Source organism: Paractinoplanes brasiliensis, assembly GCF_004362215.1.
Lineage (GTDB): Bacteria > Actinomycetota > Actinomycetes > Mycobacteriales > Micromonosporaceae > Actinoplanes > Actinoplanes brasiliensis.
In genome coordinates, this window is the sequence record NZ_SNWR01000001.1 from 4,073,789 (window position 1) to 4,297,202 (window position 223,414).

Consider the following 223,414-nt stretch of genomic DNA (forward strand, 5'->3'; position numbering starts at 1 on the left):
TGTGCGGTCCACCGAGGAGATGCTGCGTCTCGTGCCCGGTCCGCTGCGCGAGGGCGCCTACGCCCTCGGGGTTCCGCAGTGGAAGACGATTTTGCGAGTGGTGCTGCCGACGGCGCTGCCCGGCATCGTCACGGGCATCATGCTCGCCGTTGCGCGCGCAGCCGGTGAGACGGCGCCGGTGCTGCTGGTGGCAGGGGGCGCGGCGGCGATCAACTTCGACCCGTTCGCCGGCAACCAGTCCTCGCTGGCGCTCTTCGTGTACCAGCAGGCCGGTGACGCCTCCCGGTACGCCCCGGCGCGGGCCTGGACGGCCGCGCTCACCCTGGTCGCGCTCGTTCTGATCCTGACGATCGCCGCCAAGCTGCTCGCCCGCCGCAACAGTCTGTCGAAGTAAGAGGTAACAACATGGCCAAGCGCATCGAGGCGAGCAACGTCTCCTCCTACTACGGGTCGTTCAAGGCGATCGACAGCGTCTCCATGACCGTCGAGCCCAAGACGATCACCGCCCTCATCGGCCCCTCGGGCTGCGGCAAGTCCACCTTCCTGCGGTCGGTCAACCGCATGCACGAGGTGCTGCCCGGTGCCCGCATCGAGGGCTCGCTGACCATTGACGACCAGAACATCTACGACCCGGACGTCGACGTCACCGCGGTCCGTCGCATGATCGGCATGGTCTTCCAGCGTCCCAACCCGTTCCCGACGATGTCGATCTACGAGAACGTCGTGGCCGGTCTCAAGCTCAACGGTGTCAAAAAGAAGTCGGTGCTCGACGACGCGGCCGAGCAGTCGCTCAAGTCGGCGAACCTCTGGAACGAGGTCAAGGACCGCCTGAACCGGCCCGGCGCCGGCCTCTCCGGCGGTCAGCAGCAGCGTCTGTGCATCGCCCGCACCATCGCGGTCGAGCCGCAGGTCGTGCTGATGGACGAGCCCTGCTCGGCCCTCGACCCGATCTCGACGCTGGCGATCGAGGATCTGATGTTCAAGCTGAAGGACCGCTTCACGATCATCATCGTGACGCACAACATGCAGCAGGCCGCCCGGGTCAGCGACAAGACGGGGTTCTTCTCGATCGACAAGACCGGTGACCCCGGCCGCCTGATCGAGTACGACGACACCCAGAAGATCTTCAGCAACCCGACCGAGAAGAAGACCGAGGACTACATCACCGGTCGCTTCGGTTAGGCCGGCCTGGCGGAACGGCAGCGCCCTCCTGGATGTGCAGGAGGGCGCCGCCGTCGTCGGTCAGCTCCACGCGAGGCATGACGGGCGTCGCGGCATCACGGCGACGCGCGGCCGCGACCACTTCCGCAGTTTCCCCGTACGCCGAGAGCGAGTCCACGGCTGACCGGGTCGGCGGCAGCATGGCCAGCTCGGCCGCCTCGCCCGGGGCGATCCAGGCCGTGGCCTCGGCCTCGCCCGACACGTCGCGAGGCGCCTGCCCCTCGGGAAGCAACGAGACGAAGAACCACGTGTCGTACCGCTTGGGCTCGAACTCCGGGGTGACCCAGCGCGCCCACGGAAACAGCAGGTCGTCGCGCATTCGCAGGCTCCGCCGGCTCAGCAGCTCGCTCAGGGTCAGCTCGCGGGCCGCCACGGCGGCGCGGTCGGCCTCCCACTCGCCGGTGCTGACGTCGGCGAGGGTGCGGTCGGGCTGCTCGACCGGGCCGGCGAGCAGAACCCCGGTCTCTTCGAAAAGCTCGCGCACCGCGGCGCCGACGACCGCGTGGGCCCGGTCGGCCGGAACACCGAGGCGGGCGGGCCAGTCGGAGCGGAGGGTCGTGGGGCGGTCGTCCGGGTCGACGCCGCCGCCGGGGAACGCGTACAGGCCGCCGAACGCCATCGCGGTCGCCCGCCTCAGCACGTACAGCTCGAAACTCACGCCGACGGGGCGCAGGAGCACCACCGTGGCAGCGTCGCGTACCGGCGCGGGCACCCCGTCGAACTCGCGTGCTCGCTTGATCAGGGCCGGGGGCAGCCGGAAGGGCGTGGAATCGGTCACCTGACGATCCTGACACCGACCCGGCCGGGAACGATACCGTAAGGATCATGACCGATCAGAAGGTTCGCTGGGGCATCCTGGCTCCCGGCGGGATCGCCGCCTCGTTCGCCGCCGACCTGCAGCATGTGCCCGGCGCCGAGCTGACCGCTGTCGGCTCCCGCCGTCAGGAGACCGCGACCGCGTTCGCCGAGCGTTTCGGTTTCGCGCGGGCGCACGGCTCGTACGCGGATCTGGCCGCCGACCCCGACGTCGACGTCGTCTACATCGCCACGCCGCACGCCTTCCACGCCGAGGCAGCGCACCTGTGTGTCGAGGCCGGCAAGGCCGTGCTGGTCGAGAAGCCGATCACGCTCGACCTGCCGGACGCCGCCCGGCTGGTGGCCGCCGCCCGTGATAAGGGCGTGTTCCTCATGGAGGCCATGTGGATGCGCCTCAACCCGGCCATCCGCAGGATCGCCGGGCTGGTCGAGGAGGGCGCGATCGGCTGGGTCAGCACGATCCACGCCGACTTCGGGCTGCAGGGTCCGTTCGACGCCGAGCACCGGCTGCGCAACCCCAAGCTGGGCGGCGGGGCGCTGCTCGACCTGGGCGTCTACCCGATCAACTTCGCCCACCTGATCATGGGGGCGCCGGCCTCGGTGCAGGCCTGGGCACACCTGACGCCGGAGCGGGTCGACGAGACCACGGGCATCCTGATGGGCTGGGAGCCGGGCGCCGTCGCCGCGCTGACCTGCAGCATCAACGGTCAGAGCCGGAACAACGCGACGATCACCGGCACCAACGGGCGGATCGAGCTGCCGGAGGGGTTCTTCGTGCCGCGTTCGTTCGTGGTGCACCGGCCGGGCCGCGACCCGGAGACGCACGAGTTCGACTTCCCGGGCAACGGTTATCAGTTCGAGGCGGCCGAGGTGCAGCGGTGCCTGCTCGCGGGCGAGCTGGAGAGCCCGCTCATGCCGCACGCCACCACGCTCGAGATCATGACGCTGCTCGACACGATCCGCGAGGAGGTAGGCGTCGCCTACTGAAGCTCGGACTATTGTGGTCGGATGCCGTCGAGAAAGGTCGGCGGCAAGCCGACATCGAGCGATGTGGCCCGCGCCGCCGGCGTCTCCCGCTCCGCCGTCTCGTTCGCTTTCAACAGCCCGCAACGTATCTCGGTGGCGACCCGCGATCGCATTCTCGCGGTCGCCGCCGAGCTTGGTTACACCCCCAACCCGGTGGCCCGCATGCTGCAGGCCGGCACCACCAACTCGATCGGGGTGCTGCTGCCGCAACGCCTGGCCCGCATCCTCGAGAACCCGTATTACGCGCGCTTCCTGATGGGCGTCGGCCAGGTGTGCGACCAGGAGGGTTACACGCTGCTGCTGACCCCGCCGCTGCAGGATTCGGTGCTCAAGGCCATCCCGTACGCGGCGGTCGACGGCTTTGTCGTCTGTGGGCTCGAGACCGAGGGGGCCGAGGTGCTCGAGCTGGAGCGGCGCGGCGTCCCGTTCGTGCTGATCGACAGCGACCGCTACGAGAACGCGCCCAGTGTCGAGGTCGACGACCGCGGCGGGGCCCGCGAGGTCACGCGATACCTGCTGGAGCTGGGCCATCGCCGGCTGGCCGTGCTCTCGATGGGTCCCGGTCCGGACGTGCGGGCGCGTGGCTATCGGGGTCCGCTGGGGCGGCGGATGGACGGCATCGCCGACGCGCTGGCCTCAGCCGGGATGACGATGGCCGACGTGGCGCTGGCCGAGGTGCCGGTGACCCGTGCGGACGGATACTCGGCCACCCGCGAGCTGATGCGACGCGATCCACGCCCGACCGCGATCCTGGCCCTGTCGGACGTGCTGGCGTACGGGGCGGTGGACGCGCTGCAGGAGATGGGGCTGGACGTGCCGGCCGCGGTGTCGGTGACCGGCTTCGACGACCTGGCCGAGTCGGCGTGGTTCCGGCCGCGGCTGACCACCGTACGGCAGCCGATCGTGACCAAGGGCCGGACGGCCGCCGACTTCCTCATCTCGGCGATGCGCGGCGAGGATCAGCACCCTCACCAGGTGCTCGGCACGTCCCTGATCGTCCGGGACTCGGCGGTGAAGCCGGCGTCATAGACTCTAGTAACACGTGTTAGTAACGTGATAGCTTCGCCGCCATGACTGAGTCCTGGTGGCGAGACGCGGTGATCTATCAGATCTATCCGCGCAGCTTCGCCGACGCGAACGGCGACGGCATCGGTGACCTGCCCGGCGTCCGTACCCGCCTGCCCTACCTGCGCGATCTGGGTGTGGACGCCGTCTGGCTGTCCCCGTTCTATCTGTCGCCGCAGGCCGACGCCGGCTACGACGTGGCCGACTACCGCACCGTCGACCCGATCTTCGGCACGGTCGAGGACGCCCGCGGCCTGGTCGCCGACGCCCACGACCTGGGTCTGCGCGTGATCGTCGACCTGGTGCCCAACCACTCCTCCGACCAGCACGCCTGGTTCCGGCAGGCGCTGGCCGAGGGGCCCGGCTCGCCGCTGCGCGAGCGCTACCACTTCCGCGACGGGCGTGGCGCCGAGGGCGAGCTGCCGCCCAACGACTGGCCCTCGATCTTCGGCGGCCCGGCCTGGACCCGGGTGCCCGACGGGCAGTGGTATCTGCACCTGTTCGCGCCCGAGCAGCCCGACTTCAACTGGGACCACCCGGCGGTGGCCGACGAGTTCCGGACGATCCTGCGGTTCTGGCTCGACCTGGGCGTCGACGGGTTCCGCGTCGACGTGGCGCACGGCCTGGTCAAGGAGGCGGGCCTGCCGTCGCTGGGCCGCGCGACCGAGTGGCACCTGCTCGACGTCGGCGAGAGCCCGTGCTTCGACCGCGATGGCGTGCACGACATCTACCGCAGCTGGCGGGCCGTCCTCGACGAGTACCCGGGGGAGCGGATCGCGGTGGCCGAGGCGTGGGCGCCGACGCTCGACCGGGTGGCCGACTACGTCCGGCCCGACGAGCTGCACCAGGCGTTCAACTTCAGCTACCTGGCCACCGGCTGGGACGTCGAGTCGCAGCGCACGATGATCGACGCCTCGCTCGACGCGATGGGCCGGGTGGGCGCGCCGGCCACCTGGACGCTGTCCAACCACGACGTCGTACGCCACACCACGCGCCTGCTGCAGAGGAACGAGGGCGATGTGGCCGGGCGCAAGCCGGTCGAGGTCGACCCGGTCGCGGGGCTGCGCCGGGCCCGTGCGGCGTCGCTGCTGCTTCTGGCGCTGCCCGGCTCGGCGTACCTCTATCAGGGCGAGGAACTGGGCCTGCCCGAGGTGATCGACCTGCCGCCCGAGGTGCGCCAGGACCCGGCGTTCCACCGGGCGACCGGGCAGGACGGCTACCGCGACGGCTGCCGGGTGCCACTGCCCTGGTCGGGCGCCACCGCCCCGTACGGCTTCGGACCCGACGGCGGCCCGAGCTGGCTGCCGCAGCCCGCGTCGTGGGCGCACCTGAGCGTCGAGGCGCAGGAGGGCGTGCCCGGTTCCACGCTCTCGATGTACCGCGAGGCCCTGGCCCTGCGCCACAAGACCCTGACCGAGGCCGACTCCCTGTGCTGGGTGGACACTGCGGAGGGCATCCTCACCTTCACCCGTGGCGCCGGCTTCACCTGCACGGTCAACATGACCGACCGGCCGATCGAGATCCCCCACCCGGGTGTGCTCCTGATCGGCAGCGGCCCGTTCGACGCAACCGGAGACAGTGTCACGCTGCCCCCGGACACCACAGCCTGGTGGTCCAACTAGTGCGTGTGCCGCCCCGTGTTCAGCCGAAGATGGGGCGGCACGCGAAGTAGAGCAGGCAGGCGATCAGGCCGGCCGCCGGGAACGTGGTGACCCAGGCGATCACGATGTTGCCGGCAACGTTCCAGCGGACCGCGTTCAGCCGCTTGGTCGCGCCCACACCCATGATCGCCGACGTGATCGTGTGGGTGGTCGAGATGGGGGCGTGCAGCACGTACGCGTTGAAGAAGAGCACCGAGCTGGCCACCGTCTCGGCCGCGAAACCCTCGGCGGGACCGAGGTCGATGATCTTGCGGCCGAGTGTACGGATGATCCGCCAGCCGCCGGAGTAGGTGCCGGCCGCCAGCATCGTCGCGGTCGTGATGTAAACCCACCACGGGATGTGCGTCGGGCTGCTCTGGAAGCCGCCGGTGTAGAGGGCCAGCACCACGATGCCCATGGTCTTGGCCGCGTCCTGGATGCCGTGGCCGACCGACATCGCGGCTGCCGACAGCGTCTGCGCGACGCGGAAGCCGCGGTTGAGCTTGCCCGGGTTGCCGCGGCGGAAGATCCACATGATCGCGACCATGACGAGGAAGCCGAGCAGGAGGCCGACCACCGGCGAGGCCACCATCGGGATCAGCACCTTCTCGATGATCGTGTGCCACTGCACGTCGCCGAGCGAGGGGCCTGCCATGAGGGTGGCGCCGACCAGGCCGCCGAACAGGGCGTGCGACGAGCTCGAGGGCAGGCCGAACCACCAGGTGATCAGGTTCCAGGTCACTGCCCCGAGCACACCGGCGAAGACCACGCCGAGGCTGGGGATGCCCAGCTTGAGGTCGACCAGGCCGTCGCCGACCGTCTTGGCGACCTCGCCACCCAGGTGCGCGCCGATGAAGTTGCCGACCGCGGCCATGGCCAGCGCCACCCGCGGGGTCAGCGCCCGGGTGCTGATGCTGGTGGCGATCGCGTTGGCCGCGTCGTGGAAACCGTTGGTGTAGTCGAAGGCCATCGCGGCGATGATCACCGCGAGAACCGCGAAGAACTCGGGCGACAAGGCCTAGGACTCCTTGACCGCGATGGTCTCGACGGTGTTCGCCACGTGCTCGAACGCGTCGCAGGCGGCCTCCAGCTCGTCGGCCACCTCCTTCATCTTGAGCACGGTGAGCGCGTCGTACTCGCCCGAGAAGAGGCGGACCAGCAACATCCGGTACGAGCGGTCGCCCTCGTTCTCGAGCCGGTTGATCTCGATCCAGTACTCGTCGAGGTCCTTCATCGTGCGCAGCTTCGGCATCGCGTCCGCGGTGATCTTGGCTTGCTGGTCGAGCACGTCGACCAGCTCGTGCATCTCGCGCGGCAGGGACGGCAGCTCGGTCAGCCCGTACAGGTAGAGCAGGTTGCCGACGGCCTCGAGGTGATCCATCACGTCGTCGAGCTGCGAGCCCAGCGAATAGATGTCCTCGCGGTCGAACGGCGTGATGAACGTCGAATTGATCTTTTTGTAGAGATCGTGCGTGATCTGGTCGCTGTCGTGCTCGACGTCGGTCAGCCGATCGCTCACCGACTGCACGTCGACCCCCGGAAGGGCCAGCTCGTTGAGCAGCTCCGTGCCCTTGACGAGGTTGTTCGCGGCCTGCGTGAACAGGTCGTAGAAGGCGCCCTCGACGGGGCGGAATGAGAACTTCACGTCACGAACCTCGATCGACGGGCATAGGGATGATCTCCAGGAATGCTAAGGCCTCTCCTGGTTCACCTTTCGTTCGCCCACTAAACGGGTTCGCGCCGGCGATCTGGGCGCGGGCCGGTCGGACGCGGTGACGGGCGACGGCCGGGCCGGGCCGGCAGCGTCGGGGCCGTACGGCGGCTCACCAGGTGCCGGCGCAGGTGGCGGGCCAGTCCGCGCTGGTCGTGGCCGGCGATCGCGTCGACCCCGGCCGCCGCGAGCTCGGTCCAGAGGGCCGCCCGGGCGCGGCGGGGCCCTTCGGGCAGAGCCGAGATGCGCACCGTACGCCCGTCGTCGTGGGCCGACCGCACCATCGCGTGCAGCAAGTGGCGCTCCTCGGCCGGGATCGGCTCCAGCCCGTCCCAGCCGAAACGCCGGCCCCACGGCTCGCTGATCACCGGAACGAGCCCGGCCGGCGCCGCCGCGGAGCCGACGTCGTCGAACGACCCCTCGGCGAACAGGTACCGCTCGTCCTGGGTCGCCAGCAGCTCCCGGACGTCGACGATCCCGGTCACCGACACGATGACGGCGCCCGGCGTGAAGTCGTCGCCCGTGCAGCGGCTGAGCAGCGGGGCGTGATCGCGCAGCTGCTGGTCGAGCATCCGGTACGCCCGCAGCAATGTCTCGGCGTCGCGGACCTCGCCGGTGAACTCGACGACCAGCCCGAACGGTGTCTGCTGGTCGCGGCTGAGCCGGCCGCCGTTGCCGCGCACCCGGGCCAGCAGCGGGGTCAGGACGAGCCGCCGCAGCGTGCGTCCCGGCTGCGGCGCGCCCGGCCCGAGGAACAGCTCGCCCCGCGGCCCCGGAGTGACCGGCACGGTGAGCCCGCCCAGCCCTCGCCGGAGCACCGCGGGCAGCGGGTCGACGTCGCCGCGGCGGGCCAGCGCGTGCCCGGCCGCCAGGTAGGAACCGTTGCGGCGGGACAGTGCCAGCCCGGCCGCGGCCACGCCGGCCAGACCCACGGCGCCGGTGAGGCAGCCTGCGATCATCAGCCCGTCGTTCACTGCGCACCATCCGATTCGTACCGAAAATCCGTTCTCTACTGTGTCACAGGTGCTACCCGCCGCCGGGCAATGTCGCGCAGAATTCCCCTATGCCACCCTCCGCCGAGGCCTTCGAGGCCGAGCGCAGCCACCTCGTCTCCGTGGCCTACCGGATGCTCGGCAGCGTGGCCGAGGCGCAGGACGTGGTGCAGGAGGCCTGGTTGCGTTACACCCGGGCGAGCGATCAGGACATTCGCGACCTGAGGGGCTGGCTCACCACCGTCACCGGCCGGCTCTGTCTCGACGTGCTCAAGTCGGCCCGCGTGTCGCGCGAGGCGTACACCGGGATGTGGCTGCCGGAGTACTTCGTCGACCCCGACGCCGGCCCCGCCGCCCAGGCCGAACAGCGTGACCAGGTCGGGCTGGCGCTGCTCGTCGTGCTCGAACGGCTCAGCCCCGAGCAGCGGGTGGCGCTCGTGCTGCACGACGCGTTCGGGGTGCCGTACGACGAGGTCGCCCGGGTGCTCGGCACGACCGAGGCCGCGGCGCGCCAGCACGCCTCACGGGGGCGCCGGGCGGCCGCCGAGGGCGGGGTGCGGCACACCGCCGGCCCGGTCGAGCAGCGCCGGGTGCTGGCCGCCTTTGTCGACGCCGTGAACAGCGGTGACCTGGCGGCGCTGGCGTCCGTGCTCGCCCCCGACGTGGTGTCGATCAGCGACGGCGGCGGCTTCACCCGTACGGCGCTGCGCCCGATCGTCGGCGCCGACAAGGTGGCCCGCTTCTTCGTCGGCATCGCGCACGGCGGCCGGATGGAGGGCGCCGTCCTGGAGCCCGTTCTGGTCAACGGCACGGCCGGACTGCTCGTACGGGGAGAGAAGGCTTACGGCGCGCTCGGCCTGACCATCGCGGACGGGCGCATCACCGGACTTTTCCAGCAGCTCAACCCGGCGAAGCTGTCAGTCAGTGACTCGCTTTAGGTAGTCGTGGTACTTGGTGGCGAACGGCTCGCTGCCGTCGCCCAGCGCCACGAGCAGTTCCTGGGCGGCCGCGCGGGCGGAGCGTACGAGATCGTCGGGGTAGCCGAACTGGGTGCGGTGCTCCTCGAACTCGTCCTCGTCGCGCAGCTCGACCAGGCCCGTCGAGCGGCGCCGGACCACGTCGAGGTCGAGATCGATGATGTGGACGGTGTCACCCTCCCACCGCGCCGGGGTGGTGATGTCGCAGTAGACCTCGCTGGTGCGCGGCTGCGGGTTGAACATGCCCGTCCACCACGTGTGATGCGGGATGAGCAGCACGAACGGGATCTGCTCGACCGAGGCGCGGCCGTGGTAGACCGACTCCGTGCCACGCGGCACACCCACCCAGACACCGAGGTCGTCGGAGTCGAAACGGCGGGCTGGATAGTCCCGATGGGCCGAACCGTCGTACTTGGTGTAGACGACCCGGACCGTGTCACTCGGCATGCGAGAACCCTAACGGTGGTCGGCTTCTGTCGGTGGTGGCGGGTACCGTCTGCGCGTGCCCGCAGCAACGAAGAAGAGCGCCACCGCCGAAAAGCTCCTCCAAGCAGCCGTCGGCGCCGTTCCCGGTGGCGCTTCCCGTCCGGGTCAGGAAGCCATGGTCGCCGCGATCGACAAGGCGATACGCGATCGTGAGCATCTGCTCGTCCAGGCCGGCACGGGCACCGGAAAGAGCCTGGCCTACCTCACGCCGTCCCTGCTCGTCGACGGTCCCGTGGTGGTCTCCACCGCCACCCTGGCTCTGCAGAATCAGCTGGTCGAGCATGATTTGCCCCGTCTTGCGGCGGCGGTCGAGCCGGTGCTCGGGCGTAAACCCACCTTCGCCGTGCTCAAGGGCCGCCACCACTACCTCTGCGTGGCCAAGATGGAACACGCCGACGAGGAAGAGCCCACCGACACGCTCTTCGACGACGCGCCTCCCAAGGCCACCCAGTGGCTCGGCGAGGCCGGCCGTCTGGGCAAGCAGATCCAGCGGCTGCAGGCCTGGGCCGAAAAGACCACGACGGGCGACCGTGACGAGCTCGACCCCGGCGTCGACGACACAGCCTGGCGGCAGGTCTCGATGCCGGCGCGCGATTGCGTCGGGGCCCAGCGCTGCCCGTACGGTCCGGAGTGTTTCGCCGAGGCGTCGCGCGCCCGTGCCCGCGAGGCCGACATCGTCGTCACCAACCACAGCCTGCTCGCGGTCGACATGCTGGCCGAGCGGCACATCGTCCCGCCGCACAAGCTGCTGATCATCGACGAGGCCCACGAGCTGGCCGACCGTGTCTCCTCCGCCTCGCAGGCCGAGCTGACCCCCGACGCGATCGAGCGCTCGTCCCGCCGCGCCCGCACGCTGATCCCGCCCGCGGTCGCCGAGTCGCTGGCCGAGGCGGCCGACGCGCTCACCGTGGGCCTGGCCGAGACGCCGGCCGGTCGCATCACCTCAGGGCTGCCCGAGCTGTTGCAGCAGGCCGTCACGCTGATCGAGTCGGCCACCCGGGCCGGGCTCACGGCGATCGGCGACGTCAAGGGCGACGACCCCGATCCCGTACGCAAGCAGCAGGCCAAGGCGGCCCTCGACGATCTCAACGACACGGCTCAGCGGCTGCTCGAGGAGTCCGACTTCGACGTCGCCTGGGTCGAGAAGTCCGACACCGGCAGCGGCCGGCGGGCGCTGGTGGTGGCCCCGCTCTCGGTCGCCGGCACGCTGGCACAGGGCCTCTACTCCGACCGTACGGTGGTGGCGACCTCGGCCACGCTGACGCTGGGCGGCCGTTTCGACACCGTGGCCCGCTCGCTGGGCCTGCCCACGGCCGCTGCCACCCCGTCGGCCGACCCCCAGTCACCCGCCTCCGGTGACGGCTGGACGTCGCTCGACGTCGGCTCCCCGTTCGACTACCCGCGGCAGGGCATCCTCTACGTCGCCGCCCACCTGCCCCGCCCGCAGATGTCCGGCCTGCCCGCGGCGGCCGGCGAAGAGCTGGTCAAGCTGGTCGAGGCGCTCGGCGGCCGCACGCTGGGCCTGTTCTCGTCGCGGCGGGCCGCCACCCAGGCGGCCGAGCTGCTGCGCGCCCGCACCGACCTGCCGATCCTGCTGCAGGGCGAGGAATCGCTGCCGGTGCTGGTCCGCCGCTTCAAGGAGGACAAGGCGAGCTGCCTGTTCGGCGTCATGTCGCTCTGGCAGGGCGTCGACGTGCCGGGCGACGCCTGCCAGCTGGTGGTGATCGACCGGCTGCCCTTCCCCCGCCCCGACGAGCCCCTGGCCGCGGCCCGCGCGGCCGCTGTCGACGCGAGCGGCGGCTCCGGCTTCTCGTCGGTGAGCGTCCCGATCGCCGCCGTCCGCCTGGCCCAGGGCGTCGGCCGCCTGATCCGCTCCACGGGCGACAAGGGCGTGGTGGCCGTCCTCGACTCCCGCCTCGAAACAGCCCGCGGCTACGGCGCCTTCCTCCGCAAGTCGCTGCCGCCTTTCTGGTACACGACCCGCCCCGATGTCGCCCTCGGCGCCCTCCAGCGCCTGTCCGGCAAGTGAGCGGACGGGGCGTGACACCATGGCTGCTGTGACGGCGCCGGGGCGAGTGGAGCAGCCGGCGGGGGAGCCGCCGCGCGGCAAGCGGCGGTGGGTGCTGGTCGGGGTCGTGGCGGCCTGGATCGTGGTGGTCTCGGTGCTGGCCGTCTGGTCGGTCGGGCACGAGCGGCCCACCGTGCCCGAGCAGCGTGATCTCGAGCTGGCCGTGGGGGATCTGCAGCGGGCGGCGGGCGTGGTCTTCGCCGCGGCCGGGGCCGAGGGGCGTCCCGTTGCGCTCGGCCCGCTGGAGCTGTCGAGGGAGTGCCGGGTCACACCCGTACGGCAGGGGTTGATCGCCGCCCGCAACGTGACCGTTCTGGCGCCCGCCGGTCAGACCCCCGAGGCCGTACGCGCCATCGCGAACCGGTTGCCCGCGGGCTGGGCGGCCGACGTGGCCGAGGGGCGGGGCGGCACCCGGGTGTCGCTGCACGCCGACGCGGGCAACTTCATCGGCGTCGACCTGACCACCGAGTCGTCCACCCAGGTCTTCTCACTGCGGCTGACCACCGGGTGCCGGCCGGTCGACGGCGACCCGCCGAGCGGCGCCGACCCCGCCGCCCCGGCCGAGCCCGGGGTGCTGCCTCAGGTGCTGACCGGGCTGGACGCGGTCCCCGCGCCTCCCGCCGTACGCGCTGTGACCTGTCCGTCCGGCGCGGTGGCGGCGTCGTACACGGTGGACGGGATTCGGATGACGAGCGATCTGGCCGGGCGGATGCGCCGGCTCGCCGGTGACGCCAAGCTGCTCAGCTCGGACAGCGGGTCGTACGCCTATCGCAGCGGTGACGTGTCGGTGCTGGTGCTGCCGACCGGTGGCCTCATGCGGGTGGTCGTCAGCACCGCCTGTCAATAGACGAGGGCCTGTGCGCCGTCCGACATGATCTCTTCGACGAAGACGGCCGCCCCGGCGATGCGGATGCCGGGCAGCACCTTGTCGGGCGTGATGTCGCGACGGGCGGCGCACTGCGTGCAGGCTGTCACCCGGCCCGTCGAGAGCAGCAGGTCGAGCAGATCGGGCAGCGGCGCCGCGTGCGGCAGCTCGAACTCGGCGGCCCGGCCGGGCAGCGCGAACCACGTCGACTCGCCGGTGAGCCAGAACGAGACGTCCACCCCGGACGACACCGCGGTGCTCGCCACGGTGAAGGCTTGTGAGCAGCGCTCCGGCGCGTCCGCGCCCGCGGTTGCCTTGACGACCAGCAAGCGTGTCATGGCGGCCAGCATAAGATGGTCCGGTCATGGTTACGGAAATCGGGTTTGTCAGCCTGCTGGTCGCCGGTCTCGGCGCGCTGGCGGGCGGGTTCGGCTATCTGGCGATGCGTGTGTCGAGGGGGCGTTGGTGAGCGATCAGCAGCAGGACAATCCGCTGGGACCGCCGCCCTGGCTCAACGCTCCACCGGTCGACCCTTACCCGTACGAGGAAACGCACGACCTGCGGAAGGGCGCCGACCTCCACCCGGCGCTGCTCGGGCTGCTGCCGTTCGTCGGGTTGTGGCGTGGCCGTGGCCAGGGCGGCTTCCCCGCCGAGAAGGACTATGACTTCGCGCAAGAGGTGCGGATCAGCCACGACGGCCGCCCCTTCCTGCGGTACGAGTCGCGTTCCTGGCTGCTCGACGAGGAGTCGAAGCCGGCCGGTGAGTGGATCGTCGAGTCGGGCTTCTGGCGTCCGGTGCCGGGCGCCGATGGCCGCGCGACCGACGAGATGGAGGCGGTGATCGTCGCCCCCGAGGGCACTGTCGAGATCTACGTCGGCAACACGATCGGCACCACCCGGCTCGAGATCGACACCGACGCGGTGGCCTACACCCCGACCGGTCAGCATCTGACCGGCGCGCGCCGGCTGTTCGGCATCGTCGAGGGCGCGCTGCTGTACGCCCACGAGGTGTCGATCGACAAGAGCGAGCTGCAGCCGCACATGTCGGCGAGGCTGCTCAGGGTCGGCGGTTGAGCAGCCCGAGGGCGTAACCTGGTGGCGTGTCCGCCACTGCTCTTGCCGCCATGCTCCGCGAGCGTGGCCTGCGGCTCACCCCGCAGCGCCAGCTGATCCTCGAGGCGGTCCACGAGCTGGGCCATGCCACCCCCGAGCAGGTGCACAATCACGTGCGCGAGCGCGCCGCCGGTGTCAACATCACCACCGTCTATCGCACGCTCGAGCTGCTCGAGGAGCTCGGTCTCGTCAACCACACCCACCTGTCGCACGGGTCGCCGACGTATCACGCGGCGGGTGAGGATCAGCACGTTCACCTAGTCTGCCGTGGATGTGGGTCGATCAGTGAGGTAGACCCGAGTGTGATGGAGCCGGTGACCGACCGGCTGCTGAGCGAGCGCGACTTCCGTGTCGACGTGGGCCACGTGTCGCTCTTCGGCGTTTGCGGTGACTGCAAGGAGCTGTGAGATGACCGTGGTGATGGTCGAGGACCTGGACCCCTCGTCCGCCGATGCCGGGGTGCCGGCGCACTACGGCGACCCGATGCGCGAACAGCGCACGCTGGCCACCGCCGTGGGTCTGGTCGACCGTTCGAACCGTGACGTGGTCGCGGTGCCGGGCGAGGAACGGGCCTCCTGGCTGCACACGCTGACCACTCAGCACCTGGCGGATCTGTCGGCGATGCAGGGGACCGAACTTCTGGTTCTCTCCCCGAACGGCCACGTCGAGCAGCACGCCCTGGTGACCGAGGACGGCGCCACGGCCTGGTTGGACACCGAGCCGGGTGCGGGCGCGGGCCTGCTGAAATACCTCGAGATGATGCGCTTCTTCACCCGCGTCGAGCCCCGGGACGCGACGGCCGAGATCGCCGTTCTGTCCCTGGTGGGGCCGGGCGCGGCCGACGTCATCCCCGGTTTGGCCGAGCCACGGATCAACCCGGTGCCGGGCGCCAAGTTCGCTGCCGGCGAGGTTCCGGCCGGGGCGACGAGCCTTTACCCCGTACGGGAAACGGAATTTGGTCTTGCCCGGCGGGTGCCCCTCGGCGTCGACCTGCTCGTCCCGCGCGCCGAGAAAACCGCGGTGGTCGAGAAACTCGGCGTGCCCCTGGCCGGGCTGTGGGCCTACGAGGCGCTCCGGGTCGAGCGGCGCATCCCCCGGCTGGGCTGGGAGAGCGACCACCGCACGATTCCGGCCGAGGCCGAGTTCCTGGCCGCCGCCGTGCACCTCGACAAGGGTTGTTATCGCGGGCAGGAAACGGTGGCCCGGGTGCACCACCTCGGCCGCCCGCCGCGCCGGCTCGCCCTGCTGCACTTCGACGGCATCGCCACCGACCAGCCGCCGGTCCAGGGCACCCCGGTGATCCGGGAGGGCCGCGAGGTCGGCTTCATCGGCACGGCCGTACGCCATCACGAGCTCGGTCTCATCGCCCTCGCCGTGCTCAAGCGCACCGCCACGGACGGGCTGACGGTGGGCGATTCCGTGGTCGCGGTGGAGGAACACTAAGGTCACACCCATGACCGGGACCGTGATCACCGTTGCTCCGACCGGCGCCGAAAGCAGCAAGGCCGACGTGCCCGCGCTGCCTGTCACGCTCGACGAACTCGTGGCCACCGCCAAGGAGTGCGAAGCGCTGGGCGCCGCCATCATCCACGTCCACATCCGGGACGCCGATGCCCGACCGACCCTCGATCAGGGGCGGCTGCGCGCGACCGTTGCCGCGCTGCGCGAGTCGACCGGCCTGATCGTGCAGCTCTCCTCGGGTGGCGCGGTCACCGACCCGGAATCCGACCGGCTGGCCGTGCTCGACGCCGGGCCCGAGATGGCCTCCTGCACGATGGGCACTGTCAACTTCGGTGACGGCGTGTTCATGAACCGCTGGGAGTTCATCGTCGACCTGCACACGCGCATGCAGGACAAGGGCATCGTTCCGGAGTACGAGATCTTCGACCTCGGCCAGCTCACGTCGCTGCAGCGGCTGCTGGGCAAGCACGGGCTGCCGTACGGCGGGCACGTGCACGTCGACCTGGTGATGGGGGTGCCGGGCGGTATGCCGGGCACGGCCGCGGCGCTGGTCGCCTGCGAGCGGGCCCTGCGTGATCTGCCCGAGGGCACGACGTTCTCGGCCACCGGCATCGGGCGCTCCACCATCCCGGTGATGCTGGCCTCGCTGAGCGCGGGCGGTCACCTGCGGGTCGGTATGGAAGACACGATCACGTACGCCAAGGGGCGCCCGGTGGAGTCGAACATGCAGCTCGTCGCGCGGGCGGTCGGGTTCGCCCAGCTGGCCCAGCGCCCGCCGCTGACCGCGCGTGAGACCCGCGAGCTGCTGGGTGTCCCGGCCCGATGATCATTGCTCAGGTTCTGCGCTCGGGTTTCGTGGAAAGCGTTCACCACGGCTCGGTCTTCTCCACCGCCGGCAGCCGTGGGGACGTGGCCAGCCCGATCTTTCCGCGCTCGTCGAACAAGCCGCTGCAGACGGTCGGGATGCTGCGCGCCGGTCTCGTGCCGCGCGACGACGCCGACCTGGCCCTGATCAGCGGCAGCCACTTCGGGGAGCCGTTCCACGTACGCCGGGTCCGCGAAATCCTCGCCGCGGCCGGTCTCGGCGTCGACGCGCTGCGCTGTCCCGCCTCGCTCCCGCTGGCCGAGAGCGCCCGGGACGAGTGGCTGCGTACGGGCGGCGGCCCCGAGCGGGTGCTGATGAACTGCTCGGGCAAGCACGCCGGGATGCTGGCGACCTGCGTGGCCAACGACTGGCCGGTGGAGTCGTACCTCGATCCCGCGCACCCGCTGCAGGTGGCGATCGCCCGCGCGGTGGCCGACCTGGCCGGCGAGAAGATCGCGGCCGTCGGGGTGGACGGCTGCGGCGCGCCGGTGCTCGCGTTGTCGCTCACAGGTCTCGCGCGCGCGTTCGAGCGGCTGGTCACGGCCGAGCCGGGCAGCCACGAGCGCCGGGTGGCCGACGAGATGCGGGCCCACCCCGAGCTGGTGGCGGGCACTGCTGCCGACGACACCGTGCTCATGGCGGCGGTTCCGGGCCTGCTGGCCAAGGGTGGCGCCGAGGGTGTGGTGGCCGTCGCCGTGCCCGGCGCGGGGGCGATCGCCATCAAGATCGACGACGGCGGTATGCGGGCGCGCACCCCCGTTCTCCTCGATGAGCTGGACAAACTCGGCGTCAAGGCGCCGGTGATCGAGGAGCTGATCCTCGGCGGGGGAGAGCCGGTCGGCCGCGTGCGCGCGGTACGGTGACCCGAAACACGCTAGCTGTAGTTAGCGTTTTGCTTGCAACAGCTAGCACCCCGGGCTACCTTCGAAGGCATGGCCACACCCAAGGATCTGCCCGAGGACATCGGCGGTTTCATCCGTGACCTCCGGCAGACCGCCAAGATCTCGCTGCGCCAGCTCGCCGACAAGGCGGGCGTGAGCAACCCGTACCTCAGCCAGATCGAGCGTGGCCTGCGCAAGCCCAGTGCCGAGGTGCTGCAGCAGATCGCCAGCGCGCTGCGGGTGTCGACGCCCGCGATGTACCTGCGGGCGGGACTGCTCGACAGCGAGGGTCAGCAGGGTGTGCTGGCCGCCATCGCGGCCGACCCCGAGCTCACGATCGCGCAGAAGCAGTCGCTGACGCAGATCTACGAGACGTTCCGCAACGAGAACGCGCGCAACAACCCCGCCCAAGAGACTTCCGAGGAGCAGAAATGACCGAGCAGACCAAGACCCGCATCCCCGCCCCGCTGTACGCCGCCGCCGGCGCCGGTGACATCGCCGTCGAGCAGCTGCGCAAGCTGCCCGCCGTGGTCAACGAGCTGAGCGAGCGCGCCGCCGCCTCGCTGCGCACCTACAACGAGCAGGCCGGCACCAAGGCCGCCGAGCTGCGTGACAAGGCTTCCACCACCGACTTCGCCGCGCTGCGGGGCAACGCCGCCAGCGTCGCCACCTCGTTCGCCCAGATCGCCCAGGACCGCGCCGTCGCGGCGTACACCGCCCTGGTCGCCCGCGGTGAGCGCGTCGTCGGCACCGGTGTCGTCGAGGCCGCCGACGTGGTGAACGCCGACATCGAGACCACCGAGGAGCCGGCCGCCATCGAGTCCGCCCCGGCCGAGGCCAAGCCGAAGCCGCGCAAGCGCGCCGCCACCACCAAGTGACAACCGAGCACGACATGATCAGCGGGGCCCGGCATGCGCTGGGCCCCGCGGCATAGACTTCCCCTCATGGCCTCCTCCGCGCCGATCTTCTACGCCGCCGTTGTCGGCTACCTCAACCTGCTCATTCTCATCCTGTCGCTGGTGGTGCAGGCTGTCGCGTTGATCCACTGTCTGACTCAGCGGGGCGACGGGTTCCAGGCCATCGGCACGCTGCCCAAGGGCGCGTGGGCGGCGATCCTCGCCATCTGCATCGTCCTCACGCTGCTGATCAGCGGCGCGATCGGCATCTTCAGCCTGATCGGCATCGCCGCCGCCCTGATCTATCTGCTCGACGTCCGGCCCGGCCTCAAGGACCTGTCGGACGGCAAAGGCTTCTGGTGAGGCGGTTCGGCCCGCCACCGCCCGACGGCGGGCCCCGTCTTCATCGCGCCGACCCCACCGGCCCGCGCTCGGGCCGGCCGACGCTTCCCGGCCCACCCACCGAGATCATTTCAACCCCTTCCGGCGTACGCCTGGAGGAGCTGATCACCGGCGTCGGCGAGCCCGTCACGGTGTTCGCGCACGGGCTGGGCGGCGACATCTCCGGCACCCGCCCGTTGGGCAGCGCCGTCCTCGGCCGCCGGGTCTTCTTCCATTTCCGGGGTCACGGCCGCTCTGACGCCCCGGTCGGCCCCTGGAGTTTCGCCGATCTGGCCGATGACCTGCGCGGGGTGGCGGACCTGTCCGGCGCGACCCGGGCGCTCGGTGTCAGCATGGGGGCGGCCGCACTGTGCCGGCTGCTCAGCGAGGCCCCCGAGAGGTTCGAGCGGGTCGTCTTCTATCTGCCCGCGCCGCTCGACGGCACCCGCCCCGCCGCCGCGGAGACCCGCATCGAGCGGCTGCTCGCCGCAGTGGAGTCGGGCGAGGCGGCGTCGATCGCGGCCGCCGTCGAGGCCGAGCTGCCGCCCTCGGTGCGCAACACCCCGACCGGCTGGAGCTTCCTGCGGCAGCGGGTCGAGCAGCTGCAGCGCGACGGCCTGGCCTCCGAGCTCACGACACTGTGGCACGAGCCCGCCGTGCCCGACGAGGCGGCCCTCGGCGCCTTCCGCGGCCGCGCGCTGGTGCTCGGCTGCCTCGGCGACGAAGCACACCCCGCCGCCTGGGCCGAACGGCTGGCGTCGTTGCTCCCCGACGCCGACCTGCACATCTACGACCGGCCGGCCGTCCTGTGGAACAACCGGGCCGAGCTGCGCACGCGGATCTCGACGTTCCTCAACAACGGCTGAGTCAGCTGGCCAGCCAGACCGGGACGTAGTACTCCGTGCTGCTCCAGTTGGCGACCTTGTCGAGGGCCACGGGCCAGATCTCCAGGTGCCAGCCCTTCGCCAGCCCGGCCACCGGACGGGTGGCCCACGTGCCGTTGGCGGCGACCGAGGCCCTGTCCTCCACCCCGGCCGGGAGCTGCGAGAGGTTCTGTCCCGTGTAGCGCAGCCAGGACTTGGTCTGGAAGTTGTAGATGTACATGCCCTTGGCGTCGTTCCACTTGAGGACGATCGTGCTCACGTAGTCGACGCCGGCGTGCGCATCGCTCGCGGTGCCCCGGATCGTCGTCCAGGAACTCGCCTTGTTGGGGCTGGCCGGGAACTTCACGGCGACCTTGGGCGCCGTCTTGTCGTAGAGGACGTCGAGCGGAACGGCCGTACGCTCGACCGCCTGGCCGGACTTGTTCTTGAGCTCCACCTTCGGCGCGAACGTGCCCTTGGTGAAGTAATGCGGCACGGTTGGCGAATCGGCGCCCTTGCGCAGCAGGGTGAACTCGTTGTCGGGCCAGCTCACCCACGCCTCGGCGGTGTCGGTCGGCAGGCCGGTCGGGGCGAAGACAGCCTCGACGCTGTAGTCGTGGGGGAGATTGTCCGTCCCGATGTAGGTGTTGGTGTAGATCGGGTTCTTCTGCCAGCCCAGCGTGCCCGTCGCCGTCGCCACCACGACCGTGGCCGGCTCGAGCGTGCCGGTGCCCTCGACCGTCCCGTCGTTCAGCGTGACGCTCACCGTGAAGCTGCCACCGGTGGCGTACGTGTGTGTCCAGCTCGTGGAGCCGGCCTCGGCGGTCTGTGCGGGAGTGTCGTCTCCCCAGTCGATGACGCGGCTGATCGCCGCGGGCTCGACGTCGTCGTCCTCGAGGGCGCTCTGCGTCAGCGTCACCGTCTGACCGGCCCAGATCGAGGTCGAGCTCAACGCGTACGTGCCGGTCGGCGCCTCACCGGCCGCGAGCGCGGGCGAGGCGAGGCCCACTGCCAGGGACGCGGCAAAAAGGGCAGGTAGGGCGCGACGGAAAACGAGTTTCATGGATCCCCCGTTGGTGTGCCGACCCCTCCCGACAGAGGGGAGCCAGCGGACAGTACCGGTCGCCCTCCTCATTGATCAAGCCCGTTCTGCCTGCTGAGCCGTAACCTTCTTCACCCTTGGCGGCGTTGTTTACATCGTGCGCCTTTCCCCCAAATCCGTCTTTGTCGGACTCGTGGCGGTCGGCTTGCCGGCCGCCGTCATGATCGGCTGGACCTTGGCCGCGCCCGAGAAACGCCCCGCTGCAGTGGGCGCCCCCGGCGGCGAAGGCACCCTGGGCGCCGCTCCCACCTCGCCGAAAAGGGAGCCGGTGGCTGTTCGCTACACGGCCCGGCCCTACCGCCCACCCGTCCCCGCCACGGCCAGCGCCCCCGGCTCCATCACGGTCGCGCCGTCGTCATCCCCGATCCCGACGACCCTTGTGCCCTCGCCGTCGCCGTCCCTCACGCCGTCCACAACCCCGTCGGACGACGGCTTGCCGCCGCTGACACTGCCCCCGGTCCCGACCCCGACCGAGATCAGCACCCCGCCGAGCTGGGAGCCGTCGCCGTCACCGTCCGAACCCCCGTCCGCGGAGCCGCCGTCCTTCCCGTGATTGTCCGGGGCCGGTGAGGCACGGCCCCAGGCGAAGCTTTCCCGGCTGCTTTACTCTTCTGGCGTGAATGCCGATGCCGCCCGGCCGCTGGGTGCCGCCAAGCAGTTCGCGATGGGTGCCGGGCTGCTCGGGCGCGGGCTCGGCCTGGTGTTGCGCAACCCCAAGCTGCTCGGTCTGGGACTCATCCCGGCGGTGATCTCCGGGTTCCTCTACGCCACCGCGCTTTTCTTCCTGATCGACTATCTGCCGCAGCTGTCGCGGTCGGTCACCTGGTTCGCCGACGGGTGGAGCGAGTGGGCACGTGACCTCGTGCAGGTGCTCGGGGGCATCGGGCTGCTCGGGGTGGCGGTGCTGCTCGGCGTGCTCACGTTCACGGCGGTCACGCTGTTGATCGGTGACCCTTTCTACGAGCGGATCTCGGAGCTGGTCGAGGATCGTTTCGGGGGCGTGCCCGACGAGGTCGAGGTCGGGTTCTGGCCGTCGTTGCGGCGCAGCCTGATCGACTCGCTGCGGCTGATCGGGCTGTCGATCCTGATCGGCGTCCCGCTGTTCCTGTTCGGGTTCGTGCCGGTGATCGGGCAGACCGTCGTTCCGGTGCTGGGTGGCGCTGTGGGTGGGTGGTTGCTCGCCGTCGAGCTGACCGGGGTGCCGTTCCAGCGGCGTGGGCAGCGGCTGCGGCACCGGCGGGCCGTGCTGGGGGCGAACCGGCCGCTGGCGCTCGGCTTCGGTGTGGTTGTGTTCTGCTGCTTCCTGATTCCGCTGGGCGCGATCCTGCTGATGCCGGCCGCGATCGCGGGCGCCACGCTGCTCGCCAGGCAGTCGCTGGGCCACCCGGTCCAGGCCGCGGGCGGGCGAGCGGACCAGCAAGTCAGCCGGTGACGCGAGACCGGCGCTGAGCCGGCGGCGCGAGAACAGCAGCGCGGGAACAGCAGCGCGGGAACAGCAGCGCGGGAACAGCGGCGCGGGAACAGCGGCGCGGGAACAGCAGCGCCAGGACGGCGGCGCGAGGGCAGCGGTGCGGGACCGAGATATGAGGGCGGCGACGTAAAGCCGCGACGCAAAGCCGCGACGCAAAGCCGCGACGCAAACCGCGACGCAAAACCACGGCGCGAGAACGGCGGCGCGAAACAGCAGCGCCAGGACGGCGGCGCGAGGGCAGCGGTGCGGGACCGAGATATGAGGGCGACGACGCAAAGCCGCGACGCAAAACCGTGGCGCGAGAACGGCGGCGCGAGAACGGCGGCGCGAGAACGGTGACGCGGGAACGGCGAGGAGTGGCGTCCGGGCCGGAGAAGCGGTCCGGGGAGGCGGGCCGCTCAGGCGGACTCGCGGACCACGAGCTCGGTCGGCAGGACCACGGCGTCGGGCAGCCCGGGCACACCGTTGATCAGGCCGAGCACTTGGCGGGCCATCGTGCGGCCCATGTCGGCGATCGGCTGGCGAACGGTGGTGAGCGGCGGGTCGCTGTAGCGGCTTATCTCGAAGTCGTCGAAGCCGATCACCGCCACGTCCGCGGGGACCCGGCGTCCGGCGTCCTTGAGGGCGAGCAGAGCCCCGTGCGCCATCATGTCGCTGGCCACGAACACAGCGTCGAGCTGAGGGTCGTCGAGAAGCAGCCGGCGCATCGCCGCGATGCCGGACTCTCGGGTGAAGTCGCCGAACTGCACGTGCTGGGTCAGGCCGGCCTCGTCGAGGGTGGCGCGGTAGCCGGCCAGGCGGTCGATGCCGGCCACCATGTCCTGCGGGCCGGCGATGGTGGCGATCCGGCGGCGGCCGCCGGCGACCAGGTGGCGTATGCCCGCGGCGACCCCGCCGAAGTGGTCGACGTCGACGTACGGCACGTCGGGGCCCCCGATGGGGCGGCCGCTGCAGACGACGGGGATGCCGAGGCGGGCCAGGTTGCCCGGCAGTGGGTCGGCGCCGTGCATGGAGGCGAACATGACACCGTCGACGTGGCCCGCCACCGCGTACCGTTCGACCCGGCCGTGGCTTTTCGATGAGCCCGCCATCATCAGCACGAGCTGTTTGTCGGCCGCTTCGAGCTCGACGCCGACGCCCCGGATGATCGCCGGGAAGAAGAGGTCGTCGGAGAACACGCGGTTGGCGGTCTCGGGCAGGATCAGCGCGATCGACTCGGTGCGCTGGGTGACGAGGCTGCGGGCGGCCTGGTTGGGCACGTACCCGAGCTCGTCGACGGCCCGGGTGACCGCCTCACGGATGGAGGCGGCCACCGAGGTCGAGCCGTTGACGACGCGGGAGACGGTCGCCCGGGACACCCCGGCGCGGCGCGCCACTGCTTCCAGGGTCGGCCGCTCCCGCGTCACCACAGATCGCTCACCCCTCGTCAGAATCCGGCGCGGCGATGCCGTTGCGCCGGATCACCTCCCGGTACCACTTCGCGCTGTCCTTCAGGGTGCGCTTCTGCGTCGCGTAGTCGACGTGCACGACCCCGAACCGCTTGCGGTATCCCTCGGCCCACTCGAAATTGTCCATGAGCGACCAGACGAAGTAACCACGCAGATCGACACCGGCCGCCAGGGCATCATGGCAGGCGCGCAGGTGGCCGTCGAGGTAGTCGACGCGGCGGGCGTCGTGGACCTCGCCGTCGGCCGACGGGCCGTCGGGGTACGCCGCGCCGTTCTCGGTGATCATCAGCGGGACGCCGGGGTAGTCGTCGTTGATCCGCGTGAGCAGGCGGGTCAGGGCGGACGGCTCGATGCGCCAGTTCATGTCGGTGACCGGGCCGTCGGACGCGTGCCAGGCGATGCCTTCGCTGCCGGGCTGGTCCAGCGAGGCCGGGGCGCCGGGCTTGGCCGACACGTACGAGGGTTGATAGAAGTTGATCCCCAGCACGTCGAGCGGCGCGCTGATCGTGGCCAGGTCGCCGTCGGCGATGTACGACAGGTCGGTGAACCGCGAGATGTGCTCGATCATGTCGGCCGGGTACTGACCCTTGAACAGCGGGTCGAGGAACATCCGGTTGGACAGCCCGTCGATGATCCGTACGGCTTCCCGGTCGGCCGGGTTGGCCGGGTCGACGGGCAGCGCGACGTTCGGGTTGAGTGTGATGCTGATGCTCTGGGCGCCCGCGGAACGGAGCGCCTGGGCCGCCAGGCCGTGACCGAGCAGCAGGTGGTGGATCGCGGCGAAGACGGCCGCCGGGTCCTGCTTGCCGGGCGCGTGCACGCCGCTGCCGTAACCGAGGTAGGCCGAGCACCACGGCTCGTTCAGCGTGGTCCACGTCTTGACCCGGTCGCCGAGGCGGGCGTGGACGATCTGCGCGTACTCGGCGAAGGCTTCAGCGGTCAGCCGGTTGGCCCAGCCGCCCAGGTCCTCGAGGGTCTGCGGCAGGTCCCAGTGGTAGAGCGTGACGACCGGGTCGATGCCCTTGCCGAGCAGTTCGTCGGTGAGCCGGTCGTAGAAGTCCAGACCTTTGACGTTGACCGGGCCGGTGCCGTCCGGCTGGATGCGCGGCCAGGCGACCGAGAACCGGTACGACGCCAGGCCCAGGTCCGCCATCAGCGCCACGTCGTCGACGTAACGGTGGTAGTGGTCGCAGGCGACGTCGCCGGTGTGCCCCTGGTGGACGCGTCCCGGCGTACGGCTGAAGGTGTCCCAGATCGACGGGCCGCGACCGTCTTCCCGCGCCGCGCCCTCGATCTGGTACGACGCCGTGGCAGCGCCCCAGATGAAGCCGTCGGGGAAGGTGATCGCGGCGAGGGCCGGCTGCGCCGACGTGGTGGGCGTGACGGTGGCCGTCATGCGTTCCCCGCTTCCTGTGCGAGTTCAACTTAACCGGTTAATGATAGGGGCGATGTTGGACGCCGCCAGACCGGTAAGTCGAATGTAAGCCGGTCAGCCGGTACGCAGGGCGGAGATGAGACGAGGATCCCCGGTCATTACCAGGCGATCCGTACGCAGGCGACCCATCAGCATCAGCAGCAAGTCGCTCGCCGTGCCGGTGGCCTGCGCGCGGGCGTGGTGATCGTCGGAGTCGAGGATCGTCATCGTGTCGAGCAGGGCCACCCCGGCCCCGCGCAGCCGCACGAACCACTCGTAACCGGCGTCGTTGGCCACCAGGTGCACCACGCCGTGCAGGTCGGTCGGGCCCTTGCGGCGGCCGGCGGGCAGCCAGGTGTCGAGCACCTCGCTCACGCCGTCGGCGGCCAGCTTGGTCTCGATCGGGGTCGGGCGCTCGGCCGCGGACTCGGCGTCCCAGCGGTGCACCGAGACCTCGTGAGCCGTGCGGCGCTGCCAGAACGCCGCCTTTTTGGCCTGCGGCGCCCAGTTCCACGCCGGGAAGTCGGCGTCGAGGGCTTCGAGCGTCTCGATCGTGCCGGTGAGCTCGCGGCGCAGCCCGTCGAGCGCGGCGTCCCACTCGGGGCGCGGCGGGGTCTGCGGCTGGCCGGGACGCTCGGTGACGCCCCGGGGCGCGATCTCGCGGATCCAGTGCAGCTGGGTGGTGAGGTGCTCGACGAGGTCGGCGACCGTCCACCCGGGGCAGCCGGGCACGGCCGCCTCGGGCCCGGCCTGGGCAACCGCGTCCTGCAGCGCGGGGCTGTCGGCCCGCAGCGCCGCGAGCCAGAAGTCCTTCGTCGCGTGCAGCCTGTTCATCGCGATTCTCTCCCGCTCCACCGGACCGCCGATAGACGCCCGAACCGTTGAGCCTAGGGTGGTTGGCGTGCCTGACGTTACCGCCGCCCCGCAAATCGTCCTGTCGGCGTACACGACGCTACGCCTCGGCGGCCCAGCCGGCATCCTGACGGTCGCCACCGACACGGACCAAGTGGTGGCAACGGTTCGTCGTGCCACCGAGGAAGGCCTGCCGTTGCTGGTTCTGGCCGGCGGCAGCAACGTGGTGATCGGCGACGGAGGGTTCGACGGCACTGTCCTGTTGCTGCGTACCCGGGGCGTACGCGTCGTCGAGGAGCGCGAGGACAGCGTCGTGCTGCGGGTGGCCGCGGGTGAGCCGTGGGACGACCTGGTGGCGTACGCGGTGGAAAAGGGTCTTTCGGGCATCGAGTGTCTGAGCGGCATTCCGGGCTCGGCCGGCGCGACGCCGATCCAGAACGTCGGGGCGTACGGGCAGGAGGTCGCTCACACGATCGTGGCGGTGCACGCGTACGACCGCCAGGCCGGGACGCTGCGGGCGATGTCCCCGTCGGAGTGCGGCTTCGCCTATCGGGCCAGCGTCTTCAAGCACAGTGATCGTTACGTGGTGGTGGAGGTCGACTTCCGGCTGGCCCGTTCGCCCGAGTCCGCCCCGATCCGCTATGCCGAACTGGCCCGGCACCTCGGCGTTGAGGCGGGTGACCGGGTGCCGTTGCGGCAGGCACGAGACACCGTACGCAGTCTGCGCGCGCGGAAGGGCATGGTGCTCGACGCGGACGATGCCGACACGTGGTCGGTCGGTTCGTTCTTCACCAACCCGGTGGTCAGCGCCGAGCAGTGGGCCGCACTGGGCCTGGACGCCCCGCACTGGCCGGGCGAGGACGGCACGGTGAAGATCCCGGCGGCCTGGCTGATCGAGCGGGCCGGCTTCCCCAAGGGCTTCGCCGGCGACGGGGTGGCCATCTCGACCAAGCACACCCTGGCGCTGACCAACCGCGGCACCGGCACCACCGAGTCCCTGCTCGCGCTGGCCCGCACCGTACGCGACGGGGTACGCGACCGGTTCGGCGTCGAGCTGCACCCCGAGCCCGTCCTGGTCAACTGCAAGCTCTGAGGCCTCAGTCCCAGCCGAAGACCTGTGTGTAGTAGGGCACGCCGTTGGCCGCGTAGACGACACCGGCGCCGATCGACTTGGCGCCGCAGTTGAGCATGTTGGCGCGGTGCCGCGGGCTGGCCATCCACGCGTCGACCACCTCGCGCGCGGTGCGGTAACCCCAGGCGATGTTCTCGCCCGACGGCTGCTCGTACCCGGCCAGGTGGGACCGGCGTACGAAGGTGGTGCCGTCGCGCCAGACGTGGCTGAACACGCCGGTGCGGGCCATGTAGAGGCTCTGCCGTACGGAGGCGACCGTCAGCTCCCGGTCGACCGTGAGCCGGCGGCACCCGTGGGCCCAGCGCTGCCGGTTGGTCATCGTGACGACCTGGGACATCAGGGTGCGCGGGGCGACAACCGTGGTCGCGGCGCCCGGGGGCGTGGGCGGCACCGGCACCGTGGCGTGCGCCGGAGCGGCTACGGCGAATGCGATCGCCGGCCCGGCCACCAGCGCGATGAGGTGTCGCAGCACAGCATGCTCCTCTCCTGGGCTAGGTCGCCCACCTAGGAATATCGGAGCTGTTATCAGGCCGTACGTCCCTTCTTTGCTGGAAACCGGCATGAACGGTGCAGAACATGTCAGTCTGAGGGGCTTGGCGATCTCGGCCGACATGGGCACGGATGCCGTCCGACCGGCCGCGCCCGGAAAGGCGAACAGCGGCGTGGGGAAACGGATAGCCCGGTAATCTGTAACTGTCCGTAAATAGACCGTGACATCACGCTATCGTGGCTTTGCGCGGTTGATTCCGCCGCCGGCGGTCGCCGGAGCCGAACAGACGACACCGACCCTCCACCGGGCGCCGGCCGGCGTGCGGGCGGACGGTCGTGTCCGGACCCGAGTGCGTGCGAGGGGTGGGGGCATGGTGAACACAGGATGAGTCGCCTACTCGTCGTCGAGGACGATCCGGACATCGCGCTGGCCCTGCGGTTGCTGTTCAGCCGTGCGGGTTACGAGGTGGCGCACGCCGGCGACGGCCGTGCGGGGCTCAAGGAGGCGTACGCCGAACACCCCGACCTGGTGGTGCTCGACGTGGGCCTGCCCGAGATGGACGGCTGGCAGGTGCTGGAGCGTCTGCGCGACGTCTCGGACGTGCCGGTGCTGGTGCTGACCGCGCACGGGCAGGAGGCCGAGAAGGTGCGTGGGCTGCGCGGCGGCGCCGACGACTACCTCACCAAGCCGTTCGCCAACAACGAGCTGCTGGCACGCGTCGAGGCACTGCTGCGGCGCTCGTCGAGCGGGCAGAACAGCTGGGCCAGCCAGGTCTACGACGACGGGCTGGTGCACCTCGACCCGACCAAGCGCCGGGTCTACGTCAAGGGCGACGAGAAACGCCTCACCCCGACCGAGTTCCGGCTGCTCAACGCGCTGGTCCGGCATGCCGGGGCGGTGCTCAGCCCGAACCAGCTGCTGACTCAGGCCTGGGACGACCCGACCGGCATCGGCCAGGAGCGGGTCAAGTTCGCTGTGCTGCGCCTGCGCCGCAAGCTCGGCTGGTCCGACCCCGACGATTCACCCATCGAGTCCGTACGTGGATTCGGTTACCGCTACCGCCGTCCCGGCGGAGAGGCCTGAAACGAGGTTTCCCGTGGGTTGTGGTCTGGGTCTCCTCAGGTGGCCGGGCCGACAACCGATGAGGGCCTTGGGGACGCGAGCAGGAGGTAATGAAGCGTGGAAGATCTTGGTGAAATCGTTGGCGAATTCCTCATGGAGAGCCACGAGAACCTGGACCAGATCGACCGTGACCTGGTCGAGCTCGAGCAGGATCCCAACTCCCGGGACCTGATCTCGCGCATCTTCCGGGCGATCCACACGATCAAGGGAACCAGCGGCTTCCTGGCCTTCAGCCGCCTCGAAAGGCTGGCCCACGCGGGTGAGTCGCTGCTGTCCAAGCTGCGCGACGGTGTCATGCCGGTGACGCCCACGACGATCTCCACCCTGCTCGCCACCATCGACGGCGTCCGCTCGATCCTGGCCTCCATCGAGGAGACGCAGGCCGAGGGCGACGTCGACATCGACAGAATCATCGAGCAGGTCAACGCGCAGATGCAGACCGGCGAGGCGGCCCCGCCGGCCGCCGCGGCGCCCGCCGCCGAGCCGGCCGAGCAGCCCGAGAAGCTCGAGGAGAGGCCGGCGCGTCCGGCGCCCGAGCCGGTGGAGAACCAGCGCAAACCGATCGGCGAGATCCTGGTCGAGACCGGCGCCGCGCAGGCCTCCGACGTCGGCTCCGCGCTCGCCCAGCAGATCGAGGGCGACGAGCGCAAACTCGGCACGATCCTGCTCGACGAGGGCAAGGCCCAGCCGGCCGCGGTCAGCGAGGCGTTGCAGGCCCAGACCCCCAAGCGCAGCATCGCCGACAGCGCCATCCGGGTCGACGTCGACCTGCTGGACACGCTGATGAACATGGTCGGTGAGCTGGTGCTCGCCCGTAACCAGCTGGTCCGCGGCGTGATGGAGACCGGCGACGCCACCCTCGTACGCAGCGCCCAGCGGCTCGGCATGATCACCAGTGAGCTGCAAGAGGGCATCATGAAGACCCGCATGCAGCCCATCGAGCACATCTGGTCGAAGCTGCCCCGAGTCGTCCGCGACCTGAGCCAGTCGCTCGGCAAGCAGGTCCAGCTGGTCATGCAGGGCAAGGAGACCGAGCTCGACCGCAGCCTGCTCGAGGCGGTGAAGGACCCGCTGACCCACCTCGTCCGCAACGCTGTCGACCACGGCATCGAGAACCCGGACCAGCGGATCGCGGCCGGCAAGGACCCCGAGGGCACGCTCACGCTGCGCGCCTATCACGAGGGCGGGCACGTGGCGGTCGAGGTCGCCGACGACGGCGCCGGCCTCAACGTGGAGCGGATCGCGCAGAAGGCGGTCGAGAACGGCCTGCTGCGCGCCGATCAGATCCCGAACATGGACCGACGCGACATCATGGCGATGGTCTTCCAGCCCGGCTTCTCGACCGCGGCCAAGGTGACCAACGTGTCCGGCCGCGGCGTCGGCATGGACGTCGTCAAGACCAACATCGAGAACATCGGCGGCGCGGTCAGTGTCGACTCGACCCCCGGCGAGGGCACCGTCTGGCGGCTCACCATCCCGCTGACGCTCGCCATCATCCAGGCGCTCACCGTGGACTGCGGCGATCAGCGGTACGTCGTCCCGCAGGTCGCGGTGCTGGAACTGGTCTTCATCGACGGCCAATCCACCAAGATCGAGTACGCGTCCGGAGCCCCCGTCTACCGGCTTCGGGGCAAACTTCTTCCCCTCGTACGCCTGGACCGCGCGCTCGGTCTCGACGTGGGTGGCGACCAGGGCGTCTACATCATGGTGCTGCAGGCCGACGGACGGCGCTTCGGCCTGGTCGTCGATCGCGTGCTCAACACCGAGGAAGTCGTGGTCAAGGCGCTCAACTCGAGGTTCAAGGACATCGGCCTGTACGCCGGGGCGACCATCCTCGGCGACGGCAAGGTGGGCCTGATCCTCGACGTCTCCTCGCTGGCCCGGCGCAGCCACCTGACGGCCGACGCCGAACGGCAGAACCTCGAGGCCTCGTCGCGGGCGTCCGGGGCCGGCGGCTCCGGCGAGCGGCTGCTGGTCACCGCGGTCGGCGAACGCCGGGTGGCGATCCCGCTCGACACGGTCACCCGGCTCGAGGAGTTCCCCCGGGACCGGATCGAGCACGCCGGTTCCCGCGAGGTCGTGCAGTACCGCGGCCAGATCCTGCCCCTGGTGCGGTTGTCGCACCTGCTCGGGGCGTACGGGGAGGAACCGGAGGGCGACAACGTCTCGGTCGTCGTCTACAGCGAGGGAGCCCGCAGCGTGGCGCTGGTGGTTGACCGGATCGTGGACATAGCCGAGAACTCGACCACGGCCCGCCGGGACGCGGAGGAGGACGGGCTGGTCGGGACCGCGGTCATCCAGCAACGCGTGACCGAGCTGCTGGACGTGCGCCGGGCGATCCTGGCCGCCGACCCGAACTTCTACACCGACCTGGAAAACGACGAGCTGCTGGTGGAGGCCTGAGATGGCGAGCCGTCAGTTCGCCACCTTCGAGGTGGCGGAGCAGCTCTTCGGGGTCGAGGTGCACACGGTGCAGGAGGTGCTCTCGTACAACGAGTACACCCCTGTGCCGCTCGCGCCGCCGGCCATCGGCGGGCTCTTCAACCTGCGCGGTCAGGTGATCGCCGCGGTCGACCTGCGGGTCCAGCTCGGCCTGGCCCGCAAGGCGCTCGAAGGCCCGGTGATGAACGTGATCCTGCGCGGCGACGGTGAGCCGGTGAGCCTGGTGGTGGACCGGATCGGCGAGGTGGTGGACCTCGACGACGACACGTTCGAGCCGCCGCCGGACACGCTCAGCGGGCCCACCCGCGACCTCGTGGTGGGCACGTTCAAGCTCGACGGGCGGCTGATGCTGGCCCTCGACGTGAACGCGGCCGTCGACACGTACCGCGCCACGACCTGATGTACAGCCTCGTCAGCGCCCCGGTGCTCGGCTTCGACCTGACCCGTCTCACCGGCGGGTCGGCCACGGCCGAGGTCGTGCTGCGCGGATTGCGGTTGCAGACCGCGGACCTCCCGCTGCTGGCCGAACGGCTGCCGGACGAGGACACGCGGGGCCCGCTGTGGGTCGAGGTGGAGAGCGCGGCCCGCCGGATGCCGTCGCTCAAGGGCCTGAACAAGGACGACGCGGCCGCAAGCCTGGCCCTGGTCGAGCGCGCCCCGATCGGCACGGTCGACGCGCTGCTGACCTGCCTGCGGTACGACGTGATGGCGTGGACCTGGACGGGGACGGGCCGCGACGCCCAGCAGTCCGAGGTCGCGGCCGCGGCGACCGCCCTGATCTGCGACGCCGCCGTGGCCAGCTACCTGCGCGAGGTGCTCGACGCCGACACCCGCCGCCGGCTCGGGGCCGGCTGGGTCGCGGCCATGCGCAAGCTGCCGGTCGGCGCCCCGATCGACCTGGGCCCGCACCACTACACGGTGTCGGCCCTGCTCGACCGGCTGCGCTCGCTGCGGTCGAGCGATCTGGCCCGGCTGCTCACCTCGGCCGAGGACGCCCGCCGCAACGCCGGTGGCTGGTCCCCGGCCGTTCATTCGGCTTCCTGGGCGGCCTATCTCTCGGATCGGGTCCGAACGGCCGCCGCAGCGCAGATGCTGTTGGTGCAGGCCGTCGACACGGCCGCCATTCCCCTGGCCGATCGGGCCGGCGGCGTGTGGAACATGCTCAGCGGCGCGGTGCAAGCGCTCGTGGTGCGGGATCTGCTCGACACCTCGACCGCGCACCGGCTGCTGGCCCCCGTCGTGGCCGCGCTCGGGCCCGCGTGGCTGGGTCAGGAGGTGGGCAGGTGATTTCGGTCCTCGTTGTCGACGACTCGGTGGTTGTCCGCCGGCTGATCGTCGACGCTCTCGGCGGCGCCGAGGACATCGAGGTCGTCGGCACGGCGTCCAACGGGCTGCTGGCCCAGGCCAAGATCGATCAGCTCAAGCCCGACGTGATCACGATGGACATCGAGATGCCGCAGATGGACGGCATCAGCGCGGTCCGCGAGCTGCGCAAGCGGCACAAGCAGATCCCCGTGATCATGTTCAGCACGCTCTCGGCGTCGGGCGCGACGGCCACCCTGGAGGCGCTCTCGGCGGGCGCGACCGACTACGTGACCAAGCCGAGCAACGTCGGCTCGGTCAACGAGTCGATCAAGGCGGTCCGCGACGAGCTCGTGCCCAAGATCTATGCGCTGGCCGGCCGGCGCCGTCCGGCGGCCGGCCCGGCTGGTCCGCCGGCCCGGCCCGGCACCCCGGCCGCGCCCGGCCGTCCGCTGGCCGGACGGCCCGGCTCTGCCCCTCCGCGGGCGGGACTGCCGCCGGCGGCTGGGCGCCCGGGCGTGACGCCCGCCGGTTCCGGTGCCACCCGTCCGGCCGCCGCGCCGCGCCGGATCGCGCCCGGCGGACGCATCGACATCCTGGCGATCGGCTCGTCGACCGGCGGCCCGGACGCACTGACCAAGGTGCTGCAGGGCATCCCGGCCGACTTCCCGGTGCCCATCGTCGTCACCCAGCACATGCCCCCCGTCTTCACCAGGATGTTCGCCGAACGACTCGACCGCAGCACTCCGCTGCGGGTGGTCGAGGCCGGGGACGGCATGGAGCTGTCGCCCGGCTGGGCCTACATCGCTCCGGGGGATCAGCACCTGGTGTTTCATCGCCGGGGAACGGCCACGCTGACGCAGCTCAGCGGTGCACCCCCCGAGAACTCCTGCCGCCCGGCCGTGGACGTCATGTTCCGGTCCGTCGCGGCCCTCTACGGCGCATCGGCGTATGCGACCGTGCTCACCGGAATGGGACATGACGGACGAGGTGGTGCGAAGGTGCTGAGAGACGCGGGGGCCGAGGTGCTGGCACAGGACGAGGCCACCTCGGTGGTGTGGGGCATGCCGGGCGCCGTAGTCGGCGCGGGACTGGCGGACGAGGTGTTGCCGCTCGACCGGATCGCCGCGCACCTGGTGAACCGGGTCAAGTCCGGCCGGTCGGCGGCGGTGGCCCGATGACGCTCTCGCAGGCCGAGTTCAACTTCGTATCGCAGCTCGTTCGGCGCGAGGCCTCGATCGTGCTCGCGCCCGGCAAGGAATACCTGGTCGAGGCGCGGCTCATCCCGGTGGCCAGGGCGGTGGGCGCGGCCAACGTCAACGAGTTCCTGGCCGACCTGCAACGCCGCCCCGACCCGGCCCGGCAGCGCAAGATCATCGACGCGTTGACCACGAACGAGACGTCGTGGTTCCGCGATCGGGAGCCGTTCACGGCGCTCACCGAGGTCGTCCTGCCCGAGCTGGTCAAGTCGCGCGGCGCGACCCGCAAGCTACGGGTCTGGTCGGCGGCCAGTTCCAGCGGTCAGGAGGCGTACAGCCTGGCCATCACCATGCAGGAGAACCTGCCGCCGGGTTGGAACTACGAGATCATGGGCACCGACATCTCGACCGAGATGGTCAAGCGGGCCGAGACCGCCGAGTACAGCCAGGTCGAGGTGAACCGGGGCCTGCCGGCGGCGCAGCTGGTGCAGTACTTCGAGCGGGCCGGCGCACACTGGCGGATCACTCAGGCGCTGCGCCGCAACGTGTCGTTCCGGCTCATGAACCTCACCGCGCCGCTGCCGGCGATGCAGCCGTTCGACGTCATCTTCCTGCGCAACGTCCTCATCTACTTCGATGTCGCGACCAAGCGCACCGTGCTGCAGAACGTCGCCAAGCTGCTCCGCCCGGACGGCTGGCTGTTCCTGGGCGCAGCCGAGACCACGATCGGCATCGACGACAACTACGAGCGTGTGGCCGCCGGCCGCACCTCCGCCTACCGAGTCCGAAGCGGGGCGTCCGTGGGCGCCGCGAGAAGGGGATGACGCCGATGCGCGCCATGGTGATCGACGATTCCCGCGCGATGCGCATGATCCTCAAACGCATCGTCACCAAGCTGAACTTCGAGGCGGTGGAAGCGGGTGACGGACAGGAGGCGCTCGACCTCCTGAACGAGATGTCGGAGGTGCCCGAGCTGGCCCTCATCGACTGGAACATGCCGAACATGAACGGGCTCGAGTTCGTCACGCACGCGCGGGCCGACCCCCGCCTGCGGGAGATGACGCTGGTCATGGTCACCACCGAGAGCGAACAGAGCCAGATCGTCCGGGCGCTCGCCGCGGGCGCCCACGAATACGTGATCAAACCCTTCACCGAGGGGGCCATGATCGAGAAGCTGGCCCTGCTGGGCCTCGTCCCGACCGGAGCGAACTCATGAGCATCGAAGTCGAGGTCAATGAGAACGACCTCGCCGAGATGGTGGAGCAGGTGTGGGAGTCGTATCTGGATCCCGAGGGCGTGAGCCCGCTGATCCCGACCTACGACGAGAACCAGCCGTCCGAAGTGCACTCCTCCGTCTCCATCACCGGTTCCTGGACCGGATTCGTCGTCTACGCCTCCTCGACCGCGGCGGCTCGCCGTGCCGCGGCTGCCTTTCTGGCCATGGAACCGGAGGAGGTGAGCGACGAGGACCTCTCCGACGTGCTTGGTGAACTCGCCAACATCGTCGGTGGGAACGTCAAGGCGATGCTGCCGCCCGGTGCGCTTCTGTCGCTGCCGCAGGTGGTGCTCGCCCCTGAAGCGACGGCGCGCTTTCCCCACACCGAGAGAGTCAGCGGAGTGTACGGGCTGTGGGAGGGCGAGCCGGTGTCGATTTCCATGTGGCATGGCCGCGGTGACAACAAGGAGGGCGCGGAATGAAGATTCTCATCGCTGACGACAGTCGGGTGATGCGCCAGATCGTGGTCCGCACCCTGCGGCAGGCCGGATTCGGCGATCACGACCTGATCGAGGCAGCCAACGGGCAAGAGGCCTTCGACAAGGTGAAATCGGAGAGTCCCGATCTGGTGCTCTCCGACTGGAACATGCCAGAAATGACCGGTATCGAGGTTCTTCGGAAACTTCGTGCGGCCGGGAACGACGTCAAGTTCGGGTTTGTGACGTCCGAGAGCACCCCCGAGATGAAGGAACAGGCGGACTCCGCCGGTGCTCTCTTTTTCATCGTGAAGCCGTTCTCAGCTGAGCGATTCGACGAGGTCTTCGCTCCAATTTTGGGATGATTACGACATGTCCGACGTAACGGTTCTTCCTGGCACCCTGGCCGTCCGCAACCTCTTCGAGGACCTGCTCGGCCGGGAGGTGACCGTCAGCCCCGGTGAGCCTCTCAGCGCAGATGAGATTCCCACCTCGACGGTCGCGATTTTCATCGACACCGCGCAGAACATCTATGCCGTCCTCGGGATGGAGCTCGCCCTGGCGGCCAACGCCGGCGCCGCGCTCGGCCTGCTTCCCGCCGGCGCTGCCGAGGACAGCATCGACGACAAGGAGCTCTACCCGAACCTCGCCGAGAACGTGGGCGAGCTGTGCAACGTCCTGACCAGCCTGCTCAACCGCGAGGGTGGCCCGCACATCAAGCTCCACCAGGTCGTCTACCCCGGCGAGCCGCTGCCCGCCGACGCCCGGGCCCACCTGTTGGCCCTCGGCCGGCGGGTCGACCTGCTCGTCGACGTCAACCGGTACGGCAAGGGAAAGCTCAGCCTCTCGCTGGCGCCCTGATCACGTACGCACGCAGAAGGGCCCGCCGATCCGGCGGGCCCTTCCTCGTGTTGCCGGACGGGTTCGATCCGGTGCTAAGCAAAGTGCCGACCCGGCCGAAGCAACCTTTGAAGTGCTTTACGGACGGGAGCAACCTATGACCTCGGCGACCCCAGGAGTCTTCGGCGCCGGCGCCACCGCGGCGGCCGGCGCCGGGGCGGCCAAGGAAAAGAGCAAAACCCTCGGCGACCGGGACACCTTCCTGAAGCTCCTGGTGGCCCAGCTGAAGTACCAGGACCCCAGCAAGCCGGCCGACTCCACCCAGTTCCTGGCCCAGACCGCCCAGTTCACCCAGGTGGAAAAGCTGGAAGGCATCGCCGACATGCTCAAGGGCCAGCAGTTGATCACTGCCAGCTCCCTGGTCGGCAAGACCGTGGAATACATGGACCCCTTCGGCGCCAAAGCCACCGGGGTCATCTCCGCGGCCAAGCTCAACGGCGACAGCGAACCGATACTTCGGATCGGGAACACGGAAGTGCAGCTGTCCAAGGTCATGGAGGTCCAGGAGCCGGCGCAGCCGGCCACGGACACGACCGCACAGACGCCCAAGCCGTAATTCTCAACCGCAAAGGAACGATTCATGCTGCGCTCGCTCTATTCCGGTATCAGCGGCCTGCACGCGCATCAGCAGATGATGGACGTCACCGGTAACAACATCGCCAACGTCAACACCGTCGGTTTCAAGGCCAGCTCGGTCCAGTTCCAGGACACGCTCAGCCAGATCACGGGCGCGGCCGGGGCGCCGCAGAACGGGCAGGCTGGGACGAACCCGGCGCAGGTGGGCCTCGGCGTCCGCAACGCCAGCATCACGTCGAACTTCAGCCAGGGCTCGGCCCAGGCCACCGGCAAGGCCGGCGACATGATGATCCAGGGTGACGGCTTCTTCATCACGCGTCGCGGCAACGAGGAGCTCTACAGCCGGGCCGGATCGTTCTTCTTCGACGCCAACGGCATGCTGGCCACCGCGACCGGCGATCCGGTGCAGGGCTGGACCGCCGACGAGGACGGTGTGGTCAACCCGGCCGCCAAGCCCGATGACATCAAGATGCCCCTGGGCAAGAGCATCTCGCCGGTGGCCACCAGCACCGTCGAGATGAAGGGCAACCTGACCAACGACCTGCCCGAGGGCGTCACCGACCCGACCACCATCCCTGCCATCGAGATCCCCTTCAAGGCTTTCGACAAGACCGGCAACCCGGTCAGCCTCTCGGCGAAGTTCACGCGCACCACCGCGGACCCCACCGCTTCCATTCAGGACTGGACCGTGGAGCTTACGAAGTCGGGCGAGGCCGGGCCGACTCCGGCCATCACGGCGACGATCCAGTTCGAGGACGGCAAGCCGGTCGTCACCCCGCCGGCCACGCGGGCGTCGCTGTCGTTCGCGGGGGTCGACACGATCGCTCCGAACCTGAGCACCACCCTCGACGTCGATGCCAACGATCTGACGATGTTCCACGGGCTGAGCGAGGCACGGGTTTCGGACTCGAACGGCAACGCGGCCGGCACCCTGGCCTCGCTGACCTACACCGTCTCGGACACCGGCCAGATCGTCGGCGCCTTCAGCAACGGCCAGAAGAAGGTGCTCGGCCAGGTCGCCCTGGCCACCTTCAAGAACGTCAACGGCCTGGAGAAGACCGGCGACTCGATGTGGCGCTCGACCGTCAACTCCGGCCTGGCCCAGATCGGCACGCCGACCAGCGCCGGCCTCGGCCAAGTGATCAGCGGCGCGCTCGAGATGTCGAACGTCGACCTGGCGCAGGAGTTCACCAACCTGGTCGTGGCGCAGCGCGGCTTCCAGGCGAACTCCCGCATCATCACGACCTCCGACGAGCTGCTCCAGGAGCTCGTCAGCATGAAGCGGTAAACCGTAATCCCCACGAGCACGGCCCCGGGCCGGGGCAGGCGCATCCGCGTCTGCCCCGGCCGTCGTCGTTCCGAGCCGTCCCTGCACCCGTACGGCCACCGGTTGGATCTCATCGGCAACCGGGGTCAGGCCGAAACACATATCGAGGGCCACGGACGGCCTGCCGGCCCAGGTAAACACCACCACCCAAGGACGGACGTCAGTGATCCTCGTAACCCGCATCAACGGTGCCGTGTTCGCCCTGAACCCTGACCTGGTCGAGCGCGCCGACTGCACGCCCGACACGGTCATCACGCTGGTCGACGGCACCAAGTACGTCATTGCCGAGTCCGTGCCCGAATTCATCGACTCCGTGCGGCACTACCGCGCTTCGCTCATCGCCCAGGCAAGTCGTCTCGAGGCTGAGCCTGCCAACACCCACTCCTCCGCCCCGTCGGTTGACAACGACGACGACGCCAAGGTGCTCCCGCTGCACCGGAATGGACGCTGATGGACATCTCAACCATCATCGGTGTAGTCGGCGGCCTCGCCATCGTCTTCATCGTTCAGATCCTCGAGGGCGGCTCCCCGACCTCCATCCTCCTGATCCCCTCGATGCTTCTGGTGTTCGGCGGCGGCTTCGCGGCCGCCATGGCCGGCGGCGTCATGAAGGACTGGACCGGCGTCGGCGCCCAGCTGAACCGGGCGTTCACCCAGAAGGTCACGCCGCCCACCCAGCTGGTCGACGAGGTCGTCAAGCTGGCCGAGCGGGCCCGCCGCGAGGGCCTGCTGGCGCTGGAGGACGCGGTCAAGACGGTGCAGCACCCGTTCCTCAAGCGCGGTCTGCAGCTGGCCATCGACGGCACCGACCCCGATGAGCTGCACGACATCCTGCACGCCGAGATCGCCGCGAAGAAGAAGTCGGACAAGGCCGGCGCCAAGCTGTTCGAGAACATGGGCGGTTACGCGCCGACCATCGGCATCGTGGGCACGGTCATGGGCCTCGTGCACGTGCTCGAGAACCTCGACCAGCCCGACACCCTCGGTCACTCGATCGCCGCGGCGTTCTGCGCCACCCTCTGGGGTGTTCTCAGCGCCAACCTGATGTGGCTGCCCATCGCCTCCCGGCTCGGCCGGCTGAGCAACGTCGAGGCCGAGGAGATGGAGTTGGTCGTCGACGGTGTCCTGGCCATCCAGGCCGGCTCCAACCCGCGCCTCGTGGCGCAGAAGCTCCGTAGCCTCCTCCCGCCGGACGAGGCCAAGAAGGCCGAGGCGGCCGCGAACACGAAGAGGGCGGCCTGACGCTATGAGCGGTGGCGGGGGTAAGCGTAAGAAAGCGCACGAGGAGCACGAGGAGCACGTCAATCACGAGCGCTGGCTCGTGTCGTACGCGGACATGCTGACCCTGCTGTTCGTTCTGTTCGTGGTCCTGTACTCCATGAGCGACGTCAACATGAAGAAGTTCGCCCAACTGGCGTCCGGTCTGTCAGCCGGGTTCGGCGCCCAGAGCGTCGCCTTCCAGGGGCAGACCGGCCCGATGGACGGGTCCGGCAACTCCGCCGAGATCGTGCAGATCGACCCGGGCGCCAACCCTGGCGACGGCAAGGCGGGCGCCTCCAACCTGACCGCCAAGCAGCAGGAGGCGGTCAAGGCCGCGATGGCAGCCGAGTCCCGCAAGAAGGCTTCGCAGAACGCTCAGGCGGCTGCCAAGGAGGCTGAGAACCTCAAGAAGATCGAGAACAAGATCGCCGACGCGCTGGCGGCGCAGAAGCTGCTCGGGTCGGTGCAGTTCGTCGTCGACCGGCGTGGCCTGGTGGTCACCATCCTGACCAACGAGGTCGTCTTCGCCGGCAACCGTGCCGACCTGCGGCCCGGCGGCAAGAAGATCCTCGACGCGATCGCCCCCGCCCTGGTCAAACTGCCCAACAACATCGAGGTCGACGGCAACACCAACCAGCTCAATGCCAGGACCACCTTCTACCCCAGCGGATGGGAACTGAGCGCGGCCCGTGCCTCGACGACAGTTCGGTACCTGGTGGGCCACGGCATCGCCAAGAACCGGATGAGCGCGGTCGGTTTCTCCGACACCAAGCCGCTCATCGACCCGTCCGACCCCCGCTCGATCACCATGAACCGCCGGGTCGACGTCGTCATCCTGACCACCCTCAACGCCGAGCAGGCAGCGCTGCTGCCGGCGGCGGCCGGGGCCGACAACAAGCTGCACCCGGGACAAACCTCAGCTGCAGCCAAGGCTGCTCAACCGGCCGGATCGACGACCGATAACAAGAGCGAATCCACCGATACCAACCCGACGCACGACTGAGAGGAGCTTTCGATGAGCAAGGACGAGACGACTACCGCCGCCGACGCCCCCAAGAAGTCCAAGAAGATGCTTATGATCATCGTTATCGCCGCAGTGGTGCTGCTGGGCGGTGGCGGCGCCGGGGCGTTCTTCATGCTGAAGGGCGACAAGGCCGAGGCCGCGCCGGTCAAGGGCAGCGTGGTGGCCCTCGAAGAGGCGATGACGATCAACCTGGCCGACGGTCACTACCTCAAGCTGAACTTCTCGCTGCAGCAGACCGCGGACGCCGGCTCCGAGTCGGTCGACACCAGCGAGGCGCGGGAGCTGGCGATCGACGAGTACACCGGCAAGACCCTGGCCGAGCTCTCCACCGAGAAGGGCCGCGAGGAGCTCAAGGCCGAGCTCACCTCGAAGATCGTGAAGGCGTACACCGAGGACGGCAAGAAGATGGTGATGGGGCTCTACTTCACCTCGTTCGTCACCCAGTGACTCGTTGACGCCGGCGGGCGGGTTCACTTCGGTGAACCCGCCCATCCGGCTTCACGGGGTCAAAAACGGTCCTCCCGCTCAGCCGCTCCGGAAACGAGCCGATGGGGACAACGTGACCAACGCCGCACGTACCCCGGGCCGGATATCCCGCCGCGGCCAGGGCGCCGGGCCGACCGCGTACGACTTCCGCAAGCCGATCAAACTGTCCCGTGAACACGTCCGTACGCTGCAGATCGCCTTCGAGACGTACGCGCGCAGCTGCGGGACCCTGCTCACGACGCGTCTGCGCGCGGTCAGCAACGTCACGCTCGCCTCGATCGAGCAGCTGAACTACGACGAGTACGTCGCGGCTCTGAACAACCCCACGGTCATCGCCTTGGTCGTGCTCGATCCGCTGCCCAGCACGGCCCTGATGGAGATCTCCACCTCGGCCTCGATGACCGCGATCGATCATATGCTGGGCGGGCCGGGCGGCCCCCAGCCCGAGCGGCCGCTGACCGAGGTCGAGATGCCCCTGTTGCGCGGCCTGCTGGAGCGGATGCTCGGCGAGCTGCGGTACGGCTTCGAGACGCTGGTCGACATCCACCCCAAGCTCAAGGACATCGAGTACAACGCGCAGTTCCTCCGGGCCCACCAGCCCGGTGACGCCTGCGTGGTCGCCTCGTTCGACGTCAAGATCGGCGGCGAGGAGACGATGCACACGTTCTGCCTGCCGTTCACCACGATCCTGCCGGTGCTGTCGCGCACCGAGACGGTCGTGCTGAGCGATGCCGAGCGGATGGCCAAGGACGTGGCGATGCGCAACCTGACCGCCGGCCTCTCCGCCGCCCCGCTCGATGTTGCGGTGCGATTCCAGCCCATCCGCATGCGTACCGATGACATCGTGGACCTACGTCCCGGAGACGTCGTCCCGTTGAACCACCCGACGAGCCGGCCGCTCGAGGTAACGGTCAACGAGACCGTTTTCGCCCATGCAGTTCCCGGTAACCAGGGTGCTCGGCTCGCCTGTCTCGTCGTGCCGGCCCCCAAGGATTCGCCCAAGGAGCCTGGTCGCCCATGACCGCACCCACCATCACCGCGCCGCAGCTGGCGCTGGCCCGGAACGCGGCCGAGGCCGCGCTGGGCGTCCTTCCCACCAGCCGGCCCCTGGCGGTCGGCGATCCGATCGCCGCCGGCGCCGACATCCTGACGGAGGGGCAGGCGATCACCGCCCGGTTCAGCGGCGCGGCGGCCGGCGAGGTCGTCGTGGTGGTCGGACAGGACCTGGCGGACGCGCTCAAGGAGAGCCCGCTCGGCGAGCTCGACCTGACCGCCGCGGTGCGGCCGGCCCTCGAGGCCGCGGCCCGGGTGTTCGGTCCGGTGGTGCTCGATCCCGGCGTCGTGATGGAACCGCAGGTTGCCCTGAGCGCGATCGCCGCCAAGGACGACGCCGTGGCGGTGCCGCTGGTCGAGGGGTCCGCCATCCGCGCCGTGCTGGCCCTCGCGCTGAGCCCCTGGCCCTCCGACTTCGCGGGCGGTGGGAACGTCGCCCGGCGCGAGCCCGCTGCGCCCGCGGCGCAACTCAGGGGCGGGCTGGACATGCTGCACGACGTCGAGATGGAGGTCTCGGCCGAGCTGGGCCGCACCCGGATGAGCGTACGGGAGCTTTTGTCCCTGTCGCCGGGAGCGATCGTCGAGCTCGACCGGGCCGCCGGAAGCCCGGCAGATCTGCTGGTCAACGGCCGGCTGATCGCGCGGGGCGAGGTGGTGGTGGTCGACGAGAACTTCGGCATCCGGGTCACCGAGATCGTCGCTCCCGGCGCCGAGCGGGAGTAACGGCCTTGCTGGAGCTCGTCCTGCGGATCGGTTTCACGCTCCTCATCATCATGGGGATGATGTGGGGCCTGGCCCGGCTCGTCCGTCGTCCGTTGCTCGGGCGTGGGCACGGGGCGCTGATGGTGCTCAACCGCCAGCAGCTCTCGCGCGGCGCGGCGGTGGCCGTGGTCAAGGTGGCCGACCGCGCGATGATCCTGGGGGTCACCGACCAGCAGGTGAGCCTGCTCGGCGAGGCCGAGATCGCGGATTTCGAGCACCACCACGCCGAGCATCGCGACCACCTGCAGCTCGACGACGAGCTCGCCGCCGAGCTGGCCAAGGGCCCGGTGGACCTGCCCGGACAGCATCCGGCGGCGCCCCGGCACAGCCGCCTCGAGGGCTCGATCCTCTCGCCGCGCACGTGGAAGACGGCGGTGGAGTTCCTCCGCGATCGGACCAGCCACCGATGATCAAGCGCGCGCTGTTCCTCTTGCTGGCGAGCCTGGGTTTTGCGCTCGTGCTGCTGCCGGGCCCGGCGCAGGCCGAGCCTTCCCGTACGCCCGCGGCGCCGGAACGCGCGCCCGCGACCGCGGTGGTCGCTTTCCCCAAGGCTCCCGCCCCGCCGAGCCCGCCGGCCCGGCCCGGACGCCCCAACATCAACGTCAACATCAACGGCACCAACCCGGACGGCAGCCGCCCGGCGACATCGCTGATCATCGCGCTGGGGCTGACAGTGCTCTCGGTCGCGCCCGCGTTGCTGCTGCTCTGCACGAGCTTCACCAAGATCTTCATGGTGCTCGGCATCACCCGCAACGCGCTCGGCCTGACCAGCATGCCGCCCAATCAGGTGCTGGCCGGGCTGGCCCTGTTCATCAGCCTGTTCATCATGGGCCCGACCATCTCGTCGATCAACGAGCAGGGCGTGCAGCCCTATCTCAAGGGCGACAAGTCCCAGTCGCAGGCGTTTCGGGACGGCGTGCAGCCGTTGCGCGACTTCATGTGGCGGACCACCCGCGACGACGAGGTGGCGCTGATGATCAAGCTGTCCGGTGACGAGCGGCCACGCAACCGCGACGACGTCGAGCTGACCACGCTGGTGCCGGCGTTCATCCTGTCCGAGCTGCGGGCCGCGTTCATCATCGGCTTCGTCATCTTCATCCCCTTCCTGCTGATCGACATGGTGGTGTCGGCGTCGCTGATGTCGCTGGGCATGATGATGCTGCCACCGGTCACAGTTGCTTTACCCTTCAAGCTTTTGTTGTTCGTGCTGGTCAACGGCTGGGGGTTGATCCTCACGGCCCTGGTGGCGTCGTACAGATGAACTTCAGCGTGCCGACCGCCGAGCTGCTGGCCCTCATGCTCGGCGCGGCGCGTACGGGGGCCTGGTTGATGGTGTGCCCGCCGTTCAACTCGCGGCTCATCCCCGGCACGGTCAAGGCGCTGCTCTCGGTCGGGCTGACCCTGCCGATGGCGCCCCACCTGCGTGGCTCGCTGCCGTCGCTGCAGACCTCGGACATCATCTTCAGCGTCCTGATCCAGGTCTTCATCGGCGCCGGGCTGGGCTTCGTCACCGCGGTGCTGTTCGCCGCGGTGCAGGCCGCCGGTGACCTGATCGACCTGTTCGGCGGTTTCACCCTGGCCATGGGCTACGACCCGCTGTCGCAGAGCCAGAGCTCGATCTTCGGCCGGTTCTACAACCTCGTCGCGATCACGCTGCTCTTCGCCACCGAGGGCCATCAGCTGGTGCTGCGCGGCTTCCTGCAGAGCTTCAAGACAGTGCCGCTGAACTGGACGTTCTCGACCGGCGCGTTCACCGAGCTGCTGATCAAAGGTCTCGGCGACATGTTCATGGCCGCCGTCCAGATCGCCGGGCCGCTGGTCGCCATCCTGTTCCTCACCGACGTGGCGTTCGGCCTGCTCAACCGGGTCGCACCGGCGCTCAACGCGTTCCAGCTCGGCTTCCCCGCCAAGATCTTCATGGTGCTGCTGATCTCGGGTATCGCCATCACCGCCCTTCCCGGCGTGGTCGACTCGATCGTGAAGCGCGCGGTCGACGCGGTGCTTCAGCTCACCGGTACCTAGGGGGTGAGATGTCGGGCGAGAAAACCGAACAACCGACACCCCAGAAACTCAAGAAGGCCAAGCGAGAGGGCCAGATCGGCCGCAGCCAGGACATCGGGGCCTGGTTCGGCATGCTGGCCGCGAGCGTCATGCTGCCGCGCACCCTGGAATCGGCGATGGGACACGCCGAGGAGATCGTGAAGCAGTTCCCCGACGTCATCGCCGACCCGCAGCCGGCGCAGGCGCTGGCCCTGCTCAAAGAGGCCGGCATGGGCACCGTGTGGGCGGTGCTGCCGCTCTCGCTGACGATGATGGTGGTCGGCATCGCGGCGGCCGGGGCCCAGGGCGGCATCCGGGTCGCGACCAAGCTGTTCATCCCCAAGTTCAACCGCCTCAACCCGTGGCCCGGGCTCAAGCGCATGCTCGGCCCGCAGGCCCTCTGGGAGGGCACCAAGGCCCTGGTCAAGACCGGCGTGCTGGCCGGCGTGCTCTACGCCACCACCAAGGACGTCTTCCCGGCGCTGATGAGCGCCGGGCAGTTGCCGTTGCCCGCGCTGTTCGGCACGGTCGTGGACGCCGCCCTCAACCTGATCCGGGCCGCCTCCGTGGCCGGCATCGCGATGGCCGCGGCCGACTACTTCGTCGTGCGCCGGCGCACCAACAAGCAGCTGCGCATGACCAAGGAAGAGGTCAAGCAGGAATACAAGAACAGCGAGGGCGACCCGCTGATCAAGGCACAGATCCGGGCCCGGCAGATGGCGATGGCGCGGAACCGGCAGATGGCCGACGTGCCGACCGCCGACGTGGTGATGGTCAACCCGACCCACGTGGCCGTGGCGCTGCGCTACGAGCCGCAGAAGGGCGCGCCGCGTGTGGTCGCCAAGGGCCAGGGCCCGCTCGCCACCAAGATCCGGGAACTGGCGGGGGAGCACCGGGTCCCCATGGTCGAGGACAAGCCGCTGGCCCGGGCGCTGTACGGCGGCGTCGAGGTGGGCAGCGAGATCCCGGCCGAGTTCTTCGGCGCGGTGGCCCGGGTGCTGGCGTTCGTCATGAGCCTGAAGGCGAAGGGCTCGGCGGCAGGCCTGCACCGCAACCCTCATTCCGAATCAGAAGCCGCATAACCTCGAAGTTAGGAGATTTCCTCACATAGGTACCTCGTACGAGGGAAGATCGGCTTTGCGGGAGCAGTCCCTGCTCAGCGAAGGCGACGGAACGCCGAACAGAAAAACGCCAGGACGGCGAACCGTGCGCAGGGATGGCTCCAACGTCCACTCCTCCAGAAGGTGCCGTGAAGAACCGCAACATCAGCCGCCTTGCCATACCCGTCGGGGTCATTGGCATCATCCTCATGATGGTCGTGCCCATGCCGACCGTCCTGTTGGACACGCTGATCGCGCTCAACATCACGGCGGCCCTGCTGATCCTGCTGGTCAGCATGTTCGTGCAGAAGCCGCTCGACTTCTCGGTGTTCCCGGCGCTGCTGCTGGTGGCCACCCTGTTCCGCCTCGCGCTCAACATCAGCGCGACCCGTCTGGTGCTGCGCGACGGCGACGCCGGCAAGGTCATCCACGCGTTCGGCAGCTTCGTCGTCGGTGGCAACCTCGTCATCGGTCTGGTCATCTTCCTGATCCTGGTGATTGTCCAGATGGTCGTGGTAACCAAGGGCGCCGAGCGCGTGGCCGAGGTCGGCGCCCGGTTCACCCTCGACGCCATGCCGGGTAAGCAGATGGCGATCGACGCCGACCTGAACGCCGGACTGATCGACGAGGACCAGGCCAAGAAGCGCCGTGCCGAGGTGGCGGCCGAGGCCGAGTTCTACGGCGCCATGGACGGTGGCTCCAAGTTCGTCAAGGGCGACGCCATCGCCGCCATCATCATCACGCTGATCAACCTCGTCGGCGGGTTCGCGATCGGCGTGGCCCAGCAGGGCATGGCGGCCGGCGACGCGATGAACCACTACAGCCTGCTGAGCATCGGCGACGGCCTGGTCTCGCAGATCCCCGCGCTGCTGCTGTCGGTGGCCACCGGTCTGATCGTGACCCGGTCGGCGACCTCGGGCGACATGGGCTCGACGGTCACCGCCCAGCTCAGCCAGAACAAGCTCGCGCTGCGCATCGCCGGCGGCGCCGCGCTCGCCCTCTGCGTCATCCCCGGGCTGCCCAAGCTGCCCTTCCTGCTGGTCGGCGCGGCCGTCCTGATCGCCGCCCAGCGGCTCAAGGACCCGGTGCCCGAGGACGAGGAGGCAGCGGCCGTGGCGGCCGGCGAGGCGCCCGAGATGCCGCCGGCCGACTCGCCCGAGCAACTCCTCGGCGAGATGCGCGTGGACCCGTTGGAGCTGGCGCTCTCACCCGACCTGGTCGACCTGGTCGACGCCAGCAGCGGGGACCTGCTCGACCGCGTACGGGCTCTGCGCCGCAAGATGGCCATGGAGCTGGGCGTGATCATGCCGCCGGTGCGTACGCGTGACGACCTCGACCTGCCGCTGTCCTCGTACGCGATCCGGATCTCGGGGGTCGACGCCGGATCCGGTGAGGCGCCGCCGGGCACGGTGCTGGCGATCGGCGACGGCCTGCAGGGGCTGCCGGGCAAGGCCGGAGTCGAACCCGTTTTCGGCCTGCCCGGCAAGTGGGTGCCGTCCGAGCTGCACTACCAGGCCGAGTTGTCCGGCGCGACCGTCGTCGACCGGGCCAGCGTGATCATCACGCACCTGGCCGAGGTGGTTCGCAGCAACGCGAGCCGGCTGCTCAGCCGCGAGGACGTGCGCGCGCTGACCGAGATGGTCAAACGCACCCACCCCGTCGTGGTCGAGGAGCTGACCCCCGCGGTGCTCAGCCTCGGCCAGATCCAGAAAGTGCTTCAGGCGCTCCTCGACGAGGGCGTGCCGATCCGCGACCTCGTACGCATCTTCGAGGCGCTCTCCCTTCGAGCAAAGGTCTCCGTCGACCAGGACAGCCTGGTCGAGGCGGCCCGCGCGGCGCTGGGCCCCGCCATCGCGGCCCAGTACACGACCGCCGGCCGGCTCACGGTGATCACGCTCGACCCCATGCTCGAGCAGCAACTGCTCGAATCTCTGCGGCCCAGTGAGACGGGGGCCTTCATGGCGATCGACGGCATGCGTGCCGAGGCGATCGTCAGCGAGGCGGCCCGGCTCACCGAGACCGCGGAACAGCAGGGTCTGGCCCCGGTGCTGGCCTGCTCGCCACAGCTGCGGCTGCCACTGATGCGACTTCTGCGCGCCGGATCGCGCCGAGTTCAGGTGTTGTCGTACGGCGAAATCTCTGGTTCCACAGCACAGATCGAGACGATTGGGGTGGTCAACGGTGCCTACGCGGGTGCTGCTTGAGGGGCCGGCCATCGAGCCGTTGCTGGCTCAGGTGCGCGATGAGTACGGCTCCCGTGTCCGGATCATCTCCGCCGACAAGGTCCGTAGTGGCGGTGTCGGCGGGTTCTTCGCCAAACAGCACTACGAGCTGTCGGTCGAGGTGCCGGACCCGAACGAGGACAGGAATGACATGGCTCAGCGGACGAAAACGGCCGACACCGGCCAGCACAGCCTGGAACGGCTCCTCGAACGGGCCGAGTCGCAGGACCGGGTGGACGACGGGGGCCGCTCGGCGCCACGCCCGTTCGGCACAGCCTCACCGCGGTCGGTGACGCCGGCGACGTTCGGCGCGGCCCGGCCGGTCGAGACCGCGCCCCGGCCGGCGGCCGAGAACGCCTTCGGGGCCGACGAGGGGCGCAACGCCGCGTTCGGGGACACCGGGGCCGCGTTCGCCGAGCTGATGGCCGGTCTCAACAGCGGCGATCAGCTCGCGTCGCGACCCAAGCCGCCGCCCCGGGAGGAGCCGGCCCCGACCGTACGGCCGTTCCGCCCGGCCGCGGCCAGTGAGGCGCCGGTCAACGTGGCCCGGACACCCACTGCTCCGGCCCCGGCGCCGGTCATGCCGCCCGCACCACCGGCCCGACCGGCGGCGGCGCCGATGTCGCCCGCAGCTCCCTCCTTCACGCCGGCGCCGCCAACGCCCGCAGCGGCGGCCGCGCACACCTCGCCCGCCCACGACCTGGCCGAGCGGATCGGCGGGCTGGCGAGCGAGATCGAGATCGACGAGGCACCGCCACCCGCGCCCGAACCGCCCGCCGCGACGCCGAACGCGGCCGAGACGTACGGGCTCAAGCCGGTCTCCGCCGCCCCGGCGGCCCAGGCGAACCCGCCGGTCGCGGACAACGAGCCGGTCATCCGGAACCTCATGTCGGTGGGCATGCCGGAGGAGATGGCCCGTCAGATCACCGGCAGCGACACGTACGCCGGGGTCCTCAGCGTGCTGGCCGCGCGACCCAGCGCGCCGGCCGTTCCCGACGGGCCGGGCGAGATCCTGGTGCTCGCGGGCGACATCAACCTGGGTGTCGCCATGGGCCGCCAGCTGCTCGAGCAGATCGGCGTGCCGGAGAATCATCTCCTGCTCGCCGCCCAGTCGACCGCCGGCACCGGGCTGCACTCGTCCCGGTTGATCTCGTCGCCGGAGGCGGCCGAGGGACGCGCCGAGAAGCTGCACGGCGCCGACGAACCCTGGGTCGTCGTGCTCGAGGCGCCGGTGGGCGGCACCGACCCCATCTGGGTCAACGAGATGTGCGACGCGATCGGGGCGACAGCGGTCTGGGCCGTCGTCGACGCCACCCGCAAGACCGCCGACAGTGCCCGCCACTTGCGTACGCTCGGCGAGGTCGAGTCGCTGATGGTGCACGGCGTCGAACTGACCGGCGACCCGGCCTCGGTGCTCGGCCTCGACCTGCCGATCTATTCGCTGGACGGCAAGCCGGCCACCCCGCACGCCTGGGCCGCCATGCTCTGCGCGCGGATCGCGTCCGACGTCACGCCGGTCGCCGCGGCGCCGCGCCGCGTCACCCGCTCGGTGCGGCCGTGATCCGTCCGTCGGTCCTGCTGTTCGCGCTCCTGATGAGCGCGCCGGCGCTGTACCGCTACGTGCTCGACCAGGTCGACATCACCGAGGTTCTGATCCGGTTCGTGATCGCCGTGCCGATCGCCGCCCTGCTGCTCGCCGGGTTGCGATTCGTCACCGCGGGATACGGCCGGCCGGAGGGGAAGCCGGAAGGCACCCCGGTGACACCGACCCCGCTCGACGCGGAGAAGCCGGCCTGACAGGTCCACACGAGAAAGGGGGTGACCGCTTCGGCGGCCACCCCCTTTCTCGCTGTGTCCTAGGCGTGCGTGTCCAGCCGTCCCGAGCCCGGAGCGGCGGGCCGGATCGTCGGCACGTTGGTCGTCTCGCCGGCGGCGGTGTTGGGGCCGCCGTCGCGACGACCGCCGGGGTAACCGGCCGCGGCGAACTGCTGCCGCGCCTGCTCCTGCTGGGCGTTGCCCTGCCGCAGGTCCAGCGAGGTGTTCCGGAACCCGGCGTTGTCGAGCTCGCGCCGCAAATCGTCCAGGGCGTTGCGCAGCGCCTCGTTGCCCGCGTCGGTGCCGCTGGTCAACTGCACGTTGATCTCGCCGTTGCGGATCTCGGCCACCACCTGCACCGGGCCCAGGTCGGCCGGGTGCAGGTTCACGGTCAGCCGGTGCACCCCGTCGGCGTCCAGCCTGAGCGGAACGATCCGCATGGCCAGCTGCGCGGCCGGCGGCTGGAACGCCGGTGACGAGGCGGGCGGCGGCGGGGTGCCGGCGGCGGGGGCGGCCGGGGCGGTCGCCTGGGGACCGGAGACTCCGGCCGGCCCTGCCTGGCCGAGCGTGCCGGGGTTCGCTGCGCCGTCGGGCGCCACACCCGGCGCGGCGGCCGGGTTGACCGGGTTGGCACTGGTCGTGCCGGCGGTGGGATCGGCGGCGGCCGGGTCGGGCCGGACGCCGGTCGAAGCCGGGGCGGCCGTGGGATCGGGTGCGGCGGTGTCGGCAGGCGGGGCGTCAGCCGGTGTGGTGCCGGTGGCCGCGGGGATGCCGGTGGCCGTGGTGCCGGTGGGCGTGTTCGTGCCTGTGGGTGGGGCGGCGGCTGCGGCGTCGGCCGGCGGGGGGCTGGGCGGGGTCAGACCGGCTGGGCGCGGCCCGGCGATCGGGGTCTCGTTGGTGGGCGGCAGGGTCGGCTGGGTCGTGCCGGGCGCGGCGGCGGGAACCGGGCCGGCCGGGGCCGGGGTGCCGGTGGTGTCGGCAGGGTGGCCGTCCGCGGTGGGCTGGGCGGCGCCGCTCTGGGCGATCTGCGCGGCCAGGGCCGGCGGAAGCGGGGTGCCCGTGCCCTGCGCCGCCGGGGCGGGTGGATTCGGGATTCCAGCGGGAGCAGGCTGCTGGGGCGGGCCGCCCTCGAGGGTGACGGCCGGCCGGATCGCCGGTTGTGGCGTGTCGGCTGCCGTGTCCGGGGGCGTGGCCGGCTGAGCGGCCGCCGAGGGCAACGCTGCGCCCGCTGCCGGCGCGACGCCGGCCTGCGTGACCGTGACCGAGGCGGTGGACTGGGCTTCGGGTGTCAGGACGTCGTCGCCTGCGCTCGGGTCTTCGGCGCTGCTGTCCGCCTTTCCGCCGATAGCGGAAGCGACGGGGACCTGTCCAGTTCCGGCCTCTGCAGCGCTGTCCCGGCCGTCGGCTCGGTCAGCCCGCGGCCGGTTCTCGGTTCCATTGCGGTTGTCGGTCCGGGTGCGGTCGTCGGCCCGGTCGGTGTGGCCTCGATCGGCGTCGGTCCGCGCTGTGGCGTCGCGCGGTGCCCCGTCCCGGTCGGCGGCGCGGCGCTGATCAGCCCGGTCGGCGGCCTTGCCGGCTGCGGCCCGATCGGTGGCGGCCCGGTCCGCGGCCGCCCTGTTGGTGGCAGCTCGGTCGGCGGCGGCCCGGTTCGCCGCGGCGGCCCGGTCGGCGGCCTCGCGTTGCAGCGCGCTCCGCCCGGAGGCGGCCCGCTCGGCCTCGGCCCGCCGGTCGGCCGCGCGGTCCTCGGCGGCTCTGTTCCCGGCCTCGCGGCGCCCGGCGGCGGCGCGGTCCCCGGTGCGGGTCGTGTCGTCGCGTTTCGGCTTGTCGAGCTCGGCCGAGAGCGCGGAGCCGAACTCCTGCGCGCCCTCACCCCGTTTGGTGGCGGGCCGGCGGCCGATGTCGGCGGCCGGCGTGCGGTCGGCCCCGCTGACGGAATTCGGCATCTGCATGCGCCTCTCCTGCTTATCGGTCGATCGACGGGGTCATCCGCCGAGAGCGGCGAGGGCCTTCTGGACCTTCGGGACGTACGCCTGGGTCTCCCGGAACGGCGGGATGCCGCCGTACCGGTGCACCGCGCCGCCGCCCGCGTTGTAGGCGGCCAGGGCCAGCGGCAGCGACTTGAACTCGCGTAGGTTGCGGGCCAGCAGCTTGGCCCCGCCGTCGATCGCCTGCGCCGGGTCGAACGAGTTCTTGACGCCCAGGCCGCGCGCGGTCGACGGCATGAGCTGCATCAGGCCCTGGGCGCCGGCCTTGCTGACCGCCGTGGGGTCGTACCCGGATTCCACCTTGGCAACCGCCGCGAGCAGCTTGGGGGAGACGCCGTACTTGTTGCCGGCCTGCACGAACAGGTCGGCGTAGGGCACTCCGGCGAGCGAGCCGGCGCCCTGCAAGCCGGCCGGGCGGATGGTGGAGACGGCGTTCTGCGGGGTGACCGCGACGTCCGGCACGACGCGGCGGATGTGCGTCGGCTTCTCGTACACGGTCTGGATCTTGACGTGGTCGCCGGGCTTGGGGGCCGCGATCATCTTGTTGTCGCCGACGTAGATGGCGACGTGGTCGACGGGGGAGTCGAAGGCGAGGATGTCACCCGGCTTGGCCTGGGCCAGGCTGGCCACCGGCTCGCCCGCCTTGGCCTGCTGGTGTGACAGGCGGGGCAGCTTGATGCCCAGGTCGGCGTAGGCCCGCTGGATCAGCGACGAGCAGTCCAGACCCTTGTCCGGATCGGTGCTGCCGAAGACGTACGGGGTGCCGAGGTACTTCTTGGCCGCGTCGACGACGTTCTGGCCGGTGGCCTGGCTGTTCAGCCGCATCCCGGTCCCGGCCTGGCCGGTGGCGGTCGCGAGCGCGCTGGCGAAATTGCTGGTGGCGCCGGTGGTGGCGACCGTGCCGGCGGCTCCCGGGGCGGGGTTGACCGGCTTGAGCCCGAGCTGACCCTGGAGCTCCTGGATGCGGTTGAGCACCCCGGTGACACCGATCATTCAGCGCCCCCGCTGCGGGCGGCGTCGCGGGCCTTGCTGGTCATCGCCAGCTCGTCCAGGTTGGCCTGGTCCTTGCGCAGGTCGTTGGCGCGCACCATCTCGGCGTGCCGCTCGGCCATCATCTCGACGGCCCGGCGGCGTTTGGCCGCATCGGCCAGCACCGCCATGCGCTCCCGCTCGACCTCCTCGGCATCGGAGACCATGCGATGAGCGCTCATCAGGGCGCCGGCCAGCGATTGGCGGGCCACCAGCGACGCGACCATCGCGCGGGCCGAGGCCTCGGTGGGCGCCTCCGCGCCGACCAGGTCGAGCTGCTTACGGCGTACGAGGTCCTGGGCCTCGCGGATCTGGGCGCGCGACTGGATCACGGCGCCCTTGGCCGCGTCCTCCTGGGCCTTGCGGGCGCGGAGCACGGGCGAGAGCCGGAAGAAACGGTTCACGATCTGCCTCCTAGTGCGGCCGTGGACTGGCCCTCACCCCTTACCGGTCGGCGTCCGGACCCGATCGCTGAGGCCCTGCACCCGAGCTGCAACTGAGCCCGGCCGGCGTCGGCTACGCGGCGTTCACGAGCGCGTGGAGCTGCGCCCAGGCCTCCTCGGCGGTGACCCGCTCGTCGAGGCCCTGGCGCAGGAAGGCGTTGATGTGCGGCCAGATCGCGGTCGCACGGTCGGCGTCCGGGTTGGTGCCGGTCACGTACGCGCCGATCTCGACCAGTTCCCGGACGTCGCGGTGAGCCGCCATGAGACGGCGCAGCTCGGTCGCGTCGGCGCGCTGCTCCTTGGTGGTGATCTTGTTGGCCACGCGGGAGATCGAGTCGAGTGCCTGGATGCTCGGGAAGTGACCGGCCGTGGCCAGCTTGCGGTCGAGCACCACGTGACCGTCGAGGATCGAGCGGGCCGCGTCGGCGATCGGCTCGTTGTGGTCGTCGCCCTCCACCAGCACGGTGTAGAGGCCGGTGATGCTGCCCCGCGCGCCCGGCCCGGCCCGCTCCAGCAGCGAGGCCAGCATCGCGAACACCGACGGCGGATAGCCCCGGGTGGCGGGCGGCTCCCCGACCGACAGGCCCACCTCGCGCTGGGCCATCGCCGCACGGGTCACGCTGTCCATCATCAGCAGCACGTCGGCGCCCTCGTCACGGTAGTACTCGGCGATCCGGGTGGCCACCGCGCCCGCCCGCAGACGCACCAGCGGCGGCGTGTCCGAGGTCGCGATCACCACCACCGACCTGGCCAGGCCCTCCTCGCCCAGGTCGTGCTCGATGAACTCGCGGACCTCGCGGCCGCGCTCGCCGACCAGCGCGACGACGTTCAACTCGGCCGACGTGCCCCGCGTGATCATGCTCATCAGCGTGGACTTGCCGACGCCGGAGCCCGCGAAGATGCCGATACGCTGCCCGCGCCCGCACGGCACGAGGGTGTCCAGGACCCGTACGCCCAAAGGCATCGGCTTGTCGACCAGTTGCCGTTCCATCGCCGACGGAGGCGCCGCGTCGATGCTGACCAGGTGTCCCTGCAGCGGCGGCCCGCCGTCCATCGGCCGCCCCAGCCCGTCCAGGATCCGGCCCCGCAGGTCGGGACCGACCGCGACCCGCAGCGGCCCGCCGGTGCTCGTCACGGGTGTTCCCGCGCCGAGGCCGGCGATCGGGCCGAGCGGCAGGCACGAGAGTTTGTCGCCGTCGAGGGCGGCCACCTCGGCAAAGATCGCCTCCGGGCCCTCGCCCATCTGCACCAGGTCGCCGACCTTGGCGTCGACCCCGCTGACGGTCACCCGCAGGCCGACCGCCCCGGTGACCCGGCCCCGGGTCAGCGGGCGAGCCGCCTCGATCGCCGCCGACATGCGGTGGCGGAACACGTCCGTCATCCTGGCCTCTTCCGGTCGCTTCGGGTGCTACAGCAGCCGCAACGCTTCCCGGGCACGGTCGACGGCGGCGGCGATGGTGGCGTCCACCGTCGCCATGCCGGTCTCCGCGACCGCGTCGCCGGGCCGCAGGGAGGCGTCCGGGCGCAGGCTCACCCGGCGTCCCTCGTACTCGAAATCCGTCTCGCCGGCGTCGCCGACCAGCGTGTGATAGTCGTCCGGGTGCAGGCTGACGACCATCGACCCGGCTTCGGGCGCGGCCGCCATGGCCCGGCGCAAGGCCCCGACCGTACGGCCTTGGGGGTCTTCCAGGCTGCGCCCGACGATCGCCTCGGCCAGCTCGAAGGCGTGCGCGAGCAGCACCTCCTGCAGTTCGGCGAAGGTCGGCATGAGCTGGTTCTCGTGTTCGGTGACGGCCCGGCCCAGCGCGTTGACGGCCTGCGCCAGCGCGGTGGCCCGGCGCTGCTCGTGGGCCTGTTCGGCCGCCGCCGCCCGGGCCTGGGCGTTCTGCGCGGCCGCGGCGGCCTCGCGCTGACCCTGCGCCCAGCCCTCGGCGTAACCCGCCGTACGGGCCTGCTGCTTGACGCGGTCGAGCGAGCTGCTGTCGCTGGGCAGACCGGTACGCAGATCGACCGCGAACCGGGCCGCCGACGCCGACTCGGCCATCGAGCCGCGCAGCACCGGGCTGTTCTCAGGCGATGAGCTCATCGGCCTCGCCACCGCGCTGCACCTCGATCTGGCCGGAGTCCTCGAGCGAGCGGATGACCGAGACGATCTTCGCCTGGGCCTCCTCGACCATCTTGACCTTGACCGGGCCGAGCAGGTCGATCTCCTCGAGCAGGTTCTCGCGGCCGCGCTCGGACAGGTTCTGGGTGACCTTGTCGCGCACGGTGTCGGGCACGCCCTTGAGGGCGGTGGCCAGGTCGGCCGGCTCCACCTGCCGCAGCACCAGCTGAACCGCGCGGTCCTCGAGGCTGATGATGTCCTCGAACATGAACATCCGGCGCCGGATCTCCTCGGCCAGTTCGGGGCTGCGGGCGTCCAGGGCCTCCAGGATGAGTCGCTCGGTCGTACGGTCGGCGCGGTTGATGATGTCGACCAGCGGCTGCAGACCGCCGACGGTGGAGAGCTCGTCCGGTTGCAGCACCGACGAGAGCTTGCGCTGCAGGGCCTGCTCGACCTGGCGGATGATCTCGGGGGATGTCCGGTCCATCACCGCGATCCGGTGCGCGACCTCGGTCTGCACCTCGAGCGGGAGGCCGGCCAGGATCGACGAGGCGAGCGCCGAGGGGATGTGCGCGAGCACCAGCGCGATCGTCTGCGGGTGCTCGTACTGTACGTACGAGAGCAGTTGCCGGGGGTCGGCGTGGCTCAGGAAGTTGAACGGGATGTCGTTCATCGAGGCTTCGAGGCGGTCCAGGATCAGCGCCGCGCGGTCCTTGCCGAGCGAGGCCTCGAGCAGCTCGCGGGCGTAGTCCATGCCGCCCGAACCGGCGTACCGGGTGGTGGCCATGGCGTAGAACTCGTCCATGACGTCGTCGACCTGCGTCGGTTCCAGCTTGCCGAGCCGGGCGATCTCGGCCGAGATCATCTCGACTTCCTTCTCCGACATCTGCGACATGATCTGGGCGGACTGTTCCTTGCCGAACTGGACGAGCATGATGGCGGCCTTGCGCACGCCCGTCATCGACATGGTGGTGAGCGCCGGTGTGGTCAACGCGTAACTCCCTCGGAACCGCAGCAGAAATCAAGCCGCCGTACGGCGGTGGCGGCGGCCGGTGCGAGCCGGCCGCCGCGAAGGGGCGTCAGTGCGTCACGTCGGCGGCCAGCCAGCCGCGCAAAAGCACCGCCATCTCCTCAGGTTGATCCTTGACCATCTGCTCGATCTCCCGCTGGCGTTCCTCGCGAGCCTGCACGTTCGTGTCGTCCATGGCCATGCCCGCCTCCAGCATCTGCGCGGGGATCGCCTGGTTGAGCTCCGCCAGCCGCTGTGCCTCGAGCGCCGCCTGCATGTCCTCGAGGTGCTTGCGCTCCTCGGGGGTCAGGCCCCGCCGCTTCTTGCTCTTGCGGCTGAACCGCCAGGCCAGGAAGAGCAGGACCAGCACGAGCCCGGCGAGCGCGGCGGTCTTGTACATCGACATCTGCTTGGCCTCGACGGCGGCCGCCGACGAGGCGCTCAACGCCTCCTGCGCGGCCTTGGCGGCGCTCTGGTCGAACGGCATGGCCGAGACCGCGATGGTGTCGCCGCGGGTGGTGTCGATGCCGGCCGCCGCGGTGACCAGCTGCTGCACCTGAGCCGGGTCGACGGTGGCGGCCGTGGCGCTGTTGAGCAGGACGGCCACGCTCATCTTCTTGATGCCGCCGGGCGCGTTCCGGCGCACCTCGTTGACCTCGTTGACCGCGTTGTTCCGGACGCTGCTGCTGTTCTCGTACTGACCCGGGCCGTTGGTGCCACCGGCGGTGGTGCAGCCGGGGCCGGCGATGTTGTCGGGACCGAGCACGCCGCCGGCGCAGTTGTTGGCGCCGTTGTACGCCTCCCGCTGGTTCTGCTCCGACAGCGCGGGCACCGACGGGTCGGCGTTGTAGGTCTTGCTGGTCGTCTGGGTCTGGTCGAAGTCGAGCGTCGCCGTGGTCACCACGGACGAGTTGCCCGGACCCACCACGCTGTCCAGCATGTTCTGAATCGACTGGTTCATGCGGTTCTGGAACGCGACGGTCTGCGCGTCCGTGCCGCTGTCGCCGCCGGTGCCGATGGCCGCACCACCACCGGTCGAGAGGATCTTGCCGTCCGCGCCCGCCACGGTGATCTGTGTCGGGTCCAGACCCTCGACGCTCGAGGCCACCAGGTGCACGATGCTTTGCACCTGATCGCTGCTCAGCGGCTGGGTGGCGCTCGACGCCACCAGCACCGAGGCGGTCGGCTTGTCCTGCTCGTCGGCGAAGACGTCCTTCTTGGGGATCACGAGGTGGACGGTGGCCGCCTCGACACCCTCGATCGACTTGATCGTGTTGGACAGCTCGCCCTCGAGCGCCCGCTGATAGTTGGTCTGCTGCATGAAGTCGCTGGTGGTGATGCCCTGCTGGTCGAGAAGCGCGTAACCGGTGCCGGCGTCGCCCGGCAGCCCCTCGCCGCTCAGCGACAGGCGCAGCTCGTTCACCTGGTCCTGCGGCACCAGGATCGTCTGACCGTCGTTGGCCAGCTCGTAGCTCGTGCCGGTCTTCTTCAGCGACTCGACGATCGCGCTGGCGTCCTTGGACGACAGGTTGTTGAACAGGATGGAGTACGACGGTTTCGACGCCCACGTCGCGAAGAAGTAGGCGCCCACCACAAGAGCGATCACCGCCGCGATCGTGACGGCCTTCTGTCCCGGGGTGAAGGACCGGAACGTGTCCGTGACGCGGCGAACCGGAGCGGGAAGGCGGTCGGTCATCTCAGGCCTGCATCCTCATGATTTCCTGGAAAGCTTCCACGGCCTTGTTGCGGACGGCGAGCGTGAGCTGGAGGCCGAGCTGGGCCTCGTTGGCCGCCATCGTGTACTGGGCCGGATCCTGCAACGTGCCCTGCGCGGCCTCGATCGCGAGGTCGCTCGCCTTGGCCTGCGAGGCCTGCACACTCTCCAGGCCGCGCGACAACAGGCTGGCGAAGCTCTCGTTCGGCCCCTGCGCCTCGGTGGCCTTCTCGGCGCCGGTGAGATCACCGGGACCGCCGAGATTGCCGAGGCCGGTGATCTTGTCGAGACCGGACACGCCGGACACACTGCCGAACGGGCTGCCGACAGGGCTGATCGGGGAGACCATGGCCTACCTCACTTCCCGAGGTTGATCGCTGCCGTGTACGAGTCCTTGGCCCTGTCGACGACCGCCAGGTTCGCCTGGTAGGCGCGCTGGGCCATCATCATCTGGGCCATCTGCGAGCCGAGGTCGATGTCCGGCTTGCGCACGTAGCCCTGGTTGTCGGCGAGCGGGTTGTCCGGGTCGTGCACCAGCACACCCTCCGCGCTGCCGAACGCGACGCCGCCCACCTGCGCGCCGTTGCCGTCCTGAGCCTCCTGGGCGATGACATAGCGGGCCTGGAACGCCTTCTCCGACGTACGGCTGGTGTTGTCCATGTTCGCGATGTTGTCGGACACCGCGTCCAGCCACTTGCGGTAGACGGTCACACCAGTGCCGGCGACGCCGATGGCGTTGAAAGTGCTCATCGTCAGGCTCCCTTGATCGCTTCGCGCAGCATCGCGTACTTGGTGTCCAGCGCCCGCAAGGTCAGCTGGTAGCGCATCGTCGTGTCGATATGGGAGAGCGTCTCCTCGTCGAGGTTGACGTTGCTGCCGTTGAGACGGGTCGGCTCCAGCGAGTCCTTGGTCTGCGGAGCGACTCCGAGCGGCGACAGGCCCTTGGCGACGGCGCCGCGCAACGCCTCCTCGAACTCAACCTTACGAGCCCGATAGCCTGGGGTTTCGATGTTTGAAATATTGTTCGCGATAGCGCTCTGCCGGGCGGCGAGGCCGCTGACCGCGACGCGCAGGGCGGACGACGAGACATCGTCGAACACAGCAGCTCCTTGTGTCGTTCCAAGGCGCCGATCCGTGGCATTCCGGTGAGCGTTCCGTCGCTCGTACTCTGCAATTCGGCGCGCGCGCCGATCCGCTGAGTGTCAGACGGTTGCCGCCCGGTTGCTGACGACACGCAAAAGCGCCCCGGAGCTCCGGGGCGCTTCTCGTTACATGGCCCGATCGACGTAAACGGGCCGTTTGACCGCTTCGCCGGTCTCTATGCGAGTGGTCATCGTCATCTGCTGGCGGGTGGCGGTCATCCGCCGGGCGATCTCCTCGGCCGCCTTGAGCTGCCGGGTCAGGATCTCGTCGGCCCGGGGCTTGAGCTCCAGCGGCAGTGCCCCCAGCTCCGTGGGCGGCTTCCACAGATCGGCGGGCGGGGTCTCCGCATGGCGCCGCTCATCGGCGAGCATCGCCTCGACCGTGGCCACATCCATCTCGAGCTCGTCCAGAGCCGCACTCCAGGCGTCCCGCCAGTCCCCGCTCACTCGGATTCTCCGCTCGTCAGTGGGCGACCGCCGACGCGGCGGCCTCTCGCCAGGCGTCCCGCAGCGGCTCGACGAAGCCTCGGCACACGGCCACCCGATCGGCGTCCTTGCTGACGTTGGCCCCGATCAGCTCGGTGATGAGGTAGCTGTAGAGATTGGCCAGCCCCGGAGCGCCCGACCACGCCTCGACATCGAGACTGACCTGCAGCTCGATGACGATCTCCTGTGCGTGCGAGAGCTTCTCGTGCGCGTTCTCGATCTCGCCGGCCCGGATGGCCTCCTCACCCTGCATGAGATCGAGGATCAGACGGTCGTACAGCATCGTCAGCAGCTTGGCGGGACTGGCGGTCTGAACCGAGTCCTGCAGGTAGCGGTTGAGCGGGTTCGCGTTCATCGGTCTCCTAGGTCAAGGCCCTGCGATGGCCAGTCGGGGCGGTGGTCAGAGTCCGGAAAGCTGTCCGGCGAGCCAGTTGGACTGGTTCTTGAGCTTGCCCAGCGCGGTCTCGAGATCGGAGTACGTCTTCTGCAGCGCGAGCTTCCTGGCAGCCAGACGGATGTCCCAGTTGCTGATCTGGTTGTTCAGGTTGTCGATCTCGGTCTTTCGCCCGGTAATCGTGGCCTCAAGATTCTTCGACTGGTTGGCCGCCATCGTCTCGAAGACGCCGCCGACCTCAGTGCCGATCGTCTGGATCCGGACCGGGTCCTCCGCGTACGACTTCTTGAATTGCTCGGCATTGAACGCCAGCTTGCCGTACTGGTCGAGCGAGATGCCGAACTGGGCGTAGGAACCGGCGGAGAGCGTCGGCTCGATCCCCGGCTGATCCTCCGGCTTCTTCTTGGGGTCGTAGTCCGGGTTCGGGTACACGACGCCCTGGCTGATCGTGCTGAGGATCGTCTGCGCCATGTTGCGCACCCCGAAGTCGCCGGTGAGCGTCGACGCCGACTTGGTGGCCGCGTTGTAGGCGGTCTGGCTGCCGATCTCGGTGAGCGCGTCGTTCGCGGCGTCGACGAGAGCCTTGAACTTGGCGGCGATGCCGTCGATGTCCGCCGTGGCCCCCACGGTCACGCCGTCCTCGATTTTCGACACCGTGAGGGTGACGCCGGGCATCAGGTTGCTGAAGGTGTTGGTGCTGCTGGTGATGACGTAGCCGTCGGCGAAACCGTCCAGGTTGACGTCAGCTTCGCCACCGCCGATCTCGAGCCGCGCGTCGGTCGCGGTAGCGATGTTCGCCATCGGCGCGCCATTGCTGAGCTGGTCGAGGCCGGTAATGGTGAACGCCTGGGCGGCGCCCGTCTTCGCACCGCTGAGCTGGAGGATGTTTTCTCCGCCCCCGGTGGTGATCAGCGTGGCCTTCACCCCGAGGTTGGCGGCGTTGATCGCGTCCGCCACGCCCTTGGCGCTCCGGTCGGTGATGGTGAGGGTGGTGCTCTTGTGTTTGTCGGGGTCTGCGTCATCAAGGGGACCCACGTCGATCGTGAGCGCGTCACCGGTCATGATGTCGCCGGAGACAGGTACCTTCGCTGTGGTGATCTGGCTCTTGGCCAGGCTCTTCACGTCGAAGACCGTGGTTCCGGTGGCGGTGTTGGTGCCCGTGACGGCGGTGGCGGTGACCGCGCTCGAACTGGAGGTCGCCTTGATACCGCGCCAGGTGCTCAGCTGTCCGACCGCGTCGCCGGCGCTCCCCAGCGCAGTCATCTTGGATTTCACCGACAGATAGGCGTCCACGGTCGTCTGCGCAGTGCTGGCCTTGGACTTGAGCCGATTCTGCGGTGCGGCCTCCACCTGCATCAACTGCTGGATCATCGAGGTGGTGCTGAGGCCACTGACGAGGCCGTCAACCGAAGTAGACACCGGTTTCCGCCTTTCACATAAACGAAGCAGGGGTAGCCAGCTCCTTCAGCCGGCTACCCCTACCTATTCGGTCGCGTGTGAGCGTATTTCAGTGCGAGCGGGTGGCAGTTCGGTTAGCGCAGCAGCGAGAGAACGTTCTGCGCGGACTGGTTGGCCTGGGACAGCATCGAGGTGCCGGCCTGGGTCAGGATCTGCGAGCGGGTGAACGCCACCATCTCCTGTGCCATGTCGGTGTCACGGATACGCGACTCCGACGCGGACAGGTTCTCGACGGCCACGTTCAGGTTGTTGATGGTGTGCTCGAAGCGGTTCTGCACAGCACCGAGCGAGGCCCGGCTGTCAGAAACCGACTGAAGCGCCTTGTCGAGAACCTCGATGGCGGTGTCAGGGTCTTTCGTGAGGTCGAGAACGCCGGTGCCGAGCGTCTCCGCGTCGACGGCGCCGATGTTGATGCTGATCCGCTCGTCCTTGTTGGCGCCGACCTGGAACTTGCCCGTGTTCCCGCCCGCGATGTCCTCGTAGGTGGCACCGACGCCCATCGCGGACAGGTCGGTGGCGAACTCGCCGGCACCCTGCAACTGGAAGGACGTCATGGGCTCCGTGGTGCCTGCATTGTCGGCCATCTTCGTGCGGGCCGTCATGGAGATCTCGGTGCCCTGGAACCCGTTGTCCTTCAGCGCACTCGAGATCTTCGCGTTCACCACGGCCGCGAAGTCCTGGCCAGTCGTGACGTTCTTGACATCCTCGGCCGTGATCGTGACCGGAATGGCGAGCGGAGTAACGCCGTCGCTCTGCGTGCTTTTGCCACTGACCGTGCTGATGTTGAAGCTGAGGTCGGCTCCGGCCTTGATGGCGTCGACCGCGGTCGTGATGTCACTCGCGGACTGCGCTGTGCCGGCCACAGTCTTCGTGGTCGCGCCGAAGCTACCGCCGAGCAGCTTCGACTGGCCGAACGCGGTGGTCTCCCCGATGCGGTTCAGCTCGGCGTTGAGCTGGGACATCTCCTTGTTCGCGGCGGAGGCTGCGGCCGTGTCGGTGGCGCCCGCGTTGGCCGCCTGTACCGATAGGTCGCGCATGCGCTGGAGGATCGAGGTGACCTCGTTCAGCGCGCCCTCAGCGGTCTGGGCGACGCTGACGCCGTCCTGAGTGTTGCGGACGGCGACCTTGAGACCGCCGACCTGGGCGCGCAGGCCCTCGGAGATGGAGAGGCCGGCCGCGTCGTCGGCCGCGCGGTTGATGCGGAAACCGCTGGACAGCTTCTCCAGCGACTTCGACATCTGGCTGTCGGTGACCGACAGGTTGCGGTAGGCGTTCTGCGCGGCGATGTTCTGGTTGATACGAAGACCCATGGGTGCTTCCTCCTTGAGGGGTCTTGGAGCCGGCCCATCCATGGGGCCGTGGCGTTACGCCAGTCCGATCGGCGCGGTGCCGACGGTTCATGAAGCAGTGTGCGAGATTTCCTCGCCCTTTTCCGGCCAAATCGAAGAAACACGAGCACAACTCACATGAACCCTGAATGCACCGGATCAGGGGAAATCCCTCAGTGGCGTGGCAGACGTGCCGACGTGTCCGAATGAGCGGGTTCGCCGAGCCCGACCGAAGGCGAGACGGAGGACCAGGGTGAGCCTCACCGACCTGGCCAGCGTCCTGTGGCGTTCACGTGAGCTGCTCGAGATGCTGCTGTTCAAGCTGGAGGAGGAGCAGTTGCTCCTCGCGGCCAATCGCTCCCGCTGGCTCAGCCACGCCACCCGCGAGGTCGAGGTCGTGCTGGAGCAGATCCGGCAGACCGAGGTCATCCGGGCCGCCTACGCCCAGGACGTCGCGGTCGAGCTCGGGCTTGCCCCGGAGGCGTCACTGGGGGAGCTGGCCGACGCCGCCCCGGTGCCCTGGTCCGACCTTCTGCATCAGCACCGCAAGGCTTTCCTGCTGCTGACGTCCGAGATCAGCGCCCTGGCGGACGTCAACCGGGACCTGCTCACAGCCGGCCAGCGCGCAGCTCGCGAAACCATGCTCGCGTTCGCCGAAACTGTGGAAACCTACGGACCGCGGGGCCAGACAGTTTCCGGCGGCGTCCGCCGCTCCAGCTTGGTGGATGAGGCGATCTGACATGGCTAGCACCTTCAGCGGCATCAACACGGCGCTCACCTCGCTCTACGCGCAGCGCCGGGGTCTGGACATCACGGGCCAGAACATCGCGAACGCCAACACCGAGGGATACACCCGGCAACGGGTGAGCCTGCAGTCGCAGACCGGCAGCCTGAACCCCGGCATCTACTCGACGACGACCCAGGTCGGCAACGGTGTGACAGTGGCCTCCGTGGACCGCGGCCGCAACGTGTACCTGGAGGAACGCGGGCGCAACGAGCACGCCGGCTCTGCCTACCTCGCCAGGCAGACTGCGGCGTACAGCCAGATCGAGAGCGTGCTGGCGGAACCGAGCGACACGGCGTTGCAGGCCCGGCTGCACGACATGTGGGACGGCTGGAACGACGTCGCCAACAACTGGCAGGACGCCTCGACCCGGTCCTCGCTGCTCGAGAAGAGCCGCACCGTGGCGATCACCCTGAACGATGCGCACGCCTCGCTGAACAGCCAGTTCACTGCCGCCTCGACTCAGATGTCCGGGTTCGTCGATCAGGTCAACACGCTGGCCGAGTCGATCGCCGACATGAACAACCAGGTCGTCGTCGCCCAGTCCTCCGGTCTCGAGGCGAACGAGCTGCAGGACAGGCGCGATGTCGCGATCATGAAACTGGCGGAGCTGGCCGGCGTAACCACGCAGGCGAAGGCCAACGGCTCGATCAACGTCTATCTGGGTTCGTCTCCGCTGGTCAGCGACTTCTCGACGCGCACCCTTGAGGCGTCCGGCCCGGAGACGCTCGACTCGTGGGCAGCCGGCACCAACACGGCGCAATTGACGTGGAAGGGCACCACCACCCCCGCGGCGGTCGGCGGCACCATGGGGGCGATGCTCGACACGATGAACTCGATCATCCCGGGCATCAAGAAGCAGCTCGACGACGTGGCCGAAACGCTGGCGACCAGGGTCAACACCCTGCACGCGGGCGCCTATGACAAAAATGGCGGCACCGGCGCGGACTTCTTCGAGGGCTGGTCGGCCACCGACGGCTGGACGGCGCGCGACATCAAGGTCGCGATCACCGACCCTGACGAGGTCGCTTTCTCGCAGGGAGATCCCAACGGCACCCCGCCCGCGCTCGACAACGACGTCGCCGACATGCTGGCGGCGCTCGGCACCGACCCGAACGGCCCGGACCAGACATATCAGAAGATGATCGGGCAGCTGGGCGTGTCGGCGCAGTCGGCGGCGCGGCGCAGCGAGATCCAGGACGCGGTCCGCGATCAGATCGACACCTCCCGGCAGGCGGAATCGGGCGTCAACCTCGACGAGGAGATGACCAACCTGCTGACGTTCCAGCGCGGGTACGAGGCGGCCTCCCGTGTGCTGACCACCATCGACTCGATGCTCGATCAGCTCATCAACCGCACCGGCCTCGTCGGCCGATGATCGGGCACGGCGGTAGGGGGTAGAACGTGACGATTCCCAGCAGGGTCACCGACACCAGCATGAAGTCACGCATGCTGGGCGACCTGAATCGCGCCATGGCGCGCGGCCAGAAATTGCAGGAACAGATTTCCAGCGGCAAGCAGCTGAGCCGGCCGTCGGACTCGCCGACCGGCACGGTCAGTTCACTTCAGCTCCGCGGCGAAATGCGCGCGACCCAGCAGTACGCGCGCAATGCCGACGACGGGCTGGGCTGGCTGGGAACCATTCAGGACAAGCTCGGCGCCGCCTCGGGTCAGATCATCCGCGTACGGGATCTGACTCTGCAGGGTCTCAGCTCGGCGAACAACGACTCGGCCCGCGCCGCGCTGGCCGTCGAGATCGAGAACATTCGCGACTCTCTGGTCTCCGAGGCGAATGCCAAGTACATGGGCCGGCCGGTTTTCGGCGGGACCACGCCGGGTGGTGTCGCTTTCGAGGCGGCGAACGCCGACGATGTCGCGAACGGGCGCGCTGTGGCGGTCGGGGACATCGTGTACCGGGGCAACGAGGGCACGACCTCGCGGACCGTGGGAGCCAACGCCAAGGTTCGCATCGAGGCCAACGGCAAGGAAGCCTTCGGTGACGGCGACACACAGCTCTTCAAGGTGCTCGACGACATCTCCAAGGCGTTGCGCGGCAACAACGACGCGGATCTCGACGAAGCTCTGGGGAACCTCGATACGGCCCACGATTTACTAAAGTCCACTCTTTCGGACGTTGGCGCCCGATATAATCGGATTACGCAGATGAAGCAGTCCGCTGATGATCACTTGCTGTCCGTGACGTCGCAGCTGTCCGATATCGAGGATGTCGACCTGCCCAAAGCGATCATGGAATTGCAGATCCAGCAGACGTCTTATCAGGCCGCCCTGGCCGCCTCGGCCAAGGTGATCCAGCCCTCGCTCATCGATTTCCTGAGGTGACCATGACTATTCGTACCGCGACCCGACCGATTGAGGCCACGATGTCCGACCCGTCGCTGGGTCTGCCGACCATCACGATGGCGGTGCCGATGCCCGGCTTCCCGGCGCACCGGGAGTTCGTGCTCGTGCGGCTCAACGAAGACGGCCTGCTCTATGCGCTCACGTCGACCGAGGACCCGGATCTGCGCTTCCTCGTGGCGCCCCCGGAGCCGTTCTTCCCGGACTACGCGCCCGAGATCGAGTCCGAGGTCTTCGCCGCGCTCAACACGAAGGACCCCGACCGTCTGCTGCTGCTGACCGTGATCACGGCCGGCGCCAACGAGACCACCGCCAACCTGATGGCCCCGATCGTGGTCGACCGGGACAGCATGCGCGCCATTCAGGTGGTGCTCAGCGGCACGGGGTTCCCCGTCCGCGCGGTCATGAACCCGGTCTACTGACGTTCTCGCCGGCGCGGTCGTTCGTACGGTCGACGGTCGCGCCTGACTCGCGATGCTGTCCGTCCACGGATGGAGGAGGGCACCGACGATGCTCGTACTGACCCGGCGCTCCGGGGAGAGCGTGATGATCGGCGACGACGTCATCATCACCGTGCTCGAAGCGCGTGGAGACGTGATCCGGCTGGGCATCCAGGCTCCGCGTGACGTGCAGGTGCATCGCGAGGAGGTGTACCGGGAGCTGCAGGCCTCGAACCGGGAGGCTGCCTCGCCCACACAGGACGAAGTGCGGGCGGTCAGCAAGATGATGAAACCGCCGTTCACATCGGACTGATATTGCCTCGAACGCCCCGTTGCCACCGCGACGGGGCGTTCGCCGTTTCGGTGGAAAACGAAGAATCCGCACCCTTCCGGCCGGAAGAGCTGAAAGATGTTCATTACCGCTCGCGTGGTGTTGTTCCGGCTTCGAAGGGGGATCGATGTCGCGGTTGGCCGAACTCGGTATCGCCAAGCGTCTCGCCTTGATCGTGGGGGCGGGCGCCGTCATGCTGGCCGCTCTCGCCGCCATCTCCCTCAGCGGGCAGAACCGGTTGGCCGAACAGAGCTACGCGGTCTCCCAGCTGCAGACCTGCCAGGCGGCGCTGAACCACCTCGACACCCGCCAGAGCGAGCTCAAGGTGGACGCCTACCGCTCGGCCCTGGGGCAGGACGTGACCCAGGACGTCGTCGACGACGTGCAGTCGGCCACCGAGGCCGCCGACGCCGTACAGTCCTGCGGGCTGACCGATGACATGGCGGCGACGTTCACCCAGAACCGCCCGGACTTCGTGGCGTTCGGCGAGTTCATCGCCGCTTACGTGGCCTCCACCGACAAGCGCACCCGGATCGGCGAGATCGCCGAGCGCAACAACGTCACCGACGACGCGCTCGGCGCTCTGGTCGACCGGGTCACCGCCGCCGTCGACGCCGAACACGGCGAGATGGCCACCACCGTCAGCCGTACCCGTACGCTCTCGATCGTTGTCGCCGGGGTCGGGCTCCTGCTGCTGATCGGCCTGGCGATTCCGCTGGCCCGCTCGATCCTGGTGCCGGTGCGCACCCTCGGGGCCGTCATCGACGCCCTGGCGCGGGGTGACCTGACCGGGCGCAGCGGCATCACCAGCCGCGACGAGCTCGGCACGATGGCGGCCGGCCTGGACGGCGCGCTCGAGTCGATCCGAGGGTCGCTCGAGATGATCGGCCGGGACGCGGACGCCCTCGCGGGGGCGTCCAGTGAGCTGTCGGCGGTGGCCGCCCAGATCGCCCAGGCGGCCGGTGACACCGACCGGCAGACCGCGGCGGCCGCGACCGAGGCGGACGAGATCTCCCGCAATGTGCAGTCGGTGGCGGCCGGATCCGAGCAGATGGGCCTGGCCATCCGCGAGATCTCCCGCAACACCAGCGAATCGGCGCAGATCGCGGCGGTCGCGGTGTCCGAGGCGGCGCGCGCGACCGAGACCGTACGCCAGCTCGGCGACTCGTCGGCCGAGATCGGCAACGTCATCAAGCTGATCACCTCGATCGCCGAGCAGACCAACCTGCTGGCGCTGAACGCCACCATCGAGGCGGCCCGCGCGGGCGAGGCCGGCAAGGGGTTCGCCGTGGTCGCCAGCGAGGTCAAGGACCTGGCCCAGGAGACCGCCCGCGCGACCGAGGACATCGGCACCCGAGTCTCCGCGATCCAGCAGGACACCGGCGGCGCGGTCGAGGTGATCTCGCGGATCAGCGAGGTCATCGGCCAGATCAACGAGTTCCAGACGACGATCGCCTCGGCCGTCGAGGAGCAGACGGCGACGACGGGCGAGATGAGCCGGAGCATCGCCGAGGTGGCCGGCGGGTCGGCCCGCATCGCCAACAACATCTCGGAGGTGGCGAGCGCCAGCGCCACGGCCGTGCAAGGGGTCGAGCAGACCCGGCAGGCGTCGGACGGGGTGGCCCGTACGGCGGACGACCTGCGCAACCTGGTGAGCGCCTTCCGCATCTGATGCACGCACCCGGACTGCACCGGCTGCGGACCGCTGTTGTCAACGGCAGACCCTCACTCTCTTGTCAGACGGGAAGAGCCCGTCGACGTGAGGCCGGGGAGAGACAGTGGGCGCGGAGCGGGAATCAGTCATCGGCGCGGTCAGCGCCGTCGACGCGCTGGACCTGACGGCCGATGCGCATGTGCACACCGGCTTCTCGGCCGGCCGGGACGCCGTCGGTGTGGTCGTCTCGGCGGCCGACCAGATGGGGCTGGCCGGGCTCACCTTCGCCGACCAGGTCGGTCCGGAGACGACCTGGCTCGCCACCTACGCCGACTCGGTGCGCCGCGCCCAACGGCGTACGGAGGTCACGCTGCGCATCGCGGCCGAGGTCGAGGTGGTTCGTCCCGACGGGTGGCTCGCGTTGCCGCCCGACATCAGCGCCCTCGAAGCGCTCTCGGTGGCTGTCTCGCGTCTTCCGCAGCCCGCCGGCGTGGCCGGGGCCCGGGAGGTGCGCGCCCAGCTGGCCGCGGGCGAGATCACCGCCGACCAGGTTGCCGAGGAGCTGGTCAAGGCCACCGTACGCGGCATCGAGCGCGCCTCCCGGTACGCGCCGGCCCAGCTCGCCCGTCCGCTCGGCCTGCTGGCCCAGGTCGGGCTGGACGACGCTGTCCTGGGGCCCGACCTGATCGACGCGTTGACCACCGCCTGCCGCGAGACCGGCACCCTGGTCGAGGTCAGCGAGGCTTGGCGGTCGCCGTCGCCGCGGGTGGTGGCGATGTTCCGTGCGGCTGGGGTGGCGATGGTCCCCGCGAGTGACGCCCGGTACGCCACTGAGGTCGGCCGCTGGCAGTACGTCCGCCGGGTCTGAGCGAAACCGGTCGCTTGTCGTAACAGTCTCCGTACTCTCAGTCATGCCAGCAGGAGGAACGCTTAGGCATGGGAGAGTTGCGATGAGTATGGTTCAGCAGGCCATCGAGGTGAGTGCTCCGTTGCACACGGTGTACGAACAGCTCGCCGCGTTCGAAAACTACCCACAGTTCATGAGCGGCGTGCAAGAGGTCACCCCGATCGGCCGTGACCGGACCCATTGGATCATGGAGGTCGAGGGGCACCGCCGCGAGTTCGACGCGCAGATCACCGAGTGTTCGCCGGACAAGCGCGTTTCCTGGGCGACGATGGACGGGCCGCTGCTCGCCGAGACCATCACGCTGCGGCCGATGGGCGAGACCAAGACGCAGGTGGTGGCCCAGCTCGAGGCCGACATCGCCTTCCTGATGCCGAACGACCGGCACGGGCAGGCGTCGCTCAACAAGCGCCTCAAGTCCGACCTGACCACCTTCAAGACCCTGGTCGAGAGCGGCGCCCTCGGCGTCAGCACGAAGAACCTGGCCCGCCCCGTGCCGTCGCCGGCCGCCGTCGCCGCCCGGACCCGGAGCCGGGCGCATCCCGGTGCGGGCTGGGGCACCAGCGCCGGGGAGCACAGCAACGCCAGCCGGACCGACCTGCCCTACCACGGCATGTCGGCGTCCACGATGGGCACCCGGGTCGACATCACCTCGGCCCCGGGCATCAGCAGCCCGCGGGACCTCGACGACGTGCTGGCGCCGGGGCGCCGGATCGGCCGGCCCGGCGGGGACGGGGGCGCCAGCGCGCCGATGGGCGGCCGCCCCAACCAGAAGGACGCCTGGGGCGACGGCATGATCAACGAAGAGGACCGCGGAAGCGCCCACGACTGGTAACAACGACAAGCCACCGGACCGTCCGCCTCGCCCACGCGACGCGGGCGGTCCGCCGTCTACACGGGGGCGGCTTCCCACGTGGCGATCAGGCGGGCCCCGTGCGGGTCGGCGTGTTCGTAACGCACCGTCCCCCCGTTGGCTTCGACCAGGTGCCGCACGATGAACAGCCCCAGGCCGGCGCCGCGCATGAAGCGGCCGAACAGGTTGGGCAGCAGTTCGTCCGGGATGCCCTTGCCGTTGTCCTGCACGATCAAGTCGACCCGTTCGTCGTGCCGAACCGCCGAGATCACCACCGGCGACACCCCGTACGCGATGGCGTTGGTGACCAGGTTCTGCAGCACCGCGATGACGTGACCGCGGTCGGCCAGCGCCGCCAGGTCCTCGCCGATCTCGATGCGCACCTCGGCCGGGCCGGCCGTCGACGCCGCGACCACCGTCGTGGCCACCTCGTGCAGGGGGACCGGGGCCCGCCGCGCGGTGACCGAGCCCATGTCGAGCCGGAACAGCAGCTGCAGGTCGTTCATCATCTTGATCAGCCGCTGGGTGTTCTTGTCGATCTTCGTGGCGAGCTCGAGCCGGATGTCCTCGGGCAGGTCGTCCCAGTCGGCGCGGAGCAGTTCGGCCAGGCTGGCGATCGAGCTGATGGGTTGGGCGACGTCGTGGGTCAGCATCGAGGTGAGGTCGTTCTTGAAGGTCAGCGCGGTTTCGAGCCGGGTGTTGGCCTCGCGCAGCCGGAGGTTGCCCCGTTCCAGCTCGGCCGCCTTCTCGCTGAGCGTCTCCTCGGCCCGCTTGCGGTCGGCGATGTCGATGTAGGTCGCCACGTACGCCCGTGGTGCGCCCGCCTCGTCCGGGATCGGCGACACGCTGGCCAGCACCGGAACCGTGCCGCCGTCGACGCGGGGAAGTTGCCAGTCGCCGCCGGACGTGGGTGGCACGGGTGGGGGGTCGAGGCGTACGGGCTCATCGGCGCCGTGCCCGGTGAGCTCCCGCCAGCGCCGGTTCACGTCGATCACGTGATAGTTGGCGTCGAGCACCATGACGGCCTCGTTCATCGACTGGAACAGGGTGTCGGTGAAACCGGCGAGCTCACGTTGCCTGCGGTCGGCCCGCACCAGCGTACGGATCAACAGCCCGAGCAGCACCAGCACCGCGATCGCGAGCAGTGTCGCGACGGAGCCGGCGGGGTGGCGAGGCAGCGCGGCCAGGCAGAGAGCGACCGCGGCCAGCAGGAGGAGGGCGACGGCGCCGTGCACGACCCGGCCGGGTGTCCGGCTCTGCACCGGGATCGTCTGCAACAGCAGAGCGAGTCCGGCCGGGACGAGCGCGGCCGCCGGGTCGGCGAGGAAGCCGTCCGGCGGAGCGCCTTTCAGTGAAATGAGCAGGGCCGTGAGGCCGAAGACGGCGACCGCGACGCCGGCACAGCCCGCTGTCAGACGGGAGAGCCTGCCCAGATCACGCGCCGCAGCATGCACGTAATCCCCTCAATAGCTGAGGAAACGAGCATAACGCTACGTATGCGGGTCAAGCGGTTACTTTCCGGCCCACTCGTAACCATCCTCGAGGACGATCCGCTCGGCGACCTTGACGATGTCCTCGTGGTGACGGTTCCCGTGGTGCCCGCAGAATGCCAGCTCGCCGCCGCTGGTCAGAGTGACCACCAGCTTGGCCGCGGCGCCGCAGCGGTCGCAGCGCTCGGTCATCGAAGCAACGGTGGTGATCTCGGGCGACAGCAGGCTGGACATATCGCTCTCCTTGCTCAGTGGCGGTGTGTAGCGGTACGAGGTGTCAATCGGCCCTCCGCCACACAGCCTTAGTGTTCGGTTCGATCTTCCAGCGCCCGGGTGCTCCCGGACATCCTCAACGATGCCCGAAACCCGGCCCCGGCATGCGTAACGGAGCGGGTGAACTCACTAACAAAGGCAAAGACCGGACCGTGCAACCTGCTGCCGATAGCGTGAGGCGCGAACCGGCACGGAACGTGAAGGCAGAACCACCGGGAGGATCCATGTCGCAGGCGCCCGCATCCGAGTCGCGGCCGACGGTCCTGGTTGTGGACGACGAGGAGGACCTGCGCGACATCATGCGGCGGATGCTCGAGCGCCGCGGCTTCGCCACCCTCATCGCCGGCGACTCCCAGCAAGCCATCGCCGCCTGCCGGGAGTTTCCCGGCGATATCGACATCCTCGTCACAGACCTGGGGCTGCCCGGTGTCTCGGGCGGCGAGCTCTCCCGCTCCGCCACCCAGCTGCGGCCCGAGATGAGCGTCGTCTACATCTCCGGGCTGCCCAAGGACATCGCCGTCGCCGACGGGCTCATCGGCGAGGACGCGTTGCTGGTGAAGAAGCCGTTCAGCAGTGAGGTGCTGGTTCAGACCCTGCGTTCGGTGCTCGGTGAGGCCGAGTCGTAGGGCAGGGTCAGCTCGCCGAGCCGCCATCGAGCCGGGCCGTCCAGCACCGGCCAGCCCTCCGCGCGCATCCGCCGGCAGGTCGCCAGCCAGCGCTGCCGCGGCCCGAACGGCGTCGCCTCGGTCTCCCAGGCCCGGCCCAGGGCCTGCAGCAACGTGTGCACTTGCTCACCCGGCACGTTGTGGTGGATCAGCGCCTTGGGCAGCCGCTCGGCGAACGTCGCCGGGTGATCCAGATCGGGCAGCCGGGCCGAGAGGGTCAGCGTTCCCGGCTCGCCGGCTTCCACCACGACCCACGTCGCTATCCGGCCCAGCTCGTCGCAGGTGCCCTCGACCAGCACGGCGCCGGACTCCGTCATCGCCCTCCAGGCCGCTGCCACCGTGTCCTCGGGGTACTGCCGCAGCACGTTGAACGCGCGAACCACCGTCGGGCGCAAGCCGGCCAGTTCGAAACCGCCGCGCCGGAACCGCAGGTGCGGGGGCTCGGCGTACGGCTGGGCGGCTTCCACCCGTACGGGATCGATCTCGAGCCCCACCACGGTGACGTCGGGACGGACGGCCGCGGCCAGACGGGTCCGCAGTTCGACGGCTGTGACCGGGGTGGCGCCGTAACCGAGGTCGATCACGAGCGGGTCGGCCGCGTTCCGCAGAAGATCACCACACCGGTACGCGATGTAGTTGTCGACACGACGCAACCGGTTGGGATTCGTCGTCCCCCGGGTGATCGCGCCGACCGGTTTCACGACTACTTCTCCCGGTGGACCTTGTGCTGCGCCGCCTGCGCGATCGGGCGCACCACGATGCGGTCGAGATTCACGTGGTGGGGCCGGGTGGCCGCGTACGCGATGATGTCCGCGATGTCGTCGGCCACAAGCGGTTCCCGTACGCCGTCGTAGATCGCATCCGCACGGGCCTGGTCGCCGCCGAAGCGCTTGAGCGAGAACTCGTCCGTACGCACCATGCCCGGGTCGACCTCGACGACCCGCACCGGCTTGCCCGACAGTTCCAGCCGCAGCGTTCCGACCAGGGCCGTCTGCGCGTGTTTGGCCGCCGTGTACCCGCCGCCGCCCTCGTAGGCCGTGAACGCCGCGGTCGAGCCGACCGTCACGATCGTCCCCGCGCCACTGGCCACCAGCGCCGGGAGCAGGGCCTGGGTCATCCGGAGGGTGCCCAGCACGTTGACGTCGTACATCCACTGCCAGTCGGCCGTCGAACCCGACTCGACCGGATCGAGCCCGATCGCCCCGCCCGCGTTGTTGACCAGCAGCGTGACGGGGCCGCCGAGCTCGCCCACGGCCGCGGCCAGCGCTGCCACCGACTGGTCGGACGTGACGTCGCACTCGACCGCGGTGGCCGCCGGACCGATCTTCTCGACCAGGGCGGCCAGGCGGTCGGCCCGCCGGGCGGCCGCGACGACATGGAACCCTTCGGTCGCGAGCCGGCGGGCGGTGGCCGCCCCGATGCCGCTCGACGCGCCCGTCACCACAGCGATGTTCTGCATGCCCCCATGATTCCCGATGACTTGGGTCACCCCCGAGCGGCCGCATAGTGGTTCAGCGCGGTCAGGCGGGGAAGATTAATGACTGCGCAACAATCTCCGTGACCCCCACCAGGAGGACAAACCGTGGCAGAATGGCCGACCCCGCGGCGCATCGCCACCCTCTCGGTTCACACGTCCCCGCTCGAGCAGCCGGGCACCGGCGACGCCGGCGGCATGAACGTGTACATCGTCGAGGTTTCCAAGCGGCTCGCCCGCCTCGGCGTCGAAGTCGAGATCTTCACCCGCGCCACCCGCGGTGATCTTCCCCCGATCGTCGAGATGACGCCCGGCGTCACCGTCCGGCACGTCACCTCGGGCCCGTTCGAAGGTCTGTCGAAGGAGGAGCTGCCGGCGCAGCTGTGCGCCTTCACCAGCGGCGTGCTGCGGGCCGAGGCGGCGCACCCGCCGGGCCACTACGACCTGATCCATTCGCACTACTGGCTCTCCGGCCAGGTCGGCTGGCTGGCACGCGAGCGCTGGGGCGTGCCGCACGTGCACACCGCGCACACCCTGGCCAAGGTCAAGAACAGGCTGATCGCGGCCGGTGACCGCCCCGAGCCCAAGGCCCGCGTGATCGGCGAGGAACAGGTGATCGCCGAGTCCGACCGGCTGGTCGCCAACACCCGGTTCGAGGCGCAAGATCTGGTCGCCTACTACGACGCCGACCCGGCTCGCACCGCGGTCGTGCAGCCCGGCGTCGACCTCGACCGGTTCCGGCCCGGCCCCGGCGAGCGAGCCCGGTTCGGGCTGCCCGAGCACGGCAAGGTGATCGCCTTCGTGGGCCGGATCCAGCCGCTCAAGGCGCCCGACGTGCTGATCTCGGCGTTGGCCGGCATGCGTACCGACGAGGATGTCCGGCTCGTCATCTGCGGCGGGCCCAGCGGGAGCGGGCTCGACCGGCCGACCGCGCTGATCGAACTGGCCGCTTCGCTGGGCGTGAGCGATCGGATCGTCTTCCTGCCCCCGCAGAACGGCGCCGGCCTGGCCGCGCTCTATCGCAGTGCCGACCTGGTCGCGGTGCCGTCCTACAACGAGTCGTTCGGGCTGGTCGCGCTGGAGGCGCAGGCGTGCGGCACGCCGGTGGTGGCGGCCGCGGTCGGTGGCCTGGTCACAGCCGTACGCCACCAGAGGAGCGGCGTGCTCGTCGACGGGCACGACCCGTACGAGTGGGCTCGGGTGCTCGACGGCCTGCTGGCGCAGCCACGACTGCTCCGGCGGCTGGCGGCCGGGGCGGTCGCACACGCTGCCGACTTCTCATGGGACCGTACGGCCGAAGGGCTGCTCGCCGTCTACCGTGAGGCCGTGACCGAGCACCGCGCCCTGATCGCGAAGCGCCTGGAGGCGTACGCATGGTGACCGCCCTGATCGAGAAGGTGCTGACCGACCGCGAGCTCGAATGGGAGACGACCGGCCCGGGGGCTTACGTCGTGACGCTGCCCGGCACGCACAAGCTCAAGACGGCGGTCAACCTGATCGTCGGCGAGCACGCGATGCGCATCGAGGCCTTCGTCATGCGCCGGCCCGACGAGCGGCACGAGGAGCTGTGGGCCTGGCTGCTGCGGAAGAACGCCCGCATGTACGGGGTCGCGTTCTCGATCGACGCGGCCGGGGACGTCTACCTCACCGGGCGGGTCTCGCTGGGCGGCCTCGACGAGGACGAGCTCGACCGTCTGCTCGGGTCGGTCCTCACGTACGCCGACGAGTCGTTCGACACGATGCTCGAGATCGGCTTCGGCTCGTCCATCCGGCGTGAGTGGGAGTGGCGGGTCAAGCGGGGCGAATCACTGGCCAACCTGCAGGCGTTCCGGCATCTGGCGCCTACCTCGGACGAGCCCTGACCGTTGCGCTGACGAGCGCTCCCGGCGGAATCGGTCAGAACGCTCGGATCGGGGCAAGCTGGTCGGCCGGATGTGGGACAGGTCATCCGCCGATCGTCCAATTGTCGATGACTGTGATGGTGCAGACAGATGGCAGACAGCTAGTTGGCTTGTCTGCCTTGACTGCCCCAACTAGCGTAATCAATGGACGTCGGACCGTTAGTTCGGGGAACTGGTTGATCGGCAACGATCGCCGCGGCCGACGTTTGGGGACGGGTGGCATAAGCCGTTGGGGGACGGCGCGACCCGAGACCGGCGGTTAGTGCGGGCGACGCCTATGGGGATGGGCGTCGTCCGCCGCCGCCGGTGCCAACAGCAGACGGCCTGACCGGCCGTCTTTTTTGTGCCAGTGGCGGGCGGCAGGCATCACGAGCCAGTTCGGTGCTCTGTGCCTGTAGGCCGGGCCGGTGCAGGCTTCATGGGCAGCTCGGTGCGCTCGGTTGGCCTCAACCGCGGACAGCCTCATCGGCCGGTGTTTTTTGTGCGCTCGGCCCTGTGGATAACCCGTGTTGCGCTCCCGCCGCGGCGTAAAGTCCCCTCCGTCCCTGGGTGGCTGGGGGTGGCGGTGGGCTGATGCGACCAGAAAAACTGTCGGTGGCCGGGCATGCTCGGGTCGCGGTGTGGCGTCAGCGCACGTCCGCGACCGCGGCGGTTTCGTGGCGGACAGCGGCCACCCGGCGTTCGCGGGGCGGCCCCGCCACCAGGTGCAGCGCCGCGGCGATCGCCCCGAGCGCGCCCACCACCAGCCAGTGCGCGTCGCCCAGATATTCCAGCCCCGCGCCGCCCAGTGCCGGGGCCAGAAACGACGCCGCGGGGAACGTCAGGAAGAACACCGCCTGGTATCGGCCGCGCAAGGCGAGCGGCGCCAGCTCCGAGTTGATCTCGGCGTTGGGTGGTGCGGCGAGCATGCTGCCGACGGTCCAGACCGCCGCCGCGAGCAGATACCAGGCGACGTGATCGGCGAACGCCAGCAGTCCGAAGCCGAGGCCGTCGACGAGCAGGGCCAGCGCCAGCACTCGATGCTTGGGCCGCCCGTCGATCAGCTTCGGCACGAAGAGCTGCCCGAGCACGATCAGCGCCCCGCCGAGGGCGACCACCGAGCCGTACGCGGCCGGCGACAGCCCGTCGGCGTGCATGGCGAGCGGCACGATCGTGTTGCTCTGGGTGTAGATCAACGCCTGGACCAGGGTGAGCCCGGTGAACACCAGGAAGATTCGGTCGCGCAGCACGGTGCCGAGCCCGCCACGGGCGTGCCGGGCGACAGGGCTTCGCAGTGTCTCCGGCACTTTCCAGGCGATCAGCACGCCGGTGACCAGCGTGCATGCCGCGTCGATGAGGAACAGCCCCAGGTAACTCCACCGGGCCAGCAACCCGGCCAGCAGCGAAGCCCCCGCCAGCCCCAGGTTGAGCGCCCAGAACTGCAGGTTGAAGGCGCGCGACCGTTTCCCGGCCGGGGTCACGTCGATGATCGCGGCCACGAACGCGGGACCGGCCATCGACTGCGCCACCCCGAGCAGCGCGCAGAACACCGCGATCGGGCCCAGGCCGGTGCTCAGGGCCAGCGCGACGAGGGCCGCGACGGTCGTGAAGTGTGAGGTCAGAAGCGTGCGCCGCCGTCCCCAGCGGTCGGTCAGCACGCCGCCGGCCAGGGTTCCGATCAAACCCCCGATCCCGTACGTCCCCACGACGAGTCCTGCCTGAGCGGCTCCCGCGCCGCGTTGTGAGGTCAGGTAGAGCGAGAGGAACAGGACCGCGAAGCCGCCGACCTTGTTGATCAGCAGACCGGACCAGAGGTACCAGTACGTGGCCGACAGCCCGCCCGCCGTGTCCCGCAGCCATGCCCGCAACGCCGCGCCCCCACAACAGGTAACCGTCTTAACAGATCAGACGTTACCGGCAGATCCGCTCGAACGCTGAGTCGGCCGCCGTACGGAAGGACCCGGGGGACAGCGGCTGGAGGCCCGGCGCTCATGCGGCTCGGTCGCCCGCGGGGGGAGGCTCGGAACCCGCGGCCACGGGCAGCGGCTCGGCGGCCGGCAGAGGCTCCGGCGCCGGGTGCTCGAAAGCGGAGGCGAGCTGCCGCATCCGCCGTTGCCGGCTCGGCCCGGCCACCAGATGCCCGGCCGCGGCCAGGGCGCACACGAGGAAGCAGCCGAGCCACAGGGCCGTGTTGCCGAGATGCTCCTGGGTGAGGCCGCCCGCGATCGGGGCCAGGGCCGTGCCGGCCGACCAGCTCAGCGAGTTCAGGCCCTGGTAACGGCCACGCATCGAGGCGGGGGACAGCGCCGCCACGGTGGTCGCGTTGCTCGGCGACTGGATCATCTCGCCGAGCGTCCAGATCACGACGCTCAGCGCGAAGAACCAGGACGCATGGGCGAACGCGGTCAAACCGAAACCGAGGCCGATGATCAGCGAGCCCAGCGCCAGCACCCGGGACGGCGAGCGCCCGCCGATCAGCCGGGGCACGAACAACTGCCCCAGGACGATCAGCACGCCGTTGACCGCGATCACCCACCCGTACGTCGCCGCCGACAAGCCCTCCGCCGTCATCGCGATCGGGAGCGTCGACATGTGCTGCATCATCACGACGATGCCCAGGAGCGAGACCAGCAGGTACGCCATGAAGACGCGATCGCGCAGCGCGGTGATCATGCCGCCGGAGTCGCGCCGCCCGCGGCTCGGCGAACGGACGGCGGGCCGGGTCTCGTGGAGGAAGATCAGGCAGATCAGCGCCGTGATCAGGGTGCTGCCCGCGTCGACCACGAAGAGCAGCAAGTAGTCGACCTTGGCGGCCAGCCCGGCGCCGACCGCGGAGAGCGCGAAGCCCAGGTTGATCGCCCAGTAGTTGAGCGAGAACGCCCGTACCCGGTCTTTCTCGGGCACGATGTCGACCATCATGGCCGAGAACGCCGGCCGCACGGCCTCGCTGAACAGGCCCAGCGTGAACGTCGCGGCCAGGATCTGGCCGTAGTCGTGGGCGAAACCGAGCGCCAGCATGAGGGCCGCCGCGCCGAACTGGGCGGTCAGCATCGTGGGTTTGCGGCCCCAGCGGTCGGCCAGCACCCCGCCCAGCGTCGTGCCGAGCGCGCCGCCGACGCCGTAGAGGCCGATGACCAGCCCCGCCTGGCTCTGCGTGAAGTGCCGGTCGGCCGTGAGGTAGATGGCCAGGAAGATCACGACGAACGAGCCGAGCCGGTTGATCAGCGTGCCCGTCCAGAGCAGCCAGAACTGCCTCGGCAGACCACCCACAGCCTGGTCGAACCAACCCCGCACGTCGTTCCCCCGTAAGTAGCGCCCAGGCGTTATTCCCTTACAACCTAGGGTGTGGCGCAACCGGGTTTCCACGTGGTGGTCGCCACTTGAGGGTCTCCGCGCGTGCTTCGGCGCGCTGCGGCAGGATGGAGGGCATGACAGGGACTTTGGTGCTGCTGCGACACGGCAACAGCGAGTGGAACGCCAAGAACCTCTTCACCGGCTGGGTCGACGTCGACCTCGACGCCAAGGGGGAGGCCGAGGCACGCCGCGGCGGCGAGCTGCTGAAGGAGGCCGGCGTGCTGCCGGACGTGGTGCACACCAGCGTCCTGCGCCGCGCCATCCGGACGAGCGAGATCGCGCTGCACATCACCGACCGCCACTGGATCCCGGTGAAGCGGTCGTGGCGGCTGAACGAGCGCCACTACGGCGCCCTGCAGGGCAAGGACAAGAAGCAGACCCTCGAGACGTACGGCGAGGAGCAGTTCATGCTCTGGCGCCGGTCCTATGACGTGCCGCCGCCGCCGATCGAGGCCGACTCGGAGTTCTCGCAGTTCGACGACCCGCGGTACGCCTTCCTGCCGTCGGAGGCCAAGCCGAAGGCCGAATGCCTCAAGGACGTGCTGGTGCGGGCCCTGCCCTACTGGTACGACGAGATCGTGCCGGACCTGCGCGCCGGCAAGACGGTGCTGGTGGCGGCGCACGGCAACTCGCTGCGGGCCTTCGTCAAGCACCTCGACAACATCTCCGACGAGGCGATCTCGAAGCTGAACATCCCGACCGGGATCCCGCTGCGGTACGACCTCGACGACGACCTGCGACCGCTCAAGCCGGGCGGCGAATACCTCGACCCCGAGGCGGCCAAGGAAGCGGCGGCCGCGGTCGCCAACCAGGGACGCTGAGAAATGGGGACGGGACGCCCCCGTGGCGTCCCGTCCCCGCCGGTAATGCTCAGTCGCGCACAGGCTCTCCGGTGATGAGGTACACCAGCTGCTCGCCGACGTTGACGGCGTGGTCGGCGTACCGCTCGTAGAAGCGGCCCAGCAGCGCGCCGTCGATCGCGGTCTCCGCCCCGTACGGCCAGTCGTCGTCCAGCATGATCTTGAAGAGCCGGCGCTCCAGCTCGTCGATCTCGTCGTCCTGGCGTTCGAGCCGCGCCGCCCGCTCGGCGTCCGGCTTGGCCAGCAGCCCGGCGATGCTCTCGGCCATCTGGTCGGCCACCTCGGCCATGCCCTGGAAGACCGGGCGCAGCTCGGCCGGCACGGCCGGTGACGGGTGCCGCCGCTTCGCCGTCTTGGCCACGTGTTCGGCCAGGTCACCCATCCGCTCGAGGTCGGCCGCGATGTGCAGGGCGGTGATGACCATCCGCAGGTCGGAGGCGACCGGCGCCTGGCGGGCGATGGTGTCGGCCACCTTGGCCTCGACCTGGCTGTTGAGCTCGTCGACCTCGTGGTCGCGCTCGATCACGGCCTCGGCCGCCTTGAGGTCGGCGGTGAGCAGGGCCTTGGTCGCCTTCCGCATCGCCTCCCGTACAGCTTCCGCCATGGTGACCATCAGGCGGCTGACCTCGTTGAGGTCGGCCTGGAACTCCTCGCGCATGTCCTCGTCCCGCCGGTTCGCTCGCGCCGTCCCCGGCAGGGGCACGGCCTTGACCGGCCCCACGCTAAGCGGGCAGGGCGGCGGTCACGTGAACGGCGATGAACGACGCCGGACGCAGTGGTGAACATTATTCGACGCCCGCCCGTTTTGTCCGGCTCGTACTAGTAGCCAGGTAAACAATGACCCTACGATCGCAGCGTGGACCTGGCATACGGCATCCCGGCGATCCTCGCCACGCTCGTCGTCGGCGTGGTCGCGGGGCTGGCGATCGGTCGTGCCCGCAGGTCGCCCGGTCCGGGCAAGAAGTCCGACGGCCGCCGGCCGCACGAGGGGGGACGCGCCATCGACACCGAGGAGCCGCACACCGGCAAGCACGGCATGAAGGGGCTCGGTCGCAAGAGCCTCGACTCGCTGCGCGTCGGTGTGGTGGTGCTCGACGCCGAGGACCATCCGGTGCTGGTCAACCCGGCCGCCCGGGCGATGGGCCTGCTGCGCTCGGGCGGGGCGCCGGGCACGATCGCGGCCCACCCCATCCTGCGGACGCTGGCCGGCCAGGTGCGGCGTACGGGCGTACGGCGGGAAGTGGAACTTGATCTGCCCCGGGGTCGCGCCGGCGCCGCTCACGCACCGCTCGGACTGCACCTGCGCGCCGTCGCCCTCAACCAGACGCACGTCGCGGTCGAGGCGGCCGACGTCACCGAGTCGCACCGGCTGGCCCGGGTCCGCCGGGACTTCGTCGCCAACGTGAGCCACGAGCTCAAGACCCCGATCGGCGCGCTGCAGCTGCTGGCCGAGGCGCTGCTCGACGCGACCCAGTTGCCCGCCGCCGACCCGGCCGAGGAGCAGAACGAGGACCTGCTGGCCGCCCGCCGGTTCGCCGAGCGCATCCACCATGAGTCGGCCCGGATGGGGCGCCTGGTGAGCGAGTTGCTCGAACTGACCCGGCTGCAGGGCGCCGAGCCGCTGCCCACCCCCGAACCGGTCGCGGTCGACTGGGTGATCGCCGAGGTCATCGACCGCACCCGCACCACCGCGTCGGCCAAGTCCATCGAGGTGGTCTACACCGGCCCGAAGAGCGCCACAGTCTACGGCAGCGACAGCCAGGTCGCCACCGCGGTGACCAACCTGGTGGAGAACGCGATCGCGTACTCCGGGGAGGACACCAAGGTCGAGATCACCCTGCGTCAGGACGACGACTGGGTCGAGATCGACGTGGCCGACCAGGGCATCGGCATCGCACCGCACGACGTCGACCGCATCTTCGAGCGCTTCTACCGCGCCGACCAGGCCCGTTCCCGCTCCACCGGCGGCACCGGCCTGGGCCTGGCCATCGTCAAGCACATCGCGACCAACCACGGCGGCCGGGTCAGCGTGACCAGCAGCCTGGGCGACGGCTCGACGTTCACCCTGCGCCTGCCGGCGCGACCCCCCGAAGCCCCCTTGCCGTTACCGACGGCAATTGAGATCGAGTCCGGTGCGGCCGGGCGCTAGCCCCGGTCACCGGAAGATGGAAGGAACCACATTGGCCCGCGTGCTCGTGGTCGAGGATGAGGAGTCGTTCTCCGACGCCCTGTCGTACATGCTGCGCAAGGAGGGTTTCGAGGTGTCGGTCGCCCCGACCGGGACCTCGGCGCTGACGCAGTTCGACCGGACCGGCGCCGACATCGTGCTGCTCGACCTCATGCTGCCTGAGATGTCCGGCACCGAGGTGTGCCGTCAGCTGCGGCAGCGTTCCGCCGTGCCGATCATCATGGTCACCGCCCGGGACAGCGAGATCGACAAGGTTGTCGGCCTGGAGATCGGCGCCGACGACTATGTGACCAAGCCGTACTCGCCGCGCGAGCTGGTCGCTCGGATCCGGGCCGTGCTGCGCCGCCAGGGCGCCGAGGCGGCCGAGGTGTCGACCCCGACGCTGGCCGCCGGTCCGGTGCGGATGGACGTCGAGCGGCACGTCGTCACCGTCGACGGCGCCGGGGTGCAGCTTCCGCTCAAGGAGTTCGAGCTGCTCGAGCTGCTGCTGCGCAACGCCGGCCGGGTGCTCACCCGTGGCCAGCTGATCGACCGGGTCTGGGGCGCCGATTACGTCGGCGACACCAAGACCCTCGACGTCCACGTCAAGCGGCTCCGCTCCAAGGTGGAGCCGGAGCCGTCCGCGCCGCGCTACATCGTCACCGTGCGTGGCCTGGGCTACAAGTTCGAGCCGTAAGGATCAGGACTTCGGCGGCGCGGCGGGCTCACGTCCGCCGCGCTTCTTGGGGCCCTCGGCGGCCACTGTCGCCGGGTGCATCGCGATCACGCCGGTCTTGAGCCGGGCGTCGCACAGTTCGGCCAATTTCCCGTACGCCGCCTGGCCGATCAACGCGATCAGCTCGGGCGCGTACGAGATGTACATCGGGTCGCTGCCCACGTGGGCCTCGGGCGACGAGGTGCACCACCAGTCGAGGTCGTGCCCGCCCGGTCCCCAGCCCCGCCGGTCGAACTCGGTCAGCGTCGACTGCAGCACCTTCGACCCGTCCGGCCGCTTGACCCAGTCCTGCTCGCGGCGCACCGGCAACTGCCAGCAGACGTCCGGCTTGTACTCCAGCGGGTGCCGGCCGTCACGCAACGCCTGGGCGTGCAGCGCGCAGCCGCCACCCCCGGCGAAGTCCGCGTCGTTCAGGAACACACATGGCCCGTCCTCGGACTGGATCGCCGTACGCCGGGCCGGCTTGGACCCGTCGATCGTGTCCACCTCGGTGTAGTTCTTGAACCCGCGGCGGTAGTGCTGCCACGTCTCCGGTGTCAGCTTCTGGGCGGCCGCCTTGACCCTGTTCTCATCGTCGGCATCCGTGAAGAACGCGCCGTGCGAACAGCAGCCGTCCTGTGCTCGGCCGGCCACGATGCCGTGACAGGCGGAGCCGAAAACGCAGGTCCAGCGGGACAGCAACCAGGTCAGGTCGGCCCGTACGAGGTGCTTCTCGTCGTCGGGGTCGAGGAACTCGATCCATTCACGAGGGAAGTCGAGACCGACCTCGGCGGCGCGCTCGGCTGCCGCGGGGTCGAGGGTGATGCGGATCGGGGTACGGCGGCTCACTCGCGACAGCGTACGCGCGCAGGTGACCCGTGCCGCGATGGCGCCCGGTATGGCCGCATATACCCGGTCGAGGAGACGGCGCTCGCGACAATCGGGTCTACCCTTGACCCTGTGAGTTCCCGCGTTCCCGTGCTCCTGTCCAGCTCGTCGGTCTTTCCCGAGCCGACGGCCGCCGCGTTCGAAATGGCGGCCACGGTCGGTTACGACGGCCTAGAAGTCATGGTGTGGACCGACCGCGTCAGTCAGGACGCCGGCGCGCTGAAAGGTCTGTCCGAGCACTACGACCTGCCGGTGCTCTCGGTCCATGCCCCGTGCCTGCTGGTCACCCAGCGGGTCTGGAGCCCCGACCCGTGGGAAAGGCTCAACCGGGCCGCCCAGCTCGCCGAGACGCTCGGCGCGCCCACGGTCGTGGTGCACCCGCCGTTCAGCTGGCAGCGTGACTATGCCAAGAACTTCGCCGCCGGTCTGGCCAAGGTGCAGGCGCGGCACCCCGACCTGGCCTTCGCTGTCGAGAACATGTTTCCGGTCAAGATGGCGGGCCGCTGGTTCGTGCCCTACACGCCGGGCTGGGACCCGACCGAGACCGGCTTCGACGCGTACACGCTCGATCTCTCGCACTGCGCCGCGTCGCGGATCAACGCGCTCGGCATGGCCGACAAGATGGGTTCCGGCCTCAAGCACGTGCACCTGGGCGACGGCACGGGCGAGGGCCGCGACGAGCACCTGGTGCCCGGCCGGGGTAATCAGCCCTGCGCGGAGCTGCTGAGGTCGCTCTCGGCCCGCGGCTTCCGGGGCTCGGTGGCGCTCGAGGTCTCCACCCGCAAGGCGGCCAGCCGCGCCGTCCGCGAGGCCGACCTGCGCGAGTCCCTCGAGTTCGCCCGCAAGCACCTGGCCCCGGCCGAATCGGCGACGCCCGCGATCACGCGGGCGTAAACCCGGCGAAATCGGCGGCGCCGGCGGTCACGCGGGCGTGAGAGCTGCGCGCTTCCGGGCGCGGTGGGCGGCCACGTGGGAACGGGTGGCGCAGCGCTCGGAGCAGAAACGCCGGCAGTTGTTGGAGGACGTGTCCAGATAGACGTTGCCGCAGCGCTCGTCGGCGCAGATGCCGAAGCGGGCGCTGCCGTACTCGCACAGCCACACCGACAGGCCCCAGACGGCGCCGGCCAGGTATTCCGCGCTGACCGACGAGCCGCGGCTGGTGACGTGCATGTGCCAGTCGGCGGCGTCGTGGCCGGAGATGCGGGGCTGCACCGGGAAGACCTCGAGCAGCGAGTTGAGCTCCTTGACCGCCTCGGCGTCGCGGCCGGACGTGCCGTACTCGAAGACCTCGCGCAGACGGCGCTGGGCGCGGCGGAAGATCGCCACGTCCTTCTCGACGACCTCGTCCCGCATCCAACCCTGCTCGTCGGCGAACAGGGCCCGCAGCCCGGCGAGATCACCCAGTTCCGCGTTCACGAGGTCGACCGCGGTCCGGGCGTACGCATCGAAGTTCACCCGACAAAGGTAGCCGCCTGAGAGCCGGGCGGACATCAGCGTTGTGGCCGACTACGCCCACCGGGCCACGGGGGTGACACTCCCGCGATACCGGGTGTTCCGGACGATACCCTCGGAACATGCTCCGTTCCCTGCTCCTGGCCGCCGCCGGTTCGGATCGTCTCGGCCGCCTGGCCGGCTCCGCCCCCGTCAGCCGGAAAGCCGTCGCCAAGTTCGTGGCCGGCAGTGATGCCGGCGAGGCGTTGCGCGTCGGCCGCACGCTGGCGGACGACGGGCTGGCGATCACGTTCGACCATCTCGCGGCCGAGACCCGCAGCGTGGAACAGGCGGTGGCCGTCCGCGACGAGTACCGCGCGCTGCTCGGCAAGCTCAAGGGGGCCGGGCTGACCCCGGCCGCCGAGATCAGCGTGAAGCTCTCGGCCCTCGGGCAGCGGCTCGACGAGAAGCTCGCTCACGAGCACGCCCAGGCGGTCTGCGCGGCCGCCGCCGAGGCCGGCACGACGGTGACGCTGGACGCGGAGGACCACACCCTCACCGACTCCACCCTCGAGATCCTGGCCGAGCTGCGCAAGGACCACCCGGGCACGGGCGCGGCGCTGCAGGCCCACCTGAGGCGCACCGAGGGCGACTGCCGGGAGCTGGCCACCATCGGCTCGCGGGTGCGGCTCTGCAAGGGGGCGTACGTGGAACCGGAGTCGGTCGCGTTCCAGTCGGCGCTCGACATCGACAAGTCGTTCGTGCGCTGCCTCAACATCCTGATGTCGGGCAAGGGTTACCCGATGGTGGCCACCCACGACCCCCGGCTGATCGCCATCGCCGAGGACAGGGCGCGCTGGTTCGATCGCACCGCCGACGAGTACGAGTTCCAGATGCTGTACGGCGTACGTGCCGAGGAACAGGCCCGGCTGGCCGCGAGCGGCAACGTGGTGCGCGTCTACCTGCCGTACGGGGAGCAGTGGTACGGCTATCTGATGCGCCGGCTGGCCGAGCGCCCGCGCAACGTGACCGTTCTCGGACGCGGTCTGGTCGGCCGCTAGCTGCCCCAGGGGCAACAATTCGGTCTAAACACCAACAGATCCGGCGTGTCGGCCTTGACTTTTTCTGGCCTTTTTCACGGAACGTATCGCGTTGGTCACAGCTGTATCGATACCGTCCTTATGACACGCACGTTTGCCGCCGCGTCGCAAGACCTCTCGGGTCGCCGCGGCTGTGCTGCGAAAGGATCGGTGCGACACATGACAGGTCCAGCCCAGGCCGAGGAGAAGCTCTCGGAGGTGCGGTTCCTGACCGTGGCCGAGGTGGCCGCCCTGATGAGGGTCTCGAAGATGACGGTCTACCGGCTGGTGCACGGGGGTGACCTCACCGCCGTCCGCGTCGGGCGGTCGTTCCGCGTCCCCGAGCACGCCGTGCACGAATATCTCCGCGGCGCTTTCTCGCAGACCGCGTAGGCGGGTCCACCGGGGTCGTTTTGGCTCGGCCCCGGACGGGCCGGTACGCTGGTGCGGTTGGTTCCCGGTGGCCGCGTGCTCCGGGGCCGTCGAATCAGATCGGATTCGGGTGCCGCCTCGGGCGCGCCCGGCCGAGCCACCAGGTTTCGAGAGGCATTTCGTATGGGCTCCGTGGTCAAGAAGCGCCGCAAGCGTATGGCGAAGAAGAAGCACCGCAAGCTGCTGCGCAAGACCCGCGTCCAGCGTCGTCGTCTCGGCAAGTGATCCGCGGCCGGGTGTGAATCCCGGCCGGTCGGACACTTGCCGCACGCCACTGTTTTCCCAGCGGCATGGGAAGGTGCGCACGACGTGACCTCTCCGCCCAGCGTTGTGGTGGTCACCGGAGTCAGCCGGTATCTCGGCGCCCGCGTGGCCGCTCGCCTCGCAGCAGATTCCCGGGTCGACCGTGTTGTCGGCCTGGATCCGCACGAACCGCCCACGGCTCTGCGTGAGCTGCTGGCCGACGTCGAGCTGATCCGGGCCGATGCCCGGGCCGCGTCCGGCGCCATCGCGGACCTCGGCGCCGAGGCTGTCGTGCACCTCGCGGTGACCAGCGCGCCCGACCCGCAGCACGGCCGGGCCGCGATGAAAGAGCAGAACGTCATCGGCACGATGCAGCTGCTCGCCGCCGCGCAGGCCGCGCCCCGGCTGCGCAAGCTCGTGGTGCGCTCGTCGACAGCTGCCTACGGCGCGTCGTTCCGCGACCCCGGCGTCTTCACCGAGGACACCGAGCCCCGGGCGGTGCCGCGCGGCTCGTACGCGCGGGACATCCTCGACATCGAGGGCTACGTCCGCGGGTTCCGGCGCCGTCGCCCTGAGGTGTCGGCCACCGTGCTGCGCTTCGCGCCGTTCATCAGCTCGACGGCCGACACGTCGCTGACCGGCTACTTCTCCCAGCCCGTGGTGCCGACCGTGCTCGGCCGGGACGCCCGGTTGCAGTTCGTGCACGTCGACGACGCCCTCGAGATCCTGCACCGCTCGATCGTCGAGGAGCACCCGGGCACCTTCAACGTGGCCGGCGCCGGCATCCTGACGCTCTCGCAGGCCATCCGGCGGGCCGGGCGCATCTCGGTGCCGCTGCCCGAGGGCACGCTGTCCACCCTGGCCGGGGTGGCCCGCAACGTGGGCGTGGGCCAGATCGGGTTCGACCAGATCGATCTGTTCGTGCACGGCCGCGTGGTCGACACGAGCCGCCTGGTCCGCGAGTTCGGCTTCACGCCGCGCACGACGGCCGAGGCGTTCGACGACTTCATCAAGGGCCACGCCAACGGCTCGTCGCTGACCTCCGACCGGCTCGCCGCGGCGGAAAAGGCGATCCTCGACGGGATCCGCCGGGTACGGGCCGGCGCCGCGGGTGGTGACCGGCGTTGAGTCAGGACGAATTTCGCGACATGCTGCCGGGACACGCTGACTTCACGCTGCCCCGGCCGGCCGAGCCGGTACGGGTCAACGGCCGTCGCCCGATCCCGGAGGTGCCGACGATGAACGGGAACGGGCCCCACGGCGGCGAGCCCGAGCCGGACACCCTCGATGTCTGGGATCAGCGGGTGGCCCGCGGCCTGGCGTTCCTGCGCCGGCGGCTCACCGGCAACTACGAGGTCGACGAGTTCGGCTTCGACTCCGAACTCAACGACGCCGTGTTCCAGCCGCTGCTGCGGGTGCTGCATCGCGACTGGTTCCGCACCGAGGTCTTCGGCATCGAGAACGTGCCGGCCAAGGGCGGCGCCCTGGTCGTGGCCAACCACTCCGGCACGTTCGCGCTCGACGCGCTGATGCTGGGCGTGGCGATCCGCGACCAGCACCCCGAGGAAAGGCACCTGCGCCTGCTCGGCGCCGACCTGGTGTTCCGCATGCCCGTGGTGAGCGAACTGGCCCGCAAGTCGGGCGCCACCGTGGCGTGCAACCCCGACGCCGAGCGCCTGATGAGCTCGGGCGAGCTGGTCGGTGTCTTCCCCGAGGGGTTCAAGGGCATCGGCAAGCCCTTCGCCGACCGCTACAAGCTGCAGCGCTTCGGGCGGGGCGGGTTCGTCTCGGCGGCGCTGCGCACCGGCACCCCGATCGTCCCGGTGGCGATCGTGGGCGCCGAAGAGATCTATCCGATCCTGGCCGACATCAAGCCGCTGGCCCGCCTGCTCGGGGTGCCCTATTTTCCCATCACCCCGACGTTCCCGTGGCTTGGCCCGCTGGGCCTGGTGCCGCTGCCGAGCAAGTGGCTCATCCAGTTCTGCCCGCCGATCCCGACCGAGCACCTGACCGACCTGGCCGACGATCCGATGGTCGTCTACAACCTGGCCGACCAGGTGCGCGAGACGATTCAGGCCACGCTGCTGGAGTTGCTGGAGAGACGTCCGGACGCGTTCGGCTTGTAACCGGCAGTGACTGGATCGTGACGGCTTGTGCGCCTATAGTGACAGCTGAGGGGCGGCACCGGTAACTCCCGGCAACCGCCCCTCGCCATGTCCGCTGCTTGCGCCGCTACCTGTTGCCGAGCAGCCCGCCGAGCAGGCCACCCAGCGGGTCCTCCTGCTCGTCGCCCAGCTTGGGCACCGTCTCACCCAGGTCGGGCGGCGACGTCGACTGCACCGGGGTGCCACCCGGCGGCAGGGCCGGGGAACTCGTCCTGGTGCGCTGACCCGTCACAGCAGCGCCTGACGAGGCGCTCGGCGTCACGGCCGGATCAGCGCGCTGCGGGTCGGTCGTCGGGTCCGTCTTGCTGCCCGGGCGGGTGGCCGGCTTGCCCGCGTGCCCCGACGGCCTCGACGAGGTCTGGTCGTCCGTGTCTGCTCCCGGGGCGCAGCCCTTCAGCTTCGGCCCCAGCGCGTCGGAGCCCGCCGCGGTGACGGTGCCGCAGGCCAATCCCGTACGCAGGGACTCGGCGCGATCGCTGACCGAGTCGAGCAGCGTGATCGACTTCAGCGCTCGTTCCTGGTTGCCGGGCGAGAACCGGCCCAGTGCCGGGCTCAGCGTCCGGCGTTGCTGCTCGGCGAACGTGTCGATCGTCGCCAGCGGCTTGATGTCCTTGCGGGCGACGGCCGAGGTGGTCAGCAGCTTGACGCCCTTGCGGGTGTCGGCGTCCATGTCGTCCAGCACGCCGGCGAACCCGGCGTCGTCGCCCCTCATCGCGACCGCCTCGGCGAGCCGGTTGCGGGCGAAGTCCAGGGACAGCTGTCCCCGGGTGACGTCCGAGCCGGCCATCGCCAGCTGGGCCCGTTCGGTCGAGCGTTTGACCCCGTACAGGGCGTCGCCCGGTGATGCGTTCTCGCTGGCAGCGGAGATGCCGGAGACCGCGAGCGCGCCGGCCGCGACGCCGATGACGATCGCGCCACGGGCCCGGATGCGGCCGCCGTGGCCGAGAAGTCCCGCCCTCAGCCGGCCGGAGCGGGCTGTGCCGGGCTGTATCGCGGTGGCGGGCTCGTCGACGGCGGTCGCGGTGCGGCCGATGCCGTCCCGCTCGGCGGTGGCGACCAGCATGGCCCGCAGCCCGGTGCGGAACTCGGGATCGACCCGGGCCCCGGGCCGGGCCCCGGACAGGCTGTTGCCGATGGCGACCAGCTCGGCGAGCTGTTCGTCGGCCGGACCGCGGCTGTGGTGCCGGGGGCCGCCGGTGGTCTCGTCGAGAAGCTCCGCGAAGCGCTCGGCGCTCCGCCGGTCCAGAAAATCGAATCTCACCGCGGGCACCTCCCCTCGCTCGTGAATGTCGCGCCGGCAGCGTCGCCGGCGGTCGCGACGATGCCGGTGGCCGACAGTGCCTCCCGGGGTCGCACTCGGACAAACGCGCGACACGCGTCCCCGGTTACGGGGGACAACGGCCGGTATCGGGTAAGGGGCGAGAGCCGCGTCACGCCGTGCTCACGGTTCGTGTGGCCCCTCGGCGCCACGGCCGGCCGCCGCTCGGTGCCGGCCGTCACGCTTGGAATCCGTCCGGCAGGAGGCGGGCCAGGGCTCGGACGGCTCGATACTGCAGCGCCTTGATCGCTCCTTCGTTCTTGCCCATCGTCTGTGCCGTCTCGGCCACCGAGAAGCCCTGCAGGAACCGCAGCACGATGCATTCCTGCTGTTCCGGGTTGAGCTGCTTGACCGCTGTCAGCAGGGCGACGTTGGTGATGTGGTCGACCACCGACGACTCGGGGCTGCCCTCGGGCCCCCGTGCCTCTCGGTCGGCGTCGAGCACGTCCCCGGTGGTCACCTCGAGGCGGTACCGGCCGGACTTGAAGTGGTCGGCGACCAGGTTGCGGGCGATCGTGACCAGCCAGGCCCCGAGGTCACGGCCCTGCCAGGTGAAGCTGCCGATGCGCTTGAGCGCGCGCAGGAACGTGTCCGACGTCAGGTCCTCGGCGAGCTGGCGGTTGCCGACCCGGAAGTAGACGAAGCGGAACACCGTGTCGACGTACCGGTCGTAGATCAGCCCGAACGCCTCGGCCTCGCCGGCCTGGGCCCGTTCGACCAGCGCCCACACCTCGGCCGCGGCGTCACCGGGGTCGGGGCGGGCCGGGTATTTCGGCGGCTCGGTGTCGCGCTGCGGACCTGTGGTGCTCTGCGCGGGCACCACGACGGTCTGCTCGCCCGGCGGGGCGTCGGGCAGGTTGCTGCGCTGGCCCGCGGTCGGCTGCGCGGGCATGGCCGGCCGTCCGGGCACGGCCACCCGTCCACCTCCGGCCATCGGTTTGGAGTTGCCGCTCGGGGACATCCGCTGGCTCGGCGACTCGTTGACATGCGGGCGGTTACGCGTGCGCTTGGGGCTGTCACCACGAATGGTGTGGGCGATCATGTCGTCGACCGAGTGGCGGAGGCCCGTCAAGCTGTCGGCGAGGCTGGGGCGGTACGGATCCCCGGCGTGAACATGACTCACTGCGCCTCCTCGACCCGGCGGCTCTGCTCCGGCTGCGTATCCGTCCCGCCAGACTGGGATTCGCAGAATTTTCGTGCTTGTGGCACAGCGGCCTCCTCGGGATGAGGGGTGATCACTCATAGCAAAACGGGTGAAGTGGCCTGCTTTCGGCAGACCGACCTCACCCATGGCTGTGGAGTCCGTTACTCAGACGCGAAGTATCACGGACACCGAACACACGGAGTCGCACTCCGTGTGCGCTGCGCGAAAATAGTACGAAGTGGCGCAGACAAGACACAAGGAACGTCTGCCACGATGACCGACACGGGTGTTCGCGCGACGGACAGCCTGTCCGCCGCCCACTTCCGTGGCGGTTTGTGCGAGACTTCTGCCTCGTGGACGAAGCAGCCCGCGACCCGGTCGCCGGGGCCGCCGCGCGCCGGCCCGAGAGCCTGGCGCTGATCACTACCGACGCCGAGTTGACCTGGTCCGAGCTCGATCGACGGGTGACCGCGGCCGCGCACCGGGTGGCCGCGCTGGCGCCGCCGGGCGAGCGGGTCGCGATCGTCCTCGGCAACTCGATCGAGTTCGTGGTGAGCTACTTCGGGGTGCTGCGGGCCGGGCGGGTCGCCGTGCCGCTCAACCCCGGGTACACAGCCGACGAGCTTGATCACGTCCTCGCCGATTCGGGGGCGGCCCTGGTCGTGGGCGCCGATGACTCGCCCGGGGGCAGCCCTCCCCGCGTACGGGCAAGCCTTGATCTTGAGGGGCCGGAAGGGGAGCTGCCGCACGTGTCCGCCGGCGACCTCGCCGTGCTGCTCTACACCTCGGGCACCAGCGGGCGGCCCAAGGGCGCGATGCTCACGCACGCCGCGCTGGCCGCCAACCACGATCAGCTCGACGCGATCGACCCGCCCGTCGTGGGCCCGGACGACGTCGTGCTGCTGGCCGTGCCGATGTTTCACGCGTACGGGTTGAACACCGGCCTCGGCAGCGTCGCCCATCACGCGGCGACCGGCGTGCTGATCGACCGGTTCGACGCGGCCGCCTCGCTGGCCGTGATCGCCGAACGGGCGGTGACCGTGGTGGTGGGCGTGCCCGGCATGTATTCGGCCTGGTCCCGGCAGCCGAGCGTGAAGATCGCGCTGCGCAGCGTGCGAACCGCCGTGTGCGGGGCGGCGCCGCTCGTGCCCGACGAGATGGCCCGGTTCGGCGCGGCCACCGGCAAGAGCATCCTGGTCGGGTACGGGCTGACGGAGACCGCGCCCGTGCTGACCACCACCGCCGTCAGCGACCGCGGCAAGCCCGGCTCGATCGGCCGGCCGCTGCCCGGGGTCTCGCTGCGGCTGCGCTCGGCGGCTGGGCCGGTGCTCTGGGAGGACGGCACCGCCTCGCCCGAGGAAGACCTGGCCGAGCTCGACCTCTCCGTCGAGGACGTGGCCGGCACCGACCCGGGTGAGATCGTGGTGCGCGGGGCCAACCTCTTCTCCGGCTACTGGCCCGACGGGCGCGGCGGACCCGATGCCCAGGGCTGGTGGGCCACCGGCGACGTGGCCTACGCGGACGGCGACGGCGACCTGCACCTGGTCGACCGGATCGACGAGCTGATCCTGGTGCACGGCTTCAACGTCTATCCGGCCGAGATCGAACGGGTGCTCGGCGCGCATCCGGGGGTCGCCGAGTCGGCCGTGGTCGGTGTGCCCGATCACGACTCCGGGCAGCGGCCGCACGCGTACGTCGTGGCCGCCATCGACCCGCCGCCCACCCCGGCCGAGCTGCAGGTTTTCTGCGCCGCGCAGCTCGCCCGGTTCAAGCTGCCGACCGTCGAGCTGGTGCGTGAGCTTCCCCACTCGGCAACCGGCAAGGTCCGCAAGAGGGAGCTGCACTCATGAGCCGGGTGACCTTGATCAGCCGCGCGGGCTGCCACCTGTGCGAGGACGCCGAGGCGGTGCTCGATCGGATCCTGCCCGGTCAGTGGGAGCGGGTCGACGTCGACTCGTCGATCGAGCTGGAACGGGACTTCGGCGACCGGGTGCCGGTCGTGCTGCTCGACGGGGCCGAGCACGGCTACTGGCGGGTCGAGGAATCGCGGCTGCTGCGCGATCTCGAGAAGCCGCCCGGAGCGCCTCGCCTGTAGGTTGTTCGCCGTGGCGCGCACTCATCTTGTCTGGGACTGGAACGGCACCCTGCTCGACGACCTCAGCCTGGTGGTCTCGTCCACGAACGAGGCGTTCACGGCGGTGGGCGGGCGCCAGGTCGACGCCGACGAGCACCGCAGCCGGTTCCGCCGCCCGGTGGCCGAGTTCTATGCCGAGATCCTCGGGCGCGCCGTCGACGAGGAGGAGTTCGGCCGGCTCGACCGGATCTTCCACGACGCGTACCGGCTGGGGCTGACCGACATGACGCTGGCCGCGGACGCCTCGGCGGCGCTGAAGGAGTGGCAGGGCTCGCAGTCACTGCTGTCCATGTGGTTCCACACCGAGCTGGTGCCGGCGATCGAGACGTACGGGCTGGCCGGGGTCTTCACCAGGGTCGACGGGCTGCGCACCGAGATCGGCGGGCACCTCAAGGCCGGCCATCTGGCCGAGCACCTGTCCGAGCTGGGGCTGACCGGCAGCCAGGTCGTGCTGATCGGCGACTCCCTCGACGACGCCGCGGCGGCCGACGCGGTGGGTGGCGAGATCGTCCTCTACACCGGCGGGTTCACCGACCCGTCCCGGCTGCGCGCCTCGGGCCGTCCGGTGGCGGACACTCTGGTCGAAGCGGTCGCGATCGCTCGTACGCTGTAGCAGGGTGGTCGGTGCACGGGCGAACCGGTCATACTTCAACGGTTCGGGTCATTATCACGCTAGATGATCTTTGTCCACCTGCGCGACCAAGATCGCGATTTGTGCACGCCTTCACAAGCGCTTAGTCTTCATGTCGAAGAACCCCGGTAGCACAGCCGGTTTGATCCAGGCGCCCGAGGGTTCGCAGGTTCGCCACCTCGTCGGCACGGAGTCAGATGAGCCAGCAGCGTCACGGAGTCACGCCCGGTAACACCCCAGGCGACCGCGCCGGTGCGGTGTCGGCCTTCCCGGATCTGCCGGAGGCCACCATCGCACGGTTGCCCGAATACCTGCGCGCCCTGCACAACCTGGGCGAGGGCGGGTCCGACACGATCTCCAGCGAGGGTCTCGCCGCGGCGGCCGGGGTCAACTCGGCCAAGCTCCGTAAGGACCTCTCCCACCTCGGGTCGTACGGCACCCGCGGCGTCGGTTACGACGTGAGCCTGCTGATCGAGCAGATCGAGTACGTGCTCGGTCTCGACCAGCGCAGGGCGGTCTGCCTGGTCGGGCTGGGTAACCTCGGTCACGCGCTGGCCGGGTACGACGGGTTCGCCAGCCGTGGCTTCAAGATCGTCGCGCTGTTCGACGCCGACGAGGCGAAGGTCGGCGAAGAGATCCAGGGCCTGGTCGTCCGGCACATCGAGGAACTGGGCCGGGTCGCCGTCGAGGAGAACATCGCGATCGGCGTGATCGCCACCCCCGCCGGCGCCGCCCAGGCCGTGGCCGACGTGCTGGTCGACGCGGGCGTCACCAGCATTCTGAACTTCGCTCCGTGCGTGCTCTCGGTGCCCGCCAACGTCGACGTTCGCAAGGTCGACCTGGCCATCGAGCTGCAGATCCTCTCATTCCACGAACACCGCAAGGCATCGCTGACGGCGCTGCCGGGCGGCCGGTCCGCCACGGCGGGCAACCAGGAGGCGGTCGGGTCGTGAATCTCCTCAGCGTCGGTGCGTCCTATCGCACCGCCGATGTCGCCACGCTCGAGCGGCTCACCATTGCCGACGACGCGGTTCCCGGCCTGCTCGAGAAGCTGGTCGCGCAGCCGTTCGTCGGTGAGGCGGTGCTCCTCTCCACCTGCAACAGGGTCGAGATCTACGCGGCGGTCAACTCGTTCCACGGCGGCCTCGGCGACATCTGCAACGTGCTCTCCGAGGTGTCCGGCATCCCGGCCACCGAGCTCGCCGGCCACCTCTACGTGCACTACGACGAGGCGGCGGTGCTGCACTCGTTCAAGGTCTCCAGCGGCCTCGACTCCATGGTGGTGGGGGAGTCGCAGATCCTCGGACAGCTGCGCGACGCCTATCACGCGGCCACCGAGGCCGACACGGCCGGACGGCTGCTGCACGAGTTGATGCAGCAGGCCCTGCGGGTGGGCAAGCGGGCGCACTCCGAGACCGGCATCGACCGGGCCGGGCAGAGCGTCGTGACCGCCGCGCTCGACGTGGCCGAGGCCGAGCTGGGCGACCTGACCGGCCGGCGGGCGCTGGTGATCGGTGCGGGCGCGATGGGTGCGCTCTCCGTCGCCACGCTGACCCGGGCCGGGGTCGGACCGCTGCAGATCACCAACCGGAGCGCCGCGCGAGCCGATCGGCTGGCCGAGGCGTACGGGGCCGTCGCTGTTTCCTACGACGAGCTGGACGCCGCCCTGCGCGACGCCGACCTGGTCGTCTCGGCCACCGCGTCGACCGAGCCGGTGCTCACCCGGGCCCGTCTGGAGGCCGCGGCGCCGCTGGTAGTGCTCGACCTGGCTGTGCCGCGGGACGTGGCGCCCGACGCGGCGGGTGTCCCCGGCGTGACCGTGATCGACATCGACAGCCTGGCCGCCGGCCGCCGCTCGATGCCCGCCACGGCCGAGACCGCCGCCGTCGAGCAGATCGTCGCCGGTGAGGTCGAGCACTTCCTGGGATGGCTGCGCGGCGCCGACATCGCGCCGACTGTGGCCGCGCTGCGCACCCGGGCCGAGGACGTCGTCACGGCCGAGCTGCGCAAGCTGTACGCGCGCCGGTCGGAGTTGAGCGAGGAGCAACGGGCCGATGTTTCCCGTACGCTGCATCGCGTCGTCCAGCAGCTGCTGCACTCGCCGACCGTACGGGTGCGCCGGCTGGCCGCCGAGCCCGGTGGTGATCAGTACGCCGCCCTGCTGCGCGAGCTGTTCGACCTGGACGTGCCACATGCCACACCCGCGAACGCGGTTCCCGAGATCGGAGGTCAGGCGTGAGTGCCCCATTGCGTCTTGGCACGCGTGGCAGCGCGCTGGCCATCGCTCAGTCGCAGCAGACGGCCGACGCCCTCACCGCGGCCACCGGACGTCCGGTCGAGCTGGTGCGGATCGTCACCACCGGCGACCGCTCGTCGGCCCCGGTGGCCCAGCTCGGCGTGGGTGTCTTCGTCTCGGCGCTGCGTGACGCGCTGATCGCCGGCGAGATCGACTTCGCCGTCCACTCGTACAAGGACCTGCCCACCGGCGCGCACCCGGGGCTGCACATCGCCGCCGTCCCGTCGCGCGAGGACCCCCGCGATGTGCTGATCGCCCAGGGCAACCGGACGCTGGCCGAGCTGCCCCCGGGCTCCGTGATCGGAACCGGCGCGGTGCGCCGAATCGCGCAACTGCGTGCTTTGGGCCTAGAGTTGCAGGTCACGCCGATCCGCGGAAACATCGACAGCCGGATCGCCCGGGTTCACGGACCCGAGGCCGATCTGGATGCCGTCGTTCTCGCCCGGGCCGGCGTGGCGCGAATCGGCAGGGTCGCCGAGATCGCGGAAACGCTCGACCCGATGCTCATGCTGCCCGCCCCGGCCCAGGGTGCGCTGGCCGTGGAGTGCCGGGCCGACGACGCTGACCTGGTCGAACTACTGGCCACGCTCGACCACGCACCGTCCCGGGCCGCCGTCACGGCGGAACGGGCGATGCTCGCCACGCTCGAGGCCGGGTGCTCCGCCCCGGTCGCGGCACACGCCGAACTCGCCGAGGGCGAGGACGGTGACGAGATTTACCTGCGCGGTGCGGTGATCAGCCCGGATGGGGTTCGAGCCATCCGGCTGTCGCGCACCGGAACGCCCGCCGACGCGGCGGAGATCGGTAAGGCGCTCGCCGCCGATCTCCTCGACGCCGGCGCCGACACCCTGATCGGGAGCACAGAATGACCACCCGCACCGCCCGCAAGCCAGCAGGACGCATCGCGTTCGTCGGCGCCGGACCCGGCGACCCGGAACTGCTGACCCGCCGCGCCCACGCCGCGCTCACCGAGGCCGACCAGGTGGTGTACGACCGTGGAGTGCCCGAGTCGCTGCTGACGGCCATCCGGTCCGAGGCCAAGCCGGACGCTCAGTTCAGCCCGGCCGAGGGAGCGCCCGGCGACGTCGCCAAGGTGCTGCTCTCCGCGGCCAAGTCCGGTCTGTCCGCCGTGCACCTGGTGGCCGGTGACCCGTTCGGGCACGAGGCCGTCGTCAAGGAGGTGCAGGCGGTCGCTCGCACCGCGGTGCACTTCGAGGTGGTGCCCGGCCTGGGCCAGGCCGAGGGTGTGGCCACGTACGCGGGTGTTCCGCTGCCCGGCGTGCGGGTCACGGCCGACGTCGGCGACGTGTCCGCGCTCGACTTCGACGCGCTGGCCTCCGCCGCCCTCAAGGGCTCGTTCGCCGTGGCGGTCGACGCCGGCGACCTTGCCGCCGTGCGTGACGGCCTGCTGGCCGCGGGCGTCGAGCCGGGCATCCCGGTCGCGGTGACCGGCGACGGCACCGGCGAGACGCAGTACACGACGACCTCGACGGTCGACAGCTTCGTGGCCGCCGCGCTCGGCTTCACCGGCCGCGTGGTGCTCACGGTCGGCACCGACGTCGCCGAGCGCGACACGCTGAGCTGGTGGGAGAACCGCCCGCTGTACGGCTGGAAGGTCCTGGTGCCGCGCACCAAGGAGCAGGCCGGCGCGATGAGTGCCCGGCTGCGGGCCTACGGCGCGATCCCGTGCGAGGTGCCGACCATCGCGGTCGAGCCGCCGCGCACCCCGGCGCAGATGGAACGCGCGGTCAAGGGCCTGGTCGACGGCCGGTACGCCTGGGTCGTCTTCACCTCGGTCAACGCCGTGCGCGCGGTCTGGGAGAAGTTCGACGAGCACGGCCTCGACGCCCGCCACTTCGGCGGTGTGAAGATCGCCTGCATCGGCGAGGCCACCGCGAACGCCGTGCGCGCGTTCGGCATCCAGCCCGAGCTGCTGCCCAAGGACGAGCAGTCGAGCGAGGGGCTGCTGGCCGAGTTCTCGCCCCACGACGAGGTGCTGGACCCGGTCGGGCGGGTGCTGCTGCCGCGGGCCGACATCGCCACCGAGACCCTGGCCGCCGGGCTGATCGAGCGGGGCTGGGAGGTGGACGACGTGACCGCGTACCGGACGGTGCGTGCCGCGCCGCCGCCGGCCGAGATCCGCGACGCGATCAAGTCGGGTGGCTTCGACGCGGTGCTCTTCACCTCGTCCAGCACCGTCCGCAACCTGGTCGGCATCGCCGGCAAGCCGCACGCCCGTACGGTCGTCGCGGTGATCGGCCCCAAGACCGCCGAGACGGCCACCGAGTTCGGCCTGCGCGTCGACGTCCAGCCGCAGCACGCCAGCGTGCCGGACCTGGTCGAGGCGCTGGCATCGTACGCGGTGGAACTGCGCGAGAAGCTGGCCGCGATGCCGGCCAAGCAGCGCCGGGGCTCGAAGGTCCAGGGACCCACCGCTCTCCGCTTCCGCTGATTCCGCGAGGACTCGTCATGTCGTTTCCGGATGTCCGTCCGCGTCGCCTCCGCCGCAGCCCGGCCCTGCGCCGCCTGGTCGAAGAGACCCGGCCGGCGCCGGCCGAGCTGGTGCTGCCGCTCTTCCTGCGCGAAGGGCTGACCGAGCCGCGCGAGATCAGCTCGCTGCCCGGCGTGATGCAGCACTCGCGGGACTCGCTGCGCAAGGCCGCCCACGAGGCGGTCAGCGCCGGGGTCGGCGGGCTGATGCTGTTCGGCGTGCCGGACAACGCGAACAAGGACGAGACCGGCTCGTGCGGCCTCGACCCCGACGGCATCCTCAACGTCGGCATCCGTGACCTCATCTCCGAGGTCGGGGACTCGACGGTCGTGATGAGCGACCTGTGCCTCGACGAGTTCACCTCGCACGGGCACTGCGGCGTGCTCGCCGAGGACGGCTCGGTCGACAACGACGCGACGCTGGCCATCTACGCGGACATGGCGGTGGCGCAGGCTGCCGCGGGCGTCCACATGGTGGGGCCGTCGGGGATGATGGACGGCCAGATCGGCGTCGTCCGGCGTGCCCTCGACAAGGCGGGCTACCAGGACGTCTCGGTGCTGGCCTACTCGGCCAAGTACGCGGGCGCGTTCTACGGCCCGTTCCGTGAGGCCGTCGAGTCGACGCTGCAGGGCGACCGCCGGCAATACCAGCAGGACCCGCCGAACCTGCGCGAGGCGCTGCGCGAGGTCGACCTCGACGTGGCCGAGGGCGCCGACATCGTCATGGTGAAGCCGGCCCTGCCCTACCTCGACGTGATCGCCGCCATCCACGAGCGGGTCACCGTGCCGGTGGCGGCGTACCAGGTCTCCGGCGAGTACGCGATGGTCGAGGCCGCAGCCCGCAACGGCTGGATCGACCGCGAGCGGGTCATCCTCGAGACGCTGACGTCGATCAAGCGGGCGGGCGCGCAGATCACCCTGACCTACTGGGCCACCGAGGCGGCTCAGCTGCTGCGCAACCGCTACTGATCAGTGATCGTCCCCGTTCCGCGGCTCTTCACGACCCGTACGGCGGAAAGGGCGGTTACCTCGAACGTCAGCTGTTCGCTGCCCTCGCGCAGCCGGTCACCACGCACCTGAACCGGGAAATCGGCCCGGATCGCGCCGGCCGGGACTGTCCGGCAACCCCGGTACGGCTCGTAGTCCGCGTTCGGGAGCGTTGTCGTTCCCGGCACGGTGGCCGCGCAGACCGTCAGCGCCTGGCTCAGCGGCCGGGTCAACGTGACCGGGAAGACCAGCGGGGTGCCCTCTGTCGCGCTGGCGTCCCCGACCGACAGGCCGGCCTGTGCGTGGAAACGGGCCACGGTTTCGCGCGCCTCGATCAGGTCGCCGTGCAGGGCGTCGTTGACCAGAAGGGCCGCTGCGGACACGGCGTTCAGGCCATCGGTTCCGGTCGCATCCCCGCCGAGCACCACCCGCGCGTACGGGTGGGCGGCTTCGATGCCGTCGATGAGCGTGGCCGCGTGCCCGGTCTGTTCCGTGGCGGAGATCGCCCACAGAGGGTAGTGCTCGTCTGCGCCAGCGGTGGCTTTCACCTCGAACAGCGCGATCTGCGGGGCGGATTTCCCGCCGACGTCGGGCTGGAACGCCTGCGGGTTGGCGACGTCAGCGCCGACATTCAGCAGCGCGGTGGACAGCGACAACCTCTCGGCGCGGAAGAGGAACCCGGACAGTGTGCCCAGCGCGCCGGCGCCGCGGAGGTCGGCTGCGACGTCGTACGCGGGTCCGCCGTTACGGCTGATCACCAGCGCGAGCTCCTGCAGGGAGTCCGGTTTGCCGTCACCGATGGTTCCGCAGGTCAGTGCGATCCCGGCGACGTGGCAGATGTCCTGGGCCTGTGCCCCTCGCGTGAGGATGAGGTCGGGGGCGTTCGAGCCGGTCGTGATCCGGCGGGCCTCGTCCAGGTTGTCCACGGAGAGGGTGGCGATCGCGAGTTCGCGCTGCGGGTCGGCGAGGGTGGGCGGGGTGGCGCCGTGCACCTGGTATTTCTTGCCGCTCTCGGCGTTGTCGGTGGGCGGGGCGTACGGGGAACGCGCGGTGGTTCCGGTCGTGAGCGGGTCGTGCCCGGCGGTGGCGTGGGCTGGGGCCGGCAGCGCCAGACCTGCGGCGGCCAGAAGCGCGGCTGTCACCGACGTCGCAAGTCTTGCGCTTCTGCTTTTGGCCGGCCTTGCGGCTTTGGTCGGCTTCCCGGTTCTGGTCGGCTTCCCGGCTTTGGTCGGCTTGCCCGCTTCGGTTGGCCTGCCCGCTTCGGTTGGCCTGGCGGCTTCAGTTGGCCTGGCGGCGGCCTCTGTCTGCCTGGCGGCGTTCTTTGCCGGCCTGGTGAGTCTTGGGCGACCCAGCACGGTGCCTCCACGGCGGACCGGCGGTTGCGTTTGCGTCGGCGTTTTGCGTCGGCCGTCTTCCGGTCGCAAAGGTTGAGCTTAGTCGATGGACTCGAGGCTTTGTACCAGTTGCGAAACGTCGGCGCCGTACTCGTACCAGTCGCGGTCGGGCTGATAACCCAGTTCAGCGTTGACCTTGAGCATCGACTCGTTGTGCTGGGCGTTCCAGGTCTGCACCTCACGCAGCCCTTCCTCGGCCGCGCGCAGCTCGAACAGCATGCGGGCCTTGATCGCCCGGTCGATGCCGTGGCCGCGGTGCTCCCGTACGACGATCGTGTCGTACTGGTCGGCGCGTTCGGGGTGGTGGGCGGGGACGACGACCTCGGTCAGGCCGGCGACGACACCGCTCTCGTCGTGCAGGGCGAGCACAATGTACGGCTTCAGGCCGCGCTTGTGGAGGGTGTCGAGTGAGTCACGAAGCCGCTGCGGGTCGGAGGAGCGGGGCGCCAGGTCGAGGTCGTCGTCGTCCTGAGCTTCCAGTTTGGCCTGCGCGTACGCCTCGAGCAGGTGGTCGGGCGGGCCGCCGGGGTGGAACTCGACGCGATAGCCGGCTCCGATGCTGCCCGCCATGACCGTGAGGGCGGGCCAGTCCACCGAGGACAGGGTGAGCACGCTGCGCGTCTCCACGAATTCACGCTCGAAGCCGAGGGACTCGTAGAACGCGATGGCCGGGGTGCCGCCGATGGCTTCGACGCCGATCGTGGAGAAGCCCTCCAGGTATGCCCGGCGGGCCGCGACCGCCACGAGCTGGCGGCCGAGCCCACGGCGGCGCAGGCGTGGACTGACCATTATCTCGAGCACGCCGATGTCACCGAGCAGCAGCATGCTGACAACGGCGAAGATTTCGCTCTCGCCCTCGGGGAGCCGGTCGTCCTCGGCGACCCAGCTGATCCGCCGCTCGCCAGGCATGGTTTCGGAGAGGTAGTCGCGGACCTGTCCGTCCACCCACGGCGGGTCGTCGGGGAGATCGGTCGCGAGCACCGCGTTCACCGTCTCCACGAGCGACCGGATCTCCGCCGCCGACGCGGTCCGGGGATCCCATTCACGAACCCTCACCCGTACAGCTTGCCGCTAAGCGAACCGTCTGGGAAGTGCTGCGAACGGAAATGTGTAGACATCGTCACACTGCGTGCAGGTTGCACATCAGCTGCGAGATCGCCTGCCATAGTCGTTGGCCGCATCGAACACTTTCTGTGCATACGGCCGGACGGCGTTGTACGACAGGATCGCGTCCCACCACGAGTCCGCCCTGGACATGTCCCGCCCGTTCTGACACAGATACTTGGCCGCTGTCACCGCCGCGTCGTCGATGTCGTTGGGGTCCGCGATGCCGTTGTTGTCGGCGTCCACCTTGTAGGCGTTCCAGGTCGCCGGGATGAACTGCAGAGGACCAACAGCCCGGTCGTACGTGGTGTCCTGGTCGAGCGCGCCCCGATCGGTGTCCGGGATCAGCTGGCGGCCGCCCTTGCCGTCGAGCGGCAGCCCCAGGATCGACGGCAGGGCCGTTCCGTCCGTCGAGAGCACGGCCCCGTTGGCGCTGCCGTGCGACGACTCGACCTTGCCGATCGCGGCCAGCGTGGTCCAGCTCAGCCGGCACGACGGCGTGGTGCGGGTGGCGACCAGCTCCGCATACGCGTACGCCTGCACCGCCACCACCGGAATGCCGACGCGTGTGCCGATCTGCCCCGCCCACCCGGCAAGCGCATCGGCCGGACGCCCCCCGGTCTGAGCCGCCACGGTGGGCCCGACGGTCGGCGCGCCCGACGGCACGTCCCCGCTGGGCAACCCGCCCGGAGCGCTCCCCGGAAGCCCGCCCGGCTGCCCCGCCGACGGCACCCCGCCCGCCGCATCCAGCGGAAACCCGGGAGTCGAACTGGGCGAGGGCGCCGACTGAAGCGCCTCGGGAACCAGGTAGGCCCCCGCCGTGCCCGCCGCCCCGAGAAGCACAACAGCGATGATCGCCGGCAGGATGAGCCGCCCACTCGGCCGCTTGGCCCAGGCGGCGGCCCCACGCCCGAACCGCCCCACCAGCCGGAACGGCCCACCCCGGCGCCCAGGCCCGACCACCGTCGCACCGGTCCCCGCGCCCGCACCGGCCCCTTTGGTCACAACCGGAGCCCCAGAACCCCCCGGCGTGGGGGCGTCCTTGTCCTTGCCCTTGTCCCTGTCCTTGCCGTCATCCTTGCCTGCGGCAGCGTTGAGCCGGGCCGCTCGCTCAACCTCACTCATGGGACCCGCAGCCTTCGAAGCGCCCGCCGTGGCCCCCGAAGCCCCCGCCGGGCCTGCACCAGCCGTGCGCATGGCCGCTGTGCTAGCGCCTACCGTGCCCGCCCCGACGGCCGCCGCGCCTGGCGTACCCGGACTTGTGCTAGCCGCGCCCGCTGTGCCCGCGCCCGCTGTGCCCGCACCTGCCGCGCCTGCTGTGCCCGCACCTGCCGCGCCTGCTGTGCCCGTGCTTGCCGCACCCGAACCCGGCATGCCCGTGCTTGCTGTGCCCGTGCTTGCTGTGCCCGTGCTTGCCGGGCTGGCGCCGGCCGGGCTCGCGCTCGGTGAGGCGACATCAGCACCCGGCGGCGCCGCGGCTGCCGGCTGCCCAGCCGTTGTGTCGATGGCGTTCGATTTCGGCGCGCTGGTATTCGTCTCGGTGGCGGCGCCCTCGGAGCCTGCCGAAGCCTGCGCCGGAGGCTCAAGCGGGGCCGCGCCCGAGCTGGCCAGTGGCCCGCCCAGATGAGGCGCCGCAGCTCTCAGCTCGGGCCGTGCCACCTCTTTGTCCTGCCGCTCCACCACGCGGACGACACTACCCAACCCGAGCCCGGGCGTACGTGCCCATGTTGATGCCTGTGGATAACTTCGCCGACGATTTTCGGCTCTTCTCCGGCCTGTGGATAACCAGCTTTGACGGGCTTGCCGAGGCGTACGCTTCTGGCCAGCCCCCGGGTGGGTGGGGTGGGGGTGGTTGGCTGTTCTGAGAGCGTGGTGAGGGCCTACTCTTTGGCGCATGCCGCGTTACGAGTTTCGATGCCGCGCCTGTGGTGACACGTTCGAGGTCAACCGGCCGATGAGCGAGGCCTCCGCGCCCACGACCTGTCCGCAGGGCCACGGCGACACGGTCAAGCTGCTTTCGACCGTCGCGTTCAACGGTGGCGGCAGCACATCGGCACGCCCAGCAGCGCCGGCCGGCGGCGGTGGCTGTTGCGGCGGCGCTTGCGGCTGCTGACCGCACCGACCGTCCGCGGAGTGGCACGCAGCCCGATCGCCGACGCTACGACCACGTCGATCGTTTGCGTCGTCCGTGGCATTCGCGTTGACCGTGGCGTCCGCGTTGACTGCCGGCACTCGCCACGACGCTCGCGTTGATCGGTGGCGTCGGCCACGGCGTCCGCGTTGACCAGGCGAGACAACGACGGCGTCTGTGTTGATCGGCGGCGTCGGCCACGGCGTCCGCGTTGACCGGCCGCGTCGGCCACGGCGTCCGCGTTGAGCGGCCGCGTCGACCACGACGTCCGCGTTGACCAGTCGCGTCGACCACGACGTCCGCGTTGAGCGGCCGCGTCGACCACGACGTCCGCGTTGACCAGTCGCGACGACCACGACGTCCGCGTTGGTCGCCCGCACCCACCACGACGTCTGCGCCAACCGGCCCGCAGCTGACGTCGTGGCCGCCTGCACCCGCCAAGAAGTCCGCGCTGACCCAACCCGCGACCGGTTGTGAAGCGCGCCAAGCGTGCGCTGAAGCCGCCACCGTCGGAACTGATCTCGCCCAGGCGGGTCGCCCCGAGGACCCGCGCCGCGTCCTCCGGCTGCCTGAGCCGCACAGCACCGTCCACCCCGACTTCGAGGCGCGACCAGCGCACGAAAACATCCGCATCTGATCAACCGCGCACCCGGGGGGCCGCACAGCGCAAAGAGCCGACCACCCACAGCCAAGCGGCCCCACGCCAGGCAGCCGGTCCACGAAGGCCGACGGAACAGCAGGGCGCCCGCATAGTGGGACAACGGTCCGATCTTCAGGAATTCCACGCTGATCTCCCTGGAAGGCGGACCGGCGGTGCGACCTGCGGCGGAGCAGGCGGAAATATGATGATCTAGCGGTACGAGGGCGGTCGGCCGGGCCGCTCCCGGTGTGTCAAACCAGGGTGTCTCTTGCGGGGACCGCCGAACGGGCGGCCGGAACTGGCCGACCGCGGCGTGACTCCGCTCGATCCATTTCGTTACGTCACGCGTAGTGCTTAACGAAGCCGCTGGTGTCCTTCGTCCGGGGTCGGTCGGGGCGGATGGATGATTACCGTCCGTTTCTACGATGGTCGGTGACACAGTGATACGGCAGCATGAGACGCGACTTCCCAAAGGGGGCGGAGGTTCAACCGTGTCGGGACCGACCGAGCTGCCGAGCGGCCTGGTGACCTTTGTGTTCACCGACATTGAGGGCTCGACTCGGTTGGCCCGGATGCTCGGTGACGACTACGGCTTGGTCCTCGGCGATCACCGCTCGGTGATGAGAACTGCGTTGAGTGACTTCGACGGTGTCGAGCTATTCACTGAGGGTGACAGTTTCTTCATTGCTTTTCAGGATCCGGCGCGAGCGGTCGCGGCCTGTGTGGAGGCTCAGCGGCAACTGTCCGCATTCGCCTGGCCCAGCCCGGATGTCGCGCCGCGGGTGCGGATGGGCATGCACACCGGCTGGGCCCGCCCGATCGGGGACCGCGAGTACGCCAGTGTCGAGGTGCACCGCGCAGCACGGGTCTCGGCGGCTGCGCACGGCGGGCAGATCCTCTGTTCCGGCGCCACTGCCCTCGCGCTCCTGACTGCGGGAGCGGAGCTGAAAGCGTTCGCTCTCACGGGCCCAGCCCCCGAGGAGCCGCAGCGCGATTTCGACCTGGTCGATCTGGGCCCGCACCGGCTCCGCGGCTTCGACGACGACGAGCGCATCTTCCAGATCGTCGCGCCGGGCCTGGAACACGATTTCCCCCGCCCGCGCACCCCGGCGGCGCCCACCAACAACCTTCCGGTCCCGCTCACCCCTTTTCTGGGCCGCCGCGCCGAGGTGAGCGAGCTGATCGACCTCGTGCAGCGTCACCGCATCGTGACCGTCACGGCTCCGGGCGGCGCAGGCAAGACGCGACTCTCGCTGGCGGTGGCAGATCAACTTCTTCCCGCGTACGGGGACGGGGTCTGGACGGTCGACGCCGCCAACTCGCACCAGGGGCTCGCACGCGCCATGGCCGCCGCTCTGGGGGTGCGCACCGAGCCGGGCCGTCCGGTGCTTGAGACGCTGCTGGACCATTGTTCGGGCCGCCGGATGCTGCTGATCCTGCAGACCGCCGACGCGTCCCCGGCCGCCTGCGCCACCCTCGTACGCCGTCTGCTTGCCCGTTGCCCGCATGTCGGTGTGCTGGTCACGAGCCGGGTGCCGCTGAACGTTGCGGGCGAGTTCGTGTGGCGCCTCCCGCCGATGTCACCCGGGGACGTGTTCGCACTGCTCGCCGAGCGCACCGCCGAGGCCCGGGGTGGTCGTCCCGGCCCGGCCGACGATCAGGCTGACCTCGCCGACGTGGCTGCCCGGTTGGAGGGCTCACCCCTGTCGGTGGAGCTGGCCGCGGCTCGTCTGCGATCGCTCTCGGCCGCCCAGCTCGCGTCCCGCCTGGGTGACCCGCTGTCCGCCTTGGACCCCATCGACACCGGCCTGGGCGCCTGGCACGAGAACTCGTACGACCTGGGGCCGGACGACCGGCACGGGAGCCTGAGCGCCAACCTGGACTGGTCGTACCGGACGTTGACCCGGCCGGCCGCCGGTCTGTTGCGGCGGCTGGCGGTTTTCGCGGGCCCGGTCGACCTGGCGACGGTGGAGTGGTGCGGCGCCGACGCTCTGGGCGCACTGTCCGAGCTGGTCGACAAGTCCCTGGCCGAGGTGATTCCGGGCCCGCGTTACCGGCTTTCGGGGCAGGTGCGCGCGTACGCTTCCCGCCGCTTGACCGCAGCGGGGGACGAGCGCGCGGTTCGCGACCGCCACGTCGCCTGGGCCCTGCACACGCTGGATTCGGTCACGTTCGACACCGACGGCCAGGTCCGCACGACGTCGCTCACCGAGATGACCCCGTACGTGCCGGAGTGGGAGACGGCGCTGCGCTGGGCCGCGACCAGGGGCAGCGTTCGCTCCGGCCTGCGCCTGGCCCTGGCGCTCGATCCCTGGTGGCGTGAGCACGGCGGCGCCGGCGAGGGTCGTGACCTGCTGTTCCGCTTGTATCAACGGCTCGACGGGGTCGACGTGGAACCGGCCGTGCTCGCCGCCGCGCACCTGGTGCACGCGGGCCTGTCGGACGACCGTGCCGAGCGTACGAGGTTCCTCGACCGGGCCGAACGGATCGCGCGGGCCGAGGGGGACCCGGCCCTGCTCGTGCGCGCGCTGGCCGGGCATCGGACGACGTTGATCGAGGCCGGCCGCTACGACGAGGCAGAGCAGGTGTGCCGCGAGGTGATCGCCGAGGCCGAGCGCATCGGTGCGGCCGAGTCGGCGCTGCCCGCGGTGATCGCGCTGGCCGAGATGCTGTGGCAGCGTGACGGGCTGAACGAGGCGGCCGAGTTGCTGGGTGGCGCCCGGCAGGCCGAGGCGAGCTGCCCGGAGCACCGCGGCAAACGTACGGTCGACTGGCTCCTGGGCATGGTGGCGTTGCGCCGCGGTGACCTCGTCGCCGGTCATGACCACCTGGTGGTGGCTCTCCGGTCCCGGCTGCGGCACGGCTTCCGGGGTTCGGCGGCCGACGCGGTGGCGGCCATCGCGGTCCGGTGCGCGATGGGTGGTGACCTGGCGACCTCCGCGATGCTGTTCGGCGGGGCGGAGGCGGCGCGCGGGGCCCGGCGTACGGAGATGTTCGGGCGCTTCTGGTCGGCCCAGCAGCTGGCGTTGCGGTCAGTGCTGGGCGATGGTGCTTTCGACACCGCGTACGCCGAAGGGGTTGATCTGGGTTTCGATCGGATCGTCGCCCTGGCCCTCGCCGTCGAGCACCCCGATCTCGAGGACGGTGCCGCCCGGTTCGCGCAGACCCTGCAGGGCAGCTAACGGTTGCGCATGACCTTCGACGCCCGGTCCAGGTCGGCCTGACGCACTGACGCCACCGAGCCGAAGACGTGTACGGCCTGGTAGTACGTCCACGCCACGCTGTAACAGGCGGCCCGCACGAGCGCGCTGTAACGCACGCACACCCGCTTCATGTCGGCGTAGAACGTGTCGTCGACCCGCGCCTTGTTCGCCCGGAACTCTCCCAGGGCCTTGTAGTTGCGGTAGCCGAAGTCGTGGTGGCGGCACGCGTTGGTGAAGTCGAAGCCGAGCGGCCGTTCCGGGCTGGCCGAGCAGTCGTCGGTCGACCAGTCGAAGCCGTAGCTCAGCCAGGGTTCCCGGTTGAGCCGAGCCGCGTTCCACTTGGCAGTGCTGGCCGCGGTGGGTTGGGTCCAGCTGGTCAGGACGGTGGCCTTGTCGGTGGTGGTGGCCCGGGCGATCCCGGCGGGGGCGACGAGGGCCAGCACCAGGGCGAGGACGAAAGCGATGCGTCGGGTCATCAGTGCAGTTTTCGAACCGTGACCATGTGCGGACAACGTCGTCCGTCCCGCTTTCCCGGACCGTGCTGAAGCTTCCCGTTGATGTTCCTTAACGATGATTAATGTGATGTCCTGGGTAGTCGCCCCGGACTCGATCGCTATGGTGACACCGTGCAGGGCATCACATGATCAACATTCCTAGGGTCCGGCAGGGGCCCCTCCGCGCGCTTGGCATCCGGCTGGCGCTCGCCATCACGCTCGTGCTGGTCACGGTGGCGGCGATCTATACCGACCGCGAGGGCTACCGCGACCTCAACGAGGACGGGCTGACCCTGCTCGACTGCTTCTACTACGCGGTCGTGTCGCTCTCCACCACCGGGTACGGCGACATCACGCCGGTCACCCCGCACGCCCGGCTGATGAACGTCCTGTTCATCACGCCGGCCCGCGTGCTCTTCCTGATCATCCTGGTCGGCACCACCCTCGAGGTGCTCACCGACCAATATCGCAACAGCCTGCGTGTCAGCCGGTGGAGGCGACAGTTGAAAGACCACATCATCATCTGCGGCTACGGCACCAAGGGCCGGGCCGCGGTCGCCGCGCTGCTGGAGACGGGGTACGACAAGTCGCGCATCGTCGTGGTCGAGAGCCGCCCCGACGGCGTACGGCAGGCCATCGCCAACGGCCTGGTGGTCATCGAGGGCAACGCGACCCGCTCGGCGGTGCTGCTCGAGGCCGACGTCAAGAACTCGAAGGCGGTCATCATCGCGACCGATACCGACGAGGCCTCGGTGCTGATCTCGCTGACCGTCCGTCAGCTCACCGCGGGCCAGGTGCGGATCATCGCCTCGGTCCGCGAACAGGAGAACGCCGCCCTGCTGAAGCAGAGCGGCGCCCACCATGTGATCGTCTCGTCCGCCACCGCCGGGCGGCTGCTCGGTCTCACCACCACCGCGCCACCGCTGATCGACGTGGTGGAGGACCTGCTCACCCCCGGGCAGGGCATGGCGCTGGCGATGCGCAGTGCCGAGCGGGCCGAGGTCGGGCGCAACCCGCGCGAGCTGTCCACGCTGGCCGTCGCGCTGATCCGCCGGGGCAAGGTCCTGCCGCTGGGCGGCGAGCAGAAACTCATGATCGAGACCGGCGACCTGATCGTCTACATCCGCGACGAGAGCAGCGCTGTGGATGTGGCCGTCTGAGCCGCCGGTCCCGGCGTCCTACATGATCGTCCAGGTGTCGGCCTTGTTCAGCAGCGCGTCGAGCATCTGATCGGGGGTGCCGTCGGCCTGGGCCTTGGCGTCCAGCAGCTGCTTGGTGATCAGCTCGTCGTAGGACGGGCGCTGCACGTCACGGAACACGCCGATCGGCGTGGTGCCCAGATCCGAGCCGGAAAGCCGGGACAGGGCGAACGCGTACGCCGGGTCGTCGACCGTGGCGTCGTGCACGAGGGCCTCGCCGCCCTCTTCCACCTTGAGGCCGAAGCTGCCGGCCGGGTGCGTCACCGAGAACTGCTTCTCGGCGCCGAACGTGATCGGCTCGCCCTGCTCGAGGCGGATCAGGTGGTCGTCACGGCTGCTCGCGTCCTTGATCAGCTCGAACGCGCCGTCGTTGAAGATGTTGCAGTTCTGGTAGATCTCGACGAACGCCGAACCCTGGTGCTCCGCGGCCGCGCGCAGCACCGACTGCAGATGCTTACGGTCGGAGTCGATCGTGCGGGCGACGAACGTCGCCTCGGCGCCCAGCGCGAGCGAGATCGGGTTGAACGGCGAGTCGGCCGAGCCCGCCGGCGTCGACTTCGTGATCTTGCCGATCTCGGAGGTCGGGGAGTACTGCCCCTTGGTCAGGCCGTAGATCCGGTTGTTGAACAGCAGGATCTTGAGGTTGACGTTGCGGCGCAGCGCGTGGATCAGGTGGTTGCCGCCGATCGAGAGCGCGTCACCGTCGCCGGTCACGACCCACACCGACAGGTCGGGGCGCGACACCGACAGTCCCGTGGCGATGGCCGGCGCCCGGCCGTGGATCGAGTGCATCCCGTACGTGTTCATGTAGTACGGGAAACGCGAGGAGCACCCGATGCCCGAGACGAACACGATGTTCTCGCGCGGGATGCCGAGCTCGGGCATGAATCCCTGCACGGCGGCCAGGATCGCGTAGTCACCACAACCGGGGCACCAGCGGACCTCTTGATCGCTCTTGAAGTCCTTCGCCGTCAGCTTCACCGGCGTAATGGGGATGGTCGGGCTAGCCATTCTTGACCACGTCCTCGAGCATGTTCTCCAGCGTCGCGGCGGTGAACGGCAGGCCGCTGATCTGGTTGAAGGGAACCGCGTCGATCAGGTACTTCGCGCGGATCACGTGGGCCAGCTGGCCCAGGTTCATCTCCGGAACGACGACCTTGTCGTACGCCGCCAGCACCTCGCCGAGGTTGGCCGGCAGCGGCGCCAGGTGCCGCAGGTGGGCCTGCGCGATCGGCAGGCCGCGCTGCCGCAGGGCCCGGCACGCCGCGCCGATCGGCCCGTACGTGGAACCCCAGCCGAGCACGAGCACGCGCGCGTTCTCGTCGGCGTCCTCGACCTCGACGTCGGGCACCTCGATGGCCTCGATGCGGGCGGCCCGGGTGCGCACCATGTGCTCGTGGTTGGCCGGGTCGTACGAGATGTCGCCGGTCTTGTCGGCTTTCTCCAGCCCGCCGATGCGGTGCTCGAGGCCGGGCGTGCCGGGGATCGCCCACGGCCGTGCCATGGTCTCGGGGTCACGCAGGTAGGGCAGGAAGCGCCCGTCCTCGCCGTTGGCCTCGGTGGTGAACTCGACCGAGATGTCGGGCAGCTCGTCGGAGGACGGCAGCAGCCAGGGCTCGGAGCCGTTGGCCACGTAGTTGTCCGAGAGCAGGATGACCGGAGTGCGGTATTTCAGGGCTATCCGGGCCGCCTCGATGGCCGCGTGGAAGCAGTCCGACGGCGACTTCGGAGCGATCACCGCGAGCGGCGCCTCGCCGTGCCGGCCGTGCAGGGCCATGTTGAGGTCGGCCTGCTCGGTCTTGGTCGGCATGCCCGTCGACGGGCCGGCCCGCTGCACGTCGACGATGACCAGCGGCAGCTCCAGCGCGATGGCCAGCGAGATCGTCTCGCCCTTGAGCGCCACACCGGGACCCGACGTCGTGGTGACACCCAGAGCGCCCCCGTACGAGGCCCCGAGCGCGGCGCCGATGGCAGCGATCTCGTCCTCGGCCTGCATCGTGGTGATGCCGAACTTCTTGTGCTTGCTCAGCTCGTGCAGGATGTCGGAGGCCGGGGTGATCGGGTAGGCGCCCAGGAACAGCGGCAGCTTGGACCGTACGCTCGCCGCCACCAGGCCCAGCGCGAGCGCCTGGTTGCCGGTGATGTTGCGATAGGTGCCCGGCTGCATGCGCGCGGGCTTGACCTCGTAGCGGACGGCGAAGTCCTCGGTCGTCTCGCCGAAGTTCCAACCGGCCTGGAAGGCGGCCTTGTTCGCCGCGACCAGGTCGGGGCGCTTGGCGAACTTCGACTCCAGGAACCGCAGCGTCGACTCGAACGGGCGCGAGTACATCCAGCTCAGCAGGCCGAGCGCGAACATGTTCTTCGCGCGTTCGGCGTCCTTCTTGGCCACGCCCAGCTCGGCCAGCGCGCCGACTGTCATCGAGGTCAGGGCGACCGGGTGCAGGGCATAGCCGGCCAGCGAGCCGTCCTCGAGCGGGCTCACCGCGTAACCGACCTTGGCCAGGTTGCGCTTGGTGAACTCGTCGGTGTTGACGATGATGTCGGCGCCGGGCGGCAGGTCGGACAGGTTGGCCTTGAGCGCGGCCGGATTCATCGCGACCAGCACGTTCGGCGAGTCGCCGGGGGTGAGGATGTCGTAGTCGGCGAAGTGCACCTGGAAGCTCGACACGCCCGGCAGGGTGCCCGCGGGCGCCCGGATCTCGGCCGGGAAGTTCGGCAGGGTGGAGATGTCGTTGCCCAGCTGGGCGGTTTCCGAGGTGAATCGGTCACCGGTCAGCTGCATGCCGTCGCCCGAGTCGCCGGCGAACCGGATGACCACCCGATCCAGTTGTTCGACTCGCTTCGCTCCAGCGGAAGCGGACACGTTCGCAACCTCCCATGTGCCGACCGGCGGGATGAGCACGACTGTGGGCCGGCCCGCGATAGTCATCTCCAGCCTACGTCGCCGGTCCTTACACGGCCCGGCCCAGGCCGTTGACCACAGTAGCCAGGTCCGGCACAGCGGAACCACTGGAGTCCACTATCCGGCTACGCTGACGGATCGTGGACGGGTATCTGGGGTCGTACGCCACGCTCGGCTTGGTCGCGGCGGCCGGCGTGCTCGTCTTCGTGGGCGCCTTCGGGGCCAACAAGCTGCTCAAGCCGTCCGCCCCGGCCGAGCCGGCGGGCAAGTTCGTGGCCTACGAGAGCGGCATCGACCCGGTCGGGGGCGACTGGGCGCAGGCCCAGATCCGCTACTACGTGTACGCGTACCTCTATGTGCTTTTCGCCGTGGAGGCCGTTTTTCTCTTCCCGTGGGCGGTTGTCTTCGACCTTCCGGGTTTCGGCTGGGCCACGGTGGCCGAGATGGGGGTCTTCGTCGCGGTCCTCGCCCTCGGCATCCTCTACGCCTGGCGCAAAAAGATCCTGACCTGGACCTGAGTCCCGGCAGCCGGGCGAGTCGGGGTGGCGGGCTCGCCACGCGCTGCGCGGCATGCCAACATCGTGCGCATGGGCCAGCTTTTCCTCTTCATCGTCGTGGCACTGGTCGTCGCGGCGATCGTGTTCGGCGTGACCGTGATGATCGGTGGCGGCGACAACGCATTGACGCCCGTCGAGCCGGACGGGGCGGCCGTGCCGTTGCCGAGCGACCGGCCGCTCGGTGAGGAGGACATCGTCCGCACGAAGTTCGACACGGCCTGGCGCGGTTACCGCATGTCCCAGGTCGACCAGGCCCTGCAGCGCGCCGCGTATGACATCGGTTACAAGGGCGAGCTGATCGGCGTGCTCGAGGCCGAGGTCGCCGCGCTGCGCGAGGGGCGGACGGCCGACGCCGACGTGCTGCGGCGCGCCCGTGAGGCGGCGATCGCCCCGTCCGAGGCCGCCACGGCGCCCGCCCCCAGCTCCGACCCCCAGGTCACCGTCACCCCGGCCGATCCCGAGCCGCTGCCCGTCGCGGACGACACCCCGGCGCCGGCGCGCACCGAGCCGGCCGAGACCAAGTGAGCGCGTCCGATCCCGTCGACGGGTTGGGTGACGCCGTTCGCCCCGGCTCCGGCGAGGTGACCGCCACGGTCATCGTCAACGCGCCCGCCCAGCGTGTCTTCGACGCCTTCCTGAGCTGGGAAAAGCAGTCTCAGTGGGTGCCCTTCACCACATTCCGGGTGGTCCGGGGCGACGGTGGCGAGGGCAGTCTGGTCGAGGCGATCACCACGCTCGGCCCGGCGGCGCTGCGCGACGAGATGCGGGTGGTCAAGGTCAACCCCCCGTACGAGGTGAGGGTTGTGCACTGCGGCAAGGTGCTGCGGGGGCCCGGCACGATGCGCTGCACGGCCATGTCGGGCGATCGCACCCAGGTGGTGCTGCACGAGTGGTTCCACCTGCCCGCCGGCCCGGTCGGCAAGCTGGCCTGGCCGGTGCTGTGGCCCGGATCGAAGCTGAGCTTCACCGGCGCCCTCAGGAAGTTCGGGCGGCTCGTCGAAGAGGGCAAGCTGCCGTAGTTCTGTCGTACGTCGCCTCTACGGTGTTCGCCATGACTGACACCGCAGGGCTCGTGATCGGTGCCGACGGCCGGGCCCGCTGCTTCTGGGGCGGCAGCACGCCCGACTACTTGCCCTATCACGACTCCGAGTGGGGTCGTCCGGTGCGCGGTGACGACGCCCTGTTCGAGCGGATGACTCTCGAGGCGTTCCAGTCCGGCCTGTCCTGGATCACCATCCTGCGCAAACGGCCGGCGTTCCGGGCCGCGTTCGCCGGGTTCTCGATCGAGAAGGTCGCCGCGTTCACCGACGACGACGCCACCCGCCTGATGGCCGACCCCGGCATCGTCCGCAACCGCATGAAGGTCGACGCCGCGCTGGCCAACGCCCGCGTGGCGGCCGAGCTGCCGGGCGGACTCGACGCCCTGCTCTGGTCCTACGCGCCCGACCCGAAACCGCCCCGCCCGGCCACCCGCGCCGACGTGCCGGCCATCACGCCCGAGTCCACGGCGATGGCCAAAGACCTCAAGAAACGGGGCTTCCGATTCGTCGGGCCCACCACGGCGTACGCGTTGATGCAGGCCACCGGCATGGTCGACGACCATCTGGCGGGCTGTTGGGTCCCAGCGATCGGTCCCGCCCCGGCCACGTGATGAGATGGAAGCATGGCTCAGTGGGCGGTGATCATTCCGGCGGAACAATGGGCGACCGAGCGGCTCTTCCACCACGACACGGTGACGGTGCCGGGCGGTGCGGGTCCGATCGGCCCCGACGACGAGGTGCTGCTCGTCGCCGGCCATGAGGTGGTGGCGCTCACGCAGGCCGTGCCGGGCGAGCAGGACGACCTGGTCCTGGCCTACCTGCGCCGTGCCTTCGACGAGCCGGCGACGGCGGCCGGGCTGCGGCTCGACGACGACGTCCGGATCGCTCCGGTCGACCCCGAGCTGTTCCGGCGCCTGGCCGCCGCGATCGGTGGGGCCGCAGTCGGCGACAAGAAGGCGTGGTTCGTCAGCGTCGCGCTGCCGATCGAGGCGGCCACCCCGGCCGAGGCGGTCCGCCAGTTCTGGTCGCACGTGCTCGAGCTGGGCCCGGCCGAGCTGCCGACCTACGTGTGGCCTTCCGGCAACGAGCTCGCCATGCAGGCCTTCGTCCTGGGTGCCGAAGCCAACCAGGACCCCGAAGAAGACGACGACGAGGACGAGGACCAGGACTGAGTAATCCCGGAGCCGCGGAGCGGTGACCAGAGGCTCAGAACACAATATGACGGTTTTGGGATCTCACATACATCGATGTTGATGCATACGCTCCTCCCCAATCGCGTCCTACCGGGCGCGCTCGTGGTGGGAGGACCGAATGGTCAAGTGGCGGATTCTCGTGAGCACGGCAGTGGCCGCGCTCACCGTGGCGGCGTGGGGCACGACCGCCGAGGCAGCGCCGACCGCGCCGCCCGGCGACGGTGTCGTCAGCCCGTCGGTGGTCGGCGGCAGCCAGGCCACGCAGGGCGAGTTCCCGTGGATGGTGCGCCTGTCGATGGGCTGCGGCGGCGCGCTGTACAGCCCGACCCTGGTGCTCACGGCCGCGCACTGCGTGAGCCGTACGGGCGCCAACTCGTCGATCACGGCCACGCTCGGGGTCGTCGACCTGCAGTCGAGCAGCCGGATCACCCGCACCTCGAACTACGTCTACCGCGCGCCCGGCTACAACGGCAACGGCGACGACTGGGCCTTCATCCGCCTGTCCAGCCCGGTCACGACGCTGGCCACGCTGCCGATCGCGACCAGCACGGCGTACGACTCGGGCACCTTCACGGTCGCCGGCTGGGGCGCGAACCGTGAGGGCGGGGCACAGCAGCGTTACCTGCTCAAGGCCAACGTGCCGTTCGTCAGCGACGCCACCTGCAACTCGTCCTCGATGTACGGCGGCGAGGTGATCGCGGCCGAGGAGATCTGCGCCGGTTACACCTCCGGCGGCACCGACACCTGCCAGGGCGACTCCGGCGGCCCCATGTTCCGCCGCGACGCGAGCAACGCCTGGGTGCAGGTCGGGATCGTGAGCTGGGGGTACGGGTGCGCCCGGCCCAACAAGCCCGGCGTCTACACCCAGGTCAGCTACTTCTCGTCCGCCATCCGCAGCGCCGCCTCAAGCCTGGGCGGCTGACCGTTCACCTGGACGCCGGGAACACACCGTTCCCGGCGTCCGGGTGTTTCACCGGCCCTCGAAGGACGGCTTCTGCTTGTTGACGAAGGCGTCGACGGCGGCCTTGTGGTCGGCCGTGGCGCCGCAGATGGCCTGCGCCTGGGCCTCGGCCGCCAGCGCGTCGGACAGCGTGCCCGCGTCGCCGATCGAGAGTTCGCGCTTGATCGCCCCGTAGGCGACCGTCGGCCCGGCCGCGAGACGCGAGGCCAGTTCCTGGGCGGCCGGCAGCACCTGCTCGTCGTCCTCGGTCAGACGCGAGAGCAGACCCATCTCGTACGACCTCTGGGCGCGCACCGGCTCGGCCAGCAGCAGCAGTTCCAGCGCCCGGGCGTGCCCCACGATCCGGGGCAGCGACCACGAGACCCCGCTGTCGCCGGCCAGCCCGACGTTGGCGAACGCCATCAGGAAGCTGGTCTTGGGCCCGCCGATCCGGAAGTCGGCCAGCAGCGCGAACGACGCCCCGGCCCCGGCCGCCATGCCCCGCACCGCGGCCACCACGGGCTTGGGCATGCTGGCGAGCCGCTGGGCGATCGGGTTGTAGTGCACCCGTACGGTGTCCAGGTCGGTGGCTCCCGACTCCAGCTGCGCCGCGTGTTCGCGCAGATCCTGCCCGACGCAGAACGCCGTGCCCGCCCCGGCCAGCACGATCGCCCGGCACGACTTGTCGGTCTCGAGCGAGGCCAGCGTGTCGCGCAGGGCCTCCTTGAGCTCGACGGTGAGGGCGTTCATCGCGTCGGGCCGGTTGAGCGTGAGCGTGACGACCGCGCCGGTGCGGTCGACGAGAAGAGGCTCAGTCCTCAGCCCTGTCATGGTCGGCGGGTGGGGTGGTTGGACGGCGGTCATGTGTCTGAGAATCCCACACGTCCTCGCGACACCGACTGCAGGCATCGCTCGACGTAGCGGTCCGCCGCCGGCCTCAGGCGGGTCGCGTGGCGGTCGAAGAAGCCGGCCGCGCTCGTGCCGGGCCAGCGCGCCGGCAGCAGCGTGGCGGGCAGCTGAGGGTCGCGGAACAGGAACGAGCGCCACGCGTGCACCAGGTGGAAGCGGGCCGCGTACGCCTCCTCGTCGCTGCTGCGCGCGTTGACCGAGGTCACCACCGGACGCAGGTCGGAGACGAAGTCTTCGTAGGAGCGGGCCAGCTCGGTCAGATCCCAGGCCTTGCCCACCACGTCGGCAGCCCCCGGCGACCCGGCCGCGTGGCTGGCGCTGAACCGCTCGTAGCCCACCCCGGCCTCCCGCAGCACCGCGTCTGCCTCCTCGGCGGGACGGGGCGCCACCCATGCGTTCTCGCCCAGCGGGCCGTAGCCGAGGAACGCCAATCGGCCCGCCTCGCGTTTGCCGAGGGGGCCCTGCAGCAGCATCAGGTCGAACTTGCCGTCCCAGCTGACCCGGCCGGTGCGGTAGATCCGGGCCGAAGCCTCGTCGAGCCGGCGCGCGGCCTTGGGGGTCAGCAGATAGCCCGGTCCGGAGACCAGACGCAGGGGGTGCAACCACCCTTGGCGCACCATCCGGGACACCGCCGTACGCACCGCGGGCGGGGCTATGCCGAGCGGCGCAAGCAGTCTGACCAGGGCCGCGACGGGTGCGCGCCCGCCTCTCGGACGGAGGTAGTCGCCGTACAGGTCGAAGAGTGCCGACCGCGCCTGCATGACCGCACATTGTGACAGCCCAAAAGACGATATGCTAGACGCTGTCACATCCGCCCGGGCTGGGTTTGGGTTCGCCGGTGTTCATCAGGGAAAATGTTTGATCGGCACGGTGGGCTGGGTCGCGTCAGCACGCGCAAAGGCCCTCGGCCGCCGGTCGGAAACGAGGTACGGGCGCCGTGTGGGGCTGAGCACACGGCGTAAGAAGTGGCTGTGGGGCAACCCACCGACACCCTGATGTAGGTCTGAGGGGAGACAAGATGGCGGCGATGAAGCCGCGGACGGGCGATGGTCCGCTGGAGGTCACCAAGGAGGGTCGGGGCATCGTCATGCGTGTCCCGCTGGAAGGTGGTGGCCGTCTCGTCGTTGAGATGACTCCGGACGAGGCCAGCGCGCTGGGTGACGCGTTGAAGTCGATCGCCGGCTGACGTTTCACGCGAGCCCGCCGGTACGGTACCGCCCGGACCGGCGGGCTTTCCACGTCTTCGAGAAAGGTCATTCTCTCGTGTACTCGATTCGGCTGACCGACCACCTCGACGACGCTCTGACCCGCATCGTGCCGATCGGTGCGGCGGGTCCACTGTCGCACCCCGACGGCGCCCTGGGTGCTGAGATCGCCGCACTGGCCGACACGGACCAGGCGGCCGGCGCCGTTCAGATACTTCCCCGCCCGCTCGCCACCCCGGCCAAGGTGCTGCTGGCGCATGTCGGAGCGGGTGACGAGGCGGGCTGGCGAGCAGCCGGGGCCGCCGCCGCGCGCAGCCTCGACGCTGACGAGCCGGCCCAGTTCCACCTCGGCCCGGCGGCTACGGCGGATTCCGTACGGGGTGCGGCCGAAGGGCTCTGGCTTGGCGGCTACCGATACCGAGACGGGCGCGAGGAACCCCGTACGGCCGAGGTTGCGCTGGTCACGAGCGGCTCGGAGGCGTACGGGGAAAGCCTGGGCCTGGCTCACGCGGTGGCGCGCGGCACCTGGCTCGCCCGCGACCTCACCAACACCCCGCCCTCGCTCAAGAATCCGCACTGGGTCGCCGAGGAGATCAGCGGCGCCGCGGCCAAGCGTCCCGGCCTGAGTGTGCGGGTGCGCTCCGGTGACGAGCTGGCCCGGTTCGGCGGCCTGCGTGCGGTCGGTGGCGGCTCGCGGTTCCGGCCGTGCCTGGTCGAGATGGTGTGGGACCCGCAGGGCGCGACCACCCACGTGGTGCTGGTCGGCAAGGGCATCACCTTCGACAGCGGCGGCATCTCGATCAAGACCCGCGAGGGCATGAAGCTGATGAAGATCGACATGGCCGGGGCGGCCGCGGTTGCCGCCGCCACCCTCGCCGCCGCCGATCTCGGGCTGGGGGTTCGGATCACGACCCTGTTGCCGCTGGCTGAGAACGCTGTGAGCGGCTCCGCGTACCGCCCCGGTGATGTGATCACCCACTACGACGGCACCACCAGCGAGTCGACCAACTCCGACGCCGAGGGTCGTCTCGTGCTGGCCGACGCGCTGGCCTACGCCGCGGCCGAGCTCGACCCGGATGTGGTGATCGACCTGGCGACCCTGACCGGCGCGGCAAAGGTCGCCCTGGGCGCGAGCACCGCCGCGCTGTACGGCGACAGCGACGAGCTCACCTCGGCGCTGCTGGCAGCCGGGGAAAAGGCGGGGGAGCCGATGTGGCGGATGCCGCTGCACGGCGACTACCGCGAGTTGCTGCGCAGCGACGTGGCCGACCGGCACAGCTCCCCGGCGCACGGCGGCGGCCTGTCGGCCCTGTTCCTGCGTGACTTCACGGGGGCGTACGCGGATCGCTGGGCCCATGTCGACATGGCCGCCACCGCCTGGACGGAGACGTCGGAGCGCGAGCTGACCCGCGGCGCGACCGGCTGGGGCGTACGGACCCTCGTGCGTTACCTGGGCACGATCAGCGCTTGACCGCGGCGAGCAGGCCCGCCCCCGACGGCACGATCGCCGGGATCCACTCCTCCGACTCCCGCACCGACCGTACGGTCTCGCGGACGGTCAGCGTGTCGACGTCGCGGGCCGCCGGGTCGCTGATCCGCCCGCCCGCCATCGCGTTGTTGATCAGCAGTACGCCGCCCGGACGCAGCAGGCGCAGCGCGGCCTCGGCGCAGGCGCCGAACTCGGTCACGTCGGCGTCGACGAAGACCAGGTCGTAGGCGCCGTCGGCCAGCCGGGGCAGCACGTCCAGGGCGCGGCCGGTGATGATGCGGGTGCGCGACGCGGCGAAGCCGGCCTCGATGAAGATGCGCCGGGCGATCCGTTGATGCTCGTTCTCGACGTCGATCGTGGTCAGCACGCCGTCGGCACGCATGCCGCGCAGCAGCCACACGCCGCTCACGCCCGCGCCGGTGCCGATCTCGACGACCGCCTTGGCGCTGCCGGCCGCGGCCAGCAACCGCAGCACCGAGCCGGCCGCCGGGGTGACGCTGTCGAGGCCGAGCTCGTGCGCGAGGCTGCGCGCGGTCTGCAGGACGACGTCCTCGTCGGCGTACACCTCGGCGAACTGCATGGCCTGACTCGTCGACGAACCGGTCGGACGGGCTGACGGGACGATGACGACCTCCGGGGATGTTTGCGGACGCGCGTGGATTCAGCCGCGCACATCGGATAAGAGACTAGAGGGAACTGTTGCCGGGACGCATCGGGCCGTCGATGCCTGAACGGACCGGGGCAGGGCGTCGCCCGGAATCCGTGTCATTCTGGAGTGGGATCCGGGAGGAACTGAGTGGAGGCACCGACGTGACCGACGGCTGGAATGCGCGTCCCCTGCCGCCGCCCGCCAACGGTCAACCCCTGCCGCCTGCGGGGGGCGCGCCTCAACCGGGTTCGCCGTGGTGGTCCGACGCGCTCGCCGACCCGTGGCGCGACCCGTACGCTCCGACCGCCGTCGTGGTGCAGACCCCGGCGTCCGCGGCCGCCCCGTCGCCCGAGGCCGTCACCGACCCCGACGCGCCTCGCCGCTCGTACACCCCGGTCCTGCTGATCTGCCTGGTCACGGCGCTGCTCGCCGGTGGTCTGGGCGGCACGCTGGGCTTTGTCTTCGCGGTCCGCAGCGGGTATGCCAACGGTGGCGCGGGCACCAGCCTGGGCGCCCCCGCCGAGGAGCCGCCGGCCGCGGCGAACCGGGCGCCCGACTCGCTGGCCGGGGTCGCGGCCAAGGTGCTGCCGAGCGTGGTGACCGTACGGGTCACCGGCGCGATCGGCTCCGGCTTCGTGGTCTCGGCCGACGGCTATGTGATCACCAACGACCACGTCGTGGAGGACGCCGACAACGACACCCTGTCGGTGGCCTTCAGCGACGGCTCCACCGCCAAGGCCGAGCTGGTCGGTCGCGACCCGCAGTCCGACGTGGCTGTGATCAAGGTCGCCAAGTCCGGCCTCACCCCGGTCGCGTTCGGCAACTCGGACGCGCTCGCTGTCGGTGACCCGGTGCTCGCGTTCGGTTCACCCCTGGCGCTGCGCAACACGGTGACGTACGGGATCGTCAGCGCGCTGGACCGCACCATCGAGGCCGGCGAGGGCGGCACCACCCGGTATTACGCGGCCATCCAGACCGACGCCGCGGTCAACCAGGGCAACTCGGGCGGCCCGCTGGTGAACGCGGCCGGTCAGGTCGTCGGGGTCAACTCGGTGATCCGCTCGGTCGCCGGGAACGAGACCGAGGCGGGCAACATCGGCCTGGCCTTCGCGATCCCGATCAACCAGGCCCGCCGGGTGGGCGGCGACATCATCGACCACGGCAAGGCCCGCCGTACGGTGATCGGCGCCGAGGTGGTCACCGGCGGTCGCAGCACGTCGGGGGCACGGCTGCGCTCGGTCGAGCCGGCCGGCCCGGCCGCCGCCGCGGGCATGAAGCCGGGGGACGTGGTCACCAAGATCGACGGGCATGTGCTCGAGGACGGGACCGACCTGATCGCCCTGGTCCGCAAGTACGATCCCGGCGCCACGGTGTCGGTGGAGTACCGTCGCGGGACGAAGACGGAAACAGCCTCGGTGACGCTGGTCGCCGACTCCAACTGATCGCCGTCCGGACTGCCACTGGCTACCTCACGTGCGTAGGCTTGGCGACGGACCTGGGGAGGCCACATGTTCGAGAATCTGAACTGGTGGGAGATCGGCGCGCTGCTCATGCTCGCGCTGCTGATCTTCGGCGAGCGCCTTCCCAAGGTCATCGGCGACGGCCTGCGCATGCTGCGGGGCCTGCGCGCCATGGCGCAGAACGCGACCAGCGACCTCAACCGCGAACTCGGCACCGACCTTCAGCTGCAGGATCTGCACCCCAAGGCGTTCATCCGCAAGCACCTGCTCAGCGAGGAGGACGAGGCGGCGATCCGCAAACCGCTGCAGGGCCTCCTCGACGACGTCAAGCAGGACCTGAACGGTGTGAAGACGGACCTGACCGAGGTCGCCGCGGCCGCCGACATCAAGAACACCAGCACGGCGGCGGACAAGCCGACGACGGCGGTCGCGCCGACGCGAAAGTTCGACCTCGACGCGACCTGAGCCGTGATCAGCGCTTGGTGTTGACCATCAGGCCGAGCGGCTTGCCGACCAGCGACTCACGACGGACGGCCAGCTTGTCGGCCACCGCGTCGAGAGCCTTGGCTGCGGGAGCGTCCGGCGCGGCCAGCACGATCGGGTCGCCGGCGTCGCCGGCCTCACGCACCCGGGTGTCGAGCGGCACCTGACCCAGCAGCGGCACCGAGGCGCCCACCGTGGTGGTCAGCGAGTCGGCAACGGCCTGCCCGCCGCCGGCGCCGAAGACCTCCATGCGGGAACCGTCCGGCAGCTCCAGCCAAGACATGTTCTCCACCACGCCGACCAGGCGCTGGTGGGTCTGCAGGGCGATTGCCCCGGCGCGCTCGGCCACCTCGGCCGCGGCGGCCTGCGGGGTGGTGACAACCAGGATCTCGGCGTTGGGCAGCAGCTGGGCCAGCGAGATGGCCACGTCGCCGGTGCCCGGGGGCAGGTCGAGCAACAACACGTCGAGGTCGCCCCAGTAGACGTCGGCCAGGAACTGCTGCAGCGCACGGTGCAGCATCGGGCCGCGCCACACCACCGCGGCGTTGCCGGCCGTGAACATGCCGATCGAGATCACCTTCACGCCGTGCGACTGCGGCGGCATGATCATGTCTTCGACCCGGGTCGGGCGGCCGTCCACGCCGAGCATGCGCGGCACCGAGTGCCCGTAGATGTCCGCGTCGATCACGCCGACCGACAGCCCGCGCTTGGCCAGGGCCGCGGCCAGGTTGACGGTCACGCTCGACTTGCCGACGCCGCCCTTGCCGCTGGCCACCGCATAGACCCGCGTACGCGAGCCGGGCTGGGCGAACGGGATGACCGGCTCGGCCGCGCCGCCCCCGCGCAGGGTCACCTGCAGGGCCTTGCGCTGTTCCTCGCTCATCACGCCGAAGTCGATGCTCACCGACGCGATGCCGGGAATCGCGGTGAGGGCGGCGGTGATGTCGTTGTTGAGCTTGTCACGCAGCGGGCAACCGGCCACGGTCAGCAACAGCTCGACCCGGACCGTGTCGCCGGCGACGGTGAAGCCCTTGACCATGCCGAGTTCGGTGATCGGGCGGCGGATCTCGGGGTCGTCGACGGTGGCCAGCGCGGCCTGGATCGCGTCCTCGATGGCGGAGGCGGGAGCGGACATGACGCCCATGCTACGTCGGGGTCATCGGCGTTCCTCGTCCCAGTCCTTGCGATCCTCCTCCCACTCCGACCGGGCCCTCTTCTCCCGGCGGTGGGCGGCTTCGTCCAGCTCGTCGGCCAGGCGGGCCAGCTCGGAACGCAGGAAGTCGCGGGTCGCCACCTCGCCCATCGCGATCCGCAGCGACGCGATCTCGCGGGTCAGGTACTCGGTGTCCGCCTTCTGCATCGCGGCCCGGCGCCTGTCCTCCTCCATCGCCAGCCGGTCGCGGTCCGTCTGCCGGTTCTGCGCGAGCAGGATCAGCGGCGCGGCGTACGACGCCTGCAACGACAGGATCAAAGTCAGGAACGTGAACGTGTACGGGTCGAAGCGCAGGTGGGCCGGGGCCAGGGTGTTCCAGCCGAACCAGGCCGCGATCACCAGGGTCATCCAGACGATGAACCGGGCCGTGCCCATGTACCGGGCGATGCTCTCCGACCAGCGCCCGAACGACTCCGGGTCGAACCGGGGCAGGCGCACCCGGCCCGGCTCGACGGGCTGGTCCAGGCGGTCGCGGCGCGGATCGGTCACAGCGTGACCTCGTCGTTCCGGGGCTCCTGGTCACGCTCACGCCAGTCCCGGGGCAGCGAGTGGTCGAGCACGTCGTCGACGGTCACCGCGCCCACCAGCCGGCGGGTCGAGTCGATCACGGGCATCGCCACAAGGTCGTACGTGGCCATCTGCTTGATGATCTCGGCAAGCGTGGTCTCGGGGCGCAGCGGCTCCAGGTCGTTGTCGACGATGCCGCCCAGGATCGACGCGGGCGGTTCCCGGAGCAGGCGCTGGAAATGCACCATGCCCAGATACTTGCCGGTCGGGGTCGCCGACGGCGCCCGTGCGACAAAAACCTGGGCCGCGACCACCGGGGAAAGCTCCGGTTCCCGAATGCGGGCCAGCGCCTCGGCGACCGTCGCGTCCGGCGTGAGGATCACCGGTTCCGACGTCATCACGCTGCCGGCCGTGCCGGGACGGTAGTCGAGCAGCTGACGGACGGGGTCGGCCTCCTCCGGCTCCATCAGGTCGAGCAGCACCGCCTGCTCAGCCTTGGGCAGCTCGCCGAGCAGGTCGGCCGCGTCGTCCGGGTCCATCCGCTCGAGCACGTCGGCGGCGCGTTCCCGATCGAGCCGTACGAGGATCTCGACCTGGTCGTGCTCGGGCAGCTCCTCCAGCACGTCGGCCAGCGTGCGGTCGCTCAGTGCGGCGGCGACCTCGTTGCGCCGGGCGTCGGGCAGATCCTGCAGCGCGTTGGCCATGTCGGCCGGCTTCATCTGCTCGAGCAGGGCCAGCAGGTTGGACGTGCCCTGGGTGTCGGTCGGGCCGACCAGGCCGCGAACCCGGTCGTACTCGGCCTGGAAGACATGCCCGCGACGGGCAAGCCGGCCGGTGTGCTCGCGCACGGCCACCCGGGTCACCAGCCACTCGTTGTTGCGGTTGAGATCCATGCCGATGTCGACAACGGCGCCCGGCGACCCCGGCCCGTCGCCGTCCTCCGGCAGGATCGTGACCCGCCTGTCCAGCAGATCCTCGACCAGCAACAGCTCGTTTGGCCGCTTCTCGAACCGGCGCAGGTTGAGCGAGCCGCTGGCCAGCACGACCCCCTCGGCGTCCATCGACGTCACCCGCCCGATCGGCAGGAAGATGCGCCGCCGCAGCGCCATCTCGGCCACCAGCCCGACCACCTGGGGAGGCCGGTTCGTGGTGCGCAGGCGTACGACGGCGTCACGGACCCGCCCGACCCGGTCGCCGTTGGGGTCGAACACGGGCAAGCCGGCAAGCCGGGCCAGATAAACCCTCGTCCCCATGGTCACGGCTCCAGCCTAGGTTAGGGTCCGGACATGTCAGGAGTGGCGTACGAGATCGTCGACGTGTTCACCGATCGGCCGTTCGCCGGCAATCCACTCGCCGTGGTCCACGACGCCGACCATCTGGCCACCGACCAGATGCAGACCCTGGCGCGCGAGTTCAACCTGGCCGAGACCGTTTTCGTCATGCCGCCGGACGACCCGTCCGCGACCTATCGGGCCCGCATCTTCACGCCCGAGGGCGAGCTGCCGTTCGCGGGCCACCCCACCGTCGGGGCGGCGGTCACCTCGATGCGGCGTGGCCTGTTTTCACCGGGACAGGTGGTGCAGGAGTGCGGCGCGGGACTGCTGCCGATCACCGTGTCCGCCACCGGCTCGGCGACGGTCACGGGCGGGACGCCTCAGCTGGGCCCGCCGCTCGACCCGGCCGGACTGCTCGCCATCGCGGGCCTGACCCCCGACGATTTCGCCGGCTCACCACCACGGTCGGCCGGCTGCGGTCTCGACTGGATCTTCCTTCCCGTACGCCGTGAGGCCCTCGCTGCCGTCGAGATCGACACCCCGGCGGCGCGTCGAGCCGGCTTGACGGAGCTGTCCGTGTTCGCGTGGTCATCGTCGACATCGCAGGCTCACGCCCGGGTCTTCTGCCCCGGAGCAGCCGTCCCGGAAGATCCCGCCACCGGTTCGGCGGCGCTCGGTCTGGGTGTGTGGCTGGTCGACGCGGGATGGCTGCCCGCCGACGGCACTGCGGCTTACCGCGTGCACCAGGGCATCGAGATGAAACGCCCGTCCCTGTTGGACTGCACGGTCACGGCTGCCGAAGGCGTCGCGACGCGGGCAACCGTCGCGGGCCACGTGGTCCCGATCGCCGGCGGCACCATCATCGTGCCGCCGTTCATCGGTTAGCGGCGTTTCACCCGGTGCAGGCGGAACGGCCTCGGCGTCTGCACCCGGGCCGGTGTTTCGCGGGGCTCGGCCGCACCTGAATCCGCCGGCAGCTGAGGACGCTCGAGCGCCGGCTGCTCGACCACCGGCGTCAGCCGCACAACCGCACACCCCGTCGACGCCCAGCGGGCCACCACCTCGTCGGCCGTGCCCGAGGCGTTCAGGCGCTTGGCCGCCAGCTGCGGCGCCACCTCGGTCCACTCGGCGGTGCCCGGGTGGATCCGGGCCACCACGGCCTCGGTGATCACAATGAGGCCACCGTTGTCTCCTCGCAGCCGCACGGTGGCTCGGGTGGCCTCGGCCAGGCCCGGCGCGAACTGCTCACCCGGGCCGCTGACCACGATCAACGTGCCGTCGAGGGGCAGCACCCACAGGGCCAGGGCCGGGCCGTCGCCGACCGAGATCCAGGCCAGCGCGGCCTTCTTGAGCGCCTCGTCCAGGACGGCTGAAGTCACCGGGCCATCTTAAGCGGCCGCGCGATGCGCGTGTGGTCGACGAGCCCGACCACCTCGGTGAGCGACCGGACCGTACGCCCGGCGAAGTTGGTGTCGGCGTCGAAGACCAAGTGGTTGGCCAAGTCGGGGGCGGCCAGGCGGACCGGGGTCATGCCCACCGCGGCGGCGCCGGTCAGTTCATGGCTGCCGCCGTCGCCCACGTACAGGCATTCGCGCGGCGCGACGTCGAGCTGCTCACAGGCGGCCAGATAGATGCGCGGGTCCGGCTTGCAGATGCCCAGCCGTACGGAGTAGATCGTCGCGTCGAGCAGGGGAGCGACCGGCAGGCTGGGCAGGAACGCCGGCAGCTCGTGGGTGCAGTCGCTGATCAGGGCCGTACGGAGACCGCGCCGCTTGATCGCGGCGAGCACGCTGACCGCGTCGCCGCGCAGCCGGGTGTCGGCCTTGAGGGCGTTGACGCGCGCCGGCACGCCCGCGAGCACCTGATCCGTACGGGGGTGGCCGCCGGCCTGCTCGATCACCCATCGTAGGGTGGCTTCGGCGGACCCGTAACGCCCTCGCGCGCGGGCCCGGAACGTGCGGTCCAGCACCCCGCGGACCGTCTCGGGATCAACGCCCAGCGAGCGAGCGATCTCCGCGTGCTGGGGTCCCCGTTGGACGGATCGGGTCAATGTGCCAAAGAAGTCAAACACGACCGCACGGTATGCGGGCATGGCGAAACGCCTCCCAGGGCATCGAGGGGATTAATAGGGCGGGAAACCTCGGTGACTGTAGCGACCTCATCACTTTCCGTTCAATGGGGGTTCGCAAACTGTGGTGCCCCACTCCGCAAGAAGCGACGGCCGGGGATGAATGAGCGCTCATCGCGCCATCGCACCGGTTTGCCGACGATCCTGGCGCTCACGGTTGCGGTGCTCGCCGTCTCGTCGTCGGCGCCGCTGATCGCGTTCGCGGCGGCGCCGGCCCTCGCGCTCGCTTTCTGGCGCAACGCCCTCGCCGCAGTCGTTCTGACCCCCATCACGTACGGGCCCCGGCGCTCGGAGATCGTCGGTTCGTCCCGCCGTACGAGGTTCTTCGCCGTGCTCGCCGGCCTCGCGCTCGCCGCCCACTTCGGCACGTGGATGCCGAGCGTCCAACTGGGCTCGGTGACGACGGCGGCCGCCCTGGTCGCGACCCAGCCCGTCTGGCAGGGACTGATCGCGGCCGCCCAGGGCCGCCGGCCGACGCTGCCCGGCTGGATCGGCATCGGGCTGGCGGTCGCCGGCGCCGCCTGGGCCACCGGCGCCGACGTCAGCGTCTCCGCTCAGGCCGTCTTCGCCGACGTGCTGGCCCTGCTCGGCGGCATCTTCGTCGCGGTGTACACCGCCCTCGGTGAGCGCGCGCGCACCGAGTTGAGCACGACGACGTACACGTGGATCTGCTACGGCACCTGCGCCGTCGTGCTGGGCGTGGTCTGCCTGGCCGCCGGGCTGCCGCTGGCCGGTTACGACAACCGCACCTGGCTGGCCGTCCTGGGCCTGGTGGCCGGCGCCCAGCTGCTGGGGCACTCGATGTTCAACTTCGCCCTCCAGCGCACCTCGGCCACCGCGGTCAGCGTGCTGGCCCTGCTCGAGGTCCCGGGCGCGGCCCTGCTGGCCTGGTTGTGGCTCGGCCACGAACCGCGGCCCGCCGCCCTGCCCGGCGTGGCCCTGCTGCTGGCCGGAGTCGCAGTCTTCATCCTCGGCGCGGCCCGTTCCTCTCGCGTGCCGGTCGACCCCTCACTCGCCGACTGATACCCCGTACGCCACCTCCCCGCGTCCCAGAAGCACCACGCCTCCGCGTCCCGGACGCACTACGCCCGAGCGCCGCTCCCATCCATCCCCGCGGCCCCGTCCACATCCGTGCCGTCCCCCCGCCCGCTTCCATCCCAAGGCCACATCGAAACCGCCGCCCGCCGCCCGCCGCCCGCCGCCCGCCGCCCGCCGCCCGTTACCGCCCGTCGCCCGTCGCCTGCCTCAACCGCTCGGATCACCAATCGCGAACCTTCGCCCCGAACGCCGCATCCCCGCCGCGAAGCCCCCGCCACCCCGGGCGATTTGTTCCTTTAGTTCGTTGAGTCAGGCGGGTGCACGCCTGGCGGCCCTCGCCCGGGCGCGGTAGAGAGGGGGAATGCGATGTACGGGTCTCGATTCCGAATCGGTTGTCTCCTGGTGCTCGGGGCGGTTCTCGTGATCGGCGGCTGCGCCGACTCGGCCGATGAGCAACCCGCCGACGGCACGGGTCTGACCGGCGGCTGGAGCACCGCGGGCTGCGAGTTCCCGCGCCTGCCGGAGCACATGGTGGTCGCCGGGACGGCCATGCCGGTCACTCCGGCCAAGCTCGAAGCCGCCATGGACCGCATCGACCGGGCGGGTCGTGGCGAGTTCGCCGGCGCCTACGCCGGCCTGGAGGTCGATCAGGAGAACGCGCGCGCCATCGTGTTCCGGGTGCCGTCCGCGGCTTTCGACGACTTCATCCGCCAGGCCGCCGAGGACACCTGCATCGTCGTCCGGGATGCCGCCCACACGGCCGTCGACCTGGCCGTCTGGCACGACCGGGTGCTGGCCGACCTCGACTTCTGGCGTCACAACGGCGTCCGCATCGTCTCGGTCGGCGCCCGCCACGACGGCGCCGGGGTCGAGATCGGCACGCAGGACCTCGATCGGGCCCGCACCGAGTTGCCCGCCCGCTACGGCCCCGACGCCCCGCTGCTCTTCCTCCAAGAGGACCCCGTACGCCCGTTGGCCAACCCGACGGCGACGCCGCGCATCAACTGAGCTCCCACCGCGGCGCCCGGCCGGCTCCTGGGTGCGAAACGCCTGAGTGAACTGCCCAATGGCCTCCCTCGGGGTGGTGAGGTGGCACTGAGCTGAGAGGATGTCCCCGGGGAAACGCCGGGAGTCGCTGAAGGGGTTGGGGTCGTGGTGGAGGCTGCGGAAGCGCAGGAAGCGCCGGTCACGTTGCGCCTGGACGGCAAGGTCGCCCTGGTCACCGGGGCGGGAAGCCCGGACGGGATCGGTTACGCGACGGCTCGCCGGCTGCGCGACCTCGGGGCGCGGGTGGCGATCGTCTCGACCACACGGCGCATCCACGAGAGGGCCGCCGAACTCGGGATCACCGGGTTCGTCGCCGACCTCACCGACGAGGCCGAGGTGGGCGCGCTCGCCGACGCCATCTCCGACCAGCTGGGCGACGTCGAGGTGCTGGTGAACAACGCCGGCCTGACGAGCCGGGCCAGCCCCGAGGTCCTGCGGCCGGTGTCGCAGCTGACCTACGACGAGTGGAAATCCGAGATCGACCGGAATCTGAGCACGGCGTTCCTGTGCAGCCGGGCCTTCCAGGGCGGCATGGCCGAGCGGGGCTGGGGTCGCATCGTGAACCTGGCGGCGACGGCCGGCCCGGTCAACGCGCTGCCGACCGAGGCCGCGTACGCGGCGGCCAAGGCGGGCGTGGTCGGTCTGACCCGGGCGCTCGCGATGGAACTGGTTGCCGACGGCGTGAACGTCAACTGCGTCGCGCCGGGCACGATCTACACGGCCGCGTCAACGGTCACCGAGATCAAACAGGGCCTCGGCACGCCGATCGGCCGCCCCGGCACCCCCGACGAGGTCGCCGCGGCGATCGCCTTCCTCTGCTCGCCCGCCGCCTCGTACATCACCGGCCAGATGCTGGTGGTCGACGGCGGCAACAGTGTCCGCGAGGCCGAGTTCCGCTGACCGGGCGGCCGGCCGGTCGGTGACCGGCCGGCGCAGCAGGCGTTACGTGGTCGTGCTCGAGCCGACCGCGATGACCACCACGATCACGTAGAACGCGCAGACCAGCACACCGAGGCCGGTGAAGATGTAGCCCAGCCAGAGACCGGCCGTGGCCAGGCCCTCGCCCTGCTCACCGGTCTGGCGGATCTGCTTCTTGGCCACGTGGCCCATGATGATTGCGGCCGGCGAGAACACGAACGCGAACACCAGCGCCAGGATGGCCATGGTGTTCGTCGAGGTCACCATCGGACCGGCGTACGGCTGGCCGTAGCCGGGCGGCTGCCCGTACGCCTGGCCGCCCTTGTACGGGTCCTGCCCGTAGGCGGGCGGCGGTTGACCGTACGGCTGTCCGCTCGACGGAGCCCCGTACGGCTGACCGCTGGACGGCTGGGAGCCGTAGGGCTGCCCGCTCGACGGCTCGGGCGGGTAGGGCGTCGTGGGGTCGTAAGGCTGCTGCCCGTAGGGCTGCTGGGGCTGGTATGGATCCGGCGTGCCGCCGGGTGGATAAGTCATCAGGTCCTCCTCGTTCCCCGGCACGGTACTAGCCAGGGCGCAGTGGACGACACGACAGGTGCACGTGTCCGCAGGTTGCGACGGCAATCGGACTGATCCTGCCCGATCCCGCACCCGCTCGCGGCCCAGATCGAACGACCGCACCGCTGCCGGCGCTGCCCGCGTCCGCACGAGCCGGCCGGGCTGAGGATGCCCGCGACGCAGATCGAACGACCGCGCTGATGCCTGCGGCCGCCCGCGTCCGCGCGAGCGGGCCGGTGGTGGCGATGCCCGCGGCGCAGGTCGAACGAGCGGGCCGGTGCTAGCGATGCCCGCGGCGCAGGTTGGGCGAGCGGGCCGGTGGTGGCGATGTCTGCGGCGCAGGTTGGGCGAGCGGGCCGGTGGTGGCGATGTCTGCGGCGCAGGTCGCGCGAGCGGGCCGGTGCGCGCGCCCGCGGCGCGTCAGGTGAGCTTGCTGAGGCTTCCGACGGCCCGCTCGACGGCGAGGCAGCGATCTTCCACGTAGTCGATCCCGGCTTCCTCGGCGATACGCCGCGCCTCGGCCGACACGATGCCGCTCTGCAGCCAGACCGCGGGCGCCTTGATCGCAATCGCCTGCCGGACCACCTCGACCGCGTCGTGTGCCGGCCGGAAGACGTCGACCAGGTCGACCGGTTCGTCGATGTCGGCCAGCGTCGGCACCGTCTTGACCCCGAACACCTCGTCGACGAACGGGTTGACCGGGATGATTCGCCAGCCGTGGCGGAGCATCTGCAGCGGCACGGTGTGGGCCGGCTTGAACGGGTCACGCGACGCCCCGACCACGGCGATGACGTTGGCCTCCGCCAGGATCTGCTGTGCATCCCTCATGTGATCGACTCTAGTCACGGTTTGGCTTGCCGGCCCGTCACAGCAGTGTGAGTTGGCGATCCTCCTCGGGCTCGTGGGACGGGGGCACTGTGCGGGCTTCGCCGGGCCTGGCGCGGTGCAGGCCGTGCCGGCGGGCCGCCATGCGCACCCGGGCGGTGATCTCACGCTGGTAGGCCTGCGGCGCGTAGGAACCGTTGCCGTAGAGCTCGCGATAGCGCGGGGCCAGGTCGGGACGGGTGCTGGTCAGCCACGCGGCGTACCACTCCCGGGCGCCGGGACGCAGGTGCAGCGGGAGCGGGCTCACGCTGGTGGCGCCGGCGGCCGCGATTGCCGCGACGGTCTCGTCGATCGACTCGTCGGTGTCGGTGAGGCCGGGCAGGATCGGCGCCATCAGCACGCTCACGCCGAACCCGGCGTCGGTCAGCCGGCGGACCGCGTCGAGCCGGCGTCGCGGGCTGGGCGTGCCCGACTCGACGGCCCGCCAGACCTGCTCGTCGAGGAAGCCGACGGAGAACGAGAGCCCGACCCGGGTGACCTGCGCCGCCTGGGTGAGCAGTTCGAGGTCGCGCAGGATCAGCGTGCCCTTGGTGAGGATCGAGAACGGGTTGGCGTGGTCGCGCAGGGCGGCCAGGATCTCGGGCATCAGCCGATAGCGGCCCTCGGCGCGCTGGTACACGTCGACGTTGGTGCCCATGGCGATGTGCGCGCCCTGCCACCGCGGCGCCGACAGCTCGCGGCGGATCAACTCGCCCGCGTTCACCTTGACCACGATCTTGGTGTCGAAATCGTGTCCGGTGTCGAGGTCGAGATAGCTGTGGGTGTGGCGGGCGAAACAGTTGTGGCTCACCACGCCATCGGCGATGAAATCGCCCGTGCCGGTGGAGATGTCGAACAGCGGCAGGGTCAGGCCGAGATCCTCGATGTCGACCACGGCGAGCTGCCGCCCGGCTCGCACACCGACGCCGGACGCGTCCAGCGGAGCGCCGTCGGCGCCGGTGAGATGCCGGAAGCGCAGCGCCGCCCACAGGTCGCGATCGATCTCGACCGTGCCGTTGCCACCGCCCCGGACACGTACCGGGGTGCGGCTGGGCAGCCCCAGATGGGTGAGCGCCTCGGTGACCCGGGACAGGAACACGCGGTCGCCGCTGGTGAAGCTGATCGCCAGGCGGTCGGCCGTGCCGACGGCTCCGAACGCCCCGGCGAGAAACCCCCTGTACCACCCCGAGGTGGGCAAGTCGGGCCAGCGCAGCGCCTCGTGCAGCGGGACGTCGTCGAGATAGCCGTCGCCCCGGATCCAGGCGTCGCCGTCGCGAGGCTGGGGAGTTGTGGTCACGCCCCGGCCGGCATCACCCCGGATCCGGCCGGCATCACCCCGGATGAGGCCGCAGAGGAAGCCCGTCCGGTAGTCGGGGGATTCCTTGGGTGGCTCGGCGAAGTGGCCGACACCGAACATCAGGTCGCCGACGGCGAGGGCAGGCTGATGCGGCTCGGCCGGGCTGACGTGACGCCAGCCGCGGTCGGTGAGGAACCGGTGGTCACCGCTGGAGACCAGGCGGGTGCCGTCGGCCAGCGTGACGCGGAAGGCCGCCTTGGTGGTCGACCAGTGGTCGTGCACGGTGGTGGGGACGTAACGCCGGGTGGAGCCGGCGCCCATCGTGCCCATGACGGCGTCGCCGGGGCGCAGATCGGCGAGCCGGCGCGTGGCGCCGTCGGCCATGAGGATCGGGGTGTCGCCCGACAGGCAGTAGGCGCAGGCGTGTGAGCAGCCGCGATAGGGATTGATGGTCCACTCGAACGGCACCCGGGACGCGCCCGGCACTCGGTTGATCAGGCTTTTCGCCCGGATCTCGTAGAACGTCATGCCGGCGAAGCCGGGGGTGTCGAAAGTGCGGACGGTGGCGCCGGGCAGCGCCAACGGCAGGGGTGGTGCCGCCGGCGCTGCCCTGTCGAGGAGCGAGCCGCCGTCGGAAGGGGCCGACAGGTTGGACCATCGCATGGCAGGAATTCGAACACATGTTCGATCTGCTTGTCCAGTCACGTCCGGCGTGTCGCCGGGGCCACCCGGCGGGAACGCGTCAGGCCCGCGAACCGAACCGGTTCGCGGGCCTGACGAGGAAAAACAGGTGCGTCAGTGGCTGTGGGCCGCAAGCTGCTGGCGTACCTCGTCCATGTCGAGCTTCTCCACCTGCTCGATCAGGTTCTCGAGGGCCGACTCGGGAAGAGCGCCCGGCTGCGAGAAGACGATGACGCCGTCACGAACGGCCATGATCGTCGGGATCGAGCGGATGTCGAACTTCGCGGCGAGCGCCTGCTCGGCCTCGGTGTCGACCTTGCCGAAGGTGATGTTCTGGTGCTTCTCGGACGACCGCTCATAGGTCGGAGCGAAGCGGACGCACGGCCCGCACCAGCTTGCCCAGAAGTCGACCAGGACGATGCCGTCCTTGCCGGTGACCTCGTCGAAGTTCTCAGCGGTCAGCGCAACCGTCGCCATGTTGTCTCCGTCCACGGGAAATTGGCTTTCGTGCGATGAAACCCATAGTTCACACCAGCAATTCCCGCTTCGGGTCCGGACGACACGTGGCCTGGAGCACCAAAACGAGACACCGCGTGGGGCTTGGGCAACCCATCGTAACGATTAGTGAGGGAAGCTCTCCCGTTTACTGAGCAAGTTGTGACGTCCGTTTTGCGGAAACGAATCCGACATGGCCGCCGGGTCAGGGCGGTACCGCCGCTGACCTCGGCTGTCGACCTCGCCGAGCGTAATAGGAAAGATTGTTAAATGTGACCCGTGTCACTGGCGAAAATCCTTCACATGGATACGCAGGGTGAGGCACACTTTCGGGCAACAGAGCGTGGGCGGCGGGTGCCGGGGAGGGCCCCGCCGCTCATTGCGTCTCCCCTCGGTCCGGTCACGGGGGTGGGCCCGGGCCGTGCGGTGCTGGGTAGCGTAACCGCCCATGATTGCCGCTGAGGACGAGTCCGCCGAGGTCGGTGTCGGGCCGTGGACCGGTGACCCGCCCGACGACCCGCGCTACGACCCTGAGCTGCTGGCCGGCGGGGATCGCCGCAACGTCGTCGATCGCTACCGTTACTGGAGCCGCGAGGCGGTCGTGGCCGACCTGGACACCCGCCGCCACGACTTCCACGTCGCCGTCGAGAACTGGCAGCACGATTTCAACATCGGCACCGTCGTACGCAATGCCAACGCCTTCCTGGCTGCCGAGGTGCACATCGTGGGCCTGCGGAGGTGGAACCGGCGCGGCGCCATGGTCACCGACCGTTATCAACACGTGCGGCATCACCCCACGATCGAGGAGTTCGTCGCCTGGGCCGCCACGCTCGATCTGCCGGTCATCGGGATCGACAACCTGCCCGGCTCGCGCCCGATCGAGACGACCACGCTGCCGAGGCGGTGTGTGCTGCTGTTCGGGCAGGAAGGTCCCGGGTTGTCCGCGGCCGCCCGGGAGGCCTGTGCCGAGCTGTTCTCGATCGCGCAGTACGGGTCGACCCGCTCGATCAACGCCGGGGTGGCCAGCGGCATCGCGATGCATGCCTGGATCCGCGCGCACGCGGGACCCCCGCCCGGGTGAATCTCGCTGATGGGCCCGGGTTCTGCCGATTCGCTTGACGCGGCCCCGCGCGGGCCGCACGGTAAAGAGCGTGGGTGTCACAGTGAGTTGCCCCAGATGCGGTGCGCAGGTGCGGGAGCCCGACCTGATGCACAGCGAATGGCGCTGTGACAGCTGCGGCGACGTGCCGCCGTTCCACGTCGCGGAGCACATCAACGCCGACATCGTCGACAGTATGGTGCGCCGTCAGGCGTCCATCGCTGGGAGCGCGCCGTTCTGGTGCCCGTGGCCGCTGCCCGCGGGTTGGATGGTCACCGGCGCCGGCTGGGCCGGTGACGACCGCCGGGGCGTACGCGCGACCGCGCTCGCCTGCAGTGGCCCCGAGCCGTTGGGCGGCGGGCCCGCGGACGTCGTGCTGATCGCCGAGCAGCCCGGCGTCGGCCTCGGCACCAGGTTCGCCGGGATCCCCGGCATCGACCCCGGCCACCTCATCGCCGAGGCGCTCAACGAGGTGGGCCATCCCGGTCCACACGCCAAGATCAAGGCCGCGGGCCACCCCACTCCACTGTGGTGCGTCAAGTCCCCCGAGGACAGAAGCGCATACGTGAGTGAGGCGAAAGGAATGTGGCTCTATGCGATAGCCTGGCCCGCAAGCGCGGGCTACTTCCTCGCGGAGCATGTCGTCCTGCACGACCTCTCCGAGGGGCTGCCGTCCGAGCTCGTGTACGGAGCGCCGTCGCCGTACCTGCAGGGCAAGGCCTAGGCAAGTTGGGCCCTGACCTGCGGGAATGGAATCGGCTTTTCGGCCACATTGTTCACACCGAGCGACGAAGCTGATACCGTCAGTACTGCCGCGGCGCTGACCGTCACCCGCACCCACAGGAGAAGGCCCGCCATGATCAAGAAGGTTCTGACCTGGCTTGGTATCGCGTTCTTGATCTTTTTCATCGCCTTCAACCCGAACTCGGCGGCGTCGGTGTTCGAGTCACTCGGAGGCACGATCGCCGATATTGCCCGAGGCTTCGGCACGTTCTTCACCAACCTCGTCGCTTAGCATCACCACATGGGTGGTCCAGCTGAGCCGCACGAGCCTCGAGGCGAGGGCGCCGGTCGCTCTCGGGACGACGACGAGAACTTCGGGTACAACGACCCGGCGTTCGATGAGGACCCCGATCGCGCGCGGCGCCGGCCCTATTCGGACGGCCCGGGCTTCAACCCCGACGCGGGCTACTCACCCGACGCCGGTTACTCCGACGACGCGGGCTATGCGCGCGATCGTTACGACGACGGTGTCGACGAGTACGAAGCCCCCATCTTCACCGAGGAAGAGCTCGAGGGCCTGGGTCCCGAGGGCGGGGGCGGCGGACCGCGCCGTGTTCTCCCGCTCGAGGACGAACCGACCACACTGGTCGCCCGTTATCTCTTCCCGACCGAGCGCTATCGCGGCGAGTGGAAGCGGCACTGGATCCACCTGACCACGCCGCTGGGCATCGGGGCGGGCGCCACCCTCCTGCTCGGCTACCTGGCCGGCTTCCTCACCCGGCAGAACATCAACGGCCTGGTCACCGTGGCCGTGCTGATCTGGCTCGGGGTGATCAGCTGGGTGGCGTGGAAGGTCTTCGACTGGTATTTCGACCGGTTCATCCTGACCAACAAGCGGGTCATGGTGGTCAACGGCATCATCACCCGCCGCGTCGCCATGATGCCCCTGCTGCGGGTCACCGACATGAAGTACGAGCAGTCCGCGCTCGGCCGTATGCTCAGCTACGGCACGTTCGTGCTCGAGTCTGCCGGCCAGGACCAGGCGCTCCGCGAGGTCAAGCACCTGCCCAACCCCAACGAGCTCTACCTGCGTGTGGTCGAGGAGATGTACGAGCCGCAGGCCGTCGAGGCGCGCCTCGGAAAGGACAGCGACGGCGACGACGCTTGATCGGCGCGCGGTAGCGTTTTGCGGTGACCCGAATCGACCTGCACTGCCACTCCACGGCCAGCGACGGCACTTTGACCCCCGCCGAACTGGTCAAGGCGGGCGCCGCGGCCGGTCTCGATGTCATGGCGATCACCGACCACGACACCACCGGGGGCTGGCAGGCGGCAGCCGACGCACTTCCCGACGGGCTGCGCCTGGTGCGTGGGGCCGAGTTGTCCTGCCGGTGGCACGGCGCCGACGACTGGCCGATCGCGCTGCACCTGCTGGCCTACCTGTTCGACCCGGCCGAGCCGCGCCTCGCCGGTGACCTCGCCCGCATGCGCACCGATCGGGAACAGCGCGCCGAGAAGATCGTGCGGAAACTCGCCGCCGACGGTGTGCCGATCACGTGGGACGAGGTCTACGGCTACGCCCAGGGCGGCTCCGTCGGGCGTCCGCACATCGCGCAGGCCCTGATCCGGGCCGGTCTCGTCCGCACAACGAACGAGGCGTTCGCCTCCCGGTGGCTGGGCGCTCGCTACTTCGTACCGAAAGCGGATCTTGATGTTTTCGAGGCGGTGCGAGCCGTGCGTGCCGCGGGCGGCGTGGCCGTTTTCGCGCACCCCCGGGCCACCGTACGCGGCAGGGTCGTGCCGGATCGGTTGATCGTCGAGCTGGCCGAGGCCGGGCTGTTCGGGCTCGAGGCCGACCACGAGGACCACTCCCCGGTCGAGCGGGAACACGTGCGCGCGCTCGCCGGTGACCTCGGGCTCGTGGTCACGGGATCGTCCGACTTCCACGGGACGCACAAGACCGTCCAACTGGGTGACTACACAACCGACCCCGAGGCGTACGAGAAAATTGTGTCGGCAGCCACCGGCGTTTCCGTCTTGGGGTGACTCCGGACGCACCGGACTGCGATCGAGCGGGTCCGGCACCTACCTTGATCGGGTGAATCTCAAGCTGCTCGGCGAGGTCTTCGTGACCCTGCTGGTCATTGTCGACCCGCCCGGCATGGTGCCAGTGTTCCTGGCCCTGACCGGCACGATGGACAGCCGCGCCCGGATGAAGGCTGGCACCCAGGCCGTGCTGCTCGCGCTCGGGGTGATCGTCGGGTTCGCGGTGGCCGGGCAGACCCTGCTCGACTACCTGCACGTGGATCTGCCGGCCCTGCAGGGTGCGGGCGGTCTGCTGCTCATCCTGGTCGCGCTGCAGCTGCTCACCGGCAAGGCCGACGAGCCGGCCGAACAGGGCGGCACCACCAACGTCGCCCTGGTGCCGATCGGGACGCCGCTGCTGGCCGGGCCGGGCGCGATCGTCGCCACGATGCTCTTCGTGCAGCGGGCCGAGGGCGCCGACGAATACCTGGTCATCGGCATCGGCATCCTGCTGGTCATGCTGACCGTCTGGCTGGTGCTGCGGTTCTCCGGAGTGATCGTCAAACTGCTGCGACCGGCCGGCATCGAGGTGCTCACCCGCATTGCCGGTCTGCTGCTGGCGGCCATCGCGGTGCAGCTGATCGCCGACGCGATCGACGCCTTCGTCCAGCTGTACATCAACGCGCCCTGACGGCGTTTCTGTCGTACCCGGCTGGCAGGATTGGTTCGTGCCCCCCACCAGGTCCCGCGCGACGGTCCCCGAGCAGCTCGGCTTCGACGGCATGCCCGAGCGGCTCTTCGTCTGCACCCCGAGCAAGCTCGGGGCGTTCGAGGACTGCCCACGCCGCTATCGATACTCCTACGTCGATCGTCCCTCGCCGCCCAAAGGGCCGCCGTGGGCGCACAATTCGCTGGGCGCGAGCGTGCACACCGCGCTGAAGAACTGGTATGCGCTGCCCGCCGACCGTCGCCTGCCCGAGTCGTTGCCGACGTTGCTCAAGTCGACGTGGGTGCGCGAAGGCTATCGCGACGTCGATCAGGAAAGGGTGACCTATCGGGCGGCGCTGCGCTGGCTCGAGACGTACGTGCGTGGGCTTGATCCTGCCGAAGAACCGCTCGGGGTCGAACGTGTCGTGGCCACGAAGACAGCCGTGCTGGCGTTCAACGGCCGGGCCGACCGCATCGACGCACGTCAGGGCCCCGACGGTCCCGAGGCGGTGATCGTCGACTACAAGACCGGCCGTTCCGGGCTCGGCGCCGACGACGCGCGCGGCTCGCAGGCGCTGGCCCTCTACGCGTACGCCGCCTCCCGGGTCTTCCGCCGGCCGAGCTATCGGGTCGAGCTGCATCACCTGCCGACCGGCACGGTCGCGGCGCACGAGCACACCGAGGAGTCACTGGCCCGCAAGGTCAGCCGGGCCGAGGACACCGCCCGCGACATCATGGCCGCCGAGCGAGCCGTGGCCGCCGGCGCCGATCCGGACGTCGAGTTCCCGACCAACCCCGGGACGCTCTGCTCCTGGTGCGACTTCCGCCGGTCGTGTCCCGCCGGACAGGATTCCCCCGCCAAAGACCCGTGGGAGTCGGTCAACCACCTGACGGCTTAGCTCGGTCACGCTGACGGCTCATCCCTCGGTCACGCCGGGGGCTCATCCCTCGGTCACGCCGGCGCGGGCGAGGGCGGCCTTGCGGATGGGGGCACGCGATACTTCCGGGGCAGCGAGTTGATCAGCGTGTCGAGCAGCAGGCGCAGACCACGAGCCGAGAGGTTCGCCGTCAGGTCGGTGGTGGGCCAGCCCGGGCCGCCGTACAGACGCCGTGCCCACGGCGGGAGCAGGCCGAACGCGGTGCTCGCCACGCCCAGATAGGCCCAGCGGGTGGGGCCCAGCGTCAGCCCGAGGCGCAGGGCGGGCGGCCCCCACTCGGGCGCGGGCGGCACAGTCAGAAAGAGGGCGGTCTCGGCGCCGTCCTTGGTCAGGCCCAGTTCAGGGCGCATCGCCTGGTAATAGGCCTCCACCTCGGCGGCCGTGGCGGGGACGGTCGCGGGGTCGAGGCCGACCAGTTCCGCCGATTTGAGCTGCTCGGTGTAATACCGGTCGATCTCGTCGGGTGTCAGCCGCCCCCCGGCCCTGGTCGCGGTGCTCAGGAACGACTCGACCTCGGCCACGTGCACCCAGCGCAGCAGTTTGGGCTCGTCGATGCGGAACTTCTCGCCCGTACGGGGGTCTGTTGCGCTCATCAGCGCGTGAAAGCGGCGGACCCGGCTCGCGGCCCGCTGAACCTCCTCGGTCGTGCCGAAGATCACCGTGGCGACGTACGTGGAAGTGCGGCTGAGGCGGCCCCACGGGTCGGTGCGGTAGCCGGAGTTCTGCGCGACACCGGCGACGGCACGCGGGTGCAGCGCCTGCAGGTAGAGCGAGCGGAGCCCGCCGAGCAGCAAGATCGGTTCGCGGTGCAGTTTCCAGGTGACCGAATCCGGCCCGAACAGCCCCACGTCGACGCTCATGTGATCCAGCGTGCCACGCGATCAGCGAAAAGTTGAACTCGTTCAGGTAGTTGTCTCGGCGAGGCGGCGACCCTGGCAGGCCGGGCAGAGACCCCAGAACGTCACCTCGGCCTCGTCCAGCTCGAAGCCGTGCGCGTCCGACGGGGTCAGACACGGGCGCTCACCCACCGCGCAGTCGACATCGGCGATCTCACCGCACCCCCGGCACACGATGTGGTGGTGGTTGTCGCCGACCCGGGCCTCGAAACGCGCGGGGCTGCCGGCCGGTTCCAGGCGGCGGGCCAGGCCGGCCCGGGACAGCGCGCCTAGAACGTCGTAGATCGCCTGGGTCGACACCGACTCGAGCCGGGTGCGGGCCCGGACGGCGATTTCCTCAACCTCCAGATGCCCGCCCTCGGACAGGATCTCGAGCACGGCGAGGCGCGGCTTCGTGACCCGGAGGCCGTGCTCGCGCAGCAGTTCCTCACCGTTCGACATCGGTCCATGACAGCACGGAATCGGCGAATCCCCAACTTCTGCCCCGGCCCGACAAGATCGCATTTCAATTGAACCGGGTAGTTGCGGCAGGTGTACGCGCATGAGAAAGATGCTTGCGTCGTCAGATATCTCTCGGCTGGCGGCCATGAACCAGTTCCTCAGGAGGCATCGTGTTCGACCAGATCAACGGCCTGCCGGTGCACGCGCTCGTACTGCACGCCGCGGTCATTTTCGTCCCGTTGCTCGCGCTGGGGGCGGTGGTCTACGCACTGGTTCCCCGCTGGCGGCCCAAGACGGGATGGGCGCTCGTGCTGCTCGCTATCGCCGCGCCCGCGTCCGCGTGGGTGGCGAGGGCCTCCGGTACGGAGCTTTACAACCGTCTGCTCGAGCAGGGCGTGAGCGGGCGCGGCAAGGAGATCCTCGACGACCACATGGGCTTCGGCAGCCTCACGGCGTGGTTCGCGCTCGCGCTGGGAGTGGTGAGCCTCGTGATGGTGGCGCTCACCTGGCGCCGGGGCGGCGGCCGGCTCCCGATGATCGGTGAGGTGGGCGCGGCCGTGGTGATGATCGTCCTGGCCGCCCTGTCCGGCTACTACGTTTTCAAGACGGGCGACTCGGGGGCTACCGCCGTGTGGGGGACCTACTAGTCGCCGGCTCGGCCGGTCGGCAGACCGTACGCGCTGGAATGCCGATGCTGGGTACGCCGGGTGATGGAGGTTCAGAAGATCACCCGAGCGCAGAGGAGGCAGAGCAGGATCAGGGCGATCGCGCCCGCCACCAGGCCCACGCCGTACGTGACCGTGCGGGCCGAGCCCTCGGCGTCGTCGAGGGCGTCCTGATCCTGCGTCGGCATGTTCCGTGGCGGCGGCGGGTGCGCGATCGTCGGGGGCCGCCAGTTCGGCGACGGCCGGGCAGTGCGCGGCGGCCCCGGATAGTTGCTGCCTCGCTTGGGCGTGGGCGCCTGCGGCCCGGGAGAGGGCGGTGCCGAGTCGGGATCCGGTCGTTGCCAGTACGCGTCGTCCGGGACGCCGGTGGGGGAGCTCACGTTCACCGACGGTACAGCTGAAGGGGGAAGACTTCCGCAGGGGCGCGGGCCTACCCTCGTACACGTGGACATCCTGGATGAACCCGAGCGCGACAACGACGCCGAGCGCGTGGTCGATTTCGACTCGGAAGAGGCGGCGGTCCTTCCCGACCAGACCCGGGACGACACCGAGCGCGGTTGGGGCGAACGCTCCTACGACAACGATGAGCGCCTGCTGGAAGACCGCCCGCCGCACTGGTGATCGGCCTTGGCGGCCGCTCGACGTGTCCGACCGTACGGTGTGCTTCGACGGTCAGCCGGGGCGGATCAGGACGGCGAAGGTCTGACCGGGGCCTGCGACGGCGTGCTTGGCCTCGTCAGGGGTCAGCGCCAGCAGCAGGCCGCCGATCGCGGGGTCGTCGGAACGGGTGACCTGAAGGACAAGCGCCGAGCCGGCGACCGGTGTCGCGCCGCCGCCGGACTCGTCGAGGAGCAGAAGATCAACCCGGTTGCCCGCCTGGACCAGGGCCAGGGCGGCGGGATCGGCCAACCGGACGGGCACGCCCACGCTGCCGGACGGGACCGGCTGCACGCTGATGCCGCCCGGTGTTGCGGCCGACGGGGTCGCGGGTTCCTTCCCCGGTCCTGCCTGAGCTCCGGGCCTGCCCCGATCGCCTTTTGCGGCCTGCATTCCGTTCTCGCCTCCGGCGGCGGCCAGAGGGCCATTGCCGCACGGGTCCGACGACGACCACGACACCAGGGCGGCGCTGCACAACAGGAACACGACCACCGCGAGGCGCAGCACCATGCCGGTGGCCGGCCGGCGCCAGCGTACGGGATCCAGGCGCCCGTCGCGGCGGTTGCGGCTGGGTGATCCTGTCGCCTTGGGGAGGACAGCACCCAGCCGGGAGCCAGTGGATCTGCCCATGAGTCGTGCCCCTTCCGGACGCCGCGGCGTCGCGGTCTTGCGGCGCCGGGGCGGACGTTAGGCGAGACGGGAGATCGTTCGCTCGGGCCCTGTGGACAACCCCGAATTGTGGATAACTCAAGCCGATCTTCGCGAGCGGCGTAGGTTCACAAAGCCCCCCGGGTGGGGGGTCTCGGGGGAGGGCCGTGGGGGTCTCGTGGGAGGGCCGTGGTGGGGGTCTCGCGGGAGGGCCGTGGTGGGGAGAGCGCCGTCGGCGGGTACGGCCAGTCGTGCCGGGGGACGGCCAGTCGTGCCGGGGTCGCGGGTACCACCGCCTACGCCGGGGCCGGCGGGTAGGCCGACTACGCCGGGGTTGGCGGGTGCGACCGGCTACGCCGGGGTTGGCGGGTGCGACCGGCTACGCCGGGGATGGCGAACCGCGCCGGGAGAGGGACGGGCCGGCGCGGTTCGGAGGCTTCGGGTCAGGAAGCGGCGGCTGTCTTCGAGCTGCTCGACGAGGAGGAAGACGTCGCGGTGGTCGAGGACGTCGACGAGCTGGACGACGACGAGGACGTGGACGACGAGGACGTGGACGACGAGTCACCCGAGGACGATGTCGAGGACGAGCCGTTGGTGGCGTCGGCCTTCTTGGTGGACTCGTTGCCGCTGGACTTCTCGGCGCTCACGTTTCCGGAGCGGGAGTCGTTTCGGTAGAAGCCCGAACCCTTGAAGACGATGCCGACCGAGTTGAAGACTTTGCGGAGCTTGCCCTGGCAGTTCGGGCACTCGGTCAGTGCCGGGTCGGAGAACGACTGCACGGCCTCGAGCTGGTGTCCGCACTCGGTGCAGGCGTACTGGTAGGTAGGCACGGCTCCTCCGGATCTGGTCGGCTGCTGGCACTCGCCAACTCCGAGTGCCAATGTTGCGCCATCGGAGGTCATTTCGTCCACTCGGCCGGGCGTCTGAGGAGTCAATCGCCCCAAACGCCCGGGTCGGCGGCGGGTGTCTGGGGAGTCGATCGGCGGAAACGCCCGGGTCGGCGGCGGTCGCGTCTACGGCGGCGGGCGCGTCCAAGGTGGCGGTCGCGTCCGAGGGGGCGGTCGCCGGAGACGCCTGGGTCGACCGTTGGGGTCAGCGGGCTGGCTCGGGGGCTTCGGCGTCGAAAACGGTGAGGCCGCCGCCGGGGGTGATTGCCGCGTGCACCGGGCGGTCGTGTGGTTCGGCGGGCACATGGTCGACCAGTTCGCCGTCGTGCAGCAGGGCCACCACGAAAGAGTTGCCGGTCAGACGGGCCAGTGCCCGGTCGTACGAGCCGCCGCCCCTTCCCATGCGCATGCCCCGGCGGTCGACGGCCAGGGCGGGCACGAAGACGAGCGTGGCTTCCCTGACGGCTGTGACGCCGAGGCGGGGGCCGTCGGGTTCGAGCAGTCCGCGGGGGGCGGCGACCAGACGCGAAGGGGTGGCGGACGGATACGCAGCCCAGTCGAGGTCGTTGTCCGGGAGGAGAACGGGCAACAGGACCCGGGCCCGTGCGGACAGCAACGCCACCAGATCGGTCCCGCCCGGCTCGCGGCCCACCGGCATGTACGCCGCCACTGTGGGGTGGTTGTCACGGCGTACGAGGGAAAGGGCTTGATCTTGAATGGCGAGGGCGGCGGAGGCGAGCGACGAAGGCGTCAGGGCGCGACGGGAAGTGAGGAGGCGATCGCGTAGCGCAACCTTCGCGGCGCGAGATCTTTCCGCATCACGGGTTAAATCGGGCACGCAACACCCCCTTTTGAAAACCGGCAAACGGTGCACACTATGTCAGCATCGCTCCAAAGAGGGCCACTTCCGGGAGGATGCGTGACGCTACGTGGCCGGCTCACCACTGCCTTTCTGGTGGTTGTGCTCGGTCCGGTCCTGCTCGGGTCCATCTTTGTCGCCCTGACTGTCGCCGCGGTGAGCCGGGACCGGACAGCCGAGCGACTCGACCATGCCACCACCACTGTGCGGACCGGGATGGCGGCGGCCTGCCGGCAGCTTCAGGCAGTGGCCGACGCGGTGGCGGTGGTCCCCCCGGCCGAGCGGTCGGCGGTGGCCGATCAGCTGATCACACGCGGTCTGGCCACCGACATCAAGATCGTGACCCAGGTGCACGCGCGTGCGAGCGGGATGACGCTTCCGGTGCCCCGCCCGGTCGAGTTCACCGGCTGGCAGGACTGCGCCTTCCCGGTGGGTGGGACGACCACCGCGATATCCGTCCGATCCGTCGCCGGTGACGAGCTGATCACCGCCGCGCAGGCCGTCGACCAGGAATTTCTGGCTCGTCTGGCCGCCGCCAGCGGAACCGAGATCCAGCTGGGGGATCAGGGCGAATCCGCCGGGGAGCACCGTCGCCTCGAGGCCGAGCCCGGTCAGCCGCTGCGTCTCACGCTCACCGTTCCTCCGGGCAAACCCAGTTTCCTGTACGCCCTTCTCCCAGCTGTCGTGCTTGCCGCCGCGCTGGCCGCCGTGCTGGTGGCGCGCTGGCTGGCCTACTCGACCACCCGCCCGCTGGGTGAGCTGGCCTGGGCCGCCGACCGGGTGGCCGACGGCGAACTGGACACCCGCGTGCCGATCCCGCGCGCCGACGAGCTGGGCCGGCTCGCCGCCACCTTCAACCGGATGACGCGGGAGCTGCAGGCCTACGTGCAGGCGCTGACCGCCAGCCGCGACCAGCTGCGCGGGCACCTCGCGATCCTCGGCGAGACCCTTTCGAGCACCCACGACCTGCACCGGATCCTGCAGGTCATCCTGCGCACGGCCCTGGCCGCGACGGGTGCCCGGGCGGGGCTGGTGCTGCTGCTCGACCCGGCAACCGAGCAGCTGGTCGCGCGGTGCGGGGTGGGCCTGTCCGGCGACTGGGACGTGCCCGACGCCGAGCTGCTCGAACGCCGGTTGCCGGTCGGCTCCGGGGTGCTGGGGGCGGTGGCCGCGACCGGTGAGCCCCGGCGTGGGCAAGGCTCGCCGGCGACGGCGGAACCACCCTGCCTGACCTATGTGGCCGTCCCGATCTGCGCGCCGGCGGCGGCCGAGGAACCGGGCGACCCGCTGCCGCAGCCCGACACGCTCGGGGTGCTCGCCCTTTACGACCGGGTCGGCGGGGACGCCTTCGACGACGCCGATTTGCACACCCTGCGTACGTTCGCCGGACAGGCCGGGGTGGCGGTGCACAACGTACGGATGCACGAGGAGGCGCAGCGGCTCTCGCTGACCGACCCGCTCACCGGGTTGTGGAACTACCGCTACCTGCGGGAATCGTTGCGCCGCGAGGTGGAGCGGGCCAGCCGGTTCGGGCGCATGCTCGCGGTGCTGGTGCTCGACCTCGATCACTTCAAGGAGGTGAACGACACGTACGGGCATCCGGCCGGTGACGTGGTGCTGGGCGAGTTCGCCCGGCGGATCCGCGTCGGGCTGCGCGAGGTCGATGTGGCGTTCCGCCAGGGTGGGGAGGAGTTCGTGGTGCTGCTGCCGGAAACCGACGCGTACGGTGGCGCGATCGTCGCCGAGCGCCTCGGAGCCGCCGTACGGGGTCGTCCGGTGACCGCCGACGGCGTGCCGATCCCGGTCACGGTGTCGATCGGAGTGGCGGTCTATCCCGAGCACGGTGAGAATTCCGTACAGGTGCTCGCGGCCGCCGACCGCGCGCTGTACGCCGCCAAGAACGCTGGACGGGACACGTACCGGCTGGCCGAACCCGGCGATGTGACGAAGTCAGGGGTTTCCGAAACGGATCATGAAGGAAACTTTGATCAGGCGACGACTGTGCCGGGCGGGTTACGACCGCAGCCGCACAGACGTGGCCGATAGTCTCGCGGCATACCACGGGCACGACTGAGCGAAGGTGCGGTGACCTTGATGACCACGAACGCGAACGCGTCCGGCCGTCGAGCGGTGAAGGCCGTCATTCCGGCGGCCGGTCTGGCGACCCGGTTCCTGCCGGCCACCAAGGCCGTGCCGAAGGAGCTGTTGCCCGTGGTCGACCGGCCCGTCCTGCAGTACATCGTGGAGGAAGCCGCCGCCGCCGGCATCACCGACATCCTGCTGGTCACCGGCCGTGGCAAGACGTCGATGGTCGACCACTTCGACCGGCGGCCCGACATCGAGGCCCGGCTGGCCGACAAGGGCGACGATCAAAGGCTTGCGGCCGTACGCCGTACGAGCGAACTGGCCGACATCTACACGGTTCGCCAGGGGGAGCCGCTCGGGCTGGGCCACGCCGTCGGCACCGCTGCCTCGCACGTCGGCGACAACCCGTTCGCCGTTCTGCTGGGCGACGAGTTCGTCGAGGAGGACAAGCCGCTCCTTCCCGCGATGCTCGACCTGCAAGCCCGTACGGGGGGAATTGTCCTTGCCCTGGGCGAGGTGAAGCCGGAGGAGACGTCGCGCTACGGCATCGCCTCGGTCAACCCGTCGGCCGAGGGCGGCGACGTCGTCGAGATCACCGGGCTGGTCGAGAAGCCGTCGCCCGACGAGGCGCCGAGCAACCTGGCCGTGCTGGGCCGCTACATCCTGCCGGCGGGCATCTTCGAGGCGATCGAGAACACCAAGCCCGGCAGCGGGGGCGAGATCCAGCTGACCGACGCGATGGCTCAGCTGCTGGCCGACGGCGTGCCCGTGCACGGCATCGTCTACCGCGGACACCGCTACGACACCGGCATGCCGCTGGGCTACCTGCAGACGGTCGTCATGCTGGCCGCCAAGCGCGACGACCTGGGCGAGGAGTTCCGGAGCTGGCTGGCCGAGTTCGTCGCCGGCGGTGCGAAGGGATGACGGCCACGGCCGATGCCGAGGCGGCCGCCAACGAGCTGATGCCTCTCGCCGAATACCTGGGCAGCGTGCTGCGCAGGCTTCGCGCGCTGCCTCCGCTCGACCTCGACCTCACCCAGGCGCACGGCAACGTGCTGGCCAACGACGTGCTCGCGCCGCACCCCTACCCGGCTTTCGACCAGGCCGCGATCGACGGCTACGCGGCCCGCTGGGAAGACCTGTCCGGGGCCGGGCGGGTCGGGTCGCACCCGTCCTTCGGGCGGTTCGAGGGCGGCCGGCCGGTGCGGCTCAACGTCGTGGGTGACCTCGGCGCGGCCAGCTGGCGACCGGTCCGCCTCAACCCGGGCACCTGCTTCTCGGTGGCGGCCGGTGCGCCGCTGCCCATCGGCGCCGACGTGGTCGTGCCCGTGCACTGGACAGATCAGGGCATGGCGGCCGTCGAGGTCCTGCACGCCCCCAAGCGGGGTTCGGGCGTACGGCGCGCCGGCGACGAGATCGCGGCGGGGCAGGTGCTCGCGCCGGCCGGGGCGTACGTGACCCCGGCCATGGTGGCGACGTTCGCCGCTTCGGGCATCGGCCACGTCGTGGTGCGGCCCAGCCCACGGGTCGTGGTCGTGGCGACCGGCGACGAACTGGTCGACGTCGGGCGGCCCAGCCAGCCCGGACAGGTGGTCGACGCCAACTCGCACGCGTTGACGGCGGCCGCGGTCGAGGCGGGCGCCCTGGCGTACCGGATCGGGATCTGCGACGACGACCCGGAAGGCCTGCGCGGCCTGCTGGAGGACCAGACCCTGCGGGCCGACCTGATCATCACCACCGGCGGCACCGGCACCGGTCCGGGCGACATGCTGCGCCGCGTGCTGTCCCGGCGGGACCCCGGTCGCGGCGCGGTCGAGTTCACCGACGTCGCCCTCTGCCCCGGCGCGACCCTCGGCTTCGGCACGGTCGGCGGCGAAGAGGTGCCTGTTGTCTGCCTGCCCGGCGAGCCCGGCGCGGCGCTGATCGGCTTCGAGGTGCTGGCCCGCCCGGTCATCCAGCTGCTGGCCGGGGCCGAACCGGTGTTCCGGCCCAGCGTCAAGGCCCACCTGCTCGAGACGGTTTCCTCCCCGGGCGGCCTGCGCGAGTTCCGGCCGGCCCACGTGGCAGAGCGCCGAGGCGGGGGACATACGGTGCAGCCGCTCGCCGGGGGGCCGTACACTCTCTCCGGCCTGGCCGAGGCCAACGGACTGCTGGTCCTCGGCGAGCGGGTCACCACGGCAGCCGCCGGCTCGACCGTGGATGTGCTGCTTCTCGACCGGAGGCGATAGATGCTGGGGTCCACGCCCGGGTGGCCCGCCGTGCTGGCGGACGGCCCGGTGTTGTTGCGGCCTTACAAGCGCGGCGACGGCCGGGCCTGGTCCGAGGTGCGGACAGCCAACCAGGAGTGGCTGGCCCCCTGGGAATCGGCGCCGCCCGGCCCGTGGTCCGAGATGAACTCGACGCGCGCCTTCAGCTACGTGTACTCCGACATGAAACGGGCCGCGCGCCGCGGCGACAGCATGCCGTTCGCGGTCTGCCTGCGCGAACCCGACGGCAGCGAGCGCCTTGTCGGCCACCTCAACCTGGGCAACATCGTCCGGAGAGCCTTCGGTTCCGCGTACGCGGGATACTGGGTCGACCATCGGGTAGCCGGCCGTGGCGTCATCCCCACCGCCCTCGCGCTCGCCGTCGACCACGCGTTCGGCCCCGGCGGGTTGCACCGCATCGAGGTCAACATCCGCCCCGAGAACCGGCCGTCGCGCCGCGTGGTGGAGAAGCTCGGCTTCCGCGAAGAGGCCTACCACCAGCGCTACATGCACATCGACGGCAGCTGGCGCGACCACCTGGGATACGCGTTGACCAGCGAGGAGGTCGCCGCCGAGGGAGGCCTCATGGCCCGCTGGCGGCGGGTCCGAGCCTGACCCCGGTGTGCCTTATTGATCCTTACAGCTCGGCGCGCCCGGCGCGCCGTGCGCATTTCCGCAGCTCGCGGCCGTAGCCTCGGGGTGAAAAGGGTCTTGCGGTCCGCGCCGACACGTGCACAGCGGGCCGCCCGTAGCTGACGGGAGGGGTGAGGGTGCCGACCTCGGTGCTCCTCGCCGTCCTCGCCGCGGCCGGACTGCTCGCCCTCGCGCCGGCGCTGGTACGCCGGTACGACGCCACCGAGCGGCTCGCCGCGGAGCGGGCGTCGTCGACGGCGAGGGTGCTCCAGCGCCGGCGTCGTCGCCGAACTGTGCCCGGACGCCGACCGATCAACCCCGGACGGCTGGTCACGGTTACGGTTCCGGCCCCCGCGAAATCTGTCGAGAAGCCGCAGCGCAGGCTACGCCTCGTCACCCCGGGCCGCCGACCCGCCCGGCGCGTGCCGCAGCGAAGGCACACCCCAGCCCTCGTACGCCGGCGCCGGGTCTTCGCCGCCCTGCTGCTGCTCAACGTGATCGAGCTGGTCGGCGTCGCTGCCGTCGGCCCCGGCTTCTGGATCGGCTTCGCGGTCACCGCCGCCCTGCTCGCGATCGACCTGGTGCACCTGCGCAACCGGGCCCTGGCCGACCGCCGCCGCCGGCGCATCGAAGCCCGCGAGGCGGCGTGGCTGGCCGCCCGGCAGGCCGAGGTCCGCCGCGCCCAGGCACGCCGCGCCGCCCAGCGCCGCGAGAAGCAGAAACAGCTGGCTGCCCAGCGCGAGGCCGCCCGCCGTACGGCGATGGGCCTGGACCGCGACGAGGGTGAACTGCCCCCGGCCGCCCCGCCGTCGGTGTACTACCGCCGGGCGGGCGGGTTGCGGGGACGCCCGTACGAGGCCGGGGGACGACACCACACGGCATGAGGTGGGGGTGGTTCGCGGACCGCTGGTGGAACCTGTTAGCCTTGCTGCGGTTCCACGGACTGCGGTCCGCGGGCTGGTAAGGGGCTGTGGCGCAGTCTGGTAGCGCACCTCGTTCGCATCGAGGGGGTCTGGGGTTCAAATCCCCACAGCTCCACCATCAAGATGCAGGTCAAAGCGGGTTCTCTGGGCAACCGAGGGCTCGCTTTTTCGTTCTTTGACCGTCGCTCGACCTTGCTCTGGCTGTGCATCGGGCGTGGCCTTTTGCGCGAGGTGCGCAAAGTTATGCGAATATCGATGGCATAGGATGAGGGTACGCATAACTTTGCGCATAACGCGCGTGATGGAGACGAGTCGTGACAGTGTCGGCTGGCAGTGGAGGCGACCTTTCCGCTCAGGTGGTCCGTTGGGCGGCCGCTGGGGAGCAGTACGACGTCGAGTTCAAGGGCGAACGACGAGAGCGTCTCAACGATCGTGACCTGCTCGAAGCGGTCGTTTGCCTGGCGAACGGGCGAGGAGGCGTACTCCTCGTCGGCGTGGAGGATGACGGCCTGGTGACCGGTGCCCGGGCTCGCCACGAAGCGGGTCGGACAGACCCGCTTCGCCTGCAGGCATTTGTCGCGAACTCCACGCAGCCTCCGCTGTCGGTGACCGCCGACGTCGTTCAGGTCGACGACAAAGACGTTCTTGTTGTCACCGTGCCCGACAGTCCGAGGGTCGTCGGAACGGCGAAGGGAACTTATGTACGGCGGGCAATTGGCGGAGATGGTCGGCCCACCTGCCTTCCGTATCACTCCCACGAGATGTTGGCTCATGAGGTCGACCGCGGTGCCGTCGATTGGGCAACGCTCGCCGTCGGCGGTGCTACCTGGGACGATCTCGACCCGCTTGAATTCGAGCGTGTCCGCCGTCTGGCGGGCGCTTCGGGTGCAGCTGCCGATCGCGTGCTCGCGACACTGTCAGACCGGGAGATCGCGAACGCGCTGGGGATGACGAGGGCGGGCGCCAATGTGACCACCGGTGCGCTCCTCCTCTTCGGTAGAACCGGGGCCATTCGCGACCATCTACCTACCCACGACGCGGCGTTCCAGGTTCTTCGAGGTCTCGAGGTCCAGGTGAACGACTTTCTTCCGCTGCCGCTGGTTCGGCTGGCCGAGGAAGTCTTCGCGCGGTTCAGGGCACGCAATCAGGAGGAAGAACTCCAATTCGGCCTGCTCCGGGTGTCCGTTTCGACCTACTCGGAGACGGCGTTCCGTGAGGCCCTGGCGAACGCGTTGATCCATCGTGATTACACCCGTCGCGGCGCTGTCTACGTGCAGTGGAGCGAGGAGCAGCTGGAAATCTCAAGTCCGGGCGGCTTCCCGTCCGGCGTCCGGCTGGACAACCTTTTGGTAGCACCTCCTCACCCCCGTAGCCCGCTACTTGCCGACGCCTTCAAGCGGATCGGTCTGGTGGAGCGGACAGGCCGTGGCATCAACCGCATGTTCGCCGAGCAACTGAGGCTCGGCCGCCCGGCCCCGGACTACGGTCGAAGCTCGGATGATCGGGTCGTTGCCGTGCTTCCCGGCGGCCCGGCGAATCTCTCCATGACGCGGTGGGTTCTGGAGCAGGAGAGTCAGCAAGGAGCCCCACTCGGGTTGTCCGAGCTTCAGGTTTTGTCGGAGCTTGAGCAGGAAAGACGTGCGAGCACCAGCGCGCTCGCCCACGTGCTGCAGCGGACCGACGCCGAGACCCGGATCCTCCTCACTCGTATGGTGGAGCGGGGGTGGGTGGAAGCTCGCGGCGAGGGCAAAGGCCGTAGCTGGCATCTGTCGGCTGCGGTGTACCGGGCGCTGGAGGCCCCGGCCGGCTACGTGCGGATCCGGGGATTCGAGCCGCTGCAGCAAGAACAAATGGTGTTGCAGTACGTGGAGGCCCACGGTCAGATCAATCGCTCGCAGGCGGCCGACCTTTGCGCGCTGACTTCGGAGCAGGCAAGCCGGTTGCTGAGGCGCCTTGCGCGAGAAGGAAGGCTCGAGGCGCGAGGCGAGCGGCGCGGAACTGTTTACGTCAAGCCGGAGGTCTGATTCTTCAGCATCCCCCTGGTAGCGCACCTCGTTCGCATCGAGGGGGTCTGGGGTTCAAATCCCCACAGCTCCACGAGCTTTTGGCGCCTCGTGTCCGCACTTCGCGGACCCGGGGCGCTCGTCATGTCTGCTCCGGGGGGCCGAGGCCCTCGGGAAATCCCACGGCGCGGTGGTTGCGCTCGGCGGCCCACCTGCAGTTGTGCAGCGCTTCCGGCTCGAAGCCGTTGATCAAATTGTTGACGGCTGACGTACGGATTCAGCTCCAGATCTGCCGCTCGGGATGCCAGACGAGGCCGGCGGCTCGCCCGCTGAGGATGGGGTCGGCGAAGCGGACGACGACATCGAGGACCGCTGCGAAGTCGTGGGGAAGCTGGTCGGCGAGCCGCTGGCGGCGGAGCCAAGCGATCCACTTACCTTGAGCGAGTAGTCCCGCCATCGAGTGTTGGCGGTCCCTCGCTCCAGCATCGTCACGATCTTTTCGGCGTAGACCATCGGGAGGGGGTACCCGTTGATCGCGAGCTCTCCTCCCCGGAGGGCTATCTCGATCAGGTCGATGTCGGCGTCCCAGGGCAACGCGGTCTGATGGAACATGCCACGCGAGACCAGCTCAAGAGCGCCCTTGTCGCGCAACTCGTAAAGACGGCGCTTGGTGAGGCCCGCAGCGCGCGCTTGCTGATAGGTGAAGGTGGGCGGAAGGGCGGTCAAGTCGATGCTCTCCACACGCTCCCCCGGGACCTTGACGTCGCGGGAAATGTCCTACACAGGAGAGCTCGTTGTGAGAAGGATTGTTCCCGAACGGATCGGCGCCGCGGTGGTTGCGTGCGCGGTCAGGGCTGTGGTCGGCTGGGCTTCGCATCTCTGAGGTTTGTGGGGGCGGGCCGTGGGGTTTGTGCTTGATACCGGGGGCATGGCGGCCGGTGAGCGGGTTGAGGCCGTTCAGGCGGCGATGATGTATGCGTCGGCGCCCTGTCATGTGTTGCATGAGGATCCGGGTGGGGTCGTGCGGGCGCGCATGGAGGTGTGGGAGTTCGGGCGGACGACGATCTTCACGCAGCGGTCGACCGGGATTCGGCTGCTTCGGACGGACAAGCTGGCCAAGCAGGACGCCATGCCGGTTGTGGCGGTGTCGGTGCAGCGGCGCGCGCAGGGGCGGCTGGAGCAGCGCGGGCATCAGCGGGTGGCGGGGCCGGGTGAGCTGGTCGCCGTCGATCTGTCGGGGGCGTACGACTTCTCGTGGTCGGGGGACGGCGCCGCGGGATGCATCCAGATCCCGTTCGACCAGCTCTCGTTGCCGTTGGACGTGGTGCGGCGGGCGGCGCCGGAGCTCGAGTCGAGCCCGCTCTATCGGCTGGTCGCCGAGCATGTGACGAGCCTGGCGCGCGCGCCGGCGGCGATCACGGCGGACGCCTCGTCGGGGGCGGTGGCGGCGGCCAGCATTGATCTGGTGCGGGCGTTGCTGGTCTCGGCGGCAAGGGCCGGGCGGCATGCTCGCCGGGTTCGGTTCGAGACACTTCTTTCCCGCGTACGGGCGTACGCGCGCTCGCATCTGGCCGACCCCGACCTGTCGCCGGCGACGATCGCGGCCGCGCACAACGTGTCGTTGCGGCAGCTCTACAAGGTGTGTGCCGAGGCCGAGCTCAGCCTCGAACAGTGGATCATCGAGGAGCGGTTGCAGCGCGTGCGGCATGCGCTGGCCCAGCCGGATTTGGCGCACCTTCCGATCGCGACGGTCGCCCGGCGCTGGGGTTTCCGCGACCCGACCCATTTCACGCGTCGATTCCGGGCCCGGTACGGGATGACCCCGGGCCAGTGGCGCCGATCGTCAGCCGCAGCGCGCCGTTGACCGATCCGCCGCGGGTGGCCCGTTCGGCGGCGGAATGACCCGCGGCCGAGCCACCGCCCACAGCCGGCAGAGTCGTCGCGCGCACCCGACTGGGACCGTAGCGCCGCCGTACGGGCTTGACCGGTCAAGTTGTGCAGACAGGGCCGAGGACGGTGCAGTGACGGCCGACCGGAGGACTGTGCCACGGCGATACGTTCCGCGAACCGGACTCGGGTGAAGGTGAAGGTGCGTGACGCATGAGCACGATCGTTCTGGTTCACGGTCTCTGGGTGACCCCGCGCAGCTGGGAGCACTGGGTGCCCTATCTGGAGGCGAAGGGCCACACGGTGCTGACCCCGGCCTATCCCGGCTTCGAGGTCGAGGTGGAGGCCCTGCGCGCCGACCCCGCCCCGATCGCCGCCGTGACGGTGCCCGAGACCATTGCCCACCTGGAAAAGGTCATCACGGCCCTGGACGAGAAGCCGATCATCATCGGGCACTCGTTCGGCGGGACGCTGACCCAGTTGCTGCTCGACCGAGGGCACGGCGCGGCCGGTGTGGTGATCGACTCGGCGCCGCCCGAGGGGATTTTGGTCAACCCGCCCTCACAGCTCAAGTCGCTGTTCCCCATCCTCAGCAACCCGGCCAAACGGCATCAGGCCGCCGGCTTCACCGCCGAACAGTGGCACTACGCGTTCTGCAACACCCTGTCCGAGGAGGACTCCCGGGCCGCCTACGAGCGGTACGCGATTCCGGCCCCGGGCAGCTGGGTCTGGGCGTACGGGCTGATCGCGAACTTCAAACCGGGCAAGCAGGAGACGTGGGTCGACTTCAAGAACCCGGACCGGGCCCCGTTGCTGTTCATCGCCGGGGGTGAGGACCACATCATGCCCGCGTCGGTGAACCGGTCGAACGCGCGCCACTACCGGGGTGAGGGCACGGTCACCGAGCTCATCGAGGTGCCGGGGCGCTCACATTGGACCTGCGGCGAGCCGGGGTGGGAGCAGATCGCCGACACCGCTGTCGACTGGGCTCTGCGTCACGCCGGATAGACGCGGGCCTTGGGGCAGAGGATGAGCAAGCAGCTGTCCACCCTGACGTCGTCGATCAGCGGGCCGTGACCCGCCGGGCTGGTCGTGCTCGCGAACTCGACCCGCAGCGAGCGGGACCTGGCCGGCACGTACGCGGTGTGCCGGGTGTATCCCATGTTGTCGCGGGACTTGCCGGCCGTGTCGAACGACAGTTTCTGCACGACCTTGCCGTTGACCCGCAGTTCACCGGTCTTGACCGCGGGCGCGCCGACGTAGTTGCCGCCCAGCGAGTACGAGATTCGGTAGGTCAGCAGCGGTGTGCTGGTGACCGTGCGGGCCACGGCACCGTTGACGGCGCCGTCGAGGTCGAGGTTCTGCCGGCCCTCGGCGGTGCTCCACAGGCGGGTCGTGCTGAGGTCGACGTCACCCGCGGTCACCTGCCAAGGGCCGAGCTGGGCGCCGGCGGCGTAGCGGGTGGAGCCGCCGGTCACGGCCGGTGTCTCGAAACCGTCGAGGAAGGCGGGTGCGGGAGCCGGGGCGGCGAGAAGTGCGGCAGCGAGAAGGATTCGCAATGGGGGACCTCCGTCGGGTCGGCGCGGCGTGGTGCCCACCGTAACGGCGAAGGGGCAAAACCGGATGTAACGGACAGCGTGTTGCCGGCCCGCTCGAGTGCGGCGGGCCGGCAACAACGGTCAGGACGTACGCGCTGTGGCCGGAGGCTCGGGCGCCGAACCGTACGAGCGGGTGATCCGGTATTTCGCGGTGACCGGGTCGGCTGCCAGCACGAGACGGATCACGTTGCCCGCCGTGACCTCGCAGCTGAACTCGGCCTGGCCGAAGCCGTCACAGGGCGCTCCGGCGGTGGGGCGGACCGTGGCGTGCACGGCGCCCGAGCCGGTGAGCCGCTCGACGGCCACCGTGAAGTCGGACGAGTCGCGGTCGGGCACGAACTCGAAGCACTCGGTGAACCGGCCGGACCGGAATTGCGCCCGCACCGACGGATCCCAGGGCTTGCAGTTCCAGAGCGAGTGCCTGTCCTGCAGGGCGAAGATGTAGTCGCCGGTCGGGGCCTCCGCCGGGGCGGTGAGCAGCAGCCGATAGGTCGCTGGGCCCGGCAGGTCGCATTCCGCGGTCGAGCAGACCGCGTTGTTCGCGCTGTCGTAGTACCGCATGAGCGGCACCCCGGCCCCGGAAGCGTTCGGCGGCAGCACAACGCCCGTCTCCGAGCGCCACGGGGTCTCGAACTGCCAGCAATCGACCTGGCCGATCGCCCGGAAGGCGCCGCGGGCGTTCGGCCCGGCCACCCCCTGCGTCGTGGTGAGGCGGCAGCCGGGACCGTTCATCGCCGCGAACGTGGTGGTGAACGACTTGGTGACGAGCCGGGTGTTCAGCGTCTCGGCGATCACCAGGTAACGCCCGGCGGCCGGGAGTGCGCACACCTCCTGCTGGAGGACGGGGAGCGGGGCTGACGTGCAGACGGGCTTACCCGAGGGGTCGAAGACGCCGGTGGCCTGCCCGGTGTTCTGCGGGGTCCTGGAGCGTACGAGGTAGGTGCCCGCGGCCGGAGCGTCCAGGACGCGGCAGCGGACGTCGCTGAACCGGTTGGACGACCCGAAGGGCTTCGGCGTGTGCACGGGACAACCGACAGGCCGGGTGATCGAGCGGACCTGGATCTCGTTGCTGGTCGCCGAGGGCGGGGCTGCGGTCATGGCCAGGAACGTGCCGGAGCCGGGGAGCCGGCAGGGTTCGAGGAGCTGCGTCGGCAGGTGACAGACGAGGCTGCCGTCAAGCTCGCGGATGTTGCTGGAGCCGGCCGCGTTGTAGACGTTGATCTTTTCGGCCTCGGTGCCGGTGAACCGGACGCAGAGCGCCTCGATGCCGGTGCTCGGCACGGGCGTGGCGGCCGAGTTCCACGCGGTGCGGGCCCGGGTCGTGCAGTGCACCGGGTCCTGCGGAATCGCGGCGACCCGATAGCTCAGCGTCTGATCGGTCGGGTTCGGCACCTCGATGGTGTACGCCCCGGTGGCCGGAATGTCGCATTCGACGGCGGCGCAGACCTGGTTGCCGGCGGCGTCCCGCACCAGGAAGGACGGCGGGAACGAACGGTCAGCAGGTGTCTGGATGTAATGCGGCCCGGTGGCGAGGGTGACCTCGTGGCAGCCGGTCTGGCCGGGCGCCACGGTGGCGGCGCCGATCTGGTCGGCGGCGAGGGCGCCGAACTGGCCCGCTCGCAGCGGGGCGCATGAGGCCGCCGGGGCGGGATCGGACGGTGAGAGGTCGGACGGCTCCGCCTGAGCGACGCCGGAGAAGGTGGTGGCCAGGACGAGGCCGCACGCGAGCGCGGCACCCCAACGTTTCAAGACGTTCCCCCGTGACTTGTCGTGGATGGTGTCCTGAGTGGATATCACGCGGGGTGTCGACCTCTCCACCCCGTCGGCGACATATGCGTACGGCAAACGCATATGTCAAAGGGTGCGAGAGGGCACCGGTGCGATTTGCCGGAAACATGAGGGTTGCTACTTTTCTGTGGTACCTCTGGAGGCAGCCTCGGAGGTGACCCATGAAAGCTCCCCTGCCGGACAACGAGATCGACCGGCTCGCCGCCCTCTATTCGCTCGACATCCTCGACAGCGCGCCCGAGCAGGACTTCGACGACATCGTCGCGCTCGCCTCGAAAGTCTGTGGCACACCCATGTCGCTGGTCACCCTGCTCGACACCGACCGCCAATGGTTCAAGGCGCGGGTCGGAACCGAGGAAACCGGCACCGACCGGGACATCTCGTTCTGTGCCCACGCGATCCTCAACCGCGACCTGATGGTCGTGCCGGACGCCACCAAGGACCCGCGATTCGCCGACAATCCGCAGGTCACCTGCGACGGGGGCGTCCGCTTCTACGCCGGCGCGCCGCTGATGACGACCGACGGGTTCGCGCTGGGGACGCTCTGCGTGGTCGACAACGAGCCCCGCCGCCTCGACGGCGAGCAACTGCAGGCGTTGCGTGCGCTGGCCCGGCAGGCGACCTTGCAGATGGAGTTGCGCCGGCACGCTGTCGCGCTGGCCAACACCACGGCCCGGCTGCAGGAGCTCGAACGGCGCAAGGACGACCTTGCCGCCCTGCTCGGCGGGGACCTGCGAGCACCGCTGCGCCTCATCTCGGCGTACGTGGAAAAGCTCGGGGCGACCGGGCTCCACGACGCCGAGATGGCCGACCTGATCGGGCGCGCCACCGCCGGGCACATTCGGGGCTTCCTCGACCTGCTGCACCACCTGAGCACGCTGGCCGAGGCCGGGTTCGGCGCCGAGACCCTGCACATGCGCCAGATCGACCTCACGCGCATCACCCAGCGAGCGGTCGAAGCCGTACGCCCGATCGCCGCGACCAAGCAGATCTGGATCCTCAACCAGGCCGGCGGTCCCGCCCTGCCGATCATCGCCGACCCCGTACGCCTCGAGCAGGTGCTCACCCATCTGCTGTTCGCGGCGGTGAAGTACACGCCGACGGGTGGACGGGTGCGCGTCGGCACCGAGGTCGAGTCCGGCCCGGCCGTACGCCTCGACGACATGGACCTGCCCGACGGCCTGCGGCCCGAACTGTTCCCGCACCTCTACTACGGCGCGATCGCCCACCCGGCCGACGTCCCGGGACCCGACCAGGGCCTGGCCGTGGCCAAGAAGATCCTCGACGCGCACCACGCGACCGTCGCGCTGTCGGACCGGCCAGGCGACGGCACCTCGCTGCACGTGGTCTTCCCGCCGGCCGACCTCAGCCCGGCGATGGTGCTCGACGACCTGATGACCGTCTGACCTTTCGCCCGTAGGCAATCGGCCCGTGCCCGCTCGGCTGCAGTTCGAGCGGGCACGGGCCGACGCTTCACCCGGCGTGCGGCCGGGCTTTCACCCGGTGTAGACCGGGCCGGTGCCGCCACCCGGGGGCGAGCCGGCTGACGGAAGGTCCTCGGGGCCGTACTCCGCGGTGTGCTGGCCGGGGCCCGGCTGCGACGGCACCACCGGACGGGCAACCGCCCGGCCCGACGCCGGATGCGAGTCGGCGTGACCCTGACCCAGTGTCGAGGGCCATGTGTCCACAACGGGCGCAACCTGGGTGAGCGGCGGCGGAGGCGGCGGCAACGCCTCGGCCCGGTTGCCCAGACCCGCCCGGTGCAGCTTGTGCCAGCGCAGCCGGCCGCCGGTCAGCGCGGTGGTCGCCGACTGCATCAACACCAGATACATCAATTGCCGGTACGCGAACTGTTGCAGCGGCAACCGCCAGAGCGGTCTCAGCGACTCCTTGTCGAAGCGGAACGCCACCGCCGCGGTGAACAGTTGCAGGGCGAGCATGCCGAGCCACGCGACCATGGTCTCCTCCAGCTCCCAGAAGACCAGGCCGTAGACAAGCATGATGTCGACCACCGGCGCGAGCATCGGCAGCGCCACCCCGAACAGCGCGAGGAACGGCAGCCCGAGCCGGCCGAAACGACCCGACGGCCCCCGGTCGAACAGAGCGCGGCGGTGCTTCCACATCGCCTGCATCGTGCCGTAACTCCACCGGTAACGCTGCCGGTACAGTTGTTCCAAAGTGGCCGGCGCCTCGGTCCAGGCCTTGGCGTCCTCGGCGTACACGACCCGCCAGCCCTGCCGCAGCATGGCCATGGTGACGTCGGTGTCCTCGGCCAGCGTCTCGTCGCTGATCCCGCCGACCTGCCGCAGGGCCTCCCGACGGAAGGCGCCGATCGCGCCGGGCACCGTCGGCATGATGCCGAGCACCTCGTACAGGCGGCGGTCCAGGTTGAAGCCGATCACGTACTCGATGTGCTGCCAGGCCGCGACCATCCGCTCCCGGTTGCCGACCTTGACATTGCCCGCGATCGCGCCGACGGTCGGATCGGCGAACGGCTGCACCAGCGTACGGATCGAGTCCGGCTCGAAAATCGTGTCGCCGTCCACGGTGACGATCAGGTCGTGCCGCGCGAGGGCCACGCCGGTGTTCAACGCGTTCGGCTTTCCCCCGTTGGGCACCCGGACCACCCGTACGTTGGGAAGCCGCATCTGCTCGACGAGGGCGGCCGTGCCGTCGGTGGACCCGTCGTCGACGACCACGACCTCGATCGCCGGGTAGTCGCCACCGGCCAGGGAGCGTACGGCGGCTTCGATGCCTTCCTTCTCGTTGTAGGCGGGCACGATGACCGACACCGGCTCGACCACCGGCGGGCCCCAGCTCCAGCCGGGTTTGCGGCGCTGGCGCGCGTGCCGGGTGGCGAGGAGCAACAACAACGCCGTACGCCCGATGGTCAGCGCGCCGACCACGAGGAACAGGATCGCGATGAACCAGACGAGACCGTCGGCGACCCGTACGGTCCAGATCACCGCGCTGCCACGCCACACGTCGCTGTTCGCGGCCTGCGGGTTCTCGGGCAGCAACGGCACCTTGGCCGCGGCCGCCTCGTTGCTCTGCTCGATCGTGCTGTTGAGCCCCTCGGTGACGGTGGTGAACCGGTAACCGCGGGACTTCATGGCCGGGATGAACTGGCGCAGCGCGTCGACGGTCTGCTGCCGGTCGCCACCCGCGTCGTGGAACAGGACGACCGCCGAGCTCTCACCGGTGGGAGTCGCGTTCTTGACGATCTGCGGTACGCCCGGCCGCTGCCAGTCCTCGCTGTCCAGGTCGTTGACGACGACCAAGTAGCCCTGCTTGCCGGCGTCCTGGACGATCCGCCAGTTGATCTCGTCGATGGCGGCGTTCTTCGACGAGTAGGGGAAACGGGCCAGGTTGGTGTGCACGCCGGTGGCCCGGGCGATCGCGACCTGGGTCTGCGACAGCTCCAAGGTGCGCCGCCACGGCGCGAGGCGTTGCAGGTTCGGGTGGGTGAACGTGTGCAGGCCCAGCTCGTTGCCCTCGTCGGTGATCCGCTTGGTGAGCTCCGGGTGCCGTGACACCTCGGAACCGACCACGAAGAACGTGCCGTGCGCGTCGTTCTCCTCGAGCACGTCGAGGATCTTCGGCGTCCAGGCCGGGTCGGGGCCGTCGTCGAAGGTCAGCGCGATCGTCTTCGGCGGCATGCGGCTGGTGCTGGTCTGGCCGCCGGTGGTGTTGATGACCGGGCCGCCGTTGAGGATCTCTGCGGGGACGCCGGCCTGGTCACCGACCTCGGAGTCGAGGTGGTCGCCCTTGAACTCGGCGTTGATGTAGGCCTGCACGACCAGGACGCCGACGAACACCAGCACGAGCAGCGAGCCGAGCATGATCCGGGGGCGGGGGAGGAGCCTTCGCCGTACGGGGCCGCGGCCTCGCGTACGTGCCTTGGTGCGCGGCATGGGTGGCGGGGTGTTGGGAGGCGGGGCCTTGTGGGCGGGGGTGTGAGGCGTCACTGAAGCACCTTGGTCGTGAGGGATACCGGGTCCGGGAACAGCGGGGCGGTGGCCCTGGTCGTGATGTCGGGTGGGGTGGTTCCTTCCTCGCCGGTTGTCCGGGTGGCGGCGCCGGACGACGCCGATCCGCTGTTGTCGCCGTTCGTTGAGCTGCCGCTGCTGTTGCCGCTGGTTCCGGAGCCCTCCGCGCCTCCGGAGCCGGCGTTGCTTCCGCTGCTGTTGTTGTCGCCGTTGCTCGTGCTGTTGCCGTCGGGGCTGTTTCCGCTGCCGCCTGAGCCGCTGCCGCCTGAGCCGCTGCCGCCTGAGCCGCTGCCGCCTGAGCCGCTGCCGCCCGCGCCGCCCCCCGCGTCTCCGGCGCCGCTTCCGCCCCCGCCCGAGTTGCCGCTGTTTCCGCTGCTCGGGTTGCCGCCGCTGCCGCCTGTTCCGCCCCCGGAGGCGGACGAGCCCGAGCCGCTCGGGCTCGGGCTCGTCGGGTTGCCAACGGCTGTTCCGCCGCCTCCTCCGCCGGTGCCACCGCCGGGCGGCACCGCCGGGGGAACCGGCGGCACCTCGTCGACCGGGGTCGTCGGCGGAGTCGTGGGCGGGGTGGTCGGAGGCGTGGTCGGCGAGGTCCGGGGCGGCTTGACAGTGCCCGACTCCGGCTTGGGGGGCGTCCTCCTCGTCGGAGTCGGCGAGACCGACCGCGACGGGGTGGGTGTCCGCGTCGCCGATGGCAGCCGAGTCGACTCCAGCTGCGGGGCCGGCGGCCGGACGGTCGCCTGGCGGGGCTGCGCACCCGGGATGTAGAGGGCTCGTGCGGCCTGGGTCGCTGTGGGGGTCGAGGCGGGGCTGGGCTGGGCTGCCGGCGTTTCTTTCTTCTCGGGCTCGAGGCCGGGCAACGGCAGCACGGCGCTGGAGCGGACGGGGCCGCCGGCCAGGCTGACGCTGATCAGGCCGCCGTACAGCATGACCAGCACGCCGAACGCGTACGCGATCCGCCGCAAGAACCGGCTGCGGCGCCCGGTGCTGTCCACGAACACCGGCGCCGGCGTCTCCACCGAGATCACTTCCGTCTCGGGGAAATCGTCGGCCACGAAATGCGGATTTTCTGGCTGTCGCGAAGTCACGCCGCGAGCTTAAGAAGGTAAATCGCGATCTTGCGACGTCTCACTCTTCCGCATGACCGATGATCGTTTCCGCAGAATCAGCCGAAATGATGAGCGCTGGAGTTTGACCAGATGGCGACTGGTATGTGCCACGGTTGTCCACGCGTCGCTGAGCTGCGCCGAATTGGCAGACGCATTGAGGTTACGCGGTTTTGCTCATTGTTTTCCTGTCGTATCCCCGACAATGAAAGAGGCAAAAGCCCGAAGCATATTCACGCGACGATATGCACTTCTTAACGAGAATATACCACTATGTCCGGGTTGTCGAATTGGCTTGGTCGAAATTTGAAAGTCCCCCGGCCACCCGTTGTGTCCGACATCGGAGGTCGTTAAGCTTCTTCTTGCGCGCTCCTATCGCCCGCTTCCCCCGTGGCAGGCGATCGGGGCGCGCTCTTACTTTCTGCAGCCTTCCGCGTGACGCCCCCGCGGCCGCCGGTGCACAGCAGCACCACGGCATCCCGCTGCGCCCGGAAATGGAAGAGGGGCCGCCGCGCGGCGACTGCCACTGCGGCGGCCCTGAACGGCCGGGGCCGGTGAACTGAAGAAGGGGTCAGATCCAGCGGCCGCCCAGCCACATGCGCCCCGACCAACTCTCGTACGGGATCACCTGAGCCGTGAAAATTGGATAGAAGTAGGCGAAACACACCGCTACCAGCACAATGTAGGCACCTACCACTACGGTGCCTACCAGCTGGCGGTCCGATCTTGCCTTGCCCTGGGCTATGCCTTCGGGCGGCGTCATGATGGCGCCCAGCACGTAGACGACGGCCAGGATCAGGAACGGCAGGGCCGGCAGCACGTAGAACGAGAACATCGTGCGCCCGTCCTTGACCGCGTAGTAGAACCACGGCAGCAGGCCCGCGACCACCGGCACCAGGATCGCCCAGGCCCGCCAGTCGCGCCGGGCCAGGCCGAACCAGACCAGGGCGGCCAGGGCGGGCAGGAACGACCACCACAGGATCGGCGTGCCGAGCAGCAGGATCTCGCGGGCGCAGCTGGGGGCGCCGCAGTTGCCGCTGTTGTTCCAGTAGAACGCGACCGGCCGGCCGAGCAGCAGCCACTGCCACGGCCACGACTGGTAGATGTGCCGCTCGGTCAGGCCACTGTGGAACCTGTAGGCCTCGTGGTGGTAATGCCACAGGTTGAGCAGCGCGCCGATCAGCGGGGGCTCGCTCATGCCGTTGGCCTCGCGATAGTGGCGGAAGTAGCCGGTGTCGGTGACGAACCAGCCGGTCCACGTGGCCAGATAGATCACGAGGGTGAGCGCGAAGCTGAGGATCAGCCACCCCAGGTCGCCGAGGATGCCGGCCAGGAACGGGCCCTGGACGCCGGCCGACCGTCGCGCCTGGACCCGCCAGACGATCACCAGGGCGCCGAGGAACGGGGCGAAGAACAGCGCGCTCCACTTCACGCCGCAGGCCATGCCGAACGTGATGCCGGCGACCAGCAGCCACCACGGCACTATCCGGGGGACGCTTGCCGTCTTGGCCGGGTCGAACCCTTTTTCGAGCGCCTTGAGCCACTGGCGCCGGTAGTGGTCGCGGTCGAGCACGATGGCGGCGAACGTGGCCAGGATGAACGTGCCGAGGAAGATGTCGAGCAGCGACGTGCGCGAAAGCACCAGCTGGTAGCCGTCGAGTGTCATCAGCAGCCCGGCCAGCCCGGCCAGCAGCACCGAGTGGAACAGCCGGTACGTCACCCGGATGAGGATCAGAATCATCACGGTGCCCGCCACCGCGGCCGGGAAGCGCCAGCCCAGCTCCGTGTTGCCGAACATCAGCTCGCCGAGGGCGATGAGCCATTTGCCGAGCGGGGGATGCACCACGTACGCCGGGCCGTTGGTCTTCTCGTCCCATTCGACGCCGTGCTGCAACATGTCCCAGGCGTCGGTCGGGTAGTACACCTCGTCGAAGATGTAGCCCTTCGGGCTGCTGATCCCGCTGAGCCGCAGGATCGCCGCGATGGTCACGATCAGGGCGGTGACCAGCCACGAGTGCGGGTTCAGCCAGTTGTCGAGCGTCCTGAGCCGCCGCCGCACGATCTCGGGGACGGCGCGGACGCCCCCGGGTTCGGCCGCCGCCGGCGGTTCCGGGGTCAGCTCTGTCTCCGTCGTCGCCGCCGTAGTCACCCCGCGATCGTAGGACCTGCGACTGGGAGGCGGTGCCCGCCGTCACCTCGTCGCGGCGTGTGATGGACTTTTGAGGTGGCTGACATCAAGGAAGGCCGGGTCGTGCTCGTCGGCGCGCCGCTGGGCAACGTCGGCGACGCGTCCGCCCGGCTACGTGAGGTATTGGCGTCCGCCGATGTGGTCGCGGCCGAGGACACGCGCCGGCTGGCCCGGCTGGCCCGTGATCTCGAGGTGACGGTCACCGGCCGAGTCGTTTCATATTTCGAAGGAAACGACGAAAGGCGTACGCCGGAGCTGGTCGAGGCGCTGACCGGCGGCGCTGTGGTCGCGGTGGTCACCGACGGCGGCATGCCGAGCGTCTCCGATCCGGGATATCGCCTGGTGCGGGCGGCCCTCGACGCCGGTTTCCCGGTCACGGCGGCGCCCGGCCCGAGCGCGGTCACGACGGCTCTCGCGCTCTCCGGCCTGCCCAGCGACCGCTTCGTCTTCGAGGGCTTCCTTCCCCGTACGGGGTCCAACCGCCGATCGAGACTGAGGGAGCTCGCGTCCGAGCCGCGCACGCTGGTCTTCTTCGAGGCCCCGCACCGGATCGCGGGCATGCTCGCCGACCTCGCCGCCACATTCGGCGACGACCGGCCCGCCGCCGTCTGCCGTGAACTGACCAAGACGTACGAGGAAATCAGGCGCGACACCGCGGGTGAGCTGGCCGTGTGGGCGCAGCGGGAGGGGCCGCGCGGCGAGATCACGGTGGTCGTGGGTGGCGCCCCGGCCCGCCCCGCCGAGCGCCCGGCCGACGACGACCTGCGCGCGGCGGTCGCGGCCCGGGAGGCGGCCGGATCGTCGCGGCGGGACGCCATCCAGGCCGTCGCCGACGAGTACGGGATCAAGAAGCGCGAGGTGTACGCGCTGGTGCACGGCTAATAGGCGGCGGCCAGGAAGCCTGCCAGCAGCGCCAGCGGGCCGGCCAGGCTGAGCAGCACCGCGCTGCGCCGCGCCCGGGCCGTCTCGAGCCGCCGCGCCTTGGTCACGCCCGCGATCGCGTAGCCGCAGAGCAGCACAAGCGCGAACCCGAGCATCCAGCGCAGTTGCAGCAGGGGGCCGGTGCCGCCCACGTACGCCTGGCGGCTGTCCGGGCTGACCATGCGGGCGGGCGTGACCGTTCCGGGTATCCGGGCCTGCCCCTCGACGCCGAGCAGGCGCACCTGCGTGATCGTGTACCGGCCGTCGGCCGACGCGAACCGTCCGAGGCAGCGCTGGGTCACGCCTTCGCCGGTGCACTGGGTCGTGGTGACGTAGCCCTGGTCGCCGTGCCCGACCGCGAGCCAGAACGGCTCCGCGCTGACCCAGGCGAAGAACGCCGCCACCAGCCCGAGCGACACGAGCGACACCTGCGCCGAGAGCGGGCGCCCGGTTCGCTTGGCGCGGGCCCGGCCGGTGCTGCGGTGGCGGGCCCGGGTGAGCGCCGGCGGCGGCTCCTCGCCGGGCCGCACCTCGATGGTGTCGTCGCCCGGGTCGCGCCAGAACGTGGAGTTCTCGAGCCGGTTGAGCCGGGCGTCGGTTTCGGGGCTGCCGGTGGGCGGGGGCAGCGGCTCGGTGGGGCGGGCGTGCGGGCTGCCGGACTGGCGGGGCCGCGCGGGCAGCGGATGGTCCAGCGGCACGGTCGGCCGGTGGCCGAGGCTCGGATCCGGCAGCACCATGACGTCGTCGGGCGGCGGAGTGACCTCGGCCTTCGGCTTCGGCGGCACGACCGGGGCCGACCGTACGGCCTCCGGGTGGCCGCTCCGGGCCGCTTTCGCGTCCGGCGTCGTACGCGTGTCCTGGGCTGCGGGCTGGGCTTTCGCGCCCGGCGTCGTCTGCGCGTCCCGGGCCGTGAGCTGGGTGGACGGGGCGCCCGGAGGCTGCATGGGCTGGACGGACGGGGCGCCCGGGGGCTGCATGGGCTGGGCCATGGGCTGGGTGGACGGGGCCCCCGGGGTCGGCGTGGGCTGGGCCGGCTGCGCGGCCGGGGTCTGCGCGGCAGTGGCGGGCTTTGCCGCACCGGTCGGCTGCGTTTCCCGGGCTCGCTGGGCAGCGGGGGCCGGTTGCGTCCCGGCCGGCGGTGGGGAGGCTTGAGCCGCCGACGGGGTGTCGGCGGCCACCGTTTCGGGTGACTTCTGCGCCGTGTGCCCGGCAGCCGGGCGCAGCGGGTTGTAGCGGTGCGGGTCGGGCCGGTCATGGTCGCGCTCGACGGCGGCCGGGGGTTTCTCCGCGCCGGGCGCCAGTTCCTCGGAGACGTCCTGGACACCCGCGGCGTGCGCCTCGGCCGCCTCGCCGGCGCGCGGCGCGGCGGCGGGCGGCAGCAGCACGCCGGTGCCGCCCGCGGGCTGTTCGGGGCCGGGGTGCGGCGGCCTGCGGCGCGGGCCGTGGGCGGGGTTGTCGGCCGTGCGGTCGGTCTCGCCGCGCCACCAGGCCGCGTCGGGATCGGGCAGGGCCCACGGGTCGGACCCGCTTCGCGGCGTTTCCCCAGGCTGTGGCGTGTCTCCGGGCACGGGTCCATTGGACTACGCGGGCGAGCGGGGATCGCGTTTTGAATCGGGCGTGTCGTGATAAATAGGGATCTCATGGAGCGCTGGGCGAATCCGTTCGCGAGGCGCCGGGGCCGCTCACTACGCTTGTACCTCATGAGTCACGTTCTCGCCGCGGTTGCCTGGCCCTATGCCAACGGCCCGCGCCACATCGGTCATGTCTCCGGCTTCGGGGTGCCCTCCGACGTTTTCAGCCGGTACATGCGCATGGCCGGGCACGACGTGCTCATGGTGTCGGGGACGGACGAGCACGGCACACCGATCCAGGTGCAGGCCGACGCGGACGGGGTGAGCCCGCGTGAGCTCGCCGACCGGTACAACCGCGTCATCGTCGAGGACCTGCACGGCCTCGGCCTGTCCTACGACCTGTTCACCCGCACCACCACGCGCAACCACTACGCCGTGGTGCAGGAGCTGTTCACCGCGCTCGAGCGCAACGGCTACATCGTCAAGCGCACGACGCTGGGCGCCCGCTCGCCGTCGACGGGGCGCACCCTGCCCGACCGTTACATCGAGGGCACCTGCCCGATCTGCGGTTACGAGAGCGCGCGTGGCGACCAGTGCGACAACTGCGGCAACCAGCTCGACCCCGAGCAGCTGATCAACCCGCGCTCCAAGATCAACGGCGAGACGCCGGAGTTCGTCGAGACCGAGCACTTCTTCCTCGACCTGCCGGCCTTCGCCGAGGCCATCGGCAACTGGCTCGATCAGCGGGAGAACTGGCGGCCCAACGTCCTGAAGTTCTCCCGTAACCTGCTCGACGACCTGCAGCCCCGGGCCATCACCCGTGACCTCGAGTGGGGTGTGCCGATCCCGCTCGACGGCTGGCGCGACCGCGGCGACAAGCGCATCTACGTCTGGTTCGACGCGGTCATCGGCTACCTGTCGGCCTCGATCGAGTGGGCCCGCCGCTCCGGCGACCCCGAGGCGTGGCGCAAGTGGTGGTCGGCCGACGGGCTGGGCAAGGACGCCCTGGGCTACTACTTCATGGGCAAGGACAACATCGTCTTCCACTCGGTGATCTGGCCGGCGTTGCTGCTCGGTTACTCCGGCGAGGGAGACAAGGGCGGTCAGCCGGGCGAGCTGGGCCGGCTGAACCTGCCGACCGAGGTGGTCTCCAGTGAGTACCTGACGATGGAGGGCAAGAAGTTCTCCTCGTCGCGGCGGGTGGTCATCTACGTCCGCGACTTCCTGGAGCGTTACGACGCCGACGCGCTGCGCTATTTCATCGCGGCGGCCGGGCCCGAGTCCAACGACACCGACTTCACCTGGGCCGAGTTCGTCCGGCGCAACAACGACGAGCTGGTGGCCGGTTGGGGCAACCTGGTCAACCGCTCGATCTCGATGGCCGCCAAGAACTTCGGGGCCGTGCCGGCCATGGGTGAGCTGACCGGAGAGGACGAGGCTGTGCTGGCCGTGGCCAAGGCGGGCTTCGCCACGGTCGGCGAGCTGATCGGCAAGCACCGGCAGAAGGCGGCGATCGGCGAGGCGATGAAGGTGGTCGCCGAGGCCAACAAGTACCTCTCCGAGCAGGCCCCGTGGAAGCTCAAGTCGGAGGAGGAGAAGCCCCGCCAGGCCACCGTGCTCGCCGTCGCGCTGCAGGTCGTCAGCGACGCCAACACGCTGCTGACGCCGTTCCTGCCGCACTCCGCGCAGAAGGTGTTCGAGCTGCTCGGCGGCGAGGGCGTGCACGCGCCGATGCCGCGCATCGAGGAGGTCGAGGACCTGGACGGCGGCCCGGGTTACCCGGTGCTCACGGGCGACTACACAGCCGGGGCCCGCTGGGAGTCAGTGCCCTTGGTCACAGGAACCCCGCTGGCCACCCCGAAACCGGTCTTCCGCAAGCTCGATCCGTCCGTCATCGAGGAGGAGCTGGCCCGCCTAGCAGGCTGATCTGGTTCTATCGACGAGGTTCGTTGGCACGAAAGGTGCTTTCGGGCCTCGTCCTTTTATCTGATTGATCGATGTGTTGGTGATCCGGTAGCGTTCGCGCTCCACGGGGGAACACCAGCGTTACATCGAAACGGCTCCGTCCTGACGCGAGTCGTGACGATTGGCCCCCTTCGTGCGGTTTCAACCCCCTCGAAGGAGCATTTCCTTGAACTCTCGCCTCTCTCGTCCGCTGCTCGCGGCCGTGATCAGCGGCGCCCTGGCCGGCGGCCTCGCGGCCGCGCCCGCGCTCGCTGAACCGTCGCCGCCGCTGCCCGAGGCCACCGAGACGACGACCGCCCCGGCCACGACGGAGCCGACGGTCGAGCCGACCACGGTCGCGCCCACGACGGAGCCGCCCACCACCCCGCCCACGACGGAGCCCGCGACGACTCCGCCCACGACGGAGCCGCCCACCACCCCGCCGACCACGGCCCCGCCGACCACCACGACGCCGACGCCGCCCGCCGACAAGACGGCTCCCACCGGCGCCTTCAGCCTCAACCGCTGGTCCATCTGGACCGGTCAGACGGTGACGATCACGGTGTTCGGTGTCGGCGACAACGTGAGCGTGGGCCCCGAGATCAAGCGCGTCGTGACGTGGGGTGACGGCTCGACCCAGACGCTGCACCACACCGCGAAGAACGTCACCCACACGTACAAGTCGAGCGGCAAGAAGCCGATCACCTTGACGCTGACCGACCTCGCGGGCAACAAGAAGGTCGCCAAGTCGTCCGGCCCGACCGTCTCGGTCCCGGCACTCAAGTACAAGCTGAACAAGACGTCGGTCTGGGCCGGCGAGAAGTTCGTCTGGGAGATCACCTCGGTGCCGGCCGGCACGAAGAAGATCTCGGTGAACTGGGGTGACGGGCGCGCCTCGGCGCTCAGTGTCAAGAAGCAGAAGGTCACGCGCTACTACTTCACCAACCCGAGCAACGGCGCCTTCGTCCCGCCGGGCACGAAGACCCTCACGGCCTACATCTACAACGGGTACGGCATGGCCACCCCGCTGACCGTCGGCAAGGTCACCTTGAAGAAGGACAGCTGGCGGCCGGTGCTCAAGCTCAGCGTGCCGTCGAAGGCGAACAAGGCCTCGTCCTGGAAGGCGATCAAGGGCACCGCGAGCGACAAGGGCTCCGGCATCAAGGAGATGTACGTCGCCGCCCTCGTGATCAAGAACAACAACACCATCGTCTGCTACAACGGCAAGAAGTGGATCACGGTTACCGACGCCAACATCCTCTCCTGCAGCCGCCCGGTGAAGGTGACGAAGGGCAAGTTCTCGCTGGGCCTGAAGAACACGCCCAAGGGCTACCTCGGCGTCATCCTCGCGGCGATGGACTGGTCGGGCAACCTCGACAACCACACCCCGTACGAGCGCACGATCAGCTGACGCTCCACCAGCAGAACGAAGCCGGCGTCGCCCGTGGGAGGGTGGCGCCGGCTTCGGCCTTCTCAAGGGTCAGAGCGGGTACGGGATGTCGGTGATGTGGTGGTCGAGGAGCTCGCCTACCGGGGCCCACGCCTCGTAGACGCCGCGCTCATAGCAGCGTGCGCCCGTGGCCGCCAAGGCGTCGTTGTCGGGGCGCAGCAGCCGTAGCCGGGCCCAGGACTCGTCGCGCTGCAGGACCCAGCACGGGACTCCGCGCCAGAGGGCCTGCTCGGCGCGGCGGCTCAGGGAGGACACCGGGTAGCGGGCCGCGCGGGTCAGGGCTCGCACCCGGAACTCGTCGGGCGGGTCGGCGACTGCTTCGTACTCGCGGCCCTTGATCTGGCCGACCAGCCGCGCCGAACCGGATGTCGTGCAGGGCACGTACTCGCGGTCGGGGCTCACGCCGGGAAGGTCGCCGAGCAGGTTGCGCCACCGTGGACCGGCCAGGCGCAGCCAGCCGTTCTGTTCCGGCTGAAAGGTGTAGAGGATCACCTCGTCGCCGCCGGGCACGTACGCGACGATCTGCGAGTTGGCCGGCAGCGGCAGGTCGGCGAACCCGGCGGTGACGTACTCGGGAATGAGCTCGTCGGTGCTCGGCGTGAACCCGGTGCCGAGGATCATCGCGCCGATCCGCTGGTGGGACTGGATCATCGCCAGCCCGGGTTGCGCCGGCCCGCCGGGCACGTCGTAGTCGAGCGGATCCACGGCACGCCAGCGCAACGCGTAAGCCACCTCGGAGTCGGTCACGCCGTCGGTGCCGAGCAGGGCCAGGTCGTGGGGATCGCGGAGGTGGGCCACGTCGCAGGCGCGGTAACAGAAGCCGTACGGGGGCCAGCCGCCGAGATGGCCGGAAACCTGGGCCGGCGAGAGCACCTTGAGCATGCGCGTGCCACGGCGTACAGCCGCTGTGGTCCGGATCCGGCGCAGCACCGGGTCGTCGCGGAAGCCGGCCGACTGGCTCATCTGCTGCACCCGTGCCCAGCCGAGGTCACGCCGCAGCGGGGCGCTGAGCGGGGGTTCGAGCGGATCGGCGCCGATCGCGCTGTCCTCGCCGGTCACGGTCACGGTGGGAAACTAGACAACAGGCATGGACTTCAGGTGAACATGCGGTGGCCGGAGTGTCGAAGTGCAGAATGTCTCCCATGCCATCGTCACCTTCGGAGTCCCGCCGGGAGAAGGCTCGCCGGCGGGCCGGGGAGTTCCCGGCTGCGCCTGAGCCGCTTGCTGTTCCGGTGTTCGACAGCCATACCCACCTCGACCTGACCATTGAGGAAGCCGGGGTGCCCGGGGGCGAGGCTGCCGACCCGGTCGAGGCGCTGCTGACCGCCGCTGCCAAGGCCGGTGTGGGTCGGGTTGTTCAGGTCGGAGTGGACGAGCCGTCGTCGCGCTGGAGCGCCGAGCTGGCCGCCCGCCACACGTCGGTGCTGGCCGCCGTGGCGCTGCACCCCAACGAGGCGCCACGCCTGTCCGATCTGGACGAGTCGCTGCGAGCCATCGAGGCGCTCGCGGCCGAGCCGAGGGTCCGCGGCGTCGGGGAGACGGGCCTCGACACCTTCCGTACGCCGGAGGAGGGCCGGGCGGCGCAGGAGGAGAGCTTCCGCGCGCACATCGCCATCGCCAAACGCCACGGCAAGGCACTGATCATCCACGACCGCGACGCCCACGAGGACGTGCTGCGGGTGCTCGATGCCGAGGGCGCGCCCGACACGGTCGTCATGCACTGCTTCTCGGGTGACGCGGCGTTCGCCACCGAGTGCGTACGGCGGGGCTTTCATCTCAGTTTCGCCGGCACGGTGACCTTTGCCAGCGCCGGGAGCCTGCGCGAGGCGGCGGCCCTGACCCCGCGTGAGCAGATCATGGTCGAGACCGACGCGCCCTATCTGACCCCCGTGCCGTATCGCGGCCGCCCGAACGCTTCGTATCTGATCCCGCTGACCGTACGCGCCCTGGCGGCCGCTCGGGGTGACGACGTCGACGAGCTGTGCGCCGCGATCTCGGACAACGGCGAGCGTGTTTTCGGGCCTTGGCGCTGACGATTCCCGCCCCGGCTAGGCTTGCAACTCATGGCTGACGCACTTCTCGGCCCGGCGGAGATCCGGGAACTGGCCGCCCGGCTCGGCGTGGCCCCCACGAAGAAGCTCGGCCAGAACTTCCTGCACGACCCGAACACGATCCGGCGCATCGTGGCCGCGGCCGGGCTCGTGCCCGACGACGTCGCGCTCGAGGTCGGGCCGGGGCTCGGCTCCCTCACGCTGGGTCTGGCCGGGGCGGTGCGGCACGTGCACGCCGTCGAGATCGACCCCCGGCTCGCCGCGGCGCTGCCCGAGACGGTCACGGCCGCCCACCTGAGCGTGCACAACGCCGACGCCCTGCACGTCCGGGGGGCGGACTTCGACCCGGCGCCCACGATGCTGGTGGCCAACCTGCCCTACAACGTGGCCGTCCCGGTCGTGCTGCACCTGCTGGCCGAGCTGCCCACACTGCGCGGCGGCCTGGTCATGGTGCAGAAAGAGGTGGCCGACCGGCTCGTCGCGGGCCCGGGTTCCAAGGTGTACGGGGTTCCGTCGGTCAAGCTGGCCTGGTACGCCGACGCCCGCGCGGCCGGCAAGGTGCCGCCCGCCGTGTTCTGGCCGGTGCCGAATGTGGACTCCGGGCTGGTCGCCTTCACCCGCCGCACCCCACCGGGTGACATCGATCGCCGTGACGTGTTCGCGGTGGTCGACGCCGCCTTCGCTCAGCGCCGCAAGACCCTGCGCGCGGCCCTGGCCGGCTGGGCCGGTGGCGCCGCCCGCGCCGAGGAGCTGCTGGTGGCGGCGGGGGTCAGCCCGCAGGCGCGCGGCGAGTCGCTGACCGTCGAGCAGTTCGTGGCGATCGCGGCCGCGGCCAAACTGTCGCCCGGCGGCGGTAAGCTCAGCGCGTCCGAGAGGCAGCCCAAGGAGGTGGACTCATGACCGCGGAACCGATCGGCGAGATCCCTGCCGCAGGCCCGTGGGCGCCCGACCCCCGCAAGCAGCGCACCGCCGGTTACACGATCGAGGATCTTCTGCGGCTGCCGGACGACGTCCCCCGTGTCGAGCTGACAGATGGAGTCCTGTCCGTGGTTCCGTCGCCCTCCGGCGCCCACCAAAAGATCAATAGCCGTCTGATCGCCTGGCTCGACCAGCACCTGCCCGAGAGCCTGGAGGCGTTGTTCGCGGTCGGGGTGGCGGTGGGACACCGCAATACGCTCGAACCGGATGGTGTGATCCTCCACGCCCCGGTCGATCTCGAGCACCATTTCTATGAGCCGGAACAGGTCGTTGTCGCCATCGAGATCGTCTCACCCGGCACGAAGCGGCGGGACAGGCTGGAGAAACCGGCGGTCTACGCGTCGGTAGGGATTCCGCACTACTGGCGAATCGAACAGAATCCAGTCCACATCTACGCCTATGACCTCGTTGGCGGCCGTTACGAACTGGTCGCCGACTCCGACGAGGAATTGAAGCTCGGAACCCCCCACCAGTTGAGCCTCCCGATCCGGGACATCACTCCGTGACCGAAGCCTGGGGACCGGACGATGACGAGCCGCGCCGCCACCACGGACCGGTGCGGGTCCGGGTGCCCGCCAAGATAAATCTGCATCTCGGGGTGGGGCCGCTGCGTGACGACGGGTTCCACGAGCTGAACACCGTCTATCACGCGATCAGCCTGTTCGACGAGCTCACCGCCCGGCCGGGGGACACGCTCACCCTGACCATGGAGGGTGAGGGCGCCGGGACGCTCGCGCTCGACGAGAGCAACCTGATCATGCGGGCCGCCCGGGCGCTCGCGGCGCGCACCCGGGTTCCGGCGTACGCGCGGCTGCATCTGCGCAAGTCCATCCCGCTGGCCGGTGGGCTGGCCGGGGGCAGCGCCGACGCCGCGGCCACCCTGATCGCCTGTGACCTGCTGTGGGGCACCGGGCTCACCCGTGAGGAACTGGCCGAGGTGGGCGCCGAGTTGGGCTCCGACGTGCCGTTCCTGCTGCACGGCGGCACGGCCCTGGGCACGGGGCACGGCGAGGCGGTCAGCCCGATCCTGGCCCGCCCGACCACCTGGCACTGGGTGTTGGCGATCGCCGACGGCGGCCTGTCCACCCCCGAGGTGTATCGCAAGCTCGACGACCTGCGGGCCGGTTCCTGGCCGCCCAAGGCGCTCAGCGGTCCCGACGAGCTGATGGCCGCACTGCGCCAGCGCGACCCCGAGGTGCTCGGCGCCGCTCTCGGCAACGACCTGCAAGCGGCCGCCCTCGCGCTGCGACCGGAACTGGCCGACGTGCTCAAGTGCGGCAGCGAGGCGGGCGCGGTCGCGGGGCTGGTCTCCGGCTCCGGCCCCACCTGTGTGTTCCTGGCCACCGACGCCGCCCACGCGGCACGTGTCGCCGCCGGGCTCAACTCGGCCGGGGTGTGCCGTGAGGCGGTCACCGCCCGGGGGCCGATGCCGGGCGCGCGGGTAACCTAGAGCCATCGTGGCGAACATCATCAACCTGGACCGGGTGGGTAAGGGCTACGGCGCCGCCGGCCAGCTTCTCACCGACGTTTCTCTCGGACTCGACGACGACGCCCGCATCGGCATCGTCGGCCTCAACGGCGCAGGCAAATCGACCCTTCTGCGGCTGCTCGCCAAGAGCGAGGAACCCGACTCCGGCCGTGTCACGCACCGCCGTGACCTGCGGGTCGCCACCCTGCCCCAGGCTCTCGACCTGGCCGCCGAGGCCACCGTACGCGACGTCGTGCTGGGCACAGCCTGGCTGGCCCAGGGCATGGGCGCCGAGCACGAGTGGGCCGGTGACGCGGGGGTACGTGCGATCCTCGACGGGCTGGGCATGCCGCACCTGGGGCTCGACACCCCGGTCGGGCCGATGTCGGGTGGCGAACGCCGCCGGGTCGCGCTCGCGGCGCTGCTCGTACGGGAAAGCGATCTTTTGATCCTGGACGAGCCCACCAACCATCTCGACGTCGCGGGTGTCGACTGGCTGGCCCGTCACCTGCTCACTCGCCGCGGCGCCCTGGTGGTCGTCACCCACGACCGCTGGTTCCTCGACGCCGTCTGCACGGCCACCTGGGAGGTCGCCGACGAGCAGGTCCACGCGTACGAGGGAGGTTATGCGGCCTGGATCCTCGCGCGGGCCGAACGCCAGCGCGTCGCCGCCGTGATCGAGTCCCGCCGGCAGAACCTGCTCCGCAAGGAGATCGCCTGGTTGCGCCGCGGCCCGCCGGCCCGTACGTCCAAGCCGCAGTTCCGCATCGACGCCGCCAACGCGCTGATCGCGGATGTGCCCCCGGTGCGCGACAAGGTCAGCCTGCAACGCCTGGCCACCTCGCGCCTCGGCAAGCAGGTCTACGACCTCGAGAACGTCACGCTGCACGCCGGTCCCAAGACGATCCTCGACGGGCTGACCTGGCAGGTCGGGCCGGGTGACCGGTTTGCGATCCTGGGCGCCAACGGGGCCGGCAAGACCACCCTGCTGCGCCTGCTGGCCGGCGTCACCACCCCCGACGGCGGCCGGCTGGTGACCGGCTCGACCGTGCGGGCTGCGTTCCTGTCCCAGGAGCTCAAGGAGCTGCCCGGTGATCTGCGCCTGCTCGAGGCGGTCGAAGAGGTGGCCAAGCGGGTCAAGCTGGGCGACCGTGAGCTGTCCGCGGGACAGCTGGCCGAGGTGTTCGGGTTCACCGACAAGCGCATCTGGACCCCGGTGAGCGACCTGTCGGGTGGTGAACGCCGCCGGTTGCAGCTGCTGCGCCTGCTGGCCACCGAGCCCAACGTGCTGCTGCTCGACGAGCCCACCAACGACCTCGACACCGACACCCTCGCCGCGCTGGAAGACCTGCTCGACTCGTGGCCGGGCACGATGATCGTGGCGAGTCACGACCGTTACCTGGTCGAGCGGGTCACCGACACGGCGTACGGGATGTTCGGCGACGGCCGTCTGGTGCACCTGCCCGGAGGCATCGACGAGTACCTCGCGCGGGCCGGGGCGCAGGATTCCGGCGTACGGGGGGAAAAGCCCGCACCCGCGGCAGCCGCAACCGGCCTCTCCGCGGGTGATCTGCGCCAGGCTCGCAAGGATCTGGCCCGCCTCGAACGGCAGCTGGGCAAGCTCGAGGAACGCATCGTCAAGATCAACGAAAAGCTGGCCGATCACGGCAGCGACTACGACAAGATCATGGAGTACGACGCGCAGCTCAAGGCCGTGCAGCAGGAGCGGGCCGAGGTCGAGGAGGCCTGGCTCGAGCTGGCCGAACAGGTGCCCGGAAACTGATCCGGGGGGTGTGCCTGCGCCGCATGAGGGGATACGCGAGAATCGGCGTGAACAACACCTGACCTTGGAGACGGACACCATGGCGCACACCCCGGTCAACCACCCGCTGCGGCCGATCTACCGCGCGCTCAGCTTCATCTCGGGCGCCTACCTGGTCGTGTTCGGCGTGATCGGCATGATCCAGACGTCCGGCGAGAACTTCACCGGGGTGGTCGGCGTGCGGGTCCTGGGGCAGGAGACCAACATGCTCTGGTCGATCGTCGCGCTGGTCGTCGGCATCGTCGTGCTGGCCGCGGCCGCGATGGGGCGCAACCTCGACGTCGCCGCGGGCAAATACCTGGGTTGGGCGCTGCTGGTCGTCGGCAGCTACGAGCTGGCCACCAACCGCACCGACGCCAACCTCTTCGGCTTCAGCATGTCGACCGTCGTGGTGACGTACCTGGTGGGCCTGATCCTCATCCTCGCCAGCATGTACAGCAAGGTCGCGCCGCAGGAGCAGGCCGGCGCGCCGCGGCAGGTGCGGGAGCACCGTCCCGCCTGATCAGCGCTTCGCTGATCGGCTTCCCTGGTCAGCTTCTCCTGGTCAGCAGGGTGGGTTTCGCCTCGAGGTGGGACAGGCCGTTCCACGCCAGGTTGACCAGGTGGGCGGCCACCGTTTCCTTGTCGGGCTTGCGCGCCTCGCGCCACCACTGGCCGACCAGCGCCACCATGCCGACCAGCGCCTGCGAATAGAGCTCGGCCAGCTTGGGGTCGAGGTCGCGGGCCAGGAACTCGGCGCCCAGGATGTGCTCCACCTGGTGGGCCACGTCGTTCATCACGCTCGAGAACGTGCCCGCGGGCGCCAACGCCGGCGACTCGCGGGCCAGCACCCGGAAGCCGTGCGGCTCCTCCTCGATGTAGCCGAGCAGGGCCAGCGCCGCCTGTTCGAGCAGCTCACGGGGGTGGCCGGCGGTCAGCGCGGCGGTGATCCGATCGAGCAGCGCGCGGACCTCGCGGTCGACGACCACCGCATACAGCCCCTCCTTGCCGCCGAAGTGCTCGTAGACCATCGGCTTGGACACCTTGGCCCGGGCGGCGACCTCTTCCACACTGGTCGCGTCGAAGCCGCGCTCGGCGAAGAGCTCGCGGCCGATCGCGATCAGTTGCTCGCGGCGCTGCGCGGCCGTCATGCGGACCCGGGGGGCCGCCGCCGGCCGTGAGCGGGACTGCCCGCCCGCCGCGTCGTCTGGCTCCGTCACCCGGCCATCCTGCCAGGTTTCGCCCGATCCGACCGCCCCGCCAATGTTTGGCACATCTACGGGCTTACCGCTCGCCGTACCGACGTGGTTATGTAGGTGCATTACTTGGTTCGTGCAGCTGAGCCGGAGTGTGATGCCGATGGGCCGGGAGGACGACGAGTTCGAGCGAATGCGTCTCGTCTGGAGAATCGAGAAGGACCGCAAGTTGATCGACGACTATCGGGTGAATGAGCTTTTCCGTATTGACAAGCTGCTCAGCTCCGCGCGTAGGCTCGGAGTACTTGACGAGCGACTAGGGGGCGTGGGTGATGGTTATGACGCTTGAAGAGTTCCGCCTGCGTGAGCAGGAGCGCATGCGGCGGCAGGTCGAACGGGTGCGCGCTGAGTTGCACGAGCAGGCGCGGCGGATTCAGGAGGAGGACGCGGAGGCTTGGGAGGAGCTGGCGGCCCAGTTCCGTGAGCAGGGCAAGGAGGAAAGCGCGGCCCACTTCGAGCAACTGGCCGCACGCGAGCGGGCCATGCCGCTTCCGCACCCGATCTGAGGTCGCCGCCCCTTTAGGCCCGCGCTGCTCCGGCGGCGCGGGCTCGGCGGCAGGGAAAGGCTTGAACGGGTGCCGCTAAGATGTGACCGGTGGACGTCGCCCCGTGGGGAGATGTCCGCGATGGTCCCGGATCGTCTAATGGTAGGACCGCGGCTTTTGGTGCCGTTTATAGGGGTTCGAATCCTCTTCCGGGAGCAGTCTGTGTCCGCGGCTGAGTTGTCGCCGCCTGTCTGAGTGACTACTGCGAGCACTGGAGTACCGCGTGAGTCAGACCCCTCGTCGTACCGTCGTCGTCCTTGCCGCCGGTGAGGGCAAGCGGATGAAGTCCGCTACGCCCAAGGTGCTGCACCCCCTGCTCGGGCGCACGCTGCTCGGGCACGTGCTCACCGCCTCGGGTTCGGCGGGCGCCGAGCAGACGATCGTGGTGGTGGGGCACAAGGCCGAGCAGGTCGAGGCACACCTGGCCGAGGTGGCCCCGGCCGCCACGCCGGTGCTGCAGGCCGAGCAGAACGGCACCGGTCACGCCGTACGGATCGCTCTCGAGGCCGTGCCCGAGGCGAGCGGCACGGTGGTCGTGCTCAACGGCGACGTGCCGCTGCTGCGAGCCGAGACGGTGGCGAGCCTGATCGAGGCGCACGAGTCCGGCGCGCGCGGTGCGACAGTGCTGGCGGCCGAGGTCGCCGACCCGACCGGGCTGGGCCGGATCGTGCGTGACGGTGCGGGCAACCTGGAGAAGATCGTCGAGGAGCGGGACGCGTCGGCCGAGGTGCGGGCGATCCGCGAGATCAACGCCGGCATCTACGCGTTCGACCTGGTGTCGCTGCGCGAGGCGCTGTCCAAGCTGTCGACCGACAACGATCAGGGCGAGGAATACCTCACCGACGTCTTCGGGATCATGGCTTCGGTCGGTCACCCGGTCGGGGTGTTCGTGGCGCCCGACGCCGACGAGACGCTGGGCTGCAACGACCGGGCCGAGTTGGCCAAGCTGCGCGCGTTGCTGCGCGACCGGGTGAACGAGGCCTGGATGCGTACGGGGGTCTCGATCCTCGATCCGGCCACCACGTGGATCGACGTCACCGTGGCCCTCGAGCCGGACGCCGAGATCGACCAGAATTCGCAGCTGCTGGGTTCGACCACCGTCGGCGCGGGCGCGATCGTCGGGCCGGACACCACGCTGATCGACACCACGGTCGGGGCGGGAGCGGTCGTGCTGCGCACGCACTCGATCGGCGCCGAGGTCGGGCCGGCGGCGACCGTCGGGCCGTTCTCGTTCCTGCGGCCGGGCACCCGGCTGGGTCGCAAGGCCAAGGTGGGCGGTTTCGTCGAGACCAAGAACGCCGAGCTCGGCGAGGGCGCCAAGGTGCCGCATCTGTCGTATGTGGGGGACGCCACGATCGGGGCCAAGGCCAACATCGGCGCGGGCACGATCTTCGCCAACTACGACGGGGTCAACAAGAGCCACACCACGGTGGGCGAGGCCGCGTTCGTCGGCTCCGACACCGTGCTCATCGCGCCGGTCGAGATCGAGCCGGGGGCGTACGTCGCGGCCGGCAGCGCCATTCAGAAGGGTGTGCCCGCGGGCAGTCTGGGCGTGACCCGGGCGCCGCAGCGCAACGTCGAGGGCTGGGTGGCGCGCAAGCGGGCCGGCACCGTTTCGGCCACCGCGGCCGAAAAGGCGATCGCCGAAAAGCAAGCCGGCGCCGGGGAGTAGGCGGTCGGGGATCAGGCGGTCGCGGAGCGGGAAGCCGGTGGCGCGGGGGTAGGTGATCGCGGAGAAAGATGCCGGCGCCGCGAAGTAAACGCGCGGATCCGGGTGGGTTGGGGTTAGCTGGAGGTGGACGCAAGGCCACTGCCGGGTATCCGACAATGGTGCGCCGGGGCCGGCGGCCGCCGCGGGACGGTTGCTGAGCTGGAATGTTCCGGCGGGGTGAGGCATCCCACCCGGCGGCCTCGGAACGTGGCGGCAAAGGTCCCGCGGGGGATACTTCACTCCGATTACGTCCCCACCCCCTCGAATCCACGGGAGTAGCGAGCCGATGGGCAGCATCGTCGCGGAGAACCGTAAGTCTCTGATGCTTTTCTCCGGGCGGGGTTTCCCGGAGCTGGCCGACGAGATCGGCCAGGTGCTCGGCGTGGCGCCGACCCCGGCCGACTCGTACGAGTTCGCCAACGGTGAGATTTTCGTCCGCTTCAAGGACTCCGTACGCGGCTCGGACGCCTTTGTCGTGCAGTCGGTGACCGAGGGTGTGAACCGGTGGGTCATGGAGACCCTGATCATGATCGACGCCCTGAAGCGGGGCTCGGCCAAGCGGATCACCGTCGTGCTGCCTTTCTACCCGTATTCTCGGCAGGACAAGAAGCACCGCGGACGCGAGCCGATCTCGGCCCGTCTGGTGGCCGACCTGCTCAAGACCGCGGGCGCCAACCGCATCCTGACGGTCGACCTGCACACGGCCCAGATCCAGGGCTTCTTCGACGGCCCGGTCGACCACCTGTTCGCGATGGACATCCTGGCCGAGCACGTGCAGAAGAAGTACGCCGGCCGTCCGATGACTGTCGTCGCGCCCGACTCGGGCCGGGTGCGGGTGGCCGAGCGGTGGACCGACCGGCTGGGCGGCTGCCCGCTGGCCTTCATCCACAAGACGCGCGACCCGCTCAAGCCCAACCAGGTGGTCGCGAACCGGGTGGTCGGCGAGGTCGAGGGCCGGGTCTGCCTGATCGTCGACGACATGATCGACACCGGTGGCACGATCACCAAGGCGGCCGACATCCTCTGGGAGACCGGCGCGGCCGACGTGATCGTGGCCTCGACCCACGCGCTGCTCTCCGACCCGGCGACCGAGCGGCTGAAAAACAGCAGGATCAGCGAGCTCGTGGTGACGAACACGTTGCCGCTGCCGCCCGAGAAGCGACTCGACAAGATCACTGTGTTGTCGATCGCCCCGCTGCTGGCCCGCGCCATCCGCGAGGTCTTCGACGACGGCTCGGTGACGACCCTGTTCGGGGGCTTGAGCTAGGCCGTTCCGCCGCGCGTCGCATTCGGGCCGGCCGGAGGAAAGGTTTGACCGTAGGCGTCCGGCGGCTGCGCCCAGTCGTCGGTTTGCTGCCGCCCGGCCGGGTGCTTGTGCGTGTGTGCCGGCAGCCGGCTCCGGTTCCGCCGCCCGCCTCGACGCGCAGAATGCGCGATGCACGTTGCATCGCGAGGGTGAAGTTTTCGCGCAGAGCCGGAGCGAGGCGGACCCGCTGAGTCGTGCGCGCATGCAGCAGGTAAGCTAGAGCGGTTGCCACGGCGAGGGTGCCCCGCGGTCTGCTGAGGTTCGCAGCCGCTCGGGGGCACCGTGATCGACGCGGTGCTCCGGGCCTGTGCCCAGCGCGCCCCCTCGCCCGGCAGCGCCGACGACGGCTTCCAGCACCGACGGCGGCCGATTTCCACACACTGCCGGACCGTACGCACGCCGACTTAGTCGCAGCCCGATCGAAGAATTTCAGGAGTTTCCCCGTGTCCGAGGTAAAGATCAGCGCCGAGCCCCGCACCGAGTTCGGCAAGGGTGGTGCCCGCCGCACGCGCCGGGCCGGTTTGGTGCCCGCCGTGCTTTACGGCCACGGCGAGAAGCCGGTGCACATCGCGCTGCCGGCCCGTGAGTTCGCGGCCGCCATCCGGCACGGTGGGCTCAACACCGTGTTCACGATCGACATCGCTGGTGCCTCGGGCGCCACGCTGGCCCTGCCCAAGGCCATCCAGCGTGACCCGATCAAGGACACCTACGAGCACGTCGACCTGATCATCGTCAAGCGTGGCGAGAAGGTCCAGGTCGACGTCCCGGTGACGCTGGTCGGCGAGGCCGCCCGCAACACCCTGGTCGTCAACGAGTCGAACACGCTGGCCGTGGTCGCCGAGGCCATGCACCTGCCGTCCGGCTTCGAGGTGTCCATCGAGGGCCTCGAGGCTGGTTCACAGGTCACCGCGGGCGACGTGCCCCTGCCGAGCGGCACCGAGCTGGCCGTCGAGCCCGACTTCGTGCTCGCGATCGTCTCGCAGGCGCAGACCGCCGAGCAGCTCGAGGGCGACACCGCCGAGGGCGGCGAGTCGGCCGAGGGCGACGAGGCTGCGGCTTCCACCGAGGAGTAGGACTTCTCGCCAAGTCGGCGTATGAGCCAAGTCGGCGTATGAGCCGAGTCGGCGTGTGAGCCAAAGCGGCGTACGAGCAGTGACCGGGGAAAGTGCCAAAGCGGCGCTTTCCCCGGCTTCGTGTCTGGAGGGGAACGGCAGTGAGCGACGAGTCGCCGTGGCTGGTGGTCGGGCTCGGTAACCCGGGTAAGGAGTACGCCGGCAACCGGCACAACGTGGGCTTCATGGTGGCCGACCTGCTGGCGTCCCGGCTGGGCGCGAAGTTCGGCCGGGCCAAGCGCGCCCACACCGAGGTGGCCGAGGGCCGGCTGGGCCTCGGGGGGCCGAAACTGGTGCTGCTCAAGCCGCTGACCTACATGAACCTCTCCGGCGCGCCGGTGGTCTCGCTCGCACAGTTCTTCAAAGTGCCGGTGTCCAACGTGATTGCCGTGCACGATGAGCTTGATGTGCCTTTCGGGCAGGTTCGAGTGAAGCGTGGCGGTGGTGAGGGTGGCCACAACGGTCTGCGGTCCATGTCGAAGTCCCTGGCGAGCAAGGAGTACGCGCGGGTGCGATTCGGCATCGGCCGCCCGCCGGGACGGCAGGACCCGGCCGACTACGTGCTCTCCGACTTCTCCGGCGCCGAGCGCAAGGAGCTGGAGTTTCTCGTCGACCGGGCGGCCGACGTGGTGGAGGCGGTCGTGCTCGAGGGGGTCGAGTGGGCGCAGAACAAATACCACGGCAGTTGATCTTGCGAGGTCGAAACAGATAGATCGTTTGGGCGGTTTTGTCCGCCTACCGATCCCGTGACGCTCTCGACTGTCCGACCGTTGGTCACACGTATGCGCCGATTCGGTGGCATATGACCGTCGGATGGGGGAGGTTGAGGATGCGGCGGGACATGTCGGCAACGGAGGCGGTGCTCGCCCAGCCGACCGTGCTGCTGCCGGCGATCCGGCCGGTGCGCCTGCCGACCGCCGCGGCGAACAAGATGGCGCTGAACACGACGCCGACACGCCCGAATGCGGGGCCTCCGCAGGCGCTCGACCGGCCGGACAACGCGCCGCCGCGGGTAACTCGTGGCAAGGCCGACCCGGCCCGCAATCAGGCGATCGACCGGCACTGGTCCGAGCGGCCCAACCGGTCGGCGGCGACCCGCCCCGCGACCCGGCCCTTCGTTCGCGTACGCGGGCGGCACGCGGCCATGTCGAGGCGGCAGCGCTGGGAACGCAGCTACGTGCGATCGCTCGTGCTGTGTGACCTGCTCGCGGGCACGGCGGCGGGCGCGACCACGTTCGGGCTGCGGTTCGGCGACGAGGTGACCAGCTACAACCTCGCGTACATGGTTCTGTCGGCGCTGCTGCCGGTGCTGCTGCTGACCGTGCTCGCGGTCGCCCGGGCGTACGAGCGCCGGTATCTCTTCGTCGGCACGGACGAGTACCAGAGGGTGCTCCGGGGCGGGGTCGGCCTCATCGCCGGGGTGTCCGTGATCTCGTACGGGCTCGATCTGGATCTTGCCCGGGGGTATGTCCTGGCCGCCCTGCCAACGGCGATCGTCTCGTCGGTGGTGTTGCGGTTCGCGTTGCGCAAACGACTGCACCTGACCCGGGCCCGGGGCGGGAGCATGCGCCGGGTGATCCTCGTCGGGCATGAGCTCTCGGTCATCGGCATGACCCGTCAGCTGCGGCGGGAGCGCTATCACGGGCTCGAGGTTGTGGGGGCCTGCCTGCCGCCGGGGCACGACGGCGTGGGGGTGAGCGGGCCGCAGGGCCTGACCGTCTACGGCACGTTCGAGGACGTCGCCGGGGCGGTCGAGCTGGCCGACGCGGACACCGTGGTCGTGCTGAGCTGCCCCGAGCTCGACGGCGAGGCCGTACGCCGGCTGGCCTGGCGCCTGGAGCGTGACGAGGTCGACCTCGTGGTCGCCAGCGCGCTCGTCGACGTGGCGGGGGCCCGTACGACGATCCGGCCGTTCGACGGGCTGCCCATGCTGCACGTCGAGCACCCGCGCCTGCACGGCGGATCGAGGCTGGTCAAGGAGGCGTTCGACCGGCTCGGCGCGCTCGCGTTATTGATGATCTTCGGTCCTGTGCTGCTCGGCATCGCACTGGCTGTGCGGTGCACGTCGCGCGGGCCGGTACTCTTTCGTCAGGTACGGGTCGGTCGTGACGGTCGATTGTTCCGTATTTTCAAGTTCCGGAGCATGTATGTGGATGCCGAGGCGCGGCTCGCCGAGCTGAAGCATCTGAACGAGCACGACGGCGTGCTTTTCAAGATCCGTGACGATCCGCGGGTGACCCGGGTCGGGCGGTATCTGCGCCGGTTCTCGCTGGACGAGCTGCCGCAGCTGCTGAACGTGCTGCTGGGGCAGATGTCGCTGGTCGGGCCGCGGCCTCCGCTGCCGTCCGAGGTGGCGGCGTACGCCGACGACGTGCGGCGCCGGCTCGCCGTCAAGCCGGGCATGACGGGCCTGTGGCAGGTATCCGGGCGTTCGGACCTGCCATGGGAGGAAGCGGTCCGCTTGGACCTGCGCTATGTGGAGAACTGGACCCTGAGTTTGGATCTGGTGATCCTCTTGCGCACCATGACGGCAGTGGTGCGCTCCTCCGGAGCGTACTGAGGGCGTAGAGGAGCGGCTAGAGATGAGCGAGCGGACAGAGACGTCGGCGCGCGTGAACTCCCAGCGGGAGAGCAACGACGGCGGAGTGCCGCCGGTGAACGACGCGGCCTTCGCCCGTTGGCTGGCCGACCGTGCGGGTCAGACCCTGCTCCAGGTACGCGACGAGATGGGCTTCGCCGACGGCAAGGCCCTCAAGGTGGCCGGTGACAAGGCCGCCCACCACCTGATGCGGGCCGAGCTGGCCCGGTGGCGCCCGGCCGACGCCGTGCTCTCCGAGGAGGACGACCACGCCCGCGACGCGTGGAGTGAGGGCGAGCAGACCACCGTACGCCCGGAGCGTCTCGGCGCCTCCCGCGTGTGGATCATCGACCCGCTCGACGGCACCCGCGAGTTCTCCGAGGAGGGCCGTTCCGACTGGGCCGTGCACGTCGCGCTCTGGACGGCCGACTGCTCGAGCCCGTCCTGCCTGGCCGCGGGCGCCGTGGCCATGCCCGCTCAGCACCGGACCATCGCGACCGACAAGTCCCCGGCGTACCCGCCCCTGCCGTTGAACGCGGCGGCGGGCGGCCCGATCCGGATCGCGGCGAGCCGCACCCGGCCCCCGGCCTTCGTCACCGCCCTGGCCGAGGAGATCGGGGCCGAGCTGGTGCCGATGGGCTCGGCCGGCGTGAAGATCGCTGCCGTGGTCAGCGGGGAGGCCGACGCGTACGTGCACGCCGGCGGCCAGTACGAGTGGGATTCGGCCGCCCCTGTCGCTGTGGCGTTGGCCACTGGCCTGCACGCTAGCCGAATCGACGGTTCTGAGCTGAAATACAACGAGGCCGATCCCAAGTTGCCTGACCTCGTGGTGTGTCGTAAGGATCTTGCTCCCCGGTTGCTTGCAGCGTTGCAGCGTCACCTTCCGTCAGAATGACGGTTGTCTCAGGGCAACATCCCCCGCTGTAACTCCTAGATCAAGTCTGGAGCCCACCGATGAGCCAGACGAAGCCGTACCGCGTCTCGCATCTGGATGCCCTCGAAGCCGAGAGCATCTTCGTCATGCGCGAGGTCATGGCCGAGTTCGAGCGTCCTGTCCTGCTGTTCTCGGGCGGTAAGGACTCGATTGTGATGCTGCGCCTCGCCGAGAAGGCGTTCGCTCCCGCGCGCATCCCGTTCCCGGTCATGCACGTGGACACCGGCCACAACTTCGCCGAGGTGCTCGAATACCGCGACCAGCGGGTCGCCGGCCTCGGGCTCAACCTGGTGGTCGCCAGCGTGCAGGAGGCGATCGACACCGGCCTCGTGCGCGAGTTGCCCGACGGCACCCGCAACCGGATCCAGACCCCGGTGCTGCTGGCCGCGGTTGAGAAGTACCGCTTCGACGCGCTGTTCGGCGGAGCCCGGCGCGACGAGGAAAAGGCACGCGCCAAGGAGCGCATGTTCAGCTTCCGCGACGAGTTCGGCCAGTGGGACCCGAAGAACCAGCGGCCCGAGCTGTGGGCGCTCTACAACGGGCGGCACCACCCGGGCGAGTCGATCCGGGTGTTCCCGCTGTCGAACTGGACCGAGCTCGACGTCTGGCACTACATCGCCAAGGAGCGGATCCCGCTGCCGAGCATCTATTACGCGCACGACCGCGAGGTCGTCGAGCGCGACGGGATGTTCTACGCGGTCAACGAGTTCATCCGGCTGCGCGACGGCGAGACCTCTCAGGTGCGCCGGGTGCGTTACCGCACGGTTGGCGACGCCTCGCAGACCGCCGCCGTGCTCTCCGAGGCCGACACGGTGGAGAAGGTGATCGACGAGGTTGCCGCCACCCGGATCACCGAGCGGGGCGCGACCCGCGGTGACGACAAGGTCAGCGAGGCCGCGATGGAAGACCGCAAGCGAGAGGGCTACTTCTGATGAGCCAGGGCGTCCTGGAGACCGAGGCTGCCCCCGCGGCCCGCATGGACCTGCTGCGGTTCGCCACCGCGGGCAGCGTGGACGACGGCAAGTCCACCCTGATCGGGCGGCTGCTGTACGACACCAAGACGATTTTCGCCGACCAGCTCGAGGCGGTCGAGGCGGCCAGCGCCTCCCGCGGTGACGAGTACACCAACCTCGCGCTGCTCACCGACGGCCTGCGGGCCGAGCGGGAACAGGGCATCACGATCGACGTGGCCTACCGCTACTTCGCCACGCCCAAGCGCAAGTTCATCATCGCCGACACCCCGGGCCACATCCAGTACACCCGGAACATGGTGACCGGCGCGTCGACGGCGGACCTCGCGTTGATCCTGGTCGACGCGCGTAAGGGCCTGGTCGAGCAGTCCCGCCGGCACGCGTTCCTGACCAGCCTGCTGCGGGTGCCGCATCTGGTGCTCTGCATCAACAAGATGGACCTGGTCGACTGGGACAAAGCGGTCTACGACAAGATCGCCGACGAGTTCACCTCGTTCGCGGCCAAGCTCGAGATCGGCGACCTGACGATCATCCCGGTGTCCGCGCTGAACGGCGACAACATCGCCTCCCGCAGCGAGAACAGCCCGTGGTACGACGGCCCGTCGCTGCTGCACCACCTCGAGCACGTGCACATCGCGAGCGACCGCAACCTGGTCGACGTGCGGTTCCCCGTGCAGTACGTCATCCGTCCCCAGTCGACCACCGTGACCGATTACCGGGGTTACGCCGGCCAGGTCGCGTCGGGCGTGCTCAAGCCGGGTGACGAGGTGATGGTGCTGCCGTCCGGCATGACCAGCACGATCGCCGCGATCGACACCGCCGACGGCCCGGTCGACGAGGCGTTCCCGCCCATGTCGGTCACCGTGCGGCTCAACGACGAGATCGACATCTCGCGGGGCGACATGATCTGCCGGCCGCACAACGCCCCCGCCGTCGCCCAGGACATCGAGGCGATGGTCTGCTGGATGGACGAGACGGCCCCGCTGCGGGTCGGCGGCAAATACGCGATCAAGCACACCACCCGTTCGGCCCGTACGGTCGTACGCGGTCTGCAATATCGCCTGGACGTCAACACCCTGCACCGCGACGAGCAGGCCGACGCGCTTCAGCTCAACGAGATCGGCCGGGTGCGGCTGCGCACGACCGTGCCGCTGCTCGCCGACGAGTACCGCCGCAACCGTACGACCGGCGGTTTCATCCTGGTCGACGAGAGCACCAACCGCACGGTCGGCGCGGGGATGATCATCGAAGCCCAGTAGGGCGCTCGTTACGGACACCGGGCGGCAGTCGTGGGGCATCGTTCCGCGGCTGCCGTTTCGCTTTGGGCGGCCGCGGTTGCATCGTCGCCCAGACCACTTTCCCCGTACGGGTGGGCAGCGTGCCCCAGGCGACGGCGAGCGCACCGACCACCTGCAGTCCGCGGCCGCGTTCGTCGAGCGGCTGATCCCGGCGTACCCGGCTCAGTTTGATCAGCCGTGGCGGCGTGGCGACCCCGTCGGCCACGCTCAGGTGAATGCCCGCGCCGCGCAGGCTGACCGCGACCGTCATCTCCGTACGGGCGTGCTCGATCGCGTTGTTGACCAGCTCGCTCATCACCGACCGGGCCGGGTGCAGCAGCTCGACCCGATCCCAGGCCAGGCACGCGTCGCTGATCAGGTTGCGGGCCAGGCTGGGCGCCTCGGGCTCCGGGGCGAGGGTCAGCGTGAGCCGCTCGGTCAGCGGCAACCGGCTTGCGATGGCCACCCGGGCCTGGCGCACCTTGGCATAAACGGGCAGGTAGGACCTCGCGCCGAGGCGCTGCATGCGATCGGCGAGCGGCAGGTCGGGCGGGATGCACAGGGCCAGCTGCACCGACGGGTCCATGGCGGCCGCCGCTTTCTGGGCCGCGACCCAGGTGGGGGCGCTGCTCGCGGTGGGATCGTCGAGCTCGGACAGGTCGACGATGAGCGCCTCGGGGTGCTCGGCCAGGCATTTGTGGAGCCGCTCGGTGGAGGTCTTCCACAGCGTGCGGTCCCACCGGCCTGCGATGGCGAGGAGCACGACGGATGCATCCACATCACTCTCGAGGTGCAACGAGGGCTCCTTCGACGGCAGACACGCTGCGCGCAGGGACATGCCGCCACGGTAATCGCCGACGCAGATCCTTATACCGACCCTTAGCTCCCGCGGGTGATCGGACTTAAGTACTGCAACGTTGTATAGTGCGTCTTCGTGCCGCCGGGTCTCAAGGATGTCGCCGCGCGGGCCGGAGTGTCCATCAAGACGGTCTCCAATGTCGTCAACGGGTATGTGCACGTGGCCCCGGCGACGCGCGCCCGGGTGCAGGCGGCGATCGAGGCGCTCGGCTACGTGCCCAACCTCGCCGCCCGGCAGCTGCGCAGCGGCCGATCAGGGGTGATCGCGCTGGCCGTGCCCGAGCTGCAGTCACCGTACTTCGCGGAGATCGCCGGGCTGATCGTGCAGGCAGCCGAGCGCCGGTCGTGGACCGTGTTGATCGACCAGACCGACGGGCACGCCGAACGCGAACGCAACCTGGTCGCGGGCCTGCGCCGGCACGCCATCGACGGTCTGATCTTCAGCCCACTGGCCCTGGCGGGCGAGGAGCTGGCGCCGCCCGCCGGCACCCCCATGGTGCTGCTCGGCGAGCGGGTGTGGCACGGGCCGGCCGACCACGTGGCGATCGACAACACGTCGGCCGCGGCCGACGCCACCCGCCACCTGACCTCGCTCGGCCGCCGCCGCATCGCCGCGATCGGCGTCCAGGACAAGCCCTCGGCGGTGACGGCCCACCAGCGCCTGGCCGGTTATCGGGCGGCGCTGGCCGAGGCGGGGCTGGCCGCCGACCCGGCGCTCGAGATGCCCGCCGACGGCTTCCACCGCGCCGACGGCGCCGCGGCAATGGCCCGGCTGCTCGACGCGGCCCGGCCGCCGGACGCGGTGTTCTGCTTCAACGACCTGCTCGCCCTCGGCGCGTTGCGCACGCTGCTGTCCCGCGGGGTCGCGGTGCCGGGCGACGTCGCGGTGATCGGCTTCGACGACATCGAGGACGGGCGTTTCTCGACGCCCACGTTGAGCACGATCGCTCCGGATGCCCCGCGGATAGCGCAGTTGGCCGTCGACCTGCTGGCCGAACGCCTGGGCGACGGTCCAGCGGCCTCGGGCGCTCCCCGGGAGCTTCGGGTGGATCATCGCCTGGTGATCCGCGAGAGCACCGCGGGCTGACTCCGCATTTCATCGGTGTTTCGAGATCTTTGCGTGGGGCTCTTTACAACGTTGAATCCAACGTTGTAAAAACGAGGAATGCCAGTGGCGCAGCTCACTCTCGACCCCGCGTTCCGGATCGCTCCCGTCGATCGCCGGCTCTTCGGCTCGTTCGTCGAGCACATGGGCCGGTGCGTCTACACCGGAATCTTCGAACCCGGGCACCCCTCGGCCGACGCCGACGGCCTGCGGACCGACGTGCTCGATCTCGTCCGCGAGCTCGGTGTCACCACCGTCCGCTACCCCGGCGGGAACTTCGTCTCCAACTACCGCTGGGAGGACGGCGTCGGCCCCCGCGGCGACCGTCCCCGCCGCCTCGACCTGGCCTGGCGCAGCCTTGAGAGCAACGCCTTCGGGCTCAACGAGTTCATGCGCTGGGCCTCGCTGGCCGGCGTCGAGCCGATGATGGCGGTCAACCTCGGCACGCGCGGGATCGAGGCCGCCGCCGAACTGGTGGAGTACTGCAACCTCGCCGACGGCACCGCAGCCGCCGATCTGCGCCGCAAGCACGGCGTCGCGCAGCCCCACGACGTACGGATGTGGTGTCTGGGCAACGAGATGGACGGCCCCTGGCAGATCGGCAGCCTGACCGCCGAGGAGTACGGCCGCCTCGCCACCCGGGCCGGGCACGCCATGCGCCGGGTCGACCCGAGCATCGAGCTGGTCGCCTGCGGCAGCTCCAACTCGGACATGCCGACCTTCGCGGCCTGGGAGGCGACAGTCCTCGAGCACGCGTACGACCAGGTCGACTACATCTCGCTGCACAGCTACTACGACCCCGAGAAGCACGACGACGCGAGCTTCCGGGCGTCCGCCGTCGACCTCGACGGCTTCATCGAGAACGTCGTCGCCACCGCCGACCACGTACGGGCCAAGCTGCGCCGCAACAAGCGGATCAAGCTCTCGCTCGACGAGTGGAACGTCTGGTACCAGTCGCGGTTCACCGAGCCCGAGGACCGCGGCATCGAGGAGGTTCCCGCGCTGATCGAGGACGACTACAACGGCACGGACGCCGTCGTCGTCGGCAACCTGCTGATCAGCATGCTGCGGCACGCCGACCGGCTCACCGTCGGGTGCCAGGCGCAGCTGGTCAACGTGATCGCGCCGATCCGCACCCGGGCCGGCGGCGAGGCCTGGCGCCAGACGATCTTCCACCCGTTCGCGCACACCGCCCGGCTCGCCCGGGGAACAGTGCTGCGCCCCGCCCTCACCAGTCCCTCGATGAGCACCGGACGTTTCGGCGACGTGCCCGCCGTGGACGCCGTGGCCACCCATGACGAGCAGAGCGACGAGCTCAACGTCTTCGTCGTCAATCGCGGCACCGAGCCGGTGCCGCTCGCCGTCGACCTGCGGGCCTTCCCGCGGCATCGGCTCACCCGGCACCTGACGCTCAGCTCCGACCGGCCCGAGCCCGTCGAGCAGGCGCCCTCCACAGAGATCCTCCTACCGCCCGTCTCCTGGCACGCGTTGTGCCTCACTCCCGAGGAGTCACGATGATCGATAAAAACCTCACCCGCCGGGGCGTACTCGGCCTCGGCCTGGGCGCCGGCGGCGCCGTGCTCCTCGGCGCCTGCGGCGACAGCGGCCCGAACGAGAAGGTCACCGGGGGCGGGCAGAACGCCGCGCCCGCCGCGACCTCGTACGACGGGCCCAACGTAGCGCTGGCCTTCTGGAACGGCTTCACCGGCGGCGACGGCCCGTTCATGAAGAAGCTGGTCGACCAGTTCAACACCGAGCACCCCAACATCAAGGTGTCGATGAACACCTATCAGTGGGCCGACTACTACCAGAAGACACCCGCCGCCGTGTCGACGGGCAACGGCCCCGACGTCGGCGTCATGCACGTCGATCACGTCGCCACGAACGCCGCCCGCGGGGTCATCCTGCCGTTGGAGGACCTGGCCAAGGCGCTGAACTTCAAGGCCGAGGACTTCTCGCCACCGGTCTGGAACGCGGGCGTCTACAACAACACCCGCTACGCGATCCCGCTGGACGTGCACCCGCTCGGCTTCTTCTACAACAAGTCGGTGATGGAGAAGGGCGGTCTCGACCCGGAGAAGCCGCCGACGAACAACGATGAGTACCAGGCGGCCCTGGAGGCGATGAAGGCCAAGGGCATCCAGGGCGACTGGGTCACCCCGTTCGAGTTCACCGGCAGCATGCAGTTCCAGTCGTTGCTCTGGCAGTTCGGCGGCAACCTCTTCGACGATCAGGGCACCAAGGCGCTCTTCGCCGAGCAGCCGGGCGTGCAGGCGCTGACCTGGATGACCGACCACATCAAGAACGGCTACAGCCCCAAGAACGTGGCCCAGGACGCCGACCTCATCGCGTTGCGCAACGGCAAGAACGCCTTCAACTGGAACGGCATCTGGACAATTAACACGCTCAAAGAGGACAAGAACCTCGAGTGGGGTGTGGCGCCGCTGCCGCAGATCGGGTCGCAGAAGGCCGCCTGGGCCGGTTCGCACCAGTTCGTGCAGTTCAAGCAGAAGGCCAAGGACGACAACAAGCTGGCCGCCGGCAAGGTCTTCATCAACTGGATCAGCCAGCACTCGATCGAGTGGGCCCGCGGCGGCCAGGTGCCGGCCCGCGCCGAGATCCGCAACGGCGCCGACTTCAAGGCCCTGCCCGAGCAGTCGGCCATCGGCACGCAGATCGACTACCTGCACTTCCTGCCGCCGAAGCCCGGCATCGCCGACGTGATGGCCACCATGGTCACCGCGATCAACGAGGCTGTCCTGGGTCGCAAGGAGCCGGCCAAGGCGCTGTCCGACGGCGCCGCCAAGGCCAACCAGCTCCTGGAGCAGAACGCCAAGAAGTATGGCAGCTGAGACCGCACTCACCCGTACGCCGCCGGTGCAGGCAGGGGAGGCCGGCGCCGGCGGCCGGGTGCGGCGTACGGGACCCCTGACGCCGTACCTGTTCCTGTTGCCGTACTTCGTCGTCTTCGCGACCTTCGTGCTCGTGCCGGCGGTGTACGGCCTGTGGATCAGCCTGCACGACTGGGATTATCTGCTGCCCGGCAAGCCGTTCGTGGGGCTGGACAACTACCAGGCGCTGTTCGACTCCAGCTCGGCGGTCTACAGCTTCTTCTGGGAGAGCATGTCGGCGACGGGCATCTTCACGCTGCTCAGCGTGCCGCTGCTGCTCGTCGTCCCGCTGCTGCTGGCGTTGCTGCTCAACCGCAGTTTCAAGGGCCGCACGATCTTCCGGGCCATCTACTTCGCCCCGTACGTGCTGGGGGTCGCCGTGATCGGCGTGCTCTGGCGCTTCCTGCTCGACCCGAACCTGGGTGTGGTCAACGCGATCCTCGGAGCGATCGGGCTGCCCGGTGACACGCCGTGGACGACCGCGCTGCCCTGGGCCTGGGTGACGCTGGTCGGCGTGACCGTGTGGTGGACGCTCGGCTTCAACGCCGTCATCTACCTCGCCGGGCTGCAGGACATCCCGCGGGAGCTGTACGAGGCGGCGCGCATCGACGGCGGCGGCAAATGGGCCGAGTTCCGGCATGTGACGCTGCCCGGCCTGCGCCCGGTGCTGCTGTTCGTCACGGTCAACACGATTTTGGTGTCGGCCAACATGTTCGGCCAGTCCTACCTGATCACGCAGGGCGCGCCGGGCACCGAGACCCGCACCGCGATCATGTACATCGCCCAGGTCGGCCTGAGCGACTACAAGATGGGCAGCGCCGCCGCGATGAGCTACCTGCTCACCGCGTGCCTGCTGCTGATCAGCCTGGTCGTGTTCCGCCTCTTCCGGGAGAAGGACTCATGAGACGCGTACGCCCGGTCGCCTGGTACACCGTCCTGATCGGACTGAGTCTGATCTTCATCGCGCCGCTCGTCTGGATGCTGCTCACCACGTTCAAGTCGCCCGGCGAGGCGACTCGGGTGCCGCCCACGGTGTTCCCCGAGGAACCCACGACGGGGGCCTTCGACACGCTGCTGGGCAACGACCAGACGCCGGTGCTGCGCTGGTTCCTCAACAGCGTGCTGGCCGCCACCGGTCAGGCCGTGCTCGTGCTGGCGATCGCGTCGATGGCCGCGTACGCCCTGGCCCGGCTCGAGTTCAAGGGCAAGCGCCTGATCTTCGGCATGATCATCGCGACGCTGTTCATCCCGAGCTTCGTGCTGATCATCCCGAACTTCCTGATCGTCGACCGGTTCGGCATGCTCGACACGTTGTGGGCCCTGGTCATCCCGGGGGCGGCGGGCGCGTTCGGGGTGTTCTTCCTGCGGCAGTTCTTCCTCAGCCTGCCCCGCGAGCTGGAGGAAGCGGCCGTGCTCGAGGGCGCGAACTCGTGGCAGATCTTCACCCGGGTCGTGCTGCCGCTGTCCAAGCCCGCCCTGGCCACGCTCGCGGTGATCAGCTTCCTGACCAACTGGAACGACTTCATCTGGCCGATCTACGTGCTGTTCAGCCCCGAGTCGTTCACGCTGCCGCCCGGCCTGGCCATCCTGCAGGGCGCCTACACGATCAACTATCCCGTGATCATGGCCGGCGCGCTGGTCGCCAGCATCCCGGTGCTGCTGCTGTTCGTGGTGGCGCAGCGGTATGTGATCGAGGGAGTCTCCCGTTCCGGCCTGAAAGGATGATCATGCGACGCCTGACAGCCGCGCTCGCCGCGGTGATCACGCTGCTGGCTCTGACGGCCGGCGCCCGCGTCCCCGTTCCCGCCTCGGCGTCGTTCGCGGACACCTTCGCCGACCCGGTGATCGTCCGCGGCGACGACGGCTTCTACTACGGTTTCGGCACCACCGACCCGCTGCGCGAGGGCGAGAAGGTCGCGCACCGCATCCCGATCGCGCGCTCGGCCGACCTGCGGAACTGGAAGTACGTGGGTGACGCGTTCGGCGACCTGCCCCCGTACGCGGCGGCGAACGCCTCGCTGTGGGCGCCCGACGTCCGCAAGATCGGGAACCGCTGGGTCCTGTACGCGACGGTCACCGAGACGACGACAGCGGAGGGCGCCTCGGCGATCGGGGTGGCTACCGCGCCCAAGCCGACCGGACCGTGGACGTGGGCCCCGCAACCCGCCGTGCCCCCGAGGGAAGCGCCGGGCGGAGGCTGGTGGTGGACGTTCGACCCGGCCCAGCTGACCACGCCGGAGGGCAAGAAGTACCTCTACTACGGCAGCTACTTCGGCGGGATCTGGGTCAGTGAGCTCACCTCCGACGGGTTGCGGATCACCGGGAACCCGACGCGCGTGGCCATCGACAACAAATTCGAGGGCGCGTACGTCGTACGGCGGAACGGTTTTTACTACCTGTTCGCCTCGTCGGCCAACTGCTGCGCCGGCCCGACCACCGGGTACTCCGTCTCGGTGGGCCGGTCGAAGAGCCCGCTCGGCCCGTTCACCGACCGCGACGGCCAGCGGCTCGACGTCTCGCGGGCCGGTGGCACGCCGGTGATCGCCCCCAACGGCAACCGCTGGGTCGGCACCGGCCACAACGGACTGATCACCGATGGGCACGGCCAGGACTGGTTCGTCTATCACGCGATCGACCGCGCCGACCCGTACCTGGACGAGCCGTTCGGCATCAACGAGCGGCCGATGCTGATCGACCGGCTGGACTGGATCGGCGGCTGGCCCACGGTGAACCGCGGGGCCTGGGCCTCCGACGGCCGGGACACCCCGTCGGCCCGCATCCCCGAGCCGGGCAAGCCGATCTTCATCGAGGAGTTCAACGACCTGAAACCCGGCTGGAGCTGGGTGCGTCAGGATCCGGCGGTCACGGTCAGTGGGGGACAACTGCGCTGGCCCGTACAGGGGGCCGACCTGACCGGCGCCTCGAACAACGCCGGCGTGCTGCTGCGAACCCCGCCGACCGGCCGGTGGATCGCTGAGACCAAGGTGACAGTGCCGCTCGGTGAGGACACTGTGCGCAACTATCAGCAGGCCGGGATCATCGCGTACGCCGGTGACGACCTCTTCGCGCGCCTCAGCACCGTGGCGATCTGGAACACGCGGCAGGTCGAGTTCGGCAAGGAGATGCCGTACGCGGACGCCCTCTCGTACGGGGGGACGATCGCCGGGACGCCGGGTCTCACGACGACGTGGCTCCGGCTGGCCCACCACGTGGATCCGGTCAACGGTGAACACGAGTACCGGGCCGGTGTGAGCCGGGACGGCAAGCACTGGACGTGGGGCGGGGTGTGGACGCTGCCCGCCGGCAGCAACCCGCGCATCGGTCTGGTGGCACACGGCGGAGCGGAGCCCGCGGTCACGGCATCGTTCGACTACCTGCGGTTCTCCAAGTGGTAGGAGGGAGTCGCGGGCGCAGTGGCAGGACGTCGTCTGCGGGGTGGGGCGGCGTGACAGGGCGGGCGGCGCGTCAAGGCGGTGGCGGGGCGTGGTTCGTGGCACGGCGGCTGCTGTTGGTCGGCGCGCTGCTCGCCGGCGGCTGCTCGTCCGGCGAGTCGCCCACTGCTACCGCTTCTCCCACTCCTCCCGTCTCCCCCACTGCTGACAAATCGGAAATGTCGGAAGCGAGGCAGGGTGTGAACTTCACGAATCCGGTGTACAACAGCAACTTCCCGGATCCGGGGGCGCTTCGGGTCGGCGAGACCTGGTATGCGTACGGGACGAACGGCCCCGCCGGCAATGTGCCCGTCCTGACCTCGCCCGACCTCGTCACCTGGACACCCGCGGGCGACGCCCTGCCCCAGGTCGGCAAGTGGGCCACGCCCGGCAACACCTGGGCGCCCGAGGTGATCGAGGGTCCGGGCGGCACGTACCTGCTCTATTACACGGCCCGATCCACCGCCACCGACCGCCAGTGCATCGGTGTTGCCACCGCTGACCAGCCCGGCGGTCCCTATGTCGACGGGTCGGACGCGCCGCTCGTCTGCCAGGCCGGCGAGGGCGGCTCGATCGACGCCAGCCCGTTCACCGACGACAACGGCGACCGCTGGCTCTACTGGAAGAACGACGGCAACGCGATCGGAGAGCCGACCTACCTCTACGGCGCCCGGCTCACCGAGGACGGACGCAGGCTCAGCGGCGAGCCGAAACGCCTGCTCGTCAACGACGCCGGCTGGGAGGCGCACGTCATCGAGGCGCCGCAGATGGTGCGGCACGACGGCAAGCTCTACCTGTTCTATTCGGCCAACGCGTTCGACAAGGAGGAGTACGCCCTCGGCTACGCCACCTGCGAGGGCCCGCTCGGCCCGTGCGTCAAGGCGGCGGAGAATCCGATCCTGCACACGTCACCGGCGGCGGCCGGGCCCGGTCACGGCTTCCTGGTGACCACCCCGGCCGGCGAGTCGTGGCTGCTCTATCACGCGTGGCCGCCCAGCGCGGTCGGCAGCGTCGAACCCGGCCGGCTGCTCTGGCTCGACCGGGTGGACTGGGTCGACGGCCGTCCCGTGGTGAAAGGTCCGACCGCGGAGGAGCAGAAGGCGCCCGCCTAGGGCTTGTCGCGTTCGGTGGCCTCCTCGATGGCGCCGGTGATCGCGCCGGTGAGGTCGTCGGCGGGCACGGCGATCTTCTCGCCGTCGTTCTCCTCGGCTCCCGGCTCGGGCTCGGGCGCGGTGGCCCCGCCGCCGAAGCCGAACTCGTTGGGCTCGTCGTGTTCCTGCTGCTGAGAAGTGGTCATGCAGCACCGGTTACCCGGCCGGGGCGCGACCTAAAGCTTCCCGGCGCCCGGCCCCGCTGTGACGGTCCATGCAGTCGGGGGTGTGAAACCCGATTGCGCGTACGCCTCCTCGACCGCCGCCGTGACAACGTCCGCCCTGTCCGCGTCGATCAGCGCCAGCACACAGCCGCCGAAGCCGCCCCCGGTCATCCGGGCGCCGTACGCCCCGGCTGCGAGGGCCGTGTCGACGGCGAGGTCGACCTGGGTCACGGTGATCTCGAAGTCGTCGCGCATCGAGGCGTGCGAGGCGGTGAGCAGCGGCCCGATCTCGCGCACCTGTCCGGCCCGCAGCAGGCCGACCGTGGCCAGCACCCGGTCGTCCTCGGTGACGATGTGCCGCACCCGGCGGCGCATGACCTCGTCGTCGAGGCGGGCCAGGGCGTCGTCGAGCTGGGCGCCGGTGATGTCGCGCAGCGCCGGCACGCCGAGGATGCGGGCGGCCTCCTCGCACGACTTGCGGCGGGCGCCGTACTCCCCGTCGACGTGCTGGTGCGGGGCGTTGCTGTTGATCACCAGGATGGCCAGCCCCTGTGCGGCCAGGTCGAACGGAATCTGCTCGACCTCGTAGGACCGGCAGTCGAGGAACAGCGCGTGCCCCTCGCGGCAGCGGATCGACGCCGACTGGTCGAGGATGCCGGTAGGGGCGCCCACGTACTCGTTCTCGGCGCGCTGGGCGAGCCGGGGGCGCTGTTCCACCGGCAGGTCGAGCCCGCCCAGGTCGACCAGGGCGGTGAGCACCGACGACTCGAGCGCGGCGGACGACGACAGGCCCGAGCCCAGCGGCACGTCGGAGTCGATGGCGATGCGCGCGCCGGGCACGTTGTGGCCCGCTTCCACCAGCGCCCAGACGACGCCGGCGACGTAGGCCGCCCAGCCGGTCACCTCGCCCGGCTCGGTGTGGCCGAAACTGATCGCCTCGTCCTGGAACGTCGAGCACACCGTCCACTCGCCGGCGGGGGCCGGGCCGACCGCGGCCACCGTGCGCTGCGGCAGCGCGAAGGGCAGCACGAAGCCGTCGTTGTAGTCGGTGTGCTCGCCGATCAGGTTGACCCGGCCGGGCGCCGCCCACAGCCCGCTCGGCTCGGCGCCGTACTGCTTGCGGAACGCCTCGAGGGCGTTCATGCGACGTGCGAGCGGTAGAAGGACCAGGCATCGCTGATCATGGCCTGCAGCGTGTTCTTTTCCGGCACCCAGCCCAGTTCCTCGCGGGCCAGGGCCGACGACGCGACCAGCGTTGCCGGGTCGCCCTCGCGGCGCGGCGCGATCTCGACCGGCAGCTCGACGCCGGTGACCTCGCGGGCCACCTCGACGACCTGCCTGTTGGAGAAGCCGTTGCCGTTGCCCAGGTTGTAGATGCGGTGCTCGCCGGCGGTGGCCGCGTCGAGCGCGAGCAGGTGGGCCCGGGCCAGATCCTGTACGTGGATGTAGTCGCGCACGCAGGTGCCGTCGGCGGTGGGGTAGTCGTCGCCGAAGATCTGCAGTTTCTCCCGCTTGCCCGCGGCGACCTGCAGGGTGATGGGGATGAGGTGGGTCTCGGGGTCGTGGCGCTCGCCGATCTCGTGCCCGTCGGCGATGTAGGCTCCCGCGACGTTGAAGTAGCGCAGCGAGACGGCGGCCAGGTTGTGCGCGAACGCCTCGGAGGTGAGCGCGTGGTCGAAGGTCAGCTTGGTGGCGCCGTACGTGTTGGTCGGCGCCTTGACCGCGTTCTCGGTGATCGGCAGCTCGACCGGGTTGCCGTAGACGGCGGCGGTGGAGGAGAAGATGAACCGCGGCACCCCAGCGGCGCGCACGGCGTCGAGCAGGGCGAGCGACTTCACCACGTTGTCGTGCCAGTACTTCTCGGGCTTGGTCATCGACTCGCCGGCCGCGATCAGCCCGGCGAAGTGCAGCACCGCGTCGAACCCGGAGCCCGGGGTGAGCACCTGGGCGGCGTCGGCGATGTCGGCCTCGACGAAGGTGGCCTCGGGCGCGACCGCGCTCCGGAAACCGGTGACGAGGTTGTCGAGCACGGTGACCTCGTGGCCCGCGTCCAGCAGCAGTCGGCTGGTGACGCTGCCGACATAGCCGGCGCCCCCGGTGACGAGCAGTTTCACGGCGCGCTACCCCTTTGCAGAGAGTTGTCCCGACGAGCGTAGTGGGCCGCCGGGCTACCGAAGAGGTTCCACCAAGCTCGATCAAAAGTCAACACTTTCAAACATCTCCCGTACTCGCTGACGCCGCTCGCGACGCCTTCGGTGGGACTGTCACAATGGTCGGCATGTCCGATGTCGCCCGCCGCCCTCGCGTGCTTTCCGGCATTCAGCCGACTGCCGACTCGTTCCACCTCGGCAACTATCTCGGCGCCGTACGCAACTGGGTGGCGCTGCAGGAGACCCACGACGCGTACTACTGCGTGGTCGACCTGCACGCGATCACGATGGGGCACGACCCGGTGGCCCTGCGCAACCGCACGCGCATCTCGGCCGCCCAGCTGCTGGCGCTCGGCCTCGACCCCGACCGGTGCACGCTGTTCGTCCAGTCCCACGTGCCCGAGCACGCTCAGCTCGGCTGGGTGCTCAGCTGCATCACCGGTTTCGGCGAGGCCGGCCGCATGGTGCAGTTCAAGGACAAGTCGGCCAAGGCCGCCGACACCACCACGGTGGGCCTGTTCACCTACCCCATCCTGCAGGCGGCCGACATCCTGCTCTACCAGGCCGATCAGGTGCCCGTGGGCGAAGACCAGCGGCAGCACCTCGAGCTGACCCGCGACCTCGCGCAGCGGTTCAACACGCGCTTCGGCCGCACGTTCACGATCCCGTCGCCGTTCATCCTCAAGGACACTGCCAAGATCACCGATTTGCAGGACCCGACGGCCAAGATGTCGAAGTCGGCCTCCTCGCCCAACGGCATCATCGAGCTGCTGGAAGACCCGGCGCGTTCGGCCAAGAAGATCAAGTCGGCGGTCACCGACACCGGCCGCGAGATCCTTTACGACGAGGAGAACAAGCCCGGCGTCAGCAACCTGCTCACGATCTATGCCGCGCTCACCATGCGGACCATAGACGAACTGCTCGAGCAGTACGAGGGCCGCGGCTACGGCGACCTCAAGAAAGATCTGGCCGAGATCGTGGTCGACTTCGTCAAGCCGATCCAGGAGCGCACCCGGGCCTACCTGGAGGACCCGGACCACCTCGACAAGGTGCTCGCGGTCGGCGCCGAGAAGGCCCGCGCGGTCGCCTCGGTGACGCTCGGCGAGGCGTACCAGAACATCGGTTTTCTCAGCCCCACGCGTGGAGCCTGACTCCGTTGTCCGACCCCTCCCTGACCCGCATCGGCGTCGCAATCGACATCCCCGAGCCCTGGGGTGAGCTGCTCACCCAGCGCCGGGCCGCGGCCGGTGACCCGCAGGCCGCGTACACGCCGGCCCATGTGACGCTGCTCGGCCCGACCGAGGTGCGCACCGAGGCCCTGCCCCGCATCGAGAAGCACCTCGAGGCGGTGGCCGCGGATCAGGCGCCGTTCACCATCCACCTGCGCGGCACGGGCACGTTCCGGCCGGTCACCGAGGTGGTCTTCGTGACCCTGGCCGTCGGGATCAGCGAGTGCGAGATGCTGGCCGAGGCGATCGTGAGCTCCGACGACGTGCAGCGCGGCTCCCGCTTTCCCTACCACCCGCACGTGACGGTGGCCCAGGACGTGCCGGCCGAGGCGCTGGACGCGGCCTTCGACGACCTCGCCGGCTTCTCGGCGAGGTTCCCCGTGCCGGCCTTCACCCTGTTCTCGCACGGCGGCGAAGGCCCCTGGAAACGCCGGCGCGACTATCGCCTGGGCAGTGCCGGTCGCTGACGACGTGACGTCGGTTACGGTCGGCGCGTGAATCCGATCGATCGGGCCTACGAGGCGGCCGAGTCTCGTGTCATGTGGCTTCGCCACCGGTCCCGCTATTTCGATCACTTCAGCCGGGCCATCGTCCGCTACACCGACGTGCAGGGCGGGCGGCTCGCGGCGGCGATCGCGTACTACGGCTTCTTCGCCGTGTTCGCGCTGCTGCTGATCGGCTATTCGATCTTCGGCATCCTGCTGAACAACAATCAGGACCTGTTCGACGTCGTGCGCGACTTCCTCCGGGAGAACCTGCCGTTCCTCGACGTGCAGGCGATCCTGGAGAGCGGCAGGACGGTCGGCATCGTCGGCATCATCGGCCTGACCTTCACGGGCATCGCCTGGGTTGAGGCGATCCGCTCGTCGCAGCGGCTGATCTGGCGCCTCAACGAGCAGCCCGGCTACATCGGCGTACGGCAGGCTCTCGACCTGCTGGTGCTGCTCGGCGTGCTGATGTTGCTGGCGCTGTCCCAGCTCGCCGTCTACGGCCTCGAGCTGCTGCTCGAATGGATGGCGGACGGCCTCGTGCAGTCCACCGTCGAGATCCTGCTGCGGATCGCGGTCAACATGCTGCTGGCGGCGGCGTTGCTGGCCGCGGTGCCGAGGCTGCGCATGACCGTGCGGCGGATGGCCCCGCCCGTGCTGCAGGTCGGCATCGGGCTCATGCTGCTCAACACGGTGGGCAAGTCGTTCGTGGGTCTGGTGCAGCGGAACCCCGCGTACGGTCTGGTCGGTTCGGCCGTCGGCGTGCTGGTCTACCTGTACGTCTTCAACCAGCTGCTGCTGTTCGGGGCGGCCTGGGCGGCGACCAGTCCGCACGGCCGGGTGGTCGACCTGTCAGCTGATGATAAAAATGCCCCTGTGGGACAAAATACCTGGATTCGGCACACCAGCCCGGAATGATGGCCCCGTGGGCACTCTCGTGACGTTGGACCTGCCGGCCGGTTCGCCGGTGGCCGACCTTCCCTGGGTCATCACGATCGGCTCGATCGGCGACGAGGAGGACTGGGAGCCGGTGGTCTGCGGGCCGTACGAGCGGGCCCACGCGCTCGCGCTGGCCCAGGCCGTGGTGGCCGACGAGCAGCTGATGGCGGTGGTCGAGCCGCTGCTGCCCCGCCCCGACGCCGAGGCCATCCGCGACGAGATCGAGCTGGCCCGCGCCGCCGTCGAGGCGCCCGGTGGCGACGCCGACGCCGAGACGGTCGAGGAGTACGAGACCCGGCGGGTGCGCCCCGGCCGGCCGCCGACCCGGGACGAGGTCCGCGCGGGCTGGTCGCGGATAGCCGCCCGCCTGACCACCGTCTGAGGTTTCTCCGCAGCTGGACCGCTCCGTCTCAGGGGCCGTAGAGCGTGCGGACCCCGCGCAGGAACGACTCCTTGTCCGGGTTGCCGAGCAGCAGGCGCTGCAGCGCGTAACCGGGGAGCAGGGCGAAGACCGCACCCGCCACGTCGTCGACGTCGGTTTCCGGCGGCAGCTCCCCGCTCTCGACGGCGTGCTCCACCAGGACCCGCACACTGCCGCGGAGCGCCGAGTAGCGGTCATGAGCGATCGTCCGGATGGCCGGGTCGATCATCGCCTCGCTCCAGATGTGCAGAGCGATCGGCAGGGCGCCACCCGGACCGGTCTGTGCGTCGATGACGTCCAGCAGGAGCCGCAGCGACTCGAGCAGCGACAGCCGGCGGCTCGCGATGCGGTCGATCGCGGCCTGGATGCCGCCCACGACCCCGTCGGCGATCGCCGCGATGATCTCGTCCTTGGATTTGAAGTAGCGATAGACCGCGCCCACCGACAGGCCGGCTTCCTTGATCAGGTCCTGCATCGACGTGTTGTGCAGCCCCTTGCGCAGGAAGCAGGCGCGGGCCGCGGCGAGGATCTGCTCGCGGCGGGCGGTCAGGTGATCTTCGGAGACACGTGGCACGCCCCACATCATAAAACGAACGCTCGTTCTTGACGAACGCGTGTGGGCCGGAACATGCTGAGCTGATAAAGAACGAGCATTCGTTTTAGGAGGAATGATGCGACGCTCACCAGTGGTTGCCGGGACGCTCATCGCGATCGTCGTGGTGGCCGTTCAGGCACTTCTCGTCCCGCTCTTCGCTGCTCCAGCCGCCAACCTCGCGCCCCGCGACCTACCGATCGCGATCGCGGCCCCGAACGGTGGCGCGGCCCCGAACGGTGGCGCGGCCCCGAACGGTGGCGCGGCCCCGAACGGTGGCGCGGTCTCGAACGGTGGAGCGGCCGACGGCGCAACGGTGGATGGTGGGGCCGCAGATCAGTCGCCGGCCAGTGGCGGGGCGGCGAACGGGCCTGCCGGTGGCGCAGCCGCGATTGCGGCTCGGCTGGAGGCTGAGCACCCGGGCGCGTTCGCTGTCACGTTCGTTGCTGACGGGCCGGCCGCCGATGCCGCGATCAAGGACCGTGAGGTCTACGGGGCGATCGTCATGAACGCCGCCGGGCCCGAGGTGCACGTCGCCTCGGCTGCCTCTCCGACCGTTTCGGCGCTGCTCACGCAGGCCGTGGCTGGGACGGGCGCGCAGGTGCGTGACGTCGTGCCGCTCGACGTGGACGACCCCCGGGGCGCCGGGTTCGCGGCCGGTTTCTTGCCGCTGGCCATCACCAGCCTGCTCGTCGGGGCCCTGGTCTTCCTGTTCGTCCGGCAGCGGGTGGCCCGCCTTGTGGCGCTGCTCGGCTACGGGGTCCTGGCCGGCTTTGCGGTCGCCGCGGTCCAGCAGGGCTGGCTCGGCATCCTGCCCGGCGACAACCTGCTCGTCGCGGCCGCGCTGGGTCTGTTCGCGCTGGCCGTCGCCGCCGCCATGACCGGGCTCGCGGCCGTGCTCGGGCACGGCGGTCTGGGCCTCGGTGCCCTGGTCATGTTCCTGGTCGGCAACGCGCTGGCGGGCATCGCGGCCGCCCCCGAGTTGCTGCCGCAGCCGTGGGGCGAGATCGGGCAGTGGCTTCCGATCGGCGCCGGCGCCTCGCTTCTGCGGTCGGCCGCTTACTTCGACGGCGCGGGCGCTGCCCAGGCCGTCGCGGTCCTCACCGCGTACGCGGGAACGGGGTTGATCTTGACTGTGCTCGGCCGCCGAGGGCTGATGGCGGCTCCGAAGGCCGGCCCGGTGCCCGCCGAGGCCCGCGAGGAGCTCGTGCCGGCGCGCTGAGATAGTGGCCGCATGGTCATCTCGAAGCGATGGGCGGTCTTCCTGACGGCGGTCGGGGTCTGGACGTGGGCCATCTGGCCCCGGTTCGGCCTGGCCATCTGGCAGGACGACCGCTCTTTCGCCGGCGGGCGGCCGACCTCTTTCCTGATCGTGCACGCCTTGCTGATCACGGCTTCGCTGGCCATCGGCACCACCGTCGGCGTGCTCGGCGTAAAAGCGTGGCGGAAGTCCTGACCGCGCCGCAAGGTTTCTTCTCTGTTACTCCCGCCACCGTTGATTTGCCGCACTAACGGATAGAAGCGACGACCCGAGCGCCGCCCGATTGCGCGCAGATAACGGTGCGCCAACAGTCCGGTCCAAAGTGCCTCGGACGTTCTGGCCTGCGACTACGCTCCCGCGGTGAAGACTCACCGACAAGTGTCGGTGTGCGTTGGAAGGAGGGCGTCTTGCGCCCAGTACGTGGGAACCGGATCGTGGCGATTCTCGCGGCGGGTGGGCTGACGCTCGCCGCCGCCGCCTGTAGCGACGCTCCCGACGAGACTCCCGCCGGCGGCACCCAGAGTGGCGCTGCCGCCGCTGCATACAAGGCTTGCATGGTCACCGACACCGGTGGCATCGACGACAAGTCGTTCAACGCCTCCGCGTGGGCCGGCCTCCAGGCCGCCAAGACCGAGGTGCCCGCGGTCGACCCGAAGTACGTCGCGTCGACCGCCGAGGCCGACTACGAGCCCAACCTGCGGGGCTTCGTGACCCAGAAGTGCAACTTCATCCTCTCGGTCGGCGGCCTCATGGGCGACGCCACCAAGGCCGTCGCCGCGCAGAACACGTCGCAGCAGTTCGGCATCGTCGACAGCGCGATCGCCGACGCGAAGAACGTCTACCCGATGCAGTTCGCCACCCAGGAGGCCGCGTTCCTGGCCGGTTACCTGGCTGCGGGCTATTCCAAGAGCGGCAAGGTGGCCACGTTCGGCGGCCTCAAGATCCCGCCGGTGACCATCTTCATGGATGGTTTCGCCGACGGCGTGGCGCAGTACAACAAGGCCAAGGGCAAGAACGTCCAGGTGCTCGGCTGGGACAAGGCGAAGCAGAACGGCAGCTTCGCCGAGGACTTCGCCAGCCCGGCCAAGGGCAAGGCGCTGGCCAACACGTTCGTCGCCCAGGGCGCCGACGTGATCATGCCGGTTGCCGGTGGCACCGGCCTGGGTGCGGCCGAGGTCGCCAAGGGTTCCAGCGGCAAGGTCTCGATCATCTGGGTCGACCAGGACGGCTGCAAGAGCGCCGCGCAGGACTGTGAGGTCTTCCTGACCACTGTGGTCAAGAACATCTCCGACGCGGTGAAGCAGGCCGTCGTCACCGGCGCCAACGGCCAGCCGCTCGAGTCCACCCCGGGCTACCTGGGCACGCTGAAGAACAACGGTGTCTCGCTGGCCCCGTACAACCAGTTCGAGAGCAAGATCGACCAGACCCTGAAGGACGAGGTCGAGAAGCTCAAGTCGGACATCATCGCGGGCACCGTCAAGGTCGAGTCGGCCAGCGCCCCGGCCTGACGATTCGCTGGGTAACATTCCGGCCGCCGCCCGGCTGCGAGATTTTCTCGCGGCCGTGCGGCGGTTCCGGTTGTTCGACAAAGTTCTCATAGGCGCCGAAGTCAGGAGATTCCGCTGAGACTCGAACTGCGCGGCATCACCAAGCGCTTCGGCGACCTGGTGGCCAACGACCACATCGACATCACCGTCGAGCCCGGCGAGGTGCACGCCCTGCTGGGCGAGAACGGCGCCGGCAAGTCGACGCTGATGAACCAGCTGTACGGCCTGCTCCAGCCCGATGAGGGCGAGATCCTGGTCGACGGTGAGAAGAAGGTCTTCCGCAGCCCCCGCGACGCCATCGCCGCCGGCATCGGCATGGTCCATCAGCACTTCATGCTGGTTCCCGTCTTCACCGTGGCCGAGAACATCGCGCTCGGCGCCGAGGAGACCCGCGGCGGACCGCTCGGCTGGCTCGACCGCCGCCGAAGCCGGCGCGAGGTGCTCGAGACCTCGGAGCGTTACGGCCTGCCGGTCGACCCCGACGCCCTGGTGGAGAACCTGCCCGTCGGCGCGCAGCAACGGGTCGAGATCGTCAAGGCGCTGACCCGCGACGTCGACCTGCTCATCCTGGACGAGCCGACGGCCGTGCTGACCCCGCAGGAGACCGACGAGCTGCTCGCGGTCATGCGCTCGCTGGCCGAGACCGGCAAGTCGATCGTCTTCATCACCCACAAGCTGCGCGAGGTCAAGGCCATCGCCGACCGGATCACCGTGATCCGCCGTGGCCGCACGGTCGGCATCGCCACCCCCGACACCTCCGAGGACGAGCTGGCGGCGCTCATGGTCGGCCGCGAGGTCAGCCTCGAGGTCACCAAGACCCCGGCCGAACCCGGCAGTGAGGTGCTCAAGGTCTCCGGCCTGATCGTCGACGACGACCGGGGCGTGCACGCGGTCGCCGGTGTGGACCTGGTGGTGCGCTCGGGCGAGGTGCTCGGCATCGCCGGTGTGCAGGGCAACGGCCAGACCGAGCTGGTCGAGGCGATCATGGGCCTGCGGGAGATCCGGGCGGGCTCGATCGAGCTCGAGGGCAGGAACCTGGCCGGTCGCACCACCAAGCAGGTGCTGCGGGCCGGCGTCGGCTACATCCCCGAGGACCGCAGCCACGACGGCGTCGTCAAGGACTTCACGGTCGCCGAGAACCTCGTGCTCGACCTCTACGACCGGGCGCCGTTCGGCAACAGCCTGCGGCTCAACCCCAAGGCGATTGACGAGTCGGCCCAGGAACGCGTGGCGCAGTTCGACATCCGTACGCCGTCACCGCGGTCCGCCGTCGGCACGCTCTCCGGCGGCAACCAGCAGAAGGTCGTTGTCGCCCGCGAGATGTCCCGCCCGCTCAAGCTGATGGTCGCCGCCCAGCCGACCCGCGGGGTGGACGTGGGCTCGATCGAGTTCATCCACAACCAGATCATCCACGAGCGGGACGTCGGCACCGCCGTGCTGGTGGTGTCGAGCGAGCTGGACGAGGTGGTCGGCCTGGCCGACCGCATCGCGGTGATGTATCGCGGCCGGATCCTGGCGGTCGTCTCGCCGGACATGCCCCGTGAGGAGATCGGTCTGCTGATGGCCGGCGTAGTGACGCAAGAAGCAGAGGACGCGGAGTGACCACCGAAGCCCCGGAACAGCCGGAGAAGAAAGAGGAGCAGCAGAAAGAGGAGTCCTTCTTCGGTCTCTTCCTGCACAACCTCTGGTCGGCCAACACCGTCGTCGTGACGTTCCTGTCGATCCTGCTGGCGCTGATCATCGGCGCGGTGCTGATCGTCATCTCGGACTCCGAGGTGCTCGCGACGTTCTCGTACTTCACCGCCCGGCCCAGCGACGCGCTCACCGCGAGCTGGGATCTGATCAGCCACGCGTACGCCGACCTGTTCAAGGGCGCGATCTTCGACCCGGCCGCCGTGCAGGCGTGGTTCAGCGGCAGCGGCGACTGGAAGACGGCGCTCAACCCACTGTCCGAGACCCTCACCTACGCCGCCCCGCTGGTCTTCACCGGCCTCGCGGTCGCGGTTGCCTTCCGCGGCGGCCTGTTCAACATCGGCGCCCAGGGCCAGGCGGTCATCGGCTGCGTCACCGCCGGGGTGGCCGGCTTCGCCATCGGGCTTCCGCCCGTCCTGCACCTGATCGTCGCGCTGGTCGCCGGCGTGGTCGGCGGCGCGCTCTGGGGCTTCGTGCCCGGCCTGCTCAAGGCCCGCACCGGCGCCCACGAGGTGATCACCACGATCATGCTCAACTACACGGCGACGCTCTTCCTCGGCTGGCTGATCCTGCAGAACGGCGTGCAGGACCCGGACCGCACAGACGCCGTCAGCAAGACGATCGACACCACCGCCGGGCTGCCCGCCCTGCCCGCGCCGTTGCGCGTGCACCTCGGCATCGTGCTCGCGGTGCTGGTCACCGCCGGGGTCGCCTGGATGATCAACCGGTCGTCGTTCGGCTTCGAGCTGCGCGCCGTCGGCGTCAACCCGCCCGCCGCCAAGACCGCCGGGATGAGCGTGGCCCGCACCTACATCATGCTGATGGTGGTGGCCGGTGGCCTGGCCGGCCTGGGCGGCGCCGTACAGGTGCTCGGCACCGCCGAACGGCTGACCGGTCAGGTGGCCGGCAACATCGGCTTCGACGGCCTGCTGGTGGCCCTGCTGGGCCGCAACAAGCCGTGGGGCGTGCTGTTCGCCGCGATGCTCTACGGCGGACTGCGCGCGGGCGGCAACCTGATGCAGGTCGACGTGGGCGTCTCGCTCGAGCTGGTCACCGTCCTGCAGGCCCTCATCGTGATCTTCATCGCGGCCCCCGCCCTGGTGAAGGCGATCTTCCAGCTCCGCAATGCGCGCACCGCGCGGCTCGGCGCATCCATGGCGAAGGGTTGGTGAGCGGAGTGTCGACCGCAACCGTGGAAGACCTGACCGAGGCCACGGCCCCCGACAGGTTCTGGAACCGGCAGCGCCGGCTCGGCGTCGCGCTCGTCGTCATCGGGCTGATCGCCGCCGTGATCTTCGGATCGCTCGCGGAGTCGGCGACGGCCCGCTTCACCGTCAGCGAGGACGCCGAGGGCGCCGCGCTGCAGATCAACGGCCAGTTCGGCGCCATCCTGTTCGGCATCGTCACCATCGCCACCGGCGCCGCCCTGATCGCCGGTGTGGCCAAGCGGTGGCAGACCCTGCTGCTCAGCGTCGGCATCGTGACCTTCGTCTTCTCGTTCCTGTGCTGGCAGGTGGCGGGCAAGTTCCTTCCGCTGGTCGACACGGCCAGCGGCTCACTGGAACTGGCACTGCCGCTGATTCTGGGCGCGCTGGCCGGTGTGCTGTGCGAGCGTTCCGGCGTGGTCAACGTGGCCATCGAGGGGCAGTTCCTGATGGGCGCGTTCGGGGCCGCTCTGGTGGGCACCCTGGCCACCAGCGTGTGGGCCGGCCTGATCAGCGCCGTCGTCGGCGGTGTGATCATCGCCTCGCTGCTGGCCGTGCTGGCCATCCGTTTCCTGGTCGACCAGGTCGTCGTCGGCATCGTGCTCAACCTGCTCGCGCTGGGCATCACCGGCTTCCTCTACGAACGGCTCATGCAGCCCGACGCGTTGAAGTACAACTCACCGCCGCGGCTGCCCGAGTGGCGCATCCCCGGGCTGGCCGACATCCCCGTGATCGGGCCGGTGCTGTTCGAGACCAACCTGCTGGTCTGGCTGGCGCTGGCGCTGGTCATCGTCATTCACTTCGGCCTCACGCGCACCCGCTGGGGCCTGCGGACCCGCGCGGTCGGCGAGCACCCCACGGCGGCCGACACCGTCGGCATCCGGGTCCGGGGCCTGCGGTACATGAACGTGCTCATCGGTGGCGTCGTGGCCGGCGCCGGTGGCGCGTACTTCACGCTGGTCTCGACCGGCGCGTTCAACAAGAACATGACCGCGGGCGCGGGCTTCATCGCGCTGGCCGCCCTGATCTTCGGCCGCTGGACCCCGTTCGGGGCGCTGGGCGCGGCCCTGTTCTTCGGCTTCGCCCAGAAACTGGCGAACTACCTCAGCGCGGTCGGCAGCCCGGTGCCCAACCAGTTCCTCAACATGCTGCCGTACCTCGCGACGATCATCGCGGTGGCCGGTCTCGTCGGCCGGGTCCGTGCGCCCGCGGCGGACGGCGTGCCGTACGTGAAAAACTGAATCCCATGGAGATCGACTGGGCCGGGCTGCGCGCCGCGGCCACCGAAGCCATGCGGCACGCGTACGCGCCCTACTCCGACTTCCCGGTCGGAGCGGCGGCGCTGGTGGACGACGGCCGGTTGGTCGTCGGGTGCAACGTCGAGAACGCCTCCTACGGCGTCGGGTTGTGCGCCGAGTGCGGGCTGGTCAGCCAGCTGCACCTGACCGGCGGCGGGCGCCTGGTCGCGTTCTCGTGCGTCGACGCCACCGGCAGCCCGCTGATGCCGTGCGGCCGCTGCCGCCAGCTGCTGTGGGAGAACGGCGGGCCCGAGCTGCTCGTCGAGTGGCACACCGGGCCGCTGCGCATGGCCGAGCTGCTGCCCCACGCCTTCGGCTTCGAGGATCTGGAACGTGTCAACAACCTCAAGACCGGTCCCGAGGTCCCCACCGAACTGGCCAAATGGCGCGGCCGGGGCACCGTTTTCGTACATCCGGACCTGTCCGGGGGCGAGACTGTCTGGACCGGCTACTGGGAACGGTCCGCAGGCGCCGGGGAGGTCGAGAAGGGCGTGCTCCAGGAAGGCCCGAACTTCGCCACGGCGGGCGAGGCGGTCGCCTGGGGCCGCGTACGCACCCCGCGGGTCGTCGTGGTGAACGCCGAGGGCGGCTTGGCCTGGGCCGGTGAGGGCGCACCGCCCGAGGGCATTCCGGACTCGTGGGAAGAGGGCAGCAATGACTGAGTTCGCCGCGGTCGACGTGATCCGGGCCAAGCGGGACGGGCACACGCTCAGCGACGCCCAGATCGACTGGGTGGTCGACGCGTACACCCGGGGTGCGGTCGCCGACGAGCAGATGTCCGCGCTGGCCATGGCCATCCTGCTGCGCGGCATGACCCCGGCCGAGATCGCCCGCTGGACGGCCGCGATGATCGCCAGCGGCGAGCGGCTCGACCTCTCCGCGGTCACCCGCCCGACCGCCGACAAGCACAGCACCGGCGGCGTCGGCGACAAGATCACGCTGCCGCTGACCCCGCTGGTCGCCGCGTGCGGGGCCGCCGTGCCGCAGCTGTCCGGCCGCGGCCTCGGCCACACCGGCGGCACGCTCGACAAGCTCGAGTCGATCCCCGGTTGGCGCGCGTCGATCAGCAACGACGAGTTCAAGCGGCAGCTGCAGGACGTCGGCGCGGTCATCTGCGCCGCCGGTGAAGGCCTGGCCCCGGCCGACCGCAAGCTCTACGCGCTGCGCGACGTCACCGGCACGGTCGAGGCGATCCCGCTGATCGCCAGCTCGATCATGAGCAAGAAGATCGCCGAGGGCACCGGCGCGCTCGTGCTCGACGTCAAGGTCGGCTCCGGCGCGTTCATGAAGGACCTCGACACCGCCCGCGAGCTCGCGAGCACCATGGTGCGGCTCGGCAAGGACAGCGGCGTGAACACGATCGCGCTGCTCACCGACATGAACACGCCGCTCGGCCTGGCCGTCGGCAACGCGATCGAGGTCACCGAGTCGGTCGAGGTGCTGGCCGGTGGCGGGCCGCCGGATGTGGTGGAGCTCACCCTGGCCCTGGCCCGCGAGATGCTGGCCGCGGCCGGGATCGACGCCGACCCGGCCAAGGTGCTCGAGTCCGGCGCCGCGATGGACACGTGGCGGGCGATGATCCGGGCCCAGGGCGGCGACCCGGAGGCCCCGCTGCCGGTCGCGCGCGAGACCGAGGTGCTGCGGGCCTCGGCCGACGGGGTGGTGACCTCGGTCGACGCGTACGGGATCGGACTGGCCGCCTGGCGTCTGGGCGCCGGCCGGGCCCGCAAGGAGGATCCGGTCAGCTTCGGCGCCGGGGTGCTGCTCAAGGTCAAGCCGGGCGACGAGGTCCGCGCCGGCGACGTGCTCCTGGAACTGCGCGCGGACGATCCCGACCGGATCCCCGCAGCCCGCACGACTGCTGCCGAAGCGGTTGTCATCGGTGCGGAGCAACCCAGTTCTACAAATTTGGTGCTCGACCGCATAGCCTGACGCACCATGCAGAAGGCCGCACCCGACCCGCGCGCCGTTCGCGAAGCGAGCCTCGACGAACTGGCGCGTCTCGGACTGCCGCTACCCCCGCCCGGCTTCCCGCTGATCTGGGAGCCGGGCGACGCGATCGAGTTGCGCCCCACAGCCGACATCGAGGCGCGGGCTGCCGTGCTGCACGTCGTCGTGGCGCGCTGCTTCGGCATGCCGACCGAGGCCGCGATGAGCTGGCTGCTCGGGTCGCGCCTGGTCGACCTCGTCACACCGCCGGAGTGGCAGTTCGTGATCGGCGCCAAGGGCGATCATCGCTCGTTCGTGTTGCACCATGACGCCGTGTTCGCGCTGGCCTGGCTGCTGGGTCTGAGCCGGCATCTCGACCCGACCGCCGCGCCCGAGAGCAGGCTGATGTCGCAGATGCCCGATCTGCCGGCGGGGGAGACGTACGGGAATTGGCGGTCCCGATCGCTGATGTCCCCGCGCGACCCGATCGAGGCGGCCGTGCTTCTCGATCTCTACTACTGCCTGGACTGGGCTTTCCAGGAGGCGGAGCAGACGGGGTTGCCGCTGCCGGGCGAGGTCGACGGCAACGCGATCGGCCAGCGACGGTGGGCACTGGAGTGGGCGGTGATCTTTCACGGGCCGTACCACGACAAGCCCCCGGACTGGGAAGAAGTAGACCTGTCGGTCTAGGCCGGGCTGTACGTCGTCAGGCGCACCGAAGCTGTCATGTGGCTGGGCGTGGCCGGAGGATGCGGCACGTGGCGGGCGCTCGGGGTCATGCCGATCAGCGTGGCGGTCTCGACAGCGGTCAGGTCGAGCTCGCGACGTAGATCCAGCGTCTCCACCGGCTCGAAGCACCTGCCCAACGCATCCTGCACTCGCGCCTCTTTGTCCGGGTCGACCCGAATCAGCCCGTACGCGGAAATCAACTCGGCCAAATGATCCGGCGCGGGGGTGACAACGAGCAGGCGGCCGCCGGGGCGCAGCACGCGGTGGAACTCGGCGCCGTTGCGCGGGGCGAAGACGTTGACGACGACGTCGGCCACCCCGTCGGCCAGGGGGAGGGGCCGCCAGAGGTCGGCCAGCACGGCCGCCGCGCGATCGTGGGCACGGGCCGCCCGCCGCAGCGCCGGCTTGGACACGTCCAGGCCGAGCCCGACGGCGTCCGGCGTGGCGTCCAGCACCCGAGCCAGGTAGTGGCCGGTTCCGACGCCGGCATCCACGACCAGCTCAGCGGTGCCCGCCGCCGTGGCCAGGGCGTCGGCGATGAAGTCGTAGTGGCCGGCCGCCAGGAAAGCGGCCCGGTCGGTCACCATCTCGGCCGTGTCGCCCACGTGGGGCATCCGGCCCGCGGTCAGGTCGGCGTACCCCTGCTTGGCCATGTCGAAGCTGTGACCGGCGGGGCAGCGCAGCGACCGCTCGACCCGCGTGAGCCCCAGACGGCAGACCGGGCACCGCAGGTACGGCAATGCTCCGTCGATCATTGGTCCCCTGCCTCTAGGCTCGGCTGATGGCCGCCATCGCATTCTCCGACATCGTCGAAGCGCCGAAAGCGCTGCTGCACGACCACCTCGACGGTGGGCTGCGCCCCGCCACGATCATCGAGCTGGCCGATCAGGTGGGTCATGAGCTGCCCGCCACCGATCCGGTCGCGCTGGGCGAGTGGTTCGTCGCGGCGGCCGACTCCGGTTCGCTGGAACGCTACCTGGAGACGTTCGCCCACACGGTGGCGGTGATGCAGACCCCCGAGGGGCTGCACCGGGTGGCCAAGGAGTGCGCGCTCGACCTGGCGGCCGACGGCGTGGTCTACGCCGAGGTCCGTTACGCCCCGGAGCAGCATCTGGAGCGCGGCCTGTCGCTCGACCAGGTGGTCGACGCCGTGAACGCCGGCTTCGTCGAGGGTGCTGCCGAGGCCGCCGCTCAGGGCGCCCCGATCCGGGTCGGTGTGCTGCTGACCGCGATGCGGCACGCGGCCCGCTCGCAAGAGATCGCCGAGCTGTCCGTGCGGTACCGGGACGCGGGCGTGGTCGGTTTCGACATCGCCGGGGCCGAGGCCGGTTTCCCGCCCACCCGGCACCTCGACGCGTTCGAGTACCTCCAGCGTGAGAATTTCCACTTCACCATCCACGCGGGCGAGGCGTTCGGCCTCCCGTCGATCTGGCAGGCCATCCAGTGGTGCGGCGCCGACCGGCTCGGGCACGGCGTCCGGCTGGTCGACGACATCACCGGAACCCCGGCCGGCGGCGACGTGGTGCTCGGCCGCCTCGCGGCGTACGTGCGGGACAAGCGCATCCCGCTCGAGCTGTGCCCGTCGTCCAACGTGCAGACCGGCGCGGCCCCGTCGATCGCCGAGCACCCGATCGGGCTGCTGCACGATCTGCGCTTCCGGGTCACCGTCAACACCGACAACCGCCTGATGAGCGGCACGTCGATGTCCCGCGAGATGGCGCTGCTGTCGGAGGCGTTCGGGTGGGGCTGGAGCGAGCTGCAGTGGCTCACCATCAATGCCATGAAGTCGGCCTTCATCCCGTACGACGAACGGCTGGCGATCATCAACGAGGTGATCAAGCCCGGGTACGCGAAGCTGATCGGCTGACGACGTGATCTTGTTACAGGGCGCAGTCCGGGCGGCGACACTGCCGGTTCGGCGACACTGATCGTCCGTTCGGCCAGAATGGTCCCTACAAACACTGCGAAATCCGGCATCTCACCTTGCCGATCGTTCGCAACCGCGACATCGTTCCTCCTGCCGCGATCCTTTACGATCGTGCGCGGTCGTATCGGCGTACCCCCGCGCCGGGACGGCCCGACAGAGTGACACTGAGAAAAGTTCACATCTACAGTCCGTGATATTGATCGGCGACGTCAGAGCAACATTGCGTCACACAACCGGTCCGTGTCCGGCGGCCCTTTCTCTTTGACACTCGTCGTGATGGAATCTCGGGGGCCCGACGCGGCAGTCGGCCGTGTGTGGCGCCCGGCAAGCCGAGTGCCGGGGCCCGAAACAGGAGGACGGTGACGTGAGCAAGCGCCCCAAGACGGCGACCGGCGTCATGTCGCGTCTCCGTCGGCCGGCCGATCGGCTGCGAGATCTGCCGATCTGGTCGAAGCTTGGCCTCATCATGCTGGTGCCCACCCTGGCGACGATCATCGTCGGCGTCAGTGGCCTGGTCGACCACATCGATGAAGCCAACAACGCGGAGCGCGCCCGCACCCTTTCGGTGCTGTCGGAGGCGGCCGGTGGTCTTGTCGACCATCTGCAGAACGAACGCGCCTACGGCATGAAGATCACGACGATCGACGACGCGAAAAGCCCCGATCTGGCCAAGGCGAAACAGGACTACACCGCCGAGAACGCCAAGGTCGACGCGGCCAAGGTGCCCTACGCACAGCAGAAGGCCGCGCTCGACGACGTTCCCGAGAACGTCAGCACCCTCCTCCTGCGCCTCGACCGCAACCTCGAGGAACTGCCCGCCCAGCGCAGCCAGATCGCGAACAAGCGGTCGGCCGACAAACAGTCGGTGCAGGACACCTACACCAAGCTGATCAGCGACCTGCTGGCCGTGCGCAACGCGGCCGCTCAGCTCGCCAGCGACACCGAGCTGAGCGACCACCTGCGCGCCGTGGCCGCGGTGGCGACGGCCAAGGAGTTCATCTCCCAGCAGCGTGACATCGGCCACGAGGTCATCGCGGCCCGCGAGGTCACCCCCGGGCTCCGTCAGGCGCTGCTGCAGGCACAGCTCGGTTACAAGCTGTCCGGCGACACCCTGCAGCAGGTGGGTAACGCGGCCGACCGCAAGGCGTTCGTCGAGATCGAGAACTCGACCGGCGGCCGGGGCGCGACGAACTACTCCGACCCGCTGACCCGGAACCAGGCGCAGAACAACCGCCGCATCCCGTTCAACACGGCGCAGTGGGACGACGCGTTCGTCGCGTACGGCCAGGAGTTCCGCAAGGTCGAGGCCAAGATGGACTCGGACATCGTCAACGAGGCCACCACGCTGCGCAACGACGTGAACCGGCGGGTCTTCATCGAGACCAGCGTGCTGCTCGGCATGCTGCTGCTGGCCATCCTGTTCGCCTGGCTCGTCGCCCGGTCGATGGCCCGTTCGCTGCGTGAGCTGCGACAGGGCGCCCTCTCGGTCGCGCAGTACGGCCTGCCGCACGCCGTGAGCCGGCTGCGTGACCCGCAGCTGTCCGCGTCCATGACCCCGGCCCAGGTGGCCGACCAGATCGCCGAGCCCCTACCGGTCCGCAGCCGCGACGAGTTCGGGCAGGTGACCGAGGCGTTCAACGCGGTTCACCTCGAGGCCGTGCGCACCGCGGCCGAGCAGGCCGCCCTGCGGGCCTCGGTCGCGACGATGTTCGTCAACCTGGCCCGCCGTTCCCAGATCCTGGTCGACCGGCTCATCGGTCACCTCGACCGGCTCGAGCGCGGCGAGGAAGACCCGGACCGTCTGGCCGAGCTCTTCCAGCTCGACCACCTGGCCACCCGAATGCGCCGTAACGACGAGAACCTCCTGGTTCTCGCGGGCGCCGACTCGACCCGCGTGCAGCGCGAGCCGGCCGCCCTGATCGACGTGCTCCGCGCCGCGCAGTCCGAGGTCGAGCACTACACGCGCATCGAGTTCGGCATGATCGACCGGGACATCGAGGTGGCGGCGCACGCCGTCAACGACATGGTCCACCTGGTCGCCGAGCTGTTCGACAACGCGACCGCCTTCTCACCGCCCAACTCGACGGTCATCGTCGAGGCCCGGCGGCTGGGCGACGGCGCCCTGCTCTCGGTCGAGGACCGCGGCATCGGCATCAGCCGCGAGCAGCTCCGCGATCTCAACGAGCGCCTGGCCAACCCGCCGATGGTGGACGTGGCCGTCTCCCGCATGATGGGCCTGGTCGTGGTCGCCCGGCTGGCCAACCGGCACGCCGTCAAGGTCGAGCTCCGCCCGGCCGACAACGAGCGCGGCACGGTGGCCGAGGTCGGCCTGCCGCTCTCGGTGCTCACCGGGGGTCAGCCCGCCGTCGGCGCGGGCCGCATGCAGGTCGGCGCCGGCTACGACGAGCAGGGCCGCCCGGGCATGCCCGAGCCGCTCGCGCTCGAGAGCGGCGGCGGTCGCGGTGGCTACCCGACCGGCCGCCCGTTCGACCCGAACCCGCCGATGAACTCCGGCGGCATGCTCGGGACGAACGGCCGCTCGGTCCCGGCCTGGTCCGACCTGACCGGTGCGCCGTCCAACGGCTTCGGCTCCAACGGCTCGCTCAACGGTCTCAACGGCGGCAGCAACGGCTCCGGCGCCAACGGTTCGAACGGGTTCTACGGCCCGCGCAGCAACGAGCCGATCCCGCCGCTGCCGTCCGGCCACCCCGGGGCGCCGCAGGGCTTCGCCGGTCCCGACGGGCTGCCGCAGCGCCGCAACGGCGAGCCGCCCCAGGGCGACACGAACGGTTTCGGCGCGACCATCCCGCGTCAGCTTCCGGCCAACCCCGAGACCCAGGGACGCAACCCGTTCGTCCCGCCCGTCTCGGCCCCGCCGGTGCCGCCGATCTCCGCTCCGCCGGTGCCGTCCGCCCCGCCGTACGGTGGTAACCCGGTATCGTCGCCGCCCCACGCGGAACCGCCGACCGACAGCCCGGTTTCGGCCGCGCCGCCGGCCTGGCCGCCGGTCGCCCCGGAGCGCGAGCCCCAGGCGCCGCACGTGCCCGAGAGCCTCGCCGCGGCGCTCGACATGACCGCCGAGCTCCCGCGTTACCGTCCGGAGCAGCGCGACCAGGGTCCGCAGGTCGAGCGTCCGGCCAACCCGCAGACCGCGCCGATCCCGGCGTCCGCCCCGCCCGCCTCGCCGGTTTCGGCCGCGCCCACCTCGGGTGGCCCGCAGTCCGAGGCCCAGCGGGCGGCTGCGGCGGCCCGTGCGGCTCACGAGGCCGCGGCGGCTCAGGCGGCCGAGGCCCAGGCCACGGCGGCGGCGCAGATCGCGGCGGCCCAGGCCGCTCGTCAGCGCGACGCCGGCCAGGGCCAGTTCGCCGACGAGACGATGGAGCTGCCGATCTTCCGGGAGCTCGAGTCGGCCTGGTTCACCACGGCCCGTCCGGCCGAGACCAAGCCGTCGTCCAACGGCCTCGACGAGCCGGTCAGCTCGCAGCGGATCCCCACCGGGGAGCCGGCGCGAACGGTCGGCGTGCCGCAACAGGCCGTCTCGCCGGAGTCGCGCGACCGGGACCCGGCTACTGTTGGTGTCGGCGCCGCCAACGGCGCCGCGTCGAACGGCGTCAGCTCCACCGGCAGCACCGCCACGAACCCGTGGCAGACCGCGGCCGACGAGGGCTGGCAGGCCGCTCAAGCGGCGGCGCAGGCGCAGGTCGACACCACGACCACGGCCGGCCTGCCCAAGCGCACCCCGATGGCGCAGCTCGTCCCCGGTGGTGTGGACCGGGGCGGTAACTCCGTTCAGCGTCGTACCCCCGAGGGCGTCCGTGGCCTGCTCTCCGCGTACCACCGCGGTGTGCAGCGCGGACGCAACACCGAATCGACCAACCCGGAGGAGACTCCGGGAGGGCAGCAGTCGTCGCAGGCTGGCAAGGAGCATGAGGCATGACATCTACGCAGGATCTCGGTTGGCTCCTGGCCAACTTCGCCGACCGCGTACCCGGCGTCGCACATGCGATCGCGGTCTCCGCTGATGGTCTGCTCCTGGCGGCCTCACGGGACCTTCCCCGGGACCGCGCCGATCAGCTGGCAGCCATCGCTTCCGGCCTGGTAAGCCTCACTCAAGGCGCCGCTCGGTGCTTCGAGGGTGGCGCCGTGCTGCAGACGGTGGTCGAGATGGACAACGGGTTCCTCTTCCTGATGTCCATCTCGGATGGTTCGTCCTTCGCGGTGCTCGCGGCGCGCAGCTGCGACGTCGGACAGGTGGGTTACGAGATGGCCCTCCTGGTCGACCGCGTCGGCGAGGCCCTGACCCCCGCCCCACGGTCGGCGGCTGGGGTCCTCGGCTGAACGGGCAGCGGGCCGGAGTCTTCGGCCGCTGTTCAAAAAGTTGAAAACTAGAGACACTTCTAAGGGTTCGAGGAAGGGGTGAGCGGTGACGATGCCCGAACGCGATGAGCCGACCGGCGCGCTGGTCAGGCCGTACGCCGTAACCCGCGGACGGACCCGGCCGAAGCTTGAGATAGCGCTGGAAGCGCTGGTCGAGACAACCGTTCGCGGCAGATCAGGGATGAGCCGCGGCGGGCAGGGTGGAAGCGAGCATCAGTACATCGCGGCGATGTGTGACAACGGCCGAGTGCAGTCGCTGGCCGAGATCGCCGCACGCATGCAACTGCCGCTCGGTGTGGCTCGTGTGATTGTTGCCGACATGGCCTCTGATGGCCTGGTCGCGGTGTACGAGCCCACCTCGCTGGACGACGAGACCGACGCGGTAGGCACTGAACTGCTGGAAAGGGTGCTGAGTGGACTTCGCAGGCTCTGACATGTCGCACCGTCCCGCTGCGGGGCGCGTGACGTCGGCGAAGATTGTGATCGCCGGCGGGTTCGGCGTCGGTAAGACGACGCTGGTCGGTTCGGTCTCGGAGATCACCCCGCTGACCACCGAGGCCATCATGACCTCGGCGGGTGTGGGTGTCGACGACAACCGGCAGGTTCCGGGGAAGATGACGACCACCGTCGCCATGGACTTCGGCCGCATCAGCATCGACCGCGACCTGATTCTCTACCTGTTCGGCACGCCGGGCCAGACCCGTTTCTGGTTCATGTGGGACGAGCTGGTTCGAGGCGCGATCGGTGCCGTCGTCATGGTGGACACTCGGCGTCTCGCCGACTGCTTCGCCGCGATCGACTTCTTCGAGCACCGGCGGCTGCCGTACCTGGTGGCCATAAACTGCTTCGACGGCATGCAGTATCACAACGCTCAGGACGTACGGGACGCTCTGGCGATCTCGAGCGACGTCCCGGTGGTGAGCTGCGACGCGCGTAACCGTGAGTCGACGAAGAACGTCCTCATCTCGCTGGTCGAGTATGTGCTGACGATGCGTCGTACACGCGCGGTGGCGCCCGCCTGACGCTTGGTCGAAGCCCCGCACCGGATGCCGGTGCGGGGCTTTGTGCTGTCCAAAAGCGGGCGTGATCGCTAGCCGAGCAGCGGAAGCTTGCCGACGATCTTGTCGACCGGGTTGCGCGGCCCGACCACACTCACCGCGTAGTAGTCGATCTTGTCGGCTTCGGTGGCGCTCACGGCGTCCAGGTATTCGCTGTAGACGCGGGTGTGCTGAGCCGCCGCCGGCATGTCGGCGACGAAGAAGTCGGCACGCGCGGCTGCCTTGGCCCGGATCGTGCGCAGTGTTTCCGAGCCGGCAGCGAGCACAGCGCAGCCGGCCCAGGGAAGCCCCGGGTGGGCGTTGCCGTCGGCGTCCACCGCGTCGTCACCCAGCAGCCCCTCGACCGCGCGTGCGGTGGCGGCGGCCGTGCAGATCGCGGCGTTGGCGGCCCGCCCTGGCGGCAGGTCGGCGTCGACCACCACCACCCACTTGAGCCGGGCCGCGCGGGTGGGCGCACTCTGGTCGATCTCGTCCGGGGCGAATCCGGTCATCATCTGCCCTCTCCGTGCAACTGGTCAGCGTACGGACGAAATGCTAGGCACCTGTTAGGTTGAGCGGCAACACATCCGTACGAGTATCGAAACGGGGCCTGATTTGGCGGACTTGGACGAACTAGATAAGGCGATCCTCCGCGAACTCCAGTCGGATGCACGGAAGACCAACCGCGAGGTCGCCGCGGCCGTCGGCGTCTCACCGACCACGGCCCTCGACCGCACCCGCGCCCTTCGGCAGCGAGGCGTGATCCGCGGTGCGATCCTCGACGTCGACCTGAAGTCGATCGGCCGGCCGGTGCAGGCGCTGATCGCCATCCGCATCCGGCCGCCGTCGCGCCGCAACATCGAAGCGTTCCGCGAGTGGGTGAGCACCCTGCCCGACACCCTCGGCCTGTACGTGACGACCGGCACCGACGATTTCATCGTGCACGTGGCCGTCCCCGACAACGACAGCCTCTACGAGTTCGTCATCGACCGGCTCACCCAGCGCCCCGAGGTGGCCGACGTGCGCACCTC

General features: G+C 70.1%; 228 protein-coding genes, 3 tRNA genes and 1 pseudogene (2 of these 232 cut by a window edge). 156 read left to right on the forward strand and 76 right to left on the reverse strand.

Features of this window, described 5'->3' with window-relative positions:
* On the forward strand, positions 1–394 hold the end of the coding sequence (gene pstA / locus C8E87_RS18245; RefSeq protein WP_438866181.1) for a phosphate ABC transporter permease PstA. The gene continues 656 nt to the left of window position 1, outside the view; the window shows 394 of its 1,050 coding nt (coding positions 657–1,050); its start codon lies beyond the left edge, outside the window; it ends in the stop codon at positions 392–394.
* Positions 395–405: 11 nt separating this feature from the next.
* Entirely contained in the window at positions 406–1,182 is a 777-nt protein-coding gene (gene pstB / locus C8E87_RS18250; RefSeq protein WP_133874204.1) for a phosphate ABC transporter ATP-binding protein PstB, read from the forward strand.
* Here the strand turns inward: pstB and C8E87_RS18255 are convergent.
* Positions 1,163–1,999, reverse strand: a complete 837-nt coding sequence (locus tag C8E87_RS18255) for an NUDIX hydrolase (RefSeq protein ID WP_133874205.1) — start codon at positions 1,997–1,999, stop codon at positions 1,163–1,165. The genes pstB and C8E87_RS18255 overlap by 20 nt on opposite strands.
* A gap of 47 nt (positions 2,000–2,046) precedes the next feature.
* Here C8E87_RS18255 and C8E87_RS18260 point away from each other — a divergent pair, with 47 nt between their 5' ends.
* Genes C8E87_RS18260 through C8E87_RS18270 form a run of 3 tightly spaced genes read left to right on the forward strand, consistent with a single transcriptional unit; the run spans position 2,047 to position 5,750 of the window.
* Positions 2,047–3,024: a Gfo/Idh/MocA family protein gene (locus C8E87_RS18260; RefSeq protein WP_133874206.1), complete on the forward strand. Its 978-nt coding sequence runs from the start codon at positions 2,047–2,049 to the stop codon at positions 3,022–3,024.
* Positions 3,025–3,045: 21 nt separating this feature from the next.
* Complete coding sequence (locus C8E87_RS18265; protein ID WP_133874207.1) at positions 3,046–4,092, forward strand: LacI family DNA-binding transcriptional regulator; 1,047 nt, start codon at positions 3,046–3,048, stop codon at positions 4,090–4,092.
* 41 nt (positions 4,093–4,133) lie between these two features.
* The gene (locus C8E87_RS18270) at positions 4,134–5,750 is read left to right on the forward strand and encodes a glycoside hydrolase family 13 protein (protein ID WP_133874208.1); all 1,617 of its coding nucleotides are present in this window, start codon (positions 4,134–4,136) and stop codon (positions 5,748–5,750) included.
* Positions 5,751–5,769: 19 nt separating this feature from the next.
* Here C8E87_RS18270 and C8E87_RS18275 read toward each other — a convergent pair whose 3' ends face one another.
* The 3 genes from C8E87_RS18275 to C8E87_RS18285 all read right to left on the reverse strand — a co-directional run bounded on the left by C8E87_RS18275 (position 5,770) and on the right by C8E87_RS18285 (position 8,453).
* Entirely contained in the window at positions 5,770–6,783 is a 1,014-nt protein-coding gene (locus C8E87_RS18275; RefSeq protein ID WP_133874209.1) for an inorganic phosphate transporter, read from the reverse strand.
* A gap of 3 nt (positions 6,784–6,786) precedes the next feature.
* A complete protein-coding gene (locus C8E87_RS18280) occupies positions 6,787–7,413 on the reverse strand; it encodes a DUF47 domain-containing protein (protein ID WP_133874210.1) in 627 nt (208 codons plus the stop codon).
* Between the two features lie 80 nt (positions 7,414–7,493).
* A complete protein-coding gene (locus tag C8E87_RS18285) occupies positions 7,494–8,453 on the reverse strand; it encodes a PI-PLC domain-containing protein (protein ID WP_239079779.1) in 960 nt (319 codons plus the stop codon).
* A gap of 89 nt (positions 8,454–8,542) precedes the next feature.
* On the opposite strand from C8E87_RS18285, the gene sigJ reads away from it, so the two are divergent.
* Complete coding sequence (sigJ, locus tag C8E87_RS18290) at positions 8,543–9,409, forward strand: RNA polymerase sigma factor SigJ (protein ID WP_133874211.1); 867 nt, start codon at positions 8,543–8,545, stop codon at positions 9,407–9,409.
* On the opposite strand, the gene C8E87_RS18295 is transcribed toward sigJ, so the two are convergent.
* Positions 9,389–9,895, reverse strand: a complete 507-nt coding sequence (locus tag C8E87_RS18295; RefSeq protein ID WP_133874212.1) for a DUF402 domain-containing protein — start codon at positions 9,893–9,895, stop codon at positions 9,389–9,391. The two genes, sigJ and C8E87_RS18295, sit on opposite strands and share 21 nt — an antisense overlap.
* Positions 9,896–9,950: 55 nt before the next feature.
* Here C8E87_RS18295 and C8E87_RS18300 point away from each other — a divergent pair, with 55 nt between their 5' ends.
* Both C8E87_RS18300 and C8E87_RS18305 read left to right on the forward strand, forming a co-directional pair.
* A complete protein-coding gene (locus tag C8E87_RS18300; protein ID WP_133874213.1) occupies positions 9,951–11,963 on the forward strand; it encodes an ATP-dependent DNA helicase in 2,013 nt (670 codons plus the stop codon).
* A gap of 19 nt (positions 11,964–11,982) precedes the next feature.
* A complete protein-coding gene (locus tag C8E87_RS18305; RefSeq protein WP_166661188.1) occupies positions 11,983–12,849 on the forward strand; it encodes a hypothetical protein in 867 nt (288 codons plus the stop codon).
* Here C8E87_RS18305 and C8E87_RS18310 read toward each other — a convergent pair.
* Positions 12,843–13,217 (reverse strand): DsrE family protein, encoded by a 375-nt coding sequence (locus C8E87_RS18310; protein ID WP_133874215.1) that lies wholly within the window; start codon positions 13,215–13,217, stop codon positions 12,843–12,845. The two genes, C8E87_RS18305 and C8E87_RS18310, sit on opposite strands and share 7 nt — an antisense overlap.
* Positions 13,218–13,231: 14 nt before the next feature.
* Here C8E87_RS18310 and mtfM point away from each other — a divergent pair, with 14 nt between their 5' ends.
* The 10 genes and pseudogenes from mtfM to C8E87_RS18355 all read left to right on the forward strand — a co-directional run bounded on the left by mtfM (position 13,232) and on the right by C8E87_RS18355 (position 19,330).
* Positions 13,232–13,336, forward strand: coding sequence for a small membrane protein MtfM (mtfM, locus tag C8E87_RS46375; RefSeq protein ID WP_268919125.1), 105 nt, complete (start codon positions 13,232–13,234; stop codon positions 13,334–13,336).
* Entirely contained in the window at positions 13,333–13,941 is a 609-nt protein-coding gene (locus C8E87_RS18315; protein WP_133874216.1) for a heme-binding beta-barrel domain-containing protein, read from the forward strand. The genes mtfM and C8E87_RS18315 overlap by 4 nt, the downstream gene beginning before the upstream one ends.
* A gap of 50 nt (positions 13,942–13,991) precedes the next feature.
* The gene (locus C8E87_RS18320) at positions 13,992–14,387 is read left to right on the forward strand and encodes a Fur family transcriptional regulator (protein ID WP_133876919.1); all 396 of its coding nucleotides are present in this window, start codon (positions 13,992–13,994) and stop codon (positions 14,385–14,387) included.
* A 1-nt stretch (position 14,388) separates the two neighbouring features.
* Positions 14,389–15,423: a CAF17-like 4Fe-4S cluster assembly/insertion protein YgfZ gene (ygfZ, locus tag C8E87_RS18325; protein WP_133874217.1), complete on the forward strand. Its 1,035-nt coding sequence runs from the start codon at positions 14,389–14,391 to the stop codon at positions 15,421–15,423.
* Positions 15,424–15,433: 10 nt separating this feature from the next.
* Entirely contained in the window at positions 15,434–16,267 is an 834-nt protein-coding gene (locus C8E87_RS18330; RefSeq protein ID WP_133874218.1) for a beta-keto acid cleavage family enzyme, read from the forward strand.
* Positions 16,264–17,169 carry an asparaginase gene (locus C8E87_RS18335; RefSeq protein ID WP_133874219.1) on the forward strand — a complete coding sequence of 302 codons (906 nt, stop codon included), beginning with the start codon at positions 16,264–16,266 and terminating at the stop codon, positions 17,167–17,169. Before C8E87_RS18330 ends, C8E87_RS18335 begins: the two co-directional genes overlap by 4 nt.
* A gap of 69 nt (positions 17,170–17,238) precedes the next feature.
* Positions 17,239–17,583 (forward strand): annotated as a pseudogene (locus tag C8E87_RS18340) (helix-turn-helix domain-containing protein); the annotation flags it as partial.
* A 35-nt stretch (positions 17,584–17,618) separates the two neighbouring features.
* Positions 17,619–18,065 carry a hypothetical protein gene (locus tag C8E87_RS18345; protein WP_133874221.1) on the forward strand — a complete coding sequence of 149 codons (447 nt, stop codon included), beginning with the start codon at positions 17,619–17,621 and terminating at the stop codon, positions 18,063–18,065.
* A 66-nt stretch (positions 18,066–18,131) separates the two neighbouring features.
* Positions 18,132–18,446 (forward strand): DUF2516 family protein, encoded by a 315-nt coding sequence (locus tag C8E87_RS18350; RefSeq protein ID WP_133874222.1) that lies wholly within the window; start codon positions 18,132–18,134, stop codon positions 18,444–18,446.
* Positions 18,443–19,330 carry an alpha/beta fold hydrolase gene (locus tag C8E87_RS18355; RefSeq protein ID WP_133874223.1) on the forward strand — a complete coding sequence of 296 codons (888 nt, stop codon included), beginning with the start codon at positions 18,443–18,445 and terminating at the stop codon, positions 19,328–19,330. Before C8E87_RS18350 ends, C8E87_RS18355 begins: the two co-directional genes overlap by 4 nt.
* Before the next feature lies 1 nt (position 19,331).
* Here C8E87_RS18355 and C8E87_RS18360 read toward each other — a convergent pair whose 3' ends face one another.
* Positions 19,332–20,390 (reverse strand): PKD domain-containing protein, encoded by a 1,059-nt coding sequence (locus C8E87_RS18360; RefSeq protein WP_133874224.1) that lies wholly within the window; start codon positions 20,388–20,390, stop codon positions 19,332–19,334.
* Positions 20,391–20,562: 172 nt separating this feature from the next.
* Between C8E87_RS18360 and C8E87_RS18365 the strand changes: the two genes are divergently transcribed.
* Together C8E87_RS18365 and C8E87_RS18370 are read left to right on the forward strand one after the other, a co-directional pair.
* Positions 20,563–20,982: a hypothetical protein gene (locus C8E87_RS18365; protein WP_133874225.1), complete on the forward strand. Its 420-nt coding sequence runs from the start codon at positions 20,563–20,565 to the stop codon at positions 20,980–20,982.
* A gap of 111 nt (positions 20,983–21,093) precedes the next feature.
* Entirely contained in the window at positions 21,094–21,861 is a 768-nt protein-coding gene (locus C8E87_RS18370) for an EI24 domain-containing protein (protein WP_133876920.1), read from the forward strand.
* Positions 21,862–22,298: 437 nt separating this feature from the next.
* Here C8E87_RS18370 and C8E87_RS18375 read toward each other — a convergent pair whose 3' ends face one another.
* The 3 genes from C8E87_RS18375 to C8E87_RS18385 all read right to left on the reverse strand — a co-directional run bounded on the left by C8E87_RS18375 (position 22,299) and on the right by C8E87_RS18385 (position 25,596).
* Positions 22,299–23,309: a LacI family DNA-binding transcriptional regulator gene (locus C8E87_RS18375; RefSeq protein WP_133874226.1), complete on the reverse strand. Its 1,011-nt coding sequence runs from the start codon at positions 23,307–23,309 to the stop codon at positions 22,299–22,301.
* A gap of 7 nt (positions 23,310–23,316) precedes the next feature.
* On the reverse strand, positions 23,317–24,744 hold the full coding sequence (locus C8E87_RS18380) for a GH1 family beta-glucosidase (protein WP_133874227.1): 1,428 nt from the start codon (positions 24,742–24,744) through the stop codon (positions 23,317–23,319).
* 93 nt (positions 24,745–24,837) lie between these two features.
* Positions 24,838–25,596, reverse strand: a complete 759-nt coding sequence (locus C8E87_RS18385) for a maleylpyruvate isomerase family mycothiol-dependent enzyme (RefSeq protein WP_133874228.1) — start codon at positions 25,594–25,596, stop codon at positions 24,838–24,840.
* A gap of 67 nt (positions 25,597–25,663) precedes the next feature.
* Here C8E87_RS18385 and C8E87_RS18390 point away from each other — a divergent pair, with 67 nt between their 5' ends.
* Entirely contained in the window at positions 25,664–26,707 is a 1,044-nt protein-coding gene (locus tag C8E87_RS18390) for a UDP-N-acetylmuramate dehydrogenase (protein ID WP_438866075.1), read from the forward strand.
* A 4-nt stretch (positions 26,708–26,711) separates the two neighbouring features.
* Here the strand turns inward: C8E87_RS18390 and C8E87_RS18395 are convergent, their stop codons facing one another.
* Positions 26,712–27,218 carry a CAP domain-containing protein gene (locus C8E87_RS18395; protein ID WP_239079780.1) on the reverse strand — a complete coding sequence of 169 codons (507 nt, stop codon included), beginning with the start codon at positions 27,216–27,218 and terminating at the stop codon, positions 26,712–26,714.
* Between the two features lie 402 nt (positions 27,219–27,620).
* On the opposite strand from C8E87_RS18395, the gene C8E87_RS18400 reads away from it, so the two are divergent.
* The 25 genes from C8E87_RS18400 (at position 27,621) to C8E87_RS18520 (ending at position 49,540) form a co-directional block, all read left to right on the forward strand.
* Entirely contained in the window at positions 27,621–28,319 is a 699-nt protein-coding gene (locus C8E87_RS18400; RefSeq protein WP_133874231.1) for a response regulator transcription factor, read from the forward strand.
* 96 nt (positions 28,320–28,415) lie between these two features.
* Complete coding sequence (locus tag C8E87_RS18405; protein ID WP_133874232.1) at positions 28,416–30,761, forward strand: chemotaxis protein CheW; 2,346 nt, start codon at positions 28,416–28,418, stop codon at positions 30,759–30,761.
* 1 nt (position 30,762) lies between these two features.
* Entirely contained in the window at positions 30,763–31,200 is a 438-nt protein-coding gene (locus C8E87_RS18410) for a chemotaxis protein CheW (RefSeq protein ID WP_133874233.1), read from the forward strand.
* Positions 31,200–32,087 (forward strand): hypothetical protein, encoded by an 888-nt coding sequence (locus tag C8E87_RS18415; RefSeq protein ID WP_133874234.1) that lies wholly within the window; start codon positions 31,200–31,202, stop codon positions 32,085–32,087. Before C8E87_RS18410 ends, C8E87_RS18415 begins: the two co-directional genes overlap by 1 nt.
* Positions 32,084–33,283, forward strand: coding sequence for a protein-glutamate methylesterase/protein-glutamine glutaminase (locus C8E87_RS18420; protein ID WP_133874235.1), 1,200 nt, complete (start codon positions 32,084–32,086; stop codon positions 33,281–33,283). Before C8E87_RS18415 ends, C8E87_RS18420 begins: the two co-directional genes overlap by 4 nt.
* Positions 33,280–34,125: a CheR family methyltransferase gene (locus C8E87_RS18425; RefSeq protein ID WP_133874236.1), complete on the forward strand. Its 846-nt coding sequence runs from the start codon at positions 33,280–33,282 to the stop codon at positions 34,123–34,125. Before C8E87_RS18420 ends, C8E87_RS18425 begins: the two co-directional genes overlap by 4 nt.
* A gap of 5 nt (positions 34,126–34,130) precedes the next feature.
* On the forward strand, positions 34,131–34,517 hold the full coding sequence (locus tag C8E87_RS18430) for a response regulator (RefSeq protein WP_239079782.1): 387 nt from the start codon (positions 34,131–34,133) through the stop codon (positions 34,515–34,517).
* Positions 34,514–34,999: a chemotaxis protein CheX gene (locus C8E87_RS18435; RefSeq protein ID WP_133874238.1), complete on the forward strand. Its 486-nt coding sequence runs from the start codon at positions 34,514–34,516 to the stop codon at positions 34,997–34,999. The genes C8E87_RS18430 and C8E87_RS18435 overlap by 4 nt, the downstream gene beginning before the upstream one ends.
* Positions 34,996–35,358: a response regulator gene (locus tag C8E87_RS18440; RefSeq protein ID WP_133874239.1), complete on the forward strand. Its 363-nt coding sequence runs from the start codon at positions 34,996–34,998 to the stop codon at positions 35,356–35,358. Before C8E87_RS18435 ends, C8E87_RS18440 begins: the two co-directional genes overlap by 4 nt.
* 7 nt (positions 35,359–35,365) lie before the next feature.
* On the forward strand, positions 35,366–35,854 hold the full coding sequence (locus tag C8E87_RS18445; protein ID WP_133874240.1) for a hypothetical protein: 489 nt from the start codon (positions 35,366–35,368) through the stop codon (positions 35,852–35,854).
* Positions 35,855–35,990: 136 nt separating this feature from the next.
* A complete protein-coding gene (locus C8E87_RS18450) occupies positions 35,991–36,449 on the forward strand; it encodes a flagellar hook assembly protein FlgD (RefSeq protein WP_133874241.1) in 459 nt (152 codons plus the stop codon).
* A 24-nt stretch (positions 36,450–36,473) separates the two neighbouring features.
* Positions 36,474–37,757 carry a flagellar hook protein FlgE gene (locus C8E87_RS18455; protein ID WP_133874242.1) on the forward strand — a complete coding sequence of 428 codons (1,284 nt, stop codon included), beginning with the start codon at positions 36,474–36,476 and terminating at the stop codon, positions 37,755–37,757.
* A gap of 202 nt (positions 37,758–37,959) precedes the next feature.
* Positions 37,960–38,247, forward strand: coding sequence for a flagellar FlbD family protein (locus C8E87_RS18460; protein WP_133874243.1), 288 nt, complete (start codon positions 37,960–37,962; stop codon positions 38,245–38,247).
* On the forward strand, positions 38,247–39,038 hold the full coding sequence (locus C8E87_RS18465) for a flagellar motor protein (RefSeq protein WP_133874244.1): 792 nt from the start codon (positions 38,247–38,249) through the stop codon (positions 39,036–39,038). Before C8E87_RS18460 ends, C8E87_RS18465 begins: the two co-directional genes overlap by 1 nt.
* Positions 39,039–39,042: 4 nt before the next feature.
* Positions 39,043–40,059, forward strand: coding sequence for a flagellar motor protein MotB (locus tag C8E87_RS18470; RefSeq protein WP_133874245.1), 1,017 nt, complete (start codon positions 39,043–39,045; stop codon positions 40,057–40,059).
* A 12-nt stretch (positions 40,060–40,071) separates the two neighbouring features.
* On the forward strand, positions 40,072–40,527 hold the full coding sequence (locus C8E87_RS18475) for a flagellar basal body-associated FliL family protein (RefSeq protein WP_133874246.1): 456 nt from the start codon (positions 40,072–40,074) through the stop codon (positions 40,525–40,527).
* A gap of 112 nt (positions 40,528–40,639) precedes the next feature.
* On the forward strand, positions 40,640–41,587 hold the full coding sequence (locus C8E87_RS18480; protein WP_133874247.1) for a flagellar motor switch protein FliM: 948 nt from the start codon (positions 40,640–40,642) through the stop codon (positions 41,585–41,587).
* Positions 41,584–42,342: a flagellar motor switch protein FliN gene (gene fliN / locus C8E87_RS18485; RefSeq protein ID WP_133874248.1), complete on the forward strand. Its 759-nt coding sequence runs from the start codon at positions 41,584–41,586 to the stop codon at positions 42,340–42,342. Before C8E87_RS18480 ends, fliN begins: the two co-directional genes overlap by 4 nt.
* A 5-nt stretch (positions 42,343–42,347) precedes the next feature.
* Positions 42,348–42,791 (forward strand): flagellar biosynthetic protein FliO, encoded by a 444-nt coding sequence (locus C8E87_RS18490; protein WP_133874249.1) that lies wholly within the window; start codon positions 42,348–42,350, stop codon positions 42,789–42,791.
* Positions 42,788–43,642 carry a flagellar type III secretion system pore protein FliP gene (gene fliP, locus C8E87_RS18495; protein WP_133874250.1) on the forward strand — a complete coding sequence of 285 codons (855 nt, stop codon included), beginning with the start codon at positions 42,788–42,790 and terminating at the stop codon, positions 43,640–43,642. Before C8E87_RS18490 ends, fliP begins: the two co-directional genes overlap by 4 nt.
* Positions 43,639–44,403 (forward strand): flagellar biosynthetic protein FliR, encoded by a 765-nt coding sequence (gene fliR / locus C8E87_RS18500; protein WP_133874251.1) that lies wholly within the window; start codon positions 43,639–43,641, stop codon positions 44,401–44,403. Before fliP ends, fliR begins: the two co-directional genes overlap by 4 nt.
* An 8-nt stretch (positions 44,404–44,411) precedes the next feature.
* Positions 44,412–45,503: an EscU/YscU/HrcU family type III secretion system export apparatus switch protein gene (locus C8E87_RS18505; RefSeq protein WP_133874252.1), complete on the forward strand. Its 1,092-nt coding sequence runs from the start codon at positions 44,412–44,414 to the stop codon at positions 45,501–45,503.
* Between the two features lie 167 nt (positions 45,504–45,670).
* On the forward strand, positions 45,671–47,725 hold the full coding sequence (flhA, locus tag C8E87_RS18510) for a flagellar biosynthesis protein FlhA (RefSeq protein WP_133874253.1): 2,055 nt from the start codon (positions 45,671–45,673) through the stop codon (positions 47,723–47,725).
* Positions 47,703–49,304 (forward strand): flagellar biosynthesis protein FlhF, encoded by a 1,602-nt coding sequence (locus C8E87_RS18515; RefSeq protein ID WP_133874254.1) that lies wholly within the window; start codon positions 47,703–47,705, stop codon positions 49,302–49,304. Before flhA ends, C8E87_RS18515 begins: the two co-directional genes overlap by 23 nt.
* Positions 49,301–49,540 (forward strand): hypothetical protein, encoded by a 240-nt coding sequence (locus tag C8E87_RS18520; protein WP_133874255.1) that lies wholly within the window; start codon positions 49,301–49,303, stop codon positions 49,538–49,540. The genes C8E87_RS18515 and C8E87_RS18520 overlap by 4 nt, the downstream gene beginning before the upstream one ends.
* A 59-nt stretch (positions 49,541–49,599) precedes the next feature.
* On the opposite strand, the gene C8E87_RS18525 is transcribed toward C8E87_RS18520, so the two are convergent.
* The 14 genes from C8E87_RS18525 to C8E87_RS46380 all read right to left on the reverse strand — a co-directional run bounded on the left by C8E87_RS18525 (position 49,600) and on the right by C8E87_RS46380 (position 62,632).
* A complete protein-coding gene (locus C8E87_RS18525; protein ID WP_133874256.1) occupies positions 49,600–51,507 on the reverse strand; it encodes a flagellar hook-length control protein FliK in 1,908 nt (635 codons plus the stop codon).
* Positions 51,508–51,540: 33 nt separating this feature from the next.
* On the reverse strand, positions 51,541–52,536 hold the full coding sequence (locus C8E87_RS18530; RefSeq protein ID WP_133874257.1) for a transglycosylase SLT domain-containing protein: 996 nt from the start codon (positions 52,534–52,536) through the stop codon (positions 51,541–51,543).
* Positions 52,533–52,976 carry a flagellar FliJ family protein gene (locus C8E87_RS18535; RefSeq protein WP_133874258.1) on the reverse strand — a complete coding sequence of 148 codons (444 nt, stop codon included), beginning with the start codon at positions 52,974–52,976 and terminating at the stop codon, positions 52,533–52,535. The genes C8E87_RS18530 and C8E87_RS18535 overlap by 4 nt, the downstream gene beginning before the upstream one ends.
* 112 nt (positions 52,977–53,088) lie before the next feature.
* Positions 53,089–54,396 carry a FliI/YscN family ATPase gene (locus C8E87_RS18540; protein WP_133874259.1) on the reverse strand — a complete coding sequence of 436 codons (1,308 nt, stop codon included), beginning with the start codon at positions 54,394–54,396 and terminating at the stop codon, positions 53,089–53,091.
* 27 nt (positions 54,397–54,423) lie between these two features.
* Entirely contained in the window at positions 54,424–55,101 is a 678-nt protein-coding gene (locus C8E87_RS18545) for a FliH/SctL family protein (protein ID WP_239079783.1), read from the reverse strand.
* Positions 55,085–56,110 (reverse strand): flagellar motor switch protein FliG, encoded by a 1,026-nt coding sequence (fliG, locus tag C8E87_RS18550; protein ID WP_133874260.1) that lies wholly within the window; start codon positions 56,108–56,110, stop codon positions 55,085–55,087. Before fliG ends, C8E87_RS18545 begins: the two co-directional genes overlap by 17 nt.
* An 88-nt stretch (positions 56,111–56,198) precedes the next feature.
* The gene (gene fliF / locus C8E87_RS18555) at positions 56,199–57,824 is read right to left on the reverse strand and encodes a flagellar basal-body MS-ring/collar protein FliF (RefSeq protein WP_133874261.1); all 1,626 of its coding nucleotides are present in this window, start codon (positions 57,822–57,824) and stop codon (positions 56,199–56,201) included.
* Position 57,825: 1 nt separating this feature from the next.
* Complete coding sequence (gene fliE / locus C8E87_RS18560; protein WP_239079784.1) at positions 57,826–58,140, reverse strand: flagellar hook-basal body complex protein FliE; 315 nt, start codon at positions 58,138–58,140, stop codon at positions 57,826–57,828.
* 59 nt (positions 58,141–58,199) lie between these two features.
* On the reverse strand, positions 58,200–58,592 hold the full coding sequence (locus C8E87_RS18565) for a flagellar basal body rod protein FlgC (RefSeq protein WP_133874263.1): 393 nt from the start codon (positions 58,590–58,592) through the stop codon (positions 58,200–58,202).
* Between the two features lie 2 nt (positions 58,593–58,594).
* Complete coding sequence (locus C8E87_RS18570) at positions 58,595–58,942, reverse strand: flagellar basal body rod protein FlgB (RefSeq protein ID WP_133874264.1); 348 nt, start codon at positions 58,940–58,942, stop codon at positions 58,595–58,597.
* A gap of 168 nt (positions 58,943–59,110) precedes the next feature.
* On the reverse strand, positions 59,111–59,431 hold the full coding sequence (locus tag C8E87_RS18575; RefSeq protein WP_133874265.1) for a hypothetical protein: 321 nt from the start codon (positions 59,429–59,431) through the stop codon (positions 59,111–59,113).
* A gap of 16 nt (positions 59,432–59,447) precedes the next feature.
* Positions 59,448–59,825: a flagellar export chaperone FliS gene (fliS, locus tag C8E87_RS18580; RefSeq protein ID WP_133874266.1), complete on the reverse strand. Its 378-nt coding sequence runs from the start codon at positions 59,823–59,825 to the stop codon at positions 59,448–59,450.
* Between the two features lie 45 nt (positions 59,826–59,870).
* On the reverse strand, positions 59,871–61,283 hold the full coding sequence (gene fliD / locus C8E87_RS18585; RefSeq protein ID WP_133874267.1) for a flagellar filament capping protein FliD: 1,413 nt from the start codon (positions 61,281–61,283) through the stop codon (positions 59,871–59,873).
* Positions 61,284–61,396: 113 nt separating this feature from the next.
* Positions 61,397–62,632, reverse strand: a complete 1,236-nt coding sequence (locus C8E87_RS46380; RefSeq protein WP_133874268.1) for a flagellin N-terminal helical domain-containing protein — start codon at positions 62,630–62,632, stop codon at positions 61,397–61,399.
* A gap of 271 nt (positions 62,633–62,903) precedes the next feature.
* Between C8E87_RS46380 and C8E87_RS18595 the strand changes: the two genes are divergently transcribed.
* From C8E87_RS18595 to C8E87_RS18630, 8 genes are all read left to right on the forward strand, one after another.
* The gene (locus C8E87_RS18595; protein WP_133874269.1) at positions 62,904–63,389 is read left to right on the forward strand and encodes a flagellar protein FlgN; all 486 of its coding nucleotides are present in this window, start codon (positions 62,904–62,906) and stop codon (positions 63,387–63,389) included.
* 1 nt (position 63,390) lies between these two features.
* Positions 63,391–64,812, forward strand: a complete 1,422-nt coding sequence (gene flgK / locus C8E87_RS18600; RefSeq protein ID WP_133874270.1) for a flagellar hook-associated protein FlgK — start codon at positions 63,391–63,393, stop codon at positions 64,810–64,812.
* A 26-nt stretch (positions 64,813–64,838) separates the two neighbouring features.
* Positions 64,839–65,774, forward strand: coding sequence for a flagellin N-terminal helical domain-containing protein (locus C8E87_RS18605; RefSeq protein ID WP_133874271.1), 936 nt, complete (start codon positions 64,839–64,841; stop codon positions 65,772–65,774).
* 2 nt (positions 65,775–65,776) lie between these two features.
* Positions 65,777–66,214: a flagellar assembly protein FliW gene (gene fliW, locus C8E87_RS18610; protein WP_133874272.1), complete on the forward strand. Its 438-nt coding sequence runs from the start codon at positions 65,777–65,779 to the stop codon at positions 66,212–66,214.
* An 88-nt stretch (positions 66,215–66,302) separates the two neighbouring features.
* The gene (gene csrA, locus C8E87_RS18615; RefSeq protein WP_133874273.1) at positions 66,303–66,545 is read left to right on the forward strand and encodes a carbon storage regulator CsrA; all 243 of its coding nucleotides are present in this window, start codon (positions 66,303–66,305) and stop codon (positions 66,543–66,545) included.
* A gap of 145 nt (positions 66,546–66,690) precedes the next feature.
* Positions 66,691–68,235: a methyl-accepting chemotaxis protein gene (locus tag C8E87_RS18620; RefSeq protein WP_133874274.1), complete on the forward strand. Its 1,545-nt coding sequence runs from the start codon at positions 66,691–66,693 to the stop codon at positions 68,233–68,235.
* A gap of 106 nt (positions 68,236–68,341) precedes the next feature.
* Positions 68,342–69,085, forward strand: coding sequence for a hydrolase (locus C8E87_RS18625; RefSeq protein ID WP_133874275.1), 744 nt, complete (start codon positions 68,342–68,344; stop codon positions 69,083–69,085).
* An 82-nt stretch (positions 69,086–69,167) separates the two neighbouring features.
* Positions 69,168–69,956, forward strand: coding sequence for an SRPBCC family protein (locus tag C8E87_RS18630; RefSeq protein ID WP_239079787.1), 789 nt, complete (start codon positions 69,168–69,170; stop codon positions 69,954–69,956).
* Between the two features lie 56 nt (positions 69,957–70,012).
* On the opposite strand, the gene C8E87_RS18635 is transcribed toward C8E87_RS18630, so the two are convergent.
* Together C8E87_RS18635 and C8E87_RS18640 are read right to left on the reverse strand one after the other, a co-directional pair.
* Positions 70,013–71,428, reverse strand: a complete 1,416-nt coding sequence (locus C8E87_RS18635) for a sensor histidine kinase (RefSeq protein ID WP_133874276.1) — start codon at positions 71,426–71,428, stop codon at positions 70,013–70,015.
* A gap of 57 nt (positions 71,429–71,485) precedes the next feature.
* Positions 71,486–71,698, reverse strand: coding sequence for a DUF7455 domain-containing protein (locus tag C8E87_RS18640; protein WP_133874277.1), 213 nt, complete (start codon positions 71,696–71,698; stop codon positions 71,486–71,488).
* Between the two features lie 263 nt (positions 71,699–71,961).
* Here C8E87_RS18640 and C8E87_RS18645 point away from each other — a divergent pair, with 263 nt between their 5' ends.
* On the forward strand, positions 71,962–72,363 hold the full coding sequence (locus C8E87_RS18645) for a response regulator (protein ID WP_133874278.1): 402 nt from the start codon (positions 71,962–71,964) through the stop codon (positions 72,361–72,363).
* Here C8E87_RS18645 and C8E87_RS18650 read toward each other — a convergent pair.
* On the reverse strand, positions 72,324–73,103 hold the full coding sequence (locus tag C8E87_RS18650) for a class I SAM-dependent methyltransferase (RefSeq protein WP_133874279.1): 780 nt from the start codon (positions 73,101–73,103) through the stop codon (positions 72,324–72,326). The two genes, C8E87_RS18645 and C8E87_RS18650, sit on opposite strands and share 40 nt — an antisense overlap.
* 2 nt (positions 73,104–73,105) lie before the next feature.
* Complete coding sequence (locus tag C8E87_RS18655; protein ID WP_133874280.1) at positions 73,106–73,861, reverse strand: SDR family oxidoreductase; 756 nt, start codon at positions 73,859–73,861, stop codon at positions 73,106–73,108.
* A 123-nt stretch (positions 73,862–73,984) separates the two neighbouring features.
* Between C8E87_RS18655 and mshA the strand changes: the two genes are divergently transcribed.
* Both mshA and C8E87_RS18665 read left to right on the forward strand, forming a co-directional pair.
* Positions 73,985–75,256 (forward strand): D-inositol-3-phosphate glycosyltransferase, encoded by a 1,272-nt coding sequence (gene mshA / locus C8E87_RS18660; protein WP_133874281.1) that lies wholly within the window; start codon positions 73,985–73,987, stop codon positions 75,254–75,256.
* Complete coding sequence (locus tag C8E87_RS18665) at positions 75,250–75,738, forward strand: type III secretion system chaperone family protein (protein ID WP_133874282.1); 489 nt, start codon at positions 75,250–75,252, stop codon at positions 75,736–75,738. Before mshA ends, C8E87_RS18665 begins: the two co-directional genes overlap by 7 nt.
* Before the next feature lie 665 nt (positions 75,739–76,403).
* Here the strand turns inward: C8E87_RS18665 and C8E87_RS18670 are convergent.
* Both C8E87_RS18670 and C8E87_RS18675 read right to left on the reverse strand, forming a co-directional pair.
* Entirely contained in the window at positions 76,404–77,624 is a 1,221-nt protein-coding gene (locus tag C8E87_RS18670; protein ID WP_133874283.1) for an MDR family MFS transporter, read from the reverse strand.
* 121 nt (positions 77,625–77,745) lie between these two features.
* Positions 77,746–79,050, reverse strand: coding sequence for an MDR family MFS transporter (locus C8E87_RS18675; RefSeq protein ID WP_133874284.1), 1,305 nt, complete (start codon positions 79,048–79,050; stop codon positions 77,746–77,748).
* 125 nt (positions 79,051–79,175) lie between these two features.
* Between C8E87_RS18675 and C8E87_RS18680 the strand changes: the two genes are divergently transcribed.
* Positions 79,176–79,931 (forward strand): phosphoglyceromutase, encoded by a 756-nt coding sequence (locus tag C8E87_RS18680; RefSeq protein ID WP_133874285.1) that lies wholly within the window; start codon positions 79,176–79,178, stop codon positions 79,929–79,931.
* A gap of 49 nt (positions 79,932–79,980) precedes the next feature.
* Here the strand turns inward: C8E87_RS18680 and phoU are convergent, their stop codons facing one another.
* Complete coding sequence (gene phoU / locus C8E87_RS18685) at positions 79,981–80,628, reverse strand: phosphate signaling complex protein PhoU (protein WP_133874286.1); 648 nt, start codon at positions 80,626–80,628, stop codon at positions 79,981–79,983.
* Between the two features lie 198 nt (positions 80,629–80,826).
* On the opposite strand from phoU, the gene C8E87_RS18690 reads away from it, so the two are divergent.
* Both C8E87_RS18690 and C8E87_RS18695 read left to right on the forward strand, forming a co-directional pair.
* The gene (locus C8E87_RS18690) at positions 80,827–82,119 is read left to right on the forward strand and encodes a sensor histidine kinase (RefSeq protein ID WP_239079789.1); all 1,293 of its coding nucleotides are present in this window, start codon (positions 80,827–80,829) and stop codon (positions 82,117–82,119) included.
* A 31-nt stretch (positions 82,120–82,150) separates the two neighbouring features.
* On the forward strand, positions 82,151–82,834 hold the full coding sequence (locus C8E87_RS18695) for a response regulator (protein WP_106127927.1): 684 nt from the start codon (positions 82,151–82,153) through the stop codon (positions 82,832–82,834).
* A 3-nt stretch (positions 82,835–82,837) separates the two neighbouring features.
* On the opposite strand, the gene C8E87_RS18700 is transcribed toward C8E87_RS18695, so the two are convergent.
* Positions 82,838–83,701, reverse strand: a complete 864-nt coding sequence (locus C8E87_RS18700) for a DUF3109 family protein (RefSeq protein WP_239079790.1) — start codon at positions 83,699–83,701, stop codon at positions 82,838–82,840.
* A 111-nt stretch (positions 83,702–83,812) separates the two neighbouring features.
* Between C8E87_RS18700 and C8E87_RS18705 the strand changes: the two genes are divergently transcribed.
* Positions 83,813–84,634: a sugar phosphate isomerase/epimerase family protein gene (locus C8E87_RS18705; RefSeq protein WP_203720403.1), complete on the forward strand. Its 822-nt coding sequence runs from the start codon at positions 83,813–83,815 to the stop codon at positions 84,632–84,634.
* A 27-nt stretch (positions 84,635–84,661) separates the two neighbouring features.
* Here C8E87_RS18705 and C8E87_RS18710 read toward each other — a convergent pair whose 3' ends face one another.
* Positions 84,662–85,195, reverse strand: coding sequence for a CGNR zinc finger domain-containing protein (locus C8E87_RS18710; protein WP_133874287.1), 534 nt, complete (start codon positions 85,193–85,195; stop codon positions 84,662–84,664).
* Positions 85,196–85,314: 119 nt separating this feature from the next.
* Here C8E87_RS18710 and C8E87_RS18715 point away from each other — a divergent pair, with 119 nt between their 5' ends.
* From C8E87_RS18715 to C8E87_RS18735, 5 genes are all read left to right on the forward strand, one after another.
* Entirely contained in the window at positions 85,315–86,232 is a 918-nt protein-coding gene (locus C8E87_RS18715; RefSeq protein WP_133874288.1) for a proline dehydrogenase family protein, read from the forward strand.
* 198 nt (positions 86,233–86,430) lie between these two features.
* On the forward strand, positions 86,431–86,643 hold the full coding sequence (locus tag C8E87_RS18720) for a helix-turn-helix domain-containing protein (RefSeq protein WP_133874289.1): 213 nt from the start codon (positions 86,431–86,433) through the stop codon (positions 86,641–86,643).
* Between the two features lie 162 nt (positions 86,644–86,805).
* Positions 86,806–86,907 (forward strand): 30S ribosomal protein bS22, encoded by a 102-nt coding sequence (locus tag C8E87_RS18725; protein ID WP_007465623.1) that lies wholly within the window; start codon positions 86,806–86,808, stop codon positions 86,905–86,907.
* An 84-nt stretch (positions 86,908–86,991) separates the two neighbouring features.
* Positions 86,992–88,053 carry an NAD-dependent epimerase/dehydratase family protein gene (locus C8E87_RS18730; protein ID WP_133874290.1) on the forward strand — a complete coding sequence of 354 codons (1,062 nt, stop codon included), beginning with the start codon at positions 86,992–86,994 and terminating at the stop codon, positions 88,051–88,053.
* On the forward strand, positions 88,050–89,051 hold the full coding sequence (locus C8E87_RS18735) for a lysophospholipid acyltransferase family protein (protein WP_133874291.1): 1,002 nt from the start codon (positions 88,050–88,052) through the stop codon (positions 89,049–89,051). Before C8E87_RS18730 ends, C8E87_RS18735 begins: the two co-directional genes overlap by 4 nt.
* Positions 89,052–89,157: 106 nt before the next feature.
* Here C8E87_RS18735 and C8E87_RS18740 read toward each other — a convergent pair whose 3' ends face one another.
* Together C8E87_RS18740 and C8E87_RS18745 are read right to left on the reverse strand one after the other, a co-directional pair.
* A complete protein-coding gene (locus tag C8E87_RS18740) occupies positions 89,158–90,351 on the reverse strand; it encodes a DUF5667 domain-containing protein (RefSeq protein WP_239079791.1) in 1,194 nt (397 codons plus the stop codon).
* A 235-nt stretch (positions 90,352–90,586) separates the two neighbouring features.
* Positions 90,587–91,450 carry an ECF subfamily RNA polymerase sigma factor, BldN family gene (locus tag C8E87_RS18745; RefSeq protein ID WP_133876926.1) on the reverse strand — a complete coding sequence of 288 codons (864 nt, stop codon included), beginning with the start codon at positions 91,448–91,450 and terminating at the stop codon, positions 90,587–90,589.
* Positions 91,451–91,905: 455 nt separating this feature from the next.
* On the opposite strand from C8E87_RS18745, the gene C8E87_RS18750 reads away from it, so the two are divergent.
* The 8 genes from C8E87_RS18750 to hemB all read left to right on the forward strand — a co-directional run bounded on the left by C8E87_RS18750 (position 91,906) and on the right by hemB (position 100,072).
* On the forward strand, positions 91,906–93,402 hold the full coding sequence (locus C8E87_RS18750; RefSeq protein ID WP_239079792.1) for an AMP-binding protein: 1,497 nt from the start codon (positions 91,906–91,908) through the stop codon (positions 93,400–93,402).
* Positions 93,399–93,647, forward strand: coding sequence for a glutaredoxin family protein (locus C8E87_RS18755; RefSeq protein WP_133874294.1), 249 nt, complete (start codon positions 93,399–93,401; stop codon positions 93,645–93,647). The genes C8E87_RS18750 and C8E87_RS18755 overlap by 4 nt, the downstream gene beginning before the upstream one ends.
* Positions 93,648–93,657: 10 nt before the next feature.
* Positions 93,658–94,299 (forward strand): HAD family hydrolase, encoded by a 642-nt coding sequence (locus C8E87_RS18760; RefSeq protein ID WP_133874295.1) that lies wholly within the window; start codon positions 93,658–93,660, stop codon positions 94,297–94,299.
* Positions 94,300–94,514: 215 nt separating this feature from the next.
* Positions 94,515–95,270: a redox-sensing transcriptional repressor Rex gene (locus tag C8E87_RS18765; protein ID WP_133874296.1), complete on the forward strand. Its 756-nt coding sequence runs from the start codon at positions 94,515–94,517 to the stop codon at positions 95,268–95,270.
* Positions 95,267–96,556 (forward strand): glutamyl-tRNA reductase, encoded by a 1,290-nt coding sequence (locus C8E87_RS18770; protein WP_133874297.1) that lies wholly within the window; start codon positions 95,267–95,269, stop codon positions 96,554–96,556. The genes C8E87_RS18765 and C8E87_RS18770 overlap by 4 nt, the downstream gene beginning before the upstream one ends.
* The gene (hemC, locus tag C8E87_RS18775; protein WP_133874298.1) at positions 96,553–97,482 is read left to right on the forward strand and encodes a hydroxymethylbilane synthase; all 930 of its coding nucleotides are present in this window, start codon (positions 96,553–96,555) and stop codon (positions 97,480–97,482) included. The genes C8E87_RS18770 and hemC overlap by 4 nt, the downstream gene beginning before the upstream one ends.
* Entirely contained in the window at positions 97,479–99,065 is a 1,587-nt protein-coding gene (locus tag C8E87_RS18780) for a bifunctional uroporphyrinogen-III C-methyltransferase/uroporphyrinogen-III synthase (protein WP_133874299.1), read from the forward strand. Before hemC ends, C8E87_RS18780 begins: the two co-directional genes overlap by 4 nt.
* Before the next feature lie 17 nt (positions 99,066–99,082).
* The gene (gene hemB / locus C8E87_RS18785; protein WP_133874300.1) at positions 99,083–100,072 is read left to right on the forward strand and encodes a porphobilinogen synthase; all 990 of its coding nucleotides are present in this window, start codon (positions 99,083–99,085) and stop codon (positions 100,070–100,072) included.
* On the opposite strand, the gene C8E87_RS18790 is transcribed toward hemB, so the two are convergent.
* From C8E87_RS18790 to C8E87_RS18800, 3 genes are all read right to left on the reverse strand, one after another.
* Positions 100,066–101,232 (reverse strand): hypothetical protein, encoded by a 1,167-nt coding sequence (locus C8E87_RS18790; RefSeq protein ID WP_133874301.1) that lies wholly within the window; start codon positions 101,230–101,232, stop codon positions 100,066–100,068. The genes hemB and C8E87_RS18790 overlap by 7 nt on opposite strands.
* A 291-nt stretch (positions 101,233–101,523) precedes the next feature.
* The gene (locus C8E87_RS18795; protein WP_133874302.1) at positions 101,524–102,540 is read right to left on the reverse strand and encodes a GNAT family N-acetyltransferase; all 1,017 of its coding nucleotides are present in this window, start codon (positions 102,538–102,540) and stop codon (positions 101,524–101,526) included.
* Positions 102,541–102,627: 87 nt separating this feature from the next.
* Positions 102,628–103,713: a lytic transglycosylase domain-containing protein gene (locus C8E87_RS18800; protein ID WP_239079793.1), complete on the reverse strand. Its 1,086-nt coding sequence runs from the start codon at positions 103,711–103,713 to the stop codon at positions 102,628–102,630.
* A 769-nt stretch (positions 103,714–104,482) separates the two neighbouring features.
* Here C8E87_RS18800 and C8E87_RS46655 point away from each other — a divergent pair.
* Together C8E87_RS46655 and C8E87_RS18810 are read left to right on the forward strand one after the other, a co-directional pair.
* Positions 104,483–104,701, forward strand: a complete 219-nt coding sequence (locus tag C8E87_RS46655; RefSeq protein ID WP_133874304.1) for an FmdB family zinc ribbon protein — start codon at positions 104,483–104,485, stop codon at positions 104,699–104,701.
* A gap of 1,149 nt (positions 104,702–105,850) precedes the next feature.
* Positions 105,851–108,541 (forward strand): ATP-binding protein, encoded by a 2,691-nt coding sequence (locus tag C8E87_RS18810; protein WP_133874305.1) that lies wholly within the window; start codon positions 105,851–105,853, stop codon positions 108,539–108,541.
* Here the strand turns inward: C8E87_RS18810 and C8E87_RS18815 are convergent.
* A complete protein-coding gene (locus C8E87_RS18815; protein ID WP_133874306.1) occupies positions 108,538–109,038 on the reverse strand; it encodes a phospholipase in 501 nt (166 codons plus the stop codon). The genes C8E87_RS18810 and C8E87_RS18815 overlap by 4 nt on opposite strands.
* Positions 109,039–109,202: 164 nt before the next feature.
* On the opposite strand from C8E87_RS18815, the gene C8E87_RS18820 reads away from it, so the two are divergent.
* Positions 109,203–110,216, forward strand: coding sequence for a potassium channel family protein (locus C8E87_RS18820; RefSeq protein ID WP_133874307.1), 1,014 nt, complete (start codon positions 109,203–109,205; stop codon positions 110,214–110,216).
* Positions 110,217–110,234: 18 nt separating this feature from the next.
* Here C8E87_RS18820 and C8E87_RS18825 read toward each other — a convergent pair whose 3' ends face one another.
* Entirely contained in the window at positions 110,235–111,266 is a 1,032-nt protein-coding gene (locus tag C8E87_RS18825; protein ID WP_133874308.1) for a 2-oxoacid:ferredoxin oxidoreductase subunit beta, read from the reverse strand.
* Positions 111,259–113,118: a 2-oxoacid:acceptor oxidoreductase subunit alpha gene (locus C8E87_RS18830; RefSeq protein WP_133874309.1), complete on the reverse strand. Its 1,860-nt coding sequence runs from the start codon at positions 113,116–113,118 to the stop codon at positions 111,259–111,261. Before C8E87_RS18830 ends, C8E87_RS18825 begins: the two co-directional genes overlap by 8 nt.
* A gap of 179 nt (positions 113,119–113,297) precedes the next feature.
* On the opposite strand from C8E87_RS18830, the gene ndhC reads away from it, so the two are divergent.
* From ndhC to C8E87_RS18860, 6 genes are all read left to right on the forward strand, one after another.
* Positions 113,298–113,675 (forward strand): NADH-quinone oxidoreductase subunit A, encoded by a 378-nt coding sequence (gene ndhC / locus C8E87_RS18835; protein WP_133874310.1) that lies wholly within the window; start codon positions 113,298–113,300, stop codon positions 113,673–113,675.
* A gap of 69 nt (positions 113,676–113,744) precedes the next feature.
* Positions 113,745–114,239, forward strand: a complete 495-nt coding sequence (locus C8E87_RS18840; protein WP_133874311.1) for a DivIVA domain-containing protein — start codon at positions 113,745–113,747, stop codon at positions 114,237–114,239.
* A complete protein-coding gene (locus tag C8E87_RS18845) occupies positions 114,236–114,733 on the forward strand; it encodes an SRPBCC family protein (protein ID WP_133874312.1) in 498 nt (165 codons plus the stop codon). Before C8E87_RS18840 ends, C8E87_RS18845 begins: the two co-directional genes overlap by 4 nt.
* A 32-nt stretch (positions 114,734–114,765) precedes the next feature.
* Positions 114,766–115,365 (forward strand): DNA-3-methyladenine glycosylase I, encoded by a 600-nt coding sequence (locus C8E87_RS18850; RefSeq protein WP_133874313.1) that lies wholly within the window; start codon positions 114,766–114,768, stop codon positions 115,363–115,365.
* 12 nt (positions 115,366–115,377) lie between these two features.
* Positions 115,378–115,926, forward strand: coding sequence for a hypothetical protein (locus C8E87_RS18855; protein ID WP_133874314.1), 549 nt, complete (start codon positions 115,378–115,380; stop codon positions 115,924–115,926).
* A 139-nt stretch (positions 115,927–116,065) separates the two neighbouring features.
* On the forward strand, positions 116,066–116,869 hold the full coding sequence (locus C8E87_RS18860) for a S1 family peptidase (protein WP_133874315.1): 804 nt from the start codon (positions 116,066–116,068) through the stop codon (positions 116,867–116,869).
* Between the two features lie 48 nt (positions 116,870–116,917).
* Here the strand turns inward: C8E87_RS18860 and C8E87_RS18865 are convergent, their stop codons facing one another.
* Positions 116,918–117,718: an enoyl-CoA hydratase-related protein gene (locus C8E87_RS18865; RefSeq protein WP_133876927.1), complete on the reverse strand. Its 801-nt coding sequence runs from the start codon at positions 117,716–117,718 to the stop codon at positions 116,918–116,920.
* Between the two features lie 29 nt (positions 117,719–117,747).
* Positions 117,748–118,557 carry a PaaX family transcriptional regulator gene (locus C8E87_RS18870; protein ID WP_133874316.1) on the reverse strand — a complete coding sequence of 270 codons (810 nt, stop codon included), beginning with the start codon at positions 118,555–118,557 and terminating at the stop codon, positions 117,748–117,750.
* A gap of 257 nt (positions 118,558–118,814) precedes the next feature.
* Between C8E87_RS18870 and C8E87_RS18875 the strand changes: the two genes are divergently transcribed.
* Both C8E87_RS18875 and C8E87_RS18880 read left to right on the forward strand, forming a co-directional pair.
* Positions 118,815–118,982, forward strand: a complete 168-nt coding sequence (locus tag C8E87_RS18875) for a DUF3117 domain-containing protein (RefSeq protein WP_014694782.1) — start codon at positions 118,815–118,817, stop codon at positions 118,980–118,982.
* A gap of 77 nt (positions 118,983–119,059) precedes the next feature.
* A complete protein-coding gene (locus C8E87_RS18880) occupies positions 119,060–120,472 on the forward strand; it encodes a leucyl aminopeptidase family protein (RefSeq protein ID WP_133874317.1) in 1,413 nt (470 codons plus the stop codon).
* On the opposite strand, the gene C8E87_RS18885 is transcribed toward C8E87_RS18880, so the two are convergent.
* Positions 120,462–121,070 (reverse strand): O-methyltransferase, encoded by a 609-nt coding sequence (locus tag C8E87_RS18885; protein ID WP_133874318.1) that lies wholly within the window; start codon positions 121,068–121,070, stop codon positions 120,462–120,464. The genes C8E87_RS18880 and C8E87_RS18885 overlap by 11 nt on opposite strands.
* Positions 121,071–121,300: 230 nt before the next feature.
* Between C8E87_RS18885 and C8E87_RS18890 the strand changes: the two genes are divergently transcribed.
* The gene (locus C8E87_RS18890) at positions 121,301–122,581 is read left to right on the forward strand and encodes a S1C family serine protease (RefSeq protein WP_438866077.1); all 1,281 of its coding nucleotides are present in this window, start codon (positions 121,301–121,303) and stop codon (positions 122,579–122,581) included.
* Between the two features lie 66 nt (positions 122,582–122,647).
* The gene (locus C8E87_RS18895; protein WP_133874320.1) at positions 122,648–123,064 is read left to right on the forward strand and encodes a twin-arginine translocase TatA/TatE family subunit; all 417 of its coding nucleotides are present in this window, start codon (positions 122,648–122,650) and stop codon (positions 123,062–123,064) included.
* A gap of 7 nt (positions 123,065–123,071) precedes the next feature.
* On the opposite strand, the gene C8E87_RS18900 is transcribed toward C8E87_RS18895, so the two are convergent.
* Genes C8E87_RS18900 through C8E87_RS18910 form a run of 3 tightly spaced genes read right to left on the reverse strand, consistent with a single transcriptional unit; the run spans position 123,072 to position 126,061 of the window.
* Positions 123,072–124,217: an Mrp/NBP35 family ATP-binding protein gene (locus C8E87_RS18900; RefSeq protein ID WP_133874321.1), complete on the reverse strand. Its 1,146-nt coding sequence runs from the start codon at positions 124,215–124,217 to the stop codon at positions 123,072–123,074.
* Positions 124,218–124,238: 21 nt separating this feature from the next.
* Positions 124,239–124,784 carry a DUF1003 domain-containing protein gene (locus tag C8E87_RS18905; RefSeq protein ID WP_133874322.1) on the reverse strand — a complete coding sequence of 182 codons (546 nt, stop codon included), beginning with the start codon at positions 124,782–124,784 and terminating at the stop codon, positions 124,239–124,241.
* Complete coding sequence (locus tag C8E87_RS18910) at positions 124,781–126,061, reverse strand: magnesium transporter MgtE N-terminal domain-containing protein (RefSeq protein WP_133874323.1); 1,281 nt, start codon at positions 126,059–126,061, stop codon at positions 124,781–124,783. Before C8E87_RS18910 ends, C8E87_RS18905 begins: the two co-directional genes overlap by 4 nt.
* A gap of 27 nt (positions 126,062–126,088) precedes the next feature.
* Here C8E87_RS18910 and C8E87_RS18915 point away from each other — a divergent pair, with 27 nt between their 5' ends.
* Positions 126,089–126,961 carry a PhzF family phenazine biosynthesis protein gene (locus tag C8E87_RS18915; RefSeq protein WP_133874324.1) on the forward strand — a complete coding sequence of 291 codons (873 nt, stop codon included), beginning with the start codon at positions 126,089–126,091 and terminating at the stop codon, positions 126,959–126,961.
* Here C8E87_RS18915 and C8E87_RS18920 read toward each other — a convergent pair.
* A complete protein-coding gene (locus tag C8E87_RS18920; RefSeq protein WP_133874325.1) occupies positions 126,958–127,455 on the reverse strand; it encodes a hypothetical protein in 498 nt (165 codons plus the stop codon). The two genes, C8E87_RS18915 and C8E87_RS18920, sit on opposite strands and share 4 nt — an antisense overlap.
* Positions 127,452–128,168 (reverse strand): HAD family hydrolase, encoded by a 717-nt coding sequence (locus C8E87_RS18925; RefSeq protein WP_133874326.1) that lies wholly within the window; start codon positions 128,166–128,168, stop codon positions 127,452–127,454. The genes C8E87_RS18920 and C8E87_RS18925 overlap by 4 nt, the downstream gene beginning before the upstream one ends.
* A gap of 135 nt (positions 128,169–128,303) precedes the next feature.
* On the opposite strand from C8E87_RS18925, the gene C8E87_RS18930 reads away from it, so the two are divergent.
* From C8E87_RS18930 to C8E87_RS18940, 3 genes are all read left to right on the forward strand, one after another.
* Entirely contained in the window at positions 128,304–129,227 is a 924-nt protein-coding gene (locus C8E87_RS18930) for a DMT family transporter (protein WP_133874327.1), read from the forward strand.
* A 417-nt stretch (positions 129,228–129,644) separates the two neighbouring features.
* Positions 129,645–130,250, forward strand: coding sequence for a hypothetical protein (locus C8E87_RS18935; protein ID WP_239079794.1), 606 nt, complete (start codon positions 129,645–129,647; stop codon positions 130,248–130,250).
* 144 nt (positions 130,251–130,394) lie between these two features.
* Entirely contained in the window at positions 130,395–131,189 is a 795-nt protein-coding gene (locus tag C8E87_RS18940) for an SDR family NAD(P)-dependent oxidoreductase (RefSeq protein ID WP_133874329.1), read from the forward strand.
* A gap of 42 nt (positions 131,190–131,231) precedes the next feature.
* Here C8E87_RS18940 and C8E87_RS46385 read toward each other — a convergent pair whose 3' ends face one another.
* The 4 genes from C8E87_RS46385 to trxA form a co-directional block, all read right to left on the reverse strand.
* Positions 131,232–131,741, reverse strand: coding sequence for a DUF4190 domain-containing protein (locus C8E87_RS46385; protein WP_133874330.1), 510 nt, complete (start codon positions 131,739–131,741; stop codon positions 131,232–131,234).
* A gap of 441 nt (positions 131,742–132,182) precedes the next feature.
* The gene (locus tag C8E87_RS18950; RefSeq protein ID WP_133874331.1) at positions 132,183–132,590 is read right to left on the reverse strand and encodes a CoA-binding protein; all 408 of its coding nucleotides are present in this window, start codon (positions 132,588–132,590) and stop codon (positions 132,183–132,185) included.
* Between the two features lie 37 nt (positions 132,591–132,627).
* Positions 132,628–134,586, reverse strand: coding sequence for an intein-containing Rv2578c family radical SAM protein (locus tag C8E87_RS18955; protein WP_133874332.1), 1,959 nt, complete (start codon positions 134,584–134,586; stop codon positions 132,628–132,630).
* 132 nt (positions 134,587–134,718) lie between these two features.
* Positions 134,719–135,081: a thioredoxin gene (gene trxA / locus C8E87_RS18960; RefSeq protein ID WP_133874333.1), complete on the reverse strand. Its 363-nt coding sequence runs from the start codon at positions 135,079–135,081 to the stop codon at positions 134,719–134,721.
* 466 nt (positions 135,082–135,547) lie between these two features.
* Between trxA and C8E87_RS18965 the strand changes: the two genes are divergently transcribed.
* From C8E87_RS18965 to C8E87_RS18990, 7 genes are all read left to right on the forward strand, one after another.
* Complete coding sequence (locus C8E87_RS18965; RefSeq protein WP_133874334.1) at positions 135,548–136,180, forward strand: TrmH family RNA methyltransferase; 633 nt, start codon at positions 135,548–135,550, stop codon at positions 136,178–136,180.
* 82 nt (positions 136,181–136,262) lie between these two features.
* Positions 136,263–136,922 carry a DUF6758 family protein gene (locus C8E87_RS18970; protein WP_341771743.1) on the forward strand — a complete coding sequence of 220 codons (660 nt, stop codon included), beginning with the start codon at positions 136,263–136,265 and terminating at the stop codon, positions 136,920–136,922.
* Positions 136,923–137,054: 132 nt separating this feature from the next.
* The gene (locus tag C8E87_RS43735; RefSeq protein WP_166661190.1) at positions 137,055–137,213 is read left to right on the forward strand and encodes a hypothetical protein; all 159 of its coding nucleotides are present in this window, start codon (positions 137,055–137,057) and stop codon (positions 137,211–137,213) included.
* A gap of 9 nt (positions 137,214–137,222) precedes the next feature.
* Entirely contained in the window at positions 137,223–138,089 is an 867-nt protein-coding gene (locus C8E87_RS18975; RefSeq protein WP_133874335.1) for a PH domain-containing protein, read from the forward strand.
* A gap of 23 nt (positions 138,090–138,112) precedes the next feature.
* Positions 138,113–138,967, forward strand: a complete 855-nt coding sequence (locus tag C8E87_RS18980; protein WP_133874336.1) for a PHP domain-containing protein — start codon at positions 138,113–138,115, stop codon at positions 138,965–138,967.
* Between the two features lie 52 nt (positions 138,968–139,019).
* Positions 139,020–139,637: a MarC family protein gene (locus tag C8E87_RS18985; RefSeq protein ID WP_133874337.1), complete on the forward strand. Its 618-nt coding sequence runs from the start codon at positions 139,020–139,022 to the stop codon at positions 139,635–139,637.
* A 91-nt stretch (positions 139,638–139,728) separates the two neighbouring features.
* Complete coding sequence (locus C8E87_RS18990) at positions 139,729–140,553, forward strand: RecB family exonuclease (protein WP_133876929.1); 825 nt, start codon at positions 139,729–139,731, stop codon at positions 140,551–140,553.
* A 53-nt stretch (positions 140,554–140,606) separates the two neighbouring features.
* Here C8E87_RS18990 and C8E87_RS18995 read toward each other — a convergent pair whose 3' ends face one another.
* Positions 140,607–141,452, reverse strand: a complete 846-nt coding sequence (locus tag C8E87_RS18995; protein WP_239079795.1) for an oxygenase MpaB family protein — start codon at positions 141,450–141,452, stop codon at positions 140,607–140,609.
* 42 nt (positions 141,453–141,494) lie between these two features.
* The gene (locus tag C8E87_RS19000) at positions 141,495–141,929 is read right to left on the reverse strand and encodes a Fur family transcriptional regulator (protein WP_133874339.1); all 435 of its coding nucleotides are present in this window, start codon (positions 141,927–141,929) and stop codon (positions 141,495–141,497) included.
* A 170-nt stretch (positions 141,930–142,099) separates the two neighbouring features.
* On the opposite strand from C8E87_RS19000, the gene C8E87_RS19005 reads away from it, so the two are divergent.
* Positions 142,100–142,576: a DUF2231 domain-containing protein gene (locus tag C8E87_RS19005; RefSeq protein ID WP_133874340.1), complete on the forward strand. Its 477-nt coding sequence runs from the start codon at positions 142,100–142,102 to the stop codon at positions 142,574–142,576.
* Positions 142,577–142,647: 71 nt separating this feature from the next.
* Here C8E87_RS19005 and C8E87_RS19010 read toward each other — a convergent pair whose 3' ends face one another.
* Positions 142,648–142,974: a translation initiation factor 2 gene (locus tag C8E87_RS19010; protein WP_239079796.1), complete on the reverse strand. Its 327-nt coding sequence runs from the start codon at positions 142,972–142,974 to the stop codon at positions 142,648–142,650.
* A 64-nt stretch (positions 142,975–143,038) separates the two neighbouring features.
* Between C8E87_RS19010 and C8E87_RS43740 the strand changes: the two genes are divergently transcribed.
* A complete protein-coding gene (locus C8E87_RS43740) occupies positions 143,039–143,215 on the forward strand; it encodes a hypothetical protein (protein WP_166661191.1) in 177 nt (58 codons plus the stop codon).
* 51 nt (positions 143,216–143,266) lie between these two features.
* Here the strand turns inward: C8E87_RS43740 and C8E87_RS19015 are convergent, their stop codons facing one another.
* The 3 genes from C8E87_RS19015 to C8E87_RS19025 form a co-directional block, all read right to left on the reverse strand.
* Positions 143,267–143,881 carry a hypothetical protein gene (locus tag C8E87_RS19015; RefSeq protein ID WP_239079797.1) on the reverse strand — a complete coding sequence of 205 codons (615 nt, stop codon included), beginning with the start codon at positions 143,879–143,881 and terminating at the stop codon, positions 143,267–143,269.
* Positions 143,882–144,342: 461 nt separating this feature from the next.
* A complete protein-coding gene (locus C8E87_RS19020) occupies positions 144,343–144,729 on the reverse strand; it encodes an FmdB family zinc ribbon protein (RefSeq protein WP_133874342.1) in 387 nt (128 codons plus the stop codon).
* A 262-nt stretch (positions 144,730–144,991) separates the two neighbouring features.
* Positions 144,992–145,624 (reverse strand): 5-formyltetrahydrofolate cyclo-ligase, encoded by a 633-nt coding sequence (locus C8E87_RS19025; RefSeq protein ID WP_133874343.1) that lies wholly within the window; start codon positions 145,622–145,624, stop codon positions 144,992–144,994.
* An 81-nt stretch (positions 145,625–145,705) separates the two neighbouring features.
* On the opposite strand from C8E87_RS19025, the gene C8E87_RS19030 reads away from it, so the two are divergent.
* From C8E87_RS19030 to C8E87_RS43745, 8 genes are all read left to right on the forward strand, one after another.
* The gene (locus tag C8E87_RS19030; protein ID WP_203720404.1) at positions 145,706–147,691 is read left to right on the forward strand and encodes a sensor domain-containing diguanylate cyclase; all 1,986 of its coding nucleotides are present in this window, start codon (positions 145,706–145,708) and stop codon (positions 147,689–147,691) included.
* Positions 147,692–147,739: 48 nt separating this feature from the next.
* The gene (locus C8E87_RS19035; protein WP_133874345.1) at positions 147,740–148,654 is read left to right on the forward strand and encodes a UTP--glucose-1-phosphate uridylyltransferase; all 915 of its coding nucleotides are present in this window, start codon (positions 147,740–147,742) and stop codon (positions 148,652–148,654) included.
* Positions 148,651–149,958 (forward strand): molybdopterin molybdotransferase MoeA, encoded by a 1,308-nt coding sequence (locus C8E87_RS19040; RefSeq protein ID WP_133874346.1) that lies wholly within the window; start codon positions 148,651–148,653, stop codon positions 149,956–149,958. The genes C8E87_RS19035 and C8E87_RS19040 overlap by 4 nt, the downstream gene beginning before the upstream one ends.
* Entirely contained in the window at positions 149,959–150,591 is a 633-nt protein-coding gene (locus C8E87_RS19045) for a GNAT family N-acetyltransferase (RefSeq protein ID WP_133874347.1), read from the forward strand.
* A 149-nt stretch (positions 150,592–150,740) separates the two neighbouring features.
* The gene (sepX, locus tag C8E87_RS19050; RefSeq protein WP_203720405.1) at positions 150,741–151,493 is read left to right on the forward strand and encodes a divisome protein SepX/GlpR; all 753 of its coding nucleotides are present in this window, start codon (positions 150,741–150,743) and stop codon (positions 151,491–151,493) included.
* Between the two features lie 80 nt (positions 151,494–151,573).
* Positions 151,574–151,650, forward strand: a tRNA-Ala gene (locus C8E87_RS19055).
* A 196-nt stretch (positions 151,651–151,846) separates the two neighbouring features.
* On the forward strand, positions 151,847–153,556 hold the full coding sequence (locus C8E87_RS19060; protein ID WP_203720406.1) for an RNA-binding domain-containing protein: 1,710 nt from the start codon (positions 151,847–151,849) through the stop codon (positions 153,554–153,556).
* Positions 153,527–153,629: transfer RNA gene (locus C8E87_RS43745), tRNA-Ala, on the forward strand. Before C8E87_RS19060 ends, C8E87_RS43745 begins: the two co-directional genes overlap by 30 nt.
* A 155-nt stretch (positions 153,630–153,784) precedes the next feature.
* Here C8E87_RS43745 and C8E87_RS19070 read toward each other — a convergent pair.
* Positions 153,785–154,276, reverse strand: a complete 492-nt coding sequence (locus C8E87_RS19070; protein ID WP_133874349.1) for a type IV toxin-antitoxin system AbiEi family antitoxin domain-containing protein — start codon at positions 154,274–154,276, stop codon at positions 153,785–153,787.
* A 229-nt stretch (positions 154,277–154,505) separates the two neighbouring features.
* Here C8E87_RS19070 and C8E87_RS19075 point away from each other — a divergent pair, with 229 nt between their 5' ends.
* Together C8E87_RS19075 and C8E87_RS19080 are read left to right on the forward strand one after the other, a co-directional pair.
* The gene (locus C8E87_RS19075; RefSeq protein ID WP_275408906.1) at positions 154,506–155,399 is read left to right on the forward strand and encodes a helix-turn-helix domain-containing protein; all 894 of its coding nucleotides are present in this window, start codon (positions 154,506–154,508) and stop codon (positions 155,397–155,399) included.
* A gap of 236 nt (positions 155,400–155,635) precedes the next feature.
* Positions 155,636–156,430 (forward strand): alpha/beta hydrolase, encoded by a 795-nt coding sequence (locus C8E87_RS19080; protein ID WP_133874351.1) that lies wholly within the window; start codon positions 155,636–155,638, stop codon positions 156,428–156,430.
* On the opposite strand, the gene C8E87_RS19085 is transcribed toward C8E87_RS19080, so the two are convergent.
* Positions 156,418–156,981, reverse strand: coding sequence for a DUF642 domain-containing protein (locus tag C8E87_RS19085; protein ID WP_166661192.1), 564 nt, complete (start codon positions 156,979–156,981; stop codon positions 156,418–156,420). The two genes, C8E87_RS19080 and C8E87_RS19085, sit on opposite strands and share 13 nt — an antisense overlap.
* A gap of 120 nt (positions 156,982–157,101) precedes the next feature.
* Entirely contained in the window at positions 157,102–158,769 is a 1,668-nt protein-coding gene (locus C8E87_RS19090) for a hypothetical protein (RefSeq protein ID WP_166661193.1), read from the reverse strand.
* A gap of 200 nt (positions 158,770–158,969) precedes the next feature.
* Here C8E87_RS19090 and C8E87_RS19095 point away from each other — a divergent pair, with 200 nt between their 5' ends.
* Positions 158,970–160,214, forward strand: a complete 1,245-nt coding sequence (locus C8E87_RS19095) for a GAF domain-containing sensor histidine kinase (protein WP_133874354.1) — start codon at positions 158,970–158,972, stop codon at positions 160,212–160,214.
* 90 nt (positions 160,215–160,304) lie between these two features.
* On the opposite strand, the gene C8E87_RS19100 is transcribed toward C8E87_RS19095, so the two are convergent.
* The 3 genes from C8E87_RS19100 to C8E87_RS19110 all read right to left on the reverse strand — a co-directional run bounded on the left by C8E87_RS19100 (position 160,305) and on the right by C8E87_RS19110 (position 166,049).
* Positions 160,305–162,776: a bifunctional polysaccharide deacetylase/glycosyltransferase family 2 protein gene (locus C8E87_RS19100; protein WP_498368235.1), complete on the reverse strand. Its 2,472-nt coding sequence runs from the start codon at positions 162,774–162,776 to the stop codon at positions 160,305–160,307.
* Complete coding sequence (locus C8E87_RS19105; RefSeq protein WP_133874355.1) at positions 162,773–163,882, reverse strand: hypothetical protein; 1,110 nt, start codon at positions 163,880–163,882, stop codon at positions 162,773–162,775. Before C8E87_RS19105 ends, C8E87_RS19100 begins: the two co-directional genes overlap by 4 nt.
* A 589-nt stretch (positions 163,883–164,471) precedes the next feature.
* A complete protein-coding gene (locus C8E87_RS19110) occupies positions 164,472–166,049 on the reverse strand; it encodes a dolichyl-phosphate-mannose--protein mannosyltransferase (protein ID WP_133874356.1) in 1,578 nt (525 codons plus the stop codon).
* A 75-nt stretch (positions 166,050–166,124) separates the two neighbouring features.
* Here C8E87_RS19110 and rsmI point away from each other — a divergent pair, with 75 nt between their 5' ends.
* Positions 166,125–166,970 (forward strand): 16S rRNA (cytidine(1402)-2'-O)-methyltransferase, encoded by an 846-nt coding sequence (gene rsmI / locus C8E87_RS19115; RefSeq protein ID WP_133874357.1) that lies wholly within the window; start codon positions 166,125–166,127, stop codon positions 166,968–166,970.
* On the opposite strand, the gene C8E87_RS43750 is transcribed toward rsmI, so the two are convergent.
* Positions 166,967–168,577 carry a hypothetical protein gene (locus C8E87_RS43750; protein ID WP_166661194.1) on the reverse strand — a complete coding sequence of 537 codons (1,611 nt, stop codon included), beginning with the start codon at positions 168,575–168,577 and terminating at the stop codon, positions 166,967–166,969. The genes rsmI and C8E87_RS43750 overlap by 4 nt on opposite strands.
* A gap of 132 nt (positions 168,578–168,709) precedes the next feature.
* On the opposite strand from C8E87_RS43750, the gene metG reads away from it, so the two are divergent.
* Entirely contained in the window at positions 168,710–170,506 is a 1,797-nt protein-coding gene (gene metG, locus C8E87_RS19130; RefSeq protein ID WP_133874359.1) for a methionine--tRNA ligase, read from the forward strand.
* A gap of 205 nt (positions 170,507–170,711) precedes the next feature.
* The gene (locus C8E87_RS44590; protein WP_203720408.1) at positions 170,712–171,935 is read left to right on the forward strand and encodes a PKD domain-containing protein; all 1,224 of its coding nucleotides are present in this window, start codon (positions 170,712–170,714) and stop codon (positions 171,933–171,935) included.
* A gap of 69 nt (positions 171,936–172,004) precedes the next feature.
* Here the strand turns inward: C8E87_RS44590 and C8E87_RS19140 are convergent, their stop codons facing one another.
* A complete protein-coding gene (locus tag C8E87_RS19140; RefSeq protein ID WP_133874360.1) occupies positions 172,005–173,039 on the reverse strand; it encodes a hypothetical protein in 1,035 nt (344 codons plus the stop codon).
* Between the two features lie 68 nt (positions 173,040–173,107).
* Here C8E87_RS19140 and C8E87_RS19145 point away from each other — a divergent pair, with 68 nt between their 5' ends.
* The 6 genes from C8E87_RS19145 to C8E87_RS19170 all read left to right on the forward strand — a co-directional run bounded on the left by C8E87_RS19145 (position 173,108) and on the right by C8E87_RS19170 (position 178,795).
* On the forward strand, positions 173,108–174,007 hold the full coding sequence (locus C8E87_RS19145) for a TatD family hydrolase (protein ID WP_133874361.1): 900 nt from the start codon (positions 173,108–173,110) through the stop codon (positions 174,005–174,007).
* Positions 174,008–174,037: 30 nt separating this feature from the next.
* Positions 174,038–174,925 (forward strand): 16S rRNA (adenine(1518)-N(6)/adenine(1519)-N(6))-dimethyltransferase RsmA, encoded by an 888-nt coding sequence (gene rsmA / locus C8E87_RS19150; protein WP_133874362.1) that lies wholly within the window; start codon positions 174,038–174,040, stop codon positions 174,923–174,925.
* Positions 174,922–175,509 (forward strand): Uma2 family endonuclease, encoded by a 588-nt coding sequence (locus C8E87_RS19155; RefSeq protein WP_133874363.1) that lies wholly within the window; start codon positions 174,922–174,924, stop codon positions 175,507–175,509. The genes rsmA and C8E87_RS19155 overlap by 4 nt, the downstream gene beginning before the upstream one ends.
* Positions 175,506–176,453: a 4-(cytidine 5'-diphospho)-2-C-methyl-D-erythritol kinase gene (locus C8E87_RS19160; RefSeq protein ID WP_133874364.1), complete on the forward strand. Its 948-nt coding sequence runs from the start codon at positions 175,506–175,508 to the stop codon at positions 176,451–176,453. The genes C8E87_RS19155 and C8E87_RS19160 overlap by 4 nt, the downstream gene beginning before the upstream one ends.
* A 7-nt stretch (positions 176,454–176,460) precedes the next feature.
* A complete protein-coding gene (locus tag C8E87_RS19165) occupies positions 176,461–178,254 on the forward strand; it encodes an ABC-F family ATP-binding cassette domain-containing protein (protein WP_133874365.1) in 1,794 nt (597 codons plus the stop codon).
* A gap of 64 nt (positions 178,255–178,318) precedes the next feature.
* Positions 178,319–178,795: a DUF4383 domain-containing protein gene (locus C8E87_RS19170; RefSeq protein ID WP_239079798.1), complete on the forward strand. Its 477-nt coding sequence runs from the start codon at positions 178,319–178,321 to the stop codon at positions 178,793–178,795.
* A gap of 28 nt (positions 178,796–178,823) precedes the next feature.
* Here the strand turns inward: C8E87_RS19170 and C8E87_RS19175 are convergent, their stop codons facing one another.
* Entirely contained in the window at positions 178,824–179,423 is a 600-nt protein-coding gene (locus tag C8E87_RS19175; RefSeq protein ID WP_133876934.1) for a TetR/AcrR family transcriptional regulator, read from the reverse strand.
* Positions 179,424–179,806: 383 nt separating this feature from the next.
* On the opposite strand from C8E87_RS19175, the gene C8E87_RS43755 reads away from it, so the two are divergent.
* From C8E87_RS43755 to cysN, 10 genes are all read left to right on the forward strand, one after another.
* Positions 179,807–180,034: a hypothetical protein gene (locus tag C8E87_RS43755; protein WP_166661195.1), complete on the forward strand. Its 228-nt coding sequence runs from the start codon at positions 179,807–179,809 to the stop codon at positions 180,032–180,034.
* 124 nt (positions 180,035–180,158) lie between these two features.
* Positions 180,159–180,229 (forward strand) — tRNA-Gln (locus tag C8E87_RS19185).
* A gap of 67 nt (positions 180,230–180,296) precedes the next feature.
* Positions 180,297–181,745 (forward strand): bifunctional UDP-N-acetylglucosamine diphosphorylase/glucosamine-1-phosphate N-acetyltransferase GlmU, encoded by a 1,449-nt coding sequence (gene glmU / locus C8E87_RS19190; RefSeq protein ID WP_133874367.1) that lies wholly within the window; start codon positions 180,297–180,299, stop codon positions 181,743–181,745.
* A 325-nt stretch (positions 181,746–182,070) separates the two neighbouring features.
* Positions 182,071–183,051, forward strand: coding sequence for a ribose-phosphate diphosphokinase (locus C8E87_RS19195; protein WP_133874368.1), 981 nt, complete (start codon positions 182,071–182,073; stop codon positions 183,049–183,051).
* Between the two features lie 482 nt (positions 183,052–183,533).
* The gene (locus C8E87_RS19200) at positions 183,534–184,163 is read left to right on the forward strand and encodes a 50S ribosomal protein L25/general stress protein Ctc (protein WP_133874369.1); all 630 of its coding nucleotides are present in this window, start codon (positions 183,534–183,536) and stop codon (positions 184,161–184,163) included.
* Positions 184,164–184,303: 140 nt separating this feature from the next.
* The gene (pth, locus tag C8E87_RS19205) at positions 184,304–184,891 is read left to right on the forward strand and encodes an aminoacyl-tRNA hydrolase (protein ID WP_133874370.1); all 588 of its coding nucleotides are present in this window, start codon (positions 184,304–184,306) and stop codon (positions 184,889–184,891) included.
* A 152-nt stretch (positions 184,892–185,043) separates the two neighbouring features.
* Positions 185,044–186,762 carry a sugar transferase gene (locus tag C8E87_RS19210; RefSeq protein ID WP_239079799.1) on the forward strand — a complete coding sequence of 573 codons (1,719 nt, stop codon included), beginning with the start codon at positions 185,044–185,046 and terminating at the stop codon, positions 186,760–186,762.
* Between the two features lie 22 nt (positions 186,763–186,784).
* Positions 186,785–187,675 carry a 3'(2'),5'-bisphosphate nucleotidase CysQ gene (locus C8E87_RS19215; RefSeq protein WP_133874372.1) on the forward strand — a complete coding sequence of 297 codons (891 nt, stop codon included), beginning with the start codon at positions 186,785–186,787 and terminating at the stop codon, positions 187,673–187,675.
* A 59-nt stretch (positions 187,676–187,734) separates the two neighbouring features.
* Positions 187,735–188,646 carry a sulfate adenylyltransferase subunit CysD gene (cysD, locus tag C8E87_RS19220; RefSeq protein ID WP_133874373.1) on the forward strand — a complete coding sequence of 304 codons (912 nt, stop codon included), beginning with the start codon at positions 187,735–187,737 and terminating at the stop codon, positions 188,644–188,646.
* Entirely contained in the window at positions 188,646–189,944 is a 1,299-nt protein-coding gene (gene cysN, locus C8E87_RS19225) for a sulfate adenylyltransferase subunit CysN (RefSeq protein WP_133874374.1), read from the forward strand. Before cysD ends, cysN begins: the two co-directional genes overlap by 1 nt.
* Here cysN and C8E87_RS19230 read toward each other — a convergent pair.
* Positions 189,928–190,800, reverse strand: a complete 873-nt coding sequence (locus C8E87_RS19230; RefSeq protein WP_203720409.1) for an ATP-binding protein — start codon at positions 190,798–190,800, stop codon at positions 189,928–189,930. The two genes, cysN and C8E87_RS19230, sit on opposite strands and share 17 nt — an antisense overlap.
* Positions 190,801–190,896: 96 nt before the next feature.
* Here C8E87_RS19230 and C8E87_RS19235 point away from each other — a divergent pair, with 96 nt between their 5' ends.
* The 7 genes from C8E87_RS19235 to C8E87_RS19265 all read left to right on the forward strand — a co-directional run bounded on the left by C8E87_RS19235 (position 190,897) and on the right by C8E87_RS19265 (position 199,359).
* Complete coding sequence (locus C8E87_RS19235) at positions 190,897–191,907, forward strand: LacI family DNA-binding transcriptional regulator (protein WP_133874375.1); 1,011 nt, start codon at positions 190,897–190,899, stop codon at positions 191,905–191,907.
* A 78-nt stretch (positions 191,908–191,985) separates the two neighbouring features.
* A complete protein-coding gene (gene arfA / locus C8E87_RS19240; protein WP_133874376.1) occupies positions 191,986–193,443 on the forward strand; it encodes an arabinosylfuranosidase ArfA in 1,458 nt (485 codons plus the stop codon).
* Positions 193,440–194,777, forward strand: coding sequence for an ABC transporter substrate-binding protein (locus tag C8E87_RS19245; RefSeq protein ID WP_133874377.1), 1,338 nt, complete (start codon positions 193,440–193,442; stop codon positions 194,775–194,777). Before arfA ends, C8E87_RS19245 begins: the two co-directional genes overlap by 4 nt.
* Positions 194,767–195,720: a carbohydrate ABC transporter permease gene (locus C8E87_RS19250; protein WP_133874378.1), complete on the forward strand. Its 954-nt coding sequence runs from the start codon at positions 194,767–194,769 to the stop codon at positions 195,718–195,720. The genes C8E87_RS19245 and C8E87_RS19250 overlap by 11 nt, the downstream gene beginning before the upstream one ends.
* Entirely contained in the window at positions 195,717–196,541 is an 825-nt protein-coding gene (locus tag C8E87_RS19255; RefSeq protein WP_133874379.1) for a carbohydrate ABC transporter permease, read from the forward strand. Before C8E87_RS19250 ends, C8E87_RS19255 begins: the two co-directional genes overlap by 4 nt.
* A gap of 2 nt (positions 196,542–196,543) precedes the next feature.
* The gene (locus tag C8E87_RS19260) at positions 196,544–198,211 is read left to right on the forward strand and encodes a glycoside hydrolase family 43 protein (protein WP_133874380.1); all 1,668 of its coding nucleotides are present in this window, start codon (positions 196,544–196,546) and stop codon (positions 198,209–198,211) included.
* 236 nt (positions 198,212–198,447) lie between these two features.
* Positions 198,448–199,359 (forward strand): glycoside hydrolase family 43 protein, encoded by a 912-nt coding sequence (locus C8E87_RS19265; protein WP_133874381.1) that lies wholly within the window; start codon positions 198,448–198,450, stop codon positions 199,357–199,359.
* Here C8E87_RS19265 and C8E87_RS19270 read toward each other — a convergent pair.
* The 3 genes from C8E87_RS19270 to galE are packed head-to-tail and all read right to left on the reverse strand — an operon-like array spanning position 199,356 to position 201,676.
* The gene (locus C8E87_RS19270) at positions 199,356–199,544 is read right to left on the reverse strand and encodes a hypothetical protein (RefSeq protein ID WP_133874382.1); all 189 of its coding nucleotides are present in this window, start codon (positions 199,542–199,544) and stop codon (positions 199,356–199,358) included. The two genes, C8E87_RS19265 and C8E87_RS19270, sit on opposite strands and share 4 nt — an antisense overlap.
* Positions 199,545–199,574: 30 nt before the next feature.
* Positions 199,575–200,705 carry a galactokinase gene (gene galK, locus C8E87_RS19275; protein WP_133874383.1) on the reverse strand — a complete coding sequence of 377 codons (1,131 nt, stop codon included), beginning with the start codon at positions 200,703–200,705 and terminating at the stop codon, positions 199,575–199,577.
* Positions 200,702–201,676: a UDP-glucose 4-epimerase GalE gene (gene galE / locus C8E87_RS19280; RefSeq protein ID WP_133874384.1), complete on the reverse strand. Its 975-nt coding sequence runs from the start codon at positions 201,674–201,676 to the stop codon at positions 200,702–200,704. Before galE ends, galK begins: the two co-directional genes overlap by 4 nt.
* Before the next feature lie 164 nt (positions 201,677–201,840).
* Between galE and trpS the strand changes: the two genes are divergently transcribed.
* The 4 genes from trpS to C8E87_RS19300 are packed head-to-tail and all read left to right on the forward strand — an operon-like array spanning position 201,841 to position 204,750.
* Positions 201,841–202,863, forward strand: a complete 1,023-nt coding sequence (gene trpS, locus C8E87_RS19285) for a tryptophan--tRNA ligase (RefSeq protein ID WP_133874385.1) — start codon at positions 201,841–201,843, stop codon at positions 202,861–202,863.
* A gap of 5 nt (positions 202,864–202,868) precedes the next feature.
* A complete protein-coding gene (locus C8E87_RS19290) occupies positions 202,869–203,408 on the forward strand; it encodes a 2'-5' RNA ligase family protein (RefSeq protein WP_133874386.1) in 540 nt (179 codons plus the stop codon).
* A 27-nt stretch (positions 203,409–203,435) separates the two neighbouring features.
* Complete coding sequence (locus C8E87_RS19295; RefSeq protein ID WP_133874387.1) at positions 203,436–204,347, forward strand: YihY/virulence factor BrkB family protein; 912 nt, start codon at positions 203,436–203,438, stop codon at positions 204,345–204,347.
* 7 nt (positions 204,348–204,354) lie between these two features.
* Positions 204,355–204,750 (forward strand): hypothetical protein, encoded by a 396-nt coding sequence (locus C8E87_RS19300; RefSeq protein WP_133874388.1) that lies wholly within the window; start codon positions 204,355–204,357, stop codon positions 204,748–204,750.
* A 28-nt stretch (positions 204,751–204,778) separates the two neighbouring features.
* Here C8E87_RS19300 and C8E87_RS19305 read toward each other — a convergent pair whose 3' ends face one another.
* A complete protein-coding gene (locus tag C8E87_RS19305) occupies positions 204,779–205,363 on the reverse strand; it encodes a TetR/AcrR family transcriptional regulator (RefSeq protein ID WP_203720410.1) in 585 nt (194 codons plus the stop codon).
* A 97-nt stretch (positions 205,364–205,460) separates the two neighbouring features.
* Between C8E87_RS19305 and C8E87_RS19310 the strand changes: the two genes are divergently transcribed.
* From C8E87_RS19310 to C8E87_RS19350, 9 genes are all read left to right on the forward strand, one after another.
* Positions 205,461–206,603 carry a hypothetical protein gene (locus C8E87_RS19310; RefSeq protein ID WP_239079800.1) on the forward strand — a complete coding sequence of 381 codons (1,143 nt, stop codon included), beginning with the start codon at positions 205,461–205,463 and terminating at the stop codon, positions 206,601–206,603.
* Positions 206,604–206,615: 12 nt separating this feature from the next.
* Positions 206,616–206,837 (forward strand): SCO4848 family membrane protein, encoded by a 222-nt coding sequence (locus tag C8E87_RS19315; RefSeq protein WP_133874389.1) that lies wholly within the window; start codon positions 206,616–206,618, stop codon positions 206,835–206,837.
* 212 nt (positions 206,838–207,049) lie between these two features.
* Positions 207,050–208,150, forward strand: coding sequence for a BMP family lipoprotein (locus C8E87_RS19320; RefSeq protein ID WP_133874390.1), 1,101 nt, complete (start codon positions 207,050–207,052; stop codon positions 208,148–208,150).
* A 159-nt stretch (positions 208,151–208,309) separates the two neighbouring features.
* Complete coding sequence (locus C8E87_RS19325; protein ID WP_307870455.1) at positions 208,310–209,791, forward strand: ABC transporter ATP-binding protein; 1,482 nt, start codon at positions 208,310–208,312, stop codon at positions 209,789–209,791.
* Positions 209,788–211,053 (forward strand): ABC transporter permease, encoded by a 1,266-nt coding sequence (locus C8E87_RS19330; RefSeq protein WP_133874392.1) that lies wholly within the window; start codon positions 209,788–209,790, stop codon positions 211,051–211,053. Before C8E87_RS19325 ends, C8E87_RS19330 begins: the two co-directional genes overlap by 4 nt.
* 5 nt (positions 211,054–211,058) lie before the next feature.
* Positions 211,059–212,327: an ABC transporter permease gene (locus C8E87_RS19335; RefSeq protein WP_133876936.1), complete on the forward strand. Its 1,269-nt coding sequence runs from the start codon at positions 211,059–211,061 to the stop codon at positions 212,325–212,327.
* Positions 212,328–212,332: 5 nt separating this feature from the next.
* On the forward strand, positions 212,333–213,046 hold the full coding sequence (locus tag C8E87_RS19340; protein ID WP_133874393.1) for a cytidine deaminase: 714 nt from the start codon (positions 212,333–212,335) through the stop codon (positions 213,044–213,046).
* Positions 213,039–214,316: a thymidine phosphorylase gene (locus C8E87_RS19345; RefSeq protein ID WP_133874394.1), complete on the forward strand. Its 1,278-nt coding sequence runs from the start codon at positions 213,039–213,041 to the stop codon at positions 214,314–214,316. Before C8E87_RS19340 ends, C8E87_RS19345 begins: the two co-directional genes overlap by 8 nt.
* Positions 214,317–214,322: 6 nt before the next feature.
* Entirely contained in the window at positions 214,323–215,003 is a 681-nt protein-coding gene (locus C8E87_RS19350) for a DUF4272 domain-containing protein (protein ID WP_133874395.1), read from the forward strand.
* Here C8E87_RS19350 and C8E87_RS19355 read toward each other — a convergent pair.
* On the reverse strand, positions 215,000–215,797 hold the full coding sequence (locus tag C8E87_RS19355) for a putative RNA methyltransferase (RefSeq protein WP_133874396.1): 798 nt from the start codon (positions 215,795–215,797) through the stop codon (positions 215,000–215,002). The two genes, C8E87_RS19350 and C8E87_RS19355, sit on opposite strands and share 4 nt — an antisense overlap.
* A 26-nt stretch (positions 215,798–215,823) precedes the next feature.
* Between C8E87_RS19355 and C8E87_RS19360 the strand changes: the two genes are divergently transcribed.
* The 5 genes from C8E87_RS19360 to C8E87_RS19380 all read left to right on the forward strand — a co-directional run bounded on the left by C8E87_RS19360 (position 215,824) and on the right by C8E87_RS19380 (position 222,368).
* Positions 215,824–216,909 (forward strand): adenosine deaminase, encoded by a 1,086-nt coding sequence (locus C8E87_RS19360; protein WP_133874397.1) that lies wholly within the window; start codon positions 215,824–215,826, stop codon positions 216,907–216,909.
* Positions 216,910–217,333: 424 nt separating this feature from the next.
* Entirely contained in the window at positions 217,334–220,906 is a 3,573-nt protein-coding gene (locus C8E87_RS19365) for a sensor histidine kinase (protein ID WP_133874398.1), read from the forward strand.
* Positions 220,903–221,307: a roadblock/LC7 domain-containing protein gene (locus C8E87_RS19370; protein ID WP_014447580.1), complete on the forward strand. Its 405-nt coding sequence runs from the start codon at positions 220,903–220,905 to the stop codon at positions 221,305–221,307. The genes C8E87_RS19365 and C8E87_RS19370 overlap by 4 nt, the downstream gene beginning before the upstream one ends.
* 91 nt (positions 221,308–221,398) lie before the next feature.
* Positions 221,399–221,779, forward strand: a complete 381-nt coding sequence (locus tag C8E87_RS19375) for a DUF742 domain-containing protein (protein WP_133876937.1) — start codon at positions 221,399–221,401, stop codon at positions 221,777–221,779.
* A 1-nt stretch (position 221,780) separates the two neighbouring features.
* Entirely contained in the window at positions 221,781–222,368 is a 588-nt protein-coding gene (locus tag C8E87_RS19380) for a GTP-binding protein (RefSeq protein WP_133874399.1), read from the forward strand.
* Positions 222,369–222,436: 68 nt separating this feature from the next.
* On the opposite strand, the gene C8E87_RS19385 is transcribed toward C8E87_RS19380, so the two are convergent.
* Positions 222,437–222,898, reverse strand: coding sequence for a DUF2000 domain-containing protein (locus tag C8E87_RS19385; protein WP_133874400.1), 462 nt, complete (start codon positions 222,896–222,898; stop codon positions 222,437–222,439).
* A gap of 109 nt (positions 222,899–223,007) precedes the next feature.
* Between C8E87_RS19385 and C8E87_RS19390 the strand changes: the two genes are divergently transcribed.
* On the forward strand, positions 223,008–223,414 hold the 5' portion of the coding sequence (locus C8E87_RS19390) for an Lrp/AsnC family transcriptional regulator (RefSeq protein WP_133874401.1). 49 nt of this gene lie beyond the right edge of the window; only the first 407 of its 456 coding nucleotides appear in the window; the start codon lies at positions 223,008–223,010; its stop codon lies beyond the right edge, outside the window.

What these genes read in the sequence shown, in the direction of transcription:
- pstB (WP_133874204.1), top strand. Translation starts at nt 406, where the DNA reads ATGGCCAAGCGCATCGAGGCGAGCAACGTCTCCTCCTACTACGGGTCG.
- C8E87_RS18260 (WP_133874206.1), top strand. Translation starts at nt 2,047, where the DNA reads ATGACCGATCAGAAGGTTCGCTGGGGCATCCTGGCTCCCGGCGGGATC.
- C8E87_RS18265 (WP_133874207.1), top strand. Translation starts at nt 3,046, where the DNA reads ATGCCGTCGAGAAAGGTCGGCGGCAAGCCGACATCGAGCGATGTGGCC.
- C8E87_RS18270 (WP_133874208.1), top strand. Translation starts at nt 4,134, where the DNA reads ATGACTGAGTCCTGGTGGCGAGACGCGGTGATCTATCAGATCTATCCG.
- sigJ (WP_133874211.1), top strand. Translation starts at nt 8,543, where the DNA reads ATGCCACCCTCCGCCGAGGCCTTCGAGGCCGAGCGCAGCCACCTCGTC.
- C8E87_RS18295 (WP_133874212.1), bottom strand. Translation starts at nt 9,895, where the DNA reads ATGCCGAGTGACACGGTCCGGGTCGTCTACACCAAGTACGACGGTTCG.
- C8E87_RS18305 (WP_166661188.1), top strand. Translation starts at nt 11,983, where the DNA reads ATGGCTGCTGTGACGGCGCCGGGGCGAGTGGAGCAGCCGGCGGGGGAG.
- C8E87_RS18310 (WP_133874215.1), bottom strand. Translation starts at nt 13,217, where the DNA reads ATGCTGGCCGCCATGACACGCTTGCTGGTCGTCAAGGCAACCGCGGGC.
- mtfM (WP_268919125.1), top strand. Translation starts at nt 13,232, where the DNA reads ATGGTTACGGAAATCGGGTTTGTCAGCCTGCTGGTCGCCGGTCTCGGC.
- C8E87_RS18320 (WP_133876919.1), top strand. Translation starts at nt 13,992, where the DNA reads ATGCTCCGCGAGCGTGGCCTGCGGCTCACCCCGCAGCGCCAGCTGATC.
- ygfZ (WP_133874217.1), top strand. Translation starts at nt 14,389, where the DNA reads ATGACCGTGGTGATGGTCGAGGACCTGGACCCCTCGTCCGCCGATGCC.
- C8E87_RS18330 (WP_133874218.1), top strand. Translation starts at nt 15,434, where the DNA reads ATGACCGGGACCGTGATCACCGTTGCTCCGACCGGCGCCGAAAGCAGC.
- C8E87_RS18335 (WP_133874219.1), top strand. Translation starts at nt 16,264, where the DNA reads ATGATCATTGCTCAGGTTCTGCGCTCGGGTTTCGTGGAAAGCGTTCAC.
- C8E87_RS18345 (WP_133874221.1), top strand. Translation starts at nt 17,619, where the DNA reads ATGACCGAGCAGACCAAGACCCGCATCCCCGCCCCGCTGTACGCCGCC.
- C8E87_RS18350 (WP_133874222.1), top strand. Translation starts at nt 18,132, where the DNA reads ATGGCCTCCTCCGCGCCGATCTTCTACGCCGCCGTTGTCGGCTACCTC.
- C8E87_RS18360 (WP_133874224.1), bottom strand. Translation starts at nt 20,390, where the DNA reads ATGAAACTCGTTTTCCGTCGCGCCCTACCTGCCCTTTTTGCCGCGTCC.
- C8E87_RS18370 (WP_133876920.1), top strand. Translation starts at nt 21,094, where the DNA reads ATGGGTGCCGGGCTGCTCGGGCGCGGGCTCGGCCTGGTGTTGCGCAAC.
- C8E87_RS18380 (WP_133874227.1), bottom strand. Translation starts at nt 24,744, where the DNA reads ATGACGGCCACCGTCACGCCCACCACGTCGGCGCAGCCGGCCCTCGCC.
- C8E87_RS18385 (WP_133874228.1), bottom strand. Translation starts at nt 25,596, where the DNA reads ATGAACAGGCTGCACGCGACGAAGGACTTCTGGCTCGCGGCGCTGCGG.
- C8E87_RS18400 (WP_133874231.1), top strand. Translation starts at nt 27,621, where the DNA reads ATGAGTCGCCTACTCGTCGTCGAGGACGATCCGGACATCGCGCTGGCC.
- C8E87_RS18410 (WP_133874233.1), top strand. Translation starts at nt 30,763, where the DNA reads ATGGCGAGCCGTCAGTTCGCCACCTTCGAGGTGGCGGAGCAGCTCTTC.
- C8E87_RS18415 (WP_133874234.1), top strand. Translation starts at nt 31,200, where the DNA reads ATGTACAGCCTCGTCAGCGCCCCGGTGCTCGGCTTCGACCTGACCCGT.
- C8E87_RS18425 (WP_133874236.1), top strand. Translation starts at nt 33,280, where the DNA reads ATGACGCTCTCGCAGGCCGAGTTCAACTTCGTATCGCAGCTCGTTCGG.
- C8E87_RS18430 (WP_239079782.1), top strand. Translation starts at nt 34,131, where the DNA reads ATGCGCGCCATGGTGATCGACGATTCCCGCGCGATGCGCATGATCCTC.
- C8E87_RS18435 (WP_133874238.1), top strand. Translation starts at nt 34,514, where the DNA reads ATGAGCATCGAAGTCGAGGTCAATGAGAACGACCTCGCCGAGATGGTG.
- C8E87_RS18440 (WP_133874239.1), top strand. Translation starts at nt 34,996, where the DNA reads ATGAAGATTCTCATCGCTGACGACAGTCGGGTGATGCGCCAGATCGTG.
- C8E87_RS18445 (WP_133874240.1), top strand. Translation starts at nt 35,366, where the DNA reads ATGTCCGACGTAACGGTTCTTCCTGGCACCCTGGCCGTCCGCAACCTC.
- C8E87_RS18450 (WP_133874241.1), top strand. Translation starts at nt 35,991, where the DNA reads ATGACCTCGGCGACCCCAGGAGTCTTCGGCGCCGGCGCCACCGCGGCG.
- C8E87_RS18455 (WP_133874242.1), top strand. Translation starts at nt 36,474, where the DNA reads ATGCTGCGCTCGCTCTATTCCGGTATCAGCGGCCTGCACGCGCATCAG.
- C8E87_RS18465 (WP_133874244.1), top strand. Translation starts at nt 38,247, where the DNA reads ATGGACATCTCAACCATCATCGGTGTAGTCGGCGGCCTCGCCATCGTC.
- C8E87_RS18470 (WP_133874245.1), top strand. Translation starts at nt 39,043, where the DNA reads ATGAGCGGTGGCGGGGGTAAGCGTAAGAAAGCGCACGAGGAGCACGAG.
- C8E87_RS18475 (WP_133874246.1), top strand. Translation starts at nt 40,072, where the DNA reads ATGAGCAAGGACGAGACGACTACCGCCGCCGACGCCCCCAAGAAGTCC.
- fliN (WP_133874248.1), top strand. Translation starts at nt 41,584, where the DNA reads ATGACCGCACCCACCATCACCGCGCCGCAGCTGGCGCTGGCCCGGAAC.
- fliP (WP_133874250.1), top strand. Translation starts at nt 42,788, where the DNA reads ATGATCAAGCGCGCGCTGTTCCTCTTGCTGGCGAGCCTGGGTTTTGCG.
- fliR (WP_133874251.1), top strand. Translation starts at nt 43,639, where the DNA reads ATGAACTTCAGCGTGCCGACCGCCGAGCTGCTGGCCCTCATGCTCGGC.
- C8E87_RS18505 (WP_133874252.1), top strand. Translation starts at nt 44,412, where the DNA reads ATGTCGGGCGAGAAAACCGAACAACCGACACCCCAGAAACTCAAGAAG.
- C8E87_RS18525 (WP_133874256.1), bottom strand. Translation starts at nt 51,507, where the DNA reads ATGCAGATGCCGAATTCCGTCAGCGGGGCCGACCGCACGCCGGCCGCC.
- C8E87_RS18530 (WP_133874257.1), bottom strand. Translation starts at nt 52,536, where the DNA reads ATGATCGGTGTCACCGGGGTGCTCAACCGCATCCAGGAGCTCCAGGGT.
- C8E87_RS18540 (WP_133874259.1), bottom strand. Translation starts at nt 54,396, where the DNA reads ATGACGGACGTGTTCCGCCACCGCATGTCGGCGGCGATCGAGGCGGCT.
- C8E87_RS18545 (WP_239079783.1), bottom strand. Translation starts at nt 55,101, where the DNA reads ATGAGCTCATCGCCTGAGAACAGCCCGGTGCTGCGCGGCTCGATGGCC.
- fliF (WP_133874261.1), bottom strand. Translation starts at nt 57,824, where the DNA reads ATGACCGACCGCCTTCCCGCTCCGGTTCGCCGCGTCACGGACACGTTC.
- C8E87_RS18565 (WP_133874263.1), bottom strand. Translation starts at nt 58,592, where the DNA reads ATGAGCACTTTCAACGCCATCGGCGTCGCCGGCACTGGTGTGACCGTC.
- fliS (WP_133874266.1), bottom strand. Translation starts at nt 59,825, where the DNA reads ATGAACGCGAACCCGCTCAACCGCTACCTGCAGGACTCGGTTCAGACC.
- C8E87_RS46380 (WP_133874268.1), bottom strand. Translation starts at nt 62,632, where the DNA reads ATGGGTCTTCGTATCAACCAGAACATCGCCGCGCAGAACGCCTACCGC.
- flgK (WP_133874270.1), top strand. Translation starts at nt 63,391, where the DNA reads ATGGCTAGCACCTTCAGCGGCATCAACACGGCGCTCACCTCGCTCTAC.
- fliW (WP_133874272.1), top strand. Translation starts at nt 65,777, where the DNA reads ATGACTATTCGTACCGCGACCCGACCGATTGAGGCCACGATGTCCGAC.
- csrA (WP_133874273.1), top strand. Translation starts at nt 66,303, where the DNA reads ATGCTCGTACTGACCCGGCGCTCCGGGGAGAGCGTGATGATCGGCGAC.
- C8E87_RS18620 (WP_133874274.1), top strand. Translation starts at nt 66,691, where the DNA reads ATGTCGCGGTTGGCCGAACTCGGTATCGCCAAGCGTCTCGCCTTGATC.
- C8E87_RS18630 (WP_239079787.1), top strand. Translation starts at nt 69,168, where the DNA reads ATGAGTATGGTTCAGCAGGCCATCGAGGTGAGTGCTCCGTTGCACACG.
- C8E87_RS18640 (WP_133874277.1), bottom strand. Translation starts at nt 71,698, where the DNA reads ATGTCCAGCCTGCTGTCGCCCGAGATCACCACCGTTGCTTCGATGACC.
- C8E87_RS18645 (WP_133874278.1), top strand. Translation starts at nt 71,962, where the DNA reads ATGTCGCAGGCGCCCGCATCCGAGTCGCGGCCGACGGTCCTGGTTGTG.
- C8E87_RS18655 (WP_133874280.1), bottom strand. Translation starts at nt 73,861, where the DNA reads ATGCAGAACATCGCTGTGGTGACGGGCGCGTCGAGCGGCATCGGGGCG.
- C8E87_RS18665 (WP_133874282.1), top strand. Translation starts at nt 75,250, where the DNA reads ATGGTGACCGCCCTGATCGAGAAGGTGCTGACCGACCGCGAGCTCGAA.
- C8E87_RS18680 (WP_133874285.1), top strand. Translation starts at nt 79,176, where the DNA reads ATGGAGGGCATGACAGGGACTTTGGTGCTGCTGCGACACGGCAACAGC.
- phoU (WP_133874286.1), bottom strand. Translation starts at nt 80,628, where the DNA reads ATGCGCGAGGAGTTCCAGGCCGACCTCAACGAGGTCAGCCGCCTGATG.
- C8E87_RS18715 (WP_133874288.1), top strand. Translation starts at nt 85,315, where the DNA reads ATGCTCCGTTCCCTGCTCCTGGCCGCCGCCGGTTCGGATCGTCTCGGC.
- C8E87_RS18720 (WP_133874289.1), top strand. Translation starts at nt 86,431, where the DNA reads ATGACAGGTCCAGCCCAGGCCGAGGAGAAGCTCTCGGAGGTGCGGTTC.
- C8E87_RS18725 (WP_007465623.1), top strand. Translation starts at nt 86,806, where the DNA reads ATGGGCTCCGTGGTCAAGAAGCGCCGCAAGCGTATGGCGAAGAAGAAG.
- C8E87_RS18745 (WP_133876926.1), bottom strand. Translation starts at nt 91,450, where the DNA reads ATGATCGCCCACACCATTCGTGGTGACAGCCCCAAGCGCACGCGTAAC.
- C8E87_RS18755 (WP_133874294.1), top strand. Translation starts at nt 93,399, where the DNA reads ATGAGCCGGGTGACCTTGATCAGCCGCGCGGGCTGCCACCTGTGCGAG.
- C8E87_RS18765 (WP_133874296.1), top strand. Translation starts at nt 94,515, where the DNA reads ATGAGCCAGCAGCGTCACGGAGTCACGCCCGGTAACACCCCAGGCGAC.
- C8E87_RS18780 (WP_133874299.1), top strand. Translation starts at nt 97,479, where the DNA reads ATGACCACCCGCACCGCCCGCAAGCCAGCAGGACGCATCGCGTTCGTC.
- hemB (WP_133874300.1), top strand. Translation starts at nt 99,083, where the DNA reads ATGTCGTTTCCGGATGTCCGTCCGCGTCGCCTCCGCCGCAGCCCGGCC.
- C8E87_RS18800 (WP_239079793.1), bottom strand. Translation starts at nt 103,713, where the DNA reads ATGAGTGAGGTTGAGCGAGCGGCCCGGCTCAACGCTGCCGCAGGCAAG.
- C8E87_RS46655 (WP_133874304.1), top strand. Translation starts at nt 104,483, where the DNA reads ATGCCGCGTTACGAGTTTCGATGCCGCGCCTGTGGTGACACGTTCGAG.
- C8E87_RS18815 (WP_133874306.1), bottom strand. Translation starts at nt 109,038, where the DNA reads ATGACCCGACGCATCGCTTTCGTCCTCGCCCTGGTGCTGGCCCTCGTC.
- C8E87_RS18820 (WP_133874307.1), top strand. Translation starts at nt 109,203, where the DNA reads ATGATCAACATTCCTAGGGTCCGGCAGGGGCCCCTCCGCGCGCTTGGC.
- C8E87_RS18825 (WP_133874308.1), bottom strand. Translation starts at nt 111,266, where the DNA reads ATGGCTAGCCCGACCATCCCCATTACGCCGGTGAAGCTGACGGCGAAG.
- C8E87_RS18840 (WP_133874311.1), top strand. Translation starts at nt 113,745, where the DNA reads ATGGGCCAGCTTTTCCTCTTCATCGTCGTGGCACTGGTCGTCGCGGCG.
- C8E87_RS18850 (WP_133874313.1), top strand. Translation starts at nt 114,766, where the DNA reads ATGACTGACACCGCAGGGCTCGTGATCGGTGCCGACGGCCGGGCCCGC.
- C8E87_RS18855 (WP_133874314.1), top strand. Translation starts at nt 115,378, where the DNA reads ATGGCTCAGTGGGCGGTGATCATTCCGGCGGAACAATGGGCGACCGAG.
- C8E87_RS18860 (WP_133874315.1), top strand. Translation starts at nt 116,066, where the DNA reads ATGGTCAAGTGGCGGATTCTCGTGAGCACGGCAGTGGCCGCGCTCACC.
- C8E87_RS18865 (WP_133876927.1), bottom strand. Translation starts at nt 117,718, where the DNA reads ATGACAGGGCTGAGGACTGAGCCTCTTCTCGTCGACCGCACCGGCGCG.
- C8E87_RS18870 (WP_133874316.1), bottom strand. Translation starts at nt 118,557, where the DNA reads ATGCAGGCGCGGTCGGCACTCTTCGACCTGTACGGCGACTACCTCCGT.
- C8E87_RS18875 (WP_014694782.1), top strand. Translation starts at nt 118,815, where the DNA reads ATGGCGGCGATGAAGCCGCGGACGGGCGATGGTCCGCTGGAGGTCACC.
- C8E87_RS18885 (WP_133874318.1), bottom strand. Translation starts at nt 121,070, where the DNA reads ATGCAGTTCGCCGAGGTGTACGCCGACGAGGACGTCGTCCTGCAGACC.
- C8E87_RS18895 (WP_133874320.1), top strand. Translation starts at nt 122,648, where the DNA reads ATGTTCGAGAATCTGAACTGGTGGGAGATCGGCGCGCTGCTCATGCTC.
- C8E87_RS18900 (WP_133874321.1), bottom strand. Translation starts at nt 124,217, where the DNA reads ATGTCCGCTCCCGCCTCCGCCATCGAGGACGCGATCCAGGCCGCGCTG.
- C8E87_RS18915 (WP_133874324.1), top strand. Translation starts at nt 126,089, where the DNA reads ATGTCAGGAGTGGCGTACGAGATCGTCGACGTGTTCACCGATCGGCCG.
- C8E87_RS18925 (WP_133874326.1), bottom strand. Translation starts at nt 128,168, where the DNA reads ATGCCCGCATACCGTGCGGTCGTGTTTGACTTCTTTGGCACATTGACC.
- C8E87_RS18930 (WP_133874327.1), top strand. Translation starts at nt 128,304, where the DNA reads ATGAATGAGCGCTCATCGCGCCATCGCACCGGTTTGCCGACGATCCTG.
- C8E87_RS46385 (WP_133874330.1), bottom strand. Translation starts at nt 131,741, where the DNA reads ATGACTTATCCACCCGGCGGCACGCCGGATCCATACCAGCCCCAGCAG.
- C8E87_RS18950 (WP_133874331.1), bottom strand. Translation starts at nt 132,590, where the DNA reads ATGAGGGATGCACAGCAGATCCTGGCGGAGGCCAACGTCATCGCCGTG.
- C8E87_RS18955 (WP_133874332.1), bottom strand. Translation starts at nt 134,586, where the DNA reads ATGCGATGGTCCAACCTGTCGGCCCCTTCCGACGGCGGCTCGCTCCTC.
- trxA (WP_133874333.1), bottom strand. Translation starts at nt 135,081, where the DNA reads ATGGCGACGGTTGCGCTGACCGCTGAGAACTTCGACGAGGTCACCGGC.
- C8E87_RS18965 (WP_133874334.1), top strand. Translation starts at nt 135,548, where the DNA reads ATGATTGCCGCTGAGGACGAGTCCGCCGAGGTCGGTGTCGGGCCGTGG.
- C8E87_RS43735 (WP_166661190.1), top strand. Translation starts at nt 137,055, where the DNA reads ATGATCAAGAAGGTTCTGACCTGGCTTGGTATCGCGTTCTTGATCTTT.
- C8E87_RS18975 (WP_133874335.1), top strand. Translation starts at nt 137,223, where the DNA reads ATGGGTGGTCCAGCTGAGCCGCACGAGCCTCGAGGCGAGGGCGCCGGT.
- C8E87_RS18990 (WP_133876929.1), top strand. Translation starts at nt 139,729, where the DNA reads ATGCCCGAGCGGCTCTTCGTCTGCACCCCGAGCAAGCTCGGGGCGTTC.
- C8E87_RS18995 (WP_239079795.1), bottom strand. Translation starts at nt 141,452, where the DNA reads ATGAGCGTCGACGTGGGGCTGTTCGGGCCGGATTCGGTCACCTGGAAA.
- C8E87_RS19000 (WP_133874339.1), bottom strand. Translation starts at nt 141,929, where the DNA reads ATGTCGAACGGTGAGGAACTGCTGCGCGAGCACGGCCTCCGGGTCACG.
- C8E87_RS19015 (WP_239079797.1), bottom strand. Translation starts at nt 143,881, where the DNA reads ATGGGCAGATCCACTGGCTCCCGGCTGGGTGCTGTCCTCCCCAAGGCG.
- C8E87_RS19035 (WP_133874345.1), top strand. Translation starts at nt 147,740, where the DNA reads ATGACCACGAACGCGAACGCGTCCGGCCGTCGAGCGGTGAAGGCCGTC.
- C8E87_RS19040 (WP_133874346.1), top strand. Translation starts at nt 148,651, where the DNA reads ATGACGGCCACGGCCGATGCCGAGGCGGCCGCCAACGAGCTGATGCCT.
- C8E87_RS19045 (WP_133874347.1), top strand. Translation starts at nt 149,959, where the DNA reads ATGCTGGGGTCCACGCCCGGGTGGCCCGCCGTGCTGGCGGACGGCCCG.
- C8E87_RS19075 (WP_275408906.1), top strand. Translation starts at nt 154,506, where the DNA reads ATGTATGCGTCGGCGCCCTGTCATGTGTTGCATGAGGATCCGGGTGGG.
- C8E87_RS19080 (WP_133874351.1), top strand. Translation starts at nt 155,636, where the DNA reads ATGAGCACGATCGTTCTGGTTCACGGTCTCTGGGTGACCCCGCGCAGC.
- C8E87_RS19095 (WP_133874354.1), top strand. Translation starts at nt 158,970, where the DNA reads ATGAAAGCTCCCCTGCCGGACAACGAGATCGACCGGCTCGCCGCCCTC.
- metG (WP_133874359.1), top strand. Translation starts at nt 168,710, where the DNA reads ATGAGTCACGTTCTCGCCGCGGTTGCCTGGCCCTATGCCAACGGCCCG.
- C8E87_RS19145 (WP_133874361.1), top strand. Translation starts at nt 173,108, where the DNA reads ATGTCTCCCATGCCATCGTCACCTTCGGAGTCCCGCCGGGAGAAGGCT.
- rsmA (WP_133874362.1), top strand. Translation starts at nt 174,038, where the DNA reads ATGGCTGACGCACTTCTCGGCCCGGCGGAGATCCGGGAACTGGCCGCC.
- C8E87_RS19155 (WP_133874363.1), top strand. Translation starts at nt 174,922, where the DNA reads ATGACCGCGGAACCGATCGGCGAGATCCCTGCCGCAGGCCCGTGGGCG.
- C8E87_RS19175 (WP_133876934.1), bottom strand. Translation starts at nt 179,423, where the DNA reads ATGACGGCCGCGCAGCGCCGCGAGCAACTGATCGCGATCGGCCGCGAG.
- C8E87_RS43755 (WP_166661195.1), top strand. Translation starts at nt 179,807, where the DNA reads ATGACGCTTGAAGAGTTCCGCCTGCGTGAGCAGGAGCGCATGCGGCGG.
- C8E87_RS19195 (WP_133874368.1), top strand. Translation starts at nt 182,071, where the DNA reads ATGGGCAGCATCGTCGCGGAGAACCGTAAGTCTCTGATGCTTTTCTCC.
- C8E87_RS19210 (WP_239079799.1), top strand. Translation starts at nt 185,044, where the DNA reads ATGTCGGCAACGGAGGCGGTGCTCGCCCAGCCGACCGTGCTGCTGCCG.
- C8E87_RS19215 (WP_133874372.1), top strand. Translation starts at nt 186,785, where the DNA reads ATGAGCGAGCGGACAGAGACGTCGGCGCGCGTGAACTCCCAGCGGGAG.
- cysD (WP_133874373.1), top strand. Translation starts at nt 187,735, where the DNA reads ATGAGCCAGACGAAGCCGTACCGCGTCTCGCATCTGGATGCCCTCGAA.
- cysN (WP_133874374.1), top strand. Translation starts at nt 188,646, where the DNA reads ATGAGCCAGGGCGTCCTGGAGACCGAGGCTGCCCCCGCGGCCCGCATG.
- C8E87_RS19230 (WP_203720409.1), bottom strand. Translation starts at nt 190,800, where the DNA reads ATGTCCCTGCGCGCAGCGTGTCTGCCGTCGAAGGAGCCCTCGTTGCAC.
- arfA (WP_133874376.1), top strand. Translation starts at nt 191,986, where the DNA reads ATGCCAGTGGCGCAGCTCACTCTCGACCCCGCGTTCCGGATCGCTCCC.
- C8E87_RS19245 (WP_133874377.1), top strand. Translation starts at nt 193,440, where the DNA reads ATGATCGATAAAAACCTCACCCGCCGGGGCGTACTCGGCCTCGGCCTG.
- C8E87_RS19250 (WP_133874378.1), top strand. Translation starts at nt 194,767, where the DNA reads ATGGCAGCTGAGACCGCACTCACCCGTACGCCGCCGGTGCAGGCAGGG.
- C8E87_RS19255 (WP_133874379.1), top strand. Translation starts at nt 195,717, where the DNA reads ATGAGACGCGTACGCCCGGTCGCCTGGTACACCGTCCTGATCGGACTG.
- C8E87_RS19260 (WP_133874380.1), top strand. Translation starts at nt 196,544, where the DNA reads ATGCGACGCCTGACAGCCGCGCTCGCCGCGGTGATCACGCTGCTGGCT.
- C8E87_RS19270 (WP_133874382.1), bottom strand. Translation starts at nt 199,544, where the DNA reads ATGACCACTTCTCAGCAGCAGGAACACGACGAGCCCAACGAGTTCGGC.
- galK (WP_133874383.1), bottom strand. Translation starts at nt 200,705, where the DNA reads ATGAACGCCCTCGAGGCGTTCCGCAAGCAGTACGGCGCCGAGCCGAGC.
- trpS (WP_133874385.1), top strand. Translation starts at nt 201,841, where the DNA reads ATGTCCGATGTCGCCCGCCGCCCTCGCGTGCTTTCCGGCATTCAGCCG.
- C8E87_RS19310 (WP_239079800.1), top strand. Translation starts at nt 205,461, where the DNA reads ATGCGACGCTCACCAGTGGTTGCCGGGACGCTCATCGCGATCGTCGTG.
- C8E87_RS19315 (WP_133874389.1), top strand. Translation starts at nt 206,616, where the DNA reads ATGGTCATCTCGAAGCGATGGGCGGTCTTCCTGACGGCGGTCGGGGTC.
- C8E87_RS19340 (WP_133874393.1), top strand. Translation starts at nt 212,333, where the DNA reads ATGGAGATCGACTGGGCCGGGCTGCGCGCCGCGGCCACCGAAGCCATG.
- C8E87_RS19345 (WP_133874394.1), top strand. Translation starts at nt 213,039, where the DNA reads ATGACTGAGTTCGCCGCGGTCGACGTGATCCGGGCCAAGCGGGACGGG.
- C8E87_RS19350 (WP_133874395.1), top strand. Translation starts at nt 214,323, where the DNA reads ATGCAGAAGGCCGCACCCGACCCGCGCGCCGTTCGCGAAGCGAGCCTC.
- C8E87_RS19355 (WP_133874396.1), bottom strand. Translation starts at nt 215,797, where the DNA reads ATGATCGACGGAGCATTGCCGTACCTGCGGTGCCCGGTCTGCCGTCTG.
- C8E87_RS19360 (WP_133874397.1), top strand. Translation starts at nt 215,824, where the DNA reads ATGGCCGCCATCGCATTCTCCGACATCGTCGAAGCGCCGAAAGCGCTG.
- C8E87_RS19370 (WP_014447580.1), top strand. Translation starts at nt 220,903, where the DNA reads ATGACATCTACGCAGGATCTCGGTTGGCTCCTGGCCAACTTCGCCGAC.
- C8E87_RS19375 (WP_133876937.1), top strand. Translation starts at nt 221,399, where the DNA reads ATGCCCGAACGCGATGAGCCGACCGGCGCGCTGGTCAGGCCGTACGCC.
- C8E87_RS19380 (WP_133874399.1), top strand. Translation starts at nt 221,781, where the DNA reads ATGTCGCACCGTCCCGCTGCGGGGCGCGTGACGTCGGCGAAGATTGTG.
- C8E87_RS19385 (WP_133874400.1), bottom strand. Translation starts at nt 222,898, where the DNA reads ATGATGACCGGATTCGCCCCGGACGAGATCGACCAGAGTGCGCCCACC.